This is a genomic window from Altericroceibacterium endophyticum (assembly GCF_009827595.1).
GTDB classification, from domain to species: domain Bacteria; phylum Pseudomonadota; class Alphaproteobacteria; order Sphingomonadales; family Sphingomonadaceae; genus Altericroceibacterium; species Altericroceibacterium endophyticum.
This window is the reverse complement of sequence record NZ_WTYT01000002.1, coordinates 1-230,686: the sequence shown is the minus strand read 5'-3', so window position 1 is coordinate 230,686 and position 230,686 is coordinate 1. Positions and strand designations below refer to the sequence as shown.

Annotated in this window: 207 protein-coding genes, 6 tRNA genes and 4 pseudogenes (1 of these 217 cut by a window edge); 116 read left to right on the top strand and 101 right to left on the bottom strand. The window is 58.8% G+C overall.

What is annotated here, in order from left to right; all coding sequences use genetic code 11:
* Together GRI91_RS05110 and rpoZ are read right to left on the bottom strand one after the other, a co-directional pair.
* Positions 1 to 10, bottom strand: partial view of a DUF3667 domain-containing protein gene (locus GRI91_RS05110; protein ID WP_160735559.1) — the start only. The gene continues 1,076 nt to the left of window position 1, outside the view; the window shows 10 of its 1,086 coding nt (coding positions 1-10); it begins with the start codon at positions 8 to 10; its stop codon lies beyond the left edge, outside the window.
* Positions 11 to 151: 141 nt separating this feature from the next.
* A complete protein-coding gene (gene rpoZ, locus GRI91_RS05105; protein ID WP_160735558.1) occupies positions 152 to 496 on the bottom strand; it encodes a DNA-directed RNA polymerase subunit omega in 345 nt (114 codons plus the stop codon).
* A gap of 143 nt (positions 497 to 639) precedes the next feature.
* Here rpoZ and GRI91_RS05100 point away from each other — a divergent pair, with 143 nt between their 5' ends.
* Together GRI91_RS05100 and GRI91_RS05095 are read left to right on the top strand one after the other, a co-directional pair.
* Positions 640 to 1,791, top strand: coding sequence for a phospholipase D-like domain-containing protein (locus tag GRI91_RS05100; RefSeq protein ID WP_237437675.1), 1,152 nt, complete (start codon positions 640 to 642; stop codon positions 1,789 to 1,791).
* Between the two features lie 54 nt (positions 1,792 to 1,845).
* Entirely contained in the window at positions 1,846 to 2,349 is a 504-nt protein-coding gene (locus tag GRI91_RS05095; RefSeq protein WP_160735556.1) for a hypothetical protein, read from the top strand.
* A 50-nt stretch (positions 2,350 to 2,399) separates the two neighbouring features.
* Here GRI91_RS05095 and GRI91_RS05090 read toward each other — a convergent pair whose 3' ends face one another.
* Positions 2,400 to 3,929: a replicative DNA helicase gene (locus GRI91_RS05090; RefSeq protein WP_160735555.1), complete on the bottom strand. Its 1,530-nt coding sequence runs from the start codon at positions 3,927 to 3,929 to the stop codon at positions 2,400 to 2,402.
* A gap of 127 nt (positions 3,930 to 4,056) precedes the next feature.
* On the opposite strand from GRI91_RS05090, the gene GRI91_RS05085 reads away from it, so the two are divergent.
* Genes GRI91_RS05085 through GRI91_RS05075 form a run of 3 tightly spaced genes read left to right on the top strand, consistent with a single transcriptional unit; the run spans position 4,057 to position 5,672 of the window.
* On the top strand, positions 4,057 to 4,539 hold the full coding sequence (locus GRI91_RS05085) for a UPF0262 family protein (RefSeq protein WP_160735554.1): 483 nt from the start codon (positions 4,057 to 4,059) through the stop codon (positions 4,537 to 4,539).
* Between the two features lie 18 nt (positions 4,540 to 4,557).
* Positions 4,558 to 5,256, top strand: coding sequence for a glycoside hydrolase family 25 protein (locus GRI91_RS05080; protein ID WP_237437674.1), 699 nt, complete (start codon positions 4,558 to 4,560; stop codon positions 5,254 to 5,256).
* Complete coding sequence (locus GRI91_RS05075) at positions 5,253 to 5,672, top strand: cytidine deaminase (protein WP_160735553.1); 420 nt, start codon at positions 5,253 to 5,255, stop codon at positions 5,670 to 5,672. Before GRI91_RS05080 ends, GRI91_RS05075 begins: the two co-directional genes overlap by 4 nt.
* A gap of 7 nt (positions 5,673 to 5,679) precedes the next feature.
* On the opposite strand, the gene GRI91_RS05070 is transcribed toward GRI91_RS05075, so the two are convergent.
* Complete coding sequence (locus GRI91_RS05070) at positions 5,680 to 6,810, bottom strand: M14 family metallopeptidase (RefSeq protein WP_160735552.1); 1,131 nt, start codon at positions 6,808 to 6,810, stop codon at positions 5,680 to 5,682.
* Positions 6,807 to 7,427, bottom strand: a complete 621-nt coding sequence (locus GRI91_RS05065) for a DUF4136 domain-containing protein (protein WP_237437673.1) — start codon at positions 7,425 to 7,427, stop codon at positions 6,807 to 6,809. The genes GRI91_RS05070 and GRI91_RS05065 overlap by 4 nt, the downstream gene beginning before the upstream one ends.
* 156 nt (positions 7,428 to 7,583) lie before the next feature.
* Here GRI91_RS05065 and galE point away from each other — a divergent pair, with 156 nt between their 5' ends.
* From galE to GRI91_RS05050, 3 genes are all read left to right on the top strand, one after another.
* Positions 7,584 to 8,585, top strand: coding sequence for a UDP-glucose 4-epimerase GalE (galE, locus tag GRI91_RS05060; RefSeq protein WP_160735551.1), 1,002 nt, complete (start codon positions 7,584 to 7,586; stop codon positions 8,583 to 8,585).
* Positions 8,586 to 8,682: 97 nt separating this feature from the next.
* Positions 8,683 to 8,808 carry a type B 50S ribosomal protein L36 gene (gene ykgO, locus GRI91_RS05055; RefSeq protein WP_160735550.1) on the top strand — a complete coding sequence of 42 codons (126 nt, stop codon included), beginning with the start codon at positions 8,683 to 8,685 and terminating at the stop codon, positions 8,806 to 8,808.
* A gap of 125 nt (positions 8,809 to 8,933) precedes the next feature.
* On the top strand, positions 8,934 to 9,554 hold the full coding sequence (locus tag GRI91_RS05050) for an HAD family hydrolase (RefSeq protein WP_160735549.1): 621 nt from the start codon (positions 8,934 to 8,936) through the stop codon (positions 9,552 to 9,554).
* On the opposite strand, the gene GRI91_RS05045 is transcribed toward GRI91_RS05050, so the two are convergent.
* Both GRI91_RS05045 and GRI91_RS05040 read right to left on the bottom strand, forming a co-directional pair.
* A complete protein-coding gene (locus GRI91_RS05045) occupies positions 9,543 to 10,817 on the bottom strand; it encodes a serpin family protein (protein ID WP_160735548.1) in 1,275 nt (424 codons plus the stop codon). The two genes, GRI91_RS05050 and GRI91_RS05045, sit on opposite strands and share 12 nt — an antisense overlap.
* Before the next feature lie 67 nt (positions 10,818 to 10,884).
* Positions 10,885 to 12,393 (bottom strand): YifB family Mg chelatase-like AAA ATPase, encoded by a 1,509-nt coding sequence (locus tag GRI91_RS05040; protein ID WP_160735547.1) that lies wholly within the window; start codon positions 12,391 to 12,393, stop codon positions 10,885 to 10,887.
* A 119-nt stretch (positions 12,394 to 12,512) separates the two neighbouring features.
* Here GRI91_RS05040 and GRI91_RS05035 point away from each other — a divergent pair, with 119 nt between their 5' ends.
* The 10 genes and pseudogenes from GRI91_RS05035 (at position 12,513) to GRI91_RS04990 (ending at position 21,635) form a co-directional block, all read left to right on the top strand.
* Positions 12,513 to 13,310, top strand: a complete 798-nt coding sequence (locus GRI91_RS05035) for an alpha/beta hydrolase (RefSeq protein WP_160735546.1) — start codon at positions 12,513 to 12,515, stop codon at positions 13,308 to 13,310.
* A 108-nt stretch (positions 13,311 to 13,418) separates the two neighbouring features.
* A complete protein-coding gene (gene rpmH, locus GRI91_RS05030) occupies positions 13,419 to 13,553 on the top strand; it encodes a 50S ribosomal protein L34 (protein ID WP_160735545.1) in 135 nt (44 codons plus the stop codon).
* Between the two features lie 41 nt (positions 13,554 to 13,594).
* Positions 13,595 to 13,948: pseudogene (rnpA, locus tag GRI91_RS05025) on the top strand (ribonuclease P protein component); the annotation flags it as partial.
* Positions 13,949 to 14,064: 116 nt separating this feature from the next.
* Positions 14,065 to 14,274, top strand: a complete 210-nt coding sequence (yidD, locus tag GRI91_RS05020) for a membrane protein insertion efficiency factor YidD (protein WP_160735543.1) — start codon at positions 14,065 to 14,067, stop codon at positions 14,272 to 14,274.
* A gap of 34 nt (positions 14,275 to 14,308) precedes the next feature.
* The gene (gene yidC / locus GRI91_RS05015) at positions 14,309 to 16,081 is read left to right on the top strand and encodes a membrane protein insertase YidC (RefSeq protein WP_160735542.1); all 1,773 of its coding nucleotides are present in this window, start codon (positions 14,309 to 14,311) and stop codon (positions 16,079 to 16,081) included.
* Between the two features lie 48 nt (positions 16,082 to 16,129).
* Positions 16,130 to 16,747 carry a ribosome biogenesis GTP-binding protein YihA/YsxC gene (gene yihA / locus GRI91_RS05010; RefSeq protein WP_237437714.1) on the top strand — a complete coding sequence of 206 codons (618 nt, stop codon included), beginning with the start codon at positions 16,130 to 16,132 and terminating at the stop codon, positions 16,745 to 16,747.
* 37 nt (positions 16,748 to 16,784) lie between these two features.
* Positions 16,785 to 18,407: a GMC family oxidoreductase gene (locus GRI91_RS05005; RefSeq protein WP_160735540.1), complete on the top strand. Its 1,623-nt coding sequence runs from the start codon at positions 16,785 to 16,787 to the stop codon at positions 18,405 to 18,407.
* A gap of 99 nt (positions 18,408 to 18,506) precedes the next feature.
* Positions 18,507 to 19,169, top strand: a complete 663-nt coding sequence (locus GRI91_RS05000) for a glutathione S-transferase family protein (RefSeq protein ID WP_160735539.1) — start codon at positions 18,507 to 18,509, stop codon at positions 19,167 to 19,169.
* Positions 19,166 to 20,317 (top strand): succinyl-diaminopimelate desuccinylase, encoded by a 1,152-nt coding sequence (gene dapE, locus GRI91_RS04995; protein WP_160735538.1) that lies wholly within the window; start codon positions 19,166 to 19,168, stop codon positions 20,315 to 20,317. Before GRI91_RS05000 ends, dapE begins: the two co-directional genes overlap by 4 nt.
* 82 nt (positions 20,318 to 20,399) lie before the next feature.
* Positions 20,400 to 21,635, top strand: a complete 1,236-nt coding sequence (locus GRI91_RS04990) for a dicarboxylate/amino acid:cation symporter (protein ID WP_160735537.1) — start codon at positions 20,400 to 20,402, stop codon at positions 21,633 to 21,635.
* A 15-nt stretch (positions 21,636 to 21,650) separates the two neighbouring features.
* Here the strand turns inward: GRI91_RS04990 and GRI91_RS04985 are convergent, their stop codons facing one another.
* The 3 genes from GRI91_RS04985 to dapB are packed head-to-tail and all read right to left on the bottom strand — an operon-like array spanning position 21,651 to position 23,453.
* Complete coding sequence (locus GRI91_RS04985; RefSeq protein ID WP_160735536.1) at positions 21,651 to 22,028, bottom strand: DUF6491 family protein; 378 nt, start codon at positions 22,026 to 22,028, stop codon at positions 21,651 to 21,653.
* A 43-nt stretch (positions 22,029 to 22,071) separates the two neighbouring features.
* Positions 22,072 to 22,728, bottom strand: a complete 657-nt coding sequence (gene nth, locus GRI91_RS04980; protein ID WP_160735535.1) for an endonuclease III — start codon at positions 22,726 to 22,728, stop codon at positions 22,072 to 22,074.
* A complete protein-coding gene (gene dapB, locus GRI91_RS04975) occupies positions 22,725 to 23,453 on the bottom strand; it encodes a 4-hydroxy-tetrahydrodipicolinate reductase (protein ID WP_160735534.1) in 729 nt (242 codons plus the stop codon). Before dapB ends, nth begins: the two co-directional genes overlap by 4 nt.
* A 35-nt stretch (positions 23,454 to 23,488) precedes the next feature.
* On the opposite strand from dapB, the gene GRI91_RS04970 reads away from it, so the two are divergent.
* Positions 23,489 to 24,199, top strand: coding sequence for an NAD-dependent deacylase (locus GRI91_RS04970; protein WP_160735533.1), 711 nt, complete (start codon positions 23,489 to 23,491; stop codon positions 24,197 to 24,199).
* Here the strand turns inward: GRI91_RS04970 and GRI91_RS04965 are convergent.
* The 4 genes from GRI91_RS04965 to mutM form a co-directional block, all read right to left on the bottom strand.
* Positions 24,184 to 24,972: a HesA/MoeB/ThiF family protein gene (locus GRI91_RS04965; RefSeq protein WP_237437672.1), complete on the bottom strand. Its 789-nt coding sequence runs from the start codon at positions 24,970 to 24,972 to the stop codon at positions 24,184 to 24,186. The two genes, GRI91_RS04970 and GRI91_RS04965, sit on opposite strands and share 16 nt — an antisense overlap.
* A gap of 15 nt (positions 24,973 to 24,987) precedes the next feature.
* Positions 24,988 to 26,463, bottom strand: a complete 1,476-nt coding sequence (gene dnaA, locus GRI91_RS04960) for a chromosomal replication initiator protein DnaA (protein ID WP_160735532.1) — start codon at positions 26,461 to 26,463, stop codon at positions 24,988 to 24,990.
* Between the two features lie 419 nt (positions 26,464 to 26,882).
* Positions 26,883 to 27,143 (bottom strand): 30S ribosomal protein S20, encoded by a 261-nt coding sequence (gene rpsT, locus GRI91_RS04955; protein ID WP_160735531.1) that lies wholly within the window; start codon positions 27,141 to 27,143, stop codon positions 26,883 to 26,885.
* Positions 27,144 to 27,318: 175 nt separating this feature from the next.
* Positions 27,319 to 28,128 (bottom strand): bifunctional DNA-formamidopyrimidine glycosylase/DNA-(apurinic or apyrimidinic site) lyase, encoded by an 810-nt coding sequence (gene mutM, locus GRI91_RS04950; RefSeq protein WP_160735530.1) that lies wholly within the window; start codon positions 28,126 to 28,128, stop codon positions 27,319 to 27,321.
* 228 nt (positions 28,129 to 28,356) lie between these two features.
* Between mutM and GRI91_RS04945 the strand changes: the two genes are divergently transcribed.
* From GRI91_RS04945 to GRI91_RS04930, 4 genes are read left to right on the top strand one after another with little or no spacing between them, the layout of a single operon-like run.
* Positions 28,357 to 29,289 (top strand): DMT family transporter, encoded by a 933-nt coding sequence (locus GRI91_RS04945; RefSeq protein WP_160735529.1) that lies wholly within the window; start codon positions 28,357 to 28,359, stop codon positions 29,287 to 29,289.
* Between the two features lie 18 nt (positions 29,290 to 29,307).
* The gene (locus tag GRI91_RS04940; RefSeq protein WP_160735528.1) at positions 29,308 to 30,039 is read left to right on the top strand and encodes a class I SAM-dependent methyltransferase; all 732 of its coding nucleotides are present in this window, start codon (positions 29,308 to 29,310) and stop codon (positions 30,037 to 30,039) included.
* Positions 30,040 to 30,064: 25 nt separating this feature from the next.
* Entirely contained in the window at positions 30,065 to 31,621 is a 1,557-nt protein-coding gene (gene ubiB / locus GRI91_RS04935) for a 2-polyprenylphenol 6-hydroxylase (protein WP_160735527.1), read from the top strand.
* Positions 31,612 to 32,775, top strand: coding sequence for a hypothetical protein (locus GRI91_RS04930; protein WP_160735526.1), 1,164 nt, complete (start codon positions 31,612 to 31,614; stop codon positions 32,773 to 32,775). The genes ubiB and GRI91_RS04930 overlap by 10 nt, the downstream gene beginning before the upstream one ends.
* On the opposite strand, the gene GRI91_RS04925 is transcribed toward GRI91_RS04930, so the two are convergent.
* On the bottom strand, positions 32,711 to 33,103 hold the full coding sequence (locus GRI91_RS04925) for a DUF4345 family protein (RefSeq protein ID WP_160735525.1): 393 nt from the start codon (positions 33,101 to 33,103) through the stop codon (positions 32,711 to 32,713). The genes GRI91_RS04930 and GRI91_RS04925 overlap by 65 nt on opposite strands.
* A 112-nt stretch (positions 33,104 to 33,215) precedes the next feature.
* Between GRI91_RS04925 and coaBC the strand changes: the two genes are divergently transcribed.
* Both coaBC and dut read left to right on the top strand, forming a co-directional pair.
* A complete protein-coding gene (coaBC, locus tag GRI91_RS04920; RefSeq protein WP_160735524.1) occupies positions 33,216 to 34,421 on the top strand; it encodes a bifunctional phosphopantothenoylcysteine decarboxylase/phosphopantothenate--cysteine ligase CoaBC in 1,206 nt (401 codons plus the stop codon).
* A complete protein-coding gene (gene dut, locus GRI91_RS04915) occupies positions 34,405 to 34,878 on the top strand; it encodes a dUTP diphosphatase (protein ID WP_160735523.1) in 474 nt (157 codons plus the stop codon). Before coaBC ends, dut begins: the two co-directional genes overlap by 17 nt.
* A 72-nt stretch (positions 34,879 to 34,950) precedes the next feature.
* Here the strand turns inward: dut and GRI91_RS04910 are convergent, their stop codons facing one another.
* The 4 genes from GRI91_RS04910 to secB form a co-directional block, all read right to left on the bottom strand.
* Positions 34,951 to 35,625, bottom strand: a complete 675-nt coding sequence (locus GRI91_RS04910) for a DUF4136 domain-containing protein (protein WP_237437713.1) — start codon at positions 35,623 to 35,625, stop codon at positions 34,951 to 34,953.
* A 178-nt stretch (positions 35,626 to 35,803) separates the two neighbouring features.
* The gene (gene trpS, locus GRI91_RS04905; RefSeq protein WP_160735521.1) at positions 35,804 to 36,823 is read right to left on the bottom strand and encodes a tryptophan--tRNA ligase; all 1,020 of its coding nucleotides are present in this window, start codon (positions 36,821 to 36,823) and stop codon (positions 35,804 to 35,806) included.
* A 23-nt stretch (positions 36,824 to 36,846) separates the two neighbouring features.
* Positions 36,847 to 38,439: a murein biosynthesis integral membrane protein MurJ gene (gene murJ / locus GRI91_RS04900; protein ID WP_160735520.1), complete on the bottom strand. Its 1,593-nt coding sequence runs from the start codon at positions 38,437 to 38,439 to the stop codon at positions 36,847 to 36,849.
* A gap of 28 nt (positions 38,440 to 38,467) precedes the next feature.
* Positions 38,468 to 38,983 (bottom strand): protein-export chaperone SecB, encoded by a 516-nt coding sequence (secB, locus tag GRI91_RS04895; RefSeq protein ID WP_160735519.1) that lies wholly within the window; start codon positions 38,981 to 38,983, stop codon positions 38,468 to 38,470.
* Between the two features lie 324 nt (positions 38,984 to 39,307).
* On the opposite strand from secB, the gene GRI91_RS04890 reads away from it, so the two are divergent.
* The 3 genes from GRI91_RS04890 (at position 39,308) to GRI91_RS04880 (ending at position 41,747) form a co-directional block, all read left to right on the top strand.
* A complete protein-coding gene (locus tag GRI91_RS04890) occupies positions 39,308 to 39,970 on the top strand; it encodes a Tim44/TimA family putative adaptor protein (protein ID WP_160735518.1) in 663 nt (220 codons plus the stop codon).
* Positions 39,971 to 40,131: 161 nt separating this feature from the next.
* Positions 40,132 to 41,169 carry a murein transglycosylase A gene (gene mltA / locus GRI91_RS04885; RefSeq protein WP_337190319.1) on the top strand — a complete coding sequence of 346 codons (1,038 nt, stop codon included), beginning with the start codon at positions 40,132 to 40,134 and terminating at the stop codon, positions 41,167 to 41,169.
* Complete coding sequence (locus tag GRI91_RS04880; protein ID WP_160735516.1) at positions 41,166 to 41,747, top strand: Smr/MutS family protein; 582 nt, start codon at positions 41,166 to 41,168, stop codon at positions 41,745 to 41,747. The genes mltA and GRI91_RS04880 overlap by 4 nt, the downstream gene beginning before the upstream one ends.
* A gap of 65 nt (positions 41,748 to 41,812) precedes the next feature.
* Here the strand turns inward: GRI91_RS04880 and ahpF are convergent, their stop codons facing one another.
* The 3 genes from ahpF to aroC form a co-directional block, all read right to left on the bottom strand.
* Positions 41,813 to 43,423: an alkyl hydroperoxide reductase subunit F gene (ahpF, locus tag GRI91_RS04875; RefSeq protein ID WP_160735515.1), complete on the bottom strand. Its 1,611-nt coding sequence runs from the start codon at positions 43,421 to 43,423 to the stop codon at positions 41,813 to 41,815.
* Positions 43,424 to 43,517: 94 nt separating this feature from the next.
* Positions 43,518 to 44,084 carry an alkyl hydroperoxide reductase subunit C gene (gene ahpC, locus GRI91_RS04870; protein WP_160735514.1) on the bottom strand — a complete coding sequence of 189 codons (567 nt, stop codon included), beginning with the start codon at positions 44,082 to 44,084 and terminating at the stop codon, positions 43,518 to 43,520.
* A 193-nt stretch (positions 44,085 to 44,277) separates the two neighbouring features.
* The gene (gene aroC / locus GRI91_RS04865; RefSeq protein ID WP_160735513.1) at positions 44,278 to 45,345 is read right to left on the bottom strand and encodes a chorismate synthase; all 1,068 of its coding nucleotides are present in this window, start codon (positions 45,343 to 45,345) and stop codon (positions 44,278 to 44,280) included.
* 79 nt (positions 45,346 to 45,424) lie between these two features.
* Here aroC and ruvA point away from each other — a divergent pair, with 79 nt between their 5' ends.
* The 3 genes from ruvA to GRI91_RS04850 all read left to right on the top strand — a co-directional run bounded on the left by ruvA (position 45,425) and on the right by GRI91_RS04850 (position 47,915).
* Positions 45,425 to 46,033 carry a Holliday junction branch migration protein RuvA gene (ruvA, locus tag GRI91_RS04860; protein ID WP_160735512.1) on the top strand — a complete coding sequence of 203 codons (609 nt, stop codon included), beginning with the start codon at positions 45,425 to 45,427 and terminating at the stop codon, positions 46,031 to 46,033.
* 49 nt (positions 46,034 to 46,082) lie between these two features.
* Positions 46,083 to 47,120: a Holliday junction branch migration DNA helicase RuvB gene (ruvB, locus tag GRI91_RS04855; protein WP_160735511.1), complete on the top strand. Its 1,038-nt coding sequence runs from the start codon at positions 46,083 to 46,085 to the stop codon at positions 47,118 to 47,120.
* Between the two features lie 129 nt (positions 47,121 to 47,249).
* Positions 47,250 to 47,915, top strand: coding sequence for a PEP-CTERM sorting domain-containing protein (locus tag GRI91_RS04850; RefSeq protein WP_160735510.1), 666 nt, complete (start codon positions 47,250 to 47,252; stop codon positions 47,913 to 47,915).
* Between the two features lie 124 nt (positions 47,916 to 48,039).
* Here GRI91_RS04850 and acnA read toward each other — a convergent pair whose 3' ends face one another.
* A complete protein-coding gene (gene acnA / locus GRI91_RS04845; protein WP_160735509.1) occupies positions 48,040 to 50,715 on the bottom strand; it encodes an aconitate hydratase AcnA in 2,676 nt (891 codons plus the stop codon).
* 160 nt (positions 50,716 to 50,875) lie between these two features.
* Here acnA and GRI91_RS04840 point away from each other — a divergent pair, with 160 nt between their 5' ends.
* Complete coding sequence (locus GRI91_RS04840; protein ID WP_160735508.1) at positions 50,876 to 51,082, top strand: hypothetical protein; 207 nt, start codon at positions 50,876 to 50,878, stop codon at positions 51,080 to 51,082.
* A 165-nt stretch (positions 51,083 to 51,247) separates the two neighbouring features.
* On the top strand, positions 51,248 to 52,666 hold the full coding sequence (locus tag GRI91_RS04835) for a L,D-transpeptidase family protein (protein WP_160735507.1): 1,419 nt from the start codon (positions 51,248 to 51,250) through the stop codon (positions 52,664 to 52,666).
* 59 nt (positions 52,667 to 52,725) lie between these two features.
* Here the strand turns inward: GRI91_RS04835 and GRI91_RS04830 are convergent, their stop codons facing one another.
* Positions 52,726 to 53,382 carry a murein L,D-transpeptidase catalytic domain-containing protein gene (locus GRI91_RS04830; RefSeq protein ID WP_160735506.1) on the bottom strand — a complete coding sequence of 219 codons (657 nt, stop codon included), beginning with the start codon at positions 53,380 to 53,382 and terminating at the stop codon, positions 52,726 to 52,728.
* Between the two features lie 72 nt (positions 53,383 to 53,454).
* On the opposite strand from GRI91_RS04830, the gene GRI91_RS04825 reads away from it, so the two are divergent.
* Positions 53,455 to 54,003, top strand: a complete 549-nt coding sequence (locus GRI91_RS04825) for a hypothetical protein (protein WP_202385465.1) — start codon at positions 53,455 to 53,457, stop codon at positions 54,001 to 54,003.
* A gap of 4 nt (positions 54,004 to 54,007) precedes the next feature.
* Here GRI91_RS04825 and ispG read toward each other — a convergent pair whose 3' ends face one another.
* Positions 54,008 to 55,168 (bottom strand): flavodoxin-dependent (E)-4-hydroxy-3-methylbut-2-enyl-diphosphate synthase, encoded by a 1,161-nt coding sequence (ispG, locus tag GRI91_RS04820; protein ID WP_160735505.1) that lies wholly within the window; start codon positions 55,166 to 55,168, stop codon positions 54,008 to 54,010.
* 133 nt (positions 55,169 to 55,301) lie between these two features.
* Here ispG and GRI91_RS04815 point away from each other — a divergent pair, with 133 nt between their 5' ends.
* Together GRI91_RS04815 and GRI91_RS04810 are read left to right on the top strand one after the other, a co-directional pair.
* Positions 55,302 to 56,294, top strand: a complete 993-nt coding sequence (locus tag GRI91_RS04815) for a zinc transporter ZntB (protein ID WP_160735504.1) — start codon at positions 55,302 to 55,304, stop codon at positions 56,292 to 56,294.
* Positions 56,295 to 56,385: 91 nt separating this feature from the next.
* Complete coding sequence (locus GRI91_RS04810) at positions 56,386 to 58,146, top strand: cation:proton antiporter domain-containing protein (RefSeq protein WP_160735503.1); 1,761 nt, start codon at positions 56,386 to 56,388, stop codon at positions 58,144 to 58,146.
* A gap of 6 nt (positions 58,147 to 58,152) precedes the next feature.
* Here the strand turns inward: GRI91_RS04810 and GRI91_RS04805 are convergent, their stop codons facing one another.
* The 8 genes from GRI91_RS04805 to GRI91_RS04770 all read right to left on the bottom strand — a co-directional run bounded on the left by GRI91_RS04805 (position 58,153) and on the right by GRI91_RS04770 (position 65,923).
* Positions 58,153 to 58,668 (bottom strand): GNAT family N-acetyltransferase, encoded by a 516-nt coding sequence (locus tag GRI91_RS04805; protein WP_160735502.1) that lies wholly within the window; start codon positions 58,666 to 58,668, stop codon positions 58,153 to 58,155.
* A 139-nt stretch (positions 58,669 to 58,807) separates the two neighbouring features.
* Positions 58,808 to 59,674 carry an RDD family protein gene (locus tag GRI91_RS04800; protein WP_160735501.1) on the bottom strand — a complete coding sequence of 289 codons (867 nt, stop codon included), beginning with the start codon at positions 59,672 to 59,674 and terminating at the stop codon, positions 58,808 to 58,810.
* A complete protein-coding gene (locus GRI91_RS04795; RefSeq protein WP_160735500.1) occupies positions 59,671 to 60,741 on the bottom strand; it encodes a stage II sporulation protein M in 1,071 nt (356 codons plus the stop codon). Before GRI91_RS04795 ends, GRI91_RS04800 begins: the two co-directional genes overlap by 4 nt.
* On the bottom strand, positions 60,738 to 62,054 hold the full coding sequence (locus GRI91_RS04790) for a DUF58 domain-containing protein (protein ID WP_237437671.1): 1,317 nt from the start codon (positions 62,052 to 62,054) through the stop codon (positions 60,738 to 60,740). The genes GRI91_RS04795 and GRI91_RS04790 overlap by 4 nt, the downstream gene beginning before the upstream one ends.
* Positions 62,051 to 63,013: an AAA family ATPase gene (locus GRI91_RS04785; protein WP_419866825.1), complete on the bottom strand. Its 963-nt coding sequence runs from the start codon at positions 63,011 to 63,013 to the stop codon at positions 62,051 to 62,053. The genes GRI91_RS04790 and GRI91_RS04785 overlap by 4 nt, the downstream gene beginning before the upstream one ends.
* Entirely contained in the window at positions 63,010 to 64,305 is a 1,296-nt protein-coding gene (locus tag GRI91_RS04780) for a DUF4350 domain-containing protein (protein ID WP_160735499.1), read from the bottom strand. Before GRI91_RS04780 ends, GRI91_RS04785 begins: the two co-directional genes overlap by 4 nt.
* Positions 64,302 to 64,928, bottom strand: a complete 627-nt coding sequence (locus tag GRI91_RS04775) for a hypothetical protein (protein ID WP_160735498.1) — start codon at positions 64,926 to 64,928, stop codon at positions 64,302 to 64,304. Before GRI91_RS04775 ends, GRI91_RS04780 begins: the two co-directional genes overlap by 4 nt.
* Before the next feature lie 92 nt (positions 64,929 to 65,020).
* Positions 65,021 to 65,923 (bottom strand): prephenate dehydratase, encoded by a 903-nt coding sequence (locus GRI91_RS04770; protein WP_160735497.1) that lies wholly within the window; start codon positions 65,921 to 65,923, stop codon positions 65,021 to 65,023.
* A 139-nt stretch (positions 65,924 to 66,062) separates the two neighbouring features.
* On the opposite strand from GRI91_RS04770, the gene GRI91_RS04765 reads away from it, so the two are divergent.
* The gene (locus GRI91_RS04765; protein WP_160735496.1) at positions 66,063 to 66,722 is read left to right on the top strand and encodes a c-type cytochrome; all 660 of its coding nucleotides are present in this window, start codon (positions 66,063 to 66,065) and stop codon (positions 66,720 to 66,722) included.
* 118 nt (positions 66,723 to 66,840) lie between these two features.
* Here GRI91_RS04765 and GRI91_RS04760 read toward each other — a convergent pair whose 3' ends face one another.
* Entirely contained in the window at positions 66,841 to 67,503 is a 663-nt protein-coding gene (locus GRI91_RS04760) for an RlmE family RNA methyltransferase (protein WP_160735495.1), read from the bottom strand.
* Entirely contained in the window at positions 67,500 to 68,693 is a 1,194-nt protein-coding gene (locus GRI91_RS04755; protein WP_160735494.1) for a Ppx/GppA phosphatase family protein, read from the bottom strand. The genes GRI91_RS04760 and GRI91_RS04755 overlap by 4 nt, the downstream gene beginning before the upstream one ends.
* 157 nt (positions 68,694 to 68,850) lie before the next feature.
* Between GRI91_RS04755 and GRI91_RS04750 the strand changes: the two genes are divergently transcribed.
* From GRI91_RS04750 to GRI91_RS04735, 4 genes are all read left to right on the top strand, one after another.
* Positions 68,851 to 68,924, top strand: a tRNA-Gln gene (locus GRI91_RS04750).
* Positions 68,925 to 69,039: 115 nt separating this feature from the next.
* On the top strand, positions 69,040 to 69,807 hold the full coding sequence (locus tag GRI91_RS04745) for a helix-turn-helix domain-containing protein (RefSeq protein ID WP_160735493.1): 768 nt from the start codon (positions 69,040 to 69,042) through the stop codon (positions 69,805 to 69,807).
* Positions 69,808 to 69,858: 51 nt separating this feature from the next.
* Positions 69,859 to 70,260 (top strand): VOC family protein, encoded by a 402-nt coding sequence (locus GRI91_RS04740; protein WP_160735492.1) that lies wholly within the window; start codon positions 69,859 to 69,861, stop codon positions 70,258 to 70,260.
* Positions 70,261 to 70,430: 170 nt separating this feature from the next.
* Complete coding sequence (locus tag GRI91_RS04735; protein ID WP_202385496.1) at positions 70,431 to 71,300, top strand: LOG family protein; 870 nt, start codon at positions 70,431 to 70,433, stop codon at positions 71,298 to 71,300.
* Here GRI91_RS04735 and thiD read toward each other — a convergent pair.
* Complete coding sequence (gene thiD, locus GRI91_RS04730; RefSeq protein WP_202385464.1) at positions 71,285 to 72,103, bottom strand: bifunctional hydroxymethylpyrimidine kinase/phosphomethylpyrimidine kinase; 819 nt, start codon at positions 72,101 to 72,103, stop codon at positions 71,285 to 71,287. The genes GRI91_RS04735 and thiD overlap by 16 nt on opposite strands.
* A 10-nt stretch (positions 72,104 to 72,113) precedes the next feature.
* Complete coding sequence (gene glmM / locus GRI91_RS04725) at positions 72,114 to 73,454, bottom strand: phosphoglucosamine mutase (protein WP_160735490.1); 1,341 nt, start codon at positions 73,452 to 73,454, stop codon at positions 72,114 to 72,116.
* Between the two features lie 90 nt (positions 73,455 to 73,544).
* On the opposite strand from glmM, the gene GRI91_RS04720 reads away from it, so the two are divergent.
* Positions 73,545 to 74,822 (top strand): dicarboxylate/amino acid:cation symporter, encoded by a 1,278-nt coding sequence (locus tag GRI91_RS04720; protein ID WP_160735489.1) that lies wholly within the window; start codon positions 73,545 to 73,547, stop codon positions 74,820 to 74,822.
* An 83-nt stretch (positions 74,823 to 74,905) separates the two neighbouring features.
* Positions 74,906 to 75,517, top strand: coding sequence for a superoxide dismutase (locus GRI91_RS04715; RefSeq protein ID WP_160735488.1), 612 nt, complete (start codon positions 74,906 to 74,908; stop codon positions 75,515 to 75,517).
* Positions 75,518 to 75,606: 89 nt separating this feature from the next.
* Here the strand turns inward: GRI91_RS04715 and GRI91_RS04710 are convergent, their stop codons facing one another.
* From GRI91_RS04710 to GRI91_RS04700, 3 genes are all read right to left on the bottom strand, one after another.
* Positions 75,607 to 76,848, bottom strand: a complete 1,242-nt coding sequence (locus tag GRI91_RS04710; RefSeq protein WP_237437670.1) for an AI-2E family transporter — start codon at positions 76,846 to 76,848, stop codon at positions 75,607 to 75,609.
* Between the two features lie 63 nt (positions 76,849 to 76,911).
* Positions 76,912 to 77,547 (bottom strand): sigma-70 family RNA polymerase sigma factor, encoded by a 636-nt coding sequence (locus tag GRI91_RS04705; RefSeq protein ID WP_160735487.1) that lies wholly within the window; start codon positions 77,545 to 77,547, stop codon positions 76,912 to 76,914.
* Complete coding sequence (locus tag GRI91_RS04700) at positions 77,544 to 77,726, bottom strand: NepR family anti-sigma factor (protein WP_160735486.1); 183 nt, start codon at positions 77,724 to 77,726, stop codon at positions 77,544 to 77,546. The genes GRI91_RS04705 and GRI91_RS04700 overlap by 4 nt, the downstream gene beginning before the upstream one ends.
* 294 nt (positions 77,727 to 78,020) lie before the next feature.
* Here GRI91_RS04700 and GRI91_RS04695 point away from each other — a divergent pair, with 294 nt between their 5' ends.
* Positions 78,021 to 79,661 carry a CHASE domain-containing protein gene (locus GRI91_RS04695; RefSeq protein ID WP_337190318.1) on the top strand — a complete coding sequence of 547 codons (1,641 nt, stop codon included), beginning with the start codon at positions 78,021 to 78,023 and terminating at the stop codon, positions 79,659 to 79,661.
* 161 nt (positions 79,662 to 79,822) lie between these two features.
* Here GRI91_RS04695 and GRI91_RS04690 read toward each other — a convergent pair whose 3' ends face one another.
* The 9 genes from GRI91_RS04690 to GRI91_RS16005 form a co-directional block, all read right to left on the bottom strand.
* On the bottom strand, positions 79,823 to 80,620 hold the full coding sequence (locus GRI91_RS04690) for a response regulator (RefSeq protein ID WP_160735485.1): 798 nt from the start codon (positions 80,618 to 80,620) through the stop codon (positions 79,823 to 79,825).
* A 353-nt stretch (positions 80,621 to 80,973) separates the two neighbouring features.
* On the bottom strand, positions 80,974 to 81,402 hold the full coding sequence (locus GRI91_RS04685; protein ID WP_160735484.1) for a response regulator: 429 nt from the start codon (positions 81,400 to 81,402) through the stop codon (positions 80,974 to 80,976).
* A 113-nt stretch (positions 81,403 to 81,515) separates the two neighbouring features.
* The gene (locus GRI91_RS04680; protein WP_160735483.1) at positions 81,516 to 82,667 is read right to left on the bottom strand and encodes an N-acetyltransferase; all 1,152 of its coding nucleotides are present in this window, start codon (positions 82,665 to 82,667) and stop codon (positions 81,516 to 81,518) included.
* Between the two features lie 58 nt (positions 82,668 to 82,725).
* Positions 82,726 to 83,532, bottom strand: coding sequence for a sterol desaturase family protein (locus tag GRI91_RS04675; RefSeq protein ID WP_202385495.1), 807 nt, complete (start codon positions 83,530 to 83,532; stop codon positions 82,726 to 82,728).
* Between the two features lie 257 nt (positions 83,533 to 83,789).
* A complete protein-coding gene (locus GRI91_RS04670) occupies positions 83,790 to 84,071 on the bottom strand; it encodes a hypothetical protein (RefSeq protein WP_160735481.1) in 282 nt (93 codons plus the stop codon).
* 86 nt (positions 84,072 to 84,157) lie between these two features.
* Positions 84,158 to 85,255: an LPS export ABC transporter permease LptG gene (lptG, locus tag GRI91_RS04665; protein WP_160735480.1), complete on the bottom strand. Its 1,098-nt coding sequence runs from the start codon at positions 85,253 to 85,255 to the stop codon at positions 84,158 to 84,160.
* On the bottom strand, positions 85,248 to 86,477 hold the full coding sequence (gene lptF, locus GRI91_RS04660) for an LPS export ABC transporter permease LptF (protein ID WP_160735479.1): 1,230 nt from the start codon (positions 86,475 to 86,477) through the stop codon (positions 85,248 to 85,250). Before lptF ends, lptG begins: the two co-directional genes overlap by 8 nt.
* Positions 86,478 to 86,579: 102 nt before the next feature.
* Positions 86,580 to 86,945 (bottom strand): ATP-dependent Clp protease adapter ClpS, encoded by a 366-nt coding sequence (clpS, locus tag GRI91_RS04655; RefSeq protein WP_160735921.1) that lies wholly within the window; start codon positions 86,943 to 86,945, stop codon positions 86,580 to 86,582.
* Between the two features lie 269 nt (positions 86,946 to 87,214).
* Entirely contained in the window at positions 87,215 to 87,655 is a 441-nt protein-coding gene (locus tag GRI91_RS16005; protein ID WP_237437669.1) for a phasin family protein, read from the bottom strand.
* A gap of 109 nt (positions 87,656 to 87,764) precedes the next feature.
* Between GRI91_RS16005 and GRI91_RS16000 the strand changes: the two genes are divergently transcribed.
* Positions 87,765 to 88,004 carry a hypothetical protein gene (locus tag GRI91_RS16000; protein ID WP_237437668.1) on the top strand — a complete coding sequence of 80 codons (240 nt, stop codon included), beginning with the start codon at positions 87,765 to 87,767 and terminating at the stop codon, positions 88,002 to 88,004.
* A gap of 174 nt (positions 88,005 to 88,178) precedes the next feature.
* Here GRI91_RS16000 and GRI91_RS04645 read toward each other — a convergent pair whose 3' ends face one another.
* Complete coding sequence (locus GRI91_RS04645; RefSeq protein ID WP_237437667.1) at positions 88,179 to 90,068, bottom strand: PHA/PHB synthase family protein; 1,890 nt, start codon at positions 90,066 to 90,068, stop codon at positions 88,179 to 88,181.
* Between the two features lie 143 nt (positions 90,069 to 90,211).
* On the opposite strand from GRI91_RS04645, the gene GRI91_RS04640 reads away from it, so the two are divergent.
* Together GRI91_RS04640 and GRI91_RS04635 are read left to right on the top strand one after the other, a co-directional pair.
* Positions 90,212 to 91,411 (top strand): LL-diaminopimelate aminotransferase, encoded by a 1,200-nt coding sequence (locus tag GRI91_RS04640; protein WP_160735476.1) that lies wholly within the window; start codon positions 90,212 to 90,214, stop codon positions 91,409 to 91,411.
* Between the two features lie 399 nt (positions 91,412 to 91,810).
* Positions 91,811 to 93,244, top strand: a complete 1,434-nt coding sequence (locus GRI91_RS04635) for an MFS transporter (protein ID WP_160735475.1) — start codon at positions 91,811 to 91,813, stop codon at positions 93,242 to 93,244.
* Between the two features lie 6 nt (positions 93,245 to 93,250).
* Here the strand turns inward: GRI91_RS04635 and GRI91_RS04630 are convergent, their stop codons facing one another.
* Both GRI91_RS04630 and trhO read right to left on the bottom strand, forming a co-directional pair.
* The gene (locus tag GRI91_RS04630; RefSeq protein ID WP_160735474.1) at positions 93,251 to 93,883 is read right to left on the bottom strand and encodes a glutathione S-transferase; all 633 of its coding nucleotides are present in this window, start codon (positions 93,881 to 93,883) and stop codon (positions 93,251 to 93,253) included.
* Entirely contained in the window at positions 93,876 to 94,826 is a 951-nt protein-coding gene (gene trhO, locus GRI91_RS04625) for an oxygen-dependent tRNA uridine(34) hydroxylase TrhO (RefSeq protein WP_160735920.1), read from the bottom strand. The genes GRI91_RS04630 and trhO overlap by 8 nt, the downstream gene beginning before the upstream one ends.
* Positions 94,827 to 95,023: 197 nt before the next feature.
* Between trhO and GRI91_RS04620 the strand changes: the two genes are divergently transcribed.
* Complete coding sequence (locus tag GRI91_RS04620) at positions 95,024 to 95,308, top strand: hypothetical protein (RefSeq protein WP_160735473.1); 285 nt, start codon at positions 95,024 to 95,026, stop codon at positions 95,306 to 95,308.
* 30 nt (positions 95,309 to 95,338) lie between these two features.
* On the opposite strand, the gene GRI91_RS04615 is transcribed toward GRI91_RS04620, so the two are convergent.
* Positions 95,339 to 96,817: an FAD-dependent oxidoreductase gene (locus GRI91_RS04615; protein WP_160735472.1), complete on the bottom strand. Its 1,479-nt coding sequence runs from the start codon at positions 96,815 to 96,817 to the stop codon at positions 95,339 to 95,341.
* Positions 96,818 to 96,945: 128 nt separating this feature from the next.
* Between GRI91_RS04615 and GRI91_RS04610 the strand changes: the two genes are divergently transcribed.
* The 6 genes from GRI91_RS04610 (at position 96,946) to GRI91_RS04585 (ending at position 102,355) form a co-directional block, all read left to right on the top strand.
* Positions 96,946 to 97,019 (top strand) — tRNA-Cys (locus tag GRI91_RS04610).
* 60 nt (positions 97,020 to 97,079) lie between these two features.
* Positions 97,080 to 97,155, top strand: a tRNA-Thr gene (locus GRI91_RS04605).
* A 177-nt stretch (positions 97,156 to 97,332) separates the two neighbouring features.
* Positions 97,333 to 98,148, top strand: coding sequence for a TauD/TfdA dioxygenase family protein (locus GRI91_RS04600; RefSeq protein ID WP_160735471.1), 816 nt, complete (start codon positions 97,333 to 97,335; stop codon positions 98,146 to 98,148).
* Positions 98,148 to 99,542, top strand: coding sequence for an amidohydrolase family protein (locus GRI91_RS04595; RefSeq protein ID WP_160735470.1), 1,395 nt, complete (start codon positions 98,148 to 98,150; stop codon positions 99,540 to 99,542). Before GRI91_RS04600 ends, GRI91_RS04595 begins: the two co-directional genes overlap by 1 nt.
* A gap of 124 nt (positions 99,543 to 99,666) precedes the next feature.
* On the top strand, positions 99,667 to 101,040 hold the full coding sequence (locus GRI91_RS04590) for an NAD-dependent succinate-semialdehyde dehydrogenase (protein ID WP_160735469.1): 1,374 nt from the start codon (positions 99,667 to 99,669) through the stop codon (positions 101,038 to 101,040).
* A 235-nt stretch (positions 101,041 to 101,275) separates the two neighbouring features.
* Positions 101,276 to 102,355, top strand: coding sequence for a TauD/TfdA family dioxygenase (locus GRI91_RS04585; protein WP_160735468.1), 1,080 nt, complete (start codon positions 101,276 to 101,278; stop codon positions 102,353 to 102,355).
* A gap of 91 nt (positions 102,356 to 102,446) precedes the next feature.
* Here the strand turns inward: GRI91_RS04585 and GRI91_RS04580 are convergent, their stop codons facing one another.
* The 3 genes from GRI91_RS04580 to GRI91_RS04570 all read right to left on the bottom strand — a co-directional run bounded on the left by GRI91_RS04580 (position 102,447) and on the right by GRI91_RS04570 (position 104,819).
* Positions 102,447 to 103,040 carry a nitroreductase family protein gene (locus tag GRI91_RS04580; protein ID WP_160735467.1) on the bottom strand — a complete coding sequence of 198 codons (594 nt, stop codon included), beginning with the start codon at positions 103,038 to 103,040 and terminating at the stop codon, positions 102,447 to 102,449.
* A 249-nt stretch (positions 103,041 to 103,289) separates the two neighbouring features.
* Positions 103,290 to 103,982: a cysteine hydrolase family protein gene (locus tag GRI91_RS04575; RefSeq protein ID WP_160735466.1), complete on the bottom strand. Its 693-nt coding sequence runs from the start codon at positions 103,980 to 103,982 to the stop codon at positions 103,290 to 103,292.
* A gap of 6 nt (positions 103,983 to 103,988) precedes the next feature.
* Positions 103,989 to 104,819, bottom strand: a complete 831-nt coding sequence (locus GRI91_RS04570) for an oxidoreductase (protein WP_160735465.1) — start codon at positions 104,817 to 104,819, stop codon at positions 103,989 to 103,991.
* Between the two features lie 166 nt (positions 104,820 to 104,985).
* On the opposite strand from GRI91_RS04570, the gene GRI91_RS04565 reads away from it, so the two are divergent.
* The 7 genes from GRI91_RS04565 to GRI91_RS04535 all read left to right on the top strand — a co-directional run bounded on the left by GRI91_RS04565 (position 104,986) and on the right by GRI91_RS04535 (position 114,246).
* Positions 104,986 to 105,894: a PfkB family carbohydrate kinase gene (locus GRI91_RS04565; RefSeq protein ID WP_160735464.1), complete on the top strand. Its 909-nt coding sequence runs from the start codon at positions 104,986 to 104,988 to the stop codon at positions 105,892 to 105,894.
* Positions 105,895 to 105,996: 102 nt separating this feature from the next.
* Positions 105,997 to 107,124, top strand: coding sequence for an LLM class flavin-dependent oxidoreductase (locus GRI91_RS04560; protein WP_337190316.1), 1,128 nt, complete (start codon positions 105,997 to 105,999; stop codon positions 107,122 to 107,124).
* Complete coding sequence (locus GRI91_RS04555; protein ID WP_160735463.1) at positions 107,117 to 107,788, top strand: cysteine hydrolase family protein; 672 nt, start codon at positions 107,117 to 107,119, stop codon at positions 107,786 to 107,788. Before GRI91_RS04560 ends, GRI91_RS04555 begins: the two co-directional genes overlap by 8 nt.
* Positions 107,789 to 107,793: 5 nt before the next feature.
* The gene (locus GRI91_RS04550) at positions 107,794 to 109,050 is read left to right on the top strand and encodes an MFS transporter (protein WP_160735462.1); all 1,257 of its coding nucleotides are present in this window, start codon (positions 107,794 to 107,796) and stop codon (positions 109,048 to 109,050) included.
* Between the two features lie 106 nt (positions 109,051 to 109,156).
* The gene (locus tag GRI91_RS04545) at positions 109,157 to 110,407 is read left to right on the top strand and encodes an MFS transporter (protein ID WP_160735461.1); all 1,251 of its coding nucleotides are present in this window, start codon (positions 109,157 to 109,159) and stop codon (positions 110,405 to 110,407) included.
* Positions 110,408 to 110,427: 20 nt separating this feature from the next.
* The gene (locus GRI91_RS04540) at positions 110,428 to 111,810 is read left to right on the top strand and encodes a zinc-binding metallopeptidase family protein (protein ID WP_160735460.1); all 1,383 of its coding nucleotides are present in this window, start codon (positions 110,428 to 110,430) and stop codon (positions 111,808 to 111,810) included.
* A 96-nt stretch (positions 111,811 to 111,906) separates the two neighbouring features.
* Positions 111,907 to 114,246, top strand: a complete 2,340-nt coding sequence (locus tag GRI91_RS04535; RefSeq protein ID WP_337190315.1) for an acetamidase/formamidase family protein — start codon at positions 111,907 to 111,909, stop codon at positions 114,244 to 114,246.
* Between the two features lie 73 nt (positions 114,247 to 114,319).
* Here GRI91_RS04535 and GRI91_RS04530 read toward each other — a convergent pair whose 3' ends face one another.
* The 7 genes from GRI91_RS04530 to GRI91_RS04500 all read right to left on the bottom strand — a co-directional run bounded on the left by GRI91_RS04530 (position 114,320) and on the right by GRI91_RS04500 (position 121,209).
* A complete protein-coding gene (locus tag GRI91_RS04530) occupies positions 114,320 to 115,132 on the bottom strand; it encodes a TauD/TfdA dioxygenase family protein (protein WP_160735458.1) in 813 nt (270 codons plus the stop codon).
* Positions 115,122 to 116,126, bottom strand: a complete 1,005-nt coding sequence (locus GRI91_RS04525) for a bile acid:sodium symporter family protein (protein ID WP_202385463.1) — start codon at positions 116,124 to 116,126, stop codon at positions 115,122 to 115,124. The genes GRI91_RS04530 and GRI91_RS04525 overlap by 11 nt, the downstream gene beginning before the upstream one ends.
* A gap of 105 nt (positions 116,127 to 116,231) precedes the next feature.
* The gene (locus GRI91_RS16315; RefSeq protein ID WP_160735456.1) at positions 116,232 to 117,242 is read right to left on the bottom strand and encodes a helix-turn-helix domain-containing protein; all 1,011 of its coding nucleotides are present in this window, start codon (positions 117,240 to 117,242) and stop codon (positions 116,232 to 116,234) included.
* Complete coding sequence (locus tag GRI91_RS04515; protein ID WP_160735455.1) at positions 117,223 to 118,314, bottom strand: acetamidase/formamidase family protein; 1,092 nt, start codon at positions 118,312 to 118,314, stop codon at positions 117,223 to 117,225. Before GRI91_RS04515 ends, GRI91_RS16315 begins: the two co-directional genes overlap by 20 nt.
* Before the next feature lie 43 nt (positions 118,315 to 118,357).
* The gene (ygiD, locus tag GRI91_RS04510; protein WP_160735454.1) at positions 118,358 to 119,140 is read right to left on the bottom strand and encodes a 4,5-DOPA-extradiol-dioxygenase; all 783 of its coding nucleotides are present in this window, start codon (positions 119,138 to 119,140) and stop codon (positions 118,358 to 118,360) included.
* A gap of 162 nt (positions 119,141 to 119,302) precedes the next feature.
* Entirely contained in the window at positions 119,303 to 119,788 is a 486-nt protein-coding gene (locus GRI91_RS04505) for a VOC family protein (protein WP_160735453.1), read from the bottom strand.
* A gap of 224 nt (positions 119,789 to 120,012) precedes the next feature.
* Positions 120,013 to 121,209, bottom strand: coding sequence for an aromatic ring-hydroxylating oxygenase subunit alpha (locus tag GRI91_RS04500; RefSeq protein WP_160735452.1), 1,197 nt, complete (start codon positions 121,207 to 121,209; stop codon positions 120,013 to 120,015).
* Between the two features lie 298 nt (positions 121,210 to 121,507).
* Here GRI91_RS04500 and GRI91_RS04495 point away from each other — a divergent pair, with 298 nt between their 5' ends.
* The gene (locus GRI91_RS04495) at positions 121,508 to 121,942 is read left to right on the top strand and encodes a hypothetical protein (RefSeq protein WP_160735451.1); all 435 of its coding nucleotides are present in this window, start codon (positions 121,508 to 121,510) and stop codon (positions 121,940 to 121,942) included.
* 179 nt (positions 121,943 to 122,121) lie between these two features.
* On the opposite strand, the gene bioB is transcribed toward GRI91_RS04495, so the two are convergent.
* From bioB to GRI91_RS04480, 3 genes are all read right to left on the bottom strand, one after another.
* Positions 122,122 to 123,156 (bottom strand): biotin synthase BioB, encoded by a 1,035-nt coding sequence (gene bioB, locus GRI91_RS04490; protein WP_237437666.1) that lies wholly within the window; start codon positions 123,154 to 123,156, stop codon positions 122,122 to 122,124.
* Entirely contained in the window at positions 123,156 to 124,436 is a 1,281-nt protein-coding gene (locus tag GRI91_RS04485) for an O-acetylhomoserine aminocarboxypropyltransferase (RefSeq protein ID WP_160735450.1), read from the bottom strand. The genes bioB and GRI91_RS04485 overlap by 1 nt, the downstream gene beginning before the upstream one ends.
* A gap of 264 nt (positions 124,437 to 124,700) precedes the next feature.
* Positions 124,701 to 127,172: a membrane-bound PQQ-dependent dehydrogenase, glucose/quinate/shikimate family gene (locus GRI91_RS04480; RefSeq protein WP_160735449.1), complete on the bottom strand. Its 2,472-nt coding sequence runs from the start codon at positions 127,170 to 127,172 to the stop codon at positions 124,701 to 124,703.
* A gap of 243 nt (positions 127,173 to 127,415) precedes the next feature.
* Between GRI91_RS04480 and GRI91_RS04475 the strand changes: the two genes are divergently transcribed.
* From GRI91_RS04475 to GRI91_RS04465, 3 genes are read left to right on the top strand one after another with little or no spacing between them, the layout of a single operon-like run.
* Positions 127,416 to 128,453 (top strand): amidohydrolase family protein, encoded by a 1,038-nt coding sequence (locus GRI91_RS04475; RefSeq protein WP_237437665.1) that lies wholly within the window; start codon positions 127,416 to 127,418, stop codon positions 128,451 to 128,453.
* Positions 128,454 to 128,467: 14 nt separating this feature from the next.
* Positions 128,468 to 129,409, top strand: coding sequence for an alpha/beta hydrolase (locus GRI91_RS04470; protein WP_160735448.1), 942 nt, complete (start codon positions 128,468 to 128,470; stop codon positions 129,407 to 129,409).
* A 30-nt stretch (positions 129,410 to 129,439) separates the two neighbouring features.
* Positions 129,440 to 129,913, top strand: coding sequence for a GNAT family N-acetyltransferase (locus tag GRI91_RS04465; RefSeq protein WP_419866824.1), 474 nt, complete (start codon positions 129,440 to 129,442; stop codon positions 129,911 to 129,913).
* Between the two features lie 13 nt (positions 129,914 to 129,926).
* On the opposite strand, the gene acs is transcribed toward GRI91_RS04465, so the two are convergent.
* Complete coding sequence (gene acs / locus GRI91_RS04460) at positions 129,927 to 131,867, bottom strand: acetate--CoA ligase (protein WP_160735447.1); 1,941 nt, start codon at positions 131,865 to 131,867, stop codon at positions 129,927 to 129,929.
* 96 nt (positions 131,868 to 131,963) lie between these two features.
* Complete coding sequence (locus GRI91_RS04455; RefSeq protein ID WP_237437664.1) at positions 131,964 to 132,398, bottom strand: MarR family winged helix-turn-helix transcriptional regulator; 435 nt, start codon at positions 132,396 to 132,398, stop codon at positions 131,964 to 131,966.
* 91 nt (positions 132,399 to 132,489) lie between these two features.
* Between GRI91_RS04455 and GRI91_RS04450 the strand changes: the two genes are divergently transcribed.
* Positions 132,490 to 133,350, top strand: a complete 861-nt coding sequence (locus GRI91_RS04450; RefSeq protein ID WP_160735446.1) for a p-hydroxycinnamoyl CoA hydratase/lyase — start codon at positions 132,490 to 132,492, stop codon at positions 133,348 to 133,350.
* Positions 133,351 to 133,474: 124 nt separating this feature from the next.
* Entirely contained in the window at positions 133,475 to 135,601 is a 2,127-nt protein-coding gene (locus GRI91_RS04445) for an acetate--CoA ligase family protein (protein ID WP_160735445.1), read from the top strand.
* Positions 135,602 to 135,740: 139 nt separating this feature from the next.
* Here the strand turns inward: GRI91_RS04445 and GRI91_RS04440 are convergent, their stop codons facing one another.
* From GRI91_RS04440 to tsaD, 7 genes are all read right to left on the bottom strand, one after another.
* On the bottom strand, positions 135,741 to 136,139 hold the full coding sequence (locus GRI91_RS04440; RefSeq protein WP_237437663.1) for a response regulator: 399 nt from the start codon (positions 136,137 to 136,139) through the stop codon (positions 135,741 to 135,743).
* Between the two features lie 100 nt (positions 136,140 to 136,239).
* Positions 136,240 to 136,932: a hypothetical protein gene (locus tag GRI91_RS04435; RefSeq protein ID WP_160735444.1), complete on the bottom strand. Its 693-nt coding sequence runs from the start codon at positions 136,930 to 136,932 to the stop codon at positions 136,240 to 136,242.
* A gap of 178 nt (positions 136,933 to 137,110) precedes the next feature.
* Entirely contained in the window at positions 137,111 to 137,857 is a 747-nt protein-coding gene (locus GRI91_RS04430) for an OmpA family protein (RefSeq protein WP_160735443.1), read from the bottom strand.
* A 40-nt stretch (positions 137,858 to 137,897) separates the two neighbouring features.
* Positions 137,898 to 139,556 (bottom strand): vWA domain-containing protein, encoded by a 1,659-nt coding sequence (locus GRI91_RS04425; protein WP_160735442.1) that lies wholly within the window; start codon positions 139,554 to 139,556, stop codon positions 137,898 to 137,900.
* 131 nt (positions 139,557 to 139,687) lie between these two features.
* A complete protein-coding gene (locus GRI91_RS04420; RefSeq protein WP_202385462.1) occupies positions 139,688 to 141,208 on the bottom strand; it encodes a lipopolysaccharide biosynthesis protein in 1,521 nt (506 codons plus the stop codon).
* A complete protein-coding gene (locus GRI91_RS04415) occupies positions 141,205 to 142,200 on the bottom strand; it encodes an NAD(P)H-dependent glycerol-3-phosphate dehydrogenase (RefSeq protein ID WP_160735441.1) in 996 nt (331 codons plus the stop codon). The genes GRI91_RS04420 and GRI91_RS04415 overlap by 4 nt, the downstream gene beginning before the upstream one ends.
* Positions 142,197 to 143,231 (bottom strand): tRNA (adenosine(37)-N6)-threonylcarbamoyltransferase complex transferase subunit TsaD, encoded by a 1,035-nt coding sequence (gene tsaD / locus GRI91_RS04410; RefSeq protein ID WP_160735440.1) that lies wholly within the window; start codon positions 143,229 to 143,231, stop codon positions 142,197 to 142,199. The genes GRI91_RS04415 and tsaD overlap by 4 nt, the downstream gene beginning before the upstream one ends.
* A 72-nt stretch (positions 143,232 to 143,303) precedes the next feature.
* On the opposite strand from tsaD, the gene hemC reads away from it, so the two are divergent.
* The 4 genes from hemC (at position 143,304) to GRI91_RS04390 (ending at position 146,453) form a co-directional block, all read left to right on the top strand.
* Positions 143,304 to 144,227, top strand: coding sequence for a hydroxymethylbilane synthase (gene hemC, locus GRI91_RS04405; RefSeq protein WP_160735439.1), 924 nt, complete (start codon positions 143,304 to 143,306; stop codon positions 144,225 to 144,227).
* On the top strand, positions 144,224 to 144,937 hold the full coding sequence (locus GRI91_RS04400; RefSeq protein ID WP_160735438.1) for a uroporphyrinogen-III synthase: 714 nt from the start codon (positions 144,224 to 144,226) through the stop codon (positions 144,935 to 144,937). The genes hemC and GRI91_RS04400 overlap by 4 nt, the downstream gene beginning before the upstream one ends.
* The gene (locus GRI91_RS04395; RefSeq protein WP_237437662.1) at positions 144,900 to 145,913 is read left to right on the top strand and encodes a hypothetical protein; all 1,014 of its coding nucleotides are present in this window, start codon (positions 144,900 to 144,902) and stop codon (positions 145,911 to 145,913) included. The genes GRI91_RS04400 and GRI91_RS04395 overlap by 38 nt, the downstream gene beginning before the upstream one ends.
* Before the next feature lie 84 nt (positions 145,914 to 145,997).
* Positions 145,998 to 146,453: a hypothetical protein gene (locus tag GRI91_RS04390; protein WP_160735437.1), complete on the top strand. Its 456-nt coding sequence runs from the start codon at positions 145,998 to 146,000 to the stop codon at positions 146,451 to 146,453.
* Between the two features lie 50 nt (positions 146,454 to 146,503).
* Here the strand turns inward: GRI91_RS04390 and GRI91_RS04385 are convergent, their stop codons facing one another.
* Positions 146,504 to 147,718, bottom strand: coding sequence for a UbiH/UbiF/VisC/COQ6 family ubiquinone biosynthesis hydroxylase (locus GRI91_RS04385; RefSeq protein ID WP_160735436.1), 1,215 nt, complete (start codon positions 147,716 to 147,718; stop codon positions 146,504 to 146,506).
* Positions 147,719 to 147,795: 77 nt separating this feature from the next.
* Between GRI91_RS04385 and GRI91_RS04380 the strand changes: the two genes are divergently transcribed.
* The gene (locus GRI91_RS04380; RefSeq protein ID WP_160735435.1) at positions 147,796 to 149,898 is read left to right on the top strand and encodes a protein-disulfide reductase DsbD family protein; all 2,103 of its coding nucleotides are present in this window, start codon (positions 147,796 to 147,798) and stop codon (positions 149,896 to 149,898) included.
* Here the strand turns inward: GRI91_RS04380 and GRI91_RS04375 are convergent.
* Together GRI91_RS04375 and uvrB are read right to left on the bottom strand one after the other, a co-directional pair.
* Positions 149,876 to 150,457, bottom strand: coding sequence for a hypothetical protein (locus GRI91_RS04375; RefSeq protein ID WP_160735434.1), 582 nt, complete (start codon positions 150,455 to 150,457; stop codon positions 149,876 to 149,878). The genes GRI91_RS04380 and GRI91_RS04375 overlap by 23 nt on opposite strands.
* Positions 150,454 to 152,640 (bottom strand): excinuclease ABC subunit UvrB, encoded by a 2,187-nt coding sequence (uvrB, locus tag GRI91_RS04370; protein WP_160735433.1) that lies wholly within the window; start codon positions 152,638 to 152,640, stop codon positions 150,454 to 150,456. The genes GRI91_RS04375 and uvrB overlap by 4 nt, the downstream gene beginning before the upstream one ends.
* Before the next feature lie 192 nt (positions 152,641 to 152,832).
* Between uvrB and GRI91_RS04365 the strand changes: the two genes are divergently transcribed.
* The 7 genes from GRI91_RS04365 (at position 152,833) to GRI91_RS04335 (ending at position 159,249) form a co-directional block, all read left to right on the top strand.
* Positions 152,833 to 153,381: a DUF3617 domain-containing protein gene (locus GRI91_RS04365; RefSeq protein WP_160735432.1), complete on the top strand. Its 549-nt coding sequence runs from the start codon at positions 152,833 to 152,835 to the stop codon at positions 153,379 to 153,381.
* Between the two features lie 91 nt (positions 153,382 to 153,472).
* Positions 153,473 to 154,315, top strand: a complete 843-nt coding sequence (locus GRI91_RS04360; protein ID WP_237437661.1) for an esterase/lipase family protein — start codon at positions 153,473 to 153,475, stop codon at positions 154,313 to 154,315.
* Positions 154,316 to 154,385: 70 nt separating this feature from the next.
* Positions 154,386 to 155,810, top strand: a complete 1,425-nt coding sequence (locus GRI91_RS04355; RefSeq protein WP_160735431.1) for a circularly permuted type 2 ATP-grasp protein — start codon at positions 154,386 to 154,388, stop codon at positions 155,808 to 155,810.
* A gap of 16 nt (positions 155,811 to 155,826) precedes the next feature.
* Positions 155,827 to 156,771 carry an alpha-E domain-containing protein gene (locus GRI91_RS04350; protein WP_160735910.1) on the top strand — a complete coding sequence of 315 codons (945 nt, stop codon included), beginning with the start codon at positions 155,827 to 155,829 and terminating at the stop codon, positions 156,769 to 156,771.
* Positions 156,772 to 156,782: 11 nt separating this feature from the next.
* The gene (locus GRI91_RS04345) at positions 156,783 to 157,598 is read left to right on the top strand and encodes a transglutaminase family protein (RefSeq protein ID WP_160735430.1); all 816 of its coding nucleotides are present in this window, start codon (positions 156,783 to 156,785) and stop codon (positions 157,596 to 157,598) included.
* A 43-nt stretch (positions 157,599 to 157,641) separates the two neighbouring features.
* On the top strand, positions 157,642 to 158,391 hold the full coding sequence (locus tag GRI91_RS04340; protein ID WP_160735429.1) for a proteasome-type protease: 750 nt from the start codon (positions 157,642 to 157,644) through the stop codon (positions 158,389 to 158,391).
* A 120-nt stretch (positions 158,392 to 158,511) separates the two neighbouring features.
* Positions 158,512 to 159,249 (top strand): response regulator transcription factor, encoded by a 738-nt coding sequence (locus GRI91_RS04335; RefSeq protein ID WP_337190314.1) that lies wholly within the window; start codon positions 158,512 to 158,514, stop codon positions 159,247 to 159,249.
* A gap of 206 nt (positions 159,250 to 159,455) precedes the next feature.
* On the opposite strand, the gene GRI91_RS04330 is transcribed toward GRI91_RS04335, so the two are convergent.
* On the bottom strand, positions 159,456 to 160,133 hold the full coding sequence (locus tag GRI91_RS04330; RefSeq protein ID WP_160735428.1) for an extensin family protein: 678 nt from the start codon (positions 160,131 to 160,133) through the stop codon (positions 159,456 to 159,458).
* Positions 160,134 to 160,303: 170 nt separating this feature from the next.
* Here GRI91_RS04330 and GRI91_RS04325 point away from each other — a divergent pair, with 170 nt between their 5' ends.
* The 3 genes from GRI91_RS04325 (at position 160,304) to GRI91_RS04315 (ending at position 164,294) form a co-directional block, all read left to right on the top strand.
* Positions 160,304 to 161,434 carry a phosphoserine transaminase gene (locus tag GRI91_RS04325; protein WP_160735427.1) on the top strand — a complete coding sequence of 377 codons (1,131 nt, stop codon included), beginning with the start codon at positions 160,304 to 160,306 and terminating at the stop codon, positions 161,432 to 161,434.
* A 105-nt stretch (positions 161,435 to 161,539) separates the two neighbouring features.
* Positions 161,540 to 163,123 (top strand): phosphoglycerate dehydrogenase, encoded by a 1,584-nt coding sequence (gene serA / locus GRI91_RS04320; protein WP_160735426.1) that lies wholly within the window; start codon positions 161,540 to 161,542, stop codon positions 163,121 to 163,123.
* A gap of 58 nt (positions 163,124 to 163,181) precedes the next feature.
* Complete coding sequence (locus GRI91_RS04315; protein ID WP_160735425.1) at positions 163,182 to 164,294, top strand: ATP phosphoribosyltransferase regulatory subunit; 1,113 nt, start codon at positions 163,182 to 163,184, stop codon at positions 164,292 to 164,294.
* Between the two features lie 6 nt (positions 164,295 to 164,300).
* On the opposite strand, the gene GRI91_RS04310 is transcribed toward GRI91_RS04315, so the two are convergent.
* On the bottom strand, positions 164,301 to 165,119 hold the full coding sequence (locus tag GRI91_RS04310) for an aldo/keto reductase (protein ID WP_160735424.1): 819 nt from the start codon (positions 165,117 to 165,119) through the stop codon (positions 164,301 to 164,303).
* A gap of 256 nt (positions 165,120 to 165,375) precedes the next feature.
* Here GRI91_RS04310 and GRI91_RS04305 point away from each other — a divergent pair, with 256 nt between their 5' ends.
* Positions 165,376 to 166,665 carry an adenylosuccinate synthase gene (locus GRI91_RS04305; protein ID WP_160735423.1) on the top strand — a complete coding sequence of 430 codons (1,290 nt, stop codon included), beginning with the start codon at positions 165,376 to 165,378 and terminating at the stop codon, positions 166,663 to 166,665.
* A 111-nt stretch (positions 166,666 to 166,776) separates the two neighbouring features.
* Positions 166,777 to 167,721 carry a helix-turn-helix domain-containing protein gene (locus GRI91_RS04300; RefSeq protein ID WP_160735422.1) on the top strand — a complete coding sequence of 315 codons (945 nt, stop codon included), beginning with the start codon at positions 166,777 to 166,779 and terminating at the stop codon, positions 167,719 to 167,721.
* An 87-nt stretch (positions 167,722 to 167,808) separates the two neighbouring features.
* Here GRI91_RS04300 and GRI91_RS04295 read toward each other — a convergent pair whose 3' ends face one another.
* The 8 genes from GRI91_RS04295 to GRI91_RS04260 all read right to left on the bottom strand — a co-directional run bounded on the left by GRI91_RS04295 (position 167,809) and on the right by GRI91_RS04260 (position 176,012).
* Positions 167,809 to 168,795, bottom strand: a complete 987-nt coding sequence (locus tag GRI91_RS04295) for an asparaginase (RefSeq protein WP_160735421.1) — start codon at positions 168,793 to 168,795, stop codon at positions 167,809 to 167,811.
* Between the two features lie 170 nt (positions 168,796 to 168,965).
* Positions 168,966 to 169,730 carry an energy transducer TonB gene (locus GRI91_RS15990; protein WP_237437660.1) on the bottom strand — a complete coding sequence of 255 codons (765 nt, stop codon included), beginning with the start codon at positions 169,728 to 169,730 and terminating at the stop codon, positions 168,966 to 168,968.
* An 84-nt stretch (positions 169,731 to 169,814) separates the two neighbouring features.
* On the bottom strand, positions 169,815 to 172,028 hold the full coding sequence (locus GRI91_RS04285) for a TonB-dependent receptor (RefSeq protein ID WP_337190313.1): 2,214 nt from the start codon (positions 172,026 to 172,028) through the stop codon (positions 169,815 to 169,817).
* A gap of 146 nt (positions 172,029 to 172,174) precedes the next feature.
* Positions 172,175 to 172,858 (bottom strand): Fe2+-dependent dioxygenase, encoded by a 684-nt coding sequence (locus GRI91_RS04280; RefSeq protein WP_160735419.1) that lies wholly within the window; start codon positions 172,856 to 172,858, stop codon positions 172,175 to 172,177.
* 31 nt (positions 172,859 to 172,889) lie between these two features.
* Positions 172,890 to 173,939, bottom strand: coding sequence for an FAD:protein FMN transferase (locus tag GRI91_RS04275; protein ID WP_160735418.1), 1,050 nt, complete (start codon positions 173,937 to 173,939; stop codon positions 172,890 to 172,892).
* 10 nt (positions 173,940 to 173,949) lie between these two features.
* Positions 173,950 to 174,771 (bottom strand): DUF4198 domain-containing protein, encoded by an 822-nt coding sequence (locus GRI91_RS04270; protein ID WP_160735417.1) that lies wholly within the window; start codon positions 174,769 to 174,771, stop codon positions 173,950 to 173,952.
* Between the two features lie 28 nt (positions 174,772 to 174,799).
* Complete coding sequence (locus GRI91_RS04265) at positions 174,800 to 175,321, bottom strand: DUF2271 domain-containing protein (protein ID WP_419866826.1); 522 nt, start codon at positions 175,319 to 175,321, stop codon at positions 174,800 to 174,802.
* A gap of 10 nt (positions 175,322 to 175,331) precedes the next feature.
* Positions 175,332 to 176,012, bottom strand: coding sequence for a PepSY-associated TM helix domain-containing protein (locus GRI91_RS04260; RefSeq protein ID WP_160735416.1), 681 nt, complete (start codon positions 176,010 to 176,012; stop codon positions 175,332 to 175,334).
* A gap of 216 nt (positions 176,013 to 176,228) precedes the next feature.
* Between GRI91_RS04260 and GRI91_RS04255 the strand changes: the two genes are divergently transcribed.
* The 7 genes from GRI91_RS04255 to GRI91_RS04225 all read left to right on the top strand — a co-directional run bounded on the left by GRI91_RS04255 (position 176,229) and on the right by GRI91_RS04225 (position 185,481).
* Positions 176,229 to 177,038 (top strand): universal stress protein, encoded by an 810-nt coding sequence (locus GRI91_RS04255; protein WP_160735415.1) that lies wholly within the window; start codon positions 176,229 to 176,231, stop codon positions 177,036 to 177,038.
* 54 nt (positions 177,039 to 177,092) lie between these two features.
* Positions 177,093 to 177,168 (top strand) — tRNA-Val (locus tag GRI91_RS04250).
* 52 nt (positions 177,169 to 177,220) lie between these two features.
* On the top strand, positions 177,221 to 177,412 hold the full coding sequence (locus tag GRI91_RS04245) for a hypothetical protein (RefSeq protein WP_160735414.1): 192 nt from the start codon (positions 177,221 to 177,223) through the stop codon (positions 177,410 to 177,412).
* Between the two features lie 240 nt (positions 177,413 to 177,652).
* The gene (locus GRI91_RS04240; protein WP_237437658.1) at positions 177,653 to 179,053 is read left to right on the top strand and encodes a M24 family metallopeptidase; all 1,401 of its coding nucleotides are present in this window, start codon (positions 177,653 to 177,655) and stop codon (positions 179,051 to 179,053) included.
* Between the two features lie 24 nt (positions 179,054 to 179,077).
* Positions 179,078 to 180,796, top strand: coding sequence for an alpha/beta hydrolase (locus GRI91_RS04235; protein ID WP_160735413.1), 1,719 nt, complete (start codon positions 179,078 to 179,080; stop codon positions 180,794 to 180,796).
* Positions 180,797 to 180,902: 106 nt separating this feature from the next.
* Positions 180,903 to 183,932 (top strand): TonB-dependent receptor domain-containing protein, encoded by a 3,030-nt coding sequence (locus GRI91_RS04230; protein WP_160735412.1) that lies wholly within the window; start codon positions 180,903 to 180,905, stop codon positions 183,930 to 183,932.
* A gap of 103 nt (positions 183,933 to 184,035) precedes the next feature.
* The gene (locus GRI91_RS04225; protein ID WP_160735411.1) at positions 184,036 to 185,481 is read left to right on the top strand and encodes a M20/M25/M40 family metallo-hydrolase; all 1,446 of its coding nucleotides are present in this window, start codon (positions 184,036 to 184,038) and stop codon (positions 185,479 to 185,481) included.
* Positions 185,482 to 185,551: 70 nt separating this feature from the next.
* Here the strand turns inward: GRI91_RS04225 and GRI91_RS04220 are convergent, their stop codons facing one another.
* The gene (locus GRI91_RS04220) at positions 185,552 to 186,022 is read right to left on the bottom strand and encodes a MarR family winged helix-turn-helix transcriptional regulator (RefSeq protein WP_160735410.1); all 471 of its coding nucleotides are present in this window, start codon (positions 186,020 to 186,022) and stop codon (positions 185,552 to 185,554) included.
* 173 nt (positions 186,023 to 186,195) lie between these two features.
* Between GRI91_RS04220 and GRI91_RS04215 the strand changes: the two genes are divergently transcribed.
* The 6 genes from GRI91_RS04215 (at position 186,196) to GRI91_RS04190 (ending at position 194,062) form a co-directional block, all read left to right on the top strand.
* A complete protein-coding gene (locus GRI91_RS04215) occupies positions 186,196 to 188,343 on the top strand; it encodes a S9 family peptidase (RefSeq protein ID WP_160735409.1) in 2,148 nt (715 codons plus the stop codon).
* A 111-nt stretch (positions 188,344 to 188,454) separates the two neighbouring features.
* On the top strand, positions 188,455 to 188,940 hold the full coding sequence (locus GRI91_RS04210) for a DUF3830 family protein (protein WP_160735408.1): 486 nt from the start codon (positions 188,455 to 188,457) through the stop codon (positions 188,938 to 188,940).
* On the top strand, positions 188,910 to 190,247 hold the full coding sequence (locus tag GRI91_RS04205) for an NAD(P)/FAD-dependent oxidoreductase (protein WP_160735407.1): 1,338 nt from the start codon (positions 188,910 to 188,912) through the stop codon (positions 190,245 to 190,247). The genes GRI91_RS04210 and GRI91_RS04205 overlap by 31 nt, the downstream gene beginning before the upstream one ends.
* A 22-nt stretch (positions 190,248 to 190,269) precedes the next feature.
* A complete protein-coding gene (locus GRI91_RS04200; protein ID WP_160735406.1) occupies positions 190,270 to 191,196 on the top strand; it encodes a bile acid:sodium symporter family protein in 927 nt (308 codons plus the stop codon).
* A complete protein-coding gene (locus tag GRI91_RS04195; RefSeq protein ID WP_160735405.1) occupies positions 191,193 to 192,383 on the top strand; it encodes a pyridoxal phosphate-dependent aminotransferase in 1,191 nt (396 codons plus the stop codon). The genes GRI91_RS04200 and GRI91_RS04195 overlap by 4 nt, the downstream gene beginning before the upstream one ends.
* Positions 192,384 to 192,385: 2 nt before the next feature.
* A complete protein-coding gene (locus tag GRI91_RS04190) occupies positions 192,386 to 194,062 on the top strand; it encodes a DUF885 family protein (RefSeq protein ID WP_202385461.1) in 1,677 nt (558 codons plus the stop codon).
* Positions 194,063 to 195,139: 1,077 nt separating this feature from the next.
* Here the strand turns inward: GRI91_RS04190 and GRI91_RS04185 are convergent.
* Positions 195,140 to 197,425, bottom strand: coding sequence for a TonB-dependent receptor (locus tag GRI91_RS04185; RefSeq protein WP_160735404.1), 2,286 nt, complete (start codon positions 197,423 to 197,425; stop codon positions 195,140 to 195,142).
* A 516-nt stretch (positions 197,426 to 197,941) separates the two neighbouring features.
* Here GRI91_RS04185 and GRI91_RS04180 point away from each other — a divergent pair.
* From GRI91_RS04180 to GRI91_RS04145, 8 genes and pseudogenes are all read left to right on the top strand, one after another.
* Positions 197,942 to 198,166 (top strand): annotated as a pseudogene (locus tag GRI91_RS04180) (SUMF1/EgtB/PvdO family nonheme iron enzyme); the annotation flags it as partial.
* 2 nt (positions 198,167 to 198,168) lie between these two features.
* Complete coding sequence (locus tag GRI91_RS04175) at positions 198,169 to 199,857, top strand: sulfatase family protein (protein WP_160735403.1); 1,689 nt, start codon at positions 198,169 to 198,171, stop codon at positions 199,855 to 199,857.
* Between the two features lie 2 nt (positions 199,858 to 199,859).
* Entirely contained in the window at positions 199,860 to 201,788 is a 1,929-nt protein-coding gene (locus GRI91_RS04170; protein ID WP_160735402.1) for a sulfatase family protein, read from the top strand.
* A gap of 2 nt (positions 201,789 to 201,790) precedes the next feature.
* On the top strand, positions 201,791 to 203,296 hold the full coding sequence (locus tag GRI91_RS04165) for a sulfatase-like hydrolase/transferase (protein ID WP_160735401.1): 1,506 nt from the start codon (positions 201,791 to 201,793) through the stop codon (positions 203,294 to 203,296).
* Between the two features lie 8 nt (positions 203,297 to 203,304).
* On the top strand, positions 203,305 to 204,795 hold the full coding sequence (locus GRI91_RS04160; RefSeq protein ID WP_237437657.1) for a sulfatase family protein: 1,491 nt from the start codon (positions 203,305 to 203,307) through the stop codon (positions 204,793 to 204,795).
* Between the two features lie 93 nt (positions 204,796 to 204,888).
* Positions 204,889 to 206,913 (top strand): glycoside hydrolase family 3 protein, encoded by a 2,025-nt coding sequence (locus GRI91_RS04155; RefSeq protein WP_160735399.1) that lies wholly within the window; start codon positions 204,889 to 204,891, stop codon positions 206,911 to 206,913.
* Between the two features lie 157 nt (positions 206,914 to 207,070).
* A pseudogene (locus GRI91_RS04150) lies at positions 207,071 to 207,190 on the top strand (glucose/galactose MFS transporter); the annotation flags it as partial.
* 72 nt (positions 207,191 to 207,262) lie between these two features.
* Positions 207,263 to 208,651, top strand: a complete 1,389-nt coding sequence (locus tag GRI91_RS04145; RefSeq protein ID WP_160735398.1) for a sulfatase family protein — start codon at positions 207,263 to 207,265, stop codon at positions 208,649 to 208,651.
* Positions 208,652 to 208,893: 242 nt separating this feature from the next.
* Here GRI91_RS04145 and GRI91_RS04140 read toward each other — a convergent pair.
* The 3 genes from GRI91_RS04140 to GRI91_RS04130 form a co-directional block, all read right to left on the bottom strand.
* A tRNA-Thr gene (locus GRI91_RS04140) sits at positions 208,894 to 208,969 on the bottom strand.
* A gap of 72 nt (positions 208,970 to 209,041) precedes the next feature.
* The gene (locus GRI91_RS04135) at positions 209,042 to 209,929 is read right to left on the bottom strand and encodes a hypothetical protein (RefSeq protein WP_337190312.1); all 888 of its coding nucleotides are present in this window, start codon (positions 209,927 to 209,929) and stop codon (positions 209,042 to 209,044) included.
* Positions 209,922 to 211,244, bottom strand: a complete 1,323-nt coding sequence (locus GRI91_RS04130) for a replication-associated recombination protein A (protein WP_160735397.1) — start codon at positions 211,242 to 211,244, stop codon at positions 209,922 to 209,924. The genes GRI91_RS04135 and GRI91_RS04130 overlap by 8 nt, the downstream gene beginning before the upstream one ends.
* Before the next feature lie 70 nt (positions 211,245 to 211,314).
* Here GRI91_RS04130 and GRI91_RS04125 point away from each other — a divergent pair, with 70 nt between their 5' ends.
* Complete coding sequence (locus GRI91_RS04125; protein WP_160735396.1) at positions 211,315 to 211,752, top strand: hypothetical protein; 438 nt, start codon at positions 211,315 to 211,317, stop codon at positions 211,750 to 211,752.
* 5 nt (positions 211,753 to 211,757) lie between these two features.
* On the opposite strand, the gene GRI91_RS04120 is transcribed toward GRI91_RS04125, so the two are convergent.
* A complete protein-coding gene (locus tag GRI91_RS04120; protein WP_160735395.1) occupies positions 211,758 to 212,909 on the bottom strand; it encodes a glycosyltransferase family 4 protein in 1,152 nt (383 codons plus the stop codon).
* Positions 212,910 to 213,154: 245 nt separating this feature from the next.
* Here GRI91_RS04120 and budC point away from each other — a divergent pair, with 245 nt between their 5' ends.
* From budC to GRI91_RS04105, 3 genes are all read left to right on the top strand, one after another.
* Positions 213,155 to 213,928 (top strand): meso-2,3-butanediol dehydrogenase, encoded by a 774-nt coding sequence (gene budC / locus GRI91_RS04115; RefSeq protein WP_160735394.1) that lies wholly within the window; start codon positions 213,155 to 213,157, stop codon positions 213,926 to 213,928.
* A gap of 169 nt (positions 213,929 to 214,097) precedes the next feature.
* Positions 214,098 to 215,312: a potassium/proton antiporter gene (locus GRI91_RS04110; RefSeq protein WP_160735393.1), complete on the top strand. Its 1,215-nt coding sequence runs from the start codon at positions 214,098 to 214,100 to the stop codon at positions 215,310 to 215,312.
* A gap of 24 nt (positions 215,313 to 215,336) precedes the next feature.
* The gene (locus tag GRI91_RS04105) at positions 215,337 to 216,041 is read left to right on the top strand and encodes a DUF4336 domain-containing protein (RefSeq protein WP_160735392.1); all 705 of its coding nucleotides are present in this window, start codon (positions 215,337 to 215,339) and stop codon (positions 216,039 to 216,041) included.
* A 38-nt stretch (positions 216,042 to 216,079) separates the two neighbouring features.
* On the opposite strand, the gene putP is transcribed toward GRI91_RS04105, so the two are convergent.
* A complete protein-coding gene (gene putP / locus GRI91_RS04100) occupies positions 216,080 to 217,555 on the bottom strand; it encodes a sodium/proline symporter PutP (RefSeq protein WP_160735391.1) in 1,476 nt (491 codons plus the stop codon).
* Positions 217,556 to 217,824: 269 nt separating this feature from the next.
* Between putP and GRI91_RS04095 the strand changes: the two genes are divergently transcribed.
* Positions 217,825 to 218,217 (top strand): VOC family protein, encoded by a 393-nt coding sequence (locus GRI91_RS04095; RefSeq protein WP_160735390.1) that lies wholly within the window; start codon positions 217,825 to 217,827, stop codon positions 218,215 to 218,217.
* Between the two features lie 61 nt (positions 218,218 to 218,278).
* On the opposite strand, the gene typA is transcribed toward GRI91_RS04095, so the two are convergent.
* Complete coding sequence (typA, locus tag GRI91_RS04090) at positions 218,279 to 220,099, bottom strand: translational GTPase TypA (protein WP_160735389.1); 1,821 nt, start codon at positions 220,097 to 220,099, stop codon at positions 218,279 to 218,281.
* A gap of 302 nt (positions 220,100 to 220,401) precedes the next feature.
* On the opposite strand from typA, the gene GRI91_RS04085 reads away from it, so the two are divergent.
* Positions 220,402 to 223,122, top strand: coding sequence for a TonB-dependent receptor (locus GRI91_RS04085; RefSeq protein ID WP_237437656.1), 2,721 nt, complete (start codon positions 220,402 to 220,404; stop codon positions 223,120 to 223,122).
* A gap of 86 nt (positions 223,123 to 223,208) precedes the next feature.
* Complete coding sequence (locus GRI91_RS04080) at positions 223,209 to 223,640, top strand: DUF805 domain-containing protein (RefSeq protein ID WP_202385460.1); 432 nt, start codon at positions 223,209 to 223,211, stop codon at positions 223,638 to 223,640.
* A gap of 4 nt (positions 223,641 to 223,644) precedes the next feature.
* Here GRI91_RS04080 and GRI91_RS04075 read toward each other — a convergent pair whose 3' ends face one another.
* Positions 223,645 to 226,164 (bottom strand): ABC transporter permease, encoded by a 2,520-nt coding sequence (locus tag GRI91_RS04075; RefSeq protein ID WP_160735388.1) that lies wholly within the window; start codon positions 226,162 to 226,164, stop codon positions 223,645 to 223,647.
* The gene (locus GRI91_RS04070) at positions 226,161 to 226,883 is read right to left on the bottom strand and encodes an ATP-binding cassette domain-containing protein (protein ID WP_160735387.1); all 723 of its coding nucleotides are present in this window, start codon (positions 226,881 to 226,883) and stop codon (positions 226,161 to 226,163) included. The genes GRI91_RS04075 and GRI91_RS04070 overlap by 4 nt, the downstream gene beginning before the upstream one ends.
* 28 nt (positions 226,884 to 226,911) lie before the next feature.
* Between GRI91_RS04070 and GRI91_RS04065 the strand changes: the two genes are divergently transcribed.
* Positions 226,912 to 227,640, top strand: coding sequence for an arylesterase (locus tag GRI91_RS04065; RefSeq protein WP_237437655.1), 729 nt, complete (start codon positions 226,912 to 226,914; stop codon positions 227,638 to 227,640).
* Here the strand turns inward: GRI91_RS04065 and recF are convergent, their stop codons facing one another.
* The gene (gene recF, locus GRI91_RS04060; protein WP_160735386.1) at positions 227,641 to 228,729 is read right to left on the bottom strand and encodes a DNA replication/repair protein RecF; all 1,089 of its coding nucleotides are present in this window, start codon (positions 228,727 to 228,729) and stop codon (positions 227,641 to 227,643) included.
* Between the two features lie 243 nt (positions 228,730 to 228,972).
* Here recF and GRI91_RS16225 point away from each other — a divergent pair, with 243 nt between their 5' ends.
* Both GRI91_RS16225 and GRI91_RS04055 read left to right on the top strand, forming a co-directional pair.
* The gene (locus GRI91_RS16225; protein ID WP_272917831.1) at positions 228,973 to 229,104 is read left to right on the top strand and encodes a hypothetical protein; all 132 of its coding nucleotides are present in this window, start codon (positions 228,973 to 228,975) and stop codon (positions 229,102 to 229,104) included.
* Positions 229,101 to 229,313: a PspC domain-containing protein gene (locus GRI91_RS04055; RefSeq protein ID WP_160735385.1), complete on the top strand. Its 213-nt coding sequence runs from the start codon at positions 229,101 to 229,103 to the stop codon at positions 229,311 to 229,313. The genes GRI91_RS16225 and GRI91_RS04055 overlap by 4 nt, the downstream gene beginning before the upstream one ends.
* 16 nt (positions 229,314 to 229,329) lie before the next feature.
* On the opposite strand, the gene GRI91_RS04050 is transcribed toward GRI91_RS04055, so the two are convergent.
* Entirely contained in the window at positions 229,330 to 230,067 is a 738-nt protein-coding gene (locus GRI91_RS04050) for a queuosine precursor transporter (protein WP_160735384.1), read from the bottom strand.
* 58 nt (positions 230,068 to 230,125) lie between these two features.
* On the opposite strand from GRI91_RS04050, the gene GRI91_RS04045 reads away from it, so the two are divergent.
* Positions 230,126 to 230,202: transfer RNA gene (locus GRI91_RS04045), tRNA-Arg, on the top strand.
* 136 nt (positions 230,203 to 230,338) lie between these two features.
* Here GRI91_RS04045 and GRI91_RS16375 read toward each other — a convergent pair.
* Positions 230,339 to 230,431 (bottom strand): annotated as a pseudogene (locus GRI91_RS16375) (hypothetical protein); the annotation flags it as partial.
* Between the last annotated feature and the right edge of the window lie 255 nt (positions 230,432 to 230,686).

Below are 230,686 nucleotides of genomic sequence, written 5' to 3'. Positions count from 1 at the left end.
TGTCGTTCATAATTTCCCCGTTTCCGAAACTTTATTCAACGGCCCGGAAATGTCGAGAGCAGAGCGGACATGGCCCAAGTTCAAACGAAAACGGCCGCAATCCGGTTGGATCGCGGCCGTGAATTCTTTCGCCAGAATCTGCCGTTCCGAATCAGCTTTCGTAATCGCTACCCACGGAAGTGGAGCGGGCCGGTGCCGATGCGGTGAGGCGCATAGCTTCGGCTGACTGGCTCAGCGAACCGACTTCATCGGCTTCATCTTCATCATCAGGCAGAACGCGTTGCAGCGACTGGATCAGGCTTTCGCTCAATTCGCTCGGTTTGACGTTCTGTTCAGCGATTTCGCGCAGAGCAACCACAGGGTTCTTGTCACGATCGCGGTCAAGAGTGAGTTCGGCCCCGCCGGAAATTTCCCGCGCACGCTGTGCAGCAAGCAGGACGAGATCGAAACGGTTGGAAACCTTGTCGACGCAATCTTCGACGGTAACGCGCGCCATAGGGGCACTCCGATAGAAAAGGGTGGATATAGCTTGAAAGCGGAATGCTTAGTGACGTGGGCGCAAAAAGTCAAGGTTTTCCACTGGCAATGCGGTGCTACAGAAGAATGATGACATCGACTCTACCTGCCCGCGGGAATCCCTTGGCCTATCGTGATCCTGAGAGTTTTCAGGCACATGCGCAGGGGCTGGACCTGACGTTCCATCCGCAGGGTTCCGCGCGGCTGCGGGCGTTGCTGGATCTGATCGATGATGCGCGGGTCTCGCTCAAGGTCTGCTTCTATATTTTTGCCACCGACTACACCGGACAGAAAGTGCGCGATGCCTTGCAAAAGGCGGCCGAGCGAGGGGTGGCCGTTACGCTGTTGGTGGATGGTTTTGGTGCCGAAGCGGATGAGGCGTTCTTCGCCGGTTTCATCAAGGCGGGCGGTGATTTTCGTGTTTTCAGCCCGCGCTGGAGCCGCCGCTATCTGATTCGCAATCATCAGAAAATACTGCTGGTTGATGGCCGGAAGGCGATGCTTGGCGGGTTTAACATTGAAAACAGCTATTTCGCACCGCCACGCGATAATGGCTGGAACGACCTCGGGGTCACCATAGAGGGGCCGGTGGTCGACCCCATCGGAGAATGGTTCGCACGGCTTGAAGAATGGACCGGCAACCCAAAGGCGCAATGGCGTGTGATCCGCCGCATGGTGCGTCAATGGGATGGCGGTTCCGGCCCGGTGCGCGTGCTGGTTGGCGGGCCGACACGCGGCCTGTCCAGTTGGGCACACGCCGTGGGGCGTGATCTGCAGCGGGCCAATCGGATCGATATGGTGATGGCCTATTTCTCGCCTTCACCGCGCCTGCGCAAACGTCTCCGCCGGATTGCAAGGAAGGGCGAGGCGCGGCTGATTCTGGCGGGGAAATCAGACAATACCGCCACGATCGCGGCATCCAGGGCGCTGTATCGCAAATTGCTGGATGCGGGGGCAGCTATCTACGAATTCCAGCCCTGCAAACTGCATACAAAACTGATCGTGCTTGATGATGTGGTGTATTTGGGCAGCGCCAATTTCGACATGCGCAGCCTCTACATCAATCTCGAAATCGTGCTCCGGATCGAAGATGCCGGGCTGGCAGAGCAGCTGCGTGAATTCATTGATCATTACTGCCCTGCTTCCGAACGGGTGACCAAGCAGGCGCATGAAAAACGCGCAACATTCTTCAACCGGATTCGCTGGTGGGCGAGTTGGTTTCTGGTGTCGGTGGTGGATTACACGGTCAGCCGGCGGCTCAATCTGGGGCAATAGCTCGGGATATTGCGGTGATCTGAGGCGTTTATATTCTGATCAAGGAGAAACAGCGTGAAATGGATCACACAAAGCGCCTGGGTGTTGCCGCTATCGGTGCTGGCGGCGTGTTCACCGCAACAAAGTGATAATCCGGCAGCCCAAGCCAGCGCTACGCCGGAACCCGCTTCCGCGGCAGGCTTGCTCATCGCTCCGCTTGGCCGGGGCGATCTGGAGCAGATTGAAATGCCGGGTGAACTTGGCTGTGCTTTCGCGCCGCAGACGGGGCAGGCCGCCCTGCTTGTCGCGAAAGGGTTCGTGGACGAAGAAAGCCCTGCGAGCGCGGTGTTCAAGCCCAATGGCAAGATTACTCTGCTTAAAGGCGGAGAGGAGGGTGGCTATGACGCGCTGATCAATGGGAGCACATTCGCCGGTGGCGATTGGAGCGTGACGGTTGAACGCGCATCCGACATGGCCATGAGCGATAATGAATCGCCGCCATACCCCGCGCTGATGAGCGTATCGGGGATTAATGGGGAAGAGCTGTCAATCGATGGCGTCTGGACCTGTGGCCCCTGACTGGATTGAGCGCGCAAGTCGGGCGCGCTCAAGAATCGGATGCGGGCAGATCAGTCGTAATCGCCCGGCTGCATTTCGCCTTCTGCCAGATCGGAGAAGCGCGTGATCCGCGGTTCGAAGCGCATGCGGACCTTGCCGGTGGAACCGTGGCGCTGTTTGGCGACGATCAGCTCGGCCAGACCGTAGACCCGCTCCATTTCTGCAGCCCAGGCGGCGTGGGCCTCATGCAGCTTGGGCTCGTCGCTTTCTATCGGGCGTTTCGGTTCGCGTGATGCGACATAATAATCTTCCCGATAAACGAACCACACCATATCCGCATCCTGCTCGATCGAGCCGGATTCACGCAAATCGGACAGCATCGGCCGTTTGTCATCGCGCTGTTCCACGGCGCGGGAGAGCTGGGACAGCGCGATCACCGGCAATTCCAGTTCCTTGGCCAGCGTTTTCAGGCCCCGGCTGATTTCGGAGATTTCGTTCACGCGGTTGTCCTGATTACGGCGCGTGCCCTGTAGCAGCTGCAGGTAATCGACCACGATCAGCCCGATATCATGGCGCCGCTTCAGCCGCCGCGCGCGGGTGCGCAGGGCGGCGATGGAGAGGGCGGGAGTGTCATCAATGAATAGCGGCAATTCGGCCAGACGCTGGCTGGCATAGGACAGCTGCTGAAAATCATCGCGGCTGATTTTACCCATGCGCAGAGCTTCGGAAGAAATACCGGCCTGTTCAGCCAGAATACGCGTGGCGAGCTGATCGCTCGACATTTCCAGACTGAAAAAGGCGACGCCCGCACCCACTGATTTTTCAATATTGTCGCGCTTGTCGCGCAGCAGGCGGTCCGCGCAATTGAAGGCGATGTTGGTCGCTAGTGAGGTTTTACCCATGCCCGGACGCCCGGCGAGAATGATAAGATCCGAATCGTGCAGGCCGCCGATTTTTTCATTGATCGACGTAAGCCCGGTGGTCTTGCCCGAAACATGGCCACCGGAATTGATCGCGGTCTCGATCATTTCCAGCGCCTTGCCCGTGGCGCCTCGGAAACTATCGGCGTCCTTGGTGCCAGCAGCACCTTCGGCGATCTGGAACAAGGATGCTTCCGCTTCCTCGATCTGGCGCATCGGTTCCACTTCATCCGATGTGTCCAGCGCGCCTTCCACCAGACTGCGGCCCACGCTGACCAATTCGCGCAGCAGCGCGAGATCATAGATCTGCTGTGCCAGTTCGCGCGTGGCGAGCAGCCCCTGACCATCCGCCGTCAATTGCGCGAGATAGGAACTGCCACCCAGTTCCTTCAACGCCTCATCGCCGTCGAAATAGGGTTTCAGCGTGACCGGTGTCACCACCATGCCCCGGTCTAGCAGCGTCAGCATACGTTCGTAAATGCGGCCATGGAGCGGCTCGAAGAAATGATCGGGCTTCAGCGCGATGGGCAATTCTTCCAGCACGCGGTTATCGATCAGTACCGCGCCGATAAAGGCGGCCTCAGCCTCCAGATTGGCAGGCAGAATACGGCCGACAATGTCCCCTTTGTCAGAAGAGGAGGACGGTGCATCGGAGCGAACAAGGACAGAGGTTTCGGCCATAGTGCTTTGATGGGCCTAACCGGTCATCACCGCAAGATGCAGCGGGGCATCACTGCCTGTGGATAGTGGGGATGGATTCGTTTGGTATTTGCGCAAGTGCCGTACCTCTGCGAAAGGAATGGTACTTATGGACCCGCATCGCATCTCCAAGGTCGAGCTCGACGAAGCCACGATTCTGTGGCGAAATCCTGACGTGGAGCAGGAACGTCAGGTCGCGATGCAGGATCTGGTGGAAGAGAATCAATTCAAGCCACTGCGGGCGATGGAACAGGGTCATGTCGGTCCATGGTCGCTGAGCCTGTCGGTCCATGAAGGTCGGCTCATCATGGGAATTCGCGATGGCGCCGGTCAGGATGCCGGGTCGATCATGTTGGGGCTGGCGCGGTTCCGCCGACCGGTACGTGAATATTTTGCCATTTGCGAAAGCTATTACAAAGCCATTCGCAAGGCGTCCGCAGAAGAAATTGAAACCGTGGATATGGCGCGCCGCGCTGTGCATGATCAGGCGACCCGCTTGCTGATGGAAACGCTGGAGGAGAAGGTGGAAACCGATTTTCCCACCTCGCGCCGGCTCTTTACCCTCCTCTGTGTTCTTCATATCAGAGGCTGAGGGGGAAGCGGGAACTCAATGGGCAAGAAACGGATGTTTCCGTGGAGCTGGCGCATCGCTGCGCTAACCGTGCTGGCAGCGTTGTGCTTCGCCGGATGGCAATGGTGGCAATGGCAGCATTGGACACCTGAGCGGAGCGAATTTCCCTATCAGGGTGTGGAAATCGGCGAGCGTGATGGCGCGGTCGATTTTCGTGCCTTGCGCGCGATTCACGCGGATTTCGTCTATCTGGAGGCAAGCGACGGGCGCTCCGCCCGCGACCCTTCCTTTGCGCAAAATCTGGACCGGGTACGGGAAAGTGATTTGCCCTTCGGTGTCATCCATTCGTATGACCCATGCGTTTCGGCAGAAGTGCAGGCCGCGAATTTCGTCACGATTGTCCCACGTGCGGCCTCCAGCCTGCCTCCAGCGATCGAGCTGGACCGGTTGGCGGATGATTGTCCGCAAAATGTCAGCGATGCAGCGGTTGAGAGCGAACTGACGACCTTTCTCAATCAGATTGAGGGGCATGTCGGTCAGCCTGCAATCCTGAAGATTTCACCGAGTTTTGAGGAGCGGTATAATATTGCCACGCGCATTGACCGCAATCTGTGGCTGACGCGCGACTGGTTTCAACCCGATTACGCTGGCCGGCCATGGACCTTGTGGACAGCCAATGCCCAATTGCGCAATGCCGCCAGCGATATGCCGGTAAGATGGATAGTGGCCCAACCATGACAACAATTTCTGCAGTCGATCGTGAGCGTCTGATCGCCGCCGCACGCAGCGCAGCGCAGCATTCCTATGCACCCTATTCTCAGTTTAATGTCGGGTCGGCGCTGCTATTTGCTGACGGGGCGATTGTCACCGGCACGAATATAGAAAATGCCAGCTATGGTCTGGCCTTATGTGCTGAAACAATCGCAGTGGGCAAAGCGATGGAGCAGGGGCGCCGTGGGGGCCTGGTTGCCGTGGCCGTTACTGGCAGCGGGGACGGGGTGGTAACACCCTGCGGACGATGCCGTCAGATCCTGTTTGAACTCGCCGCGCTGGGCGGAACCGACCCAGTTATCTGGTCATGCGGGCCGGATAGCGTGCAGGAAAAGACGCTGTCCGAATTGCTCCCCGACGCTTTCGGGCCGGGGAGCCTTTAAGGCCGGTTTAATCGTCGAGCCACTCGGCCAGCGAAGCCAGACATTCGCGGGCAAGCAATTTGCACCGCTCGGGACTCCACCCCTGTTCGGGATCGGGCAGGTCGTCATTGTCCTTAAACGGCATTTCCAGCGTCATCGAACAGGCGCCGAAGCGCTGCGCCACCTGATTGGTGCTGATGGAGAGATTGGCCTTTCCTTCGGGCGTGACAGGATAGCCCTTCTTGGTCTGAAAATCGGGTGTCCGGCGTTCAAGGATGGCGCGATAGCGATAGAATTCATCGCCCAATTCATCGTTCCAGCCCGGAATGCCTTCAAATCCAGCCAGAAACACTGCGGGAATGGCTTCATCGCCATGCACGTCCATGGCAAAATCCACGCCGCTCTCATCCATGGCGTTGCGGATAGCCAGCACTTCGGGTGAAGCCTCAAGGCTGGGTTCGTGCCATTCGCGGTTCAGATTGATGCCCTTGGCATTGGTGCGCAAATGGCCGCGCCGTGAGCCGTCGGGGTTGCAATTGGGAACGATATGCAGCCGGCATTTCTGCCGCAGCACCCGGCCCACGGGATCGGCGGGATCGCACAGGACTTCCAGCGCGCCTTCCATCCACCATTCAGCCATGCTTTCGCCCGGATGCTGGCGTGCGTAAAACCACATTTGCTGCTGCCCTTCACCCATTTCCAGGCAGTCGATCGGCTGACCATCATGCGACAGGCCCAGCTGGCGATACGTCACGCCCTCACTGGCGGCAGCTTCTGAGATCAGATCGTGATGACGCTCCATCGAATAGGGCGCGAAATAGGCAAACCACGCCAGATCGCTGGCAGGGGTGTAGCGAATGGTGAGCGTGCCGCCATCTGCCTGCGCGTCATATTCGCTCTCTGCACGGCCCCAGTAATCGCGATCCTCAGAGACGCAGGCCTGATAATTCGGCCAGCCTTGCGGATAGGCGGATTCCTGAAGTCCGGTTATCTTCAGCACCAGCTGACGCCCCTCGGCACCGGTGACGCGAAAATGGAACCATTGGCGAAATTCGCTGTCGTGATCCTTGCGCAGGGCCAAAGTAGCCTCGGCACCGTTGATTGAGAGAACTTCGATATTGCCGCTGTCACAGGCGGCATTGATGGAAATATCTGTCATTTTACCTCGAATGTCTCACCCGATTCGCCGGGAAAGTCTGTGAATAGTGCCTGGGCGAGGCGCTGTGCAGCTGGCGCTGCCATGGCATCCTCGCCATTGGCCTTGGTGGTGAAGGATGCGCGTCCTTCCCACAAGGCATCGCCCGTTTGTTTGTCGCGGATGATCAGGCCGATCCCGTTTTCGACCATTTCGGGCGGCGGGCCGGAAAGATCGATACCGATGCCGACACCAACCCCGGAGCCATAGGAGCCGGTCGATCCGCCGACACCCACGTTCACGGGCGAATTGCGCCGCTGGGGGGCATTTACCTGACGCGTTATGCGCAATTCGGCGATTTGCGCGGCTGATTCGGGTCCTGCCAGCGTATAACCAAGCCTGGCCAGTTCTTCGGCAACGGCCGTACGATAGGGCATGAATGCCAGCGATCCACCATCTGCGCCCGGTGCGCCAATTACCGCGACGGTGCCGCGCCCCAATTCAGCCGGGGCGGGCCCGACAAAGCGGGTCACCTCCACCGGGGTGGTGTGGTTGGTCGCACATGCCCCGAGGGGCAGGGCAGCGGCCAGGGCGATTGCGCCTGCCATCAGGCGAGAGGGGTTTGAACGGTTCATAGCCATAGGATAACGCCTGACGGCGCTTCGGGTTGCATGCGTGCTGTTTTGTGCTGGGCAGACGGAGGTCTTCGCCAGCGTGTCGGGCGCTGTTCCCGCAGCTCTTAATGCATTATTTGCAGAATGCTGCCATCACAGGCGCGGGAAACAAGGAAGCAGATTATGGCAGATCGTTGTCCGGTGCTGGTAACCGGTGGGGCAGGATATATTGGCAGCCATGCGGTGCTGGCCCTGCGCGATGCAGACTGGCCGGTGGTGGTGATCGACAATCTGTCGACCGGCTTTCGCTTCGCCTTACCGGAAGATGTTCCGCTTTATGAAGGCGATATAGAAGATAGTGCGCTGGTACTGCGGATCATTGCCGAGCACGGCATTCGCGCGATCATGCATTTTGCCGGGTCGATCATCGTGCCGGAATCGGTCGAAAATCCGCTCAAATATTATCACAATAATACAGTGAAGAGCCGCGCCTTGATAGAAGCGGCGGTGACGGGCGGGGTTCCTCATTTCATCTTCAGCTCTACGGCGGCGACCTATGGAATTCCCGCCGAATCACCCGTGAGCGAAGAAACACCGCGGCAGCCGATCAATCCCTATGGCTGGTCGAAACTGATGACCGAACAGATGCTGGCCGACAGCGCGGCGGCACACCGGCTCAATTATGGGGCCTTGCGTTATTTCAACGTGGCTGGTGCCGACCCTCAGGCCCGCAGCGGCCAGTCCACGGCCGGGGCAACCCATCTGATCAAGGTCGCCGTAGAGGCGGCGCTGGGCAAGCGGGATAATGTATCGGTTTTCGGGACGGATTACGACACGCCTGACGGGACCGGCGTGCGCGATTATATCCATGTCAGCGATCTGGCGGCGGCGCATGTATTGGCGCTGGAGGCACTGTTGGAGCAGCCTGAGCGATCTCTAACGATGAATTGCGGTTATGGCCGGGGATTTTCCGTGCTCGAAGTGCTGGATGCAGTGGACCGGGTGACCAATCGCAAGATCGAACGTGTCATGGGGCCGCGCCGTGCGGGGGACCCGGATTCGCTGATTTCGGACAATCGCCGCATCAAGGCGACCTTGCCATGGGAGCCGCGTCATGACGATCTGGAAGAAATCGTCACGCATGCGCTGGCCTGGGAGCGCAAACTGACCGAAATTCGCGCCTGATGCTTGACTCTCCCGGTCAGGCAGTTAAACGCCCGTCCTTGAAGTTTCGGCATCGGAGGCCATCTCCGGTGCCACAATTTTTTTTGGAAACAAGACGATGAAGATTCGCAACAGCCTTAAGTCTCTTAAGAACCGTCACCGCGATTGCCGCGTCATCCGCCGTCGTGGTCGCACCTATGTGATCAACAAGACCGTGCGTAAGTTCAAAGCCCGCCAGGGCTGATTCGACTGGCGACCTTGAATGGTCGCCTCGAATATCGAACTGCGAAGTTCACCACGTTCGGCCCGCTTTCCTTTGGTGGAAAGCGGGCCGAACGTGCGTGGGGCACGGCCTAAGGAGATATCTGCATGAGCGAGATTACCCCTCCCGGTGTGGTGGTTTTCGATGTCGGACGCGTGCTTATCCAGTGGGATTTGCGGCATCTGTTTGCGAAGCTGATTGATGATCCCGAGCAGCTCGATTGGTTTCTGGCCAATGTCGTGACGGAAGAATGGCATTTTCAGCATGATGCTGGCCGTCCTGTGGCCGATATGGTGGCCGAACGCAGTCTCGAATTTCCGGAATATGCACCGCTGATAGAGGCCTATGCGACCCGGTTTCTGGAAACCATTCCGGGCGATGTTGCGGGGACGCATGATCTGGTCCGGCGGCTCTCGGCGCAGGACGTGCCGCTTTATGCCCTGACCAATTTTGGCGCTGATTTTTGGGCCATGTTCCGTCCGACAGCGCCGATTTTTGATCATTTCCGTGATATTCTGGTGTCCGGTCAGGAAAAAATCGCCAAGCCCGCACCCGAAATCTACCGGCTGGCAGAGCAGCGTTTTGGTCATGCGCCGGGCGATCTGTTTTTCATCGATGACAATTCGGCCAATATCACTGCCGCGCGGGAGGCGGGCTGGCACACCCACCATTTCGCCAATGCCGATGATCTGGAACGTGATCTGCTGGCGCGCGGATTATTGCGCTGAGGCCTTTTCGGGCTCTTCCGCCGTATCCTCATAAGTGAGCGGCGCGCTGATCCGTCCGAAAAACAGCACTGCATCATTATCCGTATCGCGGATCGCGAAGAGAAACGGATGATCGACCAGAAAGTCCCGCCCTTCAAAGGGAGGGGGCATGGAAACCGGCGTGACAATCGCGGCGGTGGTCGCTGCCGCCCTTGTCCCCCTTTCATAAACCTGCAGGCGCGCTGAATGCAGCATCGCCTGCACATAGAGATATTCGCTATTCGCGCTGATCCCCGAAAGATCGGCATTTTGCCGCGAGAATGGCAGGTCCATCCCCAATTCGCGCAATGCCGGCGCCAGATCCTGCGTCACCTCCGCTTCAAAACGCGGCAGCAGCAGCCGAATCGGGGTAGGGGCGGCAGCTGATAGTTGTGCATCCAGCTGATCCAGCATTTCTGGTGTAATTCCCGGCACCGTTGTGGTGCGTTCTTGTGGCAGCATGATATCCATGACGAAGCGCTCGTCCGCGTAAGGCAGGCGGATGGCAGACCAGCCCTCATATTCCGCAAAGGGGTGGCGGCTTTCACTCTTCATCATGTAGAATGTCTCTTCATGGCCATCGCTAAACAGGAAGCTATGCATGTCTCCGCCGCCAAACGGCGTGAGCCAGTCCCCTTGAAAGAATATCGCATTCGTCGCGATCAGAGCGGTATCCGCAGCTAAGCTGCCGGGGGCCACTATTTCCGGGATGAGACCATCTGTCTGTGCGGCGGACCATTCATTGATCCGCCGTGCCGCATTGTCCGGAGAGGTTAGAAAATCTGTCTCCTGCGCGCCGCTGTCGAACAGGATTTTGGCTTGATCTATAAAGGTCGGATTGAAGTCACGATCATCCGCGAGCCATAGCGCATTCGCAATGCGCAGCGTGACGCGCACTGCCGGTGTCAGCAGCGCCTTGCGCCGTTTGGCGAGCGCCGCATCCCCGTCAGCGCCAGCCGGCAGGCCAAAATATTCCTCTATCTGCCGGGCGGTTTTACCCCGTGCGCCAAGATGGATGAGACCCATGGACTGGCGAATGCCAACCGGGGAAAATATCGCGTTTTCGGCGGGACCGATCTGCCGGTCGACCGCGCCATAGAGCGTGGCTATATCGGCTTTTCCGGTGGTCAGCTGCACTTCGGCAGGGGTGTCCTTCACGGGTGGTTTATCAGAACTCTGAGAGCAGGCGGCCAGCGCAACAATCGGAAGGACGAGGCTTAGCCGCTTGAGAATTCGATCGATCATGGGGTTGAAACGGCTCATACCATAAAAGGTTGCGGGGATGGCTGCGCGCAACCTTTTGTCTGAGCTATCATGCTCTTGGCGGCGAACGGCGATAGCTGAGTGCTTCTGCGATATGGGCGCGGCTGACCTGTTTAGCCCCGGCCAGATCGGCAATGGTGCGCCCGACGCGCAGGATTCGGGTATATCCGCGTGCTGACAAGTGGAGTTTGTCGGCCGCTTGCAGCAGCAGATCCCGCCCTTCCTGATCGGGTTCGGCATATGTTTCCAGCGCATCTCCATCCAGCATGGCATTGGTCTGGGGCGTTTCCGCATCACTACGGGCCGCTTGCACTATTCTTGCCTGCTTCACGCGCCTGGCCACCTCCTCCGAGGATTCGGCATTGACGGGGGCGGCCAGTTCTCTGGCGCTGAGCGGTGCCACTTCTACATGCAGGTCAATCCGGTCGAGGAGCGGCCCGGAAATCTTGCTTTGATAATCGGCGGCGCAGCGCGGCGCGCGTGAACAGGCCAGAGCCGGGTCACCCAGATGACCGCAGCGGCATGGATTCATCGCCGCCACCAATTGGACCCGAGCCGGATAGCTGACATGCGCATTTGCCCGCGCCACCTCAACCCGGCCGGTTTCCAGCGGCTGGCGCAGAGAATCGAGCACGGCGCGCTGAAATTCGGGCAATTCATCCAGAAACAGCACGCCCATATGTGCCAGACTGACTTCGCCGGGTCTCGCGCGCAGGCCGCCACCGGTCAGGGCCGCCATGGAGGCGGAATGATGCGGGCTACGAAACGGGCGCGAGCGGTTGATCTGACCGCCTTCCAGAGTGCCAGCGACAGAGGCGACCATGGATACTTCCAATGCCTCCGGTCCGGTCAGCTCAGGCAAAATGCCGGGCAGGCACGCGGCGAGCAGGCTTTTGCCTGCACCGGGCGGGCCGGTCATCAGCAGATTATGCCCGCCGGCAGCCGCGATTTCGAGCGCGCGGCGGGCGCTTTCCTGGCCTTTGACCTGTTTGAGATCGGGGCCGGTGGCGATGTGCGCGGCTTCGCCGCGTTCCGGCTCCGGCAGACGCTGCGTGCCTTTGAGGTGGTTGAGGAGGGCGATCAGGCTGTTTGCCGCGCAAATGCTGATGTCTCCGGCCCAGCGTGCCTCAGAACTCTGCGATGTAGGGCAAATCAGCCCTTTGCTGAGACCACTGGCATGGAGCGCGGCCAACAGCACACCGGGGGAGGGCACGATTCGGCCATCCAGTGCCAGCTCGCCCACGGCCACCCATTCGGTCATTTCTTCGGCATCGACCACCCCCATTGCCGCCAGCAAAGCCAGGGCGATAGGCAGATCGTAATGCGACCCGGCCTTGGGCAGATCTGCCGGTGACAGATTAATCGTGATTCGTTTGGGCGGCAGTGCCAGCCCCATGGCGGACAAGGCGGCCTGAACACGTTCGCGGCTTTCGCCCACGGCCTTATCCGGCAGGCCGACAATAGTGAAACGGGGCAGGCCGGGCGCGATTTGACACTGCACTTCGACCGGGCGCGCCTCAAGGCCGAGATACGCTGCCGTCTGAACCAGTGCCACCATTATCGTTTCCCCCCGCCGCAACCTATAACGCTTCAACAGACGAAATGAAGATATGGTTAAAATAACAGTAACTATAATGCTTCACCCGAACATAGGGAAAGACGCGCAGTTTACCTGTGATGCGGTTTTTCCTTTGCCTTGCCCTCTTTTTTGCATGGACGCCCACCAGTTGGGCGGGAACCCATCATATCGATTATGAAACGGTGCTTCCTTATGCGGCCCCTGCTGAAGCAACAGCTGATTTTGTGGGCGAACAGGGCGCCGATAAATCCGAAATTGTTAACGCTGAGAAGGCGCAGCGGACTGAAGTCACGGTCGATCACAGTGCCAAACATATTCAGGCGAAACAGCGGTTTGGTCCTTTTCAGGTGCTGGATGCACGCCGCGCCGCTATTGTTGGGCCGACGGACACGAATAGTCCCGAGCAACTGGCCGCTATGCTGCGCCATTACCCTGATATCGCTCTGCTCGAGATGGTGGAGGCTCCCGGCACCTATGACGATAGCGCGAATCTGACTGTCGGCCGGATGATTCGGGCAGCGGGAATCGCAACGCATGTTCCCGCCAATGGCTCGGTACGTTCCGGGGCCGTGGAATTGTTTCTTGCCGGCGTCGATCGCAGCATGGAAAATGGCGCAGAGTTTGCCGTTCATGCGTGGATGGATGAACGCGGGCTCGAGGCAGATGATTATGCCATGGCGTCGCCCGAACATCGCAAATATCTTGTTTATTACCAGGAAATGGGCATGAGCGCTCAACGCGCGTTGTCTTTTTACCGGATGACGAATTCGGTGCCGCATGGCGATGCATTGTGGCTTTCGGCCTATGATATGCGCCGGTGGAGCGAAGATCCGCTGCCGAATATCAACCCGCTTTGGGAACGTGCCACGCAGCTCGCATATCTTGACTCGAACTAGTCATTTTAGTAAGCGCGCGCTCGTGACGAGGCCGTCTGTCCGGGCGGCCCTTTTTGTTCGCGTCTGTCCATTGGGGCGACGCAGGTGATTTGTTAAAGGGTTTTTATCATGAAGCGCACTTTTCAGCCGAGCAATCTCGTGCGCAAGCGTCGCCACGGTTTCCGTGCACGCAAAGCGACAGTCGGCGGACGTAACGTGCTGCGTGCACGTCGGAAGCGCGGCCGCAAGAATCTCTGCGCCTAAGCTGCTCAAAGACGCTGAGTACTTCTCAGCCTTTGGCGGTGTTGACGCGCCGTGCTGATTTTCTTGCTGCAAACCGGGGTCTGCGAATCGCGCGCCCCGGTTTTGTGCTGCTTGCCCTTCCCAATGGTGGAAAGGGCAAGCGTTACGGCATCACCGTAACCAAGCGGATCGGCAATGCGGTGGTTCGCAACCGCATGAAACGCCGATTTCGTGAATTGTTGTGGGACGCCCTGCCAGATGAAGGGCTACCCGATCACGATCATGTGCTGATCGGCCGCGATGGCGGCGTTGAGCGGGATTTTGCGCGTCTGCGCAAGGAACTGCATTACGCCTTGCAAGGCGCGGCGAGTGGCAAGGGCGATCCGCCGCGTAAACCACGGGGACGTAAGCCCAAATCGGCGGGCAAGTCTCCGCAATCCAGCCCTCAAAAAGCTGAACAGGACAAGTCTGGTGGTATGAATCCGGATCAGGCTGATCCTGACCGTGCAAATACCGGCAGCGGCTCTGCGGCGTGACCCGCCTCATCGTCTTTCTCGCGCGCTTTTGGCAGTATGGCCCATCGCGCATTTTACCCTCCACTTGCAGATTTGCCCCTTCCTGCAGCGAATACACAATTGAAGCGTGCCAAAAATATGGTGCGATCAAGGGTGGATGGCTGGCGGCTAAGCGTCTATTGCGCTGCCACCCCTGGGGGGGAGATGGCTATGATCCGGTGCCATGATCTTTCGGATCGCAAGATAATTTAGGGATCGTCCGTGGACAATCAGCGTAATCTCATCCTCGCCATCGTGCTGTGTGCCGTGGTTCTGTTCGGTTGGGACTTTGCCATCAGCAAGCTCTATCCAGAGCCTGCTTCGGTGGCGCAGTCTCAGCGTGTAGACGCCCCGGGTGAACGGCTCGAAGATCAAGATCCAGCCAAGATCAAGCGCACCCGCGAAGGTGGGCTGACGAATGCTGCCGATCGTGCCGAGGAAGAACGCGATCTGAAGGTTGATCTTGCATCACCCGACCGAGTGAAAATCGATGCGCCTGAAATCGCCGGTTCGCTCAATCCCATCGGCGCACGAGTGGATGATATCGTCCTCAAGACCCATCGTCAGACGGTGGATAAGGACAGCGGCCCGGTTCGCTTGCTTTCACCTTATGGGACGCCGGCACAATATTTCGCCCAATTCGGCTGGGTCGGAGATAATGTGACGCTGCCCGATGCGCGCACCAAATGGCGTGTCGAAGGCGGTCCGCTAAGCCCGGACACGCCCGTGACGCTGCGCTGGGACAATGGCGAAGGCCAGAGTTTCCGCATCGTCTTCTCGGTTGATGATCGCTATATGATCACCGCGAAACAGACCGTGCAGAACAATGCCGATAGTCCGATTGCGCTGCGCCCCTATGCCTTCATTAACCGCACCAGCCTGACCGCCAGCACCGATACATGGAATGTCCATTCCGGCCCGATCGGTGCGTTTAACGATTCGGTGGATTTCGGTAACAATTACGATGATGTCGCCGAAGCCGGTACGATTGATCCGAAGGGTGCGGCGGACTGGATCGGCTTCACCGATATTTACTGGCTGTCCGCGCTCATTCCCGATTCGGGGAGCAAGACGTCGTCCGAATTCCGTTCGCTCGGCAATGAGAAATTCCGCGCTGATTTGATTTACGACACGGTCGCCGTTCCGGCTGGCAAGCAATATACGCGCACGACGCGTCTGTTCGCCGGGGCCAAGGAAAGCGATGTCCTTGATGCTTACGAAGATCAGGGCATTTCCAAATTTGGCCTGGCAATCGACTGGGGCTGGTTCCGCTGGTTCGAACGGCCGATCTTCCTGCTGCTCAACAAGATTTATGATCTGGTCGGCAATTTCGGTGTTGCGATCATCCTCTTGACCGTGATCATTCGCGGTCTGATGTTCCCGGTGGCGCAGCGCCAGTTTGCCTCCATGGCGGGCATGCGTGCCATTCAGCCTAAGATGAAGGCGATTCAGGCGCGTTATAAGGATGACAAGCCGAAGCAGCAGCAGGAAATCATGGCGCTGTACAAGAAGGAGGGCGTTAATCCGCTGGCCGGCTGTTTGCCGCTGATCCTGCAGATCCCGATCTTCTTCGCGCTATATAAAACGCTGCTGCTGGCGATCGAGATGCGCCACAAGCCGTTCGTTCTGTGGATTCAGGATTTGTCCGCGCCCGATCCGGCTACCATTCTCAACCTCTTCGGTCTGCTGCCTTTCACACCGCCCAGCTTCCTGGCAATCGGTGTGCTGGCACTGCTGCTGGGTGTGACCATGTTCCTGCAATTCCGTCTCAATCCGAGCGCGCAGGATCCGGTTCAGCAGCAGATGTTCATGATCATGCCGTGGGTGCTGATGTTCGTTATGGCGCCTTTCGCGGCAGGTTTGCTGCTATACTGGATTACGTCGAACATTTTGACGCTGGCGCAGCAGAAATATCTCTATTCAAAACATCCGCAGCTCAAAGCGCAGGCGGAAAAGGACAAGGCTGCCAAGGCGGACGCCCAGGTTGTCGATTAAAATTGGAGCAAGCGCTTGAACGAGGATGAAGCCGCCTTTCAGGCGCGAATGGAGGAGGCCCGAAAACTGTTTTCGGGCAGAGTGGATTTTCTGCTCTCTGCTCCCGAACTGAAATTTCTGCCTGAACCGGATTTCCCGGAAGTGGCCTTTGCCGGCAGATCCAATGTCGGCAAAAGCTCGCTGCTGAATGCTATCACGGGGCGGCGCTCCATCGCGCGCGCCTCCGTAACGCCGGGCCGGACGCAGGAACTGAACTTCTTTGAGGTCGGGGAGCCAACGCTTTTCCGGTTGGTCGACATGCCCGGCTATGGCTTTGCCAAGGCCCCGGTAAAGGTGGTCGAACGCTGGAAAAAGCTGGTCCGGTCGTTCCTGCGCGGCCGCGTGGTACTGAAACGTACCATGTTGCTGATCGATAGCCGCCACGGTGTGAAGCCGGTGGATGAAGAGATGATGACCATGCTGGATGAAAGCGCGGTCGGTTATCGCATCGTTATGACCAAGGCGGATAAGATTAAGGCCAGCGAACTGGCCGAAACAGCGGAGCTGGTGCGCGCCGCCGCGCGCAAGCACCCGGCTGCCTATCCGGAAATCCAAATCACATCTTCGGAAAAGAAGATGGGTATTGATGAATTACGTGCCGCCTTGCTGGAGGATATATCACACTGACCCTTCGGGGCATTGCGGGCACAAAAAGGGACGAGGCATGGCTGAATGTGATTTTATCGTCGTGGGTGCGGGGAGCGCGGGGTGCGTACTCGCCAATCGGCTGAGCGCAGACCCGGCTAATAATGTCGTATTGCTCGAAGCGGGTGGTTCGGATGATCACCCGATGATCAGCATGCCGCTCGCCTGGATGAATGCATCGGCCATGCCCCGATTTGGCTGGGGCACGCAGAGCGAGCCGGAACCCTATCTGGATGACCGGGTACAGCCTTTGCCGCGCGGCAAGCTGATGGGCGGTTGCAGTTCGATCAACGGCACCATGTATATTCGCGGGATGAAGGCGGATTATGATGGCTGGCGCGATTCCGGCCTGCCGGGCTGGGGCTATGACGATGTGCTGCCCTATTTCAAACGCGCGGAAAGCAACTGGCGCGGCGAAGGGCCGGAACATGGCGGGGATGGCCCCCTATCCGTAACGCCGATGAAGACCCATCCCGAGCTTTACCCCGCCTTCATAAAAGCCGCGAAAAAGCTGGGTTATCCAGAAAGCGAAGACTTTAACGTCGCGAAACCGGAAGGCTTCGGCATTCCCGATTGCACGATCCGTTCGGGGCGGCGCAATTCCACGGCGAAGGCTTATTACGAGCCCGTGCAGAATCGCCGGAATCTGCACCTGATCGGTGATGCGCAGGCCACCCGCATCCTGGTGGAACATGGCCGCGCCGTGGGCATCGAATATCGTCAGGGTAGTGACGTAAAGCGCCTGAAGGCGCGGCGCGAAGTGATCATCAGTGCCGGTGCGTTCCATTCACCGCATCTGCTGCAATTGTCGGGCATCGGTCCGGCGGCGCATTTGCAGGATATGGGTATTGGTGTGCTGAAAGATTTGCCCGGAGTGGGTGAGAATCTGCAAGATCATCCGATTGCGCTGACCTTCTGGAAAGCAGCGAAAGACAACACGTTCGACAAATATCTGCGGCTTGACCGGCTGGGCCTGGCCGTTGCCCGCTGGATGTTGACGGGGCGGGGCTTCCCCGCGCAAAGCCCGCTGACCGTGCAGGGTTTCTACCGCTCATCCGATGAAGAATCCCGGCCCGATATCCAGTTTCAGGTTAGCCATACCAGCTATGAAGCGCGGCCATGGTTCCCGCTCTGGCGCAAAGGGGCTGGGCACCAATTGTCAGCAGGCTGCCTGTTGCTCAATCCGGAAAGCCGTGGACGCGTTTCACTCGCATCCCCCGATGCGGCGGAGAATCCCCGCATTCTGCTCAATTTCCTCAAGGAAGAAGCAGACCGCCGGAAAATGCGCGACACGGTCCGCTTCATGCGCAAGTTCTTTGCCACCGAACCGGTCAGCGATTATGTGGCGGCGGAAATCGCGCCGGGCTCTGATGCCGCATCGGACGAGGCGATTGACGGGTGGCTGCGCGCCACTGTGATGAGCGGCGGCCACCCGACCAGCACCTGTGCCATGGGGACCGGTGATCGGGCGGTGCTGAACGAACAGCTGCAAGTGCGCGGGATTGACGCGCTGCGCGTGGTGGATGCCTCCGCCATGCCCGGCATCATTCGCGGCAACACCAATGCACCAACCATCATGATGGCAGAGAAGGCCTCCGACATGATCCTCGGCAAGTCTGCTGCCTTGCGCACGGCGGCATGATTGCAGGCCTGTCGGGTGCGGAGCCTTGCTCGACAGGTGAAAGCTGAACCGATAATCCCTCCGGCCATCAATGGCAGGCTGCCCACACAGGAATGATCCATGAAGCTGATAATTGGCAATAAGAATTACTCCAGCTGGTCTCTGCGGGGATGGCTGGCTGCCAAGCAGAGTGGGCTTTCCTTTGAAGAACTGACGGTCAATCTGGCCGGAGAAGACTGGGAAGCCGCCCGGCGCCAGCAGGGTGAATTCCTTCCCTCATCAGGTAAAGTCCCGGTTTTGTGGGACGGCGAAGTGGTGATCTGGGACAGTCTGGCCATCATGGAATATCTGGCCGACCGGGTCGGCCGTGACCGATTCTGGCCCAAAAACGACGCGGCACGCGGCATGGCGCGGGCGATGGTCGCCGAAATGCATTCAGGCTATTTGTCCCTCAGGCGTCAATTGCCGATGAATGTCCGCGCGCGGATTGAAAATGTTCAGTTCAGCGATGAAACCAAGCTGGAAGTCGTGCGCATTCTTGGTCTGTGGGCCGAGGCGCGGGCGCGGCATGGGCAAGGCGGCCCCTTCCTGTTCGGCACTTTCAGCGCGGCTGATATCTTTTACGCCCCCATCATCAGCCGCTTTCTCACCTATGGGATTGGCGTGCCGGGTTTTGCGCAAACCTATATGCAGGCGGTGTGGGAACATGACTGGATGCAATCCTGGATACAGTCGGCAGAAGATGAGCAATGGGTGATCGAACAGTTCGAAGTGAAGGCATGAGCAGCGCGGCAATGGGGGACGCGACAGTGGGAAGCGCGGTCGATCTGGCGGAACGGCTGATGGCGTGTGAAAGCGTGACGCCCGCGCGCGGTGCCGTCTTTGATGCATTGGCCGAAATGCTCGAACCGCTGGGTTTTACCTGCCACCGCTTCATCTCTGGCGAGGCGCCCGACGGGCCGGTCGAAAATTGCTTTGCCCTGCGCAAAGGGCCCGAGGGCACGCCGCATTTCGCCTTTGCCGGACATCTGGATGTCGTGCCTCCGGGGGAAGGGTGGCACAGCGCGCCTTTCCTGCCTGAGCGGCGCGGAGACTTGCTGTATGGGCGCGGTGCGGTGGATATGAAGGGGGCAATTGCGGCTATGGCGGCTGCGGTGCAGGACATTCCGCAGGATGCTGGCAGCATATCCTTCATCATCACGGGGGATGAGGAAGGTCCCGCCACCTATGGCACGCGCGCACTGATCGATTTCATACGCGAACAGGGAGACATCCCCGATCTCTGTCTGGTGGGAGAGCCGACATCGGTGAACCGTCTGGGCGACATGATGAAGATTGGTCGCCGTGGTTCGGTCAATATCTGGCTGGAGGTTGAGGGCGTTCAGGGCCACGTCGCCTATCCACATCTGGCCGACAATCCGGTGCCGAAATTGGTGGCGATGCTGGCGGAGCTGGAGGCGCTGCATCTGGATAACGGGACCGAATGGTTTCAGGCATCCAATCTGGAAATCACCGATCTCGAAGTGGGCAATCCGGCGCATAATGTGATCCCGGGTAAGGCCAAGGCGCGCATCTCCATCCGGTTCAACACGACCTATAGCGGTGCGAAGCTGGGCGAGATGGTCAGTGCCATTGCCGAAAAGCATGGTGGCACGGCGCGGCCAGTTATCTCTGGCGAGCCGTTTCTGACACCGCCCGGCGATTTTTCGCACATCATCGCCGAGTCGGTTGAGGCAGAAATCGGCGTGGTGCCCGAAGCCTCCACCAGCGGTGGCACTTCCGATGCGCGTTTCCTGAAAGATTTGTGCCCGGTGATTGAATTTGGTCTCGTCAATGCGACCATGCATAAGCGCGATGAAGCCGTGGCGATGGAAGATTTGCTGGCGCTGGCGCGAATATATCGACGTATAACAATGGCGGTTTTCTCCTAAGGCTTGACCTTCCGGGCTGACGCTGAGAGCATTGGTTGCAATTGAGCCGGGTTCGTCCCGGAAATACCGGGGGCAAATTTTCATGAAATTCTGGTTCGCGATTCCGCTGTGGCAGCGTGTTATTGGTGCGCTGATCCTGGGGGTCGTGACGGGCCTGATCTGGGGGCCGGAAGCTGAAAGCATAAAATGGATCGGTGATTTCTTCATCGCCTCGATCAAGATGCTGGTCGTTCCGCTGATCTTTTTCAGTCTGGTTTCCGGCGTCACGGCGATTGGCGATTTGCGCAAGCTGGGCGCTGTCGGCGGGCGGGCCGTGCTGCTGTTCGTGGTTACGGGACAGATTGCCGTATGGCTTGGGCTTGGTCTGGGGGCACTGTTCCTGCCAGGAGCGGGGCTGGATACCAGCGCGATCGATATGGGCAGCGTGCCGGAAGCGCAGACGCAGGGCTGGCGCGAGATGATCCTGTCAATCGTACCGGCCAGCCCGGTGCAGGTGATGGCAGATGCCAATGTGCTGCCGCTGATCGTCTTTGCATTGCTGATTGGCATCGGTGTGCTGATGGCGAAGGAGGAAGGCACTCCGCTTGCGCGGATTTTCGACAGCGGCGCAATCGTGATGCAGAAGGTCACCATCATCGTGATGGAACTCACCCCCTTCGGCGTGTTTGCTCTGATCGCCTGGGTCGCGGGCACGCTCGGCCCCGACGCGCTTGTGGCACTCGCCAAGCTGGTGGCGCTCAATTACGCGGGCTGCCTGATCCTGATTTTTGGTCTCTATTTCGCGCTGATCAAATTTTTCGTGAAAGTGCCGGTGATCGATTTCGTGCGCGGCATGGTGGATGCCATGGCGGTTGGCTATTCCACCGCGTCTTCCAGCGCGACCTTGCCGGTCACCCTGCGCTGTCTCGAACGTAATATCGGCGTCAGCCGTTCGGTTTCGAGCTTCACCGCCTCGCTTGGTGCGACCATCAACATGGATGGCACCGCGATGTATCTCGGGCTCGCCACGTTGTTCGGTGCGCAGATTTTTGGGGTCCAGCTCGACTTCGTCGACTTTGTCATCATCTCGGTCACCGCTACGCTCGGCTCGATCGGGGCGGCGGGTATTCCGGGCGCGGGCCTGATCATGATGACGCTGGTCTTTGGCAGCGTTGGCGTCCCGCTGGAGACTATCGCCTTTGTCGCCGGGGTGGACCGGATCATGGACATGATGCGCACCACCACCAATGTGACCAGTGACGCGACCGTGGCGACGATGGTCGCCAAAATGACCGGCGCGCTCAACACTGAAGAGCTGGAAAGCGCCGACGACGTTTGAGTTCAGCGCCGGAGCTTAGCGGTCCAGCTTGACGGGCACGAATGTGTCGAGCCCGCAGGTTGTACCGCCCATTCCGCCGATCACCTGAATGCTGTCCGTATCGCACAGGCGGTCGAGCGTGCTTTTATAGGAAAAGGCGCGCTCCATCCCGAGGCTGGGGCAGCGATTGCTCAGCGTGTTGCGATAGCGCGTTCCGTCTCGCATCCGGAAGTCGATGGTGTAATCATCATAGACATCCGTGTTCTGGATGCTGCTGGTGGAAATGCAATTCACCGCCTCACCAGTTACCGTCGCGGGCGGGGCCTTGATCACCGGATATTGTTCGACACGTTTATTACACGCCCCGAGCGACAGGGCAGCGGTGAGAGCCAGAAGCGGCAGGACGATCTTCATTGGCGTGCCTTCCCAAATATTATCGAGCCATGCCCGATAGTATTTAAACGCGGGCCTTTTTGGACGGTTCCATTACCTTCTTTTTGAAACTGCATAATTCAACCACCGGGCAGCGCCAGCATTCGGGCGTTCTGGCCTTGCAAGTGTATCGGCCCAGCAGAATCAGCCAGTGGTGGGCATGGCGGCGGAAGGGCTGCGGCACGCGTTTTTCCAGCTTGGCTTCCACTTGCTCCGGAGTCTTGCCTTTGGCGAGTCCTGTGCGGTTGCCCACGCGGAAGACATGCGTGTCGACAGCGAAGGTTTCCTCTCCGAAGGCGCAATTCATTACCACATTGGCAGTCTTTCGGCCAACGCCGGGCAATGTGACCAGCGCGTCCCGATCCGCTGGGACTTCGCCATCGTGATCGGCCAGCAATTGCTCTGACAAGGCGATCACATTCTTCGCTTTGGAATTGAACAGGCCGATTGTCTTGATGTGCTCCTTCAGTCCCTCTTCGCCCAATTCGACCATCTGGCGCGGATGCTGCACCTTATCGAATAGCGCGCGCGTCGCCTTGTTCACTCCGGCATCGGTCGCTTGTGCGGACAGCACCACTGCCACCAGCAATTGGTAATGATTGCCGAATTCCAGTTCGGTTTCCGGCTCCGGATTGAGTTCGCAGAGCAGGCGGAAGAATTCGAAGATCTGATCCTTGGTCAAAGTCCAAGAACCTCACCCATGCGATAGCGGCCGGCGCGCTTGTCCAGTAGCCAGCATGCCCCTTTGACCGCACCATGGGCAAAGATCATCCTGTTTTCCGCCATATGCGACAAGGTGATCCGCTCCTGCTCCCCGGCGAGAATCACTGAATGATCACCGGCCACGGTGCCGCCGCGCAAGGCCGCAAAACCGATGTCCCCATCTTTACGCTTGCCGGTATGGCCATCACGTCCGCTGTCGGTATGTTCGGCCAGCGATATGCCGCGTCCTTGTGCCGCTGCTTCTCCCAGCAGCAGCGCCGTGCCGGAGGGGGCATCGACCTTGTTGCGATGATGCATTTCAACAATCTCGATATCCCAGTCATCACCCAGACGCGTGGCCGCCTCGCGCACCAGATGGGCGAGCAGCGTAACGCCGAGCGAGGTATTGCCGGTTTGCAGCACCGCAATATCCTGCGCTGCCGCGTCGATCTGTGCGTGATGGCTGTCCTCGAAACCGGTCGTGCCGATCAAAATGGGAATGCCAGCTTGCCGGGCAGCGACGAGATTGGCCTCCAGCGCTGCGGGGGAGGAGAAATCCACCAGCACATCGCTGCTCGCCGCCAGTTCGCGCACATCATCGCCGCGGCCTACACCGCCGGCCAATGTACAACCTGCAGCTTCGACTGCCTGCGCAATAGCCTGCCCCATTCGGCCCTGACTGCCGATAATTCCGATCCGTGTCATTGCATGTCCTCGCTTTTGCGTGTGTCATGGGGGACATGAGCAGCATCCGCAATATCGTGATCCTGACGGGCGCCGGAATCAGTGCCGAAAGCGGCATCGACACCTTTCGCGGGGCAGGGGGCCTGTGGGAGAATCACCGGGTGGAGGATGTGGCGACGCCAGAAGCCTTCGCCCGCGATCCCGAACTCGTCCTGCGATTCTATGATGCGCGGCGCGAGGCGATCCAGCGCGTCGAACCCAACCGGGCGCATCACGCCCTTGCGCGGTTGGATGCCGAATGGACGGGGGATCTGTTGATCGTCACGCAGAATGTCGATGATCTGCATGAACGTGCTGGCGCGCGCCGCGTGCTCCATATGCATGGGACGCATCTCTCGGCGTGGTGCACCGCCTGCGATGCGCGGCATGAATGGCGCGGGCAGCTGATCGATCGCCCGGCGTGCCCCGCTTGCGGCGCAGTAGCTCTGCGGCCCGATATCGTTTGGTTCGGTGAAATGCCTTATCGGATGGAGGAGATATTTGGCGCTTTGGTGGAGGCTGATCTGTTCGTTTCCATCGGCACATCCGGCGCGGTCTATCCTACTGCCGGTTTTGTGCAGGAAGCTGCCGCCTATGGCGCGTGCACGCTGGAGCTCAATCTCGAACCCAGTCAGGGATCGCATCTCTTCGGAGAATCGCGGCTGGGGCCAGCGGGCGAATTGGTGCCCACTTTCGTCTCGGAATTACTGGATCAGGACAAAGCCTGACTGCAGGTGCGGCAATCGGGGTCCTTGGCGATTCGCATCGTGCGCATGCCCGGCTTCAGCCCGTCGAGCAGATGCAATTGCCCCCATTGCGGATCGCCGAAAGCCGCCCGGCCTTCCACGGCCACCCGGATTGCCTGCATCGCGCCAAAGGTTCCGGCCCACCCGGCCATAGCGCCAAGCATCCCGTCCTCGGCACAGGTGTCGCAATCTTCAGCATCAAACGCATCGCCGACATAACAGCGGTAGCAGGGCTGGTCGGGCAGATGGCCGGCAAAGGAACCGACCTGCCCCTGAAAACGCCCGACGGCGGCGCTGACGAGCGGCACTCGCTGTGCGACGCAGCTATCGGACACGGCAAGCCGGGTGGCGAAATTGTCGCAGCCATCCAGGACCAGATCGGCCCCTTCGAGGAGCGTGGCGGCATTCTCCGCAGTGATTCGCTGAGCCTTCGATTCAACCTGCAAGGCGGGGTCGAAGCGCCGGACCCAATCCTGCGCTGCCATCGCCTTGTCCCGGCCAATATCGGCCTGAGAAAACAGGGTCTGACGCTGAAGGTTGCTTTCCTCCACCCGATCGCTGTCGATCAGGGTGATTCGGCCAATTCCCGCGCCGGCCAGATATTGGAGGGCGGGTGATCCGATGCCGCCCATGCCCACCAGCAGAATATGGGTCTTGGCCAGAGCCAGCTGCCCCGTGCCCCCGATTTCGGGGAGCACGATATGGCGAGCGAAGCGTTCAAGGCGTTCGGGAGGCAGGCTGTTCATGGCCTGCATGTAGGGCTCAATCGATCAGGATTCCAGCTGCCGCAGCAGTGAACGAACATCGCCGTCCATATCCGAATCCCGCTGACGCAGATCTTCGATCAGACGCACGGCGTGGATGACGGTGGAATGATCACGTCCGCCGAACTTCCGCCCGATTTCGGGGTAGGAGCGCGGGGTGAGCACTTTGGAAAGATACATCGCCACCTGACGCGGACGCACCACGGCACGCGCGCGGCGCTTGCTCGACATTTCGGAGCGGTCGACCCGGTAAAACTGACAGACGGTCCGCTGAATTTCGTCGATCGTGATTCTCTTGCGATTGGCGGACAGAATATCGGTCAGCTGCTCTTCGGCCAGTTGCAGCGACACTTCCTGCCCGGTCAGCTGCGCATAGGCGATCAGCTTGTTCAGACCGCCGACCAGCTCCCGCACATTGCGGTTAATGGTCCGGGCGAGGAATTCGATCACATCGGCGGGCACGTCGAGCGGCGCGAATTTGGTCATCTTCGATTCGAGAATCGCGCGGCGCAATTCGATATCGGCGGGCTGAATATCGGCCACCAGACCCATCGACAGGCGCGAGAGCAGGCGTTGTTCGACGCCGTCCAGCGCCTGAGGCGCGCGGTCGGCGGCAAAGACCAGCCGCTTGCCTTCGGCGAGCAGCGCATCGATCGTGTAGAGCAATTCTTCCTGTGCCGAAGCCTTGCCGATGATGAACTGAATATCGTCGACCAGGAGCAGATCGAATCCGCGCAGGCGCGCCTTGAATTCGATCATCTCGTTCTGACGCAGGGCCTGAACGAATTCGACCATGAAACGCTCGGCAGAGCAGTAGAAGATCCGGGCGCGGGGATGCGCCTGCAGATAGGAATGGCCGATCGCGTGGAGCAGGTGGGTTTTGCCCTGGCCCGTCGCTGCCTTGAGATAGAGCGGAGAAAACTGAGGTTTTTCCTCTTTCGCCATGCGCTGCGCAGCATTGAAGGCGAGCACATTGGTGGTGCCGGTGACGAAAGCGGCAAAGGTCAGACTGGGGTCGAGCCCGACGGAAGAGGTGAAGCCGTGATCATCAATCGAACCCATGGCCAGCGAATCGCCATTGAGACGATCATTCGCGACCGGGCGGCGCGCCGGAGCATCCTGTTTGAGCGCGAGATCGGCCAGCTTGCGGCGGCCAGGATGCACGGCGATCCGCACATGCTTCACATCACCGCTGGCGATTTTCCAGGCAAGGGAGAGGCGGTCATGGAACCGGTCATGCACCCAATTGGCGGAGAATTCAGTGGGCAGGAAGAGATCGAGAGTGCCGGTTTCCTTGCAGAAACTGCCCAGCTGGATCGGTTTGATCCATTGGCTGTGCAGTTGATGGCCCAAATCCTTGCGCAGGCCCTGGCTGATGTCGGCCCAATCGGCCGCCAGGTCGAGCGCTTCCTGATCTGGTTCCGGAGCACCACGCTTGTGCGAAGATGCGTTCCGTCCCGTCTGTGATCCAATGCCTGTCATAAGCGTGTATTCGCAGCCCCAAAATTAAATTACCAAATTCCAAACCCACCAAGCGCACAGCTTCGCTTTCGCCAGAACAGAAGCGCTGGCGACCATGCTGGCCGGTTTGTGGTTCAGTTTGCCGCCACGGCCCTGAGCCGTGACTGCGAGGCCTTGTTATGAACGCCCTGTGGATAGGAGCAAGGGCGCTCTGGTAAAAAAACTGAAATAATGCGCCTTGACTCATTGGGGAGGCGCAGGCTTGCGTTCAAGTTGTTGAAAAAAATGGAAAAAGTGATTTTCAGCCACTCGAATCGCGGGATTCCCTGAGGCTTTGACGGCGGTAAGAAATTACTAACCTGCATACGAAAAAGGCCGGCGCTTAAAGCACCGGCCTCGTTCCGATTTCGTTCTCGGTATTACCCCGGAAGGGGTAAGAATCAGAGAGCAGAGACTCGCTTGCTGAGTCGGCTCATCTTGCGTGCAGCTGTATTCTTGTGAACCACGCCGCGGGCAACACCGCGTGCGAGTTCAGGCTGTGCTTCCTTGAGAGCATTCTGCGCTGCCGACTTGTCGCCAGTGGCGAGAGCGGTTTCAACGCGCTTCAGGAAGCTGCGAATACGGCTCATCCGCGAACCGTTAACTTCGGCGCGATTGGCGTTGCGGCGGATGCGCTTACGGGCTTGCGGCGTATTGGCCATATCTGTCCTTACATTGCGGCAGCGCGATCAAACGCCGCTCTGCTATCTCGTTCTTAAATCCAGTAAAGTCGCGATTCCCGCAAAGCGGTGTCGCAACGAAGCGCGGCCCATAGCGAGCATGGCGCCAAAGGTCAAGCAAAGGGACCTCTGCTTCACCGTTGGAGTGGCTTATAACCTAACGCTGGCAGGAAGGGCAATACCACGTGCTGCGGCCTCCCTGGGCAATGCGTTTGATAGTGCCGCCGCAGGCGCAGGGCTCTGCCTCGCGGCCATAAACGTCGAATTGCTTGGAGAAATATCCCAGCTGACCGTCAGGCTGAGCATAATCGCGCAAGGAGGAGCCACCCGCCTCAATCGCTTCATACAGCACTGCCTGAATCGCGGGGATCAGCCGTTTAAGAGCGGCGAGCGATATTCGCCCCCCCGCTTTCACTGGATTGATATGCGCGCGGTACAGCGCCTCGCACACGTAGATATTGCCCAGCCCGGCGACGATTCGCTGGTCCAACAGCAAGAGCTTTACCGCTTGCTTGCGGCCAGCAAATGCCCGGTGCAGATGCTCTGCGGTAAGGTCTGGCCCCAGTGGTTCGGGACCCATTGTCGCAAAGCTGCTCCATTGGTCAAGCGAATCGCTTTCCAGCAGATCAACCGAGCCGAAGCGGCGAGGATCGCACAGCGCGAATCGATGGCCGGTGGTTTCCATCACCAAATGGTCATGCGTGCCGATATCCGAGGGATCGATTCGCCAGCGGCCGCTCATGCCCAGATGGAAAACCATCGTCGCCCCGCGATCGGTGCCGATCAGGCCGTATTTCGCCCGGCGGCTCAACCCGGTGACACGTGCGCCGGTGAGGCGCTGCACGAGATCTTCGGGAAAAGGGCGGCGCAGATTCGCGCGGCGCAATTCAACACGTTCCAATCGCTCGCCATCAAGAAAGCGGGCGAGGCCGCGGATGGTGGTTTCAACTTCGGGGAGTTCAGGCATGGCTTCTATTTAGGGTCTTGGCGCAAAAAGGGGAGGGGGTGGCCATGCGAGGTCAGCAAACAAGCGCCTATTTGCAGCGATATGGGGAAGCGCAGCGCAGGCGTGCAACAGAAGTGGCGCCGCCAGCCTCGCATTCCGAGCGCGTGGCCTCTATGAGCGCAGCAAATCGCATGTGCACGCAATATGCTGGCCAGATGCGGACCAAATGCTCAGCAGACAGGGAACTTCATGAATAATTCGTCCACCCATCTGCGTGCCTTTTTGATGTTGGGGCTGGTCATGCTGTGCTGGGCCGGCAATTCCATCATCGGCCGCGCAGTGCGGTTTGATATACCGCCCGGCTCGCTTGCCTTCGGGCGCTGGCTGTTGGCGCTGATCGTGCTGCTGCCTTTTGCGTGGAAACCGCTTTGGCGAGAGCGGCACGAAATTGCCAAACATTGGAAATGGATCGTCATCCTTGGCTTGCTCGGGATCGCGGCGTTCAACACACTTCTTTATGCCGGTTTGCGCTATACTACCGCCACCAATGCGCTGCTGCTGCAATCCGCAGTTCCGGCGCTGGTGATCCTGTTCGACCGGTTGTTTTTCGGCGCGCGCGCTCAGCGGCTGCAAGTGCTCGGGGTGATCTTCTCTATCTTCGGCGTGGTCATCATCGTCTTTGAAGGCGATCCGGCGGCGGCGCTGCGACTGCATCTGGGCGCAGGCGATCTCTGGGTACTGGCTTCTGTGCTGGTCTGGTCGCTTTATACCGTTTTGCTGCGGATGAAGCCGGCCATCGCGCCGATCTGTTTTGTCGTATCCACTTTCGCTGTGGGCGTGATCACGCTGTTTCCCGTCGCCGCATGGGAATGGAGCCATGGTGAGGTGGTGCATTGGAAATGGAGCACTGTAGGAGCCTACGCCTATGTTGCGTTGCTGTCTTCCGTGCTGGCTTACTTCATCTATAATTGGGCCGCTGGGGTGATTGGCGGCGCGCGTGCGGGGCAGGCTACTACGCTGCTGCCTGTATTTGGGGCTATCCTTTCCGCGCTATTGCTGGGCGAAGTGCTGCAACCCTACCATTTTGGTGGGATCGCAAGCATTCTGACGGGGATCATTTTGGGGATCATTTCATCGCGCAGAGCAATGCGCGCAAAGGTTCCGCTGGCACAGGTGAAATGACCGCGTTAGAGGGGTGATATGAACGATAGCGTTTCCTTCGGCTATGAAGATGTGAGCCCTGAAGAAAAGACCGAGCGCGTGGGCGCCGTCTTTTCCAATGTTGCTAAAAAATACGACCTGATGAACGATGCCATGTCTGCCGGCATGCATCGTTTGTGGAAGGATCGTTTCGTGCGGCGGGTGAAGCCCCAGCCGGGCGAGCAAATTCTCGATATGGCGGGCGGTACGGGCGATATCGCCTTCCGTCTGGCAGAACATGGCGCAGATGTGACCGTGTCCGACATCAATCAGGAAATGCTGGATGTCGGCGTGGAACGCGCGATGGAACGCGGTCTGGATAGCTTCGTCTGGTCGCGCCAGAACGCTGAGGAACTGAGCTTCCCGAACCGCAGTTTTGACGCCTACACGATCGCTTTCGGCATTCGCAATGTCACGCATATTGCCAAGGCGCTGGCCGAAGCGAACCGCGTGTTGAAATTTGGCGGACGTTTTTACTGTCTCGAATTCTCGACCACCGAATGGCCCGGTTTCCGTGAAGCCTATGATGCCTATTCCCACCATCTGGTGCCGCAGCTCGGTCAGGTGCTTGCTGGCGACGCCGACAGCTATCGGTATTTGATCGAATCGATCCGCCGTTTTCCGAAGATGCCGGAATTTGAACAGATGATCCGCGATGCCGGTTTCGTCCGTACACGGGTGGAACCGATCATGGGCGGGCTGGTCGCGATTCATTCCGGCTGGAAAGTGTAATGGCCAAAGGGCGGACTGCTTAGGAATGACCCGGCCATCGACGCATATATGGCGCCTGCTCAAATGGGGGCGGACGCTGGCCCGGCATGGCGCGCTGCGCGGGATTGAAAGCGATCCCAACACGCCTGCGCCGGTCAAACGGCTGACCCGCATTGCCCGTTTCGGCACGCGTCAGCCGGCAACGCCCGATTATGCCGAAGCCTTTCGCGCGATTGGCCCGGCGGCGATCAAGCTCGGGCAGACACTGGCCACCCGGCCAGATCTGGTGGGGGATGATGCGGCTCGCAATCTCCTGTCGCTGCAGGATAGCCTGCCGCCTGTACCCTTCGCATCGATCCGTGCAGAGATTGAAAGCAGCTTTGAACGCCCGCTGGAGGATATGTTTGCCGAAATCGGCACCGATCCGGTTGGCGCGGCATCCATTGCGCAGGTGCATAAGGCCGTCACCACCGATGGTAAGACGGTGGCGGTAAAGGTTTTGCGGCCTGGCATTCGTCAACGTTTTGAACGTGATATCACGACCTATGAATGGGCCGCAGCGCATCTCGAAGCGCTGGGCGGCGAAGCGCATCGGCTGCGTCCGCGCCTGACCATTGCCAATTTCAAGCGCTGGACCAATCGTGAATTGGATTTGCGGCGCGAAGCGGCCTCGGCCAGCGAATTGGCGCAGATTATGCAGGGCTATCCCGGCTACCGGATCCCGGCGATTGACTGGGACCGGACCAATGGCCGGGTGATGACCATCGAATGGGTCGATGGCGTTAAGATCAGCGATATCGATGCGTTGAAGGCGGCCGGGCATGATCTGCCCGCCTTGGCAAAGCGTTTGGTGCTGGCCTTTCTGACGCAGGCGATCAGCGCCGGATATTTCCATGCCGATATGCATCAGGGCAATCTGTTCGTGCGGCCTGATGGTGAAATCGTCGCCATCGATTTCGGTATTATGGGCCGGATTGATCGGCGCGCACGGCAATGGCTGGCCGAAATCCTTTATGGTTTGACGACCGGCAATTATCGCCGCGTGGCCGAAATCCATTTCGAAGCGCAATATGTCCCAAGCTATCACTCGGTCGATGAATTCGCGACCGCGCTGCGCGCAGTGGGGGAGCCGATGCGCGGCAAGCCGGTGAGTGAGCTTTCCGTTGGGCAGATGCTGGATGGGTTGTTTGCCATCACGCGTGATTTCGACATGAAGACGCAGCCCCATCTGCTGTTGCTGCAAAAAACCATGGTGATGGTTGAAGGCATCGCGACACAGCTGCACCCGCAGATCAATATGTGGGACATTGCGGCTCCGTTCGTGCGATCCTGGATTCGTGATGAGCTTGGCCCGGAAGCGGCTCTGGCTGATCGTATCCGCGAAGATACGCAGACCTTGCTGCGCGTGCCGGCACTGATCCGCCGGTTGGAGGATAAATTCCCGCCGCGTGGTGGTGCCCCCGAAGAACCACCCATTCCCGATGTGGAATTGCTGTGGGAACGCAAAGCCCGTGCCGGCAGCAACCCATGGGGTTATGCGCTGGCGGCGGTGGGCGGCGCGGCCATTGTGTGGGCTGGTGCCCTTGCCGGATTATGGGGCTGACGCATTCGGTGCTGAACCTTCCGTTTCCATGGTTGAAGCGGTGGGAAGCATTGCAGCGCCCATTGCTTCACCTGCCCCGATGGGGCGCGGCGGCGGTGTTGATCCTCGGCATTGCCGCATGCGTGTATCTCGCACAGGGGACGCTCCAGCAGCGCATGCATGAAGAAACGCGTCAGGCCGCTCGCTCTGATGAGCAAATAGGCGATGGTGACCTTTACGAAGCCATCAATGAGCGCGTGGCGGCGGGTGAGGGCTATTATGAAGCCGCGCTGGCCGAACAGCGGGCCAATAATTATCCGACGCGGCCCTTCGTAACAGTGCGCCCGCCAACATTGGCCTGGGGAACATCTCTGTGGGGGCTCGAGACCTGGCGTTTCATCATGATCGGCGTGCTGATTGTCACGATTTTGGGCTGGGTGGGCGCTTTATCGGCCAGGGCATCGATGCCGGAACGGATCATCGCGGCCCTGCTGATTTTTCTGTTTAGCGCAGGTGCATTTTATAGCCGGGGCGGCCTGTTTCATGAATTGGTCAGCGGGCTGTTTATTGCGCTCGCTATGGGGATTTATCGCCCGCACCGCTGGTGGCCCAGCCTGATTGCAGCGGCGATTGCACTATCCATCAGGGAACTGGCACTGCCTTTCATGCTGTTATGGGCAGCATTTGCGCTGTGCGAAGGAAAGCGCCGCGAAGCAATGGCCGTCATTCTGGTGATAATGCTGTTTGGAATCGGCATGATCTTTCATGCACAGGCGGTTTTCACCCATCAATTGCCCGGCGACATAGTGTCACCCGGGTGGGATGCGTTCCGGGGCATGTCCTTTTTCTTTGCCACGATTGTCCAGTTTTCACCGTTAAAGGCCCTGAATTCGACTATAGCGGCGGTGCTCGCCTTTCTGCCGATGATCGGCTGGCTCGGGCTGGGCGGGCGGTTGGGCCTGTTCGCGACACTGTTCTTCAGCGGCTATGCGCTGATGATGGCGCTGTTCGCGCGTGATCAGAACACCTATTGGGTGATGATCGTCATGTCGGCCTATCCGGCGGGGCTGGCCTTTGTGCCCCGCGCGGTGGCGGATTTGCTGCGGGCGATTATCCGCCCTGTGGCAGCCGGTGGGGCAGCATCCGTGCCGCCATCAGCACAATTGCGACCGTGATTGCCTCTATCACCATGGGCATCAGAAACCCGTCATAGGGACCATCTGCGAACAGGCTGACCAAGCGGCCGAACAAGGCAATCAGGAACAGCGCCGCAGGCACTAGCAAGACCGTGCCGCTGCGCTTCCAGGCGCCCCAGATCATGGTGATGCCAGCCACCAGGAAAAAAGCCGTCATATCTGCGCGCATGGTGGAAAGACCGCCATTGTGAGCCGCCGCGAGGCCGAAGCTGCGCGCTGTTTCCATCGGCAGGATCAGAAAGCCGATGCCCAGCATGCAATCGAAAATGCCGATGATCATGATCAGGGCCGTCAGGATAAGGCGCATGAATAATTCTCCCCCAGTGGTAATTTATCGAAGACCACGCGCAACTGCGCAGGCTTCCGCTTTGTCTGCTTCCGGGCTAGGAGCAGGGTGAAACACTAGCGCAAAGATCGACATGACCGGAACAAAAATTCTGCTGATCATTGGCGGCGGTATCGCGGCCTATAAAGCATGCGAGCTGGTCCGGCTGATCAGGCGCGACGGCGGTGAGGTGACATGCGTTCTGACGGATGCAGGGAGCCAGTTCGTCACGCCCATGACGCTTGCCGCGCTGTCGGGCAATCCAGTCCATACATCCCTGTGGGATCTCAAGAATGAAACCGAGATCGGCCATATTCAGCTCAGCCGTGAGGCGGATCTGGTGATGGTCTGCCCCGCAACGGCTGATCTTCTGGCAAAGATGCAGGCGGGCATCGCCGATAATCTCGCCACCACTCTCTTGCTGGCGACTGATAAGCCGGTCTTTGCCGTTCCCGCCATGAATGTGCGCATGTGGCAACATGCCGCGACACAGCGCAATGTCGCCGGATTGCGCAGCGACGGGGTGCATGTGATGGACCCCGATGAAGGTCCCATGGCTTGCGGAGAGTTCGGCCCGGGCCGCCTGCCAGAACCAGAGGTGATCTGGACTGCCGCGCGCAGGCTGATCGGCGGCGGCGCTACGCTGCGCCCAAAAACATCGCTGAGCGGGCGGCATGTGCTGATTACAGCGGGCCCGACTCATGAGCCGATCGACCCGGTGCGCTATATCGCCAACCGGTCGTCGGGCAAACAGGGCTTTGCCATTGCCGAAGCCGCAGCCGAAGCGGGCGCGCGGGTGACATTGGTGGCGGGGCCAGTGAATTTGCCCACCCCCGCAGGGGTGGAGCGGGTCGATGTTGAAAGCGCGCGCGATATGGAGCGGGCGGTTGCCGCGGCATTACCGGCCGATGTCGCAATCATGGTCGCTGCGGTGGCTGACTGGCGCGCGCGAGATGTGGCAGATCAGAAGGTGAAGAAGGATGGCGGAGATCCTGCGCCGCTCCCCCTGACAACCAATCCAGACATTCTGGCCGGGCTGGCGCAGAGCGACAAGCGCCCGAAGCTGGTGATCGGTTTTGCGGCGGAGACGGAGAATATCGTGCCTCATGCGCAGGCCAAGCGGCTGCGCAAGGGGGCGGATTGGATTGTCGCCAATGATGTTTCCGGTGATGTGATGGGCGGCGCGATGAACACCGTGCACCTCGTCCATGCCGGCGGAGTAGAAAACTGGGAGCCGATGGCGAAGCGCGATGTCGCCGCCCGGCTGGTTGAAAGGATTATGGATGAATTTCCCGATTAATGCAGAAACAGTTCCGGTGCAGATCAAGCGTCTGCCCAATGGCGAGGGATTGGCGCTGCCTGCCTATGCGACATCCGGTGCAGCCGGGATGGATGTGGTTTCGGCGGAGGATGTGACGATTTCGCCAGGGCAGCGCCATCCGGTAGCCAGCGGTTTTGCGATGGCCATTCCGGAAGGATATGAAATTCAGGTGCGTCCGCGATCCGGCCTCGCGTTCAAGCATGCGATCACCGTGCCCAATACGCCGGGAACGATCGATTCGGATTATCGCGGGGAATTGAAAATCCTGCTGATCAATCATGGCAGCGAAGACTTCGCCATTCATCGCGGGGACCGGGTGGCCCAGCTGGTGCTCGCCCCTGTAACGCAGGCGCGTTGGGACGAAGTGGAAACACTGGATGAAACGGAACGCGGAACGGGTGGCTTCGGTTCGACTGGCGGCGTCAAGCAACTCTGATCTGCCAAGGTGCCATGCACAAAAAGGGGCGAGCCTTGCGGCCCGCCCCTTTTTTTCGTCATATGCGCAGGATTACTTGCGCTTGACCGGCTGATCTTCCGGCTTGATTGAAATCCGCACGGTTTCTCCCGAATTACCGGGGAAGTCCGTGAACATCGCTTCCACTAGATTGGGGACGAGATATTGCAGCCGGTTGGATGTGGACACGGCCTGCGCCTTGCCTTCAAACAACCGTTCACCATCTGCGGTGCGATCGATCTTCATGTCGATCCCGCTGGTATAGACGGTGTAGCTGTCAACATCGCGGCCCCCGAACGGGTCCTGCCAGCCATAACCCCACGCGCCATAGGGGTAATATCCCAGGCGACGCGCATAATAGGGACGATAGCCATACCAGGGTGACCAGAATGGGTCCGCCGGGCGCAGGCTGGTGGAAATCCGTTCCCGTCCCTTATCCACGCCGTAATCGAAACGGACGATCAGATTGGCATTTTCCGGCAGCGCCTCGGTATAGCCGAGACGTTCCATCTGGTCTTCGACATAATCGGCATATTGCGAAAATTCGAGACCACCAGCCAGCGCAGGATCTTCTGCGACGACGGCAAATGTCTGCCCTTGCGGTGCGGGAAGCTGTGCCTGAAAACGCGACACATCTGCCTTGAAGGGCGACGCGCAGGCGGCCAGGCTTGCGAGTATCAGAGGCACTGTCGCCAATTTGAGCGCGCGCCCGATTTTCTGTTTATTCATGCTCATGACCCAATCTCTCCATACTTCACGCGCCAGTCCATGCGCGGAGGAGCTTGCCAAGCCGAATTGCCCACAAGCTGGCATCGATAAGATGGTGTGTACAGGCGATGGCCTGAACCCGGCTTGAACACGCCATCAGAAAAAATGATGCAATATTAGTAGCTTGATGCAATCCCCCTTAGTGGCCGCGGACGAGGCCGAGAGCCGAATAGGCTTTGTCCAGAGTCGGACGGGCAATCTCGCGTGCTTTCAACGCGCCCCTCGCCAGAATAGCATCAAGCGATTCGCGGTCCTCTTTCAATTCGACGAAGCGCTCCACAATCGGGCCAAGCGATTCCACCATGACTTCCGCCAGAGCGGGTTTGAAACTGCCAAAACCCTGCCCGCCATATTGGGCCAGCACATCCTCTGCAGAACAGTCGGCCAGCGCGCCGTAAATCGTCACCAGATTAAGCGCTTCGGGGCGATCCTCCAGACCCGCCAGATCGGAGGGCAAGGGTTCGGGATCGGTTTTCGCCTTTTTCACCTTCTTGGCAATTGTATCGCGATCATCGGACAGGTTGATCCGGCTCATATCGGACGGGTCGGATTTGCTCATCTTCTTGGTGCCGTCGCGCAGGCTCATGATCCGGGCCGCTTCAGGCGGTGTGATCGGTTCGGGCAGGGTGAAAACCGGCTTGTCCTCACTGGCGAAGTCGAAATTGAACTTGGTCGCAATATCGCGGGCGAGTTCGAGATGCTGCTTCTGATCCTCCCCGACGGGCACGTGGGTTGCCTGATACAGCAGAACATCGGCGGCCTGCAGTACGGGGTAGGTGAAGAGTGCCGCGCTGGCCCCTTCGCGATGCTTGCCCGCCTTGTCCTTGAATTGCGTCATGCGGTTGAGCCAGCCCATTCGCGCCGTGCCGTTGAGCAACCATTGCAGTTCGCAATGCGCCGAGACCTGCGCCTGATTGAACAGGATGGAGCGATCAGGGTCGATCCCGCATGCGGTGAGTGCGGCGACCATTTCCAGCGTGCCGGTATGCAGTGTTTGCGGATCATGCGGCATGGAAATCGCATGAAGGTCAGCCAGGAAGAACAGGCAGTCACTGTCTGCATCCATGTCGTCCTGCATCCGCACCCAATTGCGGATCGCCCCGAGATAATTGCCGAGATGGAGCGAGCCTGTGGGCTGGATACCGGAAACGATACGCATCGTGGTTTACCTTATTCTGTTCATTAATTTGAGGGATCGGCTGGTTTGGCCGCCCGTTTGCGCCGTAGCTGCCCAAGAAGGTCCTTGTCGAGAGCGCCGGTCAGATAGGCGACGACGAAAAACACCACCATGCCAGCTGCCACCAGCACGCCCAGCGACCAGATCCGTTCGATCACATTGCCCGAATAGCGGGTCGCCATTGTCGGCAGCAGCACCGTCAGCACGCCTGCCATGGCCAGCGTCGCGACAATCTGCCGCCCCACTTTGGCCATCAGACGAGCACTGATAAAATACCAGCCGCGTTTATGCAGCAGGCCGTATAGCAGCGCCACATTCAGCGTGGAGGTGCCGGCCGTTGCGGCGGCCAGCCCGACGATGCCATAACGCGGGACAACATAGAAATTGACCGCGATATTCACCGTCAGCGTGCCCGCTGCGATCCACACGGGCGTGCGGGTATCTTCACGGCTGAAAAAAGCTGGCTGGAACACTTTCACCAATACGTAGGAAGGCAATCCGGCGACCAGTGCAACCACGATCTGTGCCATCACCGCGCCGTCATTCGCCGTCATTTTACCACCGACGAAAAATGCACTGACAAAGGCTGGAGCACACACGGCAAGAGCGGCAGCAGCAGGAAGTGTCAGCAGCAGGCCGATTTCCACGGCATTGCTTTGCAGGCGCTGCGCCTCGTTATTATCGCCGGTCTGGATATGGCGCGCCAGCATTGGCAGGATCGCCGTGCCCAGTGCAATGCCGACAATGCCGAGCGGCATCTGGTTGAGCCGGTCCGCGAGTTTCAGCAATGTGAGCGAACCCTGCGGCAAGGACGTGGCAAAGAACGTGTCGACGAACTGGCTTACCTGATAAACACCGGCGCCGAATGTAGCTGGCAGGATCAGCATTGCGAGGCGTTTCACCTCGGGCGTGATGCGCGGAAGCGAGATTTTGAGTTTCACCCCGGCTCTGCGTGTAGCCCACACCATGTAAAGCAATTGCGCTGCGCCAGCCATGCTGACCGCGACTGCTAGCGCATATGCGACAGACACAGTGCCGCCGCCGCGTTGCTGCAGCACATAGCCGATGCCGATCCCGCTGATCAGCACGATATTCAGCAGTACGGGGACAAAGGCACCGGGCGCGAAGCGGGAGCGGGCATTGAGCACGCCTGACAACATCGCCACCAGGCTGACCAGCATCAGATAGGGAAAGGTAATCCGGGACAGCGTGACCGCCAGCTCGAACTTGCCGGGAATTTCCTTGAAGTCGCTGGCGAGCAGCCAGACGATGCCGGGCATGGCGAGCATGGCAATCGCGGAGAAGCCGAGCAGGACCCAGATGAAAACGGCCAGCACATCATTGGCGAATTTCTCCGCCCCGGCTTCACCCTCTTCGCTGCTCAGGCGCCGTGTATACATTGGCACGAAGGCGACCGAAAAGGCGCCCTCGGCGAATAGCCGCCGGAAGGTGTTAGGCAGGATAAAGGCGAGCTGAAACGCATCGGCTGCGAGGCCCGCACCAAGGATGCGGGCCAGCAACATATCGCGGGCAAAGCCGAACACGCGGCTGAAAGCTGTCAGGCCGCCAATCGTGCCGACATTGCGGATGAGGCTCATGCGCCGAACCTCTCAAATAGCGTGCGCGTCAGGCTTGTCCGGCGGGGGCGCCGCCTTCTTCCTGTTGCCGGCGGCTCTGCAGCTGCTGCAGATATATGCCGTTGAAATCGATCGGGTCGAGCATCAGCGGCTGGAAACCAGCATCGCGAACTGCGTCTGAAATGACGCGGCGCGCGAAGGGGAACAGCAGGCGCGGTGCTTCGGCATAGGTGAAGGCGTGCTTCTGTTCATCCGGCATGTTGCGCATGCCGACCAGACCGCAATAGCTGACTTCGACGATATAGGCTGTGCCGGATGCACATTTGGCATTCACTGAAATCTTCAGTTCGATCTCGTGAACTTCTTCATTCACCTGCTTCGCGGCAATGTTGAACTGCACGTCCAGTTCAGGCTGTTCCTGCCATTGGAAGCTTTCGGGTGCTTTCGGATTTTCGACCGAAAGGTCCTTCACATATTGCGAGATAAGGCCGGCGACCGGCTGATTATCTGCACCGTTGGGGGCGCCATTGCTGAGATTGGTAAGAACGTCGCCTTCATCGGCCATGGTGAACTCTTTCAACTGGTGTTTAAAAGGATGTGCTTGGTTGCGCGACTAGCACCGAGACTTGCCCCCCGCAACGGGGCGAGAGGCGGTGATCGTGCCTAAAGTCAGGATAATCGGATTTTTAATACCGCTCATTCATGGCGCTCCGACGGATTTGTGGCACCGGTAAATGAAAAAGCGGGCTCGAATCTGCTGGTCAGGCGTTGTCGATTTGTAATTCCCGCTTATTTCAGGCAGGATTAGACATTCATCAAGCGACTTTTGCTCCTCGGCAAAATCGCGCAGACGGCTTTAGCAGTGCCGCAAGGAAATTCGGGAAGTCACGTGATCGTCGAAATTGTCATTCTCGCTATGATCGCAGCGTTTCTGGGCTTACGCCTCTATTCGGTGCTTGGCCGACGTGCAGAGCATGAAGAAGAGTCGGTGCCGACGCGCTTCGAAATGCCCGGTGCAGCCAAGAATGCGCGTCGTTCCGCCGATTCCGGCAAGGAAGAAACCGCCCAGCGTCCTCAGCGCGAACTCGGTGCTTTCCCGCCTGCCATCGAACAGGGCCTGTCGCAGATTTCCTCTGCGGACCGTAATTTCGACATCGTCAATTTCCTCGAAGGCGCGAAGGCTGCTTATGGGATGATCCTCGAATCATTCTGGCGCGGTGACAAACAGGCGCTGCGTCAATTGTGCGACGACGATGTTTACGACAGTTTCGCATCCGCAATCGATGCCCGCGAGCAAGCTGGCGAAACACTGGAAAACCGGCTGGTGCGGATTGAGGAAGTTCAGGTCCGTTCCGCCGAGCTCGATGGCCGCATGGCGCGCCTGGCCATATTGTTTCAGGCCGATATCGCTGCGGTCACGCGCGACAAGGACGGCAATATGATCGCAGGCTCGCTCGACGATGCGATTGAGACGCGCGATATCTGGACGTTCAGCCGCGATGTGAAATCATCCGATCCAGACTGGCTGCTTGACGAAACCGACGAAGGGTAAGCCTTTTCATGGGGGGCAAGGGGCTTAAACGGCTGTCAGTTCTGGCAGCTTCGTTAATCACCGCCGCATGCGTCGGTGGTCTTAAGCCCCCCTCCGGTCCCGCACCGGAAAGAACGGCGCCACCGACTGCATTGCTCGCTGGCGTTTCAGCAGGTCCCGGAATGGGGCGGCTGAAACTGACCGATCAGGATGCTGGCGCGGCCCTGATATCTTACCGCGAAAGCTGCCCGGCCTTGCTCCGGCGCAAGGATAGTAGCGGGCTTACCCGTGCTTCCAACTGGTCCGTATCATGCACTGCGGCGAAACGCTGGCCAGCGGACGACGCCAAGACGTTCTTCGCAACCTATTTCGAAACGGCCGTGATCGGTGATGGCCGGGCCTATGCCACGGGCTATTATGAGCCGGAAATTGCCGGATCGCGTAAGCGCCGCGTTGGTTATGATGCGCCTGTCTATGCGCTGCCCGACGATCTCGTGCGCCGCTGGCCCAAGGATACGCCGCTGGCGCAACGTCTGGGCCGTCCGCCTCTTGGCCGGATTGATGAAGCTGGCAATGTTGTCCCCTATTACAGCAGGGCTGAGATAGAGCAGGGTGCGCTGGAAGATCGCGGATTGGCGATTGCCTGGGCAGCGGATCCGGTCGAATTGTTCTTCCTGCAAATACAGGGATCGGGTCGGATACGAACCCCCGATGGTGAGGTCATCCGAATCGGCTATGCCGGGCAGAATGGCCGTCCCTATACCAGCATCGGTGCGCTGATGCGCGAGCAGGATTTGTTCGGCGATGGACCGGGCCAATATCCTGCGTCAATGCAGGGGATCATGCGCTATATTCATGAACATCCCCGCGAAGGTACCGAATTGATGCGCAAGAATGCCAGCTGGGTGTTCTTTCGCGAACTGACCGGCAGTGGGCCGCTTGGCGCGTTGAATGTGCCGGTTCGTCCCAAGAGCTCGGTCGCGGCTGATCCTGCTTTTGTGCCGCTGGGCGCGCCGGTGTTTTTGGCGACAGATCGGCAGGAAGCCAATGGCCTGTGGATTGCGCAGGATACGGGCGGGGCGATCAAAGGTCCGAACCGGTTCGATACATTCTGGGGCGCTGGTGATTATGCGCGAGAGACTGCTGGCGGCATGAGCGCGAATGGTCAGGCTGTGCTGCTGCTGCCAAAGGGTACGCTGACGCGTCTGCGCGTGAAATGAAGCCGCCGCGCGGTCTAAGCGATGAAGAGGCAATTTTGTGGAGCCGCGTAACCGCAACGGTTGAGCCCATCCATCGGCGCCTGGAAAAGCGGATTGCTGCCGAACGGCATGAGCCGCCCCAGCCGGCCATGTCGCTAAATCCCAAACTGCCGCCCAAACAGCACAAGGCCAAACGCGCAGCAGCCCGGCCTGCACCTGCGCCGCTTCCTTCTGCTTCCTCACTGCCATTGTCACATGGGCTGGATTCATCGTGGGAGCGCAAGCTCACGCGTGCTGGCGTACAACCTGACTTCACGCTGGATCTGCATGGTCACACGCTGGATGGGGCCTATCAAAGATTGCAGGGCGGGCTGGCGCAAGCCCGGGCGATGGGCGCGCGCGTGGTGCTGGTGGTTACGGGTAAGCCGCGCAGTGCAGAGGCCGCCGATCGCGGGGAACGGCGCGGAGCCATTCGGGCGAAGATCCTCGACTGGCTGGCAGTTGGATCGCATGCCGGGGACATTGCCGCCATTCGCAAGGCGCATCCCCGCCATGGCGGGGCAGGTGCCTTATATATCATCCTGCGGCGCCAGCGATAACGCGAAGACCACAAAAAAGGCGACCCGTCGGGGCCGCCTCTTTCTATCGGTATTGTTTAGACAATTCAGGCAAGCTCGGCTTTCTTTTGCGCGCTTTGCGCTATCTCTTCCGGCGCTTCATTGCGGATCAGGAAGTCGAAGGCTGACAGGCCGGCTTTCGATCCTTCGCCCATCGCGATCACGATCTGCTTATACGGAACCGTCGTGCAATCACCTGCCGCGAAGATGCCGGGGATATTAGTTGCGGCCTTGTGGTCGATTTCAATCTCACCGAATTTGGTCAGGTTGAGCCCGGAATCGCGCAGCCATTCCGTATTCGGAACCAGGCCGATCTGGACGAATACACCCTCCAGCTCGACGGTTTGTTCCTCATCAGTCTCGCGGTTTTTATAGCGCAGCCCATTCACCTTCTCGCCATCGCCGGTAATTTCGGTCGTCGCGGCGGAGGTGAGAATATCGACATTCTTCATGCTGCGCAGTTTCTTCTGCAGCACTTCGTCGGCCCGCAGTGTATCGGCAAATTCCACCAGCGTGACATGTTTGACGATATTGGCGAGGTCGATTGCGGCTTCGACACCGGAATTGCCGCCGCCGATCACGGCAACGCGTTTGCCCTTATACAGTGGACCGTCGCAATGCGGGCAATAAGCCACGCCCTTGGCCGCATATTCGCTTTCCCCTGGCACGCCGAGCTGACGCCAGCGGGCACCTGTCGTCAGGATTAGGCTGCGCGCCTTCAGCGTGCCGCCATTTTCAAAGACCACTTCATGATAGCCGCCGGTCTCGCTGGCCTTAATCAGCCGTTCGGCTCGCTGGAGATTGATCACGTCGATATCATACTCCGCGATGTGACGTTCCAGTGCGGCGGCCAGTTTTGGCCCTTCGGTATAGGGAACGGAGATGAAATTCTCGATCCCCATCGTATCCATCACCTGACCGCCCATGCGCTCTGCCGCGATGCTGGTAGAGAAGCCTTTACGCGCGGTGTAGATCGCGGCTGAAGCCCCGGCAGGGCCGCCGCCGACCACCAGCACTTCCACCGGCTTCTTGGCATTCAGCTTCTCGGCTGCACGCGCGCCAGCGTTGCTGTCGAGCTTGGCGAGGATTTCCTCCACATTCATGCGGCCATTGGCGAAGCTTTCACCATTCATGTAAACGGCAGGCACGGCCATGACCTTGCGCTGTTCCACTTCGGCCTGAAACGCGCCGCCTTCGATCAGCGTGGCCTTAACGCCCTTATTGTTGAGCGCCAGCAGGGTAAGCGCCTGCACCACGTCAGGGCAGTTCTGGCAGGAGAGCGAGAAGTACATCTCGAATGCGAAATCGCCCTCCAGCGCGCGGACCTGAGATAGCACTTCATCCGATACTTTGGGCGGGTGGCCGCCAGCCCACAGGAGTGCGAGCACCAGAGAGGTGAATTCGTGACCCAGTGGCAGGCCAGCAAAGCGCACAGATGCATCGTGATCGGATGCGCGGCGGATTTCAAAGCTGGGCTTGCGTGCATCATTGCCATCGAAAGAGGCGCTGACCTTGTCATTAAGCTCGGCAATTTCTTCCAGCAATTCGCGCGTTTCACCGGATTTTGCATCGTCGCCAAGAGAGGCCACGAGCTCTATCGGCTCGCGCAGATTGCCGAGATATTGCTTGAGCTGTTCCTTCATATTGGCGTCGAGCATATTCTATTCCTTCTTAAGTCTGCTTGTGAAAACGGCCCGGAGCGCGTGAACGCCCCGAGCCGTTTCCTGCGACCACATAAGTGGTGAACGGGGCTTAGATCTTGCCGACGAGGTCAAGCGAAGGAGCCAGCGTGTCGCTGCCTTCTTCCCACTTGGCCGGGCAAACCTGGCCGGGATTCTCGCGGACATACTGGGCTGCCTTGATCTTGCGGACCAGTTCCTTGGCATTACGGCCAACACCTTCGCAGGTGATTTCCATGACCTGGATCACGCCATCGGGATCGACCAGGAAGGTCGCACGATCGGCAAGACCCATTTCTTCGCGCAGCACACCGAAATTGTTGGAGATCGTGTGCAGCTGGTCACCCAGCATCGGGAAGCTGATCTTGGAGATCTTTTCTGACGTGTCGTGCCATGCTTTATGGCTGAAATGCGTGTCGGTGGAGACGGAGTACACTTCGACGCCCATCCCCTTCAGCGCGTCGTACTGTTCAGCCAGATCTTCCAGTTCGGTCGGGCAGACGAATGTGAAGTCGGCCGGATAGAAGAAGAATACCGCCCAATTGCCTTTTACGTCTTCGTCCGTGACGTCGAAGAAGTCCTTGCCCGCCTGAAATGCGGTGGCTTTGAACGGTTTGATCGTGCTTCCAATAATACCCATCTGTTTGTCTCCGTTATGGTTGTGAACTCGTGTGACCAACAGATAGTCAGGCCATCGGGTTCCTGCCAATGAGGAGTATCGATAAGTTTGATTGGATAAATCAATCAATTAAGTTTGATCGAAATACACGATAAGTGCGCTGCATCTGCGAAGGCAATGCTGCAATGCGCCAATATCAGGGGCTTAGCCGTGTTCAGCCGCATTGCGCCCGGTGCAGCAGCTTGTGATCTGCCAGAACCAGCGCCATCATTGCCTCCACCACGGGCACGCCTCTGATGCCGACACACGGATCATGCCGTCCCTTCGTGGCAAGCTTGGTCGCTTCGCCATTGCGGGTGACGGTCGGCTGCGCAATCAGGATCGAGCTGGTTGGTTTGAAAGCCACGCGCACCACCAGCGGCTGGCCCGTGGAAATGCCGCCCGCGATCCCGCCGGCATGATTGGCAAGAAAGTCCGGCCCGTCTTTGCCGGGGCGCATCGGATCGGCATTATCCTCTCCGCGCAGCCGCGCCGCGCCGAAACCATCGCCGATTTCCACGCCTTTCACAGCATTGATGCCCATCATCGCGGAGGCGAGATCGGCGTCGAGCTTGGCATAAAGCGGCGCGCCCCAACCGGCGGGCACACCTTCGACCAGACATTCGACGACGGCGCCCAGTGATGAACCATCCTTGCGCGCATTATCGACCAGCGTTTCCCAGCGCTTTGCCGCCACCGGGTCCGGGCAGAAAAACGGGTTGCGGCTGATTTCACTGGCGTCAAAGGCGCTGCGATCAATTTCGTCGCCGCCAATTTCGGAGACATAGGCGGTAATGGTAACTTCCGGCACCACCAGCCGCGCAACGGCACCAGCGGCAACGCGGGCGGCGGTTTCCCGTGCCGAACTGCGCCCGCCGCCGCGATAATCGCGAAAGCCATATTTGGCGTCATAGGCATAATCGGCATGACCCGGGCGATAGGCCTGGGCGACCTCGGAATAATCCTTCGAGCGCTGATCCGTGTTTTCGATCATCAGGCTGATGGGCGTGCCGGTGGTGCGGCCTTCAAAGACGCCGCTCAGGATTTTCACTTCATCGGCTTCGCGCCGCTGGGTGGTGAATTTGTTCTGCCCCGGCTTGCGCGCATCCATGAAAGGCTGGAGCACCTCTTCACTAATCGAGAGGCCCGGCGGGCACCCGTCCACCACCGCACCCAGAGCGGGCCCGTGGCTTTCCCCCCAGGTCGTGAAACGAAACACGCGGCCGAATGTGTTCATACTCATGGCGCTGCTCATGCGGCAAGTGTGGAGGCGTGTCCATATTGCACTGGTCAAAAGAGCGCCAATCAGGCAGGAACAAAACATGATTGCTAAGCTGAAAGGCCTGCTGGACGATACCGGCACCGATTGGGCGGTTATCGACGTGCAGGGCGTCGGCTACCTGGTCCATTGTTCCAACCGCACGCTCGCCGCGCTGGGGGAGAAGGGGGAGGCGTGCACCGTCTTCACCCATCTGCAGGTCAGTGAAACCGATATGCGGCTGATCGGCTTTGGTTCGGCGGCGGAGCGCGACTGGTTCAAACTGCTGACCAATGTGCAGGGTGTGGGCAGCAAGGTAGCACTCGCTATTCTCTCCGCCCTATCGACCGAAGAATTACAGATCGCCTGCGCCAATCAGGATTCGGCGCAAGTCGCACGGGCCAATGGCGTGGGCCCCAAACTCGCCACCCGCATCGTCAATGAATTGAAGGACAAGGCTGGCGCATTGCCCACCGTGCCGGGGGCGGCCATGTCGGCAGGCGGCTTGTCACCTGCCGGCGGGGCAAGCGCCGATGCCGTATCCGCGCTGCAAAATCTCGGCTTCAAACCAGCCATCGCCGCCAGCGCTGTAGCCCATGCGCAGGCCGAACTCGGCGAAGGCGCAAGCGAGAGCGAACTGATCCGCGTGGCGTTGAAGAAGGCGGCGGGGTGATTATGGCGCAGGGTAGGGCGATAGAGCTTGTTTCGATATGGGTTAGAACATGACCGATAACCCCAACCTTTCACCTGAGAGACAGCCAGAGGATCAGGACGCGGCGCTGCGGCCCAAGAGTCTGCGCGAATTTATCGGGCAGGAGGCGGCGCGGGACAATCTGCGGGTCTTTATCGAAAGTGCGCGCTCCCGCGAGGAGGCGATGGACCACACCTTGTTTTTCGGCCCTCCCGGTCTGGGGAAGACCACGCTGGCGCAGATCGTAGCAAAGGAGCTGGGGGTTGGCTTTCGCGCCACATCCGGCCCGGTGATTGCCAAAGCGGGCGATCTGGCGGCTTTGCTGACCAATCTCGAATCGGGTGACGTGCTGTTCATTGACGAGATCCACCGCCTCAATCCGGTGGTGGAGGAAGTGCTCTATCCGGCAATGGAGGATCGCGCGCTCGACCTGATTATCGGGGAAGGGCCATCGGCACGCTCTGTGCGAATCGACTTGCCGCCGTTTACGCTGATCGGGGCGACCACGCGGCAGGGCCTGCTGACAACGCCCTTGCGCGACCGTTTCGGCATTCCCGTGCGGCTGATCTTTTATACGGAGGATGAGCTGACGCTGGTGGTCCGGCGCGGGGCGAAATTGCTGGGCGTGGAAATCGATGATGGCGGGGCGCGTGAAATCGCCCGCCGGTCACGCGGGACACCGCGCGTTGCCGGGCGGTTGCTGCGGCGCGTGCGCGATTTCGCACATGTGGCGGGCAGTGGGCGGGTGACAGCGCAGATTGCCGACGATTCGCTGACCCGGCTGGAAGTGGATGGGCTGGGGCTGGATGCGATGGATCGGCGCTATCTGACCATGATTGCCGATATTTACAAAGGTGGACCGGTGGGTGTTGAAACGCTCTCCGCCGGGCTAGCGGAACCGCGTGACACGGTTGAGGATGTGATCGAACCCTTTCTGATCCAGTTGGGCCTGGTGGCCAGAACTGCGCGTGGCCGCTGCCTCAACGATGGTGGATGGCGACATCTGGGGCTGACGCCGCCAAGTAACGGGCCAGATATTCAGGGCGGCTTATTCGATAATGGCAAATAAATGCCTGAGTGGTTTCAATATGGGACATTGACCGGTTAGGCATTGTTTCCAGACAGTTTATCACCTCTGTAAGAGCACAAATTGTGTGGATAATGCCCCGACAGTATTTGCGGGGCTGAAGGGGAATTCATGTCGCTACGCGCTGGTTTGGCCAAATTGGCTGCCGTTATGGCCGGCGGCGCTGTAGTCGCTGGCGGCGCCGTGCATGTCGCGGAAACCCAGGTGGGCGCGACGGACATGAAAGCGGTAAAGGCAGATGGCAAGCGGATGCGCTATGTCAAAAAGCCCGCAAAGCTGGCGGCGCTTGACCCTGAGCCTGATGAACCCCGCATCAAGCGTCTGATTCCCCGTCGGGAGGACCCTGTTCCACTTGCCCCGTTGCCGACGACGGCGCAGCGGGTGTTCGATGCGCGCGGTTCATCCACTCCCGTTGTCGTGGGCGGATCGAGCGGTAATGGCTCCAGCACCTCTGGCGGTTATTTTGGTGGCTTTTTCGGCGGGTCCAGTGGCGGCTATTATGTCAGCACATCGACCAGCAGCGGCGGCGATGGTGATGGCTCGACCTCATCGAGTTCAAGTTCTTCGTCGTCGTCCTCTTCCTCTTCGTCTTCTTCGTCGAGCTCGTCTTCCACGACGACAACCACGACAACGACTTCAGGGGGCGAGTGTTGCGACAAGCCGGATGAACCCAAGGATCCGCCTACGCCCGTTCCCGCACCGCCGATCATTTTGCTGTTCGGCGCGGGTGCAGCGGCGATTTTTATGCGCCGTAGGGCTGTGCGTAAAGCTGACTAAACGGCGGGCTGGGTAACCGGCGTATTGCTCACCGGGCGGCTGGCAGCAGCTGTCTCAACACCGACGCTGAAACGAAAAAGGCCCCGCAAATTGCGGGGCCTTTTCTTATGCGCTGTATGCGGCCTTACTTGGCAAGGTTACGCAGCACGTAGTGCAGAATGCCGCCATTCTTGTAATATTCCATTTCGTTGGCGGTATCGATCCGGCACTTGGCGGTGAAGGTGAAGCTGTCGCCATTCGGGCGTGTCACTTCGACCTGCACGTCCTGAGCGGGCGTGAGATTGGCAAGACCCTTGATCGTGAACTGATCATCACCGGTCAGGCCCAGTGTTTCGCGCGTGTCACCATCGGCGAATTGCAGCGGCAACACGCCCATGCCGACCAGGTTCGACCGGTGGATGCGTTCATAGCTTTCGGTGATCACAGCACGCACGCCCAGCAGGATCGTGCCCTTGGCTGCCCAGTCACGGCTGGAGCCGGTGCCGTATTCCTTACCGGCCACAACCACCAGCGGGGTGTTGTCTTCACGATGCTTCATAGCAGCATCGTAAATGGCCATCTGCTCACCCTTATAGGTGGTCATGCCGCCTTCGACACCCGGAACCATTTCATTGCGGATACGGATATTGGCGAAGGTGCCGCGCATCATCACTTCATGATTGCCGCGACGCGAACCATAGGAGTTGAAGTCCTTCTTCTCCACGCCGTGTTCGAGGAGATAACGGCCTGCGGGGCTGTCTTCCTTGATCGAACCGGCGGGCGAAATATGGTCGGTCGTGACCGAATCGCCCAGAATGGCGAGCGGCTTGGCGCCTTCAATATCGCTGACCGGAGCAGGCTCCATGCCCATCCCGTCAAAATAAGGCGGGTTGGCAACATAGGTCGAATCGGCGCGCCACTGATAGGTGTCCGAACCTTCGACATTGATCGCCTGCCAATGCTCGTCGCCCTTATAGACATCGGCATAACGGCTTTCGAACATCGTGCGATCAATCGAGCTGTTACGAAGATCAGAGATTTCCTGATTGGAAGGCCAGATATCCTTGAGGAACACGTCCTGGCCGTTCTTATCCTGACCAATCGGGGTGGTGGTGATGTCTTCGGTCACCGTCCCCTTCAGCGCATAGGCCACAACCAGCGGCGGCGAAGCGAGGAAGTTGGCGCGTACATCGGGTGAGACGCGGCCTTCAAAGTTGCGGTTGCCCGACAGGACGGATGCCGCAACGATGTTGTTTTCGTTGATCGCCTTGCTGATCGGCGGCGCCAGCGGGCCGGAGTTACCGATACAGGTGGTGCAACCATAGCCAACCAGATCGAAGCCGATTGCGTCGAGATGCGTCTGCAGGCCGGCTTTGATCAGATAGTCGGTCACAACCTTGGAACCGGGGGCGAGCGAGGTCTTTACCCAAGGTTTCGGCTTGAGGCCCAGCTCATGCGCTTTCTTGGCGACGAGGCCGGCGGCGAGCAGCACATCCGGGTTGGACGTATTGGTACAGGACGTGATGGCCGCAATGACGACATCGCCATCACCCACATCGTGACCGGCATCATCCACGCTGACGCGCACGGGCGCATCCTTGTTGTAGAGCGTCTTCAGATCGGAATTGAACAATTCGTCCACTTCCGGAAGGATGACCTTGTCCTGCGGGCGCTTGGGACCGGCGAGCGAGGGGACCACGCTGCCAAGGTCGAGTTCCAGCGTATCGGTGAAGACTGGATCGGGGTTCGACGGATCGGCCCAGAAACCCTGCTTCTTGGCATAGGCTTCAACCAGTTGAACCTGCTGTTCGTCACGGCCCGTGAGGCGCAGATATTCCAGCGTCTTGTCATCAATGCCGAAGAAGCCGCAAGTCGCGCCATATTCGGGAGCCATATTGGCCAGCGTCGCACGATCGGCGAGGCTGAGCGCACCAAGACCGGGGCCGAAATATTCGACGAAGCTGCCAACCACACCCTTTTCACGCAGCATCTGCACGCAGGTGAGCACGAGATCGGTGGCGGTGACGCCTTCTGCCATCTTGCCGGTGAATTTGAAGCCGACGACTTCTGGGATCAGCATGGAAATCGGCTGGCCGAGCATGGCTGCTTCGGCTTCGATGCCGCCAACGCCCCAGCCAAGCACGCCAAGGCCGTTGATCATGGTGGTGTGGCTGTCTGTGCCGACGCAGGTGTCGGGATAGGCGACCAGATCGCCATTTTCATCTTCGCTGGTCCATACGCCCTGCGCGATGTGCTCCAGATTGACCTGGTGGCAAATGCCGGTGCCCGGGGGAACCGCCATGAAGTTTTCAAGGCTCTTGGCGCCCCATTTCAGGAAGTCATAGCGTTCCGCGTTACGCTCATATTCCAGTTCCATGTTCTTTTCGAACGCTTTGGGATGGCCGAATTCGTCCACCATCACCGAATGGTCGATCACCAGATTGACCGGAACCTGCGGATTGATCTTGGCCGTATCGCCGCCCAGAGCGGAGATGCCGTCACGCATCGCGGCCAGATCGACGACGCAGGGAACGCCGGTGAAATCCTGCAGCAATACGCGCGCCGGGCGGTACTGGATTTCCTTGCCGGTCTTGGGATTTTTCTGCCAGTCGGCAATCGCCTGAACATCGGCAGTGGAAACGGTGAAGCCGTCATCTTCGAAACGAAGCATATTTTCCAGCAGGACCTTCAGGGAGAAGGGGAGGCGGGAAACGTCGCCGATTTTCTCGGCGGCTTTTTCGAATGAATAATAGGATATGGTTTTGCCGCCCACTTCCATCGTGGTGCGAGTATCGAGCGAATTCTTGCCGACCTGGGTCATTGATGCGCTGTCCTTCCTGTTTGGGACCAACCGTCCACACTATGCGCATGAACGACGGGATTTTGCCGTGGCACCTGCGCGGTTAAACGCGCAAGGTCAAGGGGCACACATAACGGGAACAGCTTGTCCGGCCCTGTTGTTCCGCTAAAGAGCAAGAGAAATGCTTGGAACATCGAACAAACCACAAGATCCGATCTATGTCATCCCCATGGCGCTCGCGTTGGCTCTGGCGGCTTTTGCCGGGGGCGGGCTGGGGCTGCTGTGGGATTCGGTGGAGCACAGCGGAGATGATGCCGTGCAAGCTGAAAATTCTCCTGATTCTGCGCAATCGGCAGATACTGAGGCAGAAAATAGCGCGAAGGAGTGAGGGGTCTGCATCGCCGCCTGAGCGTACGGAATGCGCAATAATTCAGCATATGGTCAGCAAATCCATGCCAATGGGTGAGAGGTAAAAGCACCTCCGGGCATGACGAGCAAGGAACGGCCCGGCTGCAAAAACGCTTTGTCTCTGAGACAATAAAGAAAGACTCCCATGATCAATTCGCGTGCACTTCCGGTTTTTGTCAGCGTGATGGCCCTAATGTCGGCCAATGTGGCCGCGGCACAGCAACGCGGGACGGCTGCGAATAATCAGCGCGCCGAACCTGAATCGCTGCTCCCGGCGGTGGCTCCCACACCGGCGACTACGCCTGCCCCGGGGGCATCTCCTGCGCCGGCACCGGTATCGACCTCGCAGCCGATTATTCAGCCTTTGCCAGGCGTTGATCCGCTGCAACCGGACAAGGCACCCCTGCAAGAATGGAATATTGACGATGCCGCGGCGCTGCTCGGCTTCATTCGCAACATCGCTTCCGAGGGGCTGGACCCGGAGGAATACCATCCTGAGGATTTGTTCGACGCTATTCAGACCGGTGAAAATCTGAATGAAGTCGCAAGCCGCAGCTTTGTGTGGCTGGTGGAGGATCTGCGCGACGGGCGCACGCCCATGGACGCGCGCAAGCAATGGTTCGTGGTTGATCCCGATCCCGATCTGATGCCGACCGGCGAATTGATGGTTGAGGCACTGGATAACCATGATGTGGTGGTCGTGCTGAAGGGGCTGAACCCGATCCACCCCGATTATGCAGCGTTGAAGAAAGCGCTGGCCGATACGCCGGAAGCCAAGGAGGATCGCCGCAAACTGATCCGCGCGAATATGGATCGCTGGCGCTGGTTGCCGCGCGATTTGGGCACGCAATATCTGATGACCAATGTACCGGAATATCAGCTGCGCCTGACGGTGAATGACAACATCATCCGTTCCTACAAAACCATTGTCGGCAAGCCTGGACGTACGGCCACGCCGCAATTGATGGAACAGGTGCGAGGCGTAGTGTTCAATCCGACTTGGACCGTACCGCAAAGCATTGTGAAGGGCGAAGGGCTCGGTGAGCGTGTGCTCAACAATCCATCATGGGCCGCGAACAAGGGTTATAAGGCAACGCGCGGCGAAAATGGTTATATCAGCGTGGTGCAGCAGCCGGGGCCGACCAACTCGCTTGGTCGGATGAAGCTCGACATGCCGAACGAGCACGCCATCTTCCTGCATGACACCCCCGCGCGTAATCTGTTCAACAATAAGGACAGGGCGCTCAGCCACGGCTGTATCCGCACCGAACGCGCGCTGGAGCTCGCTATAACCATGGCGATACTGGGCGATGGTGTGGATAAGGATGGTGCTGTCGAAATCGCCAATTCCGGTGAATATACCAAGGTGGCGCTCGAAAAGACGATGCCGGTCTATATCACCTATTTTACCATGGCGACCGACATTAACGGCACTATGTCGACCTTCAGCGACATTTACGACCGCGATGCACCCGTGCTGGCGAGCCTCGACAAACCCCGGGTACGAAACCGTGCGCGCGTCACCGATGAAGAGGTCGTGCCGATCGAAGCACCGGGCGCCTGAAACAGGTCAAAGCCGGGACATCTTATCCGTAAAGGGTGGATCGTTCCGGCTTTTTTAAATCAAAATATGGGCGGGGATGGCGGTACGGTACCGTCGCCGGGCAGATCGAGCTTATCGGCATAAAGCAACCGGCCGCCGGAAAGATGCCATAAGGCTTCGCGGAAGTCCTCCGGCCCCATTGCAAAGCAACCATTGGAGCGGCCCAGCCGGCCCCAGCGATCAACATGCGCCTGCGTGGCGTAATCGGCCGAATGCATAACAATTGCCCGGGGCAGGGCCAGATTATTGCTCTCATCCAATCCGCCCAGCCGGATCGAGGTGCCATAGCGGCCCTTATACCATTCCCATGTCACATAGGCGCCGCGACTGGTGCAATTGGAGCCTTCGACATTGGAAAAATAGTTGAGATACCCATCATGCTCAGGGTCTGACCCGTCACCATGCGTCACGAGGAACGAGCGGACCGATCCATCCTCAAGATTGGCGAAATGAAATCGCGGCTTGCTGGAATGGGCGCTGAAATCCGCAATTCCCGCAATGTCTCTGCGCCACAGGGCATCGCCCGCGCGGGCAACTTCGCGGCGCGCAATGTCCAGAATACGTGCTTCATTCTCGGTTACGCTGCGCGCTTGCGCAAATAGGCGCGCCGGAGCGGCCAGCGCGGCGCCGGTGCCAAGACTGGCTGAAAGCAGTGTGCGGCGTGATAGTATGGTCATTATGGGCCCACATATAGCGCAATTGAGGTAGCCGGGAAGTGAACGCTTCATCTTTTCGATCGTTGGAGGCCTATGCGCGCCAAAACACCTCGCCAGCTTGCCGCAGTTTTGCCAGCTCTCGCTCTTATCGGCGCTTGTCAGCATGAGGCAGCGCCGTCACCGGCGGTAGCCACAGCAGCGCCTGCGCCGCAGCGGCAAAATCAATCAGAGCCTGCGATCAATGCGGCTCCAGAGACAAACATCACGAAGACGAATATTCTCAGCGCTGAAGCCGCAAATAGGCTGCGGCACAATAGCGGGGTCACCTTGCAATGGATCGGCTGGGATCAGCGCGGCACACTCAACGCGTGGAATGACCGGGGCCTGATCCGTCTGAAAGGCGGGCAGCGTTCGGATGATCAACCCGGCGGGTTAACGCTGGAGGGCGTCGTCACCGAAATTGGCGCGGACCATTTCGTGTTTGATGGCCGGATCACCATAAAGGACACGCCCGATATCGGGCGTGACTGCTCCGCTGATAAAAGCTGGTATTTCGGCATCACGCAGAACCGCAAATATTGGCGGCTGCGTGAATTTGAATGGTGCGATGGCCTGACCGATTACATCGATATCTATTTCTGACCTATCACTCGGCGGCTTCTACTGCCTTGCCTGCATCACTGCCGTCAGAATCTCCGGCATCGCTCATATCGGATTCGATTTCTGCGGCTTTGGCTTCCACCAGTTCGACGATGTGGTCGAGCATATCGTCGCTTTGAACGTGATGGTCGGTAACGCCTGACAGATAGACCATATGTTTGCCGCCGCCACCGCCGGTAATGCCGATATCGGTTTCGCGCGCCTCGCCGGGGCCATTGACCACGCAGCCCAGAACCGACAGCGATAGCGGTGTCTTGATATGTTGCAGCCGCTCTTCGAGCGCCATCACCGTGCGGATAACGTCAAACCCCTGACGCGCGCAGGATGGGCAGGAAACGACGCGCACGCCCCGGGTTCTGAGACCCAGCGCTTTCAGCATTTCGAACCCGACGCGCACTTCCTCTTCCGGCTCGGCCGACAGGGACACGCGCAATGTATCACCAATACCGGCCCAGAGCAGATTGCCCATGCCGATCGAGCTTTTGACGGTTCCGCCGATCAGCCCGCCAGCTTCGGTAATACCCAGATGAAGCGGGCAATCGACTGCTTCGGCAAGGCCCATATAAGCGGCCACTGCCAGGAATACGTCGCTGGCTTTCACCGCGACCTTGAATTCATGAAAATCGTGATCCTGCAACAGCTTGATATGGTCGAGTGCGCTTTCCACCAGCGCTTCCGGGCAAGGCTCGCCATATTTTTCCAGCAGGTCGCGTTCCAGACTGCCGGCATTCACGCCAATGCGGATTGCGCAGCCATTGGCCTTCGCGGCGCGGACGACTTCTGCCACACGTTCACTGCTGCCGATATTGCCGGGGTTGATGCGCAAACAGGCGGCGCCTGCATCGGCTGCTTCCAATGCGCGTTTGTAGTGAAAGTGAATATCCGCCACCAGCGGCACTTCTGCAGCTTTGACGATTTCACCAAAGGCGGCTGTGCTGTCCGTATCCGGGCAGGATACGCGAATGATATCGGCTCCGGCCTCCTCGCAGCGGCGAATCTGATCGATTGTCGCCTTTGCATCGGACGTGAGCGTATTCGTCATGGTCTGAACGGTGATCGGCGCATCTCCGCCAACCGGGACCTTGCCCACCATGATCTGGCGGCTCTTGCGGCGGTCGATATCGCGCCATGGACGTATTGAAGACATAGGCCCCATATAGACCGTCCGCGTGACGGGTTAAAGGCAGTTAATGCGTTTGATGCTGCACTACTGAGAAGAAAACTTGCCGCGAATGCCGCTTTGCGGGAAACCAGAGCCCTTGCCAGTTATTGAGAACCCGATGCTGAACGATAATGAAGAAGACGGGCCGATGCTGTTTGGCCGGGTGCTGGACGGCACCGGAGGTGGACGCGCGATCACGTGGGAAGAGGCTCGTAAATGGGTGCCCCGCGATCCGGCAGAGCTGCTTTGGCTTCACTTGTGTCGCAATCGGGAAGGGGTTTTTGAATGGCTGGAAGGCGGCCTGTCGATACCTGAGCCCACGGCGGAATTGCTGACCAGCGATTCCACCCGGCCGCGCGCCTTTAGCGAAGCGGGCGCTCTGGTGGCGACATTGCGCGGCATCAATTTCAATCCGGGTGCTGAACCGGAGGACATGATTTCGATGCAGCTTTGGTCGGATGGCCGGCGGGTCATCACACTGCGGCGTTACCCCCTGCAAAGTCCCAGAGACGTTCTGGCGCAGATCGATAAGGGCGATGGGCCGGTGGATGCTGGCGCGTTGATTACGCAGCTGACCGAAGTGATGATTGCCCGCATGAACCGTTCGATTGTCGATATGAACGACCATATCGACCAATTGGAAGATCTCGGCACAGAAGATGATCCGGAGGACATGCTGAAGCGCATTGCCACGATCCGGCGCAATTGTCTGGCGCTGAAACGCCATATGTCGCCGCAGCATGAAGCGCTCGAATCGATTGCGCGTGAGGCGCCCGACTGGTTCGAGGCACATGACAGGCGGGAAATTAGCGAGAGTATCGATCGCTTGCGGCGCTATCTCGATGATCTGGATATCAGCAAGGAAAGCGCTCTGGTGCTGCAGGATGACATACGTGCTCGCTCCATCGCACGGTCCGAACGAACCAATTACCTGCTGACGATCGTCGCGGCGATCTTCCTCCCGCTCGGTTTTGTGACCGGACTGCTCGGCATCAATGTCGGGGGTATTCCCGGTGTTCAGGATAATGACGCCTTCTGGATCGTAGTGGGCCTGTGCTGCGCTATTCTGGCGTTGCAATTGGCGCTGTTCCGTTTCTGGAAGTGGCTCTAAAACGCTTTTCGGCCTAGCCTGTTTTGAAGTCGGCAAAGCGCATGTGCCGAGCGTGAGATTATCGTCCCAATTCAAGCGGAAGTGACATTGTATGGAAGCCCACGGGTCGATGCTTTACGAAGGGGCCATCCTGCTCGGTTTCGCGCTGGGCTTTGTGCTGATCTTCCGCCGCCTGGGGCTGGGCGCGACGCTGGGCTATCTTCTGGCTGGCGCGGTTGTCGGGCCATATATGCTCGGTCTGGTAGGCGATGCGGAAGAAAAGATCGGCATTGCCGAACTGGGCATAACCTTGCTGCTCTTTATCGTCGGGCTGGAGCTTAATCCCGCACGCTTGTGGCGGATGAAGCGGGAAATCTTCGGGCTGGGATTGCTTCAGGTGCTGTCCTGCGGGTTGGCTGTCAGCGCGATCATCTATTATTTCACGGGCTTTACGCTGGCTGCTTCGCTGGCTCTGGGACTTCCGCTGGGCCTCTCCTCAACGGCGCAGGTTTTGCCGATGCTGCAATCGGCGGGCCGGATGCGCACGCCGTTTGGGGAGCGCGCCTTCGCCATCCTGCTGTTTCAGGATCTGTCGCTGATCCCCCTCATCACCGTGATTGCTGCGCTTAGCCGCAATCCGGCGGATGCCGGTGGCCCGCCCGGCTGGGTGCTGGCGCTGTATACTGTGGCGGCGATCGCAGGACTGATTGCGGCCGGGCGTTTTGTTATTCGTCCGCTCTTCAGCCTGATTGGTGCTCTGGGTGAGCGTGAGATGTTCGTGGTGGCGGCGCTTTTCACCGTCATCGGGGCCGCGCTGGTGATGGAAATGCTGGGCCTGTCGACTGCGCTCGGGGCCTTTATCGCCGGGGTGATGCTTGCGGATTCGCCCTATCGTCATGAATTGGAAGCGGATGTTGAACCTTTCCGCTCCATCCTGCTCGGCCTTTTCTTCCTGTCTGTCGGCATGATGCTGGACCTGTCGGCCATCGCTGAAAGACCGATCTTTGTGGTGGTGATGGCTACGGCGCTGATTGCTGCCAAAACGCTCGCGATCTTTACCATTGGCCTGCTCTTCAAGATGGAATGGCGCAAAGCGCTGGCCCTGGGGCTGCTGCTTAGTCAGGGCGGCGAATTCGGCTTTGTCCTGTTTGCGCAGGCGCAGAACGCCATGTTGATCAGCGGTGAAGCGTCCAGCCTGTTTGGCGCGATCGTGACCCTGTCCATGGCGGCAACGCCGTTCCTGATGCTCATCACCAAACGCTTTCGCCGGACACCGGTGGCGGGCACAGAGGAGCGGGACGGGCCGCAATCGGATGGCGCCAGTGCGCTGGTGGTCGGATATGGCCGTTTCGGTCAGAATGTCGCGCAGATGCTGATGGCTGGCGGGGTGCCGGTGACGTTGATCGACCGTAATGTGGGGATGATCGACCGGGCCGGTGAATTTGGGGCCAAGGTCTATTTCGGCGATGGCACGCGGCTGGATCTCTTGCGGCAGGCCGGGGCGGACGAAGCGGAAGTCATCGCCTTTTGCATCGATGGCGATCAGGTCGGCCCGGATCTGGTGAAGGCCGTGCACGAGGCCTTCCCCAATGCCGCTATCTTTATTCGCGGCTACGATCGGCGCAGCGTGATCCGTTTGCGCGGTACGCCAGCCGATTTCGTCATGCGTGAAGTCATGGAATCGGCGGTCGTCATGGGACGCAAAGCGTTGAAAAACCTTGGACTGGGGGAAGAGGAGCTTGAACGCGCCGAGGTGGTATTCCGTGAAAGAGACAAGGACCGGATGAAAGAACAGTTGAAAACTGGCGATGTCCGGTCTGCGCGCCATCGCATTTTGACGAGCCCTGAAACTCAGGGCGGCGCAGAGAACTGACCCTGTTCAGAGCCGCAATTCGTACAGAAATTCGTCGTCGCGGTGATTGCCGACCCAGAAATCGATATCGGCAATCTTGCTGAAGCCATAACGGGCATAGAAACGCTGCGCGCCGAAATTCTCACTATAGACCGAAAGCTGGACGGCATCTGCGCCCGTCTGGCGGGCATAGTCGATAACCCAGTCCATCAATTGCGCGCCCAAGCCGCGGCCCGTCATCGCCGGGTCTGTATAAAGCTGGCCGAGGGCTATGGGACGGGCGGCGTTTGAATAATCGGAATACGGACTTTTTATGCGGATTTTGCAAAAGCCGATCAGCGCGTCATCCTGCTCTATCACGCGGTAGAGGAGAGCGGGATCGCTGATTTCCTGAGCTATGGTGCCCGGTGAATAGGCTTCTTCGAGAAATCGGCTGAGGTCGCTTGGGTGATAGATATGTCCGAAAGCGGAGCAAAATGCCTCCCGGCCGAGCGTGGCCAGGGCGGGAGCATCTTGGGAAAGGGCAGGGCGCAGATTCGTCATATCCACGCTCTGCCACAAATTCCTGAAAATCAGAACGTCGTGCGAAGATTGATGTTGAGCGCGTTCTTACGCCAGGTAATTTGCGCGATGTCAGGTCGGCGCACAGAATTTTGCAGCAATGCTCGCTCTTTGTTCGCGCTCAGGAATGCTTATCGGCCTTGCGTTTGCCAAAGCGCATGTCGCGCTCCAGCTTGGCGCGCAATTGCGCGTAAAAGGTTTCCAGAAATGCACGGTGATCGGAATGGCCCGGTGTCCAGCCGATTTTGCCGCAGATGGTCGTGGCCACTTCCTCCATCACCTCCGGCCGATTATCGCGCAGGATGCCTTCCAGAACCTGCAATTCATGCTCACCATAGATGCCCAGTTCCGCGTCTCCGAAGCGATATTCCTTTTCGGCGACATCAATCGACATGGCTTGCTGCAATTTGGGTTTGGGCGCTTCAATCACCCATGTTCCCGCAATCAGATCCCCGGCGCGCAGCCGATCACGGTTGAAAAAGGGGAACAGCGCAAAGCACAGGAACCAGACGAATGCGGCAATGCCAAATAGCCCGGTTTCCCATGATGTGAATGCCATTTGCAGGGGCAGAAAAATCTCAATGTCGCGCAGCAGATTGCGCGCTATTACGGATTCTGGCGTTAGCCGGCCGCCATCGCGCGCGGCCACTCTCAGTCCCATCAGCCGCTTGCCCGGCGTGGCTGCGCGAGGGCCAAGCTCAAAATAGAGGAAATTGCCATAGCGCAGCGCAAATGCGCAGATGATCAGAAATACGACCAGGAATTCCGTGGCGCCTTGATTCAGCAAACTCGCGCCGCCGATGGTGAAGATCAAAGTGAGCACCAGAACAAAGGTGACGACGCCGACCAGAATCAGATCCAGCAACACAGCGCCAAAACGCGACCCGGCCAGCGCCACGGTGACGGGCAGGGATACGCCCTCCGGCGTCACCAGATCACGCAGGCGCTGGGCAGATTTGCGGTTCGACCGGGAGATGGAAGCGTTCATGATGGGGCATCCACCTCTGGCGCGTCACGGCCGCGCCCGAAGACGAAGAAATAGAGTATCCAGAAGAGCAGCATTCCGCCGCCAATGGTGGCGCGCGCCGCCGTGCTGCCGACCAATTGCCGGGCATAGCCTTCCAGCAGCCCGGCAACGATCAGCATCATCACCACGCCCAGCATGACCTTGGCCGTCCTCTGACCGCTCGCGGCAGCGGCGCTGAGGATGGATTTTTGGCCCGGAAACGCCATTGATCGCCCAATATGCAATCCAGCGGCACCGGCGAGCAGGATGGCGAACAGCTCGGTCGTGCCATGGATGCTGAGCCAGGCGAGAAAATCGGGCGCCAGACCTGCCTGGCTAAACAGCCACAGCATGGCCCCCAGCACGGCCATATTATGGACCAGCAGCAGCAGAGAAGGAATGCCGAAGGCGAAGCCCAGCGCAAAAGCGAGAATGGCAACGGATGCGTTGTTGGAAAAAAGCGCTGCGGCAAATGTGCCCAGTCCGCCAGCATTGTCCTTGGTTTCCAGACTTTGACGCAAAATTTCTGCCGATGCACCGGGTTGGCGCTCATCCGCGAACTGGCCGGGCACCAGCGCGTAATACCATTCTGTATCGCGGTCGGTCAGCAACCAGCCAACCATGGTGCCGATGATCATGACGGTCAGGGCAATACAGATATCCAGCCAGATGGCCCGGACAGCACGGCTCAACCCGCCGCCGAAGAAACGCCGCAGCCATGTAAAAGGCGATTGCCGGGGGCCATAGACCTGAAACCAGGCGCGCCGGACCAGCGCTTCGAGATACTCCAGTGTCGCGGCATCAAGCGAGGTTTGCCGCGCCACGGCGAGGCTGGAGGCGGTGTTGCGATAGAGCACCGGGAGGTCCAGCACATCCTGATCACTCAGCCGCCGAAGCCGGTTCTTTTCCAGCGCAGTGACGATGTGTTCGAGCCGCCGCCAGTCACCTTCACGTTCCAGCCGAAAACGGTCGGAGCGCAAGGCCGCGCTTTCCAGGGCGGGCGGTGTATCGGCTTCCTGTTTGCGGAACCATGTCGTCAGCGGTTTCATCCGATTGCCTCCGCCCGGCGTTTTTCCAGATAGCGGTCGATCAGCTGAAAGCCGATCTGGTCCCATGGTGCATCCACCACATCGACACCCAGCCGTCGCAGTCGTTCCAGCACGAGGGCGCGTTGCCGCGCAAGGCGGTCAGCGGTCACGGCCTGCGCCACTTCCTCCAGCGAATTTCCGTCCAGATTGCGCATATCGGCGATTTCGCTGTCCTTCATAGTGACGAAGATCACCAGATGATGTTTCACCAGCCGGCCAAGGCTTTCAATCATCAATTCGGCCGAAGTGAGATCGGTAAAATCGGAAAAAAGGATGATGAGCGAGCGCCGTTTGAGCCGGGCGGACAAGGCCGCCAGGGCCAGCGTGAAATTGGGTTCCACGGCGTGATAATCGATCGCGGCGGCGGCCTGCTGCACGCGGTCGAACTGGCGCGCTTCGCCAAAGAAGGGGATGGCGATTTCGGGTTTGTCGGCAAAGGCGAACAAGCCGATCCGATCGCCGCCCTTCAAGGCGACATAGGCCGAAGCGAGCCCCGCTGAAACGGCGCGGTCGATCCGCGGTAATCCGTCCACCGGTTCACACATGGACTGGCCGCAATCATAGGCAAAGACGATCTGATTGTCGCGTTCGGCCTCGTTCTCCCGGGCATAGAGGCTGGTATGCCGGGCGCTGGCTTTCCAGTCGATCCGGCGCCGGTCCATGCCCGGTGCATAATCGCTGAGCGCTTCGAACTGGGTGCCTTCGCCGCGTACCCGCCGCGTCAGCAGGCCGGATCGCGCATCACGCAGAATCGTCTGCAAGGCCGGGGATCGTACGGGCGAGAGATCGGGCCAGACGCGCAGTTCCGCATCCTGATCGATCCGGTTAACTCGCGCGGCGAGGCCCAGCGGGCCATTCCATCGCAGCCAAAGGGTTTCGATGGCTCCGCTGCCGCGCCGGTTGGGCTTTAGGGTGAAGTCACCCTGCCATCTGCCGGATGTAGCGGCTGGTTCCAATTGAAGATCTGCCCGGCCGCCCGATCCAAGTCGCGGGTCAAAGGCCAGTGCGGCCGATAATCCTGCAGTGCTGCTCCGTGCCAGCTTTACGTCCAGTGAAAGTATCGTGGGGCGGCCAATTTCCGTATCATGCGCAAAAGTCAGGTCCGCATTCGCCAATCCACCCGCCAATGCACCATCCATCACGATAAGCGCCAGCAGAGCAAGCACGGCAAGCGGCAGCACCGGCCACAGGCCGGGCGCAAGCGCTCCCACCAGCACCGCGAGCGGTGCTGCCATGACGGCCAGAGACAAAGCGCGGGTGGTGGGAAGGATCAACGCGGCGCCTCTGTATCGTCGATCAGACCCGCGACCAGATCACTGATCTGTTTGCCTTCGATCTCGGCCGCGGCCGATAGCTGCACACGGTGGCGCAGCACATTGGTGGCCAGCGCTTTCACATCGTCGGGCAGCACATAATCCCGGCCATCCAGTGCTGCGCGCGCGCGGGCCGCACCGGCAAGAAGGACTGCGGCCCGGGGCGATGCCCCGCCGGAAAGGTCGGAATGATCACGCGTCGCGCGGATGAGGGCGACGATATAGCCGGCGACTTCATCGGATAGAGTAACCGTGGCCATGGCATCCTGTGCCCGGCTCAGCGCCGCCTGATCGCTTTTGGGCTCCAGCCCGAAATCTTCGGGCTTGGCCGGGCCGCTGCCCGCGCCAAAGCGCGCGACGATCGCCGTTTCTTCTTCCAAGCTGGGGTAGGGCAGGACCAGCTTGAACAGAAACCGGTCGAGCTGCGCCTCGGGCAGAGGGTAAACGCCCTGATGTTCGATCGGATTTTGCGTTGCCACCACCATGAAGCGGCCCGGCAAATCATGCGTTTCCCCATCCAGCGTGACGCGGCGTTCCTGCATCGCTTCCAGCAGGGCGGCCTGTGTCTTGGGCGGGGTGCGGTTGATTTCATCGGCCAGGATTAATTCACGGAAGATCGGGCCGCGCGTCAGGGTGAACTGGCTCGTCTGGAAATTGAACAGGTTGGAACCCAGAATATCCCCGGGCAGCAGATCCGGCGTGAACTGGATGCGACCAAAGTCCATGCCCGTAGCGCGTGCAAAACACTGGGCAAGGAAGGTCTTCGCCGTCCCGGGAGGGCCTTCCAGCAAGGCATGGCCGCGCGCCAGCAATGCGATCAGCAAATGATCGATCACATCGTCCTGACCGACAATAGCCTTGCCAATTTCAGCGCGGATGGCGTTCGCCATGGCGCGTGTTTCATCGAGTGTCATGGTCATCGGCTGAGTGTCCTTTCCATTTGACGCAGCGCTTTGGCAGCGCGCAACACGTCATGGGGGCGGCTGGCCTGCCGCAAAGATTTGAGGGATTGTTCAAAGGCTTGTGCGTCCAGTTCACGGGCGGAGAGGGCGCGGAAAACGGCTTCATCACGCTCTGTATCCTGTCGCTGGCTGATGCCCAGTCGGGCGGCCAGCCGGTCCATGATGATATCGGCATAGGGCGCGCCCAGCAGGCGGTAACGCTTGGTCCGCTGGATCAGCGCAGCACCATTGCGGATCAGCTGTTCCTTACCCTTGGCAAAGGCTGGTTCATCGCGCAGCGGCGGACCGAAGCGGACAAAACCGCGCCAGCCAACCAGCAATGCTGCAAAAATCAGGCATAATGTCGCGGCCAGGAAAGGCGGTTCGAATGCGAGGGTGAGCAGGTTCCGCGTGGCGCCCAGACCATGAAATGTCAGATCGAAGACGACCGGCAGATCCTGCCCTTCCAACGCCAGATCTGTCACCATTACCGCCAGACGGGCGCGGGCGACATCTGCCATGCCGTAATTATTCATCAGATCAGGTTCGGCCACGAGGATGACAGGATAGAGATCGACATTGTCGGGGTCGCTCTCCGTCACTCCGGCTGCGGCGGCGAGGCCCGGATAGGAATATCCATCCTGCATATAGCCAACCAGCGTGCGGCCTTCGCTATCCGTCACCAGCGCGGGCCATCCGTCACCAGACAGGCTTTGAACTTCTTTGGTGTCGGGCAAGGTGCCGCTCAAAGAAAGACCGCGCCATTGCGGCTTGCTTTCCGGCAGCTCTTTCAAAGTGACCTTCAGCTCGCCCAGCGACATAACGCTATCCGCCCAGCTCGGGGTCATGGCGCCGCTAAGACCAATCCAGCCTTTCTTCGCTTCCACGCCCGGTATTCTGGAGGCATCAAATGTCCACCATTTGGGAACGATCAGAATCGTTGGCCCGATATAGCGCCGCTCGGCAATAAGGTCGGACAGGTCTTCGCTATCGGCACTGCTGGGCGGTGACATGATCAGCAGATTTTCGTTTTGTAAGGCCGATTTTGTGCGGGATAATGCGACGTCATAGCCACGCCGCTCCAGCAATTCTGCCAGAGCGGAATAACCATTCAGGCCATTTCCCGCTGCATGCGCGCCGCCATTGCGACCATTGTCGCCCGTAAGGCCGGCCCCCAGCGCATAGAGTGCGAGAAGAAAGGCAAGGCCGCCGACCACCACCAGCAAGATGACGCTGCGCGGGGAAAAGGCGCTGAATCTGCGCGTGCTCATGCCGATTGTGCCCGGCTGGACAGGGCGAAATCTGCATAGGCCTCACGCGCCAGCGTCCAATCCTCCGCTGACAGATCGTGCAGCGCAAACAGGCTCCGCTCCACGCGGCTGGCAATGACGCGAAAGGCGGTGCGGGCCTTGTCCGACAGAATCGGCAAGGTGGCAATTTCGCGCGCCGTGCTGGATGGTTCGATGACATCTGGCCGGAACCGCGAGATGTCGTCTACGCTGCGCTGCAGGAGCAAATGGATTGCGGCTTCATATTGTCCTTCTGCAGCCAGGGCGTCGGCATCCTGCAACAGCGCCTGAGCCTGATTCTGCTGCGGGCTCCATGCTTCCTCCTCGGCATCTTCGGATGACTGGCGGGCCTGTAACAGCATCGGGCCGACCAGTTTCCAGAGAACGAACAGCAGGACTGCTATGGCAAGGCCGAGCAGTATCCAGCGTGTAACAGGCCAGGAAAGGCCGATTGCTTTGCCAACGGGGGAAAGAAAATCTGACAGCCATGCCAGCGCGCGCTCCAGCCAGCCCGGCGGAGTCGCTTTTTCGGGGAGTTGCACAGGGGCAAATTGCGTTTCAGCATTGGCACGGACAGCTTCCCAATCTTGTGTGAAGCTACTCATGGCCCAACATTACTCCCACTCATCACCTTCGTGACTTGGCATTTCACCAGTAAGCCTGCAATAAATATTCGGTGAATATTGGGTTGGACGGGTCAGCCCGTAATACCGCGTGGGCGGCCCTGACGATAGCTGCCAAGCAGGCGCAATTCCTTGCAATGGAAAGCAAGTTCTTCCAGCGCACGATCGATGGCCGGGTCTCCTGGAATACCGACAATGTCAGCGTAGAATTTGGTCGCTTCAAAACTGGCGCGATGCTGGTAGCTTTCCAGCTTGGTCATATTCACGCCATTGGTGGCGAAACCGCCGAGCGCCTTGTAAAGCGCGGCGGGAATGTTCTTCACTTCGAAAATGAACGTGGTGATGCCCACATCGTCCTTCAGCGATGCCGGGTCCAGTGCCTCGCGCGCCAAGACGACGAAGCGGGTCATATTGTCGGACGCATCCTCAACCCGTTCATCAATGATGTTCAGGCCATACAGATCAGCGGCGAGGGCAGGTGCGATGGCCGCGATGGATGTATCGCCCGTTTGCGCCACATGCGCCGCTGCTCCCGCAGTATCGGCATGGGACAGCGGCACGATTCCCCGTTTCTGCAGATAATGACGTGACTGACCCAGTGCCTGCGGGTGGCTATACGCTGCGTCGAAGGGGCCGGAACCCAGCGCCATCAGCGCGTGGTGAATCGGCATGAAATGCTCGGCGACAATCGACAATCCGCTTTCAGGCAGCAGGAAATGGATGTCCGCGACGCGGCCATTCTGTGAATTTTCAATCGGGATGATCGCACTGGCGACCTTGCCGATCTTCACCGCTTCCAGCGCATCAAGAAAACTGAAACAGGGTAGCGGCAGGCATTCTGGTGCCCATTCCAATGCCGCGCGATGCGAATTGGCACCCGGGGCGCCCTGAAATGCGATGGCGCGCGCCGGATCTTCGGCGGCGGCAGCTATCATTTTTTCGACCAGGGCGAGCGCGGGCTTCGGGTAACTATGCATGGCGCTCGGGTACCGTCCGACCGAAGGGGCGGCAATAGACTATTGCGGATAAGCGGAGAAAAGACACGATCGGTCTTGCTTCCTGCGCAGTGCACCACTAGAGCGACGCCGAAACTTTATCTATGGCAGATGTCTACCAATGAACGATCGTTTCAACACTATTTTCGGCTGGGCCCTTTTTTCGGGGGTGGTCGCGCTTGGACTATCGAGCATCAGCTCGCGCATTTTTCATGCGGACAAGCCCGATCGTCCTGAGCAAATGGGGTATACTATCGAAGGCGTAGCGGAAGAGGGTGGCGATGAAGGCCCCTCTCTGGCAATGCTGCTGTCCGAAGCAGATGCGTCAAAGGGCGAAAGCACCTTTGCCAAATGCGTGTCCTGCCACACTATTGATCAGGGTGGTGCCGATGGTATCGGTCCTAATCTGTACGGTGTCGTGGGCAAGCCGATTGGTAAGCATGCGGCTGGCTTCGCCTATAGTTCGGTTTTGTCCGAGCATGGCGGTAACTGGGATTTCGCCAACCTTGATGAATGGCTGAAAAGCCCCCGTGCCTTCGCGCCGGGCACCAAGATGAGCTTTGCCGGTCTGTCCAAGCCTGAAGATCGCGCCAATGTGATCGCGTTTTTGAACGAACATGGCTCCAACATTCCTTATCCCGAGGTGGAAGCACCGGCGGCAGAGGAAGGTGCAGCTGATGCCGAAGACACCGTAACGCCGGGTGACACTCCCGAAGCGGCTGGTGCGATGGCTTCGGATGAACCGACTGAGGATACCACATCGACTCCGCCGGTTGAGTAACGCTTTGCTTCCGACCGGATCGACGTAGATCCTACAAAAAAGGCCGCTCGATCGAGCGGCCTTTTTTATTGGGGAATCTGCGGATGCTGCAAGGTCGAGATCGCCTGTCAGGGCCGCGTCAGCGTCCCTTGAATTTTTGAGCTACCACATACCATTCGGATGACCCCTTGCGGCTGGCAGGGGGCTTGGCATGTTTCACCGCACTGAAGTGCTTTTTAAGCAGCGTCAGCAAATCCGTATCGGTGCCGCCCGCCAGCACTTTGGCGATGAAGGCACCGCCTGGTGCCAGCGTCTGAATCGCAAAATCGGCCGCTGTTTCGACCAGCCCCATGGTGCGCAGATGATCGGTCTGCTTATGGCCGACTGTATTTGCGGCCATGTCGGACATCACGAGATCCGGTGGCCCGTCCAGAGCCTGTTCCAGCTTCTCCGGTGCATCATCAGCCATGAAATCCATTTCGAAGATGGTCACGCCTTCGATCGGTTCGGTCGGCAGCAGATCGATGCCGACAATGGCGGCGCTGGGCTTCACCTTGCGCACCACCTGGCTCCACCCGCCTGGCGCAATGCCGAGATCGACCACGCGCGTAGCCGGCTTCAGGAGGTTGAAGCGCTCATCCAGTTCAATCAGCTTATAGGCCGCCCGGCTGCGATAGCCGTCCGCCTTGGCCTGTTTGACATAAGGATCGTTTAACTGACGTTCGAGCCAGCGCGTGGAGGATGCTGTGCGTCCGCGTGCGGTGCGCACGCGCTTGTCTGGATTACGGCCTGAGCGGCTCATGATGCACTCCGTTTGATCCGCCGCAGGGCGGTCTGGGTATCGTGTCCTTCGGCGTCGGCCGACATCAGGCTGCGCAGAATGCCTTCCCGAATCCCCCGATCGGCAACGCCCAGACGGGGCGCTGGCCAGATATCGAGAATCGATTCGAGAATGGCGCAGCCAGCCACTACCAGATCGGCCCGTTCCTGTCCGATACATGGCAAGGCGCGGCGTTCATCCGGCGACATGGAGGACAGACGGTCCGAAATATCGCGCATGGATGCGGCCGGCACTATCAACCCGTCGACGGCCTTGCGGTCATATTGCGGCAATTCGAGATGCAAACTGGCCAGCGTCGTCACGGTGCCGCTGGTGCCCAGCAGACGCAGGTCCGGCGTTTGCGCGTCTTTGATTCGTTCCGCAAAATCGGCAAAACTGTCCGAGACGATGCGCCGCATTTCCGCATAACGCGCCGCCCGAATATCAGCATCGGTTTCATCCATACCCACCGTTTCGGTCAGCGAGACGACGCCCCAGGGCACCGATTGCCAGTCGACGATGCGCGGAACCGGGCCACCCGGTTCAATCAGGATCAGTTCGGTCGATCCGCCGCCAATGTCGAAAATCATCGCGGGGCCGATGCCGTCTTCCAGCAGGATGTGACAGCCCAGTACCGCCAGACGCGCTTCTTCCTGCGCGGAAATAATATCCAGCACAATGCCGGTTTCCTGCCGCACGCGTTCGATAAAGTCCTCGCCATTGCTGGCGCGGCGGCATGCCTCGGTGGCGACCGAACGGGCGAGATGCACATTGCGGCGCCGGAGTTTTTCGGCACAGATTCGCAAAGCGCCCACGGCGCGGTCCATCGAAACCTGGCTCAATTTACCGCTATGGGCGAGGCCTTCGCCCAGCCGTACAACGCGGCTGAAGGCATCGATAACCACGAAATTCTCACCCGAAGGCTTGGCGATCAGAAGCCGGCAATTGTTGGTTCCGAGGTCGATTGCCGCATAGGCCTGTCTGCCGTGATTATGCGGAGGGCGGCGCCAATCCGAAGGGGGTTGCGCAGCTGTCTGTGTGCGTTTTGCGTCCTGCTTTTCGCCGGAGGCGCGGTTAGGCGGGGATTTTGAAGGCGACTTGGCCCGTTTTCTGCCGCGCCGCCTCTTCCCGGCTGGCTCCCGCTGCCGTTCCGGCGGAGTGAAATCCGCCATTTAACATGTACTTTCTTATTGTTCTGCCCGGCCTGAAGGCCTGGGTACCTGACTGAGAAGTTAGCGGAGCAAATGCTTATGAGCAAGCGGAGCGAGAAAAACGCTTCTGCAACGGGTTGACGATTCGTTTCACCCGGCCTAGATGCGCGCCTCGCGTTGCCCCGTCGTCTAATGGTAAGACTACGGACTCTGACTCCGTCAATTGAGGTTCGAATCCTCACGGGGCATCCAGCTACTGGTCGTTTGATACCGAAGCCTGAGGGCCGGCTTGTCAGGCGTTAGCGATCTCTCTCTCATTGCTATCCTCTCCATTGTGCTTTGCCTGGGGCGAGGGCAAATCTGTGTGATGCAGCATTTCTATCAGGAAGATCACCGGACCAGCTGGCATCCTTTCGCCATAGAAACGGTATGGCGTTCCTATGCGCGCTGTGATGGTGAGCATCGCGTTCTTCCAGATGGACGCTGCGACATCATCCTGCGGTTCGCCTCTGATGGTGTGAAACCCGTGGGCGACATTGCGCTTCGGATCGCAGGTCCGTCCACCCGATTCCACATCGTCCCTTTGACGGCAGGTACCGCTTTCATCGGGGTGCGATTTCGCCCCGGCATGGCGTCAGGTATCCTTGGTATTGATCCGGGGGCAATTCTCAATCGCGTGCTAACGGATGATGAGGCTTTGGCCGTGCATCCTGAATTTGCCGCATTATGTCAGCCCGCTGACAGCATTGATGCACTCGCTCGGCGGCTTGCTCTGTTTGTTGCTGAACGTTTCAGCGCATCGCAGATCGACCCGCTGACCGCAGCCATGATCAATATGCTGCATGTCACGGGCGGACGTATTCCGATTGCCCAATTGGCCAGGGTGCATCAGCTGAGTGTCCGGACTGCTCGCCGCAGAATTACACAGGCGACTGGATTGGGACCGAAGCAGCTTGCCGCGATCATTCGTTTCCACCGCGCGCTTCGGTTGCGCCGTGCCGGAGTGGGATGCGCCCACGCATCGGTTGAAGCAGGGTATGCGGATCAGGCGCATATGACGCGCAATTTTCGCCAGATGGGCGGTATAAGTCCGGCGAATATGCCCGATCTCGTCCTTGCCGGCTTCGATATGTGACTGGCCGATTTATTCAAGACGATGCGTCATAGCCCGCCTTATATTCAGGCTATGAAACTCGGATATACCATCATCTACGTCGCCGACGTAATCGCCACAATTGACTTCTATGAACGCGCCTTCGGTTTGCGCCGGCGCTTTGTTCATGAAAGCAACCTCTATGCCGAGCTCGACACAGGCGAAACGGTGCTCGCTTTCGCCGGGGAGCCGATGGCGGAAATGAACGGGCTGGCGATCCGGCCCAATCGGAAAAGCGATATCGCCTCCGGCTTTGAAATAGCTCTGGTCACCGAAGATGTACGCACCGCTTTTGAACGGGCCGTCGCGGCCGGGGCCAGCCCCGTGTCACTGCCAGTGGAAAAACCATGGGGCCAGATCGTCGGCTATGTGCGCGACATGGATGGCTGCGTGGTTGAAATATGCTCGCCTATTCCCGTTCCTGACCCGAACTGACGCTCGTCTCTCAGGCGCAGGCGTCATGCAGACGAGGTGCAGCGCGGAACCGAAAGCATGTCTTGCGGCTTTCTTTCCCCTCTGCCCACGCTTAGGGTTCGGGTGAACGGCATGCCCGTGCGGGAGTTTATGCGAAAGGAGTGTTCGTGACCGAACGCGAAGAAAAAGAAATGAATGAACGCGATCTTGGGGATCGCCGCTTTTACCGGGCCGAACAGGAAGCCAGCTTTGCTCAAAGCAACGTGCCCCAAACACCGCAGACCCAGCATCCCGCCTATCGGCTTGCTTTCAATGACACAGAATTCCTGCTGCGTGAGGAATTGCGGCCTGTTCGCTTCCAGCTGGAACTGCTGAAACCGGAAATGCTGCTGGAGGAAGCCGGTGTGGGCTCCACATTGGTGATGTACGGCTCCGCCCGTATTCCACCTCCTGAAGCGGTCGACACGGCTCTGGAAGGGGCCAAGGATCTGCCCGATGACGAGAAGATCGTGGTGGAACGGCTCGCGGCCAAGGCGAAATATTATGCCGAGGCGTATAAGCTTGCCCGATTGGTGAGCGAGAAATCGATTATCGAGAATGGGCAGCGGCAATTCGTCATTTGTTCGGGCGGCGGTCCGTCGATCATGGAGGCGGCCAATCGCGGCGCGTCTGATGCCGGTGCGGAAAGCCTCGGCCTCAATATCGTGCTGCCGCATGAACAAGCGCCCAATCCCTATGTGACGCCCTATCTGTCATTCCAGTTCCATTATTTTGCCCTGCGCAAGATGCACTTCCTGCTGCGGGCCAAAGCGGTTGCCGTGTTCCCCGGCGGGTTTGGCACATTCGATGAATTCTTCGAATTGCTGACGCTGATTCAGACCGGCAAGATGAAGCCGATCCCGATCCTGCTTTTCGGCAAGGATTTCTGGACCCGGGTCATCGATTTTGAGGCGCTTGCGGAAGAAGGAACGATCAACAAAAAGGATCTGGAATTGTTCACCTGGTGTGAAGATGCCGAAGATGCCTGGGATCACATTCGCGAATTCTACGAGCTGGACTGAGCCCTGCCGCGCAGGGCCTGATGGCCCATTGGGCCGTGCCCGGAGCCAAAACCGGGCGCGGCCTGCAATGCACCGAACACGAATTTCCGCGCCAGCCGTACCGCGTGGTCGATGCCCTGACCATGCCCCAGCAATGTCGCGATGGCAGAGGACAGAGTGCATCCGGTGCCATGCGTATGGCGCGTTTCGATCCGCGCATGGTCAAATGCCACGGCCGATCCGTCCGATCTGACCAGCAAATCAAGCACGCGCTCCGTCCTGCTATGGCCGCCTTTGGCCAGAACATGGCAGGAATGTCGCTCCACCAAAGTGGCCGCCGCCTGATAGATTTCATCCTGCGTGGTGCAGGGCAGGCCGGTCAAGGCTTCCAGTTCAGGCAGATTGGGAGTGACCAGTGTCGCCCGGTCCATCAACAGGCGGAAGGCGGCAATCGTATCCTCATCCGCCAGAACGGCGCCGCTGGTGGCAACCATTACCGGATCAAAAACTACCGCTGCATCGATATCCCGCAGGTGACTGGCGGCTATTTCGGCAATTTGGGGGGAACCCAGCATGCCAATCTTGACCGCATCCACGCCAATATCGCTGACACAGCATTCGATCTGCGCTGCGAGCATAGAGGGTGACAGGGTTTCCACCTGCTTCACGCCCAGAGTATTTTGTGCCGTAACCGCCGTGATCGCGGTCATGGCATAGCCGCCCAGCATGGTGATGGTCTTGATATCTGCCTGAATCCCGGCACCGCCGGAACTGTCGGAGCCGGCGATGGCCAGAATACGTGGCGGCACTGGAATGTCTGTCATTGGGTTTCGCTCAGCTTGCTGCGGCTTTTACCGCGGCGCAAATATCATCCACCACGCGTTCGACCTCGGCGGCATCGTCGCCTTCGGCCATCACCCGGATTTTCGGCTCTGTGCCCGACTTGCGGATGACCAGCCGGCCATGCCCCTTCAACGTCTCTTCGCCCTCGGCGATGGCGGATTTGACCTGCGCATTATCCAGCGGATCGCCGCCTTCATAGGTCACATTCTTGAGGATTTGCGGGACCGGATCGAACAAATGCAGCAGCTCGCTGGCAGGCTTTCCGGATTGCACCAGAGCGGCCAGCACCTGCAAGGCAGCCACGCAGCCATCACCCGTGGTCGTATGATCGAGCAGGATCATATGGCCTGATTGCTCGCCGCCGACATTATAGCCGCCGCCGCGCATTTTTTCGAGCACGTAACGGTCACCGACCTTGGCCCGGATCAATTCCAGCCCGGCATCGCCGAGAAAGCGCTCCAGCCCGAGATTGGACATGACGGTGGCAACCACGCCGCCACCCTTCAATGTGCCATTGGCGGCCAGCCTGCTGCCGATCAGGGCCATGATCTGGTCCCCATCGACCGCGCGGCCCTTTTCATCGATCACGATCAGCCGGTCGGCATCGCCATCCAGCGCAATGCCGATATCCGCGCCTTCTTCCACAACGCGGGCGCTGATCGCTTCAAGAGAGGTGGAGCCGACGCCATCATTGATATTCAGGCCATTGGGGGCGACGCCCATGGCAATCACCTGGGCACCCAGTTCCCAGATTGCGGATGGCGCCACCGTATAGGCTGCGCCATGTGCGCAATCGACGACGATCTTCAGACCATCGAGGCGGATAGTATCGGGCAATGACTGCTTGATCGCGTGAATATAGCGGCCCCGGGCATCTTCGATCCGGCGGGCACGGCCAATCTTGTCACCCTGTGCCAGCGGCTGATTTTCGCCCATCATCCGCTCGATCGTTTCCTCATCCTTGTCGGAGAGCTTGAAACCGTCGGGGCCGAACAGCTTGATGCCATTATCGGCAAAGGGATTATGGCTGGCAGAAATCATCACGCCCAGATCGGCGCGCATTTCCCGCGCCAGCAGGGCAATGGCGGGCGTGGGCAGGGGGCCGGTCATGATCACATCCATGCCCACGCTGGTGAAGCCGGCCACCAGCGCAGTTTCCATCATATAGCCCGAAAGCCGCGTATCCTTACCGATGACAACGCGGTGCTTGTAATCGCCGCGCAGGAAGTGCCGCCCGGCGGCCTGGCCGACACGCATGGCGATTTCCGGGGTCAAGATACCGGCATTGGCGCGGCCACGGATTCCGTCCGTACCGAAGAATTTTCGTCCCATGCAGGCTTTCCTCGCATTTTCTATCGTAGATTGCCATGGCGGGTTGCGACGTTAATGTCACCGCGGTCAAGAGACAGGGCAAAGGAAATTATGGTCAGACCCAGCGCAGTGGACATGGTGCCGCCGTTGAAATTGCCTGCAGGGCTGACGTTTGCGGCTCTTTTGGCCGGGTTGCTGCTGGGCTGGCTGTTTGCGGAAAGCAACATTCTGCCGCCGGTTCTGGCTGTTGCCGGACCGATCGGACGGCTGTGGCTGAGCGCGCTGCAAATGACGATCATCCCGCTGGTGGCGTCGCTGATGATTATCGGCATCGTCAAAATGGTCGATACGGCGAAGGCTGGGGCGATTGCCCGGCGTACGCTGACCGGCATTATCGGGATTCTGGCCGCTGGCACGCTGGTCGCCGCTTTTCTGGTTCCGTTCCTGCTGAATGTCTTCCCGATACCGGGCGCCGCCGATGCGGCCTTGCAAATCAGCGATGTGACGCCGCAGGAGATTCCGGGGATCGGTGCGTTTCTGGAATCGCTGATCGCGCCCAATGTGGTGGCGGCGGCGGCGGAAACGGCGATGCTCCCCGTGATCGTATTTTTCGCCTGTCTGGCACTGGCGATCGCGCGCCTGCCGCGGGAACAGCATGACGGGTTGATGAATCTGTTTGAAGCGCTGGCCGCCGCCATGCTGATCGTGATTGGCTGGGTGCTGCGCGTGGCGCCGCTGGGTGTGTTCGCGCTGGCCATCGGGGTCTCTGCCCGCAGCGGAGGGGACGCGATTGCAGCGCTGGGGCATTATATCCTGCTGGTTTCCAGCATGGGTTTGCTGGTCCTTATTGCCGCATATCCTGTTGCGCGGCTGTTGGGCGGGCAAACCCTGACTAGTTTTGCGCGGGCGATTTTGCCGGCGCAGGCGGTGGCCCTGTCCACACAAAGTTCGCTCGCCAGCCTGCCGGCCATGCTGGCATCATGCCGCACGCTCGGCATTCGGGAGACGACGTCTGATTTCGTGCTGCCGCTGGCGGTGGCGATTTTTCGTGCGACCAGCCCGGCAATGAATCTGGCCGTGGCGATCTATGTCGCCAAATTATCCGGCGTACCGCTGACCCCGGCAACCATTGCAGCGGGGGCGGCGGTGGCGTTGATCACCACGCTTGGTTCGGTATCATTGCCCGGCGCGGTCAGCTTCGTCACCTCGATCGGCCCCATCGCACTCGCCATGGGCGTGCCGGTTGGGCCGCTGGCTTTGCTGGTGGCGGTCGAAATGTTGCCGGACCTCATGCGGACGGTTGCCAATGTCACCATGGATGTCGCACTGGCAGGAGCAGTCGATCGGCGTAGTGACAGCGCCTTGGAAGAGGTGATGCATGAGAATTGATCGCAATTGCAACTCATCGCAGTTCGCTGCGTTGGGGGCATAACCACTGACTTTATTCCAACAGAAGGACGGAGAGAACAAACATGGCTTTCAAACTGATTGACCTTCCCTATGACAGCGCAGCACTTGCTCCGGCAGTGACGGCCGAAACGCTCAGCTATCACCATGGCAAGCATCACAAGGCCTATATCGACAAGACCAATGCCGCGATCGAAGGCACGGACAAGGCGAATGACGATCTAGAAACCGTGATCGCCAAGGCCCGTGGCAGCGAGCAGGGTCTGTTCAACAATTCGGCGCAGAGCTACAATCACGGCTTTTACTGGCATTCGCTTTCCCCCAACTCATCCGCACCGAGCGGCGATCTGGCGGCCAAGATCGACGAAGCTTTCGGCTCGTTCGACGGTCTGAAGGAAAAGCTGGCCGAACGCGGTGCTGGCCATTTCGCCAGCGGCTGGGTCTGGCTTGCGGAAAAGGGCGGCAAGCTCTCAATCGAAGAAACCCATGACGGCGACACGCTGGCAGATTCGGGCTTCAACCCGCTGCTGACGATCGACCTCTGGGAACATGCCTATTATCTTGATCACCAGAATGCGCGCCCGGCCTATCTCAAGGCCGTGATCGATACGCGTCTCAACTGGGATTTCGCGGCGGAAAATCTCGCTCGCGGATCGGCTTGGAAATATCCGGCCTGAGCCTTTTGAATATTTAAGAAAAGCCCGCCCGCCATTCGGCGCGGCGGGCTTTTTTATCTGCAGTGTGTTCCCTTGCGGTGGGTCAGCAGTCAGAGCCGTGTTTCACGCGGTGGATCTTCCGCGCTGAGATCCAGCGGATTGGTCGAAAACAGCGGCTCGCCGAAAATGAAGCCGACCAGATTGGGTTTCCCCAGATGATCGATCAGTGCCGTGAGCGACAAGAGGATGGGAACGGATAAAAGCGCCCCGGTAACCCCCCATATCCAGCTGAAATAGCTCAGGGCGATCAGGATCATCACAGGGTTCATGGTGAAACGTGCGCCGAGGATAGAGGGCGTGATCACATTGGATTCCACCGTATGCAGGCCGAGATAGGCCGCTGCGGGGATCATACCCAGCAAGGGAGATTCTGCGGTGCCGAGACCAAACAGCGTCAACAGCATTACCATCGCCATCGGGCCGATATAGGGCAGGAAATTGAGCAGAGCGGCCAGACCGCCCCACATGATCGGCGCATCCATACCCATTGCCCAGGCGCCCAATGTTACCACCACACCAATACAGAAATTGATCAGTCCGACGGTGAGAATATAAGCGGCGACCCGGTCCTGCACATCGCGGATGACACGCGCCGCTTTCAGGCTGGCACCGAAATGCGCCCTGTCCAGCAGCAGGCGGTGGCGCATCCGTACTCGTGCCTCGATCATGAAGAATGCCATCAGGAAGGTCAGCAGAACCTCCAGCACGACGCTGGGCGTGGCGAAAGCGACTTGTTCCAGCATGGATGGCCCGGCCAGCACTACACGTGACTGATTGCCTTCCCCGATGGCGGTGGCGAGTTGCTGGTTAAGCTGGGTAAGCCAGCGGAGATTACCCTTCAGATGGGCAAAATGCTCTCCAATGCGGTCCACCATCATCGGCAGGCTGTCAAACAGGCTCACTGCCGGTTGCAGCACCACGCCAAGGGCGAGCACCAGAATTGCGAGAAAGCCCAGCAAAGCCAGAAGCGAGGCCAGAATATTGGGCAAGCCCGCCATCGACATCCTGTCTGCCAGAGGCGACAGAATGATGGTGAGCATCACCGCCGTCACCAGCGGCAAAAACACCACCGATCCGATAGACAGAACGAAGGGGAGGGCCAGAAACAGGCCGGTTGCCAGCAGCAGGACCAGCGCCGAGATAAGGCGCAGTTCCTGTGCCGCAAAGGTCATCGCTTGCGGGTCCGACGTGTCATCGGCAACGCCAAGATGCTGTTGTTCGTGCTGAGCGCCTTGATCAGCCGAGCCGCTTGGCCGGCTCTTTGATGGGCGCGTGTCGAACGTGTCGGACATAGCGATTCCTGAGTGCCTGTTCAGACGCAGTCTGGAGCGCTGGCAAGAAGCGCGGTCAAATGATTAACTCTGCCCTCTTGCCGAATGGCCATTGCCCGCCGCCACATTATCAAGTTCTTCCAAAATTGCCCGATGTGCCGCCGGATCACTGATCGCGCGGTCCGGAATATCGCCATCTTCGATCATGCTCGACAAAGCAGCGCGTGCGCGTCCGACCCGGCTCTTGATAGTGCCCACGGCGCAGCCGCAGATATTCGCAGCTTCCTCGTAAGAGAATCCGCCAGCCCCGACCAGCAGCAAAGCTTCGCGCCGTTCAGGGGGGAGGGTCAACAAGGCGCGGTGCATATCGGAGAGATGCAGCGGTTCTTCCTGTCCAGCAGGAGCCGTCAGAATGCGTTCCGCCACGGTTTCATCATATTCACCGCGGAACCGGTTGCGGCGCATATCGGTGAGATAGGCGTTGCGCAGAATAACGAAGGTCCAGGCGCGCATGCTGGTGCCGGGTTCAAAGCGATCCTGAGCGGCCCATGCCTTCAGCAGCGTTTCCTGCACCAGATCATCGGCCATATCGGGCCGGCCGCAAAGTCCGCGCGCAAACGCACGCAGATGCGGGACGACTTCGGTCAGTTCATGCTTGAAGGCGCGTTTGTCACTGGCGCTGCGCTCAGGATACTGTTTCTTGGTGTCTGTCTTGCTCATTTGCCGGTGTCGTCCAGCTTGGCCAGAAGATCCTTGAAACTGTCAGGAAGAGGCTCATCGACGACCGAGTCGTAAAGATCCTTCAGACCAGAGGTCCAATCGTTCTTGCTAGCATTGGATGCCTGCTCGCCGGCGGATTTGCCAGCGTCGCCGTTTTCTTTTTTATCCGTGCCTGTCATGCTTGATACGTTTGGCCGCCCCAATTGAATTGTCAGATCCCCATCCCGGCTTGCATGGAGTGCTATAGCACTTCACAGCTGGGCTTCGCCCTTATGGCGCCTGTTTGGAACGAAATGGTGTGCCTATGGTTCCCGATTATATCGGGTGCGAAGCCAAGCCTGCATGTAGCCATTCTGGCGTAGCTTTATCGGATGAATTTTTTGCGAAAGAAAACGCCGGAAGACAAGGGGTATAGTCAGGGTTTGTCGCGGACGCGAAGGCTGCGCCCGCACAGTCGGACGAAACGCTGGCTGGTGCGATTCCCGCGCGCCATGCCGGTCGCCATCTTTCTGACAATTCTGTCGATCAGTTTTCTGAGCGCATTTGCAATTCAGCGAGGGGAAGAGCGTCAGGCAGCGGCGGAGCTGGACAATCGCACGGCGGTCATCGCCTCTGCGCTTGAACGCCGTGCCAATTCCAGTTCAGCCTATCTCCGCGCTGGCGCCGCTCTGCTGGCGACACTGGATGAAATCCCTGCTTCCCGCTTTCGCCGGTTTGTGAGTGAATTGCGGCTGGATGCTGATTATCGCGGCGCTGACGGCATCGGCTGGGCGGAAGCGGTAAGGCCGGACGAGGTCGCCGCATTTAATGCCAGATTGGCGGCTCAGACGCCGGGGGTAACCGCAATCTATCCATCACTGGCAGCCAATCAGCCTTTAGCCGTGCCGGTGACGTTCCTTCAGCCTGACACTGTGCGTAATCGCCGCGCTTTGGGCTTTGACATGTTTTCCGATCCGATGCGCCGCGCGGCCATGCTGGAGGCGCAGCAAACGTCCAGGCCGACTGCCAGCGGCAGGGTGGTTCTACGGCAGGAAGCGGGGGGCAGCGCACCCGGCTTCATGATTTTCATGCCGGTATTCGAACCGGCAGCCAGTGGCAGGCAGTTGAAAGGGTTCATTTTTAGCCCGTTTAAGGCAGAGGATTTCCTCGCTTCCGCTTTGGAACTGGAAGGGGCAGGGCGCTACGGTGTGCGCATTTATGAAGGAAAACCGACGGAAGAGAATTTGCTGGCGCGGGTCGAGAATGGCGTTGCTGGCGAAGGCAATGTCGCACGGCAAATCGTACCGATTGCCAATCATCCCTGGGTGTTGGAAGTAGAGGCCGAACCGCAGAGCGGATTATCGATCTTTTCCATGACCACGCTGGTTTTCGGCTTGCTGGCGGGATTGATGCTGACCGTGTTCATCCGCATGCTGACACGCCAGGCGATAGAAGACGAACAGGCGCTCAACTGGTTTGAAGAGCAGGCTTCGATACGTAACTCCCTGACCCGTGAGCTGAATCACCGGGTGAAAAACACACTTGCCAATGTCTTGTCCATTCTAGCGCTGACGCGGCGGCGGGCCAGCAATCTCGATGATTTTGCCGATAGTTTGGACGGGCGTATCCGCGCCTTGTCGGCCACGCATGATTTGCTGACGAAATCGGATTGGGGAACCACGCCTATCCGTTCAGTCGTAGAGGCTGAACTGGTGCCCTATGCGCAGGAAGGCGACCATCAGCTGGACCTGAATGGGCCTGATGTCGAATTGGCGCCTAACGACGCTTTGTCGCTGGGACTGGCGGTGCATGAGCTGGCCACGAATGCGGCCAAATATGGTGCCTTGAGCGCGCCGGGCGGCACGGTGTCGATGCGCTGGTATCTGGTTGATGCCTGTCAGGTGCGAATGGAGTGGCAGGAGCGCGGTGGCCCGCCTGTAAAGACAGAGCGTGGCCGCGGTTTTGGCACGGATCTCATTCAGAAAATCGTTGCACATGAATTGCGCAATCCGGTGGATCTGAGATTTGAAAAGGAGGGAGTCAGTTGCTGTCTGACCATTCCGGTGCGCGAACGCGGCGCCTTTGCCATGCGCGCAGATCGTGAACAGCAGGATGCTGGCTGCCGTCAGGGATGATCTACCCTTAAGCCAGCACGAAACAGGGTGAGTGCCAATTTCGCCCAGCGGCATAATAAAGAGATAGCACTTATGAGTGCCGGTTCGCTATATCGCTGCGCGCAGGCATAAAAAAGGCGGCCATAGCCGGCCGCCTTTTTCTAGCTGTATTTTGAAAGCGATCAGTCCAGCGGACGGCCTGTTCCAAAGAATAAGGCCTGGCTGATAGCAGCCCGGACCGTGTCCTCCTGAAACGGCTTGGTTACCAGATAGGTTGGCTCAGGACGGTCACCCGTCAGCAAACGCTCAGGATACGCGGTAATGAAAATCACCGGCACGCTGTCAATGGCGAGGATATCGTCCACCGCATCCAGCCCCGAAGAGCCATCTGCCAGCTGGATATCAGCCAGCACCAGACCGGGCTTGTTGTCGGCGACAACTTCCTGTGCCTGAGTACGGGTGGCGGCGGTGCCGCAAATATCATGGCCCAGCGAACGGACGAGATCTTCGAGCTGCATCGAAATCAGCGGTTCGTCTTCGATGATCAGCACGCTGGTGGAGGATTCACGATCAATTTCATCGATCGCTTCCTGAACCAACCGGCTGACATCGTCCTTTGACGCGCCCATGATCTGTCCGGCTTCAGCAGGGCTGAAATCCTCGACAGTGGTGAGCAGCAGCGCCTGACGATTCATCGGCGTGATTTTCCGCAGCCGATCTTCTGCAGCATTGTCGTAAATGCTATCATCAGCCTGCTGGGAATCTTGCACTTCCATATAAGCGGAAGACCAGACCTTGTTGAATGCGCGATATAGCGGAACGCGTCCGCCCTTCAATGAAGAGGCCAGCTCATCATCTGCCAGAGCAGCTTCGAGTGTGGCTTGGACAAAAGCATCGCCCGTTGATTGCGAACCCGTCAGGGCACGCGCGTAACGACGCAAAAACGGTAAGTGTGCGGCAACTTCGGCGCCTAGTGACATAAAACCCCTTCCCTATGGATTAGGCGGCCCATTAACGTACAGGGGCCAATGTAGTTCCTAGCCATGCGATTTTTACGACGAATTGGCTAGGCTTGCCCCCTATTGTAGGGAGGATAAGGTCTTACTTTTAGACGTTAACATTTTTTATGTAAAAAACTACGATTACAGGGAACCGCATCACGATGCCGGGCATTATGGCTATATCACCGCCGAGATCCCCCCTCCCGTCCAAGCGGCTGGTGATACGATCCCAAAAGGTCTCCGTTCTACCCCGAACGGAGACCTTTTTTATTGGACGCCGGAGATGCGTGCGCAGGCATTGCGCAATCTCCTCTAAAACTGCCAGGAATGGCTTAGCGCAATACGCTGCGCAGGCGGGCGAACAGGCCCTGCTCGGAATGTGATTGCAAGGCTGCCATCAGATCTTCTGGCGCGTAGGGCTTTTCCAGGAGGACACCCATGCGTGCAATGTCCGGGGGGATATCTTCAGGGGAGCCGGTCGAGAATATGATTCTCGGACGTTTGGGCCCTAACTGGTCCACCAGCTCTGCCAGAGCCCAGCCATCATCCCGGTCGGCCAAATGCACATCCAGCACGATCGCATCGGGCCGTATGTGTTCCAGCTGTTCCATCGTACAGGCGATGGAGGGGCATATGATTACCTCTGACGCACCGGCTTCCAGCAGGGTGTCTTCGCATGCCATCGCCAATATAGGATCGTCCTCAACCACGAAAATGCGGCCCAGTGACGTTTTGCTGTCATTCGCTTGTTCGCGACCCATAAATTCCACCATTGCGGCGGCCGCGGAATGCGGGCGACGCGCAGGCAAAACGCTGATTATCCGGAATAAGTTCCCTGAGGGCTGCGCAAATAACGCTTAGCCACGCAAGGGAGTCAGAGCGGCTTGGCGTAAATCTTATATTCGCGATTTATGTCGGCATTGATCGCATCGGCGATGGCAATCATTCCCTGATTGTCATCCAGAATCCAGCCGATCTCTCCACGCGTAGCGCCATAGCGGCTGATCGCGTTGCGGCGAATATATTCGATCATCATAAAGGCCAGCTGGCTGGCCATCCGGCTGCTCTGCAGTTTCTGAACAACGCCCATCAGCGGCACACGCATGGTTCTCACCTGAGGGTTACGCAGCCAGCGCAGCATTTTCAGCCAGCCAAAAGGCAGCAATTTGCCGCCGATCCGGGCGATGGGCTCGTTCGCATTGGGCAGGGTGATCATGAAGGCGACGGGGTCACCGTCTAGCTCGGCAATCATGATCAGATCTTCACGCACGAGCGGTTTCAGCTTCTTGCCGATATGCGCCTTTTCCGTTTCGGTGAACGGCACAAAACCCCAATTCTGTGACCAGGCTTCGTTCAGAATATCGATGATGATTTTGGCTTCGCGATCAAAATGCGCGATTTCCACCTGCCGGATATTGATCCGATCGTTCTTTTCGCCGGATTTGATAATCCGCTGTACGATCGGCGGGAATTCCTCGGTGATCCCCAGTTCATAGGTAAACAGGGATTTGGCCGGCGTGTAACCGGCGCTTTCGATCCAACCTTCATATTTGGCTGAATGATGGCCCATCATCACGGTTGGCGGATGATCATGGCCCTTCACCAGCAGGCCTGGCTCTTCCCAGATCGACAGGGAAATGGGGGCGAGAACGCGCGTCATACCCTGACCGCGCAGCCATTCTTCCGCCTGAGCAATCAAGATATGGGCAGTGGCTTCGCTATCCGCCTCCAGCAGGCCCCAATTGCCCGTGCCGGGACCCATGCCCTGATCTTTCGGCTGGGTCAGAGCAAGCTCATCAATATGGGCTGAAATACGCCCGATAATTGTGCCATTGCTACGGGCCAGAAACAGCTGAACGCGGGCGTGGGTGAAGAATGGGTTTTTGCCCGGCGTAAGCAATTCGACCATTTCTGACCGCAGGGGTGGCACCCAATTGGGATCGTCCCGGTTAAAGGCATATCCGCAATCGATGAATTCTTTCAGATCGCGTTTTCCCGAAACCGGGGTGACGGCCACTTCGCCCATAATAAACGTCTATTCCTGCTGTTGATATTCAAACCAGTGAGACTTTGGCCAATGAAAATCAAGCCGAGGCACGGTCATCCGATTTGTTCGGTTGCTGGCCTTCCTTGCCCATCACCCGGCGACGGGGATGGCCGCTGGCGATGCCGCCAGACAGATCTTTGACATAGGGATAGCGCAGGGCAACATCTTCATCATAGCCGAGATTGAAAACGGTTGCGGAGCGTTTCTTGCGATCTTTCTTGATGTAATAGGTGCCCAGCACACGGTCCCACAGATAATTGGTGATGCCGAAATTGCCGTCCTCATCAAAATAATGATGTTCATTATGACGCTGCTTCATGTGCTGCACCCATTTCCATTTCGGCTTGAAGGCCAGATGCTGGATGCAATGCATGAATTCATAATAGCAGGTGGTGAGAATGCCGGTTGCAAAAGCCGCTGCAGCGCCGCCCGGGCCACCGATCAGCCAGCCCACGGGAATCGTGGCGATGGCAACAGTGGGCACGGTGGTATGCAGGGCACCAAACAGCACCGACAGATCGTTCGGGTCCTGATGATGGTCGTAATGGATGCGCTTCCACGTCGGAGCGAGCAATTTATGCTTCCACATCCAGCGGCTGTGCAGGACATATTGATGCAGCAAATGCCAGACCAGCGGGTAAACCAGCACCGCCGCTGCAATCGCGCCCAGAGTCTGCCACACGCCCGCAGGATAAAAGGCGAAAAACACCACCGACAAAGCCGCGATCGAGAGGTAGGACATGATGGTGTAATGCTGGAAATAGGCCACGATCAATTGCTTGAGCGTCATGCGGTCAAGGTAGTGGCTTCGTTTCCAGAAGGGCAGGTCCTGAGGATCGACCATATTTGCAGAGTTCTGCGACACGTGTTCATTCCCTGATGCGTTTGGTGGTCCGGTCATCGCCGACCGGTTTCCAGTTCTTCCCGTTTGCCCAAACACCAAAATGCGGCGTCAAAATGGCGGGCCGGGTACGGCGCCCGAAACAATTTGCGCCTGTATACAAGAGGGAAGCTTAACAGGGATTGAGCAGAATCAAAACAGCCACCGGATCAGCATATCTGCTGAGCGGGTGGCTGCTGGATTATTCGGGTTGGCCGAAATCAGTTGGTGGTAACGCTTGCTGAAGGATCGTCATCAAGGTCGGCCGAAATCGACGTGTCGCCATCGGTGATATTTGCTGTGACGCCATCGCCATCAATCGTGACCGAATCGGGGCTGTCATTCTGCGTCGCAGGATCGAAGGTTTCGTTGTTCATTGGCACGGTGCCATCGGTGGTTTCCGTGGTGGCGGATTCGTCAACGGCTTCAGGCGCTTTGGCTTCTGAGCAGGCCGACAGGGCCAATACTGTGCCAACACTTGCAGCGAGGATAAGTGATTTCATGTGTAATCTCCCAAGATAACAGGATTCGAGTCCAAACCATCCTTGTTGGTGTAGGTTCCTGAGAGTGCGGATTATCCGGAAATTCGCTATTCCTCCGTGCGGATCAGCACGGTTTCACCGAGGAAGAAGAACAGCATAAAGGGCGCCCAGGCGGCCAGAACAGGCGGATATCCGCCAAAACCACCCATGGCGAGCGCCGCATTATCGACCACAAAATAGGCAAAGCCCAGCGCCATGCCAATTATGGCCCGCATGAAAAGCTGGCCTGATCGGGCCAGGCCAAAACCGGCAACCGCGCCCAGCAGCGGCATCAATACAGCCGATAGCGGGCCCGATATCTTGTGCCACCATTTGCCCTCCAACTCGGAAGTGTGGCGGCCGCTTCTTTTCATGGTGTCGATCGCATCAGCCAATTCTGTCAGTGACAGAGCGTCGGGATCGACACCGGTCATGGCCATTTGATCCAGCGTAACACCGCGCGCAACGCGCAGCGGCTCCTGCAATTCGCGGCTATCGGCGCTTTGCACATCAAATGTGGTGGGGTTTTCCAGAAACCAGCCGGGGTTGGCATAGGTGGCGCGGGGACTGCGCACTTGCCGGCTGATCATGCCTTGCGCGTCACGGGTGTAATAGGTCACGCCCTCCAGCACGGTCTTCGCGCCGCTGCCGCTTTTGCTGTCAGCTGTGAGGATATTGGTACCGTCCGTATAGTACACATTGTGGCGGACGCTGGGGTCTTTGGGAATCGGCCCGTAATCCGCCGCTGTCCAGGCCTTTAGCGTGGCCGTGGAGCGGGTTACGACCCGTTCGTTAAAGGCGAAGGAAATCCCCGCGACCACCAATGCCGTCAGCAGCAAGGGGGCCAGGATCTGATGGGCCGAAAGCCCTGCGGCCTTCATCGCCACCACCTCGCTGTTCTGATTTAGCGTCGCGAGGGTAATGATGGTGGCAAGCAGGACGGAATAAGGCAGAAAACGCGCCATCAACTGCGGAATACGCAGAGAAACATAGGTCCAGAGCTGCCCCTGGCCATTGCCCGGATAGGCAAGGATGTCACCGCTTTCCGACAGCAGATCCAGCATTTGCAGCACCAGCACCAGCATCAGCAAAACGGCCAGAATGCGGGTGATAAAAGTCTTGGCGAGATAGATGGTCAGTTGGCGCGACGGGAAGAAGTCAAGCATGGGTGACGTCCTTCTGTTTCGCCGCGCTCAAGGGATTTTTTCGGCGCCAGAGTTTCTTAACCCAGCTTGCCAACTTGGCAAAAGCCACTTCGAGGGCGCCAATCGCCTGTCCACCCGGAACATAGGCGACGCGGTAATACATCCACAGGATGAGCGCGGCGAAAATGGCAAAGGGGCCCCACAGGGCCAGCAAGGGATCGAGCCGCTCCAGCGCGGCGATCGATTGTCCGTATTGGTTCACCTTGTGATAGGCGACCACCATCACGATCGAAACGAATACGCCCAGGGCGGAGGACGATCGCTTGGGCGGAATCGCGAGGGCAACGGCCAGCAATGGCAGCATCAGCATCATCACAACTTCGACCATGCGATAGTTGAAATTGGCCTGCGTTTCGGCGCGCAATGCGTCCGATGTGTGGTCACTCCAGCCGATTTCGAGCAATTCGGGCAGGATATATTCCCGGTCCTGTCCGCCGCGCTTGCGGAAGCGCTCGATTGCGGGAAGGTCTATCGGCAGATCATGCTGCGTGAAGCTCAGGATACGGGGCGTCTTGCCTTTCATATCCTGTATAATGGTACCATCCATCAGGCGCAGAATTATCGTATTGCGATCTTCACGATTGGCGAGAAACCGGCCTTCTCTGGCGGAGATGGAAAGGACCTGGCCCTTATCATTGGCGATGCGGGCAAAAATGCCGATCAACCGCCGGCCATCATCTTCGCTTTGCTCGATCCGCAGCGCCATGCGGTCTTCCAGCGTCGTGAATTCGCCCACCTTGATCGCGGCACCCAATGCGCCGGAGCTCAGTTCATATTGCAGTTCTTCGTAAGAATAGCGGGCATAAGGCTGCACATAGCCGACGATCAGGAAATTGCCGATCATCATCACTGCGGTGATGCAATAGGGCACCCGCAACAGTCTGGTATAGCTCCACCCCACGGCGCGCATCACGTCCAGCTCGCTTGACGTGGCGAGTTTGCGAAAGGCGAGCAGAATGCCCAGCATCAGACCCAGCGGAATAGCCAGACTGGCATATTCGGGGATCAGGTTGAGCAGCATCTTGAACACGACGCCAATCGGGCCGCCTTCAGTCGAAACGAATTCGAACAGGCGGAGCATCTTGTCCATCATCAGCAGGCTGGCGGCGATGACGAAGACGCCCAACATCGGAACCAGAACCAGCCGGAAGATGTAACGGTCAAGAGCAGTGATGAAGTTCAAATCGGTGGGCCGTTACAATCGCTGTTAAAGGAAAACAGACGGGGTCTATAGCGTGCCCGGCCGGGTAGGTCATGAACCTTTTTGGGCGGGTGTTACCGGGCCTTATGCCTTTTCCAGAGTGCATTGCAGGGGGTGCTGGTTTTCATGGGCGAAATCCATCACCTGATTCACCTTGGTTTCGGCCACTTCATAAGGGAAAACGCCGCATACACCCACGCCGCGTTGATGCACATGGAGCATCACCCGCGTTGCCTGTTCGAGATCCATGCGGAAAAAGCGCTTGAGCACCATGACGACGAATTCCATGGGCGTGTAATCGTCATTCAGCAGCAAGACCTTGTACTGGCTTGGCTTGCGCGGTTTCGCCTTCGTCCTGGTGGCAAGACCAATCTGACTGTCGCCCTTGCCATCGCCGGGGCCGTCATCATCGGCATCTCCAGCATAGGTGGGAAGCAGACCGGAAACCATCGGCGGTTCGGAATCAAGCTGGCCGGAATCAAAAGGCAAATCAAAGGGGCTCATATAGGTGCAAATATCGTATGCAGGCGGTGAACTGCAAGATGCAGGCTTCACTGAATGGCGCTGAAAGGCGTTATCACTCCGATCTCTGCCATTTTTCTCCTGACTTTTAAGCTGGAAACAGCACACAGAAACGGGCCGAACATGTTTCACGTTCGACCCGCCTGCTTTTGCCGGGGGAGAGGAGTCCCGGCTCAATATTTATGTCAGTGCCTTATTCAGGCGACTTTCGACATCTTTTCGCCAGCAACGCTCATGCGGCTGGAAAGCGGCTGGGCGGCTTCATTGGCAAGCTTCATCATCGCTTCCGACGTCTTGGAGCTCTGCGCGATCATCGCATCGAAATTGCGGCGCATCAGCTTGCCCTGAAGCTGGAACAGCTCGGTCGGGCTTTTCGCGGCGGCCATTTCTTTCATGTCGGCGCTGACTGTTTCATAGGCGCTTTTCGCGTCATCGGCACAGCTCTTGCCCATTTCCTGAAGACCGCTGGCGAGGATCTTGCTGCTTTCAACCATGGCTTCGACATTGCCCTTGGTGAATTCACTCATTTCGCCCATCACTTCAGAGCTTTTTTCGAAAGTGGCCTGAGCGCGGCCCTGAATTTCATTCACGGCTTCAGTCATGGGCTTGGTGAAATCGGTATCGTTCTTGGTAGACATAATTTTTTCCTTCAATTCGCTGACGGACGGCTGGCTGGCGGGGGGCGCTGAATGAGCCGCAGCGGGCTTTGGCGTCTTCCTGGCAGCTTTCGCGGCAGGTTTGGTTCGTGTGGCCGCAACCTTTTTGACGGGTTTAGGCTTTTTGGCCGGGGTGGTCTTGGCAGCAGCCTTAGGGGGTGCTGCGGATTTAGCCGCCGGCTTGGGTGAAGCTGAAGCAGCAGGCGCCTTATCGGGCGCGCCCGATGCGCCTGTCTTCATTTCGGTATCAGATGCCTTTGCCTTTGCAGAGCTGTCCGGACTGCTCGCAGATTTTGCTGCCGTTTTGCTTTCGGCAGCTTTGTCCGCTTGAGCCTTCCCGGCATTCTGCGCGGCTGTGTCTGTCTTCGACTCGGCCATGAATCCTCGCTTCCTGCATCGTCCGTCCAAATGGACTTATGTTGCAGTGCACAAAGTAGCAATTGGCGATGATTCGTCAAGGGTAATTGTGCACTGCAACATAATTTTATCGCGTGAGGAGAACGCTTTATCGCTCGCGCACATATCGGCCGGGGGCATCCTCAATGACTGTGTCGCCTTTCCCACCGGGCTTGCGTTTGCCCTTCGCCGGGATTTTTCCATCGGAATAACCGGATAGCCAGTCCAGCCAGTCATTCCACCAACTGCCGGGATGTTCGGTGGCTTTGGCGATGAAGTCATCCAGGCTGGTGGCTTTCTCGTCGCTGGTCCAATGCTGGTATTTCTTGGCTGCGGGCGGGTTGACCACGCCCGCTATATGGCCGCTTCCTGCCAGCACGAAGCGGGCCGGGCCGGAGATATGTTCCGTGAGGCGAAAGACGCTTCCCGGAGGCGCGATATGATCTTCCCGCCCGGCCTGAATATAGGCCGGTGTCTTGATCTTGCCGAGATCGATCGGTGTGCCGTCCGCCGTCAGCGAACCGGGCTGCACCAGGCGGTTATCCCGGTAGAGGTCGCGCAGATAGGATTGATGCCACTCCGCCGGCAGATTGGTCACATCGCTGTTCCAGTGGAGCAGGTCGAAGGCGGGATAATCTTCACACAGCAGGTAGTGATTGACGACGTAATTCCAGATCAGGTCGCGGCCACGCAGCAGATTGAAGGTCGCCGCCATATAGCGCCCATCCAGAAACCCATCCCGGCTGGCCTGCCGGACCATTTCCAGCTGGTTGTCATCGATGAAGACTTTCAGCTCCCCTGCTTCTTCGAAATCAACCTGAGCGGTGAAGAAGGTCGCACTGCGTACCTTGTCGGCCTGTCCGCGCTCGGCCAGAATTGCCAGTGTCGCGGCCAGGGTGGTGCCCGCCACACAATAGCCAATCGTGTGAACATCGGGGACGTCAAGCCGCTCGCGAACGTGATCGATCACGTCGATCTGCGCGCGGATATAATCGTCCCAGCTCGTATCGATCAACTCTTCATTGGCGGAGTGCCAGCTGACCACAAAGACTGTCAGGCCTTGCGCCACGGCCCAGCGGATGAAGCTCTTCTTCTCATTCAGATCGAGGATGTAGAACCGGTTGATCCAGGGCGGAAAGATGATCAGCGGCGTTTCATGAACATTTTCGGTCGTGGGGGTATATTGGATGATTTGATAGAGCGGCGTCTCATGCACGACCTTGCCGGGGGTCGCGGCGATATTTTCCCCCAGCCGGAAGGCATCATTGTCGGTATGGGTGAGCTGCCCCTTTTCCAGATCATGGGCCAGCCGTTCCATGCCCTTGACCAGATTTGCACCGCGATTCTCGATCGTCTTTTCCAGCACGACCGGGTTCATCATGGGGAAATTGGCCGGGCTCATCGCCTCCAGACTGGCGCGGGTCGCAAAGCGGATCTTCTCCCGCTCCGCATCGTCAATATCGTCAATCTTATCGACCATTTGCTGAATCCGTTCGGCCAGCAGCAGATAGGTCTGATGGATCAGGGCGAAGACAGGAGAATCGCGCCATGCAGGGTCGGCGAAGCGCCGGTCCTTTCGGGGTAGCTCAGGCTCCAGATTGCCGGCGCCCTTGCCATCAGGGCCAAGCCCGTATTGCGCCATGATATTATCCCACAGCGCCATCCCTTCCTGCCACAGCTGCCGCTGGCTTTCCGGGTTGGCGAGGGGATTTTTCTGATACCAGCCCTGCATCATGCCCATCCATTGCGATGGATCTGCCAGCAAGGGCGCGGGCATTTCAGGTAAAGCGTCCTGCTGCTCGCGATATTGATCCATCCACATCTGCTGCAATTTCGATGCGGCATCGCCCCATTCTTTCAGGACTTCGTCTTGCGGAACCGGATAGGCGATTTCAGGCATGAAGCCTTTCATCACCTCGCGGGCGGCGTCGCCCTGAATGCGGAGCATTTCGGTGAAGAGATCACCGGTAGGGGGCGAGTCGGCTGATTTCTTATCCATAAGAAGGAAGCATAAGAAAAAATACGACATTTGCGAGAAGATCCGGCGCGTTTTTTCAACCATTCATTGCGCCGCAACCGGGATTCCGTCACAATTGATTCCGGCGGCGATCAGGCCGCCTGATTTTGGAACGAATTGAGGTCATGGAAGAAGAGTTTTACCGCATTAAGCGACTGCCGCCCTATGTCATCGCCGAAGTTAACGGGATGCGAGCCGCGGCACGTCAGGCGGGACGGGACATCATCGACCTCGGCATGGGCAATCCTGATTTGCCGCCGCCCCAGCATGTGATCGACAAATTATGCGAAGTCGCCTCCAATGGCACTTCGCACGGCTATTCTCAGTCGAAAGGCATTCCGGGGCTGCGCCGCGCACAGGCAAACTATTATGGTCGCCGCTTTGGGGTCGAACTCGACCCTGAAAGCGAAGTGGTTGTCACGCTGGGGTCGAAAGAAGGTCTTGCGAGCTTGGCGACCGCCATCACCGCGCCGGGTGACACCATTCTGGCGCCCAATCCCAGCTATCCGATTCACACGTTCGGCTTCATCATTGCCGGGGCGACCATCCGCTCCGTACCGACCACGCCGGATGAGCAATATTGGGATGCTCTGGACAAGGCTATGCGCTTTACCGTGCCGCGCCCGACCGTGCTGATCGTGAATTACCCCTCCAACCCGACCGCCGAAACGGTCGATCTGGCCTTTTACGAACGGCTGGTTGCCTGGGCGAAGGAAAACAAGGTCTGGATCCTGTCCGATCTGGCCTATTCGGAACTCTATTATGACGGCGTACCGACGCCTTCGATCCTGCAGGTTCCGGGGGCGAAGGATGTGGCGGTGGAATTCACGTCGCTGTCCAAGACCTACTCTATGGCCGGTTGGCGAATTGGTTTTGCGGTGGGTAACAAGAAACTGATCGCCGCATTGACGCGGGTGAAAAGCTATCTGGATTACGGGGCGTTCACTCCGATCCAGGCGGCAGCCTGTGCCGCGCTGAACGGCCCGCAGGACATCGTCGATACCAATCGCGCCTTATATCACAAACGCCGCGACGTAATGGTTGAGGCTTTTGGCCGCGCGGGATGGGAAATCCCTCCGCCCAAGGCATCCATGTTCGCCTGGGCACCTTTGCCGCCGCAGCTTAAAGACATGGGCAGTCTGGAATTTTCCAAGCAATTGCTGACCCATGCCGAAGTCGCCGTGGCACCGGGTGTCGGATATGGTGAGGATGGCGAGGGCTTTGTGCGCATCGCCATGGTGGAAAATGAACAGCGACTGCGTCAGGCGGCGCGCAACGTTAAACGATATTTGCAAAGCATGGGCGTGAACAGCACGGCTGCATAAATGCCTGATCAATGACAATGAGAACGGCGTCGGAGCTTGTCTCCGGCGCCGTTTTTTTTGGCTAGGCCGTAAACGCATAAACAGCACCGTCGAGGCGCCCAAATGGCGAACATATCGGAGCAAAGCGCCCGCCGGGAAGGCTGTTTGCCTTTCCAAGGGCGATTTGGTTCGAGAGGGAAGCCATTTGGGCGTCGCAAAGCGATTTGGCCAAAATGGCCCATCGCTGCGTCAAGAAGCCTTGAAATATCGACATATTCCCACGCCTTCTTTCCTTGCGCTGAGCCATTTTGACTCAAACCTCGATGGTGCTGTTTATGCGTTTACGGCCTAAGTCCGCCCCGTAGAAATAACGGTAGCACGGTACACATTCTTGCCTTACGTTGCCGGCGGGAGAATGTGATGACTGATTTTGATAACGCCCGGATGCCGTCCGGGCGATTCGATGTGGCTGCTTTTCTGGATGGTTTGCCGCTCACAGCGTTTCACAAACGATTGATCATCCTGTCCTGTCTGGTGACCTTTTTTGAAGGGCTGGACTTCCTGCTGATCTCTTACACCATTCCCTATATTCGTGATGAGATGGGACTGGCCGATGCGGTGATCGGACTGGTCATTTCCGCCGGTGTGGCGGGGCAGATGGTCGGCTCGCTGGGCGGTTCCTTTCTGGCTGACCGTATCGGACGGCGTCCGGTCATTGCCGCCTGCAGTTTCTTCGCCGCGATCCTCACATTCCTTACCGGTTTCGCCACCAGTGCCGAAATGCTGATGGTCATTCGCTTTGGCGCGGGGCTGATGATTGGGGGGTTGCTACCGGTTGCCTGGGCGCTGAACATCGAAGCCATGCCGCCCGGCCGCCGCGCGACCGCGGTGGCGGTGGTGATGTTCGGTTTCAGTCTCGGGGCGTCGCTTGCCGGGCCTGCCACCAACCTTCTGGCGCCCGACTATGGCTGGGAAATGGTCTATTTCGTGGCGGGTACGGCAACCTTTGCTGTCTCTATATTGCTATTGGTTTTCCTGCCGGAGAGCGCTCGCTTTCTGGTCACGCGCGGCGCCGGGGCGGACCGCATAGAGCGTGCCTTGCGTCGTTTCGTCCCGGCTTTCGACGGGGCAAAAGTGCAGTCCTATGTTCTGGGGGATGAACGCAGCGATACAAAGAACCGAAATATTGCGGCGGTCATGCAGGAATTGTTCCGGGGGCCGCTGGCCAAGATAACACCCCTGATCTGGGCGGCCTATTTCGCCAGTTCCGTGGCGATTTTCCTCAAAAGCAGCCTTGGCCCTGTCTATCTGGAGGAGCTGGGGATGGAGCGGCAGGTGGCGGCGTGGATCGGCTCCATCGGCGGGATCAGCGGCGCGATTGCTGGCGTATTGCTGCTGCGCTTCACCGAAAGCAAGGGTCCGAAATGGATCGCTTTATTCCCGGCCTTGGCCGTTCCCTGCCTGCTGGCGGTGGGCATGGGGCTGACCAGCGGTCCGCTGTTCATTCCCATTATTCTGGCTGGCTCGGTGCTGGTGGGCGGCGGCCATGCGGCGGTGATTTCCATAGCCGGTCTCTATTATCCCAGCGCCATCCGCTCCAGCGCCGGGGGCTGGGCCAGCTTTGTCGCGAAAATTGGCGCAACCATCGCACCGATGATCGGGGCCATGTTCCTCGCCAGTAGCGCCGATGTGCTGCGGGCCTACACCCTATCGGCTGTCTGCATGGTGGGCATTGTGCTGTGTGTCATTACGCTGGCGCATTATGCCCGGCGCATGCCGCAAGGCCGCGCGCAGATCAGCAGTGGAGAAGAAGCGGCGGGCAGGAGCGAAAAAGGCGAAAAGGCGCTGGCTTAAGCCGTTTTAAAACAGCTTTTCGCCTTCTGTGCCTACCTCCCACAGCGGGCGCTTCACCATCACTGCTTTGAACAGCGGCGATGCCAGCAATCCGTCCAGCCAGGCTTTGAGATGTGGCCAATCCTGCGCATCGAACCATTCACGGTCGGTGGCGGCAAATTGCCGGATAAAAGGGAAGATCGCGCAATCCGTCATGCGCCGTTGATCACCGCATAAATAGGCGCTTCTACTAAGGCGTTCCTCAAGTCGCATGAGGATGTCCTGTGCAGCGGCGCGATGTTCCTCTGGGTCGCTATCGTGCCGCGTGGCGTATTTATACCGGTCGAGATGGTGTTTGAACGGGCCGTCATTGGTCGCGATCAGCTCGGTCTCCTCGCCCTCCAGCCAGCCCTCCGGGTCATTGCGGCCGAGCGCCCAGTGCATGATGTCGAGACTTTCCTCCAGCACGGAGCCATCGGGCAGCACCAGCACCGGCACGGTCCCTTTGGGGGAGGCGTCCAGCATCGCCTGCGGTTTGTCGCGCAGGATAATCTCGCGCACTTCGCATTGCGTGGCGCTGATATGCAGCGCCAGCCGTCCGCGCATGGCATAGGGACAGCGGCGAAAGGAATAGAGGAACGGGAGCGGCGTATCAGCCATCTGCATCATCGCCGGCATCGGGCACTGTTGATCCGACATGGGGGATGCCGCGCGCACCGGCCAGCTCTGTCTGTTTTTGCCGTTCGGCGTAGCGTCTCCGCTGTTCTTCACTGCGTGTTTCGTAGCAGAACGGGCAGCTGACGCCTTCGACATAGAGCGGTGAATGGCGGTCTTCGGGGCTGATGGGCATCCGGCAGGCGCGGCACAGGCCATAATCGCCGCGCTCCAGCCCGTGACGGACGCTCACCCTTTCATCGAATACGAAGCAATCGCCTTCCCAGCGGCTTTGTTCTTCCGGGATTTGTTCGAGATAGGCCAGAATGCCGCCCTTAAGGTGATAGACGTCATCCAGCCCCTGCGCCTTCACATAGGCGGTCGCCTTTTCACAGCGGATGCCGCCGGTGCAGAACATCGCGACCTTGGGCTTGCGGCCTTCTGCTGTCAGGCGGTCCTTATGCGCCTGGAACCATGCCGGGAATTCGCGGAATGTCTTGGTATGCGGGTCGATCGCGCCCTGAAATGTGCCGATGGCGACTTCATAATCATTGCGCGTGTCGATCAGAACGGTGTCTTCATCCGCGATCAGGCTGTTCCATTCCTGCGGAGAGACATAGGCGCCGACATCCTCGAGCGGGTCGATATCAGGCTGACCCATCGTGACGATTTCGGATTTCAGGCGCACTTTCATCCGGTGGAAGGGCAGCTTTTCCGCGCGTGCTTCCTTGACGTCCAGATCGGCGCATCCGGGCAGCGTGCGAATATGGCCGAGCACAGCCTCGATCCCCTCATCCGAACCGGCAATCGTTCCGTTGATCCCCTCATGCGCGAGCAGGAGCGTGCCTTTGATGCCCTCCTTCTCGCACAGGGCGAACAGCGGATCGCGCAAAGCGGCATGATCGCTGAAGGGCGTAAATTGATACAATGCGGCGATGCGGATCGGCATTTTTGCCTCGGACACGTCTTTGCTTTCTGTGATTTCAACCAAGGGGCCTGCGCCCTTGTCGCGCCTTTAGCAAAGCTGAGCGGGATAGTCATGCTGCCGCGCAAATAACCCTTTATCCAGCCTGCGCGTGGACAGGCCGGCTCGGGCGGCTTAGACTTTGCTGACGTCGGGCATAGGCGTCAGGCATAGGGGGATTTATGGGGCCGATCGGTTGGATTGATAAACAGATTTACCGCGAGGCGCTGCGGCAGGAAGAGCCGGGCAAAATGCGCTATTTCCCGAGCCTGCGTTTCGCCGTGCTGGCCATTGCCATCGCGCTGATCCCGGTGCTGATCAATGAAGCGCTTTACTGGGCCGGGCTGCCCGCGCTCAATCCCGCATGGGGGATGTATCTGGCGCTGCCCGTCATGCTGGCGCTGATCATGCGCCATGGGAAACATCGCGTGGCGGTGCGGCAGGGTAAATCGGTCGAGGATCTGTGAAGCGAGGGCATCTTTGAAGATGCCTGAGCTTCAGACTTTTTCCGCCGCTTGATGACGCGGCGGAGCGGTGATTTTCTCCTCCTCGCTGAGATGTGCGCCTTGTTTCCGGAGCACAGCACGGATGGCTTCTGGGGTCACATCGCGTGGCTCGATCCCCTGATCGGCGGCCAGCGCAGCACCGACCCCTGCGGCATGGCCGGTCATCCAGCATTGCGGGATCTCACGCATGAAACCATGGCTGTTCGCATCACATGAGATATGCCGTCCGGCGGCCAGCATTCCGTTCAAAGCGCGAGGGACCAGCGCGCCATAGGGCACGGAGACGGTGGGAAATTTGGGGCTGACGGAAGGGCTGATCCCCACTTCATCCACCAGCGGCGTCCCGCGGCCCCAGTCACCGCGCTCTATCCGGCCGACTCCTGCCAGTCGCCGGGTATGACGGACACCCAGCTGCGACGCGCTTTGCAGCGAAAACGCGTGTTCAAAGCCGGGCGCATGATCGCGGAAGAAACGACAATGACGCTCCATGAAGCGGTGTGAGCGGATTTCCACCTCGGTCATGTCATCCACATCCAGCGCGGATAAGCCGGACTGGCGCGGCCCGAGAAACAGCGCAATGTCCGGGCGCCATGATACATAAGGTGCCTGAAAAAAGCCGATCTCCTCACGGCCTCGTGCCAGGAATGCTTCATATTCGCTGCGGTTTGAGACGCGCCAATCAATAAAGCGGTCCATATTGACGCCGCCAAAGATCCATCCGGTATTCATCGAATGGTGCACATCGCCATCTTCTACATCGCTATCGAATTCCGCACCTGCCCGGGCAAACATGTCCCCATCGCCGGTCGTGTCGATCACCACTTTGGCCATGATGGCCTGGCGTCCGGCCTTGCTTTCAAACACCGCGCCGGTGGCGCGCCCATTTTCCACCACCGGCCGCGCGGCCCAGGCATGGAAGACAAGGCGAACCCCGGCCTCCAGCAACATTTCCTGCGCATTCAGCTTCATCCGTTCCGGGTCGAGTGTGGGCGCCCAGGTGACGATGCCGTGAAAGGCGGTGGTACGCTGTCCCCAATAAAGTGCCTTGTCCGGATCGCGGGAACCCCAGTCTTTCGGGGGAGGGCCGGCCACGGCCTCTTTCGGCATGCGGTCGATAAAATGCCGGGCAAAACCCTGAATCACATGATTGCCATCCCAATCGGTCATCCGGTCAATCCACATGACCAGCCCGCCCGTGGACAGCCCGCCCAGGCAATTATATCGCTCTATCAGGGTCACATCCGCGCCGGCCTGAGCAGCGGCCCAGGCAGCCGCGCAGCCAGCCGGGCCGCCGCCTATGACGACCACATCACTGCGGTGATAAATATCGATATTGCGCGCATCCTCGCGGATTGTGCCGCTGCCGTTGGGGGGCGGTAAGGCGCGGCTATCGGCCTCAAACACATCGGATGCCAGGAAGCGATCCTCGGTCTGGGTTACGCTTTGCCGCCGTGGTTGATCGCCCGTCATATTTTTCCTTCTCCCATGGCCTCTCCGGTAACATTGTGTAGCGAGGTACGCAATAAGCCGCTCTTTATTCACGAATCGGATTGCGCGCGCTGGCGGATTTCGCTAGTGGCGCGAACTCCGAAATTGGTGGCCCGATGGCGGAGTGGTTACGCAGAGGATTGCAAATCCTTGCACGCCGGTTCGATTCCGGCTCGGGCCTCCACTTTACATAGCGGGAAAGCGTTGCGCTCTGGCGTGAACGTGATTAGGAGCCCGCCGCAGTGCCGCTTTAGCTCAGTTGGTAGAGCACATCATTCGTAATGATGGGGTCAGGTGTTCGAGTCACCTAAGCGGCACCACTTTTCTTACAGCATCTGATGACGGTTGCGGCCGCCTTTCGGCCATCCGGCTGTTTGGCTTCCCATGTTTGTTGCGCGCGTGCGTGCGTGGTCAATCATTTGGGCATTTCTGCAAAGAAAGCCGGATGGGACGCCTCTAACTTCCTTCTCACTGACAGAAACAGTGGGATGGGCGCGATGGGGCAGCAATTATTCACGGTGGAATCCGTAACGCCGCATATGGGGGCGGAGATTTCCGGAATTGATCTGCGAGAGCCGATCGGCACGGAATTGGCCGCGGGCCTGCGCGACGCCTTGCATGAGCATCTGGTTCTGTTTTTCCGCGATCAGCCGATTTCGCACCGCCAGCATAGCGATTTCGCCCGTATTTTCGGGGAGCCGCATATCGCAAAGGCTGCGGCGGCATGGTCGGTCGCCGGATTTCCCGAAGTGGTCCAGATCCATGCCGATGCAGATTCCAAATTCGTCGCCGGGGAAGACTGGCACAGCGATATGACCTGTGACGAAGCGCCGCCTTTGGGATCGGCGCTTTATTTGCACACTGTGCCTAAATCGGGCGGGGACACGGCATTTTCCAATATGTTTGCTGCCTATGATGCGCTGTCCGATACGCTGAAGACGGCGCTGGACGGCCTGACCGCAACGCATGATGCGCGGCTGGTCTTTGGTGACAAGGCCCCGCCGGGCACCGAATTGCCGATCAATTCACACCCCGTCATCCGCACGCATCCTGAAAGTGGGCGCAAGGCAATTTTCGTCAACCGGCACTTCACCGTGAAGATCGACGATCTTCCTGCGGCCGAGAGCGAGGCCTTGCTCGGCTTCCTCTATGAACATGTCCAGCGCCCGCAATTCCAGTGCCGCTTCCGCTGGCAGCCACATTCCATCGCCCTGTGGGACAATCGCTCTGTCCAGCATTCGGCAATCTGGGATTATTTCCCGCAAACGCGGTCGGGCTTTCGGGTTCAGATCGCCGGTACGAGGCCCTTTTGATGACGCAGCAACCCACCCCGGTCGATACGCTGATCCGCGATGTGATGGTCGTGACGATGAATGCGAAGCGCGAGATTATCAAGGATGCCGCCGTGGCGATTACGGGGGACCGCATCAGCCATGTCGGCAAAAGCGCAGACATCGTGCCGCTGGTTACGCCGAAAAATGTCGTCGATGGGCGGAATTTCGTGATGACGCCGGGTTTCGTGAACGGTCATATCCACATCACCGGGGAACCGATTACGCGCGGTTATGTGCCTGATGATAGCGGCTGGCATGAAAATGTCTGGGAATGGCTGGTGCCGCTATATCAGAATCAGTCGGCTGAAGAAGAAGCGGTATCGGCCAGCCTTGCCGCGCTGGAAATGCTCCGCACCGGCACCACCAGCTTTATGGAAGCGGGTACTATCCGCTTTCTGGAGCCTGTAGCGGAATCGCTGACGAAGGCGGGTATTCGCGGACGGATTGGCAGCTGGGCGGAAGACCGGGCCTTTGATCCCTCCGAAGATCAGACGGCCAAGACCGATGCGGCGATCAAGGCGATGGAACAATCGGTGGCCAGCCTGCCCGGCAGCGATATGATCGAAGTCTGGCCCCTGCTGGTCGGCCATATAACTGCAACCGATGAATTGTGGCAGGCCGCGAGCGCCATTGCGCGCGACAAGGGGGCGCGGGTCTCCGCACATATGAGCCCGGCCACAGCCGATCCCGATTGGTATCTGGCCAATACAGGGAAGCGTCCGGCCGTGCATCTGGCGGATATTGGCGTGCTGGGGCCGGAAATCTGCCTGACCCATGCCGTGCATATGGATGATGAGGAAGTGGCCATTCTGGCCGAAACCGGGGCCCATGTGATCCATTGCCCGATGTCCGCATTCAAGGGGGCTTATGGCATCGGCCCGGCAGGCAAGTTCCCTGAAATGCACGACGCGGGCGTGAGCATTATGCTGGGCACGGATGGGAACAACAATTCCAACACCTCCGATCTGATGCGGGCAGGCTATCTGGTCTCGGCCGTGTTCAAGGATGCGCGCCGTGATAGCAGTATTTTTCCGGCCTATGATGCCTTCACCATGCTCACCTTGGGCGGGGCCAAGGGGCTGGGCATGCAGGACATGATCGGGTCCATCGAAGTGGGCAAGAAAGCCGATCTGGTGCTGCATGACACGCAGCGGCCCGAATGGCAGCCGCTGTTCAACCCGATTTATCAGATGATATGGTCGGCCGACGGGCGCGCCGTGCATAGCGTGTGGGTGGATGGCAAATGCGTGGTGGAAAATTACCGCTCAACCATGATTGATGAGCAGAAGCTCTATGCCGATGCCACGCAGGCGGGCCTGGCGGTTACAAGGAAAGCCGGTCTTCCAGACAAGCAGGCCTGGCCTGTGATCTGATATTTTCATCTCTGGTGCGGGGCGGCTGGTCTTGCTGCGCGGAAAAGTATTGCGCGCAATGGAAACGAAATCGTGATGCTTCGTTGGAATGGCATATGTCATTCTAATTGAAAGAAGGTTTCGCATGAGCGATACAATCACCACGATCAATCCGGCCACCGAACAGGCCGAAACCAGCTACGATCTTATGAGCGATGCACAGGCCAAAGAGGCTGTGCAGAATTGCCATGAGGCTTTTCTCGACTGGCGGTTGAAGTCACCCGAAGACCGGGCGAGTGTGATCAAGGCAATCGGCGCCGAACTGCGCGCCAGTAAAGATGAATATGCGCAATTGATGGTCCGCGAAGTGGGCAAGCTGCTCAAGGACGCGAAAGACGAAGTCGAGCTTTGCGCGGCGATTTGCGACTATACGGCGGAAAACGGGCCGAAGGATCTGGCCGATGAAGAACGCGAGCTGGACGATGGGCTGGGCGTTATCGTCCATGCGCCGATCGGCGTGATTTACGGCATTCAGCCATGGAATTTCCCCTGCTATCAGGCTGTGCGCTATTCCATCGTCAATCTGATGGCCGGCAATGGCGTGCTGTTGAAGCATGCGGAAAATTGCACCGGTTCAGGCCTGATGCTGCGCGATATTTTTGAACGGGCAGGCCTGCCGAAAAACCTCTTCACCGTGCTGATCATCAGTCATGACCAGTCGGATGACGTTATTGCCAGCGATCTTGTTCGCGGCGTGACACTGACCGGCAGCGACGGTGCCGGTGCCAAGGTTGCGGCAAAGGCCGCTGAGCAGCTCAAGAAAACCGTGCTCGAGCTCGGGTCGAATGACGCCTATCTGGTGCTGGATGATGCCGATCTGGATCTGGCCGTCGAAAGCTGCGTGCAGGGGCGTTTGTATAATAACGGCCAGACCTGCGTGAATGCGAAGCGCTTTGTCGTGACTGAGAAGAATTACGACGAATTCGTTGAACGCTTTGTGAAGCGGATGGACGCGGTGGAGCTGGGTGATCCCACTGATGAGAATACGAAGCTTGGCCCCATGGCGCGTGAAGATCTGCGTGATAAACTCGCCTCGCAGGTTGAAGAGAGTGTGGAGAAGGGCGCAAAGATCCGCTGCGGCGGCAAGGTGCCGGAACGCACGGGTTGGTACTACCCCGCAACCGTGCTGACCGATGTGGCGCCCGGACAACCGGCCTATGATGATGAATTGTTTGGTCCGGTTGCCTCGGTGATCAAGGCCAAGGATGATGAGGATGCCATGCGCATCGCCAATGACAGCCGCTATGGTCTGGGCGGCGGGATCTTCTCAAAAGATGAAAAGCGCGCCCGCAAGCTGGCCAGCACCTATTTCGATACCGGGATGGTGACGATCAATGGCTATAATATTGCCAAGCCCAACATGCCCTTCGGCGGGGTGAAGAATTCGGGCTATGGCCGCGAACATGGCGGGTTTGGGATGAAGGAATTCGTCAACATAAAATCCATCTTTATCAAATAATCTACGGTCTGCCGGCGGGTGCCTTTTCCCCTTCGGGCACCCGCTGGCTCCTTTATTTGCGCCGCATGATGCGGCGGCAGGCTCTCCTCATCGAACTCCATCAATGCGCGCTACGGAAAGGGTTATTTCATGCCCGGACAAGACGGCTGGTGCGCGCAGGGATAAGTATGGAGCGATAAATGATAGAGTCGCGCTAGTCAGGCTGGCCGATAAAATCGACGAAGGAGAATCCAGAATGACGGTGATGGACACGCTTTCCCCGGTGACGACAGCGGCCGCATGGCGCGGGGACCGGCTGGGCGAAACGCAGGAATGGATCTATCGTCTGTCTGACGAACAGGTGGCCGAGCTGGAAGAGCTGGGCACGCGGTTTGTCGAGGAAGACCCCGATCTGCGCTTTGTTCAGAAAGAGGATTACCCGCTGGTCAAATGTGCCGATGCTGTGAAGGAATGGGGCCAGGACGTCGATTATGGCCGCGGCTTCGTGCTGGTGCGCGGGTTGCGCACGCATCTGTATTCCGACGCGCTTTCCTCGGCGATCTATTACATTCTCGGCCTTTATATGGGCGATCCCATCCGGCAGAATGAGCTGGGCGATCTGCTCGACCATATCTATGCCACGTCGGACAAGACGATGGATGATCCCACCGCATTGTCTTCCAAGGTGCGCGACAAGCTGGTCTATCATTCCGACAGTTCCGATCTCGTGTCGTTGATGTGTCTGCGGCCGGCAAAATCGGGCGGCCTGTCCTGTCTGGTCTCGGGCGCGGAAATCTATAATGAGATTCTGCGCCGCCGGCCTGATCTGGCCCCGCTGCTGCTGGAACCGTTCCATTGGGACTGGCGGCGTCAGGATCACTCCGCCCCGGCCAACACCTACACCTCGCCCATCGTCAGCATGGAGGATGGGGTCTTCTCCATGTATGCCGGCTCGCTCTATATCGAAACGGCGCAGGAATACCCCGGCGTGCCGGAGCTGACACCCGAACAGATCGAGGTTCTGCGCCTCTTTGATGAAATCACCTATGAAGAGGGCATGGCCATCGCCATGGATTTCCGCCCCGGTGATATTCAGTGGCTGTCCAATTACGCTGCGCTGCATAGCCGCACCGAATTTGAGGATTTCCCCGAGCCGCAGCGCCGCCGTCATTTGCTGCGTCTGTGGCTGCACCGGGATTCGGGCCGGCCGGTGGTCGATGGTTTTGGCAAGAATGGGGTCGTGCTTCACCGCGAAGCACCGCGCGATGGCGGGGCAGAACACCCCGATGCGCATTTCCACATTCGCCAGGCTGCGGTGCCGCGTCTGATTTCCTGAAGCGGGAGGAGCGGCGGCTTTGACCGCTAGGACATAGAAAAGGGGCGGGGGCTACGCAGCCTCCGCCCCTTTTTTGTGATCTAAGCGGTGATCAACCCTGCCAGGGGCCGTGGAAGGCAATGGCGGAAAGCGGTTTGCGCTCGCTGGGCTGTTCCTTTGCCTGCAGACCTTCGGGCAGGCTGTCCGCTTTACCGATATGGCCAACGGCAATGCCTGCCTCCAGCCGGTAATCATCGCCTATGCCCAGGATGGCCGGGGCCTTCTCAAAATCCAGCCCGGTCATGCCATGGGTGACAAGACCGTCATGCACAGCCTGTGCGGCCAGTGCGGCCCAGGCGGCACCGGCATCAAAACTGTGGCTGTAGGAATCGCCCTTGATGCTGCCATCCGCTTCCCGCGTATGCTTGTCCGACAGGACGAAGATCAACGCACCGGCATTTTTAGCCCAGCTCTGGTTGAAGGGGATCAGCGCGTCGAGAAAGCGATCCCAGTAATCATCGCCCTTTATCGCATAGCAAAAGCGCCAGGGCTGCACGTTGAAGGCTGATGGTGCCCAGCGTGCGGCTTCGATCAGGCGCAAGATCTCTTCTTCGGCCAGCGGCTGATCGTCAAAAGCGCGCGGCGACCAGCGCTGCGTGAAACTCGGGTGAATGTCGTAATTGGCTTGGCGGGTGGATTGGGTCACATGTGCTCCTTCATGGATCTAGGCCGTAAACTCATAAACAGCGCCGTCGAGGCGCCCAAATGGCGAACATATCGGGGCAAAGCGCCCGCCGGGAAGGCTGTTTGCCTTTCCAAGGGCGATTTGGTTCGAGAGGGAAGCCATTTGGGCGTCGCAAAGCGATTTGGCCAAAATGGCCCATCGCTGCGTCAAGAAGCCTTGAAATATCGACATATTCCCACGCCTTCTTTCCTTGCGCTGAGCCATTTTGCCTCAAACCTCGATGGTGCTGTTTATGAGTTTACGGCCTAACAGGGCGATGATTTCCGAAACGGATTTTACATCGGCGAAATTGAGCCGAAGATTAAGCAGCGCTGCATTATGCTCTTCGTCACTTAGCGTGGCCATGGCGTCGCTGGCGGCAATAACCTTGTAACCGCGCATATTGGCATCGCGCGCTGTGCTGTCACAGCAGACATTGGTCAATGTGCCGGCAATGATCACCATGTCGAAATCACCCTCCGACAGGGTCGTTTCCAGCGCAGCAGCAGGGCAGGCAAAAGCGCTGTAGCGATATTTGTCCAGCGTGATATCTGTCGCCGCGACATTCATCGCTGGGTGGATCGCATGGGCTGCTGTGCCCGCGCGCATGGTGTTGACCGCGGCGGCAATGACCGGATCGGACAGATCATATTGCCATTCCGGCATGGCCAGCTTGGGATCGTCCGACACTGTTTCGCGTGTCCAGATAACCCTCCCGCCCGCTGCGCGCATCGCATCGGCCAGGGTGTTGACCGGGGTGATGATGTCCATGGCATGCACATTGCCGAATGGCTGATCCGCATCCATGAAAACGCGCTGCATATCGATCACCACCAGAGCCGAACGGGCGGGCCTGATCTCTTCGAAATGGTTCATCGCGCGGCCGCGTGCGATGGCCCAATCCGGAATGGAGGTGACGTGCATGCGCCCTTACTCGGTAAAATCGGTGGAGAGGCTCAGTTCGCGCCACTTTGCCATTTCACCCGTCACCAGATCAATCTGCTCCTGCGTATGGCGCAGGGCATCTTCACCCAGGAACAGGTGGCGGGGCACTTCCGGCTCTTCCAATGCCGCAAGGATGGCCTGCGCTGCTCGTTCGGGATCACCTTTTTCCTGGCCTTGACCGGCGGCGAGGCTGGCCTTTGAATTATGCGCGGTGGCGGCATAATCGGCGATGACCTTATCCGCTTGTGCCAGCCCGCGGCCTGCAAAGCCGGTGCGAAAGCCGCCCGGTGCGACATTGGTGACTGTAATGCCCAGCGGTTCGACTTCCTGCGCCAGGGTCTGGCCGATGCATTCCAGGGCATATTTGCTGGCACCATAGATGCCGGTCCCTGCCCAGGGGGCGAAGCCGCTCAGGCTGGTGATGTTGACGATCCGCCCGGCTTTACGTTCGCGCATATGCGGCAAAACCGCCCGAATCATCGCCATCGGGCCGAACAGATTTACATCGAACAGGGCCCGCGCCTCGGCATCCGATGTTTCCTCGATCGCGCCGACCATGCCATAGCCGGCATTATTCACCAGCACATCGATCCGCCCCATCTGTTCCAGCGCGCGGTCGATGGCGGCAGAGGGGCCAGCGGGATCCGCTAGGTCAAGTGCAATGCCAAAGGCGCGGCCCGGGGCCAATGCCTCAAACGCAGCGCGGTCCTCTGCCCGGCGGGCCGTGCCGGCGACCATGTCGCCACGCGCCAGCACAGCCTTGCTCAATGCAGCGCCAAAGCCGCTGTTGATCCCGGTGATGATCCAATTTGTCATGCCTCTCGCCCCTTTTTAATGCTGCCCTGTCATAGGCGCGCGAGGGGCAGCGGCTCTTGGCGCCAAGACCCGCAAAACTTGTCTTGCGGCGCATAAGCTGCCCATCCGCTTGCACGGCAGACGGCACTATGCTCCCAAATGCGGGCAGGGTTAGCAGGAGAGCTTCGTGTCGATTGAAATTCTGGGATCGATCAATGTCGATATTGTCGCCTCGGTAGACATGCTTCCGCGCGGCGGAGAAACGGTGCTGGCCCATGCCACGCAGCGTCTGGCCGGGGGGAAGGGCGCCAATCAGGCCGTTGCCGCCAGCCGTATGGGGGCGCCTGTGCGGATGATCGGCGCCATTGGCGCGGATGAGGGCGGCGAATTCATGGCCGCGACCCTGCGCGATGATGCGATTGATTGCAGCGCTGTATCCGTGCTGGACGGCGTGCCGACCGGGGCCGCTTATATTGCGGTGGATGCGGAGGGGGAAAATCAGATCATCGTCGCGCCCGGTGCCAATGGTGCAGTCACCCCGCAAATAATCCCTGCGCCACAGGAGAGCTCGCGCATTTTGTTGAGTCAGTTGGAAATACCGCTGCCCGCCTTGGCGGCTTTCTTTGCGCCGGAGAATGCCGGGGATCGTCTGCGTATCCTGAATGCCGCGCCGGCGATTGATGCGGGCGCCGATCTGTTTGACAATGTGGATGTTCTGATCGTCAATCAGCATGAACTTGCGCAATATTGCGGCGGCGTTTTGGTGGAGCGGGTGGAGGATACTTTCATTGCGCGCGAGCTGATGAAACGCCCTGATCAATGCGTTGTTGTGACGCTGGGCGCGGCGGGCGCCTGCGCCGTATGGCCCGATGATCATTTTTACGCGCGGGCCTTCAAGATTACGCCGGTCGATACGATCGGCGCGGGGGATTGCTTCGTCGGGGCGCTGGCCGCGCTGCTGGCGCAGGGCTGCGTGTTGAAGGAAGCTTTGCCGATTGCGAATGCGGCCGCAGCGCAGGCCACGCAGAAGGCGGGCGGTGTGCCTGCCATGCCGAACAGAGCGGCGGTGGAAGCGGCGCTGAAAGAACAGGCTTAAACTGCGGCAATCACCTCCGGTCCAATATTACGTGCGCGTTTGGTCAAGAAACTGACTGCCGCCTCGCTAGATTAAATCTCAGACACACTATTCGGGGATCACATGAGCATGACTAACGAACCCACCCAATTCGGTATTCCTTCAGACAAGGGCGGCAAGGATCTCGGTATCTTCATGCCCATTGCGAATGGTGGCTGGATCATCTCGAAGAACAAGCCGGAGATTGACGGCTCTTACGATTATAACCGCAGGGCGGCCATGCTGGCGGAGGAAGCCGGGGTCGACTTCATCATGGCGATGGCCAAATATCGCGGATATGGCGGTGAGACCGAGCATTGGAACTACACGCTGGATTCCGTGGTCGCGATGGCAGGCCTGGCAGAGGCAACCACCAAGGTGAAATGCTGGGCCACCATTCACACGATCCTGCAGAATCCGGGCGTTGCAGCCAAGATGATTGCGACGCTGGACCAGATCAGCGGCGGGCGTGCCGGTCTCAATCTCGTGACCGGGTCCTATAAGCAGGAATTCTCCCAGATGGGTGCCTGGCCCGAGGGTGTTGGCCATGATGCACGTTATGACCTTGCCTATGAATGGATTCGCGCGATCAAGAAGTTGTGGAGCGAGGATTCCGTGACTCAGAAGGGCGACTATTTCGAACTCGAAGATTGTGAAAGCTGGCCCAAGCCGGAGAAGAAACCCTTCACCGTCTGCGCCGGAACATCCGAAAAGGGCATGCGCTTTTCAGCCGAGGAAATGGACGCCATCTTCCTGTCCGGCGGTACGCCGCAGGAACTGGCCGAAGCGAACAATAAGGCCAAGGAAGTGGCCGATGATGTTGGCCGTTATCTGCGGACCTATTCGATGATGACCATCGTGCTGGGCGAAACCGACCAGGAAGCTGAGGCCATGGCCGACAATTTCCGTGATGGTTTTGACGAAGGCGCGCTGGAAGGGATGATGCGGGCCTATGGTATGATCGATAAGGAAATCGGCAAGGAAAACGCCTTCACCAAATCCGCGCGTTCGGGCTTCATGTCGCCCCGGATCATCGGATCGCCTGAATCCGTCACGGAACAGATGGAGGAAATGCTCGAGGTTGGCGGCACCGATGGCATGATGCTGATCTTCCCCGATTATCACAAGATGATCCCGGTATTCGGCACGGAGGTTCTGCCTGCCTTGCGTAAGCGTTTCCCTGGTAAAGTGGCGGCATCGGTCAATGGCTGAGCAAACGCTGCAACAGCAGGTCGCCGCGCTGCCGCATGTTGATGCGGCAGCGTTGGGCGACATGATTGCGCCGGAAACGACTGCGCTGATCGTGGTCGACATCCAGAAGGATTTTGCCGCCCCGGACGGGCTTCTGGGCGGCTATGGTGTTGATCTGAGCGGGGTTGAAACCGCGATCGACCGGATCGAAGAATTGATAGCCGCGGCGCGTGAGGCCGGAGCGACTGTTGGTTTCATGCGCGTGGTGACGCGCCCGGAAACCGATTCCAATGCGCTGAAAACGCTGATGCAGCGGCGCGGTGATGTGGGCGGTGAAGCGATTTGCCGGATCGAAGATGGCGGCGCGGACTATTACCGTGTGGCCCCGAAACCCGGTGATATCGAAATTCAGAAGCTGCTTTTTTCCAGTTTCCACGGCACCGATCTGGACGCTCAGTTGAAAGAACGCGGGATCGAGACCCTGCTCGTTTGCGGTGTCAGCACCGACTGTTGTGTTGATTCCACGGCGCGGGAGGCTTTCCACCGCAATTATCACGTTTTTGTGATCAGTGATGCGAGTGCGGCCTATTCGCCGGAATTGCATGTGGGGCCGCTCAACGTGCTTCAGAAGAACTGTGCCCTGCTGGTGAGTAGCGACGCTGTTAAGCAGGCCTGGCAAAGCTGATCCGGGTGGGGGCCGCGCGCGATCATAGCAATCCGGGCACGCCGCAGGAAAGACGCGGTATTCTGATCGCCACCACGGTCGGCAATGGTCTCACCACCACGCCGGCCGTCCATGCGGTGTTCGGCACATTCCTGATCCCGCTGTCAGAAAGTTTCGGCTGGTCACGCGCCAGTATCTCGGTGGTACTGGCTATTCTGGCGGCGACCTGCGCGGTAGGTTATCCCATCGCAGGCCGCTTTGCTGACCGGCATGGCACGCGGCGGATGCTGCTGCTTGGCAATGTGCTGTTCGCTGCGTCGATCGCGGCATTGGCGCTCTCCAATGGCAGTCTCGCCCTGTTTTACGTCACTTTCACGTTGATCGGGATTTTCGGAGCCATTCCCAGTACGCCTATCCTGTCGAAAGTGGTGGCCGAGTGGTTTCCCCATAATGGCGGCACCGCGCTTGGCTTTACGGCTGGGGTCGGCAATGGAATCGGCTCGGTCATCATGCCGGTCGCCGCCGCGCTGCTGATCACGCATTATGGCTGGCGCGCTGGTTATCTGGGCATGGGGGCCATTGTCTTGCTGGCCGGCTTGCCGGTCATGTATTTCCTGCTGCGCGATGCGCCGGGCTATGGCGGGGCCAACAGTCACGAGGATAAGCCGGCAATCGGCCGCGACGATCTCGATCTGAAGTCAGCCCTGCGGTATCGCAGTTTCTGGCTGATTTTCGTGTCGCTGGCTGCCGGGGCCGGTATCCTGACGGCGATTTTCAGCCATGTCGTGCCCATCCTGCAGGATCGCGGCGTGGGTATTGGCATGGGCACCACGGTCCTGTCGGTCTTCGCGCTGGTCGGGGCGCTGTGGCAAATAGTCTCCGGGCGCATTCTGGAGAAGGTCCGCGGTCCTCTGGTGCTCGCGCCGATGTATGCGATGGCGCTCGCCGGGCTGCTGTTGCTCGAATATGGGCATGGCGCGCCGCTGCTTATTCTGGCGGGCGTATTTCTGGGTGTGGCTCTGGGCGCGCAATATAGCGCGCTGCGTTATCTGGTGATGCGCTATTTCGGAGTCGGCCATTTTGGTGTCATTCTGGGCATCATGTATTCGGGCGTGATCGTTGCGCAGGGCATCCTGCCAGTCTTGTTCGACGCATCCTTCGACGCGTGGGGCAGCTATCGCAGCGCAATCAACATTGCCTGCGTGGTTTTGGCAGTGGGCACAGCGTTGCTTTTATGGCTTCCGCGCTACCGTCTGAGTGAAGGACGGCTGGCCGCGTCATGAGGAAATCAAAAGATAATCTCTATATGGGCGTTGAGCGTCAAGACGAGCAGTTTGCCGAGGAGCACACTTTGTCTCATGATTCGAGCAACCGCCGGGGAGCATCCCAATGACATTTGAAGGCCGCGCCAGAATACTCGTGCTTGCGGCATTCAGCCTGCTGTACTTCCTGCTGATGGCCTGCACCTTCAATTCACTGGGGGTCGTTCTGCCTTATATGGTGCAGGATCTGGGCTGGAACTGGGCTGCGGCTGGTCTGGGTTTCACCCTGCTGGGAATTGCCTGCGGCATCACCAGCGTTCTGCCTGCCATGATGACGCGCCGCATCGGGGTCAGTTTCACTCTGCTGTGCGGCGGCACGATCCTGATGGCCGGCTTCCTCTGCTTTGCAATGACCGAAGGCACGCTGCTCTATTACATCGGCGCGTTGCTGGTCGGCTTGGGCTTCTCGCTTGCCGGAACGGTGCCGGCTATCCACGTCATTTCTCAGATCTTTGTGAAGCGTTCCACCGCGATCGGCTTCTATTTCACCGCTGGTGGGCTGGGATCTGTGTTCGGTCCCCTGCTGGTCTATGCCACGCAGTATTTTACCTCAAATTGGCGGATTTACTGGGTCGGCGCTGCAATTACGGCGATGCTGCTTGGCCTGTTCGCCGCCAGCGTCACGGCCACGCGCAACCAGACCAAGCTGGAAGTAGACGTTGATGATGAGAGCGGTCCGGTTACGGGTTGGAGCGCCAAGGCTGCTTTTCGGAAGCCGCAATATTACGTGATCGTCGCAGTCTATTCGGCATTCCTGCTGATCAACACCACCGTGCACGGATTTGCCGCCCAGCATATTTCCGAAACCGGTTTCAGCATGGGCGTCGCGGCGACCCTGCTCAGCGCATCGGCTCTGGTGAGTGCGGGCGCATCGACCATTGCTGGTCTGGCGGGCGAAAAATTCGGCCCGCGCGAACTCACCATGCTGTCGATGGGGACCATGGTAAGCGGGACGATCGCCCTGGCGGTCGGCGGCAGCTGGATCGCCATGATCATCTTTGTTGTCGGCCTCGGCATCGGCATGGGCTTCAGCTATGTCAGCACGGCGATGCTGCTGCTCGATTTCTTCGGCAAACGCGCCAATCTCGAACTATATTCCGTGATGTGCGTCATATCGACCAGTGCAGCGGTGGGGCCAGCCATTGGTGGTTTGATCCGCGATGCCGTGGGCAGTTTTCAAATCGTCTTTCTGGCCTGCGCGGCGCTGGGCTTCCTGTTATTGCTTGTCCTGATGCGTTTGAAGAAACCGGAACTTGGCCAGGCACCGCAGGCCCAGGGTGCAGATGCGGCTCAGCTGGCCGAAGCGCGCATCAGCTGACATCAGGCGAGGATATTTCAATGTTCAACAAAACAGCCTTCGCCGACCCGGCGGACGCCCCATACACTGTTTCCCAGGAAGAATGCGCCGCTATTGAAGCCGCTATCGACCAGGATGAACTGGTCTCGCTGGCGCTGGAACTGGGCAATATCCATTCGGTCTCCCGCTATGAGGCCGAAGCCGCGCAATATGTCTATGACTGGATGGGACGTGAAGGCTTCAGCCCGCGCAAGGTCGGCGCCACGCCCGAACGCCCCAATATCATCGGCCAGCTGGGCGGCACTGCACCGGGCGCCAATCTGCTGTTCACGGCGCATCTGGATACGGAAAGCCCCAGCGGTGATCCGCAGCAGGATTCTTATCGCTATCGCCAGAGCACGCTGAACGACCGCGAATGGAAAGAGTGCTGGCTCGATGAAGAGGGCCGGCTTCGCGGCTACCCCATTTCCAACGATCGCGGCCCCATGGCCTGCACGCTGATGGCGGCCAAGGCTCTGCGCAAGGCGGGCATTGAACCGGCTGGCACCGCATGGATTACCGCCTGCCCCGGCGAAATCGGCCCCGAGCCGATCGAGGAATTTGAAGGCATCGATTATCTGGGCAAGGATATCGGCGCGCATTATCTGTTCCATCATGGCGGTGTGGCACCCGATTACGCGATTGCGGCAGAGGGTACGGATTTTGGCATGACCTGGATGGGGGCGGGCTACGCCGTGTTCCGCATCCGTCTGTTCGGCACCGGCATGTTTACGCCCATTCTGGATATTCCGGAGAAAGTTTCCGATCATGGCAATCCGATCTACCGGCTTGGCCCGGTTATCGAAGCGTTGCATGAATGGGGCCGGGACTGGGCGGCCAATGGCGTTATCGAAGGGCGCGGGGGGCGTTCCGAACCCAAGATGCAGATTGCATCGATCCGGGCCGGTGTTCCGCAGGATTTCGGCGCTGGCACGGAAGTGTGCGCGCTCTATGTCGAAGTGGCGCTCAATCCGCGGCAGAAGGCGGCCGATGCACAGCATGGATTGAGTGCTGTTATGCGGAAAATGGATGTGGCCGGATTTGACATCATGCCGGTGGTCGTGCGCCATGGTTTTGAGGCGGATGATCAGGCCGTGTCCCCGCTCGCAGGTGCCGTGGATGCCGCCACCCGATTGGCCCGGCAGGCGCCGGTCGAGCGCGCCCATCCAGTTTATTCCAGCATGTGGCGCGACCACAACGTGTTCAACATGCACAGAATACCGGCCGTGACCACCGGAATGCCCCGCTGGCGCCCGACACCCGCCGATATGGTTTCCAGCACGCTGATCTATGCGCTGACGATGCTGTCGGTATGTGGTAAGGGTGATGCCTCGCAGCTCGGCGGCGGATCATCCAGCGTGTACGGAGATGAGACACCGTTCTGAACCCGAACCCGATTGAATTGACGCGGCATCAAATGAATGTCAGTCGTTGCGTAATCGGCAGAGACCGGCAGGAGGGACGAGCCTTAACAAGAACGGGTGGCATCCTTGCGATTTACAACTAACGCCTATCCTAAGGAGCGGCGCGCCAGTGAATGGCGCTTTGCGCTTCAGCGTCTTTCGATCACGTCACAGGGCGGGGACGAAGCGGCGCTCTATGGCGAATTGGTCCAGTTTCGCAGCACGATCGGAATCAGTTTTACGCGCCTGACCGCGACGGCGCAGGAATATGTCTTCGACTTCAGCGATCAGCCGGGGTCACTGTGGCTGACCGTGCTGCTGGATGGTTCGGGCCATATGATGGCCGGCAGTGACCAGACAGCCTTGCATGATTCCGATATCACTTGCGCCAGAGGGGAAGCGGTTGCGCGCCATTCCTTTGCTGGCGATCATCGATTGCTCCTGGTGCAAATACCCGCATCGCTGATTGATCAGCGGTTGAAAACGCCGCTGCCCAATTCTCCCCGGCGTATGGCCGCCGATGCCGGTGCGGCGCGTGTGCTTTCGGGTATGCTCCGGTCGCTGGGCGATATGCTGGGCGATGCGGAACCAGAACAGCTGCGCCCGGTAGAGCTGGCCTTACCTGAATTTCTGCTCGCCAGCCTGCTGGACAACGCGCCGCCGCGCGCTTTGGGCGGTGCAGCCGGTATGAGGGCCGCCTTGCTGGAGCGGATCTTCCAGACGATCGAGATGCGGCTCAGCGATCCCAATCTCAATTATCAGCAAGTCGCGACGGAGCACGGCATTTCGCCGCGTTACCTGCAAAAGCTGTTTGAAAGCATCAATGACAGCTTCGGTCACTACGTAAAAGTCCGGCGGCTTGAACGCTGTCGGCTCGATTTGCGCAGCCCGCTGCATGCGCAGAAATCCATTTCGGATATTCTGTTTCAGTGGGGCTTCAACGATTCCGCGTCCTTCAGCCGAGCATTTCGTGAACAATATGGGATGAGCCCGCGCGAATATCGCAAATTGCCGGAAGTGGATGAGGAGATGCAGGAGCAGATCCTGCGGCGTGGTCGTCCGACGCCTACCGGCAAGGGCAAACCACCACCCGAAACTCCGCTGGAGGATGAGGATATTACCGTCGGGATTGAGGATCTTCCGGTACAGGATGACCCCCGAACTGATGGGCTGGTGCGCCATCACTTTCTTCCCGTCAGCCCGAATACGATTCATTGGGGCTATTTCAGTTCTTCCCTGAAGCCTGTGCTGACCGTCAGTTCGGGCGACTTCGTCACGGTGGAAACGCTGACCCATCACGCCAATGACGATCCGGAACGGATGGTCGAGGGGGATCGGGGCGCGGAAAGCGTGTTTCATTGGACGGATAAGGAGAAAAACGTCAATCGGCGCGGGGCCGGACCGATGGATGCCAGCGCGGTCGGACGCGGGCCGGGTGAGGGGTTCGGCGTGCATATCTGCACCGGTCCCATAGCCATTCCCGAAGCGCAGCCAGGCGATATTATCGAGGTCAAGATTCTTGATCTCAAACCGCGAGAAAGCGGCAATGACCGGTTTCAGGGCAAGGCTTTCGGATCGAATGCGGCGACCTTCTGGGGCTTCCATTTCGAGGATATGCTGACCGAGCCGAAGCAGCGCGAAGTCATCACGATCTATGAAGTGGACAGCGCAACCGGCCGCATGCCCAGCGCGCATGCCGTCTATTCCTATCGCTGGACGCCGCAGACCGACCCCGATGGCCGGGTTCATACACGGTATGATTATCCCGGCGTCCCGGTTGATCCGGCGACGATTGAACGGAATTACGAATTCCTGCGCAATGTCGAAATACCGATCCGCCCGCATTTCGGCGTGATCGCGCTGGCACCCAACACTTCCGGGCTGGTGGATTCGGTGCCGCCCAGCGCCTTTGGCGGAAATCTGGACAATTGGCGCACCGGCCCGGGATCGAGCGTCTATCTGCCCGTACAGGTGGCAGGGGGATTGCTGTCACTGGGCGATCCGCATGCCAGCCAGGGCGATAGTGAATTGTGCGGAACGGCCATTGAATGTTCAATGACCGGTCTGGTGCAGATCATTCATCATCCGGCGGGGGAAATGCGCGACCATTTGCGTGACCTTGATTACCCGCTGATCGAAACCGCGAGTGAATGGGTGATCATGGGGTTCAGCCAGACCGATTATCTCAAGGAACTGGGCGAAAGCGCACAGAGCGAAGTCTATAAGCGTGCATCCATCGATGCGGCGATGCGTGATGCATTCCGCAAGGCGCGCCGCTTCCTGATGACGACCAAGGATCTGACCGAGGATGAGGCGATTTCGCTGTTATCGGTCGGGGTGGATTTCGGCATCTCGCAGGTCGCCAATGGCAATTGGGGTGTGCATGCGATCATCCGTAAGGCCCTGTTCGCGGCCTGACCGGCATTCGCGGCCTTGACCGGCGCCAGTTGAGGGTGGGGATGCTGTAGGAGCCTCTCCACCCGGCACCGAATCAATAAGGTTTGTCGCCGGCAATGGTGACGCGGTAGCCTGAGCGGGTTTCGGGGAAATAATCCCAGGTCGCAAAATGCTGGGTGCAGCGATTGTCCCAGAAAGCGATCGAATGCGGTTGCCAGCGGAAGCGGACCTGAAAATTCGGGTTCTTCACATGGTCGAACAGAAACGCCAGCAGGGCATCGCCTTCTGCCTTGGGCAGCCCGTTGATCTTGGTCGTCTTGGAAGCGTTGACGAACAGGCATTTGCGCTTGGTCACCGGATGCGTGCGGATCACCGGATGGGTGTTGCACGGATAGGTCTTCTCCACATCAGGGAAGAGCTCGCGGTAGATGTGGTTGGAATCATGCACTGCAGTCAGCGGCTCGAGAAAGGCCTTCATCTCATCCGACAAAGCGTCATAGGCGGCATACATGCTCGACCACAGCGTATCCCCGCCGACAGGTGGCAATGTGTGCATATACAGGATGGAGCCCATGGGCGGCTCCTCATATTCGCTGAGGTCGGAATGCCAGTTTTCCCCCGCTACGAAGGTGGACTCCGCATCCGCGTGGATCTTCACGATCTCGGGGTAATCATCCAGTCCGGCAACGCCGCTGTGATAGGCGAGTTCACCGAAGGCCCGGCCAAGCCGTATGTGGCTGTCATGGTTCAGCTTCTGATCGCGGAAGAAGATCACCTGGTGTTCCATCAGTGCATCGTGGATTTCACTCTGCGCGGAATTGGACAGCGGTTCGTTGAGGTCGACGCCGAAGATTTCAGCGCCAATCGACTTGGTCACCGGTCTTACATCGATGGTTTCATACGGCATGGGCTTTTTCTCCTGAAACATTTGCATTGGCCTCTGCCCGCCGGCCATAGGCTTGGGCGAGAGCGGCGCAGACGAGCAATTGCAATTGGTGGAACAGCATGAGGGGCAGGACCATCACGCCCACCTGAGCTGGCGCAAACAAGGCACCGGCCATGGGGACACCGCTGGCCAGACTCTTCTTCGATCCGCAGAAGACCAGCACCGCTTCATTCTCGTGCGATTGATGGGTCAGCCGTGCGATGAAACGCGTGAACAGCAGCACTGCGCCGAGCAAAATGCTGCTCAGAATGGCAATTGAGATCAGATCCCAACCTGAAAAACGCTTCCACAAACCTTCCACCACGGCGGCGCTGAAAGCGGTATAGACCACCAGCAGGATAACCCCGCGATCGGCCCGCGAGACCAGACTGCGGTGTTTGTCGATAAACCCGCCGACCAGCGGCCGGGCGAGGTGGCCGAGGATAAAGGGCAGCAAAAGGGTCGTGGCCACGCTGATCAATGCGGAGAGGAAGAAGTTGCCCTCTGCCGATTGGCCATGCAGCAGCAGGGCCGCCAGCATCGGCGTGAGCACGATACCCAGCACATTGGAAAGCGAGGCACTGCACACCGCCGCCGGGACATTGCCATGCGCCATGGCGGTCATGGCGATGGAGGATTGAACCGTGGAGGGCACGATGCACAGGAACAGAAAGCCTGCGACAACCGCTTCATCCAGCCAGGGTGACAGGGCCGTTGTCATGCCGAGCCCCAGCAAGGGAAACAGAATGAAGGTCGTCGCCAGCACCATCAGATGAAGACGCCATGCGCCCAGACCGGCGACGATTGCCGAGCGGGAGAGCTTTGCACCATGCATGAAAAACAGCAGGGTGATGCCAATGTCGGTCAGCCGGTCGAATAAAGGTGCGGCCGAACCCCTGGCTGGAACCAGCGAGGCAAAAGCCAGCGTCACCAGAAGCAGAAGCAGAAATTTGTCGGGGCGAAAGCGAGCAAGCATTTTCAATGGGTGGTCCTGCCGGAGAATAGTGTGTGTCTGCGCTGAATATGCGCGCGTGTCTTGTCGCTGACTGCGCATCCCCTTGTCGAGATGCGATTTCTCCGATCACGCATTTTCGCTGTGCCTGACCCCGGCCTGTTTGCGCACTTCCCGCGGGCTTTCCTCGAAGCGGGCGCGAAAAGCCCGGCTGAAATGGGCGGATTGGTTAAATCCCCAGCGAAAGGCGATTTCTGAAATCGTCAGCTGCGCGTGCAGCGGACTGACCAGATCGGCGCGGGCACGGTCCAGTCGGCGTGCCTTGACATAACTGCTCACCGTTTGTCCGGCGCGTGAGAACAAATGCTGGAGATAGCGGGTGGAAACACCTTCATCCTGGGCGATGGATGATAATGACAGGTCCGGCTCACCCAACTGGGTTTCAATCCGGCGACAGATGCGGTCAAACTGGCGTGCGCGGGCACCGGCGGCACCGCCCCGTCCTGCAGCGCCTCCTGTACGGGCCAGTGCAGCCACCAGCAATTCGGTCAGGGCGCTTTCAATCGGGCGCAGGTCGCCCTTGCGCCCCTCCGCCATGCCGTGCGCAAAGCTGCGCAGCAATTCCAGCAAACCATGTTCGAGATAGGTTTCCGGGTGCAAAACCGAAACGCTCGCTTCCATGGGGGAGAGCAGCCGTGCATCGATCGCCACACGCGGTATGCGCACGAAGAGATGGCGCCACGGCGTAGTGAAGGTCAGTTCAGCATCCACCCCGGTGGCCCCATGTATCAGCATCTGATCATTCAGATGACTCTGATCCTCACCATAGCGGATAAAGGCCTGACCGCTTAGCAGCAGGCCGAGCCACAAACCGGCATCGCTGTCTGGCAATTGTCCGGAAATGCTTTGCGGCCCGCCCGCCACCAGTGCGAATTCGAACCCCATCGGGGAAATGACCGCGGTGACTTGGCCCGTGGCGGCGGCAATGCTGTCCGGTTCTGCGAAGGGCAGGTGCAATCGCCGCATGGCTTCCGCCCATGCGGGGCCGCGCTCCGCAATGGGGAGCGCGGCTGCATCGAAGGACCAGGCTTCGCGATTTCCCGAAGCCTGCCCTTCCTGATTACTTAGGATCTTTGACACTGCCTTTGGACGGAAAAATGCCGCGGTCGATCCGCGCATGAATACCCTGCGTCCCGTCAACCACCTGCGTGATGCCGAAGTCCGCTGCGACGCTCATCAAAGAATAGGCGTCATGTTTTGACAGTCCCTGATGTTCGTTCAGCAAATGGAGCATATCCATCGATGCGCCTTTCATGGCGACATCCAGATCCTCTCCGAAACCATGGACGATCCAGTGGTCGGGGGTTTCGAGCAGCGGGGAGGGGAAGGAGAAATCCTTGCGCAGAATAATCTGGAACAGCACGTCGAGCGAAGCCTCGATCGCGGTGCCGCTGATTTCTCCGTCGCCCTGGCTGATATGCGGATCGCCGATGGAGAACAGGCCGCCTTTGACCTGCACGGGATAATACATCCGCGAATTGGCACCGATCCGCCAATTGTCGATATTGCCGCCATGAAGGCCCGGCGGGATCGTGCTGACCGGCGCATTCACGGCGGGCGCGACGCCGGCGGTGCCAAGATGCGGACGAGCCGGGATGGAGATGCCTTCCAGTGCGGATTGGCGATCGCAATGCGGGCAGTGCGTTATCCGGCCCGGAATGAGATATTTCTCTTCCACATCATAGGCATAGAGCGCATGGGCCGTGTTGTAATTCTCGTCCAGCTCGTAAATCGTGACGCGTTCGGTCTCGCCGAATTCTTCGTAGAGATGCCCCCAATTGGCCTGCAGATTGGAGCCATACCGAAAGCGCGGCGTCATCTGGAAATAGCGCACTTCCAGCATATCGCCAGGTTCTGCGCCCTCCACATGGATCGGGCCGGTCATGATATGAACGCCGGGTGCGCGGGTGCTGGGGTCGATTTCCGTGAAGATCCGCTGAATATCTTCGTCAAACATCAGTTCCGGATCATCACCAGCGTGATGGGTCACGGCCTGCGCCTGAATCAGGTCGCCACTCTTGACCGTCAAGGCTGGCTTCAATTCGGGGGAGAAGAACCCCCAATGCACCGTTTCCGGTGTCGCCCGAAGCCTGTGCAAGGCTTGTGGCTGGACCTCGTTACGCTGCGCACCGTGCGCACAAATCAACGCCATGGAAATCCCCCTGATTGGTTGGATAAAATGTGTGGATCGCGCGTCATTGTGCGCCGATCAGAATGCTCGTCATGCCAAGCGACTTGTGCTGGATGAAATTGGGCTCCAGCTCGACTGCTTCGTCAGGATGACGCGCACCCAACATGTAAAGCAGTGGCCAGAAATGGTCGGGTGTGGGCACGCTGCGGCGTGCGTCTTCGCCCAGCTGCGCGAAATCGATCACGGTTTGCGGCCGGTCATCGACGACGGCGTCGAGCATGGTGTTGTTGAAGCGTTCGGCCCAGTCATACGGCGGGGCATCGGGATTGCCCCAATCCATGGCCGGCAGATTATGCACGATATTGCCGGTGGCCATGATCAGCACGCCTTCATCGCGGAGCGGACGCAGCATTTCGCCGACCTGCCAATGTTCGGCGGTGCTCTTATTCACATCCATGCCCAGCTGGACCACGGGTATATCCGCATCGGGAAAGGCGTGGACCAGCACCGACCACGTACCGTGGTCGAGCCCCCACTTCTGATCGAGCGCAACGGGCATCGGATCGAGCAGGTCCTTCACCCGCAAAGCGAGTTCCGGGTCGCCCGGTGCGGGATATTGCACATCGAACAAGGCCTGTGGGAAGGCGCCGAAATCATGAATCGTGCGCGGATTGTCCATCGCGGTGACGGCGGTCATCCGGGTTAGCCAATGGGCAGAAATGCACAATATGGCGCGCGGTTTACCGATCCGGTCCGCAATCGTTTTCCAGCTTTGCGTGGTGGCGCTTTGCTCGAGGGCGACCATGGGGCTGCCATGGCCGAAAAAGACGATGGGCATGCGGCTCATGCTGTGCGCTCCCCGCAGAAATTCACTTGTTTTTCCCGTGCCATTGCAACCCGTTCATGTGGCCGATCCGTGTGGACTTGATGATTGAAAACTATGGTGGCGGGGGCGTGCCGGTCTTGCATCTGTGCGCACAACCTGTTGGCACGCCCCTCTGCGAGCCGATTATTCGCGTGTGTAATCAGCGGGTACGTCGGGGCTGTCGCCGCCCTTTTCCCAGAGTATGATTTCATTGCCCCAGGGGTCGGCAAAGGCATGGTTCAGGCCGTTGAATTCGGCCCAGTAATGCTTGCGCCACAGGATCGTGGCACCGCGATCTTCGGCCCTTTTCAGGACGTCTTCAGGCTTTTCATCATCGTCGAGCAGAATCCAGACGCGCGGTTTGCGGCCATCGGTTGCCAGTTTGAAGGGGGCCTGCGGTGCCGGGTCGGGATGGGGCCGCATATTGGCGGCATCGTTGATCCCAAGGTGCAGATTGCCGATCTGGCTGTCGCTGCCATCCTTGTTCTTGAAGAAACCGCCGGGGACCATGCGGTGAAACACGCCCTCAGGCCGAGGGTCATTTTCCCAGCCAAGCACTTCGGCGTAAAATTTGCCCGCGGCAGACGGATCATCCGATGGAAGATCGACGAAAATCAGCGAATTGGCCATATTTGTGAGTCTCCGCTCATAGCTGTTGAAGTGCCTGCAGCGCTATCAGCGGGAGGGGCGTTGTGCCCTGTCAGCCGGCGAACAATTTATTGACTATGCGCGCGCCAGACATGCCTTCGCGGCCCAAAAGCAAAAAGCCGGCCTCCAAAAAGGAGACCGGCTTCGCGTGGGAGTACGATGATAAAAGTCGGGCTGACCCGGCAGAGGGTCAGACCAAAATTGGATCAGGCCCGCAATTTGGTCACGGGGGCAGACGGTCCGCGCTGGCGATCCCATTCGTCCCAGTACCGATCGACCAGCCATTGATTGAACTGGCGCTGTGCATCTTCCTGCCAGCTATAGCGGCCACGCGGGGCGAATTTCGAATTGAGCCCCTGCTGCACCAGCAGATCGACATGCAGATCCTGCGCGACGATGTCGGCTGTGTGTTCGTCATTCATGGTGCGCTTTTTCTCGAATTCCGGATCTTCCAGCGCCTCTGGCAGGTACAGACTGCCGAAAGTGAGGCCGTGTTTGTCCGGTCCGCGCGCATCCATGATCAGATAGATCACCACATCATTGAGCACGACCAGCGACAGCGTCGGCGGCAGATTGACGAAGAGCAGACGGTTCTGTTCCTCTTCAGTCAGTTTGGGGAATATGGGGAACAGTGCCTTTTCGGTGGGGTTGAAGCTGGCATTTTTATGGGTGGAGCCATTCAGCCGGTAATAGCCGGCGGTTTCCTTGGGCACTTCGGGGAAGCTTGCCATTGAGCTGGGAATATAATCATGCAGGCCCTGATGCAGGCGGCTGGCGTGGTAGCCGTCATTGTTGTTTTCAAACTGGACCTTCCAGTTCCAGGCATATTCATGCGCCACCGGTTCCGGGCCGCGCAGCTTTTCGAAATCATAATTGGCCACCACGCTTTCCAGCGGTGCCATACGGGAGGAAAGCGACGGCGCTTCAGGATCGAAATTCACGAAGACGAAGCCGTGCCAGACTTCAACTTGCAACTTCGGCAGGTTGTTCTTCGCCTTGTCGAAATTGCAGGTCTTGCTCATGGCCGGGGCGCCCACCAGCGTCCCGTCGAGATCATAGGACCAATGGTGATAGGGACAGACAAAGCCGCGCGAATTGCCCTTGCCCTCTGCCACCAGCATGGCGCGATGCTGACACACGGCGGACATCGCTTTCAGCTCGCCATCACGGCCACGGGCGAGGATGATCGGTTCACCGGCATGGCTGGTGGTGAAATAGTCACCCGATTCCGGCACCCATTCCTGACGGCCGACACACAGCCATTCGCGATAGAAGAGAGCCTCTTTTTCGAAGCGGTAGAATTCGTCACTCGTATAGATTTCAGGGGGCAGCGTTTCCGCTTCCTCTGTCGGCTTGACCGAGCTGGCAAAGCTGTCGAAAAACTGGTTGGTCAAAAGCGTCATCGCATCACCTCTTCATGAGAAGGTCCGTCTGGGATGCTGAAACCCTACCCCTTGTTTCCCAACCATGCTTTGCAGGGCGCGTTCTAAAAATTGTCGTCAGGAACATGCATATGCGCGCACCATATGATGTCTCGCCTTTTAGGGTTCCGAGGGAATTTTCCGGGTTGGGCGGAAAAGAGGAACGCAAAAACAATCAGATAATCCGGTCCCGGCGATTTTACCCATAGATTCGCCAACATTCACTTGCGAATGATAATTACTCGCATTAAGGTTGTTTTCGAAGCAAGGGAGCAGATCAATGTATAATTATCTCGATCGCGAAATTGCGGCCCTGAATGCCGGAGGCAGGCTGCTTGTCTGTGTGATGCGTGAATGGGTCAATGCGGCCCAGCAGCATCGCTGCCCGGTCGGCGCGGTCAATTCTGCATTTCATGAATTGGGTGTGGCTGAAGCCGCTATGCCTTTCCACCGGATCATGGCCATGCTCGCCGTGCATGGGTCGCGGCAGCTCGGTTTTGCGCCGCCTTGTGGCGGACGGATCGCGGAAGGGGAGGCGATCATTCTGTCCTTCATCGCGCAACAGGCAGATGACCACGCCGGGCAGAACGCTCAATTGTTTGAAGCGCTGGTTGGTGCTGAGCGGGCACCCGCCATGCAGGAAATGACCAAGCATCTGGGCATGTTGCTGATTGATCAGGGGCTGCTGCCCGCGGAGCCCGCCTATCAACAATAGAGGTCACTGAATGGCCTTGCCATTGGCGGCGGGCGGTTATGCATAGGGGCCGGATGCGCAAATTTGGGATGCCTCCCTGTATTATCGACCCAAAGCCAGTCGGTGCGATCCGATGATGGTGGTTAGCACTCCTCCGTCACACGCGCTTCCATCATCGGATCGCCCGGCATAATCTCTCTTTATTCGGCGGCTTCGCAGACGTCTGCTTTCACCGCACGAAGCGGTTCCTCGCCCGTCATGGGACGCAGACCCAGTCGGGCGAATAACGCCGCGTCACTGTCATCACCGGCATTGGGTGCGGTGAGCAATTGCTCGCCAGTGAAGATCGAATTGGCCCCGGCCATAAAGCACAGAGCCTGCGTGCTGTCGCTCATGCTTTCGCGGCCCGCGGAGAGGCGCACCATGGATAAAGGCATGGTGATCCGCGCCACCGCCACCGTGCGAACGAATTCGATGTCATCAATCTTGGCCAGCGGCGTATCGGCCAGCATATCACCCAGCGGCGTGCCTTTGACCGGTACCAGTGCATTGACCGGGACACTTTCAGGATGCTGCGGCAATGTCGCCAGCGTATGGATGAAGCTGGCGCGATCCTCCCGGCTTTCACCCATGCCGACAATTCCGCCGGAGCAGACATTGATGCCGGCACCGCGCACATTGTCCAGCGTCTCCAGACGGTCATCCAGCGTGCGAGTGGTGATCACATCTTCATAACGCTCCGGCGCGGTGTCGATATTATGGTTGTAATAATCTAGCCCCGCCTCCTTCAGCTGCGCAGCCTGATCGGGCGTCAACATGCCCAGTGTCATGCAGGTTTCCATCCCCATGGCCCGGACACCTTCCACGATCTGGACGATCTTGGGCATGTCACGTGCCTTGGGGTTGCGCCAGGCGGCCCCCATGCAGAAACGCTGGCTGCCCTGATCGCGGGCCTGCGCCGCACGCTGGAGCACTTCGCGTACATCCATCAGCTTGGTGGCTTTGACACCGCTATCCGCATGGACGCTCTGCGAACAATATCCGCAATCCTCCGGACAACCACCGGTCTTTATCGACAGCAGCGTGCAGAGCTGCACCTCATCCGCCGCGTGGCGCGCCCGGTGAACGGAGGCCGCACGAAAGAGCAATTCGGTAAAAGGCAGATCGAACAATGCGGCTATTTCCGCGCGCGTCCAGTCAGAACGCGGCGCGGCTATGTCCATATTATCCGGCATCAGATTGCATCCAGGGCCTGCGCCATATCGGCAATGATATCGTCAATGTGTTCGATCCCGACCGAGATGCGGACCACGTCCGGACCGGCACCGGCCTGCACCAGTGCATCGCCCTCAAGCTGGCTATGGGTGGTGGAGGCGGGGTGGATGATCAGCGAACGCGTATCGCCAATATTGGCAAGATGGCTGAACAGTTTGGTTTCCGACACCAGCTTCACCCCTTCATCATAGCCGCCCTTCAGGCCGAAGGTGAACACGGCGCCGCCCTTGCCGCCGAGATAGCGCTGGGCCAGCGCGTGATAGGGGCTGTCGGGCAGCCCGGCATAGGACACCCAATCGACCTTGGGATGGGCCTTCAGCCATTCGGCGAGCTTTTGTGCATTGGCGCAATGCCGTTCCATCCTGAGGTGCAGCGTTTCCATTCCGGTGAGCGCCAGAAATGCGTTCATCGGCGACAGTGTCGGCCCCAGATCGCGCAGGCCCAATGCGCGGGCCGCAAGGATGAAGGCCAGATTGCCAAAGGCTTCGGTAAAGACCTTGCCGTGATAGGACGGGTTGGGCTGGGTGAGATAGGGGAACTTGTCCGATGCCGCCCAGTCAAAACGGCCACTGTCAACCAATACGCCGGCAATCGCATTGCCATGGCCATTCAGGAATTTGGTTGCGGAATGCACCACCAGATCGGCGCCATGATCAATCGGACGGCACAGCATCGGGGTGGCCATGGTGTTATCGACGATCAGCGGCACCCCGGCCTCATGCGCAACCTTGGCGATGGCTGCGATATCCTGCACCACGCCGCCCGGATTGGCGAGGCTTTCGATAAAGACAGCGCGGGTTTTATCTGTGATCGCGGCTGCGACATTGGCGGCGTCATCCGCATCCACAAAGTTGGTGTGCCAACCCATCTTGGAAAATGAAGCGCCCAGCTGATTGAGCGAGCCGCCATAAAGCCGCTTCGCGGCCACGATTTCGCAGCCCGGTTCCATCAGTGTGTGAAAGGCCAGCAATTGTGCCGCATGGCCCGATGCCGTTGCCAGCGCTGCCGCGCCGCCTTCGAGCGCCGCAATCTTGTCTTCCAACACGGCATTGGTGGGGTTGGTCAGCCGTGAATAGATATTGCCAACCGCATCAAGGTTGAACAGATCGGCCGCGTGCTGGCTGTCATCAAAGACATAGGATGCGGTCTGATAGATCGGAGTGATCCGGGCGTTGGTGGCAGGATCGGGCGCGGTGCCGGCATGGACGGCTTGCGTTTCGGGCTTCAGCTGATCGGACATTCTTGCTCCTGCACTTGGCGTTTTTGTGTTTCAACTGCGTCTATAGAAGCGGGGGGCGGAGCTGTCAGCATTGATGCGATGAAACTGGCTTTGCGCCGCACAGACTGCGTTGCGCATCTCTGCCACTTCCCTGACGCATCCGTGTCTGGCGCATGAGTCGCAGGTGATGGCCGAAATGCTTCTGGCTGTCGTTCGATAATCAGCGAAAAGGCCGCACCCCATCATGGGATGCGGCCTCTTTCCGTGGTTTCCTGTGGTCGCTTATCAGGCTGATGTGCCCGGCAGCGCATAGGCGATGATCGCATCGCTTACCGGGGTCTGCATGAAGTGGTGGCCACCTGGCACGATCAGCACATATTGCTTGCCGTTGACGGCATAGGTCATGACATTGGCCTGTCCCCCGCCGGGCAGCGCATCGGTCCAGAGCGTCTTGCCGCTCTTCAGGTCGATCGCGCGGATCAGGTCATCGGTCGCCGCGGCGATGAAGACGAGTCCGCCGGCTGTCACCACAGACCCGCCATTATTGGGCGTGCCGATCTGGAAGGGCAGGTGCATGGCGATGCCCCAGGGGCCATTCTTGCGGGCAGTGCCCAGTGGCCGGTCCCAGATGGTTTCGCCGGTTTTCATGTCGATTGCCTGAATGCCGCCATAGGGGGGCTCCTTGCACAACAATCCGGTCAGCGGCAGGCGCCAGCCCGCATTCACATCGATGGCATAGGGTACGCCTTCCTGCGGGTCGCCAGCCCCTTCAGCATGGCCGCCGCCCTGATTACCCTTCGGACCACGCGGTTCCCAGCCGAGCTTGTTGGCCTTCGCCCGGGGCACGAGCTTATTGTAATTCGGCATGTCATTGTAATTGGCCACGATCACGCCGCGCACGGGGTCGATCGCTACCGATCCCCAGTCCGACCCGCCATTATAGCCCGGATATTCCACCGAATGCTGGTCTGCTGAAGGTGGCGTGAAACCACCGCGATAATCGGCCTTGGCGAACTGGATGCGGCAGAGCATCTGGTCGACCGGGCTAATCCCCCACATATCGCGCGATGTCAGTTGCGGTTTGCGCAGATTGTGGAAGCCGGAGACGGGCTGATACGGTGCGCGCTCGGGAGGTTCCACGCCTCCGCCGGGGGCTTTCACTTCCTTGATGCCCGTCAGAGGCTTGCCGGTGCGCCGGTCGAGCACATAGAGGTCGCCGCGCTTTGAAGGCAGGATTACTGCGGGAATGTCGCCCGGCAGGTTCACCAGCGTTACCTGACTGCCGAGATCGTAATCCCACACATCCTTGCGTACGGTCTGGAACTTCCATTCCGGGTGACCGGTATCGGCATTGAGAGCGACGAGTGAGGATGAATATTCATTCTCCTCGGGGCTGCGATCCGAACTGTAATAGTCGGAAGAGGAATTGCCGAGCGGGATATAGACCATGCCCAGAGCATCATCGCCGGACGGGCTGGTCCACATATTTGGGGTCCCGCGGGTATAGGTCTTGCCCGCTTCCGGCATACCATATTCGCCGGGCCGGCCAAGATCCCAGGCCCAGGCGAATTTCCCGGTGGTGGCATCGAATGCCTGGATCACGCCGGATGGTGCATCATTCATCTGGCCGTCCATCACCTGATGACCGGTGACGATATTGCCATGGACGATCACCGGCGGGGCGGTGATGGCCGCCATGCCGGGATAGACGCGGCCCATTCCCCGCTTGATATCCACCTCGCCATTATTGCCGAAATCGGCGCATGGTTTGCCGGTGTCGGCATCCACTTCGATCAGCCTGCCATCCAGTGTGCCCCAGAGAATGCGCGCTGCGCAGACGCCGTCGCTCTGTTCGGTGTCATTGTCCTCTTCGAGTGCGGCAGTCTGGAAGCCGCTGTTCGTGCGGGTGTGATGTGTACCTGCCTCGCCATCGGAAGAGGCACCCTTGCGGTAATAGACGACACCGCGGCAGGATGCGGAATAGGGTATCGCGTCGGTGGAGACTTTCGGATCGTAGCGCCAGATTTCCTTGCCGGTCGTGGCATCGAGCGCCACCACCTGATCCATCGCCGTGCAGCTATAGAGACGATTACCGATCTTCAGCGGAGTATTCTCCACCGCATATTCGCCTTTGCCCGCGCCTTGGGGGAGATCGCCCGTATGCGAGACCCATGCGCGCTGCAGCTTGTCCACATTTGCAGGCGTGATCTGGTTGAGGGTCGAGTAACGCTGACCAGCCTGGGTGCCGCCCCATGATGTCCAGTCATCACCGCTTGCCTGTGTCAGATCGCCATAGGGACCGGTCGGCAGATCGCGCTTCAGCCACGGCGCCTGCGATGAGGATACGCCCCAGAGCGAGAGGGCAAGAAATGCGAGGCTGACCACCGCACCACCGATTGCCAAAGGCCAGGACGTGGTGCGTTTGCCGAGCAGGGGAGAGATGAGCGCAACCAGTGCCAGCAGAATCGCGGGACCGACCAATCGCGGTATCAAGGCCCAGGGATTGCTGCCGCTTTCCCAAAAGGCCCAGATTGCCGTCAGTGCAAACACCGCGACATAGAGCCACGCGCCCAGCTTATGCCCTCGGAAGAGCAGCAGGCCGGATACCAACAGGCCCACACCGGCAAGCAGATAATAAAACGATCCGCCCAGCATGGCCAGATAGATGCCGCCAGCCGCGAGTATCAGACCCAGAAGTCCGAATATGGCACCGACGATCCGGGCGGTTATTGAGGGAGAGGGAAGCGCAGTTTCCATGGCATGATCCAGACAGTAGCGTTTGATTTGCTTGACTATTATTAACCATGTCCAGTTCCCGGATTTTTCTTGATTTGTTCGTTTGACAGATTTGCCGCTGAGGCGGTGAAAGCTGTCAACGGAATATTATATGTAGAGTGAAAAATTCTCCCGTTTTCTTACGCGACCGGCTTCTATTCTTGGGTTGCCAAGACGCGCCGCCTGTGGAACGTGATTGATCAATAAAACAAATGGGAGATGATAATGGCGAAAATGCGCAAGATCGCGACCGAGGAAGCTTGGTCAATTCCGGAAGTAGCTGCGGAATTGAAGAAGGTGGCGAATAGTCCGACTCAGGCACTCGACAAGCTGCTGGTGAAAGGCATTTACGACGCGCAACCCGGGGCCGATGGCTATGATGCGATGGATTTCCTAGGCGGCCTGCTGGATGTTCAGGATAAGCGTCTTAGCCAGATGGATGAGCTCGGCGTGGATATGCACCTCCTCTCGCTCACTGCGCCCGGCGTGCAGATGTTCGATGCTGATACGGCCACCGATCTCGCCGCGCTGGCCAATGACCGGATGGCGGAAATCTGCCACAACAATCCCACGCGCTTTGCCGGGCTTGCCAGCTTTGCGCCGCATTCGCCCAAGCGCGCGGCGAAGGAAATCGACCGCGCGATGAGCGAATTGAAGCTCAACGGGCTGATCGTGAACAGCCACACCTATGGCGAATATTTCGACGATCCCAAATTCTGGCCGATCCTTGAGGCGGCAGAAGCGCACGATGCCTGCATCTATATCCATCCGCGCGGAGCCTCCGACACGTTGAAAGGTCCGTTGCAGGATTACGGCATGGACAGTGCGATGTGGGGTTATGGCGTGGAAGTCGGCACCCATGCGGTGCGGATGATGGCGGGCGGCGTGTTCGATGCCTTCCCCAATCTCAAGATCTGCATCGGCCATATGGGTGAGGCGGTGCCGTTCTGGATCTGGCGGATCAATTTCATGAATAGCCGTGCCCAGAGCGCCAATCGCGCGAAAAAGACCGAGCGCAGCATGGAGGAATATTTCAAGGACAATTTCGTCTTCACTACCAGCGGCGTGGAAGACGATCTGGCGCTGCGCTATTCGATCGACCGGATGGGAATCGACAATGTCCTGTGGGCCATCGACTATCCCTATCAGCCAATGAAGCCGGCGGTGGACTGGATGGATCAGGCGCCCGTAACCGAGGAAGAACGCCACGCGCTCTATCACGGAAATGCCGAACGCATCTTCCACATCAAGCCGCTCGATTGAGAGGGTAGTAATTCATGACGAGCCGTCATCTGGTCGATCCGGAAATTCAGCCCATGCTGGAGATGCCGGATAATGCGTTGACGGCGGAAAGCCTGCCGGAGCTGCGCGCCAATCCGATGTTTTCGGGAGCGGATCTCCCACCGCCGCCATATCCGATTGAGGAGGCTTTTGCTCCGAGGCCGGATGGCGGCAGTGTGCGGCTGCTGGTGATGAACCCTCCATCGGAGGGTTCCCTGCGTCCGGCAATTCTGCACATTCACGGCGGCGGCATGGTGGTGGGGACGGCCGATGCGGCGGTCCCGGACAAGGCGCCGCTGGCGGCTGCGCTCGATTGCGTGGTGGTATCGGTCGATTACCGGCTTGCCCCGGAAACCCCGTTCCCCGGCCCGCAGGACGATTGCTTTGCTGCGTTGCAATGGATGGTGGCGCAGGCCGATAACCTGGGCATTGATGCCGATCGGATCGTGGTGCTGGGGGAAAGTGCAGGGGGCGGTCTCGCCGCGGCGCTGGCGCAGATGGTGCGGGATCGGCAGGGGCCGGCACTGGCAGGGCAGGTGCTGATCTATCCGATGCTCGACCACCGTGTGGGCGGTGACAGCGATCCCTGGCGCAATCGCCATACGGGTGAATTCATCTGGACGCGGGCAAAGAACCAGTTCGGATGGGAGGCTCTGCGCGGTGATTATCAACCCGATGACGCGCGCAAGGGGTGGTTCTCGCCCGCGCTGGCGGAGGATCTGTCGAGTGTCGCCCCAACCTTTCTGGCGACCGGCGCGCTCGATCTGTTTCTGGATGAAGACCTCGATTATGGGCGGCGGCTCGTGGACGCCGGGGTGCCGCTGGAAATGCATGTCTATGCGGGCGCGATCCATGGCTTCCAGATGGTGCCCGATACGCAGCTGGCGGATCAGGCGGCGACTGATTTGAAACGAGGACTTGCCCGGTTGATGCGCTGAGGGCATCCATCCGGCTGAACAGAAAGCCGGATGGGTACGATGATTACGATTTGCGAAGATGATTTAAGCGGCGATGCTGTGCGCGATCTGTTGCGGCTGCATATGGCCGCGATGGAGGGTAATTCGCCCGCAGGATCGGTCTTCGCGCTGGACCTTTCTGGCCTTCAGGCTCGGGAGATTACGGTCTGGACCGCCTGGGAAGGAGACCGAATTGCAGGGATCGGCGCGCTGAAAGAGCATTCTGGCGAATTGGGCGAAATCAAGTCCATGCGCACCCATCCGGATTTTCTCCGGCGTGGGGTCGCCGCTGCATTGCTTGACCACATTATCGATCAGGTGCGGGCAAGGGGGCTTGCGCGGCTCGCACTCGAAACCGGATCGGGCGATGCGTTCGAACCGGCGCTGGCGCTTTATCGCAGGCGCGGTTTCACCCCTTGCGAGGCCTTTGGTGATTACACCGCCTCAGCCTTCAACCAGTTTTTCGAATACCGGCTGAGCGACTGAGGCGGCATAGTCTTTACACGTCCGGACGCCCGGCGATCAGCTGATCGACCACTTCGGGATCTGCCAGCGTGGAGGTGTCACCCAGGCTGGACGTGTCGTTTTCGGCGATCTTGCGCAGGATGCGGCGCATGATCTTGCCCGACCGTGTCTTGGGCAGGGCAGGCGCGAACTGGATCACTTCGGGGCTGGCGATGGGTCCGATTTCATGCCGTACCAGCTTGATCAGTTCCTTGCGCAGTGTGTCGTCACCCTCCACCCCGGCGATGGTGGTGACATAGCAATAAATGCCCTGTCCCTTCACCTCATGCGGCATGGCAACCACGGCGGCTTCGGACACATGTTCATGCAGCACCAGCGCGCTTTCCACCTCGGCGGTGCCCATGCGGTGGCCTGACACATTGATCACATCGTCCATCCGTCCGGTGATCCAGTAATAGCCATCCTCGTCACGGCGGCAGCCATCGCTGGTGAAATAGGTTCCCTTGAACGCGCTGAAATAGGTGTCGAAGAAACGATCGGCGTCGCCATAGATGCCGCGCATCTGACCCGGCCAGCTATCGGTGATGACGAGGCCGCCCTCGCACGCGCCCTCCAGCACGGTGCCTTCTGCATCGCGGATCTGCAGCTTGACGCCGAACATGGGCTTGGACGCGCTGCCGGGTTTCAGCGCATGGGCGCCGGGCAACGGGGTGATCATATGGCCGCCGGTTTCGGTCTGCCACCATGTGTCCGCGATCGGGCACTGGCCGTTGCCGACCTTGTGATAATACCATTCCCACGCTTCGGGATTGATCGGTTCGCCCACACTGCCGAGCACGCGCAGACTCGCGCGGCTGGTGCTCTCCAGCCATTGATCGCCCTCACGCATCAGTGCGCGCAAAGCGGTGGGGGCGGTGTAGAGCGTGCTGACCTTATATTTGTCGACGATCTGCCAGAAGCGGGAAAAGTCCGGATAGTTGGGCACGCCTTCAAACATCACATTGGTCGCGCCATTCGCAAACGGACCATAGACGATATAGGAATGGCCAGTGATCCAGCCGATATCGGCGGCACACCAATAGACATCGCCCGCCCGGTAATCGAAACTGTATTGATGGGTCATCGAGGTCCAAACGGCATAGCCGCCGGTGGTATGAAGTACGCCTTTCGGTTTGCCGGTGGAGCCAGAGGTATAAAGAATGAACAGCGGATCTTCCGCATTCATTTCTTCCGGCTCGCACTCGGCGGGCTGGTTGTTCACCGCTTCGGCCCAGTCAATGTCGCGGCCCTGCTTCATCGGCACATCCGCACCGGTGTGGCGCAGCATGATCACCCGGCTGACATGGGCGTGATGGTCCAGCGCCTCATCAACATTGGCTTTCAGCGGGATGGTCTTGCCGCCGCGTTTTCCTTCATCGGCGGTGATGACGATATCGCTGTCGCAATCCTCGATCCGGTTGCCCAGCGCTTCGGGAGAAAAACCGGCGAAGATCACCGAATGCACCGCGCCGATCCGGGCGCAGGCGAGCATGGCAACCGCGGCTTCGGGAACCATCGGCAGATAGATCGTGACCCGGTCGCCCTTCTTCACGCCATTGGCCTTCAGCGCATTGGCAAAGCGGCAGGTTTCTTCATAGAGATCGCGATAGGTGAGAGTGCGGGCCTCATCCGCCGGATTATCCGGTTCCCAATATATGGCCGGCTGGTCGCCGCGCGCAGCCAGATGGCGGTCGAGGCAATTGGCGGACAGGTTCAGCGTGCCATCGGAAAACCAGTTGATACGAAAATCGGCCTGGTCGAAACTGGTGTCCTTCACCTCGGTAAAGGGTTTGATCCAATCGATCCGCTGCGCTTCCTCGCGCCAGAATGCGTCCGGATCATCAATCGACCGCCGATATTTCTCTTCGTAGGTTCCGGCATCTAGCAGGGCATTTTCCGCCCACTTATCTGACACCGGATAGACTTTGTTTGTCATATCCTGCTCCCAAAAAGCGTATTTACCGACGTAAGGGCGCAGGCCGGGAAAATCCAGCGGAGAGGCAGGAAAAACGTGTAAACCGACCGCTGACGTCTATTGCCACAGGGCGTTCAGCGCAGGCAGCAGATGCGCCCGGTGTTCCTCCGGAACGCGGGCGAGCAATTCGTGCTCGAATGTTTCGATGGTGTGCCGCGCCGCGGTGACGCGCTCTCGGCCCGTGGTGGTAAGCTCCAACCCCTGAGATTTGCCATCGATGGGAGCGCGATCGATCAGCCCGGCATCTTCCAGCCGTTTGAGAAGTGGCACCATATTGGCGCGCTGAATATCCAGCTGGCGGGCTAGCGCGCTGCCCGTTACGCCGGGATTGCTTTCAATCAGCATCATGGCCGAGGCGTCTACCTGCCGCAGGTCCAGCGTGCCCAGACGTGCGCTCAGTTCGGCACTCGTCGCATTCGCCGCACGGCGAAGCGAGTAGCCGGGGAAATCAGGCAGGGGATCGCGCAAAGTATCAACCATAGATTGCAGCATAGGAAAATTGATTGCCTGCCACAATCGCGAATGTTATCGCTGATAACAATAAGTCATAACAATTTTTGATTCGCACTAAAGGAGAGCTCTCATGGCAATGCCATCCAAACCCGATCCCCGTCCGCAAGAAGAAACCGTCAAATATGAAGTGACGGACGGTGTCGCATGGGTTTATTTCAATCGCCCCGACAAGCGCAATTGCATGAGCCCCAAGCTCAATCGCCAGATGAAGATCGTTCTGGAAGAGCTGGAGTTTCGTGACGATGTGAAGGTTCTGGTCCTGACGGGTGAAGGTTCGTCCTGGACCGCCGGCATGGATCTGCTCGAATATTTCCGCATGACCGAAGCGGAAGGCCTGGGCGCCATCCGCAAGAGCCAGCGCGAAAGCTACGGCTGGTTCGAACGTCTGCGCTGGTATGAAAAGCCGACCGTCGCCATGATCAATGGCTGGTGCTTCGGTGGTGGCTATGGCCCGCTGTTCGGCTGTGATATCGCGATTGCTTCGGAAGATGCCAAATTCGGCCTGTCCGAAATCAACTGGGGCATCCTGCCCGGTGGCGGCGCTTCCAAGGTTGCACAGGAACTCATGCCTTTCCGCAAGGCTATGTATCACGCCATGATGGGTGAAAACCTCACCGGCAAGCAGGCTGAAGAACAGGGCCTGGTGACCGAATGCGTACCGGCTGAAAAGCTGAAGGAACGCGTGCAGGAAATCTGCGATGCGCTGAAGAAGAAGGATGGTCACGCTCTTCGCGCCACGAAGTGGACGATGCGCCGTATGGTCGACATGACCTATGATAACGGTCTGGATTATCAGATCCGCGCGCAGGAAGCTCTGCACAGCTTCGGCGGTAAGGAAGCTCGTCTGGAAGCCACCAGCCAGTTCCTTGACAAGAAAGAGTTCAAGCCTGGTCTCAGCACTTTCGATACGTCGAAAGTCAGCAAGGACTGAACTTTTGTTGACTTTATCCGCGCGGGTGCTTGCCCGCGCGGATCGGTGCTTATAGAGGCAGTTTCAGGATTTTGACGCCCCGAGGTCGAAAACCCCGGGGCTTCGTGGGATGGAGATCGGATGCATGAGCGGCACGCGCTTTACGAATGAACAGATAGACCGGCTGTTGCGCCCCAAATCGGTGGCGGTTGTCGGGGCTTCGGATCGCAAGGGCGCGCTTGGCGCAACCCTGCTCAACAATCTGGTTCAGTATGAATTTGATGGCGATATCTATCCCGTCAATCCCAAGCGGGAAGAGATTCAGGGCCTGAAATGCTACAAATCGGCTGATGACCTGCCTGAAGGCGTCGATTGTGCTGTGCTCGCCATTCCGCGCCCCTTCGTGCTCGATACGGTGCGCTCGCTGGCTGAACGCGGCTGCGGCGCGGTGGTAATCTATTCCGCCGGCTTCTCCGAAGCGGGCGAAGAAGGCATGAAGGAACAGCTTGAACTGGGCGAAATCGCTCAGAAATACGGCATGGTCATTGAAGGGCCGAATTGCCTCGGCTGCACCAATTATATTCAGCGCGTTCCGCTGAGCTTTGTCGAAACCAATATGAAAACCCCGCCCAAGGGCACGCGTGCAGTTGGCATTGCGTCGCAATCGGGCGCCATTGCCGCGGTGCTGGCCACCGTTCTGCACCCGCGCGAATGCTACGTGAGCCATTCGGTTTCGACCGGCAATGAAGCGGGCAGCGGCGTTGAAGATTACGTCGAATGGCTGGTTGATGACGAAGATACGCATGTCATCGCCATGTATGTGGAAACGCTGCGCCGTCCGCAGGCCTTCATCCGTGCCGCACGCCGTGCACGTGAAGCGGGCAAGCCGATTGTCATGCTGCACCCCGGCAAATCCAACAAGGCGCAGGAAAGTGCGGCGACGCATACCGGTGCCATGGCCGGTGACTACCAGCTGATGAAGTCCAAATTGTCCCGCGAAGGCGTGATTTTTGCCGAAACGCTGGAAGAACTGGGCGACATCACCACGATCGCTCTGACGTGTCCGAGTCTGCCTGGCGCGGGCATGGCTGTTCTGGGTGAAAGCGGCGCCTTGCGCGGTCTGGCATTCGATCTGGCTGAGGAAATCGGTCTGGATCTGCTGGAACTGAGTGATGAAGACAGCCCTGCCTTGCGGGCTGCGCTGCCGGAATTCGTGCCCGTTTCGAACCCGCTCGACATTACGGCAGTCGGTCTGTCGGAACCTGAAATCTACACCAAGTCGCTGACGGCTCTGCTCGAAGATGACCGCGTGGGCTCCGTGGTCGCCTCGATCATTCAGTCCGACCCGATCACCTCGGAAATCAAATTCCCGGCGATCATGAAGGTGCTCGAAGATGGCAGCTTTACCAAGCCGCTCGTCTTTGCTGGCGTCGATGAAGGCGCGCGGGTGCCGCAGGAATATGTTGATGGTCTGCGCAAGGTCGGCATTCCCTGGTTCCCGAGCACCGAACGTGCCTATCGCGCGATTTCGCGGCTGTCGGATCTTTCCAAGCGCGATCTGAGCGACCGTTCGGCCGAGCCGATTGCAGTGCCGGGCCTTGATCAGGTCAATGGCGTGGTGCCCGAATATAAGGCCAAGGAATTGCTGAAGCCGCTGGGCATCGCATTCCCCGAGAGCAAGTTCGCCGCTACGGCTGACGATGCGGCAGCGGCTGCAGACAGCATCGGCTATCCGGTGGTGATGAAGGCGCAGGCTGCTGATCTTGGTCACAAGAGCGATGCGGGCGGTGTTCTGCTGAACCTCAAAACCGCGGATGACGTCCGCAGCGCGTTTGAGCAGATCTTCAAAAATGTCGCTGCCTATAATGCGGCGATCGAACTTGACGGTGTGTTGATCGAAGCCATGGGCAAGATGGGCACCGAAATGATCGTCGGGGCCAAGAATGATCCGCAATGGGGCCCGGTTGTTCTGGCCGGTTTTGGCGGGGTTACGGCTGAAATCCTGAAGGACGTAAAGCTCTTCACGCCGGATCTGGATGCCAAGCAGGTTGAAGAGGGTCTGCTGGATCTGAAGCAGGCTGCCATTTTGAAGGGCTATCGCGGCGCCCCTGCGCTCGATACCGCGGCGCTTGCCGATCTGATCGTGCAGGTCGGGCGTGTGATGGCCGGCAATCCGGCGATCCGCGAGATCGATCTTAACCCGGTTATCATCCATCCCAAGGGCGGCGGTGTAGTCGCACTGGATGCCTTGATGCTGGTTGATCAGGGCTGATTACATATCTGCGATGCGCCTCCGGCAGTGACCCGGGGGCGCATCATCTATTGCTGTTCTGGCGCTAAAAACAACGCTGAACAAACAAAAGGGCGCCCGGTCAGGGGCGCCCTTTTTGCTGCGTGATAGGATGCAGGGCCTATCGTGCTGACTGGGCCGATTCTTTCACCCGCTCATTCAAAATCGTCACCAACTGTCCGGGCGGGCAGGGTTTGGAACAGGCCACTGCCTCCGGATAGCGTTCGCGAAGATCCGCTGGCTCGACATGGCCGGAATGGAAAATGATCGGGATGCCTGCATCCGTCAGCGCGTCGGCGAGAGGATACACGTCACCATCCGCCGTGCGTATATCCAGAATAGCGCAATCGGGCATTCCGCGATCAATCGCAATGAAAGCGTGTTCGGTATCCGCATAGGGACCATCCAGCTGAAAGCCGAGGTCCTTGACCGTTTCAGACAGGTCTAGAGCGATGATAAATTCATCCTCCACAACCAGTACAGTCGGCCGGTCTTTCATTGTATCAGCGTGCGACGTCATAATCCTTTCCTCCGCCGTTAGACGGGTGGTTTCACAGCAGAAATGGTTGAGAAACAGATTAGGTTCCCGGCCAGATGCTGTCACACCGCGCCAAGCCTGGTCAGACTTTGCCGAATTTGCTTTCAAATGCGGCTTTGTCGTCGCTGGCGAGCAAGCGCGCCTGTTCAGGCCAATTGTCGCGGCGAATGCGGCCCTGAAAGCGTCCAAGCTGAGCATCCACGCGGTCGATTTCCGCATCATCCCAAGCGGCAATCTGGGCAAAGCTGGTGATGCCCATGGCCTGCAACTGCTGCTCCAGCTTGGGGCCGACGCCCTTGATCCGGGTTAACACATCGCCGCTGTCCCCTTCGGTGGGGGCAGTTGCTGCCGCTGGAGCAGGGGCCGGCGATGAAGCAGGCGCCTCCTCCGGCGCGGGGGATGCGGGCGTTGCAGAAGCCGCGACGGAGGGCTCGGTTTCGGCGGCGGCAAGCGGGTCGGGTGTCGCTGCGGAAGTGACAGGCGCGGTGTCTGGGGAGGTCTCTTCCTTGGCCGCCGAGCGGGATTCAACACCGCCGCCCGCCGCAGAAACAGACGCAGACTGACCGGGTTTCGCTGTTGGAGCGATGGAGGCTGCTGGCGGCGCATCGATCAAAGCCTGATTGCGGCGTGCCGGCTTATTCAGATCCGTGTCCGGCGTGTCTTCGGATTGAATCGTGGTTTTGCGCGATGCGGCAAAGATCCACCATGCCACTGCAATTCCGATCACCAGAGCGATCAGGAACAAAATCCAATTCGCCTGCACCAGTTCAATCATGCGCGTTCCTTTCCACTTCGCCGTTCACACGTCCCCAGATGGCCCAGCCGATGCCAATGCCGATGCCATAGGCAACCAACAGTAAAACTACCAATTCAAGCCAGATCGGCATGATGTCTCTCCATCTGAATGCAGGAGGCCTAACGGCTGCGCCGGGCTGTGTCCATCGCGTGACGGATTAGCGGGGGCCGGGCGTGTCGACGGGCGTCGGGCTGATCGGTTGTGTGGCAACCACCGAAAAATCGATCCGGCGATTTGCAGGATCGCCGGGGGGAAGATCGTCCATTGGTTCGCTTGAGCCGAGCCCTTCGGCGCGCAGGCCGTCCGATGGAATGCCGCGCTTGATCAGTTCATCGCGCACAGCATTGGCGCGTTTGCGCGACAGGCGCAGATTGGCATCCTCCGGGCCGGAGCTGTCCGTATGCCCGGTGATGCCGATTATACTGCCAAGGCAGGGGCGCAGGGCAGCCGCCACTTCATCAATTAAGGTGGCGCTGGTGCGATCAATCCGGGCGGAGGATTCCTCAAACCGAATCGTGCGCGCATCCAGCAAGGCTTCGACATCATCCTGACAATGGCGTGGATGCATTGCCGCCTCGCTGACATTTTCGGCCAGTGCATTGCCATCTGACCAGCGAATACCTCCGATGCCCGGCAACGCAGCCACAGTCTTGGCAATCCGGTCGCGCGTGGCCTGATTCACGCCTTCACCACCCGTCAGCAGCGGATGGCGACTGGGCGAGCCACCTGATGACCGGAAAATAGCCTTAACCGGCGTTTTGTCATCCATCTGGGCCAGCGCCTTTTGGGCTTCGGCAGACAGTGCCCGCGTCAAAGCGGGGCCGTTTATGCGTGCCCCGGCCAGTGCCAGCAGGATGACGGCAAGAGCGCCGAGTGCGAGGGCGAGGTAGGGATTACGCAGCATGGATGGTCCATAGCGCGCAATCCCCCCCAAGGTCGATAGATCAGTTTGCGCTTTGGCTATCGGCCAGCTTCACCAGACGGGTAAATTCCTGCCGCCAGTAATCGGTCTGCGGACCGGCGAGCTTTATCGCATCGTCATAATCGAAGCTGCCCAGCAGCGTGTCCCCGCGCAGCAATTGACCATAGGCGGCCACCGCGCTGACGAAGGCCATGTCACCGCGTGCTGGCCCGGCAGAAGCCATGGCGGACGTCGGCACCACCCGTTCGATCAGCCGCGATGTATCGCCATCGGGCAGCTTGTAGCGCAATTTGACGAAAGCCAGCTCACCCGGCTTTGCGGAGGTGATCGTCTTGTCCTTGTCGTAACGGCGCGGGGCGATCCAGCCCTTCACGTCAGCCGGCACGATTTCATACAGGGCGGTTACCTGATGGCCTGCGCCGATATCACCGGCATCGACCTTGTCATTGTCGAAATCCTCCTCTCTCAAGGCGCGGTTTTCATATCCGATCAGGCGATACTGGCTGACAATGGCAGGATTGAATTCGACCTGGATCTTTACGTCTTTGGCAATGGTGAACAGCGTGGACTGCATTTCGTCGGAGAGCACTTTTTCAGCCTCCATCGCGCTGTCGATATAGGCGTAATTGCCGTTTCCGTGATCGGCGACCTGTTCCATCATGGCTTCATTGTAATTGCCGCCGCCGAAACCGAGCGTCGACAGGGTTATGCCACTGTCGCGCTTCTGCTCGATCAATTCGATCAGCGCATCCTGATCGCGGAGGCCGACATTGAAATCTCCATCCGTGGCGAGGATGACACGATTGACGCCGCCTTCGATGCGGTTCGCCTCAGCGGTCGCATAGGCCAGATTGATCCCCGCACCGCCAGCAGTCGACCCACCCGCCTGAAGCGCATCCAGCGCGGCGCGGATCTTGGCTTTGTCGCTGGTAGGTTCCAGTACCAGCCCAGCCGCGCCAGCATAAACCACGATGGACACACGATCCTGAGGTGACAGACCGTCCGCCAGCTTTCGCATCGCGGCTTTCACCAGGGGCAGCTTGTCGGCCGAATTCATCGATCCTGAAACGTCGAGCAGGAATACCAGATTGGCGGCGGGGCGCTCTGCACGCGGCAGATCATATCCGCGCAGCCCAATGCGCAGCAGCCTTGTATCGGGGTTCCACGGCGTGCGGGCCATGTCCGTGCTGACGGTGAAGGGGACGGAGCGATCCTGCGGTGCGGGATAATCGTAGCGGAAATAATTGATCAGTTCTTCGGTCCGTACGGCATCCTTGGGCGGCATCTGGCCCTGCTGCAGGAAGCGGCGCGTATTGGCGTAGGCCCCCGTATCGACGTCGACGGAAAAGGTGGAAACCGGTTCCGACTGCGTCAGATGGACGGGGGAGACTTCCTTGCCATCATATCGTTCACGCAGAACGGGTTGCATTGGCATTGGAGGCGCTGGCATGACCTGCAGCTGCGCCATGGCAGCGCTGTTTCGGACGGCCATCTGCGGCGCTGCGGATTCGGAGCGTGTTGGGAGAGGGGCGGGCGGAGCAGGTGGTGGCACCACTCCAACAGTTTGTATTGCATCCTGTTGCGAGCCGCCAATATCGGTAGCCGTTTTGTCACTCGTGCTGGCACAGGACGCCAGCGTCAGTGCCATTGAAGCCGTCACCATGCCCATCGAAATTTTCATAAAGCCCGCTCCCATTCGTCTTTAAGACTGTGAGCACAGACCTCGCAAATTGGCGTGAATAGCGACTGAACGTGTCTTTCGTACGGTGGATAGCTGAGCAGCAGCGCGTTACGGCCTAGCACCGGAGCGGTTTATGTTTCAGCTTCGACCTTCTTGCGAAACAACACGCGGTCTTCAGGTCCGAAGCCCTTTTTCCATATCACGAAGCCATAGGTCAGCAGGATGGCGGGGATGCCGAACAGCAATTCCGCCCATTCGGGCAAATGCGTCGCCAGCCAGCCAACCAATGCGGCAGGTATTGCGGCATAGACAAGCGCCCAGCGCCAGTTATTCACCCGCTGATCGAGAATTCGGGACAGCATCCAGGCCTTGATCAGCGATGCGATACCCAGCGCGAGCATCAGCGAGAAGGCAGCACCGCCAGCGCGGTAGAGCTGATTGAAATCATACAAATCGATCAGTAGCATCACACCGACTGTCAGTACGGCCTGCAGCGCGATCGTGCCGAGCGAGACCCACAAATTGCGCATCCGTGCGACATAGACCAGTGCAGCTTCGGAAACGACGGCGGTGGCCGCGACCACTTCTGCCGCCAGCAGGAAAGCCAGCGCGCCCGTACCGCCGACGAAGTTGGGGCCGACCAGACCCATCACACCTTCGCCAGGAATACCCAGTGCCAGCGCAATACCGGCCTGCGCGGCGGTGATCCAGAAGCCGACCTGACATACCTGCTTGGCGATCGCGGCATAATCCTTGTCTTTCAACGCACGGGTGATCACCGGGCCAAGGATCGGCTCGAAACTGGTTTTCAGTTTCTGCGGCAGGCTGGCCACCTGCTGGGCGACATAATAGACGCCGACGGCGGTGGGGGAGGCGAAAATGCCAAGCAGGCCGATGTCCAGCCGCCGCGTGCCCCATTCCACCGCATCGGCGGCGGCCAGCGGCAGATTGGCGATTGCCAGACGCCCGATCCGGCCGGGATGCGGAATCCAGCCGCGTGGCAGGCCATAGGCGCGAACGAGGGGAATAAAGGCGGTCAGGGCAGCGGCGAAGATCGAAACGATATAGGCGACTGCCAGCCCGCTCTTGGGCACCAGAAAGAACGCGATCCCGGCCATGATCGAAATGGCCCATGGTTCAACCACGGAGCGGGCTTTCACCGTGGAGCCAATATCATAACGATAGGCGAGGGCGGCCAGCGACACATCGGTCAGTGCAAAGGGAATGATCGTCAGCGGCAGCAGCAGGTCGATGCTCGTATATTGCCCGCTGGGGAACATCGGTTCCGGGAAGACCAACAGCAGCGCGGTCAGCGCCGCACCGGTCATCATGCTGAGCACCATGCCGTCGGCCACGATATGCGCATCAGGCTGCTCCGCGCGGGACAATTGCTGGGCGAGCCCGCGCTTTTGCCCCAGCGTGGCCAGCTGGCTGGTCAATTCGATAATGACCAGCGCCGATGCAAAACGGCCCAGCGATTCCGCACCATAAAGCCGTCCGGCAATGAACAGGAAGGGCAGCCGCGCAGCGAGCCGCAGCAGGAAACCGAGGAAATTGGTTCGCCCACCCTTGGCCAGCGCGGCAATATCGCCAGAGCCATCCTCCCGCGCTGGATCGGACGCAGGGGATTTGTTGCTTTGTCCGTCGCTCAAGCGTCCGGGCCTTCTGCTTTGAGCGGGCGGGCCAGCAAAGTGGCGCCGATCATGGCGGCATCATCACCATCCAGCAACGCGCACACCGCCTCCGTAATCGGCATGGCAATTCCCTTTTTCCGCGCCAGATCGCGCAGTACCGGCGCGGTATAAGCCCCTTCGGCGACAGTGCGCCGGTCGGCCAGCAGGCTGTCTGCGGATTGTCCCTGACCCAGCGCCTTGCCCAAAGAGAAGTTGCGGCTGGCCGTGGAGGAACATGTCAGCACCAGATCGCCCATGCCGCAGAGACCGGCCAGCGTATCCCGCTCTGCGCCTAAAGCTTCACCAATCCGCATCATTTCAGCGTAGCCGCGCGCGATCAGGGCCGCGCCAGCATTCTGACCTAACGCCAAGCCGTCCACCACGCCGCACGCAATGGCGAGCACATTCTTGACCGAACCCCCGATTTCCGCACCGGTGAGGTCAGCGGAATAATAAGGCCTGAAATTTGTGCGCGCGATCAGCGGCGACAGCCGGTCCCACTGTTCCTCCCCGCCGCCGCAAGCCAGTGTGACTGCCGTGGGCAGCCCCCGGGCGACCTCATGCGCGAATGTGGGGCCGGAGAGCACGGCGATTTCGCTGCCCCTAGCGATGTCACGCGCGACCTCGTTCATCATCCGGTGGGTGCCCGCTTCAATGCCTTTCGAACACAGGATCAGATCGCGCGGCGCATAGGCGAGCTGGGTCAACACGCTGCCCAAGGCCTGGGCCGGGGTCACCATCAGCAAAGTGTCACAGCCGCGCATATCGTCAAGATCGGCCGTCGCCCGGATGGTGGGAGCCAGCGCAACCGATGGGAGGTAATCTTCATTTGCATGAGCGACATTGATGTTTTCGGCCAGATCGCCGCTGCGTGCCCAAAGCGTGACATCGCGCCCATCGGAGGCGAGCATCTGTGCCAGCGCGGTGCCCCAGGCTCCTGCACCAATCACTCCGATATCCGACGTCTTCATGCCTTCACTCCGGCTCCGCGAACAGGTTCGGCATCCGGGTCCAGCGGCCAGCGTGGCCGGGCCGAGATATCCAGCGGGTCGCTATAGCCTGCTTCGAAGCGTTCGACACCGGCCCATGCGATCATGGCGCCATTATCGGTGCACAATGCCATCGGCGGCGCGGTAAAGGGCAGACCATATTCATCAGCCAGCTGCTCCAGTGCCGCGCGGATCACGGAGTTGGCCGCGACGCCACCAGCCACCACCAGCGCGGTAATCTCGCTCATCTGGCGCAGCGCGATCCGCAGCCGGTCGATAAGGCAATCCACTGCTGCCTGCTGAAAACTGGCGGCAATATCGGCGGCCTCATACTGGCCGCTCTGATGCGCACGCAAAACCGCGCTTTTCAGCCCGGCGAAGGAGAAATGCGGCTCCGCACTGCCAAGCAGCGGACGGGGCAGTTTGACCGCCTTCGGGTCGCCTTCCAGCGCCAGCTGTTCCACTTTCGGGCCGCCGGGATAGCCCAGGCCGAGAATCTTGGCGGTCTTGTCAAAGGCCTCGCCCAGCGCATCGTCAATCGTGGTGGCAAGGCGGCGATATTGGCCGACTCCATCGACGCGCAAGATCTGGCAGTGACCACCGGAGACCAGCAGCAGACCATAGGGGAATTGCAGGGATTCATCCGCCAGACGCGGGCTGAGCGCATGGCCTTCCAGATGGTTGACGGCGATCAGCGGCTTGCCACTGGCCATGGCGAGCGCTTTTGCCGAGACGAGGCCCACCATTACCCCGCCGATCAGCCCCGGCCCGGCGGTGGCTGCAATGGCATCGACATCGGCGAGTGTAACGCCCGAATCGGCCAGCGTGGCCTCGATCAAAGGGGCCAGTTTCTCGGCATGTGCGCGTGCGGCAATCTCCGGCACCACCCCGCCAAAGGGCGCGTGGGCTTCCTCCTGCGAGGCGATATGCTGCGCCAGAATACGCCGTTCACTCGTCACCAATGCGGCGGCGGTTTCGTCGCAACTGCTTTCTATGCCCAAAATCAGCGTCATGGCGGGTTTCACTGGACGCAAATGGGGATTAGGGCAAGACTACCCAATGGCCCAATTAATGAAAATAGCCCGATGACCACTCCCCTGATCAAACTTGGCACTCGCCAGTCCCCGCTTGCCATGGCGCAGGCCGAAGAAACCCGCCAGCGGTTATGCGCGGCGCATGGCTGGGAGGAAAGCGCCGTTGAACTGGTGCCGGTTATCGCCAGTGGCGACCGGATTCAGGATCGGCCGCTGGCTGAAATCGGCGGCAAGGCGCTCTGGACGAAGGAACTGGATGGCTGGCTGGCCGAGGGTGAGATCGACGCGTCGGTTCATTCGATGAAGGATGTCGAAACCCTGCGTCCGGAGATGCTGACCATCGCGGCCATCCTGCCGCGTGCTGACCGGCGCGATGTGTTGATCGGTGCGGCCAGCATTGCCGCTCTGCCGCGCGGGGCCGTGGTGGGCACCAGCGCGCCGCGCCGCGCCGCGCAGTTGCTGCATGCGCGCGATGATTGCAAAATCGTATCCTTCCGCGGCAATGTCGCCACGCGTCTGTCCAGGCTCGCGGCTGGTGAAGCGCAGGCTACCTTTCTGGCGGCTGCCGGGCTGGAGCGGTTGGGTGAGGGGAGTGTCGGCCATCCGCTGGATGAGGAGGACTGGCTGCCGGCCCCGGCGCAGGCTGCGATCGGGATTGAATGCCGCGCTGATGATATGCAAACGCGCGAGGCCCTGGCGGCGATCGACCACGCACCAAGCCGTGCGGAAATAAGCGCCGAACGCGCTCTGCTGGAAGCGCTGGGCGGCAATTGTCACAGCCCGATCGCGGTTTTGTGCCGCTATGACGGACAGCAGCTTTCCATGCGCGCCGCCCTGTTCAGTCCCGATGGGGCAGAGCGGGTCGAGGGATCGGCCCGGTTCGCACCGGGAAGTGAGGGCGCAGCGGAATTGGGGCGTGATCTGCTGGCCCGAGCCACACCAGGCATCGCCGCGCATTTCTCCGGATTAGAGTGACCCCTTCCGTTCTTGCCTTGCGGCCCGAACCGGGCTTTTCCGCGACCATAGCAGCGGGCCGTCATGCCGGGTTGCCTATGGCCGGGGCACCTTTATCCCAAATTCGCCCCCTGGCCTGGTCGCTGCCGGATGTGGACACTATCGATGCCCTGTTGATGGGCAGCGCCAATGCGATCCGCCAGGGCGGGGCAGCGCTTGATGCGTTGCGTGGCAAGCCCGTGCTGGCCGTCGGAAAGACGACCGCAGAGGCTGCACGCAATGCTGGCTTTACGGTCGAAACCGTCGGCGAAGGCGGCTTGCAAAATGTGCTGGATGCTCTGCCTTCCCGCCCGCGCCGCTTGCTGCGGCTGGCCGGGGCGGAACATGTGCCGCTGGCTTTGCCCGATCATATTCATGTGGAAACGCGGATATTATATGAAAATGCCTTGCTGGATCTGCCGCATGCCCTGTGCGAGGTTTTGGGTGAACCCAGCGTGATCCTGCTGCATTCAGCCGCTACGGCGCGGCATTTCGCGAAGGAAGTCCGGCGCTGCGGATTGCCGCGCGATCAATTGGCGCTCGCTTGTCTGGGGCCCCGCATCAGTGAAGCGGCGGGAGAAGGCTGGGCAAGGATTGGCCATCCTGTACATCCGCGCGAAAGCGCCCTGCTGGCACTGGCGCAGGACATGTGCCATGACCCGCAGCTGTTTGGAAAAGGGCACGCCCGATAGTGAACGTCACCGGAATTTGAGCATGGATAACGATCTTTACAGCCGTTCTGGCCGCGTCAAGGCGCGCAAAAACAACAGCGGCGCGCGGCTGATCATTCTTGTGGCGGTGCTATTCTTCTGCCTGGGGGCCGGTCTGGCTGGCTATTTTGCCTGGCGCGGCGGGATGTTTGAATTTGGATCGCCGGATCTGATCAATGTGCGGCAGGAAAGTGCCGACACACAGCCTGAGGCCGCGTCATCACCCAATCCCGAACCAAGCGCGACAGCGGCAACGGAGCCGGTTACGGCCGGGGATGCCGCAAAAACCCGGCAGGCCATGGCAAAAGTGGCGCAGCAGCAAGGCGGACTGGATCAACGGGTCGCCGCGATGGAACAGCGCCTGACCCGGCTGGATCTGCAAGCGCAAGCCGCCGCCGGCAATGCCGCGCGGGCAGAAGGATTGCTGATCGCTTTCGCCACGCGCCGGGCGATCGAACGCGGCGCACCGCTGGGTTATCTGGCGGATCAATTGCGGCTGCGTTTCGGTGATGCGCGCCCCAATGCGGTGCGCAAAGTGATCGAGATTTCGCAGGACCCGGTCACGCTGGATCAATTGGTCGCGCAGCTGGAAGGCCTGTCGTCCAAACTGGTTCAGGCGCCAGATAATGAAGGAACCTGGGACTGGCTGAGCCGCGAATTGTCCGATCTCTTCGTTATCCGGGCCGAAACGTCACCCTCACCTGCGCCGCAGCAGAGGTTGGATAGAGCGCGGCTTTTCCTGGAAAGTGGGCGGATCAATTCCGCAATCGGTGAAGTCAGCAATTTGCCCAATGCGTCCGAGGCAAGCGCCTGGATTGACGCGGCGCAACGCTATGCTGCCGGGCAGGAGGCGCTCGATCTGCTGGAAACGACCGCCATCCTCGAACCACGCGAATTGCGTAATGGTGCGGGGGAGCGGGTAGAACAGCCCAGCCCGATCGGAGATGTGCGGCCTTAACCAGCGCTTGGGAATGTAATATTTTCGCGCTAGAATTCGGGCTCCATATTCGTGGAGACTGAACCCGTGCCTTGCATTCCTCACATGCGTTTGCGGTCTTTTCGACCTTTGCTCTTAGCCGCTTTGCCGGTTGCGCTGTCAGCCTGCGCGGCGCAGCCCGGTCCCGTGCACACCCGTCTTTATCCCGAACAGGCCGTGTTCAATGCCGCGCAAGTTGCGCCAAGGCCGGTCTTTGGCGTCTTTGATATGGCTGTGCGGGCAACCGGGCGGGACAAGAGCCGCCTCTATCTCAATTCACAGACTGATTACCGCGATCCGCGCTGTCTCACCATCGTGATTACGCCGAAGGTTGAACAGGCCCTGATCCGCCGTCTGGGCGGTGACGTGGAGAAGGCATTATTGGGACAGCGGATCGCGGTTCAGGGCGCGGCGCGCACGGTCAGAATTGACTTTACGACGTATGGGCGGCCATCGGGCAAATATTATTACCAGACGCATGTTGTTCTCAACCGCGCGGAAGATCTTACCATCGGCGGTTGAAGGGCGTGACGCAGCGATGGCCGCGCATTGGTGCGGCGCATTTCGCCCGGTCAGCCGCGCAGCAGTTCCGGCAAGTCCCCGCTAACGCCGCGCGCTTCATCCATGAAAAAGGTCTTGAGCGGTGAGGAGCGCTGAACAATGCCCATGCCAAGCCGGCGAATGGCACTGGGGATACGCCCCGGAACGCCGAACAGCCAGGTAAGCGCGTCGGTAGAGGCCGCGACGCTGAAACTGTCGAGACCGCGCCAGCGTTCATAGCGCTTCAGCAGCTGGGCATCGCCGGGATCGAGCCCGATCCGCATCCCTTCCACCAGGACTTCCATCAAGGTGCCGACGTCGCGCAGGCCCAGGTTCAGGCCTTGCCCTGCGATCGGGTGGATACCATGCGCCGCATCCCCCACGAGCGCCAGACGGTCGGCCGTGATGGTGGCGGTATGCTGAAAACTCAGCGGATAGGAACTGCGCGGACCATTGAGCGCAATGTCCCCGAAAATGCCCTGCATCCGCTTTTCGATTTCGGCGTGAAGAGCGCGCTCGGGCAGGGCCAGATAGCCTGCCGCGTCTTTTTCCGATACGGTCCAGACCAGTGCGCTGCGATGTTTGCCGTCCGGCGTATCGAGCAGCGGGAGTAGCGCGAAAGGCCCGGCGGGGTAAAAGATTTCCCACGCGACATTGTCATGCGGTTTTTCATGCGTCAGCCCCGCAATAATCGCGCGGTGCCGGTAATCCCACTGCGCCAGCGACAGGCCGGCTTCATCCCGTGTGGGGGAGCGACGCCCTTCGGCCGCGACCATCAGGCGGGCCTTTAGCTGCGTGCCGTCGGCAAGCTTGGCCGATACGCCATGGGTGTCGCGGTGCCGTTCGGTGACTTCGGCCTTGGCATGCCAATTGATCAGCTCTGCTTCCGAAGCCGCTTCAAACAAGGCCTGACGCAGCGTGCGATTGGAAAACATCCGGCCCAGCGAGCCTTCATGTTTTTCGGGTGTGAAGTCGATGCGTCCCGGCTTCATCGCGTCGGTCACGGCAATGGATTCGATCGGACAGCCGAATTCTTCGAGTCTGTCGGCCAGACCGATATTGGTGAACAGGTTCCAGCTGGCCGTGGAAATGGCCGATGCTCGGCCGTCAAATCCCTCTGCGGTCAGATCCGCCGGGTCGGCGCGGTCGACCACATGGCTGGTCAGCCCTTGTTTTGCAGCGGTCAGCGCCAATGTCATGCCCACCAGACCGCCACCAATAATTAGCAGATCGCGCGTTTCACTCATCGCTTTGTCCAGTGGTTATTCCATTGCGGGTTCATATAGAGCGTCCTAGAGCGGCATCCACCATGCACGCAAGCTCAATGCCCTTTTTTCATCGCTTGCTGACGATAGTCGGCCTTTGTCTGGCAATCTGTTCCGGCACGCAGGCGCTGGCGCAAGACCAAGTCCAGACCCTGGTTCAGACATCTGCCCCGCAGGGCATGGCGCAGGGCGCACGGAAAGACGCCAATCATATTGCCGCAGAACTGGTTGCCACGCCTTCGGCGCAGAAGGATGGCGATTGGACGCTCGCGCTGCATTTTACACCCGCCCCCGGTTGGCATGGCTATTGGCGCAATCCGGGTGATGCGGGTTACGGCATGCGGCTGGGCTGGACCTTGCCGGAAGGGTGGAGCGTCGGCGAGCCGCTCTATCCCGTGCCGCAGACCCTGTTGATCGCGGGGCTGATGAACCATGTTTACGAAGGCGATTATGCGGTTCTCATCCCGCTGAACGCGCCGGCCGGTGCGGCTGCTGACGGACAGACCGTGTCGCTCGATGCGCAATGGCTCGCGTGTACCGACAAGATCTGCGTACCCGAAGAAGCAGAGCTGTCCGTAAGGCTGGAGAACCAGGACAATGCGAGCAGGTTTGACGCATGGCGCGCCGCCCTGCCGCCGCTGCTGGATCAGCAGGCGCAATTTTCGCTTGGCCCCAAGACGCTGCGCATCGCGATCCCGCTGCCGGCGTCGCTGGATGTACCTGCGCCATATCTCTTCCTCGGTGAAACGCAGCTGGTTGATTATGCGGGGGCGCAGATATTCAGGCGCAAGGGAGATACGCTGGTTGCCGAATTGCCGCGTAAGGGGCTGGAGCAGGATGCCGAGGCGCTGAGCGGCATTCTGAAGCTGGATGATGCGGGCAATGGTGTGCGTTTCATCGCGCAGCCGGGCACGGTCCCTTCAGGTGGTATTATCCTGTCTGGCGGCGGAGAGGGCACAGATGCGGCAGGCAATCTGGCACCGCTATGGGTACTTCTGGCAGGCGCGCTGGCGGGTGGGTTGCTGCTCAATATCATGCCCTGCGTATTCCCGATCCTCAGCCTCAAAGCGCTCAGCCTGGCCCGTGCGGGTGAAAGCGAAGCGGAGGCAAGACGCGAAGGGCTGGCTTATAGCGCCGGGGTGATCCTGGCCTGTGTGATGCTGGGCGTGCTGCTGCTCGCTTTGCGGGCCGGGGGCACAGAAATCGGTTGGGCCTTCCAGCTACAGGAACCGGGCGTAGTGGTTGCGCTGTTGGCGCTGGCACTGGCGATTACGGCCAATCTGGCAGGCCTGTATGAATTGCCGTCGCTATCGCTCAACCGCGCCGGCGGGCGCAGCGGGGCCTTTTCCACCGGGTTGCTTGCCGCCTTTGTGGCGACACCTTGCACCGGCCCCTTCATGGCGGCCGCGATGGGCGCGGCCCTGTTATTGCCCCCTGCACAGGCCTTGCTGCTTTTTGCTGCGCTGGGGCTGGGGCTCGCGCTGCCGTTCCTGCTGCTCGGCTTTATTCCTCCGCTGCGCCGTATTCTGCCGCGCCCCGGGCCGTGGATGGACCGTTTCCGTAAAATACTGGCGGTGCCGATGGGGCTGACCGTGCTGGCACTGGTCTGGCTGTGCCTGCAATTGGGGGGCGGCGCCTTTGCGGCATTGGCATTGGCGCTGGCGGCGGCCTTCACACTGTTGCTGGTCATTGTGATCCGCCGCTATCAGGCCGGGCGCCGCGCGCTGCCTCTGTTTATCGCTGGGCTGGCGGTGCTGGCCGTGATCGGCGTGATCGGCTTGCCCCGTCTGGAAGATAGTAGCTCGGCGGAGGCGGACAGCCTATTGGCCGTGGTTCCTTTCAGCGAGGACGCGCTAAGCGCGGCGAGGGCCGAAGGAAAGCCGGTCTTTCTCTGGTTCACCGCTGATTGGTGTCTCACCTGCAAGGTGAATGAAAATGTCGCGATAGAGCGTGAGGAAACCCGCAAAGCCTTTGAAAAAGCAGGCGTTGTGGCGATGCGTGGCGACTGGACGCGGCGTGAGCCGGCGATCACGCGCTTCCTGACGCGCCACGGCGTTGGCGGTGTGCCGCTCTATCTATGGTATCCGGCAGATGGCGGGGAGCCGGAGGTGCTGCCGCAGATCCTGACGCCTGACAGCCTTACGGATCGGGCGTCTCGCTAGCGTCTTTTTCCGCTTCCTTTTCCTCCAGCGCCAGCACGCGGCCGCCCATGCGGCACCATGTCACGAATTCACCCGGCAGCGGACTTCCGCCAATATAGAGCGAACCGCCGCCCGGAAGCGTCGCTTCCAGATCGCGCCGTCCGGTGAAGACGTCCAGATCTGGATCGGTTGCGGGGAAGCTGCCTTCCCAGCGCCATTCCCCTTCATTCAGCGAAGCATCGACTTTGAAGCGGGAAATCATGCCATTGCCGATCACGGGCATCAGCGCCTTCTGGCCCGGCTGCGCGGCAATATGTCGGATGATCACCAATTGCGGTGGTGTTTCTTTCAATCGGCAGGCCAGCGTTAGCATCGGATCGCCATCGGGCGCGCCGAAATGGATCGCACGGCCATCATCGGCAACGCGCCAGCGGGAATTATCCGTGTCCGGGGAGGCCAGCGGTTCCTCCGTCGGTGCGCCGCTTTTTTCCAGCGATATGCGCTGCGCCTGAAGCGGGGCGTTATCCTGCCGGCCACAAGCGGCGAGTGCCAATACGGCCAGAATGGCGGCGCGTTTCACTTCTTCCACTTCCTTTGCGTCTTGCCATAGCGCGTCTTGCGCGTGCCGGGCTTGCCTTCATTGCTGCGCCCGACCTGCGGCGCCTTCTTGTCGCCATCGGGCAGACCCAGTTCCTCATTCTCAAGCCGGCGAATCTCGTCACGCAGACGCCCTGCTTCTTCAAATTCGAGATCAGCCGCGGCCTTGCGCATCCGTCCTTCGAGATCTTCGATATAGGCGCGCAGATTGTGGCCGACCAGATTGTTGGTCTCTCCATCTTCCAGATCCACCGTGACGCCATCACCGGCGGCGGTATGGGCGACGATATCGGCAATATCGCGCTTGATGGTCTGCGGCGTGATGCCGTGCTCCTCATTATAGGCGCGCTGTTTTTCCCGGCGGCGGTCGGTCTCCGCCATGGCGCGCTCCATACTGCCCGTGATGCGGTCGGCATAGAGGATCACGTGGCCATCGACATTACGCGCGGCGCGGCCGATTGTCTGGATCAGCGAGGTTTCACTGCGCAGGAAGCCTTCCTTGTCCGCATCCAGAATGCAGACCAGCCCGCATTCTGGAATGTCGAGCCCTTCGCGCAGCAGATTGATGCCGATCAGCACGTCGTAAACGCCCATGCGCAGGTCGCGGATCAGCTCGATCCGCTCCAGCGTTTCGACATCCGAATGCATGTAGCGCACGCGGACACCCGCTTCATGCATGAATTCGGTGAGGTCTTCGGACATCCGTTTGGTCAGGGTGGTGACCAGCGTGCGATAGCCCTTGGCCGCGTTCTCCTTGCACTCATTGATGCAATCCTGAACCTGATCCTCCACCGGGCGGATTTCCACGGGCGGATCGATCAGGCCGGTCGGGCGAATAACCTGTTCGGCAAAGACGCCGCCGGTCTCCTCCATTTCCCATGATCCGGGCGTGGCGGAAACGGTAAAGGTCTGAGGCCGCATCGCGTCCCATTCATTGAAGCGCAGCGGGCGGTTGTCGATACAACTGGGCAGGCGGAAACCATATTCCGCCAGCGTGATCTTGCGCCGGTGGTCACCCTTCGACATCGCGCCGATCTGCGGCACGGTCTGGTGGCTTTCATCGACGAAGAGCAGCGCATTTTCGGGCAGATATTCAAACAGGGTTGGCGGCGGTTCGCCCGGCATCCGGCCGGTCAGGAAGCGGGAATAATTCTCGATTCCGGCGCAGGAACCGGTTGCGGCAATCATTTCGAGATCGAAATTGGTCCGCTGTTCCAGCCTTTGCGCCTCCAGTAACATGCCGGCCTCGTGCAATTCCTTCAGCCGTTCCTGAAGCTCGAAGCGGATCGCCTCGCTGGCCTGCTTCATGGTCGGGCCGGGGGTTACATAATGCGAATTGGCATAGATGCGGATCTTGTCGAGACTGGCGCCCTTCTTGCCCGTCAACGGGTCGAATTCGCTGATCTCTTCAATGTCGTCACCGAAGAAGGATACGCGCCAGGCGGCATCTTCATAATGGCTGGGGAAGATTTCCAGATTGTCGCCCCGAACGCGGAAATTGCCCCGCGCGAAACCGGCATCGTTGCGCTTATATTGCAGTGCCACGAGTTTGCGGATGATTTCCCGCTGATCAACGCTCTGATCTTTCTTCAGGTCGAAGATCATCGCCGAATAGGTTTCCACCGACCCGATACCGTAAAGGCAGGAAACCGAGGCGACGATGATCACATCATCGCGTTCCAGCAAAGCGCGGGTGGCCGAATGGCGCATCCGGTCGATCGCTTCATTGGTGGAGCTTTCCTTCTCGATATAGGTGTCGGAGCGCGGAACATAGGCTTCGGGCTGGTAATAGTCGTAATAGGATACGAAATATTCCACCGCGTTTTCAGGGAAGAAGCTCTTGAATTCGCCGTAAAGCTGGGCCGCGAGGATCTTGTTGGGCGCGAGGATCAGCGCCGGGCGCTGCAATTCCTCGATCACCTTGGCCATGGTGAAGGTTTTGCCTGAGCCGGTCACGCCCAGCAGCACCTGCGTATTCTCTTCGTCACGCGCGCCGGCCACCAATTCCGAAATGGCGGTCGGCTGATCGCCTGCGGGTTGATATTCGGAAACCAGCTTGAAAGGCTTGCCACCCTGCGTCTTTTCAGGACGGTTGGGCTTATGGGGGGTGAAGTTGCCGGATGTGTCTGGTTCTTCCAGCCCGCGGCGGATAACGAGTTCGGCCATGGCGGAACATATGGGGACATTCGCTGCGCCGCGCAATGCTTCACGCGAGATAGCGCGGGTATAATTGCGCTCTGACAGCAAGTTGGCGGATGGAGCGACTGTCGTGGAAGTTGGCAGGGCGAAAAGGGCTTGGTAAGAGTGGTGTCTGAACCGGCCATCTGGCAGGTCACTCACTATGTCAGAGGATGATTTATGTTGAAGACACTCGCCATTTTGCCGCTGGGCGCCGCACTGATGCTGGCCGCCTGCTCCTCTGAACCAGAAGAAGGCGATGGCCCGGTTTCTCAGGAAGACGTGGCGCGTCAGGCCGAAAATCTCATTCACCCCGCTCCGGGTGAATATAAGACCTCCATGGAAATGATGGATTTCGAAATTCCCGGGATGCCCGATGCGCAGGCCAAGCAGCTGCAATCGGTTTTCGAGGAAGCATCCGGCATGAAAAACAGCTTTTGCCTGACGCCTGAGGAAGCGGACAAAGGTTTTGAAGGGTTTCTGGAGGAAATTGCGGAAGGCGACTGCACCTTCAACAGCTTCAACGCTTCGGACGATAAAATCTCTGCTGATATGACCTGCAACGATGTGCAGGGCACCAGCGGCAATGTGAAGTTCGACGGCACAATGCGCGAAGATGGTTCCACTCTGGTGATGGAGCTGCGGCAGAAGGTCCCCGGAATGCCGGATGAATCGCAAGTCTTCATGAAAATGAAAATGGAAAGCGAACGCCTCGGCGATTGCAGCTGACAATACTGGCCGCAGGCAGGCCAGTTACTGTCAATCAGAACACAGGGAAGGGGCGGCCAATTGGTCGCCCTTTTTCATATGGGTTGGAAATATGACCACCTTCATGCGTTCATGGTGGAATAAGTCATTTCTGTTACAGACGGCGGCTATGAACCTCACCAGTGTAATTCAACGCAGCCCTTTTGATGCGGCGCCCTTGCAGGCATTTGGCGATGCGGTTGGCAAACGTCTTGCTTTGCTCGGCCATCGCCGGCCGCGGGATGTACGCGGGCCGAAGGCAAAATATCTGATGGGTGAATTGGCGGTCTTTGCCGAACCATTTCGCCGTGTGCAGCGTGAAATCCCGGTCGCGCACTCCGAAAATCCGCAAGTGGTGATGCTGCTGCCTGGATTTGCCACCCATCCGGTCCGCATGCGTTACATGGCGCGGCAGCTCGAAAAAGCAGGGCACACGGTGAAGCGTTGGGGGCTGGGCTTCAATTTCGGCCCCACGGATGAGAATTTTGAGCTCCTCTCTGAGCGCGTGCAGCAATTACGCGCGCGATATGGTCAGGAGGTCGTGCTGATCGGCTGGAGCCTCGGCGGCATTTTTGCGCGTGAAATCGCCAAGCGACATCCAGAGGCGGTGCGCAAGGTGGTGACGATGGGCTCGCCCTTTTCCGGTGATCCGCATGCCAATAATGCGTGGCGGCTCTATCATCTGGTGACTGGCCATTCTGTCGATGCACCGCCGGTAGAAGCATATCTTCCGGAAAAACCCCCGGTTGAAACAGTCGCTTTGTGGAGTCCGCGGGACGGCATCGTATCGCCGCGAAGTTCCTGTGGCCGCCGCGGTGAGCGTGATCGTTCGATCAGTTTACGCTGCACACATCTGGGTTTTGCCTATTCAGAAGAGTCTATCCTGATGATTTTAAGGGAACTTGATGCCTGCTGACGCTTTATGATTAATAAGGCTTGGCAGCACAGCTGTTATATGAATATGCTGCGCTGCAATAAGGGGGTCTATGAGCGAACCAGCGAATTTCGATGAGATGAGTGGGCCGGATGGAACCATCCGACCAGCCTACAAGGGATATCACGATTGGCTGTCCGAACAGGACGGCAGCTGGATGCGACGAAAGAGTTTTGAGGCTGAGAGCCTGTTTCGCCGAACGGGCATAACATTCAATGTTTATGGCCAGGAAGACGCAGAAGAGCGCCTGATTCCATTTGATATCGTTCCGCGGATTATTGGTGGCGGCGAGTGGCGCCGTCTGTCCCGCGGGATTGAGCAACGTGTTCATGCCCTGAATGCGTTCATGCATGATCTCTATCACCGTCAGGAAATCATCCGTTCAGGCCGCTTGCCGGAGCGTTTGTTTCGCAGCAACACCGCGTGGCTGTCGCAGATGGTGGGCTTCACGCCGCCTGGGGGCATTTACAATCATATTGTCGGCATCGATCTGGTCCGCACCGGAACGGACGAGTTCATGGTGCTGGAAGACAATGCGCGCACGCCCAGCGGGGTGAGCTATATGCTCGAAAACCGCGAAACCATGATGGCGATGTTCCCCGAATTGTTCAGCCGGGTGAAGGTTCAGCCGGTGTCGAATTACCCCCGCCGTCTTGCTACCAGCCTCGCAGCCTGCGCCCCGGCTTGTGCCGGAGAACATCCGACCGTCGCGGTGCTGACTCCGGGGATCTACAATTCGGCCTATTTTGAGCATGCCTTTCTGGCTGACCAGATGGGCGCCGAGCTGGTCGAGGGCAGCGATCTGCGCGTAGTGGATGGCCGCGTACAGATGAGGACGACACGCGGTTTCAAACCGATCGATGTGCTTTATCGCCGTGTTGACGATGATTTTCTGGACCCGCTCACTTTCAACCCTGACAGTGTTCTGGGCGTTCCGGGGATCATGGATGTCTACCGTGCGGGCAAGATCACCATCGCCAATGCGCCGGGGACCGGGGTGGCTGATGATAAGGCGATCTATTCCTTCATGCCGGAAATCGTCGAGTTCTATACGGGCGAAAAACCGTTGCTGCCCAATGTTGAAACGCATCGCTGCGCCGATCCGGACAGCCTGAAATATGTGCTCGACAATCTGGAAGAGCTGGTGGTGAAGGAAGTCCACGGATCGGGCGGCTACGGCATGCTGATCGGGCCGACCTCCTCCAAGAAGGAAATCCGCGCCTTTCGCGCCAAGCTGGAAGCGAAGCCCGAAAATTACATTGCCCAGCCGACACTGGCCCTGTCCACTTGTCCGATCTTCACCCGCAAGGGACTGGCCCCGCGCCATGTCGATTTGCGCCCCTTCGTCTTGATGTCCCCCAAGGGGATCGACATCACGCCCGGCGGGCTCACTCGCGTGGCGATGAAGAAGGGGTCTCTGGTTGTGAATTCGAGCCAGGGCGGCGGGACCAAGGATAGCTGGGTCTTGGACGATTGATGGCGGAGATAGAATGATGCTCGGACGGACCGCCAACGGAATTTTCTGGATGTATCGCTATCTCGAGCGGGCGGAGAACACTGCCCGCTTGATGGAGGCTGGCCACCGGATGACCCTCACCCGCGGGGCCGAAGCAGCGAATGAAGAATGGCGCTCTGTCGTCAGCACGCTCGGCCTGAAATCGTCTTATGAGGAGCATTATGACGATTATTCGGGCGCGCATGTCTGCGATTTTGTCGTGCGGTCCAAGAATAACCCGCTCAGCGTGCTGGCGATGTTTGAAAAAGCGCGGACCAACGCCCGGGCATGTCGTTCATCGCTCACCGCAGAAGTGTGGGAAGCGATTAATGAAGGCTGGATGACGCTGACCGAAATGCTGCGCCGGCCCTTGCGGGAAGCCAATCTGGGCACAGTCCTGTCGGTGGTTCGCCGTGAATCGACGCTGGCACGCGGCGCCACCCATGGTTCCATGATGCGTAACGAGATTTATTGTTTCGCCCGCGCCGGGACCTTCATCGAACGGGCGGATAATTCGGCACGTATTCTCGACGTGAAATACTATCTGCTGCTGCCTTCGCTGGCTCATGTCGGCACTGCGCTGGATAGCGGACAGTGGGACAATGTGCTGCGTTCACTATCGGGTGAACGCGCCTATCGCTGGCTGAATGCCGGCCGGATGGACGCACGCTCGATTGCGGACTTCCTCATTCTGGATGACCGTTTCCCGCGTAGTCTGGCATTCTGCTATGCCGAATTGCGCGAAAATCTGGCCATCCTTTCGCGGATGCACGGGTCCGAAACCGCTGCAAACGCGTTGCTGCGCGAAGCCGATCTGCGCCTGACGGGCAAGACGGTGGAGGATATCTTCGATCGTGGCCTGCATGAATTCCTGCTGGAGTTCATCTCATCCAATCAGGCCCTCGCCCAATCAATTGCGGAGGAATACCGCTTCAATTCCTGAAGAGATTATCCATGCGCCTCGCTGTCCACCATTCCACCCGCTACCGCTTTGCTGCTCCTGTCTCCCATGGATTGCAGCGCCTGCGGTTAACGCCAAAAAGCACGCAGGGTCAGGAAATCCTGGAGTGGACGATGCGTTATGAAGGCGCCCGTGAAGAGCTGGTCTATGAAGATCAGAACTTCAATACGGTGGTCCTGATTTCGGTGGATGAAGGGGCGGAGCAGGTCGTCGTCAGCTGCGAAGGGCTGGTCAATACCGAGGATAAGGCCGGTCTTATCGGCCACCATTCCGGCCATATGCCGCTATGGGCATTTCTGGGTGAGACGCCACTCACCAAGGCGGGGCCGAAGATCAAGCAATTGATCAGTTCGGTCGAGCGCAGCGAAAACGGCATGGTGGAAACACTGCATAATCTGTCATCCGCCATTCGCGATCAGGTGAAGTATGAAACCGGCACGACGCAGGTTGACACGACAGCCGAAGAAGCCGTTATCGCGGGCAGTGGTGTGTGTCAGGACCACGCGCATATCTTTATCGCAGCGGCCCGCTCGCTCGACATCCCCGCGCGTTATGTCAGCGGATATCTGATGATGGACGACCGGATCCATCAGGAAGCTACCCATGCCTGGGCCGAGGCCCATGTGCAGAATCTGGGATGGGTCGGGTTCGATATTTCCAATGGTATTAGCCCCGATCCCCGCTATGTACGGGTCGCGACGGGACGCGATTACCACGATGCGGCGCCGATCACTGGGATCAGTTTTGGTGCAACGGCCGAAGATTTGACGGTCAATCTTGCAGTGGAACAACAGACCCCCGAACAATAAGGTGCGATTGAACGCACCCTGATAAGTATAAGCAGGACGAATTATGACCTATTGCGTTGGGATGATGCTCGACCGCGGGCTGGTACTCATGAGCGATACCCGGACCAATTCCGGGGTCGACAATATTTCCGTTTTTCAGAAAATGACCCACTGGAACGTACCGGGGGAGCGGATTATTTCGCTGATGACAGCGGGTAATCTGGCGACCACTCAATCAGTGATCAGCCAGCTTGAGGAACGGACGAAGGCGCCGGAAGACCGCCAGAACTCGCTGATGGAACTGCCGACCATGTTTCAGGTGGCAGCCGAAGTCGGGCGGACCCTGCGCCAGACGGTACGGGAAACACAGTCCAAGAATGGTCAGTCTGGGGAGGGGCGCTTCACCGCATCCATGATTCTGGCTGGCCAGATCAAGGGCATGGAACCGCGCTTGTTCATGATCTATCCCGAGGGAAATTTCATCGAAGCCAGTCTCGACACGCCTTTCTTTCAGATTGGTGAAACGAAATATGGCCGGCCGATCATCATTCGCGCTTATAATCGCGAGATGAATTTTGAAGATGCAGTGAAGCTGCTCATGGTCAGTTTCGATTCCACGCTGAAGGCCAACCTCTCTGTCGGCCTGCCGCTGGACCTGCTGGTAATTGAAAAAGACAAATATGAACCGGCGTATGAACAGCGAATCGAAGCAACTGATCCGTATTTCTCTTTAATATCTTCCAGTTGGAGCGAAGCACTTCGTAGCGCCTTCGATGGTCTACCTAACTTCTCTTTCGATAGAGCGGATGGTTAGTTAGGTAACTGTGCTTAGATAATTACCCTGAGTTATTTACTCCGCAATTTCCTTTAGTTCCTGAATGCGTTCAGAATGGATCTATTGGGGAGCACTATGTCAGGGAAAAAAGCAAAAAGGGTGTCGCTAACGCATCCGAAACGGATGTCAGAAGACCTGACGGGTTTGGAAAAGCGCGGCAATCTTGCCGCCATGATGCAGAACCCAACCATCCACTTCGTCGATAGCGACAGCCGGAGCCGCGCTGAACATGCAAGGCTGGCTTATTCGCTCGGATCCCACGCAGAAGTCTATGCGGATTGCGAAGAGCTTTGTCTCAGTCGCCCGCAAAGTGGACTTATCCTGATATGCGAAGACATGCTTGGCGGCGATGTCGATGCGCTTTTCAGGCAATTGGAACGGGCGGAGATCTTTCTTCCGGTCGTTATTGCCGCGCGGGAGCCGAACCTTGAAAGCGTCGTCGATGCGATCAAGGGCGGGGCGCTGTATTATCTTCAACTGCCGCTGCGGCGTGAACAATTCGCAGCAATTCTGGACCAATTGATGGAAGAGGCGGAGGCGCATCTGAGTGCCCGCCGCAAGCTGATTGAGGCAAGGCAGCGTATCGCGCAATTGAGCAAGCGTGAAAAGGAAGTGCTCGATTGGCTGGCCAGTGGTTGCTCCAACAAATTAATCGCCAGACATCTCAGTATCAGCCCGCGCACTGTGGAAATCCACCGGGCGAATATGATGGATAAGCTGGGGGCCGATCACGCGGCTAAGGCGGTTCGTCTGTGGCTGGAAGCAGAGCTGCCTTCAGCCCATGAAGAAGATACGGATACAAAAGAGGATATGCAGGATCTTCGTCGCATAGGGTGAGGGCTGACAGTGCCCCCTCCGGGAACCTGCGGCTGCTTTGATCTGCCGTTCCCGGCTGCAACGTGGGGGTGATATTGCCTGTGTGCGCTGCTTGCGCGGTGCTGTTCAAATTATCGAAAGGGTGCGCGCAAGCGGGGATTGTAAGGCCTGCCAGGCTCAGAAAAAACACGGACTAGTGGCCGAGAGCGTTCTTTAATCTTGCCCCATTATCGGCAATAGCTTTTGCCCTCATTCGTGCCTTCAATATGCAAATGATCAAGGTGGGCCGCATTATATTCTGGCCCCAGCACTGTCGCAAAACGCTTGCAGGCACTTTCATGAACCACGCGCAGGAAGCGGCGTTCTGCTGAACTTCCTTTCGACCAATCGCCGAGAACAGAAATACGCTGACCATTGGCGAGCACGAAGGCCGATATGTCAATGGCATCGGCGGTGGCGTGGGCAGAGCGGCGATTGCTGCCGGCGACATTGCGGCAATTATAGCTGCCGAAGGTTTCGATTCGCTTCAGGGGAGAGCCCAGAATCTGGCGTGCGGCACGATCTGCGCCATATCGCGCCCACCCGGCAAAGGCGGTTGCGGTGGAGCAGGTGACGGGCCCCAGATTGGTGACGGAAAACGTCTCCAAATCACCATGCAGGCCAGACAGCTTCACCGTATTCAGATTACTGCATCCCTTGCCTAAATACCGATCGGGCAGGGGCGTGAAATCGGCTTGCATCTGGCCCAGTTCGCTCAAACATTGTCCGGCGGCTCCGCCCCGGTCAATCGGTCCGCTGGCCTGCTGCCTTGCCGGAGCGCGTGGTGCCTGCTTGCTATCTCCGGGGAGCACCGAACACGCGGTCAGGCTGGCAACCAGAAAGAGAGCGGAAAAGCGGCGAAACATGCTGAGCTTAATGCCTCAAGCTTGCTTAATGTTCCGCTAACACAGTTTCTCTGGATAAGTGGCTGCGCTTCTTTCCCTCTGTGCTTGACTCTGGGGTGCGCATCTTTATTGCGGCGGACGGGCCACGCGGTCCCAACGCCGCGCGTGCTCTCTGTGAGGAGAGTCATTATATGACAAATAATACCGTACCCACGCGCAAACCCGCGCGTCCGCATTTTTCTTCCGGTCCCTGCGCGAAGCCGCCGGGCTGGGCCCCCGAAAAACTCGCTACCGAAAGCCTCGGTCGCTCGCATCGCAGTAAGATTGGCAAAGGCCGGATCGCCTATTGTCTCGATCTGATCCGCGAAATGCTTCAGCTGCCCGACAGCCACCATATTGGCATCGTCCCCGGTTCTGATACCGGCGCCGTTGAGATGGCCATGTGGACAATGCTGGGCGCGAAGCCTGTGACGACGCTTGCCTGGGAGAGTTTCGGTGACGGTTGGGTCACTGATGCTGTCAAGCAGCTCAAGCTCGACCCCACAGTTATCAAAGCCGATTACGGCCAGCTTCCCGCTCTCGATCAGGTTGACTGGTCGAATGACGTGATCTTCACCTGGAATGGCACCACGTCAGGTGTTCGCGTTCCCAATGGTGACTGGATTGCCGATGACCGCGAAGGCCTGTGCATCGCCGATGCGACCAGCGCCGTATTCGCGCAGGATATCCCCTGGGACAAGATCGACGTTCTGACATTCTCCTGGCAGAAAGTGCTCGGCGGTGAAGGCGCGCACGGCGTTCTGATCCTCGGCCCGCGTGCCGTTGAACGGCTGGAAAGCTATACGCCGTCCTGGCCGCTGCCAAAGGTCTTCCGTCTGGTTAAGGGCGGCAAGCTGAATGAGGGCATCTTCACCGGTGCGACCATCAACACGCCCTCCATGCTGGCTGTAGAAGACGCGATCTTCTCGCTCGAATGGGTGAAGTCGCTTGGCGGCCTGGACGCGGCGAAGGCCCGCGCCAATGCCAATGCAGCCGCGCTCGACAAGATCGTGCAGGAGCGTGACTGGCTGGGCCATCTGGCGGTTGATCCGGCCACACGGTCCAACACCAGCGTCTGCCTGACGGTGGAAGGCGCGGACACCGATTTCATCAAGAAAATGGCCAAGCTGCTCGAAGAGCAGGACGCGGCCTATGATGTTGCCGGTTATCGCGATGCCCCTGCCGGGCTGCGCATCTGGTGCGGCGCCACGGTCGATACGGCCGATGTCGAAGCGCTCGGCCCCTGGCTCGACTGGGCCTACGCCTCAGCAAAAGCTGCCTGAACCCTGCTTCCCCGTCACGCCCGTATTGTACGGGGTGACGTGGAAGGCTGATTTTTCGCGTCCTGCTGCGAAGCGACGCGCCTTTTCCAAAGATTGGAAAGATTCATGACCAAGCCCAAAGTCCTTATTTCCGACAAGATGGACCCCAATGCCGCCAAGATCTTCGAAGATCGCGGCTGTGACGTTGATGTAAAACCCGGCATGACCCCGGAAGAACTGAAGGCTGTAATCGGCCAATATGATGGCCTGGCGATCCGTTCAGCCACCAAGGTTACGCCGGAAATTCTCGAAGCCGCGACCAATCTGAAGGTCATCGGCCGGGCCGGTATCGGCGTCGATAATGTCGATATCCCTTCCGCATCCGCTCAGGGCGTGGTCGTGATGAACACGCCGTTCGGCAATTCGATCACCACCGCTGAACATGCGATTGCCATGATCATGGCGCTGGCCCGCCAGATCCCGGAAGCCAACACGCTGACGCAGCAGGGCGAATGGCCCAAGAGCAAGTTCATGGGCGTGGAAGTAACCGGCAAGACGCTGGGCCTGATCGGTGCAGGCAATATCGGTTCGATCGTTGCCAGCCGCGCACAGGGCCTGCGGATGAAGGTCATTGCCTATGACCCGTTCCTGACCGAAGACCGCGCGGTTGAAATGGGTGTGGAGAAGGTTGACCTTGAAGCGCTGACCACCCGCGCCGACTTCATCACGCTGCATACGCCGCTGACCGATGAAACCCGCAACATTCTCAGCCGTGAACGTCTGGAAAAGACCAAGCAGGGCGTGCGTATCGTCAATTGCGCCCGCGGCGGCCTGGTCGACGAAGCTGCGCTGAAGGATCTGCTCGATAGCGGCCATATCGCTGGCGCCGCCTTGGACGTGTTCCTTGAAGAACCGGCCAAGCAGCACCCGCTTTTCGGCACGCCGAACTTCATCTGTACCCCGCATCTTGGCGCTTCCACGACAGAAGCACAGGTTAATGTCGCGCTGCAGGTCGCCGAACAGATGAGCGATTATCTGCTCACCGGCGGTGTTACCAATGCGCTCAACATGCCTTCGCTCTCGGCGGAAGAAGCACCCAAGCTCAAGCCCTATATGGCGCTGGCCGAAAATCTCGGTTCGCTGGTTGGTCAGCTCGCCCATGGCGAATTGCCCAAGATCAGCATCGAAGTGGAAGGCGCCGCTGCCAAGCTCAATCAGAAGCCGATCACCGGCGCTGTGCTGGCCGGCCTGATGAAGCGTTTCTCCTCCACCGTGAATATGGTCAATGCGCCGTATCTCGCGAAGGAACGCGGCATTGAAGTACGCGAAATCCGCAATGAGCGTGAAGGTGTCTATCAGACATTGGTCCGTGTCACCGTGGCAACCAGCCAGGGTGATCGGTCGGTCGCCGGTTCGCTCTTCGGTGCAACCGAGCCGCGTCTGGTCGAAATCTTCGGTATCGGTATCGAAGCCGAACTGACCGGCAATATGCTCTATATCGTCAATGACGACGTTCCCGGCTTCATCGGCAGCATCGGTTCGCTGCTGGGTGAAAACGGAATCAATATCGGCACTTTCCACCTTGGTCGCCGCACCACGGGCGGTGAAGCTGTGCTGCTGCTCTCTGTTGATCAGCCGATTCCTCAGGATGTCGCCGAAAAGGCCAATCAGCTTCAGGGCGTGAAGCTGGTCAAAAGCCTGACTTTCTGATCCTTATTGGCCGTTCGCCCTTGCACAGCGGGGGCGAACGGCTACTGGATTTCGCATTATGACCGATCAGACGCGAGACCTGTTGCCCGAAGGGCTTGAAGACCGGCTGCCCCAAGGCGCCGCGATCACCAGCAATATTGAGCAGGAAATCCTGCAGGTAATGGATGGGCACGGTTTCGACCGGGTGCGTCCCCCGCTGATCGAATTCGAAAAATCTCTCGCGGGGCGGATGGATGGCGTTCAGCCGCGCCGCATGTTCCGCTTTGTCGATCCCACCAGCCTGCGCACCTTGGCGCTGCGGTCGGATATCACGGTTCAGGTGGGGCGTATTGCCGCTACCGGGCTGGCCCATGCACCGCGTCCCTTGCGTCTGAGCTATGCCGGACAGGTCACGCGCATCACCGGCGATCAGCTGGAACCATCGCGTGAAAGGCTGCAGGTTGGGGCTGAGCTGGTGGGCGCAGACAATGTCGCGGCGGCCGGTGAAATGGTGAGCCTCGCCATTGAAGCTCTGGAAGCTGCAGGCGCTTCGGGCATTTCTATCGACTTTACGCTGCCCGATCTGGTCGACACGCTCGCCGCTTCTGCCTTCCCACTGGATGCAGCTCAGGTGGAAAATGTCCGCCGTGAACTCGATTCCAAGGATGCGGGCGGGTTACGCGATGTTGGCGGTGATGCTTATGTCCCGCTGCTTTATGCCACCGGTCCGTTTGATCAGGCGATCGAGAAGCTGGCCGCCATCGACGCCGGCGGTGCATTGGCAAGCCGCATTGCGGGCTTGCGCGAAATTGCGCAGCGGGTTGGCAATCATGCCCGGCTGACGCTTGATCCGTCTGAACGCCACGGGTTTGAATATCAGAGCTGGTTCGGCTTCACGATTTACGCAGATGATGTTCGCGGCGCGCTGGGCCGGGGCGGCACCTATCGCATTCTCGGCTGCGACGAAGCGGCAACCGGTTTCTCCCTCTATCCCGATCCTCTGGTCGACGCATTGGCCGGTGGCACTTCGCGCCGGGAGAAGCTGTTTCTGCCGCTGGGCCATGACCGCTCCGCTGCGGCCGTATTGCGCAAGGAAGGCTGGCGGACGGTGGCAGCTCTCTCCGAAGGCGACGATGCGGCAGCTCTGGGCTGCTCGCACCGTCTTTCCGGGGATAGTCCGGTCAAACTCTGACCGTCTTCAGCCAAAAGTGGCTGGGTCCAATCCTAGCCGTCCTTCGGGATCATCCAGCGCGTCAATCCGCTCCATCTGATCGTCATCGAGTTTGAACGACAAGGCTGCGAAATTGGCCTTTATATGCTCGGCACTCGCAGATTTTGGGATCGGTGCCAGGCCGTGCTGAATATGCCAGCGCAGAACAACGGCGGATGCCGGCTGGCCGGTTTCATCGGCGATAGCGGCGATGGTGGGGTTATCCATTCCGCCGCCCTGACCCAGCGGCGACCAGCTTTGCGTGACGATATTCAGTGCTTTGTTCGCTGCCTGAACATCGCGTTGCTGAAAGCCGGGATGCAGTTCGATCTGATTGACTGCGGGCACGACACCGGTTTCCTGGACAATACGGTCCAGATGTTCTGGCAGAAAGTTGGAAACGCCAATCGATTTGATCAGCCCTTCGGCTTTCATGTCGATCAATGTCTGCCAGCTTTCGACATATTTGTCCTGTGCCGGGCAGGGCCAATGGATCAGATAAAGATCAACCGCATCACGGCGCAATTTTTCAAGGCTGGCTTGCAAAGCGGCACGAGCGGCCTCGCGCCCCTGATCGTCATTCACTAATTTTGTCGTCACCCAGATGTCGCTGCGGTCTGCCAGTGCGCGGCCCACGCCGGATTCATTTTCGTAGAATGATGCCGTGTCGACCAGCCGGTAACCGGTCTCTATGGCATGGGCGATGGACTGACCCACGGCGTCATCATCGATCTGATATGTCCCGTAACCCAGTTGCGGCATGGACCGTCCGTCATTCAGTTCAAGCAGGGGATGGTAGGCCGTCATTGGAATCTCCTTCGCATTGGTTTTCTGCGAAACGGCTTGCCACCCTCTTGCGATCCATGTCTTTCGCTCAGCGAAGGAAACATTGTGGCGGGCGTTTTCCCCGGCAGCTCGCCGATCCGCCTTGACAGGCGCGCGGACAAGGTCTTACCGCCCGCACCGCATCGGAGCCGTGCGGCTCCATCGGTTCTCATCCTTGCGTCGAGGCCCCGTCGAAGGGCGCAATGGATCCACCTTGGCGGGGTGGAGGAATCTTTCCTTGGCAAATGTTACCGTGATCGGCGCCCAATGGGGCGATGAAGGCAAAGGCAAAATCGTCGACTGGCTGGCGGCGCGCGCTGATGTTGTGGTGCGCTTTCAGGGCGGTCACAATGCCGGCCATACGCTGGTGGTGGGTGATACGACATATAAGCTGTCGCTGCTGCCATCGGGCATCGTCACCGGCACGCTCTCGCTGGTCGGCAATGGCGTTGTGCTGGACCCATGGGCGCTGCGTGATGAGATGGAGCGGCTGAAGGCCCAGGGCGTTGCCATTACGCGGGAGAATTTCGGCATTGCGGATAATTGCCCGCTCATCCTGCCGGTGCACCGCGATCTGGACGGCTTGCGTGAAACCGCCGCCGGCAAGGGCAAGATTGGCACCACCGGCCGCGGGATTGGCCCGGCCTATGAAGACAAGGTCGGCCGCCGTGCGATCCGGGTCTGTGATCTCGACCATCTCGATGCGCTGGAGCCGCAGCTTGACCGTCTCTGCGCCCATCACGACGCGCTGCGCGCGGGCTTTGGTGAACCGCCGGTGGACCGGGAAAAGCTGATCGCTGAACTAAAGGAAATCGCTCCCTTCGTGCTCGAATTTGCGCAGCCTGTGTGGAAACGTCTGCGCGATGTAAAGCGGGACGGTGCCAAGATCCTGTTCGAGGGCGCACAGGGCGTGCTGCTCGATGTCGATCACGGCACCTATCCGTTCGTCACCAGCTCCAACACGGTCAGCGGGACGGTCGCGTCCGGTTCGGGCATGGGCCCCAATGCGGCGGGCTTCGTGCTCGGCATCGTGAAGGCCTATACCACCCGCGTCGGCTCCGGCCCGTTCCCCACCGAGCTGGAGGATGAAGTGGGCCAGCGTTTGGGTGAACGCGGTCATGAATTTGGCACGGTCACCGCGCGCAAACGCCGCTGCGGCTGGTTTGATGCGGTGTTGGTGCGGCAAAGTTGCGCCATTTCGGGCGTAACCGGTATTGCGCTTACGAAACTCGACGTGCTCGACGGGTTTGAGAAGATCAGGATCTGCACCGGCTACAAACTGCATGGGAAAGAAATTGATTACCTCCCCTCCCATGCGGCTGATCAATCTCAGGTCGAACCGGTCTATGAGGAATTTGACGGCTGGGAAGGCACCACCGCCGGTGCGCGCAGCTGGGCCGAACTCCCCGCACAAGCCATCAAATATATCCGCCGAATCGAAGAACTGATCGATTGCCCGGTGGCCAGCGTCTCGACCAGCCCGGAGCGCGAAGACACTATTCTGGTGCGCGATCCCTTTGCAGACTGATTGATCCGATCTGGATGAATTAAAGGTGGCTCCGAAATGGGGCCACCTTGACTCAATAGGTATTTGTTCTCATCCTGTTCCTCGTGCTGTTTTGGCAAGGGGGAGCAAGTAATGGGTGGTGAACTGATCTATCAGACGCATGATGGGCAGGCTTCTGTTGGCTGCTCGATCTTTGCTGATCGCGCCGATATTCGCCACCAATTGCAGGAAGATTGCGATTCGGCGGGTTTGTCTGTCAGCCATTCCGGGCCCTTAAGCTCTCTGCGAGAGATGCTGGGGGCTCGATTGGGTGAAATCATCTTTATCGATTGCCCGGAAATTGACGCCATGCGGCTGGCGAGCTTGGCAGAGATGGATATGTATGCGCAGCGCAGCGGTGCGCGGTTGCTCATATCGACCAGTCTGGCAGCTCTGAACGACGTGTTCGCCTGTGTGGACCAGTCTGACCCGCAAATGCTGGTGGAAGCGGGCCGGGCGGAGCGCATTGTCGCCATGGGGCAGGCGCTGGCTGACTGGCGCATGTCCGGCGTGCGTGAATGGTCTGAACATGACCGTATGACATTGCTGCGGCTGAGCGAGGAAGTTACCGGACTGGCGCAGCGGCTTGATCAATTCGGGCTCCCGGCTCCGCAAGCGGATCACACAAACAGTGCCTTTTCATTTGGGGAGGCCGAGGCAGGGAAAAAGGCAGGCCGTGCCCAGCGCCCCGCTTTGCCCGATGCCCGACTGGTGCGGCAGATTATCCAGCAACGGCAGGCGCGGGCGCGCTTCTTCGATGCCGGCCTGTTTGCCGATCCGGCCTGGGATATGCTGCTGGATCTGACTGCTGCGCGGGTTGAGCACCAGCGCGTATCGGTGACGTCGCTTTGTATCGCGGCCGATGTGCCGCCCACCACGGCTCTGCGCTGGATCAGTCAGATGACCGAGTCAGGCTGGCTGCAGCGCGTGGCGGATGATCAGGACAAACGCCGGGCCTTTATCGATCTTAGCGATAAGGCGGCCGATGCCATGGCCTGTTACTTCGCGGATCAGCAGATTGGCGGCAGCCTCATCTGATCTGATTTGTCAGGTTTGCGGCCTGTCAGGCGCGCATGGCCTTTTGATCATGCGTGGATTAGGAGAGGAATCCAGAGGGTGCCGTGTCTATTGGATCTGGTCGAACATCGCCTGACAGGCGGCCGTGTCATCCATTCGGGCAGCAATCTGCAATTGCAGCAACAGGCGCGCCTTTTGCGGTGAAAAAGTGCGGGCGGCAATGAAGCCATAGGCATCGTCCGCCACTTCGACATTGCGTTCGACAAAGCCCTCATTCACCCGGCTGGCGCGCACCACGGGTATCTTGCCGCTCACCAGCTCGGACAATCGCTCGAGCACGGATTGCGGCGCATTTCCTTGCCCGACACCGGCAAGGACCAGCCCCTTTGCCCCGCTTTCTATCGCGGCATTGATCAGCCGGCAGTCCATGTTGGCTTGCCCATAGATGACATCCACCAGCGGCAGCTCTTTCGGCCAAGGGAAACGGCCGGCCAGAGGCGGCATGACAGGCGGGCAGAGCCATTCGGCGCCCGCGGGGGAGAGCGCCGCCAGCGGACCGCGCGGGAATCCGTCGAAGGCGGCGACTCCCTGCGTGGCGCATTTGCGAATATCGCGCGCAGCATAAGCATGGTCAGACATCACCACCAAAACACCGCGACCCGCAGAATACGGATCGCTCGCCAGTCCCAGGGCATTGGCGAGATTACGTGCGCCTTCGCTTCCCAGCACACCCGGTGGCCGCATGGCGCCAGTTAGCACGACCGGTTTTGTGAACTGATGCGTGAGATCCAGCAGGAATGCCGTTTCTTCAGCCGTGTCGGTCCCATGGGTGATCACAACGCCATCCACCGCCGCATCGCTCTCGCAGCGTATCAGCGCCTCATGCAGCGCCTGCCAATGCGGCCGGCCAATATCCTGTGATCCAACCGAACAGACCTGCTCCCCTTCAAGGGAGAAAGGCAGCCCCAGATTGCGCGCCTCATCCAGCAGCGCATCCACGCCGATTGACCCGGCGGCGTATGACTTATCCGTGGCTGAGCTGGAGCGCCCGGCGATGGTGCCACCTGTGGCGAGAATCTGAATGTTTTGCGACATAGTCAGCCAATAGCTGGCTGATTGCCCGGTGAGAAGTCAGCTTTGCAGGAAGCAGGTTTCAGGGGCGGGTGCCCCTCACGGGCGCCGAGATCCACAATATCCATATGTCCAAAGTCGGCCGCGTCTTGTTCGCGCAATTTCGAAGTGACGCGCAAGCGGCCATTATGCCATCAGCCGAGCGAGAACGTCACCGGTACCAATACCCATGCTTCGCGCGGCTTTCCTGCCTGACTGGCGGGGACGAATCGCCATTTGCGGACGGTTTTCATGGCTTCGCGATCGAGCCGTCCGAACCCGCTGGATTCCTGAATCTGCAATGTCTTGGCGCGGCCATCCGTGCTGACCAGAACCTTCAGTAAAACCACGCCCTGCTCATGCGCTTTGCGCGATTTATAGGGATAGGCTGGTCCCGGATTATTCAACTGTCCGGCGGAGAAATCGGGCGGTGTAATGGGCGCTGCCACGCCGTCGCTGGGCGGCGTTGCCACTTTGACAGCCGGGGCATTGGTAATTGCCGGCGCGATAGGCGCAGCAATTGGCATTTCCGTCAGAGCAACGGTCTGCGGCTGACGGTTTTCGCGGGGCAGGGTGATCGACGGCTTGGGCGCGGCGATCGGGACTGCGGGCTGAGCCACGACCGGCTCAGCGGGAGCAGGCTGCGGCGGAGGTGGAGGCGATGACACGGAGAATGTCGTCAACTGTTCGATCCGGTCGCGCCGCTGCTGTTCAAAATGCATGGTTGCGGCCAAGGCGATCAGCACCACATGCAGCGCAATGACGCCGATGATGACGGTTTTGCGCGGCTTGCCCGGCTCATAGGCGGAGCGGGCGAGGGGCGCCTCCATGCCGGAAGAAATGGAGGGCGCGCCATCGCTGCCCTCCATGTCCCAATCGGAATAAATATCCGACGATCTTTCGAATTGTGACTCACGCATCAGAACCGCCCCATCCATACTCGCATCATCCTTTGTTGTAGGTGTTATTGCAAGTCATGATCAGATGGGGCGGCTGATTTGCTCTTAATAGCGCGCAGTCAGCGTGACCAGAGCGCGCCGTCCAGCCGCTGGTACCGCGAAATGCGGGTTCCGCAATTTCACGATATAGCGCTTGTCGCCGATATTCTGGACATTAAGCCGCAAACCGACCGTTTCGTTGATCTGATAGGCGGCATGGGCATCGAAGCGAACATAACCGTCCGAAGAGACCAGGTTCTTTCCATCGGCATAGCGCTTGGACGCGCCATAGGCACCGCCACCAATGCTGAATGCCGGGGTGACTTCCCAATCCACAGTGGCCGAGAAATTATGCTTCGGCGTCTGGGGAAGGGTGTTGCCGACGGTGGATTCGCTGTCATTGCTGGGATCGTCGTCATGCAAGACTGCATCATCTCGGATCTCGCTGTCGACCAGCGTGTAACCAGCCACCAGAGAGACGGGGCCTATCTGTCCCGCGGCACTCAGTTCAATTCCCTGCAGCCGGCCAGCTTCGTAGCTGTCCACGCTATCATCCGTGATTTCCAAGACATTGTCGCGGTCGACCCGGTACAAGGCACCGGACAGGAGCAGATTGCCGTCGAACAACTCTGCCTTTGCGCCCACTTCCCAGTTTTCATAGGCTTGTGGTTTCAGCAGATCATCGCCGCCACCGATATTCTCGGCACCTTCGCCAACCGTTGCGCCGGGAGGAGTCTTGGAATTGGCATAGGACGCGTACAGGCTCGTCTGTTCAGACGGTTTGAAGATCGCACCGCCCTGCCAGGTGAAATAATCGCCCTTATTTTTTGCATCGTAGGCGCCCCCGCGGCCTGCACCAGCACCAGTCGCCTTGAAACTGGTCCAGCGAATTCCGCCATTCAGCAGGAATTGCGGCGTCAGCGTGACCGTGTCGAACAGATAGAGGCTGTATTCATCGGCGCTTGCCACTGAAGGGGCGCGTGTGCTGCGCGTAACATTGCCGGTCCAGGCGTCATTGGGATCGGGATTGTCGAGCGTGGTGCAATCGCCGCTGGCGAAGGCTGCATCGGGGCATGAATTGACGCCATCGACCAGGGAATTGACGGAATAGCCGCGATTGGTGCTGTCCGAGATCGAAAATTCAAAACCGCCCGACAGGCTGTGCTCAATGCTGCCGGTTTCGAACAATGCCGACAGATTGGTGTTGCTGGTCCAGCCATCATTCAGCGAACCGCGCGATTTCGTGCCGCGATAGACATTGCCGTCAACCACATTACCCTTGCTGTCATCCGGATTGGTCACGACATAGTGATTGGTGTTGCGGTTGTAGCGGGTGGTGTTGGACAAGGTGATGCCGCTGCCAAGATAAGCATCCAACTGCATCGTCACCGCATCGGTCTTCGTGTCCTGAAAATCGCGATCGACGAGCCCGTAAAAATTGTCAGGGTCAGTGTCGGCTGGTCGGCGCACTGTTCCGAAACTGCCGGTTAGTGGCAGGCCGTAATCTGGCATCGCATCGGTTTCATAGTGATAATAGGTGAATGATGCAGAGATGTCGCTGCCCACGCCAAAGGTGATCGATGGCATCACGCCCCAGCGATTGTCATAGACTTCATCGCGTCCGGCAACATCGGCATCCTGCACCATGCCGACCATGCGCATGGCGATGCCATTGCCCAGATCAACATTGGCATCGGCTGTCGCGCGAACAAAATTCTCGGTTCCAACGGTTACGTCGCCGCTGCCAAAATTACCGGCGCGGGCGGTTTTGGTAATCAGGTTGATGGCACCAGCTGCCGTGCCGCGGCCTCCGAAAGCGGAGCTTGGCCCTTTGGCCACTTCGAGTGCTTCAAGCGAGAAAGTATCGCGTGTCTGGGAGCCAACATCGCGGGCCCCGTCAACGAACACGTCACCCGTGGCGTCAATACCGCGAATGAAGGGAATGTCGGCGCTTGCCACTCCGCCTTCACCTGCACCCAGTGTGATGCCGGGGACTGTGCGCAAGGCTTCTTCGAAGCTGAAGCTGGCTGTATCCTGCAGAACTTCCTCGGTAATGACGTTCACGGTGCGCGGCGTGTCGAGCAGCGGGGCCGTGGATTTGGGCGAGGAGACTTCCGCCGCGCCATAGCCTTCTGAAATGGCCGAATCCGTAACGGTAACGCCTTCAAGACGCGTGGCCTCTTCCTGTGCCTGCGCTGCCATTGGCGCACTGGCAATGAAGCCGACACAGCCGAGCGCGATGAAGCTTGCCGCGTTGCGATTGGAACGATCTGATTTCACGAAATTCCCCATGTGTTGCTATGTGGGGCGCTATTACGAATCGATCGCAAAAGGTCAAGTATAATGCGAATAGTTTGCAATATTACTGTTGATTGACGGCGACCTGTCGCTCAATGACCGGCGAATGGCGATGCCCTCGGCGCTGTTTATGCGTCTGCCCAGCGCCGCATCAGATTGTGATAGAGGTTCGTCAGCTCCATAACGGTGGGATCTGTGCCACCCTTTTCCGCGCTTAAATTGCGAATGGAACGGTCCAGCCGATAGAGCTGCTCACGCTCGCCATTATCGCGCACCATGCTTTGTAACCAGAAAAACGAGGCCGTGCGCGCGCCCTTGGTAACCGGTGTCACCCGGTGCAGGCTGGAGGCGGGATACAGAACCATGTCGCCGGCTGACAGTTTTACCCGATGTTCACCGAACAAATCCTCCACCACCAATTCGCCTCCCTCATAATCATCCGGCTCTTCCAGAAAGAGCGTGCAGCTCAGATCGCTGCGAATCCGAAATTCGGTGCCTTTTACCTGACGGATGCTGTTATCTACGTGATTGCCGAATTCTTCACCGCCTTCATAGCGGTTGAAGAGCGGGGGGAAGACTTTCAGCGGCAAGGCGGCGGCGACGAATTCCGGCGTATTGCCGATCGCGGAGAGAACCATCTGGCCCGCTTCCGCAGCTGCATCACAATGCTGGCGCAATTGCTGATTGCGTTTGGTCAGGCGCGATTGATGGCCCGATGTCTCATTGCCGTCGACCCACGGCCCCGCATCAATCACTGCGCGGATTTTCGTGACCTGCTCTTGCGTTAACACGCCGGGAATTTTGACCATCATAGCTGTGATTTCGCTTTCATCTTTATGCCGCTCACGCGCACCACGCCTGCCAGGCGGGACTGCTTGCCGTGCCAGCCTGTGTCACAATGCGCGCAGGAATTTTGTGATCTCGCGCAAATTGCATGCCTGCCTGTGGGCCCAGAACTGCTAAAATTGTCGCCAGTGCATCGGCCTGCATACAGCCGGGGTGAAGGACCGACACTGACATGACCGTATCATCCAGTGGTCGCCCGGTTTCCGGGTCCAGCGTATGTGACCAGCTTTCACCGGCTCCATTGCTCCGCCGCCGGTGATAATTGCCGGATGTGGCCAGCGCCCATCCCGTCAGGCCAATGCGCGTGTGTGCGGAGGTGGAAGCAGGAGGTTGTTCGATATCGACCCACCAAGGCAGCCCGTCCTGTTGCACACCAGACCCGCGAAACTCGCCGCCTATTTCCAGCAACTCATGATGAATACCCAGCTTTTGGAGCACAGATGTGGTCAGATCGACGGCAAAACCCTTGGCAATGCCCGATAGATCGAGCTGTAACCCGCCGGGCTGGGTCAGGCCATTCTCATCATAGGCACTGCGAAGCCTGTGCCAGTGCCCGCTTTGGCAGGTTGGATCATGATCCAGGGTTGCACCGGGGGCGGCTTGTGCAGAGGCTCCAAAGCCCCAGAAATTGCTCGCCTCGCCCAACGTGGGATCAAACGCGCCGCCACTCGCTTCCGCCAGCATCAGGGCGCAATCCAGCACCTCACGAAACTCCGCTGAAATGGCGATGGTTTCACCCGGTGCCGCCGCGTTGAAGCGGCTCAATTCCGAAGTCGGCTCCCACTGGCTCATTTGCGCGATGACGCAGGCGAAGCTTTGCTCGACCGCCTGGCGCACCACATCCGCGTTGCAAGTGAGGGGAAGCACCGCCTGCAGCACCCAGCCGGTGCCCATGGTTTTACCCTGCCAATGCACGGCGGTGCCATCATCCAGCGGTATGATGTTGTCAGGCGAAAGCTGTGGGGGAAGAAGCAGTTCACCTGCTTCCTCCCCCACATTGTCGCTCGACGGGCCGGCCGGGTGGCCTGATGATGGCGGTTCGTTCAAAACTGCGCGATCAAAGCGGCATGAATTCGAGCACGGCGGTATAGGATGCCCGGCGTGCAGGACCGTCGGTCTGTTCGCCGCGCCTGCTGCCCTGCGATGCTTCGATGAAATACATGCCCGCTTCGGGGGCCATCAGGCTGACTTCACCATTGGCATCGGTGGTGAGCGTTTGAATGCCGGCATTGTCGCGGTAGCGTGTGCCGCCTTCGACGAATTCGACGTCCATGCCCTCAACCGGTTCACCATCCAGTACGAAGCGCATGGTGGCAGCTTCCGTGGCCACCAGATCGTTGGGATGGGTGACGGGAATCATTTCCAGGCCGACGCCGCTGGGCTGCAGTGCGGTGTCCGTTGGCGCCCCAAGTGTGGCGAAAGTTTCGGTTCGTGATGCGGTTTCCATCAGGCGGACATTGGTCGCGCCGTCGGGAATGGCGCCGGGCAGGTCATCCTTGCTTCCGCGCCAGCGCTTGCGCTCACCATTCAATTCGTAAAAGCCCATCATGCCATTGCGGGCAATGGCGATGCGGTAGGTGCCCTGTTCTTTCAGCGGCACGTCAAACACGCTGCGATAGCGGCCCGATCCGATGATCGCAGGTTCGACCTGCGTTCCATCGGGGCCGGTGATCACCAGATCATCCAGCGGCATGGCATGATGTTCAAAGACGAACAATTCGTTCGAAATCGCTGCATCGACGGAGACGGTTTCGTCATCCCCGGCAAGCACTGTCATCGAAGGCAGCAACCAGGCACGGTGCGCTTGCGCCGGCGTGGCGGCCATGGTGGAAAGACCGAGCATCAGGCCGGCGGCGGCGAGGGTTGATTTCTTGAACATATCTATCTCCCGTAAGATCGGTTTTGGCTCAGGACTTGCCGGAAAGCGTGACTGTGCCGAGCTCGCTCGTGCCCTTGGCGGAACCGCTGACAGATCCGCTGGCTGGCCATTTGAAGGGAATTGTCAGCACTTCGCGCCCACCGACTTCGCGCGCCGCTTCAACTCTCAATTTGTAATTGCCGGGGGCCAGATTGCGTAGCGGCGTGCGGCCTTCGGTGAATTTCAACGTATATTTGCCCGGCGCTTGGGTCGGGCCACTGATGCCGTTGGCGGGCATTTTCATCGACCGTCCGGCGCGGCGCCACCAGGTGCGCATATCGGCCAGCCATTTGGTGCCTTCTCCGCCGCGCTTGTCGACTTCATACCAGACGTCCAGAGTGGAGGCGACTTTGCCCGCTGAATCCTCGATCCAGATGGCAACATAGGGGTTGTGATATTCGGCCACCCGCATACGCGGAATTTCCACCGTCACGGTCATGTCACCGGCCACAGCCGGGGTGGCGATGAGCCCGGTGGTTGCGACGAGAATAAGCGATTTCTGCAAGTCCAGTCCTTTCGGCTCAGTGCATCAGGAAGATCATGAGGAATACGGGGATGATCACCCCGAGGCCTACGGTAGGCCATGTCATCGGGCGCCGGCGTGCGTGCAGCTGCAACAGCAGAAAACCAGTGAGGCTGAACACCACGCAGGCCCCGGCAAAAATGTCGATAAACCATGACCAGGCGGTGCCGGTGTCGCGGCCCTTATGGAGGTCATTGAAGTAGGAGATCCAGCCGCGGTCGGTATCTTCATACAGCACATCCCCGCTCATCCGGTCGATTGCCACCCATCCATCTCCGCCCGCACGGGGGAGGGGGATGTACAATTCATCCGCAGACCATTCCGGTGTGCGTCCCGCGAGCGAGATATCCAGATCATTGGACAGCCATTCAGCCACCGCGTGCGGGATGGGTGTGTCAGCATCGCTGTCTTCCGGCACAGTGCCAAGCGCGGCCATGGCCGTTTCCGGCAGAACGGTTTCAACCGATTCAACCTGCGGGTCGGCTTCGATGGAGCTGGAATGATTCAGCGTGATTCCGGTGATGGCGAATAACAGCATCCCCACCAGGCACACCGCGCTGCTAAGCCAATGCCACGTGTGGAATTGCTTCATCCAGAATGCGGAAATGCCTCGTTTGCGGCCACGCGCCTTAGGTGGCTTGTCAGCCGGGCTGCGCGAGATAGAGGTGGCGACAGTCATGAAATCGGGCTGGCTCTGTTGCGAATGTTTCGCAACGCAAATGAATTATTTGCGAATAAAGATCAATAGCAAAACTCAATCAGCCGGCGGCGGGGCTCCCGTCTGGCTCGGCTGATCGGGCTTATGGTTGACGCGTCGGTGCATATCGCGAATGCTCAGACGTGAAGTTTGTTTGACCGCCGCATTGGAAGATGCAGCGGAATGGGAGTTTGTCATATGGAACGGTTCGCAGCAGCGGTGCTGGTCGCCAGTGATCTCAGCGCGCGCGATGATCGCGCGGTTGATCGCGCCATTGCTTTGGGTGACGAGTGGGGGCAGCCGGTCAATGTGGTGCATGTGCGCAAACCTTCCGCCCCGATATCTGAAGCTGATGTGCGTCAGGTCCTGCCCGTCACCGATGCCGAAGTGAATGTGCTGCTGCCTGAAGGTTCGGTGCCCGAAACGCTTATCAAGACAGCGCGGGAGCAGGATTGCGGCCTGATCGTAACGGGCGTGGCGCGGTTCAATCAGCTGGGGGATTATTTTCTCGGCACCGCTGTCGATGACATCATTAGGCACAGTTTCTGCCCGGTGCTGGTGGTCAAGAAACGGCCGCATCACAGCTATCGTGATATTGTGGTGGCGACGGACTTTTCCGCATTTTCTGCCAATGCCCTGCGGACGGCGCTGGCGATGTTTCCCGAGGCGAGGATTCATCTGATTCATGCCTTCCACCTGCCATTCAAGGCATGGCTGAAGGATGAAACGCATATGGCTGAGGCGCAGCATGCGGCGGATGAAAAATTTACCGCATTTCTGGATGAACTCGGTCTTGGAGCAGAAGATTTGGAGCGGATTATCCGGCATAATAAACCGGGGAGCGTGGAAGAGGTGTTGATCCAGTTCCTGGCGGCACAAATGCCTGATTTGCTGGTTATCGGCACGCATGGCGCAAGTGGTTTCGAGGAATTGGCGATTGGCACCACGACATCTGCCATTCTGGGATGGGCGCCTGTTGATACGCTGGTCGTGCCGCTGCTCGAATAAACGCAAAGGGCTTGACCGCAGGGCAAAAGCGGTTAAATGGCCGGCTTCTGACTGGGGCGGTTAGCTCAGCTGGTAGAGCATCTCGTTTACACCGAGAGGGTCGGCGGTTCGAACCCGTCACCGCCCACCATATTTTTCAATGGTTTAGTCAGGACTTACTTCTCTGCTCATGATTGACGGTGATGCCGCTAGATATAGCGCAAACCAGCAGTGAAGCCGATTTTCCGGTGAAAATTGAAGCATCGTCCGGCTTGCACATGGCCGGCGGAAAAAGCATCGCCAGCGAAGTCGATGCAGCGGATGCCCTGATCGCAATGGTGGCTTCCGGCACGTGGCAGGACCCGTTCGAAAGGGGCGGCTTCCATATTATATGAATGCCTGAAAAGTCGGTGAGGCCAGATCGCCGCGAGTCCCCTCAATGGCACCTGAATGCGTGTGCGATATGCAACAGAGTGGCCGCCTGGATGTGCCGGTTTTTACGCCTTTTAATTCGCTATCCATTTGTAATTGCTTGATATATCCTCCGTGTATTCTTGAAACTGCAATTAAGTTGACAGAATACTGAAATATACCCAATATCACGCAATATCGGGAATAAATGGGGGTAAGATTCGATGCGGGTATTGCGCGAAATGTCATCAACCAGCCGGTTTCGTACCGCCCTATGCGGTGCACTGGCGACGCTGGCATTAAGTGCCCCGGCGCGGGCCGAAGGCACCGACCCCATTATCTTGCCGATGACCAATGACGAGGAAATCTCGCCGGAAATTCCGGCTATCCTCCCGATGCGCGAACGCGCCGAAGTGATAAATGAAATTCTCGCTGACCGGCTGGACAACGTCCTGCCGCGCCTGATGCGCGAACAGAAAATCAGCATGTGGATCGTGACCGCGCGGGAATATTTCGAATCCCCCGTGATTTCGACCATGCTGAATGCGGAAAGCCTGCATGCGCGCCGTCGCACCATCCTGATTCTTTTTGATCCGGGGGAAGGTCAGCCGATAGAGCGCCTGACGGTCAGCCGTTACGGTCTTGGCGGAATGTTCGACCCGGCATGGGACCCTGAGGCGCAGCCTGATCAGTGGCAGGCCGTTGCCGATCTGATTGCCGAGCGTGATCCTGCGAATATCGCGATCAACACTTCTGATGTCACCGCTTTCGCCGATGGCATGACGCTCAGCCAGTTCAATCAGTTCGCCGAAGCGCTGCCCGAGAAATACCGGTCGCGGATCGTTTCAGGCGAAAATCTCTCGATCCGCTGGCTTGAAACGCGCACGCCGCGCGAACTGGAAATCTATCCCGGTATTCTGCGGGTCGCGCATGGCATTATTGCCGAGGCGTTTTCGCGCAAGGTCATCACGCCCGGTGTCACCACGGCTGAAGATGTCGTGTGGTGGTATCGGCAGAAGGTCAATGATCTGGGTCTGAAGGCCTGGTTCCAGCCCTCCATCGCGATCCAGCGCCCTGGCGGCGATGGCATGATGGAAGGCGATGTCGTGATTCAGCCCGGCGATCTTCTCTGGACCGATTTCGGCATCACCTATCTGCGGCTGAACACCGATACGCAGCATCTCGCTTATGTTCTGAAGCCTGGCGAGACGGAAGCACCCGAAGCATTGCGGGCGGGCATCCGTCAGGCCAATCAGGTTCAGGACGCCTTGCTCTCATCCTATGTCGCCGGTGCCAGCGGCAATGAAGTGCTGGCCGCCGCGCGGGCCAAGGCGCTTGCTGCGGGGCTGGACCCGTCAATCTACACCCATCCGCTGGGCTATCACGGCCATGCTGCGGGCACCGCGATCGGGTTCTGGGACAATCAGAATGGCGACCCGCGGGGCGAATATCCCGTACATCCGGGCACGACCTGGTCGATTGAGCTTGCCGCTTATGACCAGCTGCCGGGCTGGGGCGATCAGCGGGTCGAATTCCGGCTGGAAGAAAACGCGTATTTCGACGGAGAAAAAGTGACGTTCCTCGATGGGCGGCAGACAGAGCTCAAACTTATCCCGAGTGACTGACACAATTAAACAGGGGGAAGCGTGATGAATTTCAAATCGATTATCCAATGCGCCGTGGCGGGCATTGCCCTGACGGCAACGCCGTCTTTGGCCGAGACTTTCACCGTTACGATCCCTGAAACCGCCGCGGACGGCCCTTTTGACGGGCGCGTTCTGGTGATGCTTTCCAAGGATGACAGCAGCGAACCGCGCGATCAGATAAAAGCCGCTTATGACGGAGCGCAGGTTTTCGGCGTCACGGTCGATGGTCTGAAGCCGGGGCAAAGCACCGTGATCGATACGGGCGTCCTTGGCTATCCACGTGAAGATCTCTCCGACATTCCTGCCGGCCAATATCAGGTTCAGGCGGTGCTCCACCGCTATGACACCTACACGCTGGAAAATGGCAAGACGGTGAAGTTGCCCGCGCCGCGCGGTGCCGGACAGAACTGGCGCAAGGAGCCGGGCAATCTGGTCAGCACGGTGCAGACGATTGATTTCGACCCCGCACGGGACGGAACGATCAATGTCGCTCTCGATCAGGTAAATCCCGAGATCGAAGAGCCTGAAGACACCAAATATATCCGCCACATTAAGATCAAGAGCGAGAAGCTTTCGAAGTTCTGGGGCCGCGACATCTACCTGCGGGCCCATGTGCTGGTGCCCGAAGGTTTCGACGATCATCCTGAAGCGCATTATCCGCTGATGATCTTCCACGGCCATTTCCCGGCTGACTTTGGCGGTTTCCGCACCAGTCCGCCTGATCCGGATCTGGAATGTGAATATAGCGAACGTTTCAGCATGCCCTGCTACAACAAGGTTGAGCAGCAGGAAGCGTATGATTTCTACCAGAAATGGAAGTCTGATGATTTCCCGCGCTATCTGGTCATCGAGATCGACCATTCTAACCCGTATTACGATGATTCCTATGCGGTGAATTCGGCCAATCTTGGTCCCTATGGCGATGCGCTGACCTATGAGCTGATCCCGGCAGTGGAGAAGGAATTCCGCGGGCTGGGCGAAGGCTGGTCGCGTTTCACCTATGGCGGGTCAACCGGCGGCTGGGAAGCGCTGGGCGTTCAGGTCAAATATCCGGAAGAATATAACGGCGCCTTTGCCGCCTGTCCCGATCCGATCGATTTCCGCCGGATGATGCTGACCAACATCTATGAGGATGAAAATGCTTATGGCTTTGCCGGTGATTTCGGCGAGGTAAAGCATCCCGGGCACCGTGATTACCTCGGCCAGGTCAGCTATACGATGGAAGATGAAAACCGGCTGGAGCTGGTTCTGGGTGACAAGAACCGCTCGGGCGGCCAGTGGGACATCTGGGAAGCGGTGTATTCGCCGATGGGTGAAGACGGCTATCCCGAACGGCTCTGGGACAAGCGCACCGGCAAGATCAATCCTGCCGTCGCCGAATATTGGCGCGAGAATTACGACCTGCGTTACATCATGGAACGCGACTGGGAAACGCTCGGCCCCAAACTTCAGGGCAAGGTCCATATCTATGTCGGCGACATGGATAATTACTACCTGAACGATGCGGTCTATCTCGCCGAGGATTTCCTCGAAAAGGCTGAGCCGCCTTATCAGGGTGAAGTCGATTACGGCGACCGGGCGGAACATTGCTGGAATGGCGACCATGCCAATCCCAATGCCATTTCCCGCCTGCGCTACAACACATTCTATCTGCCTAAAATACTGAAAAGAATTGAAGATTCCGCTCCAGAAGGCGCCGATCTGACGAGTTGGAAATACTGATAAGGCCATAAGGCCGCAAGCAAGGCGACATACCGGCCGCGTCCTGAGGGGGCGGTCGGCAGGGAGAGTTCAGCCTTTTTCGAATAACTAATCCATGGGGGTTATAATGATTAAAGAATTGCACAAAGCAGCTTTGCTGACCACGACTGTGCTGATGGGCATGGGCGTTTCGGTCAGTGCCCAGGCGCAGGACGTTCCTGCCGCCGATAGCAACGATCTTTCGGGCGCTATCGTCGTTACGGGTTCGCGTATCCGTTCCGCCAATCAGGAAAGCATCAGCCCGATTGTTCAGGTTGACGCACAGGAATTCACGTCACGCGGTGTAACCCGCGCCGAAGATCTGATGAACGAACTGCCGCAGGTATTCGCTGCGCAGGGTTCAGCCAATTCCAACGAAGCGACCGGCACGGCGCAGGTCGACCTTCGCGGCCTCGGCCCGACCCGTACGCTGGTGCTCGTGAATGGCCGCCGTCTTTCCTACGGCTCGCCCAAGTCGATCCCCTCGGACATCAACCAGGTGCCCACGGCACTGATCGAAAGTGTTGAAGTTCTGACCGGCGGTGCATCGGCTGTTTACGGTTCCGACGCCATTGCCGGCGTCGTCAACTTCAAGCTGAAGGACGATTTCGAAGGTATCAAGATCGATGCCAACATCGGCACCTATCAGCACAACAACAGCGATGATGGCCTGCGCAGCCTGCTGGACGAAAACGGCTATGAAAAGCCTGACAGCAGTGTCTGGAACGGTTTCACGCAGGAATATTCGGTCGTCGTCGGCACCAATACCAGCGATGGCCGCGGCAATGTGACCGCTTATGGTTCGTATCGTAAGATCAATGCGATCCTGCAGGCCGATTACGATTACAGCGCCTGCGCGCTGGCAGCCACTGGTGACAATGGCGAGGAATTCGCCTGTGGTGGTTCGGGCTATGCCTACCCATCCAACTTCACCATTACCGACCCCGTCGGTCTGGCAGGTGTCCCGACACAGTTCACGCCCAGCAATGGCGAATTTGCCGCTGGTCGTAACCAGTTCAACTATGCGCCCTACAACTACTATCAGCGTCCCGATCAGCGTTACACGCTGGGCGCGATGGGCCATTATGAACTGACCCCCGACATCGTCCCTTATTTCGAAGTAGGCTACATGGACGATTCCTCCACCGCGCAGATCGCGCCGGGCGCAATCGCGGGCGGTATCAATGGCTCCAGCGGCGGTCTCAACTGCGACAACGCCCTGCTTTCGGCTCAGCAGCAGCAGTTCCTGTGCGGTGCAGCTGGCCTGCCAACGGGCAGCATCTATGACGCGAACGGCGCCTATATCGGCCCCGAAGCCGTTGCGGATGGTGTGCTCATCACGCGCCGTAACGTCGAAGGCGGCAACCGCCGTGATGAAATCCACCACGCTACCTTCCGCATGGTTGGCGGTGTGCGCGGCAACATCAACGACGCTTTCACCTATGATGTCTCGGCAACCTATTCGAAGGTCAATTACGACAGCCGTTTCTATGGCAATTCCAACACGGACAATGTTGCAAATGCTCTGAACGCTATTGTGGATCAGCGTCCGGGTTCCGACACGTTCGGTCAGGTGGTTTGCGCCATCAATGCCGATGCCATCAGCGGTAACGATGATTCCAGATGTTCGCCGCTCGACCTGGTTAGTGGTCAGGCCTTCAGCCCTGAAGCCGCCAACTACATCTCTGAAATCCAGACCATCACCGGCAGCACGGCACTGACCGACATCATTGCTTCGGTCAGCGGTGATCTGGGCGAATATGGTGTGCAGCTGCCTTGGGCCAGCCAGGGCGTGGGTATCGCTTTCGGTGTTGAATACCGCAAGAACACCCTCGATTATAACCCTGACCAGGCATATCAGAACTCAGCCGAGCCGGAATATCCGGTGAGCGGTTCGACGACGGCGAAGGAAATCTTCGGCGAAATCAACATTCCGCTGGTTGAAGATATGCCCTTCTTCAAGCTGCTCTCGGTCGAAGGCGCCTATCGCTATTCCGACTATGACACCGGCTTCAAGACGCACACCTACAAGGCCGGTCTGAACTGGGCACCCACCAGCTCGCTGCGTTTCCGTGGTTCGTATCAGCGGGCCGTTCGCGCGCCTAACGTGATCGAACTGTTCGCTTCGCAGTCGATCTTTGAAGCGGAACTGACCGAACTGGCCAATGGCAGCTTCGATCCGTGTTCGGGTGCAACGCCGTTCGCCACGCTCGAACAGTGCGAACGCACTGGTGTGACTGCTGCGCAATATGGCAATATCGTTGACAATCCTTCGGGCCAGTTCAACGCGCTGATTGGCGGTAACCCTGATCTGCAGCCGGAAAAGGCTGATACCTGGGCATTGGGTACGGTGTTCACACCGACTTTCCTCCCCGGTTTCAACCTGTCGGTCGATTACTTCAACATCACCGTCGACGATCTGATCGGCAGTGTGAACCCGACTCTGTCGCTCAACAAATGTCTCTATGACGCTGACGACTATTCCTGCTCGCTCATCAAGCGCGGCCAGGGCGGTACGCTCTATCTGACCAATGACGGTTATTTCGAGCGTATCAATCTCAACACGGGTTCGCTCAAGACGGCGGGTATTGATATCAATGCCAACTATCGAGTCCGCACGGACACGATGGGGTCGATCAACTTCAACCTGGTTGGCACCTATCTCGATAAGTACGAAACCAAGCCGCTGCCGACGTCTTCGGAAGAAGACATCTACGAATGCACGGGTCTCTACGGCGGCCTTTGCGGTCGTCCGCGGCCTGAATGGCGCCATAAATTCGTGACCAGCTGGAACACCCCCTGGTCGTTGGATGTCAATCTGACATGGCGCTATGTGTCTTCGGTCAAGGTCTCGCAGACCAGCAGCCAGCCGGCTCTGCAAGGCAGCTTCTCCGAGCTCAACCGCGAACTGGGTGCCCGCAATTATTTCGATCTGTCGATGGGCTATGACGTGTTCGACAATGTTCGTTTCACCTTTGGTGTGAACAACATTTTCGACAAGAATCCGCCGCTGACCACCACTTCGGCAATCGAAGATGGCGGCAATGGCAACACCTACCCGCAGTTCTATGATGCGACGGGTCGGTACATCTTCTCAGGACTTTCCGTTAAGTTCTGACACTTGTTCTGGAAGTGATTATTGGAGTGGTCACTTCCAGTCCCTGGGATAGCCGGGCCCGCCGTGGCCCGGCTATCTTACTGTCTTGCAAAGGGAATATATTATGACCGGATCTTTCTTTCGTGCCTCCGTTGCTGCCTGCGCGCTGGCTTTCAGTTTTGCCGGAGCTGCTCCGGCCTTCGCGGCAGAAGGAAATGATACGGCCTGGCATGCCACCGATCAGGATCGCGCCGACGCTCTTGAATTGCTGAAAGAGCTGATTGCTATTCCGACCTATGAAGGCAGCGGCAACATGCCGCAGCTGATCGATGTGCTTCAAAAACGCCTGGTCGCAGCGGGCTTTCCGGAAGATGCGATCACCCGCGTGGCTGTCCCGAATGGAGAATTGACGCCGACTGGCCTGATCGTGCGTTATCAGGGCCGTAATCCCGAAGAACAGCCGGTCGCGTTTCTCGCCCATATGGATGTGGTCGGCGCGGTGCCTGCCAATTGGGAAACCGATCCCTATGAACCGGTTATCAAGGATGGCTATCTGTATGGCCGCGGCAGTCAGGACAACAAATTCGGTGTCGCCTTGCTCGTTTCCACCTTCGCTCGGCTGAAACGTGAAGGCTGGACGCCTGAGCGTGATTTGCTGCTGGCCTTTGCCGGTGATGAAGAAACCGGGATGACCACGACCCGTGCGATTATTGCCAATCCGCTCGTCTCACGTGCGAAGTTCGCGCTGAATTCGGATGCTGGCGGCGGTGAGATCAAGGCTGACGGTACGCCGGTTGCCTTTGGTATGCAGGCGGCGGAAAAGACCTATGCGACCTTTTTTGTCTCAGCCAGCAATCCGGGCGGACACAGCTCCGTCCCGCGTGAAGACAATGCGATCTATGATCTCGCCCATGCACTCATCGGCATTCAGGCGCTGCATTTCCCGGTCGAATTCAATGACATTACGCGCGCCATGATTGAAAAATCAGCGCAGAACAGCGATGAGGAACTCTCCGCTGCGCTCACCACCTTGCTGGCCGATCCCGACAATGCCGAAGCGCAAGCTGTCGCGCGGCGGTATCCCACGGTGAGCAAGGCACTGTGGACCACCTGCGTGGCGACGATGCTTGATGCCGGCAACGCCGAAAATGCTTTGCCACAAAATGCCACCGCGACCGTCAATTGCCGGATCATGCCGGCAACGAGCGTGGAAAGTGTCAGACAGAAACTGGTCGAGGCCGTCGGCAATCCGGCCGTGTCGGTTGAACTGGGTGATGAAATACCGGTTGAAAGCCCGGTATCGCCCTTGCGCGACGATGTTTTTGGTCCGCTTCAGAATGCGCTTAACGTCACCTATCCCGGCTCCAAGCTGGAGCCTGTCATGTCCTCGGGCGGTACCGAAGGCCGCGAGTATCGCAGCGCCGGAATCCCCACCTATGGGGCGGGCAGTCTGGGCGCGGTGATGCCTGATGATGCCCGCGCGCATGGGATCGATGAACGGATCCGGGTCGAGTCCTATTACAAGGAACTCGATTATTGGGATCATCTGATCCGCGAAATTGGCGAGTGAGGATATTACTCTGATGTGGAAATGGGGGAGGCTGCCTGAGCGGTCATCCCCCTTTTTCTGTCCGACCGACTTATTCGATCGGGGATTTGCTCAGATTCTCGCCGATCTTTTGCAGCGTCTTGACCAATTGGGCCAGTTCTTCCTCTGCAATGCCCTGTGTCGCGCGGACAAATTGCCGGTTGATGATCGGGGTCATCTCACGCAATTGCGCATGGCCCGCTTCGGTCAGGCTGACCTGGGTGATCCGCGCGTCTTCTTCCGCCGGGGCGGTAACGACGAAGCCGCTTTCCAGCATCCTGTCGACTATCCGGCTAACCGTCGAACGCTTCAGCAGAGCATCCTCGGTAATTTCGCCGATACTGGCGGGTTCCGTTTCACGCAGAACCGTCATGATCCGATAGATGGATTTGGACATGCCACGCTTCGCCAGCACTGCATCCATATCATCATGATATTTGTGATCAGCATGCGCCATGAGGTAGAATGGAGATCTGGCCAGTTTGAAGCCGGCTTCTCCGGGATCGTAAATTGCTTTCGACATTGCAATCGCTCTCATTTCTTTCCGGTCGGCGGAGATAAGCTCATTAATCTTCATGGCTGAAATTTAGTCCTTGGCCAAGTGCGCGAATGCCTCGGCAGAGCGGTTTACAATATTCGAAATCACGTGATAATGGTTATATATTCCGGAAACGGCCCGCAAGTCAGATGAGGTATATGATGCTGGATTTTGTGAAGAAAAGCGTTCTTGTAAGCAGTCTCGGGTCGGGGCTGTGTCTGCTCGGCGCTCTGCCGGCATCGGCGCAGCATCTGTCGATCGACGCGCTTTACAGCAATCCCAGCATCACCGGTACCACGCCGGAAGGTTATGCCTGGAACCAGGATGGCACCGCGCTGGCATTCCTATGGAATGACGCGGGCGAACCCTTCCGCGACATCTGGCTCTATGACGTCAAATCCGGCACGAAGACCCGCCTCACCGCGCTCAGCGATCAGGCCGCAAGCGGCTCGGCCGGGGTCAGCGAAGTCGCTTTTCTCGCCGATGGCTCGCTCGCTCTGGTGCTCGACGGCGCGCTGTATCGCCGTTCATCCGGTGGCGAATTGCAGAAAGTAGCCGGCGCGCCCGCCGGGGCGGCGCAGCTGGCACTGTCATCTGATGGACGCCACCTCGCCTTTGTGTCCAGCGAGGGTCTGTGGCTTGCCGATGGTGTGGGCAAGGCCGCGCATCTGGCGGTGCCGACCGAAGCCAAAATCTCCGTTCAAAGCTATGAATGGGCAGCAAGCGCCAGCAAGCTCGCCTATCTGCTCAGCGATATGCGGCAAACGCGGCAAGTGGAAATTGCCTATGATGCCGATGGCGAGCCGCATCGCGATGTCGTGTCGCGCGCCTTCCCGGGTGATGCGTACAATATCGGCTATCATGTCGGCACGCTTGATGCCGTGAGCGGCAAGGCTGCGCTGGTGGAGCGGGATGACGAGCAGGATCAGGTGTGGAGCATTGGCCTTTCTCCCGATGGTTCGCGCCTGTTGCTCGACAGCAGCGATCTGACGATCAAGGATCGCGCGATCGATGTGTATGATCTGGCCAGCGGCAAGCGCACAGCTTTTTATCGCAATCACGATGATACCCAGATTCGGCCCGACTGGCAGACGGTCTGGGCGGCCGATGGGAAGGGGCTGATCACGCTGCTCGACGATGATGGGTATAATCATCTGTATCGGATCGCCGGGCCGATGCAGGAGCCGCTGGCGATTACCGAAGGCGAATGGGAAGTGGCGTCTTTCCGGTTCGATCGTGACGACCGCGCAATCTACTTTGAATCCTCCCGCGATGGGATGGAAAACCGCAATTGGTACCGGGTTGCCGCTTCGGGCAATGGGGCTGTTACGCCCATTCTGCCACGTCCCGGCACGCATGAGCCGGTATTTGGGCCGGATTTCGACCATTATGCGGATCGCTTCAGCGATGATCAGACTCCGCCGGAACTTTATGTCGGGAAAACGGATGGGCAGGGCGCGATGGCTGCCGTCACCCATTCCCCGCTGCCTGCCTTCGATGCGGTCCAGTGGGCGCAGGTCGACTATGTCGATTATACCAGCCATGTCGATGGCGCGCCGCTGAGGGCGCGGGTCATGCTGCCGCCTGATTTCGATCCTGAGCGCCGCTATCCCGTAATCGTGGGGTCGGTCTATTCGGACGGTCTGCGCAACCAGTGGGGCGGGCGTGTGGCCCATCCGACCTGGGGGCTGGATCAGAACCTGGTGTCGCGCGGATATATCATCGTCCAGCCTGAAATTCGCGGCAGCTTTGGCCGGGGCAGCGAATGGAATGCGCCGATGCTCCATTCCTATGGCGAACTGGATATCAACGATATTCAGGATGCGGCACAGCATATGGTCGATATCGGTATAGCGGACCCCGACCGGATCGGAATCTGGGGCTCCAGCTATGGCGGTCTGATGACGCTGATGTCGCTCTTCAAGAAGCCGGGTTTCTACGCCGCCGGGGTTGCGGGTGCGCCTGCAACGAATGTCTTCCATGCCTATCCCGAGCAGGAATGGATCATGGGCGCGGCTGAAGGCGATGATTTCCCGGAGCGCTTTCAGGACCAGTCAGCTTATTATCAAAGTGCAGGGCTCGCCGATCCGCTGACGATCATTCAAGGTACGAAGGATCAGGTGGTGCTTTATGCCGATACGATGGCACTGGCCCAGAAAATGATCCAGCAGGGCAAGGATTTCAACATAGTATCGCTGCCCGGCGTGGGCCACGCATGGGATGCGCATGATCTGCCGACTACGCGTTTCGCCTTTCACAAACTGGCCGACTTCTTTGACAGCGTGTTGCAGCCAGAAAAGCAGTAAGCTGCTCTTGCAGGGGAGGGGGCGCTGCGGCGCTCCCTTGACAGAAGAGATAGCAACCAATATCGCGTGATTTCTCACCTAAATTCAGGCAATCGGGGGGCTCCAGGCCAGATGACACGTATCGTTACTTTCGCTGAAGAGCAGTCCGGCCTGAATGTCCGGGCGGAATTGCTCGATTCCGCTGCGCCCAACAATGCCCAGCTGCTGTGGGATCTGGCCGCCTCAGGCAGCGCTTTCAATGCCGTTCACGCGATGTGGACCGGTCCTGAAATCTCCATCCCGATCGACGGCGCCGCTGCACTGCCTGCCTATAATATGGGCGATATTCCCAGCGAGAACGCCACCAGCTATCCACGCGCTGGCGACATTGCACTCGTCTGTGCGCCGCAGGGTACGTGGCGTGATGGTCCGCCGTTCGATCTGCTTGATGTCGGCGTGTTTTATGGTGATGGCGGCCGTCTGCTGATGCCGATGGGCTGGATAATGGGCAGTGTCTGCGCGCGCGTTCTTGATGAAGACCGCGAAAAGCTGGCGCAGGGCTGCTCGGCTATTCGCCGCAACGGAAATTGCTCAATCTCGATTTCGCGCCACAATTGATGGCCGACCGACCGGCTGCAGAGCACAGCTCCAATCGCCCGTTATGGGCAGCTATCGCTCCTGAACTTGCGGCACATGCTGCGCTTGGGGAAAGCCTGCGCACCGATATTGCGATTATTGGTGGCGGTCTGGCCGGTATGTCCAGCGCTCTGCATCTCAGCAAGGCTGGGGCCAAGGTTGCGGTGGTCGAAGCCGCGACGATTGGCTCGGGCGCGGCTGTTGCCAGTGCGGGCGTGATCGCGCCGCAGCTGGTGCGCACCACGCCGAGCCAGGTGTTGGCTAAGCTGGGGGCTGAACGCGGCGATGGATTGCTGCGGATGATCGCGGAAAGCGGAAACTATCTGTTCGGTCTGATCAATGATCTGGGCATTGATTGTGACGCGCGCAATAGCGGCTTTGTCGCACCATCGGCCTCCCGCAATGGGCAGCATGATCTGGCTGAGGTGAAGCGGCAATGGGTGCCGTACCGCCATGATCTGAAGCTGCTGGACGGGCACGAGTTCGAAGCGCTCACAGGGTGCCGCGGTTACAGTGCTGCGCTGCTTGATCGCAGCGGCGGTTCCGTCGATCCGCTGGCTTTCGCGAGAGGACTGGCCGCACAGGCGGTGAAAAACGGCGCAACCATTTTTGAAAACACGCCTGCGCTTTCGATCGTGCGTGACGGTGCGGAGTGGATCGCGCGCACCCCGAATGGCGAATTGCGTGCGGGCAAGATCCTGCTCGCGGCCAACGGCGGCAACAACCCCCTGCATAAAAAACTGGCCGGCACGACCTTGCCCCTGCCGGTAATCGAAGTGGCGACCAATCCGGTGAGCGACGCCATGCGCGCGTCAATTCTGCCCGAAGGGCAGGCGCTGACCGATCTCGAAACCGATGTCTTTTCCCTGCGCTATGCCGATGGCAATCGCCTGATCACGGCCTTCCCGGCAAATGGTGATCCAAGCGACGCGGTGCTCACCGAAAGAGTGAATGAGCGTTTGCGCGCCATTCTGACGCATTATGAACCGGTAAAGCTGGATTACATCTGGCGCGGCATTGGGCAGGTCAACAGTGATATGCTGCCGCGTATCGTCTCTCCGGATCAGGACATGATCGCCATTCAGGCCTGCAATGGTCGCGGTATCGGCATCAACACGCTGATCGGTCGTGAAGTGGCGAAGCTGTTGACCGACAGCTCGGCCACTCCGCTGATCACGCCGCAGCCGCCGAAGCGAATATCGGGCTATTTCATCGCGCGCTATGTGCCATCACTGATGATGTCCGGCGCGCGGGCCGTGAAACGTATCAAGCAGAAGCTGAGGCTTTAGCGAAAAGAGGGTTCAGTCTGACATGGTGGTGTTTTTTGACATAGTCGACAACTGGCTGCTTCCGCTGTCCCTCTGGTTCATCATGTTCTCCATGGGGCTAGGCCTCGAACTGAATGACTTTCGCAAGATAGGCGTCCATTCGCGCGGCTTTATCCTCGGCTGTTTCAGCATGATGGTGCTGGTGCCGCTGATCGGTACTTTCTATGCGCTCACCCTCGCGCCGACCCCGGCGCTGGCTATGGGGTTGATCCTGCTGGCGACTTGTCCGGGCGGAATCCTGTCCAATTTGATGACCGATCTGGCGAAGGGCAATGTTGCCCTGTCCATGTCGCTCAGTCTGTTTGTCAGCTTCGTCTATATCTTCACGCTGCCCTTCATCGCGTCTTTCGCGCTGCAATTTATCTTCGGGAAGAGCGCTGCGATGGATATTCCGATGAGCGATTCCTTTTCGAAGATCCTCACCGTGACCATGTTTCCGGTGGCTTCAGGCATGATCGTCCGCCGTTTTGCGGGCAGTATCCGGGCCGATTGGATCCGCCGCTATGTAAAGAGCGCTTCGACCAGCCTGCTGGTGGCGATCTTCCTGCTGATCGTGGTTCAGCAATGGTCGACCATTGCCAGTTCCTTCGGTGTGGTAATGGGCGTGGTGCTGTTGATGAATGTCAGCAATCTGGCGCTGGCATGGGGCATTTCGCGCCTTAGCGGGCTGCGCCGACCGGAAACGATCGCGCTGATGATGGAACATATCGTCCGTCAGGAAGCGACCGCCATTTTCGTCGCGGTATCGATCCTACATCGCAGTGACATGTCTCTGCCGATGATCATCAATACATTCATGGGAATGCTCGTGGGCATTCCCGCCGTTGCCTGGCTGCGCCGCAAAGCTGCGGCCGCGGCCAAGGCAGAAGCTGAAACTGAAACCAGCATGCCCCTGGAGAACCAATTATGATTGCACCTGCACGCCGGATTACGGAAGGCACCCCCAAGAGCTTTGGCATGTATGAAAAGGGGCTGAAGCTCGAAGCGCAGGGAATCGATCTCTATCACATGGAGTTTGGCCGCCCCTGCGAAGATACTCCGGCAATGATCAAGCAGGCCGCCGTGGAGGCAATGGCTGCCGGCCATGTCCATTATTCCGATCTTCAGGGGGAGCCGTCCTTCCGGGAAGCGCTGGCGGCAAAGCTGCGCAATCAAAATGGTATCGAAGCCAGTGCGTCGGATATTCTCGTTACCAACGGCCTGACCCATGGCTCCTTCGCTGCGATCATGGCGACGATTGATCCGGGTGATGAGGTTATCCTGCTTGAACCCTATTACCCGCAGCATGTGGGCAAGGTGGAGCTCGCCGGTGGCACCGTCGTCACGGCCCCGCTGGATCAGGAAAACGAATTCCGCATCAACCCGGATCTGATCCGCCCGCAGATCACCGATCGGACGCGGGCGATCATGCTGATCAACCCCTGCAACCCGACGGGGCGCGTCTATGAACGTGACGAACTGGAAGGTCTGGCAAAGCTGGCGATCGAGCATGACCTGCTGGTCATCTCTGACGAAGTCTATGAAGAGATCCTCTACGAAGGCGAGCATATCAGCATCGCGACGCTGCCCGGCATGGCCGAGCGGACGATTTCGCTATTCGCCTTTACCAAGGCTTACGCGATGGATGGCTGGCGTCTGGGTTATGCGACGGCGCCCAAGCCGTTGCTGCAGGCGATGTTGAAAATCACCGCGAATGATGTGACCCACATTAATCCCTTCGTCCAATATGGCGGTCTGGCGGCCTTGCAGGACGGGGGGGCGGCCATGAAGGGCCTGCTGGCACTGGATAAGGAAAAGCGCGATGTGACCGTTGCCGCGCTCGCCGATATGCCGGGTGTCGAATGCGCCACTCCGCAAGCGACGATCTATATCTGGGCCGATATTTCAGGCACGGGTATGAGCTCCTCCGATCTGGCGGTCCGTATTCTGGAAGAGGCCCATGTGGTGGTCGAAGCGGGAAGCTTCTATGGCGAGACGGGCAAGGATTATCTGCGCATTTGTTTCGGGTCGGAACCGCTGCCCCGGATTCAGAAAGCCGTAACCGCCATGAAGGCCGTGTTCACCAATAGCGCTGCGGAGAGGAAACAGGACGCATGAAAATGTTAAAACCAACTATGCGCATATCGGCTTTCGCGGCGGTGCTGCTTTCATCGGCCGCGCTTCAACCCGCGATCGCTGCGCCAAGCACAGGTGACACAATGATGATGCAGGAAAAGACGCCGCAGGCACTGGCCGACCTATTTGCCGACTGGCGCCAGGTCGCCGCGCCCGAGCGTAAGCAGGGCGTGCCTGATTTCAGCGCTGCGGCGCTTGAGCGTCAGGCCGAAGGCCTGGCCGCGATGCGCGCGCGCCTTTCCGCATTGGAAAGGAGCGGGTGGAGCAAGCGCGATCAGGCCGATGCGCAATTAATCGAAGCGGAGATGAATGGTCTCGATTTCGATCTGCGCGTGGCGCGTCCATGGGGCCGTGACCCCTCCTATTTTGCGACCGTCTTTGCCGAGGAAAGCGACGTTCCCGCGCATGAAGGCCCTTCGGCCGACGTGATCGATCTGTTTGCATATGACTATCCGCTGTCGGCACAGGATGCTGCCGAACTGGAAGCGCGGCTGCGTACTGTTCCGGTCTTGCTGGACGATGCGCGGACCTATCTCGCGGACGGCAATGCGCGGGATTTGTGGCAATATGGTTCGCGTGCCTTCAACGGGCAGGCTGCGGCGCTGGATGAGCTGGCGAATGGTCCGCTGGAAATGCGGACGGTAGAAGGGACCAAGGTCGCGACGCTTGATGGCGCCCCGGCATCATTGAAAGACGCCGTGATCGCGGCGCGCGATGCCAGCCGGGATTTCTCCGCCTGGGTCAAGGCGCAGGCACCGTCCAAGACCGGCCCGTCGGGGTTGGGGCGTGAAAATTACGACTGGTATATGAAGCATGTCCAGCTGGTGCCCTATGATTGGGATGAGCAGCTTACGCTGCTTCAGCGCGAGCTGGACCGTTCGCTGGCCGCTTTGGCATTGGAGGAATGGCGCAACCGCGATTTGCCCCAGCTCGAAGCGCTGGATGATCCGGCAGCCTATAACGCCTTTGCCAAAGCCAAGATGAGCGAATTCATCGATTTCGTCATCGATTCCGGTTTCCTGCCGGACAAACCCTATTACCGGGCCGCGCTCGAGGCGCAGACGCTGAGCTATATTCCGCCTGAAAAGCGGGTGTTCTTCTATCATGTGACCGCGCTCGACCCATGGCCGCTCTATTCGCATGACATTCACTGGCCCGAACTGGCGCGCTTGAAGCATGATCCGGAGGTGTCTGCGATCCGTCAGGTGCCACCGCTCTACAACATCTATTCCTTCCGCTCAGAAGGTCTGGCCACGGGTTTTGAAGAACTGATGCTGCAGGCGGGCCTGTATGAAGACGCACCGCGTGCGCGGGAGCTGGTCTGGATCATGCTCGCCAACCGCGCGGCACGCGGTATCGCCTCGCTCCACGTTCAGGCGAATGAGATGACGCTGAAGGAAGCGGGCATTTTCCACTCCAAATGGACCCCGCGCGGCTGGGCTGATCCCGAATCCGATCTCGTCGGTTTTGAACAGCTGCTCTATCTGCGTCAGCCCGGCTATGGCACCAGCTATATCATCGGCAAGCAAATGCTGGACGAACAAATCGCCCGCCGCACCCATTTGCTCCAGCTGGAAGGCAAGGAAGCGCCGCTGCCTGAAGTCTTCAAAAGCATCCTTGACGAAGGCATCGTCCCCTGGACCTTGATGCAGGAAGAATGACGAAATGGGGCGGGGCCCGGTTGCTGCACGCAGCGAAACCGGCCCCGCCCATGTTTTACAGAGATTATTGAAACAGCACCGCGCGAGATTTCAGACCCGCGGCTCCGGTGAGAGCATCAGGTCGGGCTAAGCGGCCAACCTGTCCCGAAACGCACGAGCACCTCATTCTTCGGCCTCGCAAATAGCGCACTCAAGGGGATGTCGGGATCGGCATTCGCATTTTTTGTGGCACGATAAGTTGTCTGGTTTTGCGGCGAAAGCCCTTCCTGGTGGCGCTAAGCGTTACCTAGTCACATATCGGACAAAAGGTGGTGGCCGCGAGTAGGGCGCCAGCGCTGGATGACCACCGGCTCCCACGGTCAGACACTGGAGGTGATGGTGGCTCCCAGCGATCTGACAGCTTCTGCGGCCAACGCTGTGCGCATGCTACTGCTGACGGGAGCGCGGTTAAACGAGGTCTGTCAGCCAGATGGGAGTGGGTTGACCGTGAACGCAAGGTGATTGAGCTCTCCGATAGCAAAACTGGAGCAAGAACCTTGTTTCTGAGTGAGGCGGCCTTGATCGTACTGGATAATCAACGTGCCGAAGAGTGAGCCAGTGAGTTCATTCTTCCCGGTGAAGGCACGACCGGTCATATGATCAACTTTCGTACGGCATGGATACGTGTCTGCGCAAAAGAAGGTCTAGACGGCGTCCGGCTCCACGATCTGCGTCACACGGCTGCCAGTATCTATGGGCCTTCTGAACGTATTGCTTTCAACAGCGCTACGAAGGCCAAGGGTGAGGCTATGGCGCAAACTAGGGCAATAGCTTCCGCCAGATCGCGAAGGCAGAGTGCAGCCATAGCGTGCTTGTCATGGGGTGCTGTTTCAATTTAACAAAGCGCGGCTTCATGAAATGATGGGAAGTCAAATGGCACGATCGCGCCACAATGGAAAGTGAACTGGTAGATTACCAGTTGATCGAACGAAATTCACTTTCAGATATTACTACCTAAGGGCAGCCCGGAATCTTTGAACCAAAAAGAAAAGGCGGCAGACTAAGCTGCCGCCTTCCCATGGGAGAGCCCGTTAGATCTTAAAAGCTGTAAGATGCTTTCACGCCAACATAGCGCGAGGCGTCGCGAACCACCTGCTGATACACGCGTCCGCCGTTGAAGCCGGAAGAGAAGATGTACCCAGCATAGTTCTGGTCGAAGATGTTGCGCACAAAGAAAGTGAGCGAGTATCTGTCATCCTTGGATTCAAGGCCAAGCGCGGCATTTACGACGCCGTAGCCCTTCTGACGGGTGGTTGGATCCTGATCGAGCCCGAACTGCACCTTGCTCTGATAGACGAAGTTCGACTGTACGAAGCCATCGAAAGGAAGCGAGTCACCGAAAGGAATTACCTGCTTGACGAAGCCGGTCAGACGAACATCGGGCGCATTTGGCAAGTCACCGCCAGTCAGATCCTGAACTCCGTTAACGCAGCCTTCGGCCTCCGTCTGGAACAGATAGCAAGGTCCAAGCGGATATTCGTCGATCTGAGCATCGAGGAATGTCGCGCCCAGGCTCAGAGTGGTCAGATCCGTCGGGGTGAAGCTGGCTTCCGCTTCGATACCCTTGGTAGATACTTCACCCGCATTGAGGAGCAAAAACGCTACATCGCCAGGAATTTGGGCCTGGCCCTGGAAGTTCTTATATTTGGTATAGAACGCAGCCAGGTTAAGTGACAGGCTGCGGTCGAGCGTCGTCAACTTGGCGCCAATTTCGAACGCGTCTGACTTCTCCGCGTCGACCGGCTCATAACTTTCCTGCGTGGCAAAGATCAGATTGAAGCCTTTGCCCTTATAGCCGCGGGCATAGCTTGCGTAGACATTGCCAAAATCGGAAACCTGCTGCCTGATGCCGATCTTACCAACCACAGAGGTGTCTGTAGTCGAGCCTGCGAAGTCCACTGCTGTGCCGGCTGCACCGCCGAGCGGGACATCTCCGGGAACCAGAACATTGGCGGGATCGCGGAAGGCTTCATATTCGAGCTTTTCGTGGATCAGACGCAAACCGCCGAACATTTCGGTGGTGTCACCAAGATAGATGTTGGTGCTGATAAAGGCAGCAAGGTTGGTGGTTTCGGTCGATCCGTTAAACTGGCCGGACCGGTTGGTGCCATTGGCGAATTGTTGCCGCCGCAAAAAGCTCCGGTCGGCGTTGAGCCGGAATGCAAAGCCACCAAAGAGAATATCGAAACCGCCGAGATCGCCTGAGGCAAATCGCAATTCCTGAGACTTCTGACTGAGATCTGTGTTGCCGCTATTGACGTCCCAGAGGTTCACGCCCTGTACCGGCTGGGTCAACGACGTAGCATCAACATCGCTGTTTCCGGAGAAAGACCATTCGCGATAGGCGGTGATCGACGTCAGCTGCCAATTGTCAGCAAAATCATATTCGATCTTGCCCGATGCGCCCCATTGCTCGGTGTTGTTGTCGGTGGGGGCGTTGATGTTGACTGTGCGGTTTTCTGCGGAGGGGACAACGGGTGCAAGAGCGTTGCGATAGGCGTCGGAATAGACCTTGCGCATCGTAAACGTCGAATTGTCGAAACCGCTACGATAATCGCCAATCAGAGTGATGTTGAGATCACTGCTGGGCTCGAACCGCAGTTTGCCGCGGAAACCGTAATTTTCATACCCGGCGCGCTTGTCGTCACCAATTCCTGAAACGTTGTCGATGAAGCCATCGAACTGCTTGTAGAAGCCGCTCAGGCGAAGGCCGGTGGTCTCGCTCAGCGGACCGGACACGGAACCACGGACCGAATATTCGCCACCTTCTGCAAGGCTCGCATCAACTTTCCCAGTAAGATAATCACTCGGGTCTTCGGTCGTGACGGAGATGAGGCCGGCTGAAGCGTTCTTGCCAAACAGGGTCGACTGGGGGCCGCGAAGAACTTCGACACGCTTGACGTCGATCAGATCCTGAAAGCCCTGACCGGCACGCGCCATCACAACGCCATCAACCACGACTGAAACGGCTGGCTCAACGGCGACCGAGAAGGCGCTGGTGCCGATGCCACGGATGGAGAGAGATGAATTGGAGGGATTGTCCCCCTTGGTGAAGGTAAGCGAGGGGGCCGTGTCGGTGATGGCTTCGATGCCGCCTACGCCCACTGCATCAAGTCGCTCACCTGAAACGACAGACACTGCCAAGGGAACTTCTTCCAGCGTTTGTTCGCGCAGATTGGCGGTGACAACGATGGCATTCGCATCGAAATCACTATCTGATTGAGCGCTCTCTTGCGCATAGGCCTGGCCGGAAACGACACACAGCGCCAGTACACTTGCGCTGGTCAAAACGGTGCGACTGGACTTACGAAAACGGTTCGTCATGAAGATCTCTCCCTGTTTATTGAACGTTTGGACGCCGCACGCTGACAATTTGCAGCGGCGAACAAATCCGCTCTACCCGGCGAATTTATAGCGCTACATAAATCTGAAAATTGGGGCGTCAACCCAGATCTGTGTGTTTTTGGAATAGAAGCGGTTCAAACTGATGACCACTTGGCGAATTCGCCGTAGTGATGCATTCTTGCCACTAGACAGCAGTCTGTGCAGCGTCCGCGCGGAATGTGGTCATCCTTTCGTCGAGGCGACGATTGGGTGCCGGGAAATGGCATTGACATGATATCTGCGCACCGAATATGTAGCGCTAAATTCTAATAAGATCGTACGGCCGTATAAGGTTGACGATTTCAGTGCGAGAGGAAAATAATGCCGAAAGGGATAGTGACTGATCGCGCCGATCTTCGTTTATCGGGCCTTTGGCATCCCGGTTTATCATTCCAGGCGGATCGAAATCTAAGCGTATATCCGGAAGCTTCACCGATTTCCTGCACCTCGATGATGGGCGCGCGCATGCGGGAAAGTTTCGATCCGTCTTTTCCTGATGTAAGGATTCCCTGCAGAGTTCAGAAGGGCGGCAGTCATTTATGCGCTGAAAGCTATTGCCAGCGCTACCGCCCTGCAGCGCGCCATCCCCAGGCGCTGGACAGTTCAACGAGCCATATCGGATTTCGCTGCATCATACGCGGTGTCGAGCTTGGTTCGCAGCAAGATTTGAAAGGTGCTTAACAATGGCTAATCGTGGCAAGAGTCTGTGGAAATTGGCGATGGCGAGCGGTGCTCTCTTGGCGGCTTTGTCCCCTCTGGCGGCCGAGGCCCAAACCCCGGAGAGTGCGCCGGCAACAAGCCAGCGCCAGGCCGAAAAGCCGATGAACGTCATTTTCGTGCTGGTGGATGATTTGCGCTTTGATGCGATGGGATTTCTCACCCCTGGGCTGAAGACGCCGAATATCGACTTCCTTCGCAAGAATGGAAGCTATTTTCCCAATGCAGTCGTCACATCTTCGCTCTGTTCGCCTAGCCGCGCGACCATTCTGACGGGACAGACTGCGCGCAATCATGGTGTAATCGATAATCACAACTCTTCGGAAGAAGGTCTGATCTTCTTTCCCAGCTATATGCAGAGTGCCGGATACCGCACGGGCTTCTTCGGCAAATGGCATATGGGCGATGATACGGACGCCCCGCGCCCTGGTTTTGACCGCTGGGTCAGTTTCAAGGGGCAGGGCACATATTACCCGACTGACATGCTCAGCCCGGAACAGATCGCACAGGGCAAGCGGCAGATGCTCAATGTCGATGGCGAACATGTAAAGCGCCGCGAATATATCACCACCGAACTGACCGATTACGCCCTCGACTGGCTGAAGGAGGACAAGGACAATTCACAGCCCTTCTTCCTTTATCTCAGCCACAAGGCCGTCCATTCCGACCCTGAGCCCGCGCCTGAACACGAAGGCGAATATGCCGATCTGAATGTGACTTTGCCGGCGAGCGCGAAGGACACGCCCGAAAATAACGAAGGTAAGCCGCTCTGGGTTCAGAATCAGCGCAACAGCTGGCATGGTGTAGACTTTCCGTATCACACGGATGAGGACTTCCACGATTATGTCCGGCGCTATTTCGAAACCCTGTCATCGGTCGATGACAGTCTCGGCCGGATTCTGCGTTATCTGCACAAGAACGACCTCGATAAGAACACCATGGTCGTCTTCTATTCCGACAATGGATATTTGTTCGGCGATCATGGTCTGATCGACAAGCGCAATGCCTATGAACCTTCCGTCCGGGTCCCCATGCTGGTTTACGCGCCGGGGCATGTGCCGGCAAATGAGACGGTGGAATCCGTGGTCCGCAATCTGGATCTCGCCCCGACATTTCTGGATGTCGCCGGGGTGCCGGAGCCTAGTCAGATGGAAGGAAAAAGCTTCCTGCCGCTGGCGACCGGCAAAGTCGATGACGTACAATGGAAGTCAGACGATTTCGTCTATGAATATTACTGGGAATGGAGCTTCCCCCAAACCCCGACCACCTTCGCAATCGAGCGCGATCGCCTGAAATATATCCAGTATCACGGCGTCTGGGATCTGGAGGAGCTGTACGATCTCGACAAGGATCCTGAGGAGATGCACAATCTCATTAACGACCCTGCCTATCTCGACAAGAAGATCGAGCTGCGCCGTGCGCTTTACGAACAGCTCGCCAATAATGATGGGCGTCACGATATTCCCTATGGCGAACGCACCAGCGAAGGGCTGGTCTGGCGGAAAAAGGACGGCCCGCGTGCAGCCGATTTCCCCGATCGCTGGTATGTCGAACCCAACCTTCCGACCAAGTTCAACGGCTACTTCCCTGACACTGAAGCGAAGCTGAAAGCCGATGAGGAAGGCAAAACCTACGTTCCTGCGTCGCGGAAATAAGTATGGGCGGGTTTTCGATCGACAGACGCAGCGCGATCGTTGGCGCGGGCGGCGCGGTTTTGTCCGGGCTGGCTTCGGCTCAGGCTGCGGCGAGGGCAGGGGGCGGGACTTCCGGCTCCGCTTCGCGGCCCAATATTCTCTGGCTGGTAAGCGAAGACAACAACCCTTTCATCGGCGCTTATGGAGACAAGATCGCCCATACACCGAATATCGACCGCCTCGCGCGGGAGGGCGTGCTGTACCGCAACGCATACAGCAATGCGCCGGTCTGTGCCCCCACTCGCTTTGCGATCCTGACCGGCATTTATCCCGAAAGCTGCGGCCCGGCGCATCAGATGCGGGCGAAGGCGCATCTGCCCTCTCAATTGCGGACCTATCCCGAACATTTGCGCAGCGCCGGATATTTCTGCTCGAACAATCACAAGACCGACTACAATTGTGATGTCGAGCCGGAGAGAATCTGGAGCGATCAGGGCAAAACCGCGCATTGGCGTGACCGGCCGGATCGCAATCAGCCTTTCATGTCCGTTTTCAACTATATGACGACGCATGAATCGCGCCTGTTGACGCCGGTCACTGGCCGGGTCGGCCCCGAGGATGTTCGCGTACCGCGTTATCTGCCCGATACTGACGGTATCCGGGGCGATTACGCCACCTATTACAATCTCATGGAAAAGATGGATGCTCAGGTCGGGCAGCAACTGGCGGAGCTGGAAGAGGACGGTCTGGATGAAGACACGATCGTCTTCTATTATTCGGACAATGGCGGCTCTTTGCCGCGGTCAAAACGCTATTGTTACGATGAAGGTCTGCGCTGCGCGCTGATTGTCCGTTTCCCGGAGAAATGGAAGCATCTGGCGCCGGGCGCACCGGGAAGCGAAGTCAGGGCTCCGGTCAGCTTCGTCGATCTTGTGCCGACGGTGCTGTCACTGGCGGGCCTCGCAGTTCCCGGGACGATGCAGGGCAGCGCTTTCCTGGGAGAATCTGCAAAGGCTGCTCAGCCTTATGCCTTCGGCATGCGCAATCGGATGGATGAACGCTACGATTTCGTCCGCACGGTGACCGATGGTCGTTACCGATATATCCGCAATTATCTTCCGCATCTGCCCGCCGTGCAGTATCAGGCCTTCGCCTGGCTCGCCCGGGGGTATCAGGATTGGGACCGGGCTTTCCGCGCAGGCAGGCTCGACGCGCTGCAGAGCAGGGCCTTCGAACCACGCCCTGCGATTGAATTCTATGATCTCGAAAGCGACCCCGACCAGCTCAGCAATCTGGCTGAGGATCCCGGGCAGCAGGGGCGTATTTCCGAAATGAGCGCGGCGCTGGATGCCCATATGCTGCGCATCAACGATAATGGTTTTATTCCCGAAGGCCTTGGCCTCATGGGATGGGCGGAAAGCCGCGTGCCGGGAGCTTATCCCTTGCAGGATATCATGCAACTGGCCGCGATGGCTGCTCAGGGTGATCCTGCCAATCTCGTTCTTCTCGGTGAGAATATGGAGCATGATCATCCGGTCATGCGGTACTGGGCAGCGAAAGGATGCGCCATTCTGGGGGCGGCTGCCCGCGCAAATGAAGAGCGCATATTGACGGTGATGCGCGGCGACGATGTGCCGCAATTGCGCGTCGCAGCAGCGGAAGCGGCAGCGCGGATCGGCCATGAAGAAGAAGCCGCCGATATTCTCGGCGCCCTGATGGCCCAGAGCGAGTGCGAATGGGTCAGGCTGCAGGCCATTAATGTGCTCACGCTGATGGGAGAAGCTGCCCGTCCTGCGCTTCCGGAGATCAAGGCCGCCGCCGAGAGCGACACCGTCTATTATCGTAACGCAGCGCGTTACCTCTCCGCAGTGCTGGACGGGACATATGATCCCGCGATGGAAATTTTCGAATGGGACAGAATTATGAAGCACCCCAAGCCGGGGGGGGAGTGATCATGCGCAATGCAGGATATGGTTCTCTGATATGCGCTTCGATGCTGGCCACCGGCCTGTCGGCCTGTGCCCTGCCTTCTGCCGAGCACGGCGCGAATGTCGAGGCCGCAGCGCAATCTGACACACCTGTGGCGCAACCGGTATTCGCGGATATATCGCGGCCGAATATATTGGTGATCCTGGCGGATGATCTGGGCTATCCCGATGTCTCTGCCTATAACAGCGGAGCTTATCCGACCCCCAATATCGATCGTTTGGCGTCCACCGGCGTTGCTTTTACCAATGGATATGTCGCGGCATCGGTTTGTGCCGTTTCGCGCGCAGGTCTGTTAACGGGCCGCGCTCCGGCGTCTTTCGGTTTCACCTATAATATTACCGAGAACAGGCCTGCCGATGCCAATGCGGGTATTCCCACCTCGGTCGAAACGATCGCGGAACGATTGCAACGCCAGCACTACAACACTGCCGCCTTCGGCAAGTGGCATCTCGGAACGCAGGCGGAATATTACCCGACCAATCGCGGCTTTGATGAGTTTTTCGGCTTTCTCGCCGGGGAGTCGATCTATGCAGACCCGGACACGCCTGGTCTCGTCACCACGCCGACAAAGGATGGCCGCAAGGAAATCGAATTACGGCATGGCAATCACCGGCTGTTCGAAGGTGCTGCCCGCCAGCCGGTGGCGATACCGCATCGCTATCTGACTTTCGAGATCACCGGTCGCACGCTGGATTTCATCGATCGCAGCGCGGACAAGCACGAACCATTCTTTGCTTATGCAGCCTATAACGCGCCCCACTGGCCGTTGCAGGTTCCGCAGGAATATTATGATCGCGTCAGCCATATAAAGGACCCCGTAAGGCGCACCTATGTGGCCATGATCGCGGCGCTGGATCACGATGTCGGCCGGCTGCTGGACAGACTGGAAGAACGCGGCCTTCGCGACAACACGATGATTGTCTTTCTGTCCGATAATGGCTGCCCGGACTTTCTCGGATTTTGCGACAATTCCAACCCCTTCGGCTCCGGCAAATTCACCTATCTCGAAGGCGGGACGCGGGTGCCTTTCATTCTCTCCTGGCCGGCAGGGCTCCACCGGCAGGGCAAGGTCGATACGCCCGTGAGTTCGCTCGACCTCGCGCCAACGATCATGGCGGCCGCTTCCCCCGAGGGCGCCCCGTTCACGACCGATGGCGAGAACGTGGTTCCGATGCTTGCAGGCGATACGATGGACAACAGAGATCTGTTCTGGAGCCAGGCGCCGGTTTCCGCGATCCGCCATGGCCGGTACAAACTGTGGCATTCGCAGGATTGGAACGAAACACGTCTGTTCGACCTTGCCGAAGATCCTTGGGAACGGACCGATGTTTCAGCCCGGCACCCGGAAATTCGCGCGACGCTGCAGGAGCGTTTGCGGGACTACAACGATACCTTGCCCGAACCGCTCTGGCCATTGCACGGAACCCGCAAGGTGACGATCGCGGGCCGCGAAACGGAATGGGTGCATTGAGAGATAGTATGAAGAAACGCGATTTTCTCAAAAGCGGTGTGGCGGCAGTCGCCCTTGGCGGTCCGCTGAGCCAGCTCAATGCCCAGAATTATCCCAAGCCATCCAAAATCGAGCGGCGCAATCTGCTCCTGATTACGGCGGATGATATCGACTGGTCGTGTATCGGGTTCATGACCGGCCGGGAAGGCATCACACCCAATCTTGATCGACTGGCGGCGCGTTCTCACCGTTTTCGCCAGATGCGGACATCGTCGCCTATCTGCATGCCATCGCGTCAGGCTTTCATGAGCGGGCTGCGGCCCCATCGTAATGGTGGCAACGGCTTCTTTCCGATGCATGAGGGGACGTCGACCATTACCAGTCGCCTGTCAGATGCAGGCTGGTTCACTGGCGCGACACACAAGATCAAGCATATGCGGCCCGCCTCCTCCTTTCCCTGGAATTTCAAGGTGGAGGGTAAGGACCGTCATCCGGACCTTCACGCGCGCGGGCTCGATCTGATTATCGAGGAGGCTCGGGCGCAGTACAAACCTTGGTTTGCCAATTGCAACATCAATGATCCCCACCGCCCGTTCTATAACAGCGAGGCGGCGATCCAGATGGATCATGGCCAGCAGGGCGCCTACAAGGTGGAGAACGAATTTACGGCGGATGACGTAACCGTTCCGTCTAACCTCGAGGATCTGCCCGAAATTCGTGAAGAAATCGCGCGTTACTGGAATTCATGCCAGCGCTTCGACAAGGCTGTAGGCAATATTCTGCGCGTTCTGGAAGAAAGCGGCGAAGCGGATAACACGGTCATTGTTTTCATATCCGATCACGGCATGCCGCTGCCCTTTGGCAAGGCGACCTGTTATGATCACGGTGTTCGCGTTCCTGCCCTTATCTCTTATCCGGGAATGGCGGCGCCCACTGATTTCGACCAGTTGGCCATCAATCTCGACCTTCATCCCACCACTCTCGAATTGATGGGCGTGGAGGCGACACCGGATATTGACGGGCGTTCGCTGGTCCCGCTGATGGAGGGCCGCACGGCGCAGCACCGCGATATGGTGATGACGCATGTCGATTATGTGTCGAGCGGTTACGCCTATCCGATGCGAGGCCTGCAGGATGAGCGCTACACTTTGCTTTTTACGCCATGGGCAAATAGCGCTTTGCAGCTCAGAATCGAAAGCATGTGGGGGCTCACTTGGCCTGCAATGTTGGAAGCCGCGAAGACCGATCCGCGCATGCGGGCGCGGGCGGACCAATATCTCAATGGTGTTCCCCTTGCTCTGTATGATCTGAAGAAAGATCCGGGGCAGCGCGTCAACCTTATCGATGAGCCGCGCTATGCGAAGCGGGCGGCGGCAATGAAGGACAGAATGCTGCGGGAAATGGAACAGGACGGAGACCCTCAATACGAGAATTTTCGCCTGTTTCTTTCAGGGCAGCAACCGATCGTCGTGCAGGAACCGGCAAGCCACCGAATGGCGGGGTTTCCCGACAAGGACTGATGCCCGCACACCGGGCCTGAGAGGTGTAGAGACTGCACCATCCGGGTCTGTTTGAATAATAGAATATAGCGCTAGAATTACAGGTTGATGCCCATGAAGAATAAGAATTTGACCGCACTGAAGCTGTCACTGACATTCAGCGTGTGTTCGGCGCTGGCGGCATGCGCCGCGCCCGCGTCCACGCAGGCGGCGCTGGACACATCCTCCGGGCTAGCCGAGCAACCGGTGTTGAGCAGCCGCAGCAAAGCCGTTCTTTCCGATGAAGGCATGCGTTTCCGTGATCTCGACAGCGACGATGCGCTGACGCCTTATGAGGATTGGCGTCTCACCCCAGAGGAACGCGCGCGGGATCTCACCGCGCGCATGACGCTGGAGGAAAAAGTCGGAATGCTTCTTCATGCCTCCTTGCGCGGGGCAGGGGGCAGTTTCGACCGTTCGGTGGACAGCTACGATCTCGGTCTCGTCGATCAGATGGTCAATCGCAACCACGTGTCGAGCTTCATCACCCGGCTCACGGCTCCAGCAGCGAAGTTTGCCGAGGAAAACAACAAGGTTCAGGAAATTGCCGAAAATACGAGGCTCGGCATTCCGGTCACCATCAGTTCCGATCCGCGCAACCACTTCCAGTATGTTCCGGGCGCGTCCAATGTAGGCGGCGGTTTCTCGCAATGGCCTGAGCCGATGGGCTTCGCAGCGCTTGGCGAGCGAAATGTGGTTCGCGAATTTGCGGCCATTGCCCGACGCGAATATCGCGCCGTCGGCATTCAGATGACATTGTCGCCGCAGGCGGACCTTGCCAGCGAACCGCGCTGGCCCCGTCAGAGCGGCACATTCGGCACCGGACCGGCGATGATCAGCGCAATGGTGGGGGCCTATGTTGCAGGCTTTCAGGGTTCGGATGACGGTTTGACGCCGGATGGAGTCATCACCGTCGTCAAGCATTGGGTCGGTTACGGGGCTCAGCCGGAAGGTTTCGATGCCCATAATTATTACGGCCGCTTTGCAGATTTGCCCGGCCGGTCGATCGATGCTCATCTGGCTGCCTTTGATGGCGCCTTTGAAGCCCATGTCGTCGGCATCATGCCGGCCTATCCGGTGCTTCGCCATGTAACCCTCAATGGCGAGGAATTGGAGCCGGTCGCGCCAGGCTTCAACCGTCAGTTGCTGACCGATGAGCTGCGCGACAAGCGCAATTATCAGGGCATCATCCTGTCGGACTGGCTGGTCACTCGCGACTGCAACGAAATCTGCCGCGCGCCGACCAAGGAACATCCACAGGACCTTAGCGATGTGGCCACATCCTGGGGCGTGACCGATATTAGTGAGGAGGCGCGTTTCGCCATGGGGCTGCAAGCGGGTGTCGATCAGTTCGGGGGCATTGACGACCCTGAGCCATTGCTCCGGGCGGTTCGTGACGGGCTCGTCGAGGAGGGGCGGATAGATCGCTCGGTCGAACGGCTTCTGACGAGCAAATTCGAGCTGGGCCTGTTCGAAAACCCCTATGTAGATCCTTCAGCGGCTGCGCGGATTCTGGGTGACGCGGATGTGCAGTCCAGAGCCGAGATCGTTCAGGCCAAAGCACAGGTTATGCTGCAGAATAACGGGCAACTCCTGCCGGTAGCGGCGCAGTCCGGGCGTAAAGTGTGGCTTTACGGGATGGGGCAGGAAGCAGCCCGCGCTGCCGGATTTACTGTCGTCGATAATCCTGCGGACGCGGATTTCGCGATCATCCGGACGGAGGCACCCTTCGAAACTCTCCACCCTTATCACTTTTTCGGCAGCCGACAGCATGAGGGGCGGCTGGATTTCCGGCCCGGCGATGCAGCCTATGATGCGCTGATCGAAGCCAAGGCTGCGGGATTGCCGAGCGTCTTTGCGATTTTTCTCGATCGCCCTGCGATCCTTGGCAATGTGATCGATAAGGCAGACGTGGTGCTCGGCAATTTCGGGGCGAGCGACAAGGCCGTGATCGACGCTATCACCGGCCGTATCCGTCCTGAAGGGCATCTGCCGTTCGAGCTGCCATCGTCCATGACGGCAGTAGAGAATCAGGACCCTGCAGTGGTGAATGACAGCAGGATGCCGCTCTTTCCTGTTGGATCGGGGCTGCAATATTAAAACGCTTGCGGCTCGTGCCCGCCTACTTCTCTGCCGTTCTCCCTGTAGCCGGATCAGCTTGGTGGCGCGTACAGTCATCAGACATAATGGAATTCCGCTTTGGCCTTAACGTCCGACATTTCAGCCAGTACTGATCCCAAGCCCAAGTCTGCTGCTGATGCTGGCTGGCTGTCTCCTGTTCATCCCGGCCTCGCAGACAGCGATCTATGGGATCTTCCTCTTTGCACTTTTCGTGCTCGCAAGCGGCGTGACGGTGGTGCAGGTGGTCGCCAATCCGCCGCTCACCGGTGCTCTGGTGGATATGACGGGCAGCGTGAATGAACACTCCGTAAGCGAATAGGAGGAATATATGGATCGTCGGCAAATTCTTGCAGGTCTCGCGAGTGGAGCATCGCTTTCGCTGCTCCCCTCTATCGCTTCGGCGTCAAATCGGCCGGGACGCAAACCCAACTTCATCGTCATCTATTGCGACGATCTTGGGTATGGCGATGTCGGAGCCTTCGGTGGGCGGACGATCAAAACCCCGCATCTCGACCGGCTGGCCCGGCAGGGTATGAAGCTGACGGATTACTATGCGCCAGCCAATCTTTGCACGCCTTCGCGCGCTGGATTTATGACCGGCCGTTATCCTATCCGTACCGGGCTTGCTCGCGGTGTTATCATGGCGGATGAAGCAAGGGGGCTACCGCTATCGGAAGTGACGATCGCCGAGGCGCTTAAGCCCGAATATGCTACGGCGCTGATTGGCAAATGGCACCTCGGGCATAAAGGCCCTTCGTGGCCGCCCACTAAGCACGGCTTCGATCTGTTTTACGGCATTCCTTACAGCCACGATATGCTGCCGCTCAGCCTTTATGAAGGTCGCGGCGAGGATGTTCATGAAGTGCCATTTGAATATCCGCAATTGCAGCAGATGTTCTGGAACAGAGCGGAGACATTTCTGGAGGACAATGCAAGCCGTCCGTTCTTCCTCGATCTGGCCCTGAGCGCACCCCATCTGCCTAATTATCCGATCCCATCCCTGGCCGGCACATCGGCTGCCGGATCATATGGCGATGTGGTTGAGGAAATTGATCAGATCGTGGGCAGGCTGATCGACAAGCTCGACCGGTTGGGTATTGCGGAGGATACGATGCTGATCTTCACCTCCGACAACGGCCCCTGGTTCGAAGGGTCTGCCGGTGGATTGCGTGATCGGAAAGGGGGAGGCGCATACGATGGCGGCTACCGCGTTCCCTGTATCGTACGGCAACCGGGAACCGTTCCCAGCGGGGTTTCGACCAATGCCATCACCATGGGTATCGACTTTCTGCCAACCTTCTGCGCGATGGCGGGCAAGCAGTTACCCCGAGATACAATCCTCGATGGCAAGGATATCAGCGCCGTCCTGACCCGCGCAGCGCCTTCCCCGCATCAAGAACTGGTGCTTTTTGACAATGAAGAAGTCGTGGGCATACGCACCCAGCGCTGGAAATATGTGATTGCCGATTACTACCGTACCTTCAAATTTTCTGTTGAAGATCGGGGATATCCGCAGCTTTACGACATGACCGATCCGGATATGAGCGAAAGCTACAGCGTCGCATCGCTTCATAAAGATGCTCTCGCGATGATGAAGGCAAGGCTTGAAACCGCCAGAACTACCTTTGAACCTCTGAAAAGCTCGCCGGGAAGCGATATCTTTCTTCGCCCAGGAGAGAGACCGCCCAGTCACAAACCGGCTATCTGGCAAGATTGAGCATGGAGAATAGCCGTATCAAAGCGTGCAGGCGCCATGCGAAGATCTGTCTATAAGAGCGAATCTCGGTCAGCATTGGTGAACGCAAGTTGGTGGGGCATTGCCCACCAGCACCTGTAATATTTGATACCGGTCGGATACAGGCAATTTTGATTCCCACATAGTCCTCCATAGCGTGGTTGCTATGTGGTTGCTGCGTAATCCTGGGAGTTCGCATGTCGCGCGTAAGTTTTTGAGAAAAGTGGTGCCGGCAGCAGGAGTCGAACCCGCGACCCCCTGATTACAAATCAGGTGCTCTACCAGCTGAGCTATACCGGCACGCGCGCACCCCATGCGATAGAGTGAGCCAAAGGTCCAGCCCCCTTATCACGAATTATGTGTTTTTAATCGTCAGGCGACGCCGAATGTCCATCCTTCGGTCTGCGCAATAGCCGGTGTCATGCCGGATGGCTGCCATAGCGCGGCGCGCGCGGCATTGTTGCGCAGCCATGCCGCCGTGATCATGGCATCGGCCTGATGATCGTCGATTGCTGGGTGAGAATCAGGCGCTATCGGTGTGCAGCCCAATGTCGTCAGCGCTGCGCCGAGTTCCGCCGATGTGCGGATCTTCGATCGACCGGCGCGGCGTCCTGCGGCCATGGCGGCGATGGTCGTGTAAATTTCCACCAGCACTGATCCTGATGCGGGCACCGGGTCCATAGGCCAGACGGGCACTTTACCGCCAAGCCGGTGGAGCAAGCGCATACCGGTGAGGCTGCTTTTGCCGACCTGCGCCGCGCCGACCAGATTGAAATTGCTATAGGGACTGCATCCCTGTTCGCGCTGCTTCAGTTCCGTCTGGCGAAACCGGCCCTTACCCGTGGTTTCGGCGCCAACGCGGAAATGCGCGCCTTCGCGTCCACCATGGCGGCGGAAATAGCGGCTGGCGGCTGGATGATCGACAAAGGTGTTGGCTCCCAGATGCGGGTCGTCCGCGCAGATAGTGTCGATCAGCGCCCATAATTCATGCGCGGATGCCGGGCTTTGGGACCAACCGGGAAAGAACGCCCCGCAATCCGCGAAAGGCAGCGACTGGCCCAGATCCATCCCGACCAGCGTATTGGCGGGCATGGCGTCACGGATCCATTCCAGCACTTCGGAGCGGGACCATATCTGGCCGGGACGCACGAGCTGCGGTGCCTGTGTCCCGGTGCTGCAGAGGGCGACAGCGATGCCGCGTTGGGTCTTTCCTGCGGCGCCGGACCAGTCGATCGCCGCGAAATGGGTAAATCTAGCCACGCTCTGTCCGCAGCCGGTTCCAATAGGCGATTCGCTCTCTCACCTTGCGTTCGAAGCCGCGTTCGACCGGGTCATAGAACAATTGGGGTTCCATTTCCTCGGGCCAGTAATTGTCGCCTGAGAAGCCTTCTGCAGCATCATGGTCATAGGTGTAACCTGATCCATAGCCGATCTCTTTCATCAGCTTGGTCGGGGCGTTCAGGATGTTTTGCGGTGGCATGAGCGATCCCGTCTCGCGGGCGCTTTTCCATGCGGCCTTATGCGCCTTGTACGCTGCATTCGATTTGGGCGCGGTGGCGACGTACAGGCATGCTTGCGATATCGCCAGTTCTCCTTCGGGCGAGCCCAGGAATTGATAGGCTTCTTTCGCGGCGAGGCATTGTTGCAGCGCATTGGGATCGGCCAGACCGATATCCTCCACCGCCATGCGCACCAATCGCCGAAGAACGAAAAGCGGTTCTTCCCCCGCCACCAGCATCCGCGCAAGGTAATAGAGCGCAGCTTGCGGATCGGACCCCCGCACGGCTTTGTGCAGGGCAGAGATCAGATTGTAATGCCCCTCGCGGTCCTTGTCGTAGATCGCCATGCGGCGCTGCAGGAAATCACTCAGCTGGCCGGGTTCCAGTGGCTCGGTCAGATTGGAGGCATAAAGGGTTTCCGCCTGATTGAGCAGGAAACGGCCATCGCCATCGGCGGAGGCTATCAGGGCCTCGCGTGCCTCCTGCGTCAGGGGCAGCGGGCGTTCTTCCAACTCTTCGGCGCGGTCCAGCAATTGCCCCAGCGCGGTGGCATCCAGCCGATGCAGAATCAGCACTTGTGCGCGGCTGAGCAAGGCGGCGTTGAGTTCGAAACTGGGATTTTCGGTGGTTGCCCCCACCAATGTCACCGTGCCTTGTTCGACAAAGGGCAGAAAGCCGTCTTGCTGGGCGCGGTTAAAGCGGTGAATCTCGTCAACGAATAGCAGCGTCCGCTGGCCTGCGGACTGGAACTTCTCCGCTTCGGCAAAGGCCTTTTTCAGATCGGCAACGCCGGAAAAAACGGCGCTGATCGCGGTGAAACGCATGCCCACTGCTGCGGCGAGCAGGCGCGCAATGCTGGTTTTTCCGGTACCAGGCGGTCCCCATAAAATCATGGAGGACAGGCGCCCGGCGCCCACCATACGGCCGATCGCACCTTCCGGCCCCGTCAGATGGTCCTGCCCGATAATGTCGCCCAGATCCCGGGGACGCAATTTGTCCGCCAGCGGAGCATCCTCACGCACAGGCTGCGTGTCTTCGGAAGGGGAGGTGGGGGCGGTGCCGAAAAGATCATCCATGATACGGCCCTACATAGGGAACGCGATCAATATTTGCCATTCTTGTGCTTTCGGAGCATCCTTTGCCGCGATGACGCAACAGCAAAACGCACCCTGGCATTTGTGGGTAGTGGGCATAGTCTCGCTGCTCTGGAATGTGGTCGGGGCCTATGATTACTGGATCACCCGGGTGGGCAGTCAGCGCTATCTGCAAATAGCCGGAGTCAGCCGGTTGGAACTGATATGGTTGGCCAATATGCCGTGGTGGGTTGATGTTGCCTGGGCTTGCGGTGTGTGGGGATCGATAGCCGGCTCGCTCTTGCTGCTGTTGCGGCGCAAGCTGGCGGCGACCGCTTTTCTGCTGGCCGTGCTGGGCATGCTTGCCACCAATTTCTACCGCATGACCAGCGATGCGCCGCCTTCCATGACCGGGACTGCCGCTGATATTATCAGCCTGGTCTTGATACTGATTGCCGGGGCATTGACCTGGTATGCCGTCCGAATGCGCCGCGCAGCTGTTTTGCGTTAGGACGATTAATCGCCCCGCCGTCGATCAATCACGCGCATATAGGTATCGGCCACGCATTGATTGATGCGGTCCCATGAAAATTCAAGGCTGCGCTGCTCACCTGCGCTGCCATGGGTGTGGCGGCGCTCCGGGTTGGCGATATAGTCTGCCAGAGCTTCCGCGAAGCCATCAATGTTGCCGGGTTCTACCAATTGGCCCGTGCGGTTATGCGCAACCAGATTTTCGCTGCCTGTGGCGCGGGCTGCCACCACCGGCACACGGCATGCCATGGCCTCAAGTGTGACATTGCCGAAGGTCTCGGTGATCGAGGGATTGAACAGCATATCCATGGACGCCACTGCGCGCCCCAGATCGGCACCTTGCTGAAATCCTGCAAAGCTCGCATGCGGCACCCGTTGACGGAACCAGTCATCTGCGGGGCCTTCGCCGATGACCAGCACTTTGCAGGCAATTCCGCGGCGTTTCAGTACGTCCAGCGCGTCAGCGAAAACGTCCAGACCCTTTTCCATCACCAATCGCCCGAGGAAGCCGATAGCGACATCATCATCCGCAATGCCAAGGCTTCTGCGCCAGGCCAGATCGCGCTGATCAGGGTTGAATATTTCGCGATCGACCCCGCGCGACCAAATGCCGATATCGCTGTTCATCCTCTGCTGCCTCAGCACATCGGCCATACTTTCCGACGGTGCGACCAATGCGTCGCAGCGACGATAGAAACGCCGAAGCATGGCTTCGAGAATGGGTTCGAGAAACGCCATATTGTAATAGCGAGGATAGGTTTCAAACCGCGTATGCACCGATGCCAGCACCGGGATCTGACGAATGCGCGCCCAGGTGACGGCCCGATGCGACGCGATATCAGGCGATGCGACATGCACCACATTGGGCGCAAATTGCTTCAGATCGTCCTTAACTCTGCGCGACAGCGCCAAGGGCACACGATATTCGCTGCGGCCGGGGAAGGGCAGATTGGGCACACCCACCAGATCGCCTGTCGGCTCAAAAGCGGGTTCGGTCACCTTGGGAGAATAGACGCGCACAGCCGCGCCCTGTCTCAACAGATAATCAACCAGCCTGTTCAGCGCCTGATTGGCGCCGTCACGGACATAATTGTAGTTGCCGCTGACAAGGGCAATGCGAAGATCTGCGGTATTCATCGGCAGAGCATTAGGTGAGCGTTGCGTAAATGGCGAGGGGGCAGAATGCATTTCCTGTGAAGCGGGTGCTCTTTCTCAGACAGGCTGAATATCGTGCCATTGCAGCGATGCTTCTGACTGCCTGACATGCGTGATGTGAGCGTTTTTATGCCTTTCCGCCAGTGGCTTTACCGCAAGAAAGTCTCACCTTGTGGAACCTTTGGAGGGGGGTGGGGCGTTGCGCCATCAGACCAAAGGGAATTGTAATGCATCGCTTCGCCAACAAGACTGTCATCGTTACCGGATCATCCAGCGGAATTGGTGAGGGCATCGCCCGCCGTTTTGCGGATGAAGGGGCCAATGTGGTCCTCAATAGCCGCAGCCGCGAAGATTGTGAGAAGGTGGCAGCGGATCTCGATCCGGAGTGCACACTGATCGTCGAAGGCGATGTGTCAGAGCGCGGATTTGCCAAGACGATCATTGCCAAGACGGTGGAGCGATTTGGCGCGCTGGATATTCTGTGCTCAAACGCCGGGATCGCGCAATCGGGCGCTTTTTCGGAAACGGAAGATGACGATATCGATCAGGTGCTGAGTGTGAACGTCAAAGGCATGCTCTATATGTGCCGCGATGCGTATCCTGAATTGAAGAAGACCAAGGGCTGCATTGTCGCGACCTCCAGCGTTTCGGGCACAGGCGGTGATTATAATCAGGCGCTTTATACTGTTTCCAAGGGCGCAGTGACGCAAATGGTGCGCTCGTTGGCGCTTGAATGGGGCGAGTGTGGAATCCGCGTCAATGCGGTCAATCCCACTTTTACACGCAGCGATCTGACCAAGGGTATCGAGGAAAAGCCGCAATTGATGAAGGCGTTCAATCGCCGCCGTGCGCTCAAGCGTCCCGCTGAACCCGCAGATATCGCTGGCGCTGTTACCTTTCTGGCCTCTGATGACGCGGATTATATCACCGGCATCAATATGCCCGTCGATGGCGGGATCAGCGCGTCGAATGGTCAGCCGGATTTTCGCAAATACGACTAAATTGATGCGCAGATCCTCTCCGCTGGCGTGACTTGCCAGGTGAGACCCTGCGAGAGATAGAAGGCTGAGACAGGCCCGCCACTCGCTTTGAAGCTTAAAAAGCCTCGAAAGGCCGGGTAGTTACCAAGCTTCGCTTGCTTTCCGGTGGTGTTTGTAGATCCTCAGCGGCGTGCATTATTATTCCATTGAAATAGTCTTTTTGGCCAGTGGCGTATTGCTGGCGTTGACGGTTTTTGCCGGCACCATCTCCAGTCGTTTCGGTCTGCCGTCGATCCTGGGCTTCCTCTTTCTGGGGATGCTGGCTGGGTCTGATGGCCCGGGCGGCATTGCGTTTGACGATTATTCGCTGGCGCAAGGCGTGAGCGTGGCCTGCCTTATCTTCATACTCTTTTCCGGCGGGTTGGACACGAAGTGGCGCAAGGTGCGCGGTCAGGCTCCCGCTGCGATGGCTCTCGCCACGGTTGGTGTGATGATCAGCGCGGGAATAATGACGGTCACATCCATGGTGATCCTTGATTTTACCCCCCTGCAGGGGTTCCTGCTCGGGTCAGTGATTGCCTCGACCGACGCTGCGGCGGTGTTCGCGGTGCTCCGTTCGCTCAATATTCCGCTTCGGCCAAAGGTTCAGAACGTGATTGAGCTGGAAAGCGGATCGAACGACCCGATGGCGGTTTTTCTGGTTGGCGCTGCACTTATGCTGATTGCCAATCCGGGTGACTCGCCGAGGATGCTCTTGCCGGAATTCGGTGTGCAGATGGTGGTCGGGGCACTGTCCGGGCTTATTATCGGTTTTGTGCTTCCTGCATTGCTGAAGCGCATTCCCCTGCAGGTGCGAGGTCTCGCATTGGTGGTCTCTGTCGCCGCAGCACTGACCAGCTATGGTCTGGCGGGTGTGCTTGGCGGGAACGGATTCCTCGCCGCCTATATCGCAGGCATCGTTGCGGCGACGCGCGAATATCCAGCCAAACCCACCGTAACCATTTTTCAGGAAGGAATTGCCTGGCTGGCGCAGGTGGCCATGTTCCTAACGCTTGGTCTGCTGGTTTTTCCGTCGCAATTGCCGGAAGTCATCCTCTCCGGCTTCGGGCTGACCCTGGTGCTCATGCTGATCGCGCGGCCGGTCAGCGTCTTTATCGCTCTGGCGCCTTTCCGGGCGCTTGGCTGGCGAGAGAAGCTGTTCATTTCGTGGGCCGGTCTGCGCGGCGCGGTCCCCATCGTGCTGGCGACATTCCCGATCGTGGCCGGAGTGCCGAGCGCGCAGACTATTTTCAACGTCGTGTTTTTCGTGGTGCTCGTCTCGAGCGCGGTTCAGGGACCGACATTGAAATGGCTTGCCAGAAAGACTGCGGTTCTGGAATTGGATGACCAGACAAAGCCCAGCTGATCTGCTGTCTCAAGAGGAGCTTTCATGACCGAGCTAACTGCAATAGCCCCCGACATCTGGTTGGTGGAAGGGGACTGCGTGTCGTTTTACGGCTTCCCCTATCCCACCCGTTCGGTGGTCGTGCGGCTTGCGGATGGCGGGCTGTGGTTCTGGTCACCCTTGAAATTCGACGCGCAATTGAAAGCCGCGCTGGATGAACTTGGCGAAGTGCGCCATCTGGTTAGCCCCAACAAGTTACACCATCTGTTCATGGGTGACTGGCAGCGCCGCTACCCACAGGCGCACACATGGGGGCCGCAATCTACGATCGACAAGCGCAGTGATATCACTTTTGATCGCCCGGCCTTGTCAGAGCCGGCGCCGGAGGAATGGGCGAAGGAGATCGAACAGGTCTGGATTCACGGATCGCCCTTTATGGATGAAGTGCTGTTCTTCCATAAAGCGTCGCGGACGCTGATCATGGCCGATTTCTCGGAGAATTTTAGCAAAACATTCCTGAAGCGCCACTGGCCATTCTGGGCGCGGCCGATCGCGTCTCTCTGGAAGATCGTGGAAGGTTTTGGCTATGCCCCGCTCGAATGGCGCCTGTCTTTCCGCGACAAATCGTTGCTGCGTGAGGCAAAGGCGCGGCTGCTTGCAGCCGATCCGGAGAATGTCGTGATGGCGCATGGCGTGTGGCAAAAAGGAAAAGGGCGCGCTTTTCTGGAGCGCGCCCTTGCATGGATCTGACATATTTGCGGGGAGGGGCGGGCCCCTCTTCGCAGAGTTTAGTGGACCAGCGCCTCGTGATCGATGTCTGGCGGCGTGCCGATCAGGCTGATGCCGATCGTGGCGATGCAGGATGCGATGAAACCCGGAATGATTTCGTAAATTCCGGTGCTTTCATTCAATCCGGTCGCGATCCAGAGGATCACCACCACCGCGCCGGTGATAAGCCCGGCCAGTGCGCCTGACCCGGTCATCTTGCGCCAGGTGAGCGAGAACAGGATCAGCGGACCGAAGGCGGCACCAAAGCCTGCCCAGGCATTGGAAACGAGGCTGAGCACTTCGCTGTCCGGGTCGCGCGCCATGTAGATTGCGGCGAGCGAGACCAGCAACACGCAGAGCCGGCCGACATTCACCATCTCGGTCTCGCTGGCGTTCTTACGCAGGAAAAGACGGTAGAAATCTTCGGTCAGGGAACTGGAGGAAACCAGTAGCTGTGAACTGATCGTGCTCATGATCGCGGCGAGCAGGGCGGCGAGCAGGAAGCCGGTGATCAGCGGATGAAACAGGAAATGCGCCAGCTGGATGAAGATCGTTTCCGGATCATCCATCGGCAGATTGTTCATTTCCATATAAGCGCGCCCGGCAATGCCCACGCCCAATGCGCCAATCAGGGACACGAACATCCAGCTCATCCCGATGTTACGCGCGGTCTTGGTCGCCTTCACATCACGTACCGCCATGAAGCGGACGATAATATGCGGCTGGCCGAAATAGCCCAGACCCCAGGCCATGGCCGAGATAAATCCGATCACGCCAAGCCCACTGAACAGGCTCAGGAAATTGGGATCGATGGCCGTCAGAGTGCTTTGGACAGCAGCCGGGCCGCCTTCATCGAAAAGGACGACGACTGGCATCATCACCAGTGCGACCACCATGATGCAGCCCTGTACGAAATCGGTGAGGCTGACAGCGAGGAAGCCGCCGACCATCGTATAGGCCAGCACGACACCGGCGGTCAGCCAGATACCGGTCATGTAATCGCTCATCCCCGTATCACCGAACAGGCCGGCAAAGCTGGTGACGAACAATTTGCCACCGCCGACCAGACCGGCGGAGGTGTAGACGGTGAAGAAAACGACGACGATGATGGCCGAGACAACACGCAATGGAATGGCCTTGTCCGGGAAGCGGTTGGCCAGAAATTGCGGAATGGTCAGCGAATTGCCGAGCTCTTCGGTCTGATGTCGCAGGCGCGGGGCAACGATGATCCAGTTTGCCAAGGCGCCGAGGAAAAGCCCTATCCCAATCCATGCTTCGACGAGGCCGGTGGCGTATAGCGCACCGGGCAGTCCCAGCAGCAACCAGCCCGACATGTCGGAAGCGCCAGCAGACAGGGCCGCAACTGCGGGATGAAGATTACGTCCGCCAAGCAAATAGCCTTCGCTTGAATCGGTTGACTTCTTCCACGAGTAGAGCCCGATCCCGATCATCAGGATGAAATAGAGAGCGAGTGAAATCAGTGTGCCTGTTTGCATGCCGCGCAGCATAGGGACCGAAGGCAACTTGTCACCCTCGGATCGGTGATGTATTTGCTATTTTGTTGGTAAGATCCCGTCCTGTGCAAATCTCGGATCTGCAAGGAACGGTTTTCTGGCAGTTTTCATATATCTACGCGAATATCGTAGCGGGCATTCCTTGCCGCCCGCGCGAATTGCCCCGGCGCGGGAACGCTTTGGCGCGGCCCTTGCTCCCTCTTGGATCGGACCCCTATGGCAGGGACAACAATGGATAGAGGAAAACGATAATGACCATGCCCCGGCTGCGTGTTGCGCGCCCCAGTGATGATATCGCCGCGCTGCTGCCCTTTTACAGGGACGGTTTGGGGTTGGAGGTGATCGGCCAGTTTGCCGGGCATGGTGATTTTTCTGGCGTGATGCTGGGCCGAAAGGACGCACCCTATCATTTCGAATTCACCCAGGCAGCCGGTCATGCCGCGGGACGCGCGCCGACACAGGATAATCTGCTGATATTCTATCTGCCCGAGCCCGCACGTTGGCAGGCGGCCGTGGACCGGATGGAGCAGGCTGGCTTCATGCCAGTGCCATCGTTCAATCCCTATTGGGATAAAGCGGGACGGACCTATGAAGATCCGGATGGCTACCGCGTCGTTTTGCAGCAGGGCGATTGGCCCGGCTGAGGTTTATCTCATAATCTGTTGCTGGCGGCGGATCAGCCCGCCGCCAGCAATTATAAGTAGATTAATTGCCGCCTTTGCGACGGGCTTTCTTACGCTCATTCGGGTCGAGAATGGCCTTGCGCAGACGGATGCTCTGCGGCGTTACTTCGACCATTTCATCGTCATCGATATAGGCGATCGCCTGTTCCAGCGTCATCACCTTAGGTGGCGTGAGGCGGACGGCGTCATCCTTGCCGGTGGAACGGAAGTTGGTGAGCTGCTTGCTCTTCATCGGGTTGACTTCGAGATCGTCCGGCTTGGCGTTTTCGCCTATAATCATGCCTTCATAGATCTTTTCCTGCTGCTTGATGAACAGGATGCCGCGATCTTCCAGCGAATTGAGTGCGTAGCCGACCGATTCGCCGGTGCAATTGGAGATCAGCACGCCATTCGCACGGCCTTCGATCGAACCCTTATGCACGTCATATTTTTCGAACAGACGGTTCATGATGCCCGTTCCGCGCGTGTCGGACAGGAATTCGCCATGATAGCCGATCAGGCCGCGGCTCGGGGCGGAGAAGGTGATGCGTGTCTTGCCGAGGCCGGAAGGGCGCATTTCGGTGAGTTCACCTTTGCGGCGCTGCATCTTTTCGACAACAGTGCCCGAATATTCATCGTCCACATCGATGACGACCGTTTCATACGGTTCCATCTTCTGGCCGTCGATTTCCTGGAACAGCACGCGCGGGCGGCTGATGCCCAGCTCAAAGCCTTCGCGGCGCATGGTTTCGATCAGCACGCCGAGCTGGAGTTCGCCGCGGCCAGCCACTTCGAAACTATCCTTATCGGCGCTTTCCGTAATCCGGATGGCGACGTTGCTTTCCGCTTCGCGTGCCAGACGGTCGCGAATCATGCGGCTGGTCACCTTGTCGCCTTCACGGCCCGCCAGCGGGCTGTCATTCACGGCAAAGCGCATAGCCAGCGTTGGCGGATCGATCGGCTGTGCAGCAATCGGTTCGCTAACCGACGGATCACAGATCGTGTCGGAAACAGTCGCCTTTTCAAGACCGGCCAGAGCGATGATGTCACCAGCCTTGGCGCTTTCCACCGGCACGCGGTCGAGACCTTGGAAGGCCAGCAGCTTGGTAGCCCGGCCGACTTCCACCACTTTGCCTTCGGCGCTGAGGGCGTGGATCGGATCGTTCATGTTGATCGTGCCGGACTGGACGCGGCCGGTCAGCACACGGCCCATGAAATTGTCGCGGTCAAGCAGCGTCGCAAGGAAGCTGAACGGGCCGGTTTCGTCGAGACCGGGAGGCGAAACGTGGCTGACGATCTTTTCGAACATCGGCGTCAGCGTGCCTTCGCGGGCATCCTGATCTTCGCTGGCATAGCCATTACGGCCAGAGGCGTAGAGCACCGGAAATTCAAGCTGTTCGTCATTGGCGTCGAGGCTGACGAAGAGATCGAACACTTCGTCGAGCACTTCCTGCGGACGGCCATCGGGACGGTCGATCTTGTTGACGACCACAATAGGCTTCAGCCCGAGGCCAAGCGCCTTGCCGGTGACGAATTTGGTCTGCGGCATGGCGCCTTCGGCACTGTCTACCAGCAGAATAACGCCATCGACCATCGACAGGATACGTTCCACTTCGGCGCCGAAGTCGGCGTGGCCCGGGGTGTCGACGATGTTGATATGGATATCGTTCCATACGATCGAGGTCGGCTTCGCCAGAATGGTGATGCCGCGCTCTTTTTCGAGATCGTTCGAATCCATCGCGCGTTCTTCAACGCGCTGATTGTCGCGGAACGTGCCGGATTGACGGAAGAGCTGGTCGACGAGCGTGGTCTTGCCGTGATCGACGTGAGCGATAATCGCGATATTGCGCTGGTTCGCGGACATTGGATTGTGGCTTTCGATTTAAAAGGGGCGGGCGGCATTTATGCTGCGCCCGCGAAACGCGCCGCCCTTATACGAAGCTGATCGTTGCTGCAATCAGCAAGTTCAACTTAACGGGCGGGTTGGGATTCGGCTGTAGCTTGTATCATACCATATCCACAAGGAGCATTAACGAATGTTTACCAATCAGCCATGCTGAATATTGCGTTTACGGGCCGATATTCTACGGATTGGCGGCAAGGTGTGCCGACTGCCAGGATCACAATAAAATAAGGCAGTCTGCGAGAAACATGAAGGAGGAACCTTTGCAGGTACCGATTAAGATTGCCGGCGCCTCGCGCAGCTTGTTGATGAGTGCTGTTTCTCTGGCAGCTGTGGCCTTACCGCAGGCAGGATTTGCGCAGGATCAGGGCGAGGAAGAAGAACTCGCAATGCCAGCAGATGAATATGCTGAAATGGCGATGCCGGCTGATGACTGGGCGCCTGAGGACAGCGCACTGCTAGCCAATGAAATTCTGGTAACTGCAACGAAGCGCGAACAGACTCTGCAGGATGTGCCGGTGGCTGTGACCGTCATTTCCTCCGATGTTTTGCGGCGAGACCATATTCGCGATCTGAATGATCTGCAGATGGTCGTGCCATCGCTGACAGTCAGTCAGAAACAAAGTGTCGGCAATGTGAACTTTTTCATCCGAGGCTTTGGTAATGGCGCGAATAATGTGGGGATCGAGCCGTCTGTCGGCGTCTTCGTCGATAATGTCTATCGTTCGCGCTCTGCAGCCCAGATCACGGATTTGCCGGAAGTAAAACGCATCGAAGTGTTGCGCGGGCCGCAATCAACGCTGTTCGGTAAGAACGCGTCTGCCGGTGTTATCTCGATCACGACGGAAAAGCCGCAATTCGACTTTTCGGGCAATGCCGAATTCACTTATGGCAATTTCGATCAGAAGGTCGGCCGGGCTTATGTGACCGGTGGTCTGTCTGACACGGTGGCGGCCAGTATCTCGGGTGGGATCAACAAACGCGACGGATTTTACAAGGATGCCGGCACTGGCAACCGAACGCATGAACGTGATCGCTGGTTCGTGCGCGGGCAGATGCTGTTTCAGCCGCAGAACAATCTGAGTGTCCGTCTGATCGGCGATTATGACAAGATCGACGAGAATTGCTGCACTGCCATGAATATCAGCTCCGGACCGGCAACGGCCGCTTTGCGCGCGATTGGCGGACGGGTGAATGATGAGGATGATCAGTTCAGCGGCACGACGTACAACAATTATGATTCGATCAACGACATCGAGAATTACGGCGTTTCGGCGCAGGTCGATTATAATCTTGGCCCGCTCACGCTGACATCAATCAGTGCCTATCGCGGTACGCGGCTGTTCAATGAACAGGATTCCGATTTCACCAGCGCAGATCTTGTCTATCCCAATACGCAGGATCTGGCGATTGATACATTCACCCAGGAATTCCGCGCCACGGCGAGTTTTGCGGATGTGTTCTCGCTCCTGCTGGGCGCATTTTATATCAATGAAGATATCGATCAGACCGGCGGCCTGAAAATCGGCAGCGATTTTCGCGATTATGCCAATATTCTGATCACGCAACAAAGTGGCGGTGCACTGAGCGTGGCCGGTCTGGAACAAACTTTCGGCGCCCTTGATGGCACCGATTATACCGGCCAGTTTTTCGGCGGCGGCCAGGGGCTGGATGAAGACTATAGTCTGGATAGCGAGGCGTTCTCCCTGTTCGGTCAGCTTGATGTCCAGGTCGCAGATGGCCTGACCCTCACTCTGGGCGGCAATTACACATCGGATAAGAAGAAATATGCGATCGATGTTCAGACGAGCGGCGTATTTTCGTCGATCGATCTGGATGCGGCGCAATATGCCGGATTCCGCCAGCAATTGTTGCTGGCTGGTGCGTTGCAACAGGCGGGCGTGGACCCAACTGACAGCGCTGCCGTTGCGGCTTTCGCCTCTGATCCGGCAACCGCGCCTGTATTCCAGCAATTGCAGTCCTATGCGGCAGGAAATGCCAATAATCCCGCAGCCAACCCGCTCGGCTCGCTGCGGGGGCTACAGTTCTTTCCGCCGTTCCTGAATGTGCCCAATGCGGTGGAAGACGGGAAAACATCGGACAATAATTTCTCTTACACCGTCCGGCTGGCTTATGACGTTTCGCCCACGGTCAATGTCTATGCCAGCTATGCCACCGGCTTTAAGGCAAGCTCCATCAATTTGTCGCGGGACAGCCGTCCGTCTCCCAGCGACCGCCAGGCGTTGCAGGATGCTGGTCTTAACCTGACCAATCTGACGTTCGGGGGGCGCTATGCCGATCCTGAAAAATCGCGCGTGCTGGAGCTAGGGCTGAAAGCATCGTCTGATCTTGCATCGGTCAATCTGGCGGTGTTCCACCAACAGATTAAGGACTTCCAGTCCAATATCTTCACCGGGGCGGGCTTTGCTCTGCGCAACGCGGGTAAGCAGAGCACCTATGGGGCGGAGCTGGAAAGTGTGATCACGCCGGTTGAACCGTTGCTGCTCAGCTTCGGCGTGACCTGGCTCGATCCGAAATATGACAGTTTCATCGATTCTGCCGCAGGTGATATCAGCGGCACGACCCCGGCCGGCATTCCGGAATGGACCCTGGTGATGGGCGCGCAATATGAAATGGCAGTTGGTTCAGGCGCGCTGATTCCGAGCGTCTCCTTTCTTTATCAGTCGAAAACACAGGTGGAAGACAGTCTTCCGCGGCTGGCCATACGTGATGCGGATGGCACAGTTATTGACGGTACGCCGGCAACTGAAGGCGCAAAACCCTTCACGCGTGAGACGCAGGATCTGACCGCTTCGCTGGCTTATGAGCTGGATAACGGCCTCTCCTTCTCCGTGTGGGGACGTAACCTGCTCGACAAGCAGTATTATGCGACCGTGTTTGATTCTGTGGCTCAACCGGGCGGCGTTTCGGCCTATCCCACTGATCCGCGCACCTATGGCGGCACGATCCGTTATAGATGGTGACAAGTTCTGACCGGAGAGGATCAGGTCTTGTCCTTGCCTCTCCGGACTGCTTGCAAAGGCAAATCAGATGGAAAAGGACTGAAATCATGGAATGGATGTTGCTGCCGCTCAAACGCTATGCTGATTTCAGCGGGCGCTCGCGGCGCAAAGAATACTGGATGTTCGCACTTCTCAACGTATTGGTAATCCTGGCAGGGATCCTTATTGGATTGTTGCTGAGCGGGGGAAGCGCTGATTATGCGAGCATGTCTGGCGGCTGGATGATTGCCGCAGCATTGCTTGGCATTTGGTTTTTGGCGATTTTCATACCAAGTCTGGCCGTAACAGTTCGCCGGCTGCATGACCGGGATCTGTCTGGCTGGTGGTATCTCGGCATGGTCGTGGCGTCTGCTATTCCCTTCGTTGGCTTTATTGCATCGATCGCCTTTATAGTGGTGACGCTGCTTCCCGGGACGGACGGGCCCAACCGTTTTGGCCCCGATCCCAAGAATCCGGCACAGGCGGATGTTTTCGCCTGATGCTCTAAAGATCGCGTAGCGCCCGCGCCGGGCGCACGCGTAACAGGGGCAGGGTGGCGCCGAGTGCGAAGGTCAGGACCAACGCAGCGCCGCCGCCCAGCACCATTAAGATACGCGGCCAATCGGGCAGCCAGTCAAAATCGAACAATTGGGTTATCACCGCCCAGGCGAGCGCCGTACCGACCAGCAGCGCCACGGCGGATAGCAGCAGCGTCAGCACGCCATATTCGATAATCTGCATGGTCAGAAGCTGTCTGCGGCTCGCGCCCAGAACCCGCAAAATGACGGTGTCATACAGCCGCGCGGCGCGCGATGCGGCCAGCGCCCCCAGCAGCACGGCGATCCCGGCCAATACCGCAACCGACGCGGCGGCCAAGACGGCCACGCTGACCTGATCCAGGATGACCCGCGCTTCTTCTAATATCGGACCAATTTCGATCACGGAGCTGGAGGGGAATGCCTCCACGAGATTACGCAGCAGCGGACCTTGCGGCTCTTTATCGCCGAAATCCACCGTTGCGGCCAGATTATGCGGTGCATCGGCCAGCATATTAGGGCTGAACACCAGAACATAATTGAAGCCCAGAGAATCCCAGTCGATCCGCCGGAAATTGGCGACTCTGGCCTCTCGCTCAACTCCCAGCAGACCAATGGTCAGGCGGTCGCCAATCTGCAGGCCGATCGCCTCGGCCAGATCCTCGTCCACGGAAACCAGCGGCGGTCCATCATAATCGCGGGGCCACCATTCTCCGCGCACCACGCTATTTCCCTCGGGCACATCGCTGGCATAGGTCAGGCCGCGTTCTCCCCGCAAAGCCCATGCGCCATCAGGCAATTCGTCCAGATCGCTGACCCGGGTCATATCATCGTCCGGCCCGTAAGCGAGGATCGCTCCGCGTAGGGTCGGGACTGTGCGAATAGTCGCCTCCGGCGCGGATTGGCGGACGATACTCTCAAATTTGTCGGTCTCGCCGCGCGGAATGTCGAGCACGAAATAATCCGGTGCCCGTTCGGGGACGGAGCGGGCAATATTGGCATCGAGACTTGTCTGCACGCCGGCCAGCAGGGTAAAGGCGGAAAGGCCAAAGCCCAGGGCGGTGACAAGCGCGGCAGTGGCTGCGCCGGGGCGGTGGAGATTGGCAAGGCCCGCGCGCCAGAGCGGATTGCGCGGCGGTGTTATCCGCGCCGCAAGCTTCCGAATACCAAGGCCGAGCAGCGCCAGCAGGCCGAGCAGCACTGCGGAACCGAGCAGAAAACCGCCACTGAGCAGTGGCTGGTCGGAGCCGATAACAGCCAGCGCGACTATTCCGATGAGCGCCGCGACAACCGGAAGGCCGGCCAGCTTCCAATCGCCCGCCAGCGGGGCCACGCGGGCGCGCATCAGAGCCATGGCCGGGATGCGGCGCGCCCGCGCCAGCGGCGGTGCGGCGAAAGCCACCGCCACCAGCGCGCCAAAGGCGGCCGCACGCAGGAGGGCAACCGGATCAAATACAAGGCCGCCTTGCACCGGCAGCAGGCTGGACAATGCCCGCGCGAAAAGCGGTGTTACACCAAAGCCCGCGGCCATTCCGGCCACTGCGCCAATCGCCGCCGCAACGGATAATTGCAGTCCGTAAATTCGGGTTATGTCACCACTGGTCGCGCCAAGGATTTTCAACGTGGCAATCGAATTGCGCTTGGCATCGAGATAGGAGGCGACGCCTCCACCAATGCCAATTCCGGCAATCACCAGAGCGGAGAGGCCGACCAGAATGAGAAATTCACCCATTCGCGAGACGAAACGATCCGCGCCGGGGGAGGCGCGAGCGGCGGTGCGAATGTCAAAGCCAGCGTCGGGGAAGCGCTGTTCAATGGCCTGCTGAACTGCGTCAGCGTCCCGCGCGCCATCAAAGGCGATGCGGGTCTTGCTTTCATAGAGCGCGCCGGGGGCGGTCAATCCTGCCTTTTCCGGCATGTCACGCGGGACAATCACGCTTGCGCCCAGCGTGAATCCTTCGCTCAAACGGTCTGGTTCTTCACCAATAATGCCAGCAATAGTCAGCGTTTGACTGCCGACACGAAAGGTGTCGCCCGTGTTCAGGCTGAGCCTTTCGGCCACGCTGTCGGCCACCCACGCCGTTCCGGGAGCGGGAGCGCCGGCGCTGCGGCCATCGGCCAATGTGAATTTTCCGTATAGCGGCCAGTTTTGTGCGACCGCCTTCAGCTCCACCGGCGCGGCATTCTGATCGGTGCGGGCCATCGCCTGCAATCTCAATCCGGGGGAAAGCGTGCCATATTGGTCAAGAAAGGCTGTTTCATCGTCGGTAAGCGGCCTCTGCCAGACTTCCACTTCCAGATCGCCGCCCAGAATGGCGCGGCCCTGGCTCGACAATTCGCCGGAAATGGCAGAGGTCAGAGAGCCGATCGCGGCCAATGCGCCGACCCCCAGAAAGAGGCAGATCAGCAGCAGGCGCAGCCCGCGGAAGCGGCCATGCAGATCGCGCCGCGCTATCCGCCAGCAGCTTTTCCAGCTCAGGGTGTTCATGCCCCTTCCACAGACCCGTCAGCCGGATTGCCAGCCCCGTCGTCACTCGCGGCGATTAGACCGTCCTGCATGGTCACCACCCGGTCACAGCGTGCAGCCAGCGCAGGATCATGAGTGATGATCAGCAAGGTTGCCCCTGTTTCCGCGCGGCGGGCGAAGAGCAGATCCATGATCTCCTCCCCCGTAACGCCATCCAGATTGCCGGTCGGTTCATCGGCGAAGAGCAATGTCGGACGCGGCGCGATGGCACGGGCGAGCGCTACCCGCTGCTGTTCTCCGCCAGAAAGCTGGCTGGGATAATGCGTGAGGCGGTGACCAAGCCCGACAGCCTGCAATTCCGTTTCGGCCCGTTGCTGTGCGTCGGCCATTCCGGCCAGTTCCATGGGGGTGGCGACATTTTCCAGCGCCGTCATGGTGGGCAGAAGGTGGAACGCCTGCAGCACAATGCCGATCCGTCCGCGCCGGGCCATGGCCAGCGCATCTTCGTCCAGCCGGGCAAAGTCTGCTCCGGCAACCATGATATCGCCCGACGTTGCGCGTTCGAGCCCGGAGAGGACCGCCATCAGCGAGCTTTTGCCGGAACCTGATGTGCCCAGCAGGGCGACGATTTCGCCTTCCTCGATCGCCAGATCCACGCCATGGAGTATCTCGACCGGTCCGGTCGCTCCGTCGAAGGAAAGCCGCAAATTGCGGGCTTCAATAGCAAGAGGCTTTTTCACAGCCAAGCGATCGCATAGGGATAGCGGTATGAGCAAGCGAACAAACCGCGCAATGCGCCTTTTTATATCTCTTAGTATCAGTCTTTCAGCGGTTTTTGCGCTGGCTGCCTGTTCAGATGAGCCCACTACACCGACGGCGGCGGCCAGCACATCACCGCAGGATATCGATGTTGAACAGCCAGTTATGGGGCCGGAGCGACATATTCTGGCGTTTGGTGACAGTCTCTTCGCCGGCTATGGAGTCGATCCCGAGGAGAGCTATCCCGCCAGACTGGAAAGGGCTCTCCGCGCTAAGGGCGTGAATGCCCGTATTACCAATGCAGGCGTATCGGGTGACACCAGCGCCGCAGGCGCGCAGCGGATCGCATTCGTGCTGTCGGGGCAGGATGTGGCACCTGACTTGGCAATTGTGGAACTGGGCGGGAATGATCTGCTGCGCGGAATAGACCCTGATCAGACACGGAAAAACCTCTCCGCCATTCTCAGCGAATTGCAGCAGCGCGATATCCCGGTTCTCTTGATGGGAATGCGCGCGCCGCCCAATCTGGGGGAGGATTATCGCCAGCGTTTCGACGCGCTTTATCCCGATCTGGCAAAGCAATTTGGCGTGGATCTGGTCCCGTTTTTCCTTGAGGGGGTCTATGATCACCCCGAATTGATTCAGGATGATCGGGTGCATCCGACGGCAGAGGGCATTGAAACTCTGGTTGCGGCAACCGAAGGTGACGTCAGGCAGGCTTTGCCAGAGCGGCCCTGATCAGCTCAGCCGTTCGAGCAGGCCGCCATCCACCCGCCAGATCGCGGCCTCGCTTCTGATTTCTTCGAAGGGGGCGCCCTCGGTTCCGGTTAGCCACACCTGCGCCCCACCATCGCGCAAACGCTCAAACAAGGCTGCGCGGCGAATGGGGTCGAGATGAGCGGCCACTTCATCCAGCAATAACAGGCCCGGACGCCCACCTGCGGCCAGCGCCGAATGGGCGAGCGTTACCGCGATCAGCATCGCCTTTTGCTCTCCGGTGGAACATTGCGCAGCGGGTACGCCCTTACCAGCCATGGTTACTTCCAGCTCGTCCCGATGGGGCCCGCTCAGCGTTCGCTGTGCCGCCCGGTCGCGGCGGCGATGCTGTGCCAGATCACGGGCCAGCTCCATCCGCTCCACCGGCCCACCGGGGAGATAGGTCAAGGCAGGGCGGGCAAAGGGCTGATCCGGCAGCCGGGCCAGTTCACCATTCAGCTTTTCAATCAGTGAGGCACGGCCCAGCGCGAGATCGGACCCATGTTCAGCCAATTGTGCTTCGATCGCATCCAGCCATTGCGGTTCGGGCGCGCGATCATCAGAGATCAATCGATTGCGTTCACGCAAGGCGGCTTCATAGCGGGCCGCACTGCGCGCGTGGGCAGGAAAGAGGGCCACGGTCATCCGGTCCATATAGCGCCGTCTCGTACCCGCGCTGTCAGTGAAGATCCGGTCCATCGCCGGTGTCAGCCAGCCCATGGCCAGCCACTCGCCAAGGCTGACCGCACTGGTTTCTGCCCCATTGACCTGAACCAGTCGGCGGCCGGGCTTTTCGGGCAAAGTGCCGGTGCCAAGCTGGACCGGCTCATCACCGCTGACCTGTTTCAGGCGTGCCGAGATGCCGAAATGCCCTGGCCCATTAATGGCCGCCATTTCCGCCAGATTGGCCCGGCGCAGGCCGCGCCCGGGGGCCAGCAGCGACAGAGCTTCCAGAATATTGGTTTTGCCCGCGCCATTTTCCCCCACCAGCAAGTTAAAGCTGGCGGTTTCGTCCAGCCGGCTTTCGCTGTGATTGCGGAAATGCGCGATGGTGATGCGGTCGAGCGACATGGGCTAAAGTCACCTATCGCAGCATCACAGGTGAAGCCAGACGCACATGAGATATTTGCGTGAAATGCCCGATCCAAATACTTGGTGTATTTTACCAATATTCGGCAAGGGGCATCGCGCTGCGTTCAGTATACCTTCATAAATATCGCTGAAATCCGCCATTTCGTAAAACTGGCACACCCTGTGCAAAGGAGGAAATATCGCTGCAATGGTGCAGCACAATGTAGCAACAGGGGAATTACCATGAGCAAGTTTTCAACCAGCATGACCAACGCTTTCGCCGGTGTCGCCGCCATTTCCATGACCGCATTCCTGCTGGTCGCCAGCTTCTCCACCAGCAGCGGTGCGATTGCAGCTGCCGGGATCGTGGCATGAACGATCTGAACAATAAACCAGCCGGAGTGCCAGCGCGCAAATTCCGGCTGGATAAGGACAATGGCAAGTTTCTTGGCGTATGTGCCGGCCTTGCCAGTTATTTCGGGATGGACCCGATGATCATGCGAATCGTCTTTGTGGCGGGAACGCTGATCGGTTTCGGCAGCCTCATCCTGGTCTACCTTCTGATTGCGCTGCTCGCCGATTGAGGCGGGCAGCCAGCCACTATTCCGACCGCGCGAAGGGGGAGAAATCGGTGTCACTGTCAAACACCTCAACCCCCTCCCGTGATTTCAGGAAATTGACCACTGCATAGGTCACCGGAGTCAGCAATATCTCCCAGGTGGTTTTGATCAGCCATTGCGACACCACAACCATCATCAACTGTTCGGGCGGCCATCCGGCAAGGCCATAAAAGGCCAGCGGATAGAAAATCAGACTATCCAGTCCCTGACCGATGATCGTGGACCCGATCGTGCGGCTCCACAATGCCTTGCCCTTCGTCCAGAGCTTCATTTTTGCCAGGACATAGGAATTGGCGAATTCGCCGGCCCAGAAAGCGGCGATGGAGGCGCCAACGATGCGCCAGCTATTCCCGAAGACGAATTCATAGGCTTCCTGTCCCGGCCAGCCTTGTGCCGGGGGCAGGGCCACCACAACCGCCGCCATGCAGGCCATGAAGAGCAGGGCGGCAAAGCCGGTCCAGATCACGCGCCGGGCATGGGCATAGCCATACACTTCGGTCAGTACATCGCCGATTATATAGCTGATCGGGAAGAACAGAACGCCGGCGCCAAAGGACCACTCCATGCCGCCTGGCAGGGTGACGTAGCTTGGCTTGGAGGCGCCGATGATGTTTGACAGCAAAAGAATTGCCACAAAGGCAGCCATCATCAGATCATAATAACGAAAATGGCGGCGCGCGCCGGTGCTTCCGGGCAAGGGGGCAGGGCTTCTGTTCATAAATGCGTGCTAACCCGATTTGCTCTCAGGGCAAAGCACGCTATGGGGCAAATCACATGCGCCCATAGCTCAGCTGGATAGAGCACGAGACTTCTAATCTTGAGGCCGCAGGTTCGAATCCTGCTGGGCGCACCATTCTCTTCGATGTTGGGCACCGGTAATGCGGCTGGCAGCCCACGCGGCCGAGCGCATGCTTTGTATGATCGAGCCAGCTCGATGGAAGATCGCGGAGACGTTCGGGTGTCAGCAGGCGCTGTTCCAAGGCGTCGAGAACTATATCGTCCAGTTTGCCCATCGATATCCGCCGGCCCCTACAGATACTTGTTCCGGCTCTGGCCCGGTTCGAGCAAGCGTAATATCTGTACTGGCCGCTTTTCTTGTCTTAGCGGAACGTCTGCTCTCGGTCGCAAGCAAGCCGAAGCGGACGTCGGCGTGAGCGGGCGAGACTCCGGCCCTTTTCCTGGCTTCCTCACTCTACGGCGGGCAATGTTAGCGCCATGTCCGCCGCCGCGCGGGCGATCAAGACGAGCCTGCTCTGCGGCAGCCGCTGTGCTGCACCGTTCAGGCACAGGCCCGCGACGGTCTCGCCGCGCAGGCGCAAGGGTATCGCCACGCAGTT

Coding starts and splice junctions, on each gene's coding strand:
- rpoZ (WP_160735558.1), bottom strand. CDS start 496: ATGGCGCGCGTTACCGTCGAAGATTGCGTCGACAAGGTTTCCAACCGT.
- GRI91_RS05090 (WP_160735555.1), bottom strand. CDS start 3,929: ATGGCCGAAACCTCTGTCCTTGTTCGCTCCGATGCACCGTCCTCCTCT.
- GRI91_RS05085 (WP_160735554.1), top strand. CDS start 4,057: ATGGACCCGCATCGCATCTCCAAGGTCGAGCTCGACGAAGCCACGATT.
- GRI91_RS05080 (WP_237437674.1), top strand. CDS start 4,558: ATGGGCAAGAAACGGATGTTTCCGTGGAGCTGGCGCATCGCTGCGCTA.
- GRI91_RS05075 (WP_160735553.1), top strand. CDS start 5,253: ATGACAACAATTTCTGCAGTCGATCGTGAGCGTCTGATCGCCGCCGCA.
- GRI91_RS05070 (WP_160735552.1), bottom strand. CDS start 6,810: ATGACAGATATTTCCATCAATGCCGCCTGTGACAGCGGCAATATCGAA.
- GRI91_RS05065 (WP_237437673.1), bottom strand. CDS start 7,427: ATGGCTATGAACCGTTCAAACCCCTCTCGCCTGATGGCAGGCGCAATC.
- galE (WP_160735551.1), top strand. CDS start 7,584: ATGGCAGATCGTTGTCCGGTGCTGGTAACCGGTGGGGCAGGATATATT.
- ykgO (WP_160735550.1), top strand. CDS start 8,683: ATGAAGATTCGCAACAGCCTTAAGTCTCTTAAGAACCGTCACCGCGAT.
- GRI91_RS05050 (WP_160735549.1), top strand. CDS start 8,934: ATGAGCGAGATTACCCCTCCCGGTGTGGTGGTTTTCGATGTCGGACGC.
- GRI91_RS05045 (WP_160735548.1), bottom strand. CDS start 10,817: ATGATCGATCGAATTCTCAAGCGGCTAAGCCTCGTCCTTCCGATTGTT.
- GRI91_RS05040 (WP_160735547.1), bottom strand. CDS start 12,393: ATGGTGGCACTGGTTCAGACGGCAGCGTATCTCGGCCTTGAGGCGCGC.
- GRI91_RS05035 (WP_160735546.1), top strand. CDS start 12,513: ATGCGGTTTTTCCTTTGCCTTGCCCTCTTTTTTGCATGGACGCCCACC.
- rpmH (WP_160735545.1), top strand. CDS start 13,419: ATGAAGCGCACTTTTCAGCCGAGCAATCTCGTGCGCAAGCGTCGCCAC.
- yihA (WP_237437714.1), top strand. CDS start 16,130: ATGGAGGAGGCCCGAAAACTGTTTTCGGGCAGAGTGGATTTTCTGCTC.
- GRI91_RS05005 (WP_160735540.1), top strand. CDS start 16,785: ATGGCTGAATGTGATTTTATCGTCGTGGGTGCGGGGAGCGCGGGGTGC.
- GRI91_RS05000 (WP_160735539.1), top strand. CDS start 18,507: ATGAAGCTGATAATTGGCAATAAGAATTACTCCAGCTGGTCTCTGCGG.
- dapE (WP_160735538.1), top strand. CDS start 19,166: ATGAGCAGCGCGGCAATGGGGGACGCGACAGTGGGAAGCGCGGTCGAT.
- GRI91_RS04990 (WP_160735537.1), top strand. CDS start 20,400: ATGAAATTCTGGTTCGCGATTCCGCTGTGGCAGCGTGTTATTGGTGCG.
- GRI91_RS04985 (WP_160735536.1), bottom strand. CDS start 22,028: ATGAAGATCGTCCTGCCGCTTCTGGCTCTCACCGCTGCCCTGTCGCTC.
- dapB (WP_160735534.1), bottom strand. CDS start 23,453: ATGACACGGATCGGAATTATCGGCAGTCAGGGCCGAATGGGGCAGGCT.
- GRI91_RS04970 (WP_160735533.1), top strand. CDS start 23,489: ATGAGCAGCATCCGCAATATCGTGATCCTGACGGGCGCCGGAATCAGT.
- GRI91_RS04965 (WP_237437672.1), bottom strand. CDS start 24,972: ATGCAGGCCATGAACAGCCTGCCTCCCGAACGCCTTGAACGCTTCGCT.
- dnaA (WP_160735532.1), bottom strand. CDS start 26,463: ATGACAGGCATTGGATCACAGACGGGACGGAACGCATCTTCGCACAAG.
- rpsT (WP_160735531.1), bottom strand. CDS start 27,143: ATGGCCAATACGCCGCAAGCCCGTAAGCGCATCCGCCGCAACGCCAAT.
- mutM (WP_160735530.1), bottom strand. CDS start 28,128: ATGCCTGAACTCCCCGAAGTTGAAACCACCATCCGCGGCCTCGCCCGC.
- GRI91_RS04945 (WP_160735529.1), top strand. CDS start 28,357: ATGAATAATTCGTCCACCCATCTGCGTGCCTTTTTGATGTTGGGGCTG.
- GRI91_RS04940 (WP_160735528.1), top strand. CDS start 29,308: ATGAACGATAGCGTTTCCTTCGGCTATGAAGATGTGAGCCCTGAAGAA.
- ubiB (WP_160735527.1), top strand. CDS start 30,065: ATGACCCGGCCATCGACGCATATATGGCGCCTGCTCAAATGGGGGCGG.
- GRI91_RS04930 (WP_160735526.1), top strand. CDS start 31,612: ATGGGGCTGACGCATTCGGTGCTGAACCTTCCGTTTCCATGGTTGAAG.
- GRI91_RS04925 (WP_160735525.1), bottom strand. CDS start 33,103: ATGCGCCTTATCCTGACGGCCCTGATCATGATCATCGGCATTTTCGAT.
- coaBC (WP_160735524.1), top strand. CDS start 33,216: ATGACCGGAACAAAAATTCTGCTGATCATTGGCGGCGGTATCGCGGCC.
- dut (WP_160735523.1), top strand. CDS start 34,405: ATGAATTTCCCGATTAATGCAGAAACAGTTCCGGTGCAGATCAAGCGT.
- GRI91_RS04910 (WP_237437713.1), bottom strand. CDS start 35,625: ATGAATAAACAGAAAATCGGGCGCGCGCTCAAATTGGCGACAGTGCCT.
- trpS (WP_160735521.1), bottom strand. CDS start 36,823: ATGCGTATCGTTTCCGGTATCCAGCCCACAGGCTCGCTCCATCTCGGC.
- murJ (WP_160735520.1), bottom strand. CDS start 38,439: ATGAGCCTCATCCGCAATGTCGGCACGATTGGCGGCCTGACAGCTTTC.
- secB (WP_160735519.1), bottom strand. CDS start 38,983: ATGGCCGATGAAGGCGACGTTCTTACCAATCTCAGCAATGGCGCCCCC.
- mltA (WP_337190319.1), top strand. CDS start 40,132: ATGGGGCGGCTGAAACTGACCGATCAGGATGCTGGCGCGGCCCTGATA.
- GRI91_RS04880 (WP_160735516.1), top strand. CDS start 41,166: ATGAAGCCGCCGCGCGGTCTAAGCGATGAAGAGGCAATTTTGTGGAGC.
- ahpF (WP_160735515.1), bottom strand. CDS start 43,423: ATGCTCGACGCCAATATGAAGGAACAGCTCAAGCAATATCTCGGCAAT.
- ahpC (WP_160735514.1), bottom strand. CDS start 44,084: ATGGGTATTATTGGAAGCACGATCAAACCGTTCAAAGCCACCGCATTT.
- aroC (WP_160735513.1), bottom strand. CDS start 45,345: ATGAGTATGAACACATTCGGCCGCGTGTTTCGTTTCACGACCTGGGGG.
- ruvA (WP_160735512.1), top strand. CDS start 45,425: ATGATTGCTAAGCTGAAAGGCCTGCTGGACGATACCGGCACCGATTGG.
- ruvB (WP_160735511.1), top strand. CDS start 46,083: ATGACCGATAACCCCAACCTTTCACCTGAGAGACAGCCAGAGGATCAG.
- GRI91_RS04850 (WP_160735510.1), top strand. CDS start 47,250: ATGTCGCTACGCGCTGGTTTGGCCAAATTGGCTGCCGTTATGGCCGGC.
- acnA (WP_160735509.1), bottom strand. CDS start 50,715: ATGACCCAGGTCGGCAAGAATTCGCTCGATACTCGCACCACGATGGAA.
- GRI91_RS04840 (WP_160735508.1), top strand. CDS start 50,876: ATGCTTGGAACATCGAACAAACCACAAGATCCGATCTATGTCATCCCC.
- GRI91_RS04835 (WP_160735507.1), top strand. CDS start 51,248: ATGATCAATTCGCGTGCACTTCCGGTTTTTGTCAGCGTGATGGCCCTA.
- GRI91_RS04830 (WP_160735506.1), bottom strand. CDS start 53,382: ATGACCATACTATCACGCCGCACACTGCTTTCAGCCAGTCTTGGCACC.
- GRI91_RS04825 (WP_202385465.1), top strand. CDS start 53,455: ATGCGCGCCAAAACACCTCGCCAGCTTGCCGCAGTTTTGCCAGCTCTC.
- ispG (WP_160735505.1), bottom strand. CDS start 55,168: ATGTCTTCAATACGTCCATGGCGCGATATCGACCGCCGCAAGAGCCGC.
- GRI91_RS04815 (WP_160735504.1), top strand. CDS start 55,302: ATGCTGAACGATAATGAAGAAGACGGGCCGATGCTGTTTGGCCGGGTG.
- GRI91_RS04810 (WP_160735503.1), top strand. CDS start 56,386: ATGGAAGCCCACGGGTCGATGCTTTACGAAGGGGCCATCCTGCTCGGT.
- GRI91_RS04805 (WP_160735502.1), bottom strand. CDS start 58,668: ATGACGAATCTGCGCCCTGCCCTTTCCCAAGATGCTCCCGCCCTGGCC.
- GRI91_RS04800 (WP_160735501.1), bottom strand. CDS start 59,674: ATGAACGCTTCCATCTCCCGGTCGAACCGCAAATCTGCCCAGCGCCTG.
- GRI91_RS04795 (WP_160735500.1), bottom strand. CDS start 60,741: ATGAAACCGCTGACGACATGGTTCCGCAAACAGGAAGCCGATACACCG.
- GRI91_RS04785 (WP_419866825.1), bottom strand. CDS start 63,013: ATGACCATGACACTCGATGAAACACGCGCCATGGCGAACGCCATCCGC.
- GRI91_RS04780 (WP_160735499.1), bottom strand. CDS start 64,305: ATGAGCACGCGCAGATTCAGCGCCTTTTCCCCGCGCAGCGTCATCTTG.
- GRI91_RS04775 (WP_160735498.1), bottom strand. CDS start 64,928: ATGAGTAGCTTCACACAAGATTGGGAAGCTGTCCGTGCCAATGCTGAA.
- GRI91_RS04770 (WP_160735497.1), bottom strand. CDS start 65,923: ATGCATAGTTACCCGAAGCCCGCGCTCGCCCTGGTCGAAAAAATGATA.
- GRI91_RS04765 (WP_160735496.1), top strand. CDS start 66,063: ATGAACGATCGTTTCAACACTATTTTCGGCTGGGCCCTTTTTTCGGGG.
- GRI91_RS04760 (WP_160735495.1), bottom strand. CDS start 67,503: ATGAGCCGCTCAGGCCGTAATCCAGACAAGCGCGTGCGCACCGCACGC.
- GRI91_RS04755 (WP_160735494.1), bottom strand. CDS start 68,693: ATGGCGGATTTCACTCCGCCGGAACGGCAGCGGGAGCCAGCCGGGAAG.
- GRI91_RS04745 (WP_160735493.1), top strand. CDS start 69,040: ATGCAGCATTTCTATCAGGAAGATCACCGGACCAGCTGGCATCCTTTC.
- GRI91_RS04740 (WP_160735492.1), top strand. CDS start 69,859: ATGAAACTCGGATATACCATCATCTACGTCGCCGACGTAATCGCCACA.
- GRI91_RS04735 (WP_202385496.1), top strand. CDS start 70,431: ATGAATGAACGCGATCTTGGGGATCGCCGCTTTTACCGGGCCGAACAG.
- thiD (WP_202385464.1), bottom strand. CDS start 72,103: ATGACAGACATTCCAGTGCCGCCACGTATTCTGGCCATCGCCGGCTCC.
- glmM (WP_160735490.1), bottom strand. CDS start 73,454: ATGGGACGAAAATTCTTCGGTACGGACGGAATCCGTGGCCGCGCCAAT.
- GRI91_RS04720 (WP_160735489.1), top strand. CDS start 73,545: ATGGTCAGACCCAGCGCAGTGGACATGGTGCCGCCGTTGAAATTGCCT.
- GRI91_RS04715 (WP_160735488.1), top strand. CDS start 74,906: ATGGCTTTCAAACTGATTGACCTTCCCTATGACAGCGCAGCACTTGCT.
- GRI91_RS04710 (WP_237437670.1), bottom strand. CDS start 76,848: ATGTCCGACACGTTCGACACGCGCCCATCAAAGAGCCGGCCAAGCGGC.
- GRI91_RS04705 (WP_160735487.1), bottom strand. CDS start 77,547: ATGAGCAAGACAGACACCAAGAAACAGTATCCTGAGCGCAGCGCCAGT.
- GRI91_RS04700 (WP_160735486.1), bottom strand. CDS start 77,726: ATGACAGGCACGGATAAAAAAGAAAACGGCGACGCTGGCAAATCCGCC.
- GRI91_RS04690 (WP_160735485.1), bottom strand. CDS start 80,620: ATGTCACTAGGCGCCGAAGTTGCCGCACACTTACCGTTTTTGCGTCGT.
- GRI91_RS04685 (WP_160735484.1), bottom strand. CDS start 81,402: ATGGGTCGCGAACAAGCGAATGACAGCAAAACGTCACTGGGCCGCATT.
- GRI91_RS04680 (WP_160735483.1), bottom strand. CDS start 82,667: ATGGGCGAAGTGGCCGTCACCCCGGTTTCGGGAAAACGCGATCTGAAA.
- GRI91_RS04675 (WP_202385495.1), bottom strand. CDS start 83,532: ATGGTCGATCCTCAGGACCTGCCCTTCTGGAAACGAAGCCACTACCTT.
- GRI91_RS04670 (WP_160735481.1), bottom strand. CDS start 84,071: ATGAAATCACTTATCCTCGCTGCAAGTGTTGGCACAGTATTGGCCCTG.
- lptG (WP_160735480.1), bottom strand. CDS start 85,255: ATGCTTGACTTCTTCCCGTCGCGCCAACTGACCATCTATCTCGCCAAG.
- clpS (WP_160735921.1), bottom strand. CDS start 86,945: ATGGTTTCCGGTCTGCTTCCCACCTATGCTGGAGATGCCGATGATGAC.
- GRI91_RS16005 (WP_237437669.1), bottom strand. CDS start 87,655: ATGTCTACCAAGAACGATACCGATTTCACCAAGCCCATGACTGAAGCC.
- GRI91_RS04645 (WP_237437667.1), bottom strand. CDS start 90,068: ATGGATAAGAAATCAGCCGACTCGCCCCCTACCGGTGATCTCTTCACC.
- GRI91_RS04640 (WP_160735476.1), top strand. CDS start 90,212: ATGGAAGAAGAGTTTTACCGCATTAAGCGACTGCCGCCCTATGTCATC.
- GRI91_RS04635 (WP_160735475.1), top strand. CDS start 91,811: ATGACTGATTTTGATAACGCCCGGATGCCGTCCGGGCGATTCGATGTG.
- GRI91_RS04630 (WP_160735474.1), bottom strand. CDS start 93,883: ATGGCTGATACGCCGCTCCCGTTCCTCTATTCCTTTCGCCGCTGTCCC.
- trhO (WP_160735920.1), bottom strand. CDS start 94,826: ATGCCGATCCGCATCGCCGCATTGTATCAATTTACGCCCTTCAGCGAT.
- GRI91_RS04620 (WP_160735473.1), top strand. CDS start 95,024: ATGGGGCCGATCGGTTGGATTGATAAACAGATTTACCGCGAGGCGCTG.
- GRI91_RS04615 (WP_160735472.1), bottom strand. CDS start 96,817: ATGACGGGCGATCAACCACGGCGGCAAAGCGTAACCCAGACCGAGGAT.
- GRI91_RS04600 (WP_160735471.1), top strand. CDS start 97,333: ATGGGGCAGCAATTATTCACGGTGGAATCCGTAACGCCGCATATGGGG.
- GRI91_RS04595 (WP_160735470.1), top strand. CDS start 98,148: ATGACGCAGCAACCCACCCCGGTCGATACGCTGATCCGCGATGTGATG.
- GRI91_RS04590 (WP_160735469.1), top strand. CDS start 99,667: ATGAGCGATACAATCACCACGATCAATCCGGCCACCGAACAGGCCGAA.
- GRI91_RS04585 (WP_160735468.1), top strand. CDS start 101,276: ATGACGGTGATGGACACGCTTTCCCCGGTGACGACAGCGGCCGCATGG.
- GRI91_RS04575 (WP_160735466.1), bottom strand. CDS start 103,982: ATGCACGTCACCTCCATTCCGGATTGGGCCATCGCACGCGGCCGCGCG.
- GRI91_RS04570 (WP_160735465.1), bottom strand. CDS start 104,819: ATGACAAATTGGATCATCACCGGGATCAACAGCGGCTTTGGCGCTGCA.
- GRI91_RS04560 (WP_337190316.1), top strand. CDS start 105,997: ATGAGCATGACTAACGAACCCACCCAATTCGGTATTCCTTCAGACAAG.
- GRI91_RS04555 (WP_160735463.1), top strand. CDS start 107,117: ATGGCTGAGCAAACGCTGCAACAGCAGGTCGCCGCGCTGCCGCATGTT.
- GRI91_RS04545 (WP_160735461.1), top strand. CDS start 109,157: ATGACATTTGAAGGCCGCGCCAGAATACTCGTGCTTGCGGCATTCAGC.
- GRI91_RS04540 (WP_160735460.1), top strand. CDS start 110,428: ATGTTCAACAAAACAGCCTTCGCCGACCCGGCGGACGCCCCATACACT.
- GRI91_RS04530 (WP_160735458.1), bottom strand. CDS start 115,132: ATGCCGTATGAAACCATCGATGTAAGACCGGTGACCAAGTCGATTGGC.
- GRI91_RS04525 (WP_202385463.1), bottom strand. CDS start 116,126: ATGCTTGCTCGCTTTCGCCCCGACAAATTTCTGCTTCTGCTTCTGGTG.
- GRI91_RS04515 (WP_160735455.1), bottom strand. CDS start 118,314: ATGGCGTTGATTTGTGCGCACGGTGCGCAGCGTAACGAGGTCCAGCCA.
- ygiD (WP_160735454.1), bottom strand. CDS start 119,140: ATGAGCCGCATGCCCATCGTCTTTTTCGGCCATGGCAGCCCCATGGTC.
- GRI91_RS04505 (WP_160735453.1), bottom strand. CDS start 119,788: ATGGCCAATTCGCTGATTTTCGTCGATCTTCCATCGGATGATCCGTCT.
- GRI91_RS04500 (WP_160735452.1), bottom strand. CDS start 121,209: ATGACGCTTTTGACCAACCAGTTTTTCGACAGCTTTGCCAGCTCGGTC.
- GRI91_RS04495 (WP_160735451.1), top strand. CDS start 121,508: ATGTATAATTATCTCGATCGCGAAATTGCGGCCCTGAATGCCGGAGGC.
- bioB (WP_237437666.1), bottom strand. CDS start 123,156: ATGCCGGATAATATGGACATAGCCGCGCCGCGTTCTGACTGGACGCGC.
- GRI91_RS04485 (WP_160735450.1), bottom strand. CDS start 124,436: ATGTCCGATCAGCTGAAGCCCGAAACGCAAGCCGTCCATGCCGGCACC.
- GRI91_RS04480 (WP_160735449.1), bottom strand. CDS start 127,172: ATGGAAACTGCGCTTCCCTCTCCCTCAATAACCGCCCGGATCGTCGGT.
- GRI91_RS04475 (WP_237437665.1), top strand. CDS start 127,416: ATGGCGAAAATGCGCAAGATCGCGACCGAGGAAGCTTGGTCAATTCCG.
- GRI91_RS04470 (WP_160735448.1), top strand. CDS start 128,468: ATGACGAGCCGTCATCTGGTCGATCCGGAAATTCAGCCCATGCTGGAG.
- GRI91_RS04465 (WP_419866824.1), top strand. CDS start 129,440: ATGGGTACGATGATTACGATTTGCGAAGATGATTTAAGCGGCGATGCT.
- acs (WP_160735447.1), bottom strand. CDS start 131,867: ATGACAAACAAAGTCTATCCGGTGTCAGATAAGTGGGCGGAAAATGCC.
- GRI91_RS04455 (WP_237437664.1), bottom strand. CDS start 132,398: ATGCTGCAATCTATGGTTGATACTTTGCGCGATCCCCTGCCTGATTTC.
- GRI91_RS04450 (WP_160735446.1), top strand. CDS start 132,490: ATGGCAATGCCATCCAAACCCGATCCCCGTCCGCAAGAAGAAACCGTC.
- GRI91_RS04445 (WP_160735445.1), top strand. CDS start 133,475: ATGAGCGGCACGCGCTTTACGAATGAACAGATAGACCGGCTGTTGCGC.
- GRI91_RS04440 (WP_237437663.1), bottom strand. CDS start 136,139: ATGACGTCGCACGCTGATACAATGAAAGACCGGCCGACTGTACTGGTT.
- GRI91_RS04435 (WP_160735444.1), bottom strand. CDS start 136,932: ATGATTGAACTGGTGCAGGCGAATTGGATTTTGTTCCTGATCGCTCTG.
- GRI91_RS04430 (WP_160735443.1), bottom strand. CDS start 137,857: ATGCTGCGTAATCCCTACCTCGCCCTCGCACTCGGCGCTCTTGCCGTC.
- GRI91_RS04425 (WP_160735442.1), bottom strand. CDS start 139,556: ATGAAAATTTCGATGGGCATGGTGACGGCTTCAATGGCACTGACGCTG.
- GRI91_RS04415 (WP_160735441.1), bottom strand. CDS start 142,200: ATGAAGACGTCGGATATCGGAGTGATTGGTGCAGGAGCCTGGGGCACC.
- tsaD (WP_160735440.1), bottom strand. CDS start 143,231: ATGACGCTGATTTTGGGCATAGAAAGCAGTTGCGACGAAACCGCCGCC.
- hemC (WP_160735439.1), top strand. CDS start 143,304: ATGACCACTCCCCTGATCAAACTTGGCACTCGCCAGTCCCCGCTTGCC.
- GRI91_RS04395 (WP_237437662.1), top strand. CDS start 144,900: ATGACCCGCAGCTGTTTGGAAAAGGGCACGCCCGATAGTGAACGTCAC.
- GRI91_RS04390 (WP_160735437.1), top strand. CDS start 145,998: ATGCGTTTGCGGTCTTTTCGACCTTTGCTCTTAGCCGCTTTGCCGGTT.
- GRI91_RS04385 (WP_160735436.1), bottom strand. CDS start 147,718: ATGAGTGAAACGCGCGATCTGCTAATTATTGGTGGCGGTCTGGTGGGC.
- GRI91_RS04380 (WP_160735435.1), top strand. CDS start 147,796: ATGCCCTTTTTTCATCGCTTGCTGACGATAGTCGGCCTTTGTCTGGCA.
- uvrB (WP_160735433.1), bottom strand. CDS start 152,640: ATGGCCGAACTCGTTATCCGCCGCGGGCTGGAAGAACCAGACACATCC.
- GRI91_RS04365 (WP_160735432.1), top strand. CDS start 152,833: ATGTTGAAGACACTCGCCATTTTGCCGCTGGGCGCCGCACTGATGCTG.
- GRI91_RS04360 (WP_237437661.1), top strand. CDS start 153,473: ATGACCACCTTCATGCGTTCATGGTGGAATAAGTCATTTCTGTTACAG.
- GRI91_RS04355 (WP_160735431.1), top strand. CDS start 154,386: ATGAGCGAACCAGCGAATTTCGATGAGATGAGTGGGCCGGATGGAACC.
- GRI91_RS04350 (WP_160735910.1), top strand. CDS start 155,827: ATGCTCGGACGGACCGCCAACGGAATTTTCTGGATGTATCGCTATCTC.
- GRI91_RS04345 (WP_160735430.1), top strand. CDS start 156,783: ATGCGCCTCGCTGTCCACCATTCCACCCGCTACCGCTTTGCTGCTCCT.
- GRI91_RS04340 (WP_160735429.1), top strand. CDS start 157,642: ATGACCTATTGCGTTGGGATGATGCTCGACCGCGGGCTGGTACTCATG.
- GRI91_RS04330 (WP_160735428.1), bottom strand. CDS start 160,133: ATGTTTCGCCGCTTTTCCGCTCTCTTTCTGGTTGCCAGCCTGACCGCG.
- GRI91_RS04325 (WP_160735427.1), top strand. CDS start 160,304: ATGACAAATAATACCGTACCCACGCGCAAACCCGCGCGTCCGCATTTT.
- serA (WP_160735426.1), top strand. CDS start 161,540: ATGACCAAGCCCAAAGTCCTTATTTCCGACAAGATGGACCCCAATGCC.
- GRI91_RS04315 (WP_160735425.1), top strand. CDS start 163,182: ATGACCGATCAGACGCGAGACCTGTTGCCCGAAGGGCTTGAAGACCGG.
- GRI91_RS04310 (WP_160735424.1), bottom strand. CDS start 165,119: ATGACGGCCTACCATCCCCTGCTTGAACTGAATGACGGACGGTCCATG.
- GRI91_RS04300 (WP_160735422.1), top strand. CDS start 166,777: ATGGGTGGTGAACTGATCTATCAGACGCATGATGGGCAGGCTTCTGTT.
- GRI91_RS04295 (WP_160735421.1), bottom strand. CDS start 168,795: ATGTCGCAAAACATTCAGATTCTCGCCACAGGTGGCACCATCGCCGGG.
- GRI91_RS15990 (WP_237437660.1), bottom strand. CDS start 169,730: ATGCGTGAGTCACAATTCGAAAGATCGTCGGATATTTATTCCGATTGG.
- GRI91_RS04280 (WP_160735419.1), bottom strand. CDS start 172,858: ATGATGGTCAAAATTCCCGGCGTGTTAACGCAAGAGCAGGTCACGAAA.
- GRI91_RS04270 (WP_160735417.1), bottom strand. CDS start 174,771: ATGTTCAAGAAATCAACCCTCGCCGCCGCCGGCCTGATGCTCGGTCTT.
- GRI91_RS04260 (WP_160735416.1), bottom strand. CDS start 176,012: ATGACTGTCGCCACCTCTATCTCGCGCAGCCCGGCTGACAAGCCACCT.
- GRI91_RS04255 (WP_160735415.1), top strand. CDS start 176,229: ATGGAACGGTTCGCAGCAGCGGTGCTGGTCGCCAGTGATCTCAGCGCG.
- GRI91_RS04245 (WP_160735414.1), top strand. CDS start 177,221: ATGCCGCTAGATATAGCGCAAACCAGCAGTGAAGCCGATTTTCCGGTG.
- GRI91_RS04240 (WP_237437658.1), top strand. CDS start 177,653: ATGCGGGTATTGCGCGAAATGTCATCAACCAGCCGGTTTCGTACCGCC.
- GRI91_RS04235 (WP_160735413.1), top strand. CDS start 179,078: ATGAATTTCAAATCGATTATCCAATGCGCCGTGGCGGGCATTGCCCTG.
- GRI91_RS04230 (WP_160735412.1), top strand. CDS start 180,903: ATGATTAAAGAATTGCACAAAGCAGCTTTGCTGACCACGACTGTGCTG.
- GRI91_RS04225 (WP_160735411.1), top strand. CDS start 184,036: ATGACCGGATCTTTCTTTCGTGCCTCCGTTGCTGCCTGCGCGCTGGCT.
- GRI91_RS04220 (WP_160735410.1), bottom strand. CDS start 186,022: ATGTCGAAAGCAATTTACGATCCCGGAGAAGCCGGCTTCAAACTGGCC.
- GRI91_RS04215 (WP_160735409.1), top strand. CDS start 186,196: ATGATGCTGGATTTTGTGAAGAAAAGCGTTCTTGTAAGCAGTCTCGGG.
- GRI91_RS04210 (WP_160735408.1), top strand. CDS start 188,455: ATGACACGTATCGTTACTTTCGCTGAAGAGCAGTCCGGCCTGAATGTC.
- GRI91_RS04200 (WP_160735406.1), top strand. CDS start 190,270: ATGGTGGTGTTTTTTGACATAGTCGACAACTGGCTGCTTCCGCTGTCC.
- GRI91_RS04195 (WP_160735405.1), top strand. CDS start 191,193: ATGATTGCACCTGCACGCCGGATTACGGAAGGCACCCCCAAGAGCTTT.
- GRI91_RS04190 (WP_202385461.1), top strand. CDS start 192,386: ATGTTAAAACCAACTATGCGCATATCGGCTTTCGCGGCGGTGCTGCTT.
- GRI91_RS04185 (WP_160735404.1), bottom strand. CDS start 197,425: ATGACGAACCGTTTTCGTAAGTCCAGTCGCACCGTTTTGACCAGCGCA.
- GRI91_RS04175 (WP_160735403.1), top strand. CDS start 198,169: ATGGCTAATCGTGGCAAGAGTCTGTGGAAATTGGCGATGGCGAGCGGT.
- GRI91_RS04170 (WP_160735402.1), top strand. CDS start 199,860: ATGGGCGGGTTTTCGATCGACAGACGCAGCGCGATCGTTGGCGCGGGC.
- GRI91_RS04165 (WP_160735401.1), top strand. CDS start 201,791: ATGCGCAATGCAGGATATGGTTCTCTGATATGCGCTTCGATGCTGGCC.
- GRI91_RS04160 (WP_237437657.1), top strand. CDS start 203,305: ATGAAGAAACGCGATTTTCTCAAAAGCGGTGTGGCGGCAGTCGCCCTT.
- GRI91_RS04155 (WP_160735399.1), top strand. CDS start 204,889: ATGAAGAATAAGAATTTGACCGCACTGAAGCTGTCACTGACATTCAGC.
- GRI91_RS04145 (WP_160735398.1), top strand. CDS start 207,263: ATGGATCGTCGGCAAATTCTTGCAGGTCTCGCGAGTGGAGCATCGCTT.
- GRI91_RS04130 (WP_160735397.1), bottom strand. CDS start 211,244: ATGGATGATCTTTTCGGCACCGCCCCCACCTCCCCTTCCGAAGACACG.
- GRI91_RS04125 (WP_160735396.1), top strand. CDS start 211,315: ATGACGCAACAGCAAAACGCACCCTGGCATTTGTGGGTAGTGGGCATA.
- GRI91_RS04120 (WP_160735395.1), bottom strand. CDS start 212,909: ATGAATACCGCAGATCTTCGCATTGCCCTTGTCAGCGGCAACTACAAT.
- budC (WP_160735394.1), top strand. CDS start 213,155: ATGCATCGCTTCGCCAACAAGACTGTCATCGTTACCGGATCATCCAGC.
- GRI91_RS04105 (WP_160735392.1), top strand. CDS start 215,337: ATGACCGAGCTAACTGCAATAGCCCCCGACATCTGGTTGGTGGAAGGG.
- putP (WP_160735391.1), bottom strand. CDS start 217,555: ATGCAAACAGGCACACTGATTTCACTCGCTCTCTATTTCATCCTGATG.
- GRI91_RS04095 (WP_160735390.1), top strand. CDS start 217,825: ATGACCATGCCCCGGCTGCGTGTTGCGCGCCCCAGTGATGATATCGCC.
- typA (WP_160735389.1), bottom strand. CDS start 220,099: ATGTCCGCGAACCAGCGCAATATCGCGATTATCGCTCACGTCGATCAC.
- GRI91_RS04080 (WP_202385460.1), top strand. CDS start 223,209: ATGGAATGGATGTTGCTGCCGCTCAAACGCTATGCTGATTTCAGCGGG.
- GRI91_RS04075 (WP_160735388.1), bottom strand. CDS start 226,164: ATGAACACCCTGAGCTGGAAAAGCTGCTGGCGGATAGCGCGGCGCGAT.
- GRI91_RS04065 (WP_237437655.1), top strand. CDS start 226,912: ATGAGCAAGCGAACAAACCGCGCAATGCGCCTTTTTATATCTCTTAGT.
- recF (WP_160735386.1), bottom strand. CDS start 228,729: ATGTCGCTCGACCGCATCACCATCGCGCATTTCCGCAATCACAGCGAA.
- GRI91_RS16225 (WP_272917831.1), top strand. CDS start 228,973: ATGAGCAAGTTTTCAACCAGCATGACCAACGCTTTCGCCGGTGTCGCC.
- GRI91_RS04055 (WP_160735385.1), top strand. CDS start 229,101: ATGAACGATCTGAACAATAAACCAGCCGGAGTGCCAGCGCGCAAATTC.
- GRI91_RS04050 (WP_160735384.1), bottom strand. CDS start 230,067: ATGAACAGAAGCCCTGCCCCCTTGCCCGGAAGCACCGGCGCGCGCCGC.